We start from the raw sequence: 172,336 nt of genomic DNA, 5'->3' as shown, positions 1-172,336 counted from the left end.
CCCCTGAAGCGAGCTGCGCTCGCCCAGGGGCGCGGGGAACTGCGCGAGAAGCCACGACGAGAACCGCACCCGACGACGAAAGCAGACTCAGTCCTCCCGATGCCGCAGCAGCAACATCGCCGCGTCATCGTGCAACGGCCCCGCGGCATGCTCGACGAGATCGGTGCGCAGCCGCTCCAGCGCCGCCTGCGGATCGGTGTCCTTGAGGAAGACCACCCGGTCCTCCAGCGGATAGAACATCCCCGCACCGTCACGCGCCTCGCTCACCCCGTCCGTATAGAGGAGGAGTTGGTCGCCGGGCGCGAAGGGGACCGCGTACGGTACGGGCTCGTCCCCGCCGTGCACCCCGAGGCCGAGCGGCAGAGCGTAGTGCGGCGGTTCGGGGAACTCGGTCGTGCCGTCGGCGCGGGCGAGCAGCGGGGCGGGGTGTCCGAAGTTGAGGAACGTGGCCTCGCGCTCGCCCGCGGCCACCTCGACGAGCAGGGCGCTGACGAACCGCTCGCCGAGCAGCTCGCGCTCCAGTGCGCGCTCCAGTCTCTTGCCGAGGCCGGCCAGTTCGGCCTCGTCGTGCGCGGCCTCGCGGAACGCGCCGAGCACCAGCGCCGCGGTCTCCACGGCCTCCAGCCCCTTGCCCTGCACGTCGCCGATGATGACGCGGGTGCCGCCGGGGACGACCACGACCTCGTACAGGTCGCCGCCGATCCGCGCCTGGGCGACGGCCGAGGTGTAGGAGACGGCGACGCGCAGGGCGCCGGCGACGCGCGGGACGGGCCGCAGCAGGACGCGCTGTGCGACCTCGGCGATGGAGCGGACGCTGGCGAGTTCGGCGTCGCGGCGCTCGCGCATCACGACGGCGCCGAGGGCGGCCGCGGTGACTCCGGCGACGCTGATGGAGGCGATGTAGACGCGCCGCTTGCCGAGCGTCCCGTCGGACGCGGCGAGCACCACGCACAGCAGGACGGCGACCGCGCCGATCCGCGCGGTGCGCCGCTTGCCGCCGCTGAGTCCCGCGAAGGCGGGGCCGAGCGCCATCAGGGACAGCAGCCCGAACCCGGTGGGCGTCACCAGCTCGGTGATCACCACCACGCCCATCACCGCGTACGGCAGGGCGGCGAGGGCCCGGCCGGCCGGGAACTTCGCCTTCGTCATCGCACTCCCCCGTCAGGACGGCCCGTCGGCGTTCGGACATGTCGCGCCTTGAGCGTATGCGGGGTTTCTTGGCAACGGATGAGATCGACGTAAATCCGTGACCTGAGGTGACGTTGTGTCAGCGCGCGGCCACACCGGCCGTGTCGTGCTGAGCGGCGAGCCGCACCGGGGCGTTCTGGGCGCCGTACCCGCGGTAGCCGCCGTCGCGCTGGACGAGTTCGAAGAAGACCCGGCCGACGGTGCGCGTGTAGCAGTGCCGGAAGGTGCCGTGCTCGTCCTCGTCGTAGAGGATGCCGAGTTCCCGGTAGGTCTCCAGCTCGCCGGGGGCGAACGCGTGGCGGGCCGCGAGGTCGTCGTAGTAGTTGCCGGGCAGGGCGAGGAGCCGCCCGCCGGCCGCGCGGAAGCGGCGGGCCGCGGTGACCACGTCGTCGGTGGCGAGGGCGATGTGCTGGGCCCGGTCGTGGTCGTCGGCGGGGCCGGGTCCGACGCCGAGGGCGAACCGGACGGCGCCGTCGGCGGTGGAGAAGGCGCGGCTGCGCAGCAGTCCGTACGGGTCGGCGACGTCGACGCTGCCCTGTGCGTCGAGGCCGAGGACTCCGCGGTGGAAGAGCGTGGCCTCGTCGAACTGGTGCCAGGGCTGGGTGAGCGCGAGGTGGTCGACGCGCCGGACGGCGCCGGCCGCGGGCGCCTCTCCGGTGGGCTCGAAGTCCCTTTTCCAGTTGGGGAGTCCGGGCCGGTCGGTGGCGCAGAAGAAGAGTTCGGTGCCGTCGGGCGCGGCGACGGCGTCGAGGAGGACGTCGCCGGTGGCGCGGCGGCGCGGCAGGACCGGGGCGAGCAGCGCCTCGGCGCGCCGGGCGGCACCGGCCGGGTCGGGGCTCTCCAGACCGACGGCGGCGACGACGGTGCCGTCGCGGCGGGCGGCGGGCCCGGTGTTGAGCAGGATGCGGGCCTCGCCCTGCTCCCACAGGTCGACCGGCTTGCCGCGGTGGCGGCCGGTGCGGGTGAAGCCGAGCGCGGTGAGCAGCTCCGTGGCGGGGACGATGTCGGGGGTGACGAGTTCGGCGAAGGCGACGCCGGTGGGGACGACGGGCGCGGGCAGGTCACCCCCGCCCACGGCCTCCCCCACGGGTTCTCCCACGGCTTCCCCCAGGGCGAGCAGCGACCGCAGGGCGTCGACGGCGGCGGGCCCGGCCTCGGCCTGCCGGAACACGTCGTTGAAGACCTCCAGGGACAGCGGCCCGCGATACCCCGCGCGCAGCACGTGCCGCAGCAGTCCGGCGACGTCCAGGTCGCCCTGTCCGGGGAAGCAGCGGTAATGGCGGCTCCACTGGAGGACGTCCATGGCGAGCCGCGGCGCGTCGGCCAGTTGCAGGAAGAAGATCTTGTCGCCGGGGATGTCCTCGATCCCCTGGATGTCCTTGGGGTCCGCGCCGCGGGCGAGGATGTGGAAGCTGTCGAGGCAGGTGCCGAGCGCGGGGTGGCCGGCGGCCTCGACGATGCGCCAGGCGTGGTCGTACGTGTTCACGTGGCGGCCCCAGGCGAGCGCCTCGTAGGCGACGCGGATCCCGGACTCGGCCGCCCGCTCGGCGAGGCGCCCGAGTTGCTCCGCGGCGAGCGCGTCGTCGTCCCGGGCGAGCGGGGAGACGCTGGAGCAGACGAGGAGGGTGTCGGCGCCGAGCCGCCGCATGACGCGGAACTTGTGCTCGGCGCGGCGCAGATTGCGCGCGAACACGTCGGCCGGCACGGCCTCGATGTCGCGCATCGGCTGGTACAGGTCGATGCACAGGCCGAGGTCGGCGCAGAGGGCGCGGATGTCCTCGGGGGACAGCGGGCTGGCGAGCAGGTCGTTCTCGAAGATCTCGACACCGTCGAAACCGGCACGGGCCGCGGCGGTGAGCTTCTCGGTGAGCGAGCCGCTGAGCGAGACGGTGGCGATGCAGGTGCGCACGGCGGACTCCCGGATAATGTACGAACTGGTTCGTTACTCATATCAAGCCGGATGCCTCCTGGGAAGGGACGCGGCACCGTCCCGTCCGGAACGCGGCTTCTACAATCACCCCCAGCACAGGCCACCGCACGTCCGCCCGCCGCTCGAAGGATCGATCCTGATGACCACCACGGAAGAACCGGCGCGGCGCGAGGGCCGCATCCGCGACGCGGCCCGCACCAGGGCCGAGATCCTCGCGGTGGCCACCGAGGAGTTCGCCCGCGCCGGGTACACGGGCGCCCGGGTCGACGAGATCGCGGCCCGCACCCGCACGACGAAGCGGATGATCTACTACTACTTCGGCGGCAAGGAGCAGTTGTTCACCGCGGTCCTGGAGCGCAGCTACACGGTGATCCGCGAGGCCGAGCAGGACGTGGACGTCGAGCACCTCGACCCGGTCGCCGCGATCCGCCGGCTGGCCGAGCTGACCTTCGACCACCACGAGGCGCACCCGGACTTCATCCGGCTGGTGAGCATCGAGAACATCCACGACGCCGAGCACATCGCCGCGTCCCAGACGCTGAGTTCGCTCAACTCCCCCGCGATCGACGTGATCCGCCGGATTCTGGAGGCGGGCCGGGCCGAGGGCGTGTTCACGGCGGACGTGGACGCGGTGGACCTGCACGCGATGATCAGCTCGTTCTGCTTCTTCCGGGTCTCCAACCGGCATACGTTCGGCGCCCTGTTCGGCCGCGACCTGACGGCCGCCGACCGCCGCGAGCACTACCGCACCATGCTCGGCGACATGGTCATCGCCTACCTCACCGCGCGTTAACCGCCTGGCCGGCAGTCGGCCGACGACCGGCCACGACACAGCTCTTGACAGGCCGTTGACACCGGCGCAACATCTCAGGCCATCCACTACTAACTATCCAGTGGGTTAATTAACCGGATGCCGAGCCGAGTGCTTCCCGTCCCCCGAAGGAGCCCGTGTGTCCGTCCCCGCGCCCCCTTTGCCGCAGAGCCAGCCACGCAAGGCGGCACTCGCCGCCTGGATCGGCAGCGCCCTGGAGTACTACGACTTCTTCATCTACGGCAGCGCCGCCGCGCTGGTCTTCCCGAAGGTCTTCTTCGACGAGTCCGATCCGGCGAACGCGGCGCTGCTCTCGCTGGCCACGTTCGGTGTCGCCTACGCCGCCCGCCCCGTCGGCGCGTTCTTCCTCGGGCACGTCGGCGACCGGCTGGGCCGCCGCAGGATCATGGTGTTCACGCTGATCCTGATGGGCCTGTCGACGTTCCTCATCGGCTGTCTGCCGACCCGCGACCAGGTCGGCGGGCTCGCACCCGTCCTGCTGGTCCTGTGCCGGGTGCTGCAGGGCATATCCGCGGCCGGCGAGCAGGCCAGCGCGGGATCGATGTCCCTGGAGCACGCGCCCGAGCACCGCCGCGCGTACTTCACGAGTTTCACGCTCAGCGGCACCCAGGCCGGACAGCTCCTGGCCACGCTGGTGTTCCTGCCGGTCGCGGCGCTCCCGGAGGACCAACTCCTGTCGTGGGGCTGGCGGATCCCGTTCTGGCTGAGCGTGGCCGTCGCCGTCGTCGGCTACGTCATCCGGCGCACCCTGGAGGAGCCGCCGGAGTTCTCCCGGCAGGCGGCGGGGACCGGCAAGGCCGCGCCGCTGCCGCTCGTCGTGCTGCTCACCGAGCACTGGGCGAGTCTGCTCCGGGTGATCGCGGGCGCGCTGGTCGCCTCGGTGAGCACGGTCTTCACGGTGTGGGCCCTGTCGTACGCGACCAGCGACGCGGTCGGCATGGACCGTTCGGCCATGCTGTGGGTGGGCGCCCTGGCGAACGTGGTGGCGCTGGGCACGATCCCGCTGTGGGCCCGGCTCGCCGACCGGGTCGGGCGGCGCCCGGTGTATCTCGTGGGCGCCGTCGGCAGCGCGCCGGCGATGTTCGGCTATCTGTGGGCGATCTCCACGGGCAGTTACGCCCTCACCTTCGTCCTCGGGATCCTCGCCTTCGGTGTCGTCTACAGCGCGGCCAACGCGGTGTGGCCGGCCTTCTACGGCGAGATGTTCCCGACCCGGGTCCGGCTCTCCGGGATGGCGATCGGCACCCAGATCGGCTTCGCGGTCGCCGGGTTCGCGGTGACGTTCGCGGCGCGGATAGCGGGCCCGGACGGCGACGACTGGTCCGCGGTGGCGCTGTTCACGGCGGCGCTGTGCGTACCGCCGGTGATCGCGGCGCTGACGGCACGCGAGACGCACCGGGTGCCGACTCCGCACCTCGGCGAGCGTTCCGTGCCGGCCGCGCCGGTGGACGAGGCACGCCGGGCGACGATCTGACGGAGCGTCGGGCGCGGCCGGGGGCACGGCACAAGCACGTACCCCTCGGCCGCGCCGCCGGTCACGGCGCGGGCTCGCCCGGCTTGGGCGCGACCCGCTTCGGTGCGACCGCCGGCCGACTGTCCTCGCGATCGGCACGGTCCAGGCCCGCGCGTCGTGCCGCGGAGTGGAGGGCCTTGAGGGCGACCAGCAGGACCCCGATGTCGTCCAGGTAGATGGGGTCGGGCAGCAGGTCGACCGGTGAGATCGTGTAGATCACCGCGCCCCAGAACAGGGCCTTGTTGCGCAGCGGGATGCCCGCCTCGACGAGCAGCTTCCGGGCCTTGAACACCCGTACGAGCAGCACCGCGGCGTACGCCAGCATGACCAGGGCGGCGAGTGCCGCCAGTACGAGCCAGGTCTGTCCGTCCATACCTCTCCTCCGTGCCCCGCCCACGGCCGGGGTGCGCCGCGCCGTCCGTCACGCGATCATGGAGCCCGGATCCCGGCCCGCACAAGGAGGACGGTTCGTGCTCATCTACGTGGCGATGATCCTGGGGGCGGTCAGCGTGGTCTGCATAGGTGTCACGGCGCGCCAGCTCGCGGCGGACCGTGTCGCGCTCACGCCGCCGGCCACCGCGCTGTGCACCGCTGTGCTGTCGGTGGCGCTGATGCTGGCGGCGGCCTGCACCGGCCAGTGATCAGTCGGCCGTCCCCTCGTCCTCCTCCACCAGGTGCATGGCGGCCTCCTCCGCCGACGCGGCACCGCCGCCGAAGCCGACATCCATGGCGACCATGTCCTTCTCGGCGTCCTCGTGGGCGCCTTCGTCGGGCGCGACGAGCCGTCCCGCGCGCAGCGCCCCCACCTCGGCGTCGACGGGCTCGCCCGCGCCGCCGGCCAGGTCACCGATGCCGTCGCCCGCGCCGTCGCCCGACTCCAGCGCCTCGTACTCCTCGACCACGGGGTCCGGACGCTCCTCGGCCAGCCGCTCGTCGAGACTCTCGCCGCGCAGCCGCTCGGCCGCCGTGGTCCCGCTGTGCTCGACACCCAGCGGCCGCTCCGGCGGCGACCACCCCTCGTCGTAGGGGTCGACCCCTCGGTCGTAGAGGGTGTCCTCCACCTCGAGGATGCCCTCGTCCTCCCGGGCGTCGGGATCACCCGGCTGGTACACCTCGTCGCCCATGGCCGTGACGTCGCTCTGCTCGGTCATCCGGTGTCTCCTCCTTCCGGGTCCCCGTTGCTTGTCGTCCCTGTCGCTTATCCAGTCTGCGCCCGATCACGCCCGTCGGCCGTGCGGACGGGGCGCTAACCGACCGTGTGAAAATTCTTGACAGGACCCCGACAGGCCGGGAAATTGGCTGAGCCACTCGACCAATGGAGTCGCCCGTGTCCCCGGAACTTCTGTCCGTCCTCGTCCTCGCGGTGATCTTCGTGATCGCCACCACGCGCTCCGTCAACATGGGCGCCCTGGCGTTCGCCGCCGCCTTCGCCGTCGGCGGGCTCGCCGCCGATCTCGACGCCGACGCCGTGTTCGCGGGCTTCCCCGGCGATCTGTTCGTGGTCCTCGCCGGCGTCACCTATCTGTTCGCCATCGCCCGCGCCAACGGTACGACCGACTGGCTGGTGCATGCCGCGGTGCGCCTGGTGGGCGGGCGGGTCGCGCTGATCCCGTGGGTGATGTTCGCCGTCACGGCGGCGCTCACCGCGATCGGCGCGGTCAGCCCGGGAGCGGTCGCCATCGTGGCGCCCCTGGCCCTCGGCTTCGCCGCCCAGTACGGGATCAGCCCGCTGCTGATGGGGATCATGGTGGTCCACGGCGCACAGGCGGGCGGTTTCTCGCCGACGAGCGTGTACGGCTCCACGGTGAACAGCATCGTCGACCGCGAGCACCTGCCGGGCAACGAGGGTGCGCTGTTCCTGGCCAGCCTCGTCGTGAACACGGTCATCGCGGGCATCGTCTACGTGACTCTGCGGCGCCGCGGCGGCGTTCCGTCCCGGCCGCCCCACGAGCGGGTCGCGGTGGGCACCGCCGGTAGCGGCGGAGGCGGCGGTGGCGGTCCGGTGCAGGATCCGCCGGAGACCACCGGGACGAGTTCCTCCGGCACCAGCACCACTGATACGGCCACAGCGGCGGGCACGGCGGTGCCGACCGCTCCGCGGCTGGACGCGCCGATCGCCGTCACGCTCACCGGCCTGGTGGCCCTCGTCGTCTGCGCGCTCGCCTTCGACCTCGACGTGGGCCTGACGGCGATCACGATCGCCGTGCTGCTGAGCGTCGTGTGGCCCGCGACCAGCAGGACGGCGGTCGCCGAGATCTCCTGGTCCACGGTCTTCCTCATCTGCGGGGTGCTCACCTACGTCGGTGTCCTGGACGAGATGGGCACGATCACGTGGGCGGGCGACGCCGTCAGCGGTATCGGCGCCCCCCTGCTCGCGGCCCTGCTGCTCTGCTACATCGGCGCGATCGTGTCGGCGTTCGCCTCCTCGGTCGGGATCATGGGAGCGCTGATCCCGCTGGCCGTGCCGTTCCTCGCGGCGGGCGAGGTGGGGGCGGTGGGCATGGTGGCGGCTCTCGCCGTCTCGGCGACGGTGGTCGACGTCAGCCCGTTCTCGACCAATGGCGCGCTGGTTCTCGCCAATGCCGAGGAGGTGGACCGGGAGCGGTTCTTCCGGCAGCTGATGGTCTACGGGGCGGTGGTCGTGGTCGTCGCGCCGGTCGTGGTGTGGCTGGCGCTGGTGGTGCCGGGCGGCATCTGACGGGCCCGGGGGCTCCTCGGGCGCGCGGGCGCGAGGATGCGCGCGTCCGGCGGAGCTGTCCTGCCGAGCCCGCCGGTTCGGGGACAGGGACGTACCCCATGGGGTGGGCCTGCCCGGCGATCCCTTACATGATCTTGCCGGGGTGGAACATCTGTCGGTGTCCGCCTCCCGTGCCGCACGGCGCGGGAGATCCGTCAGTCTTCTTCAGCGGAACGAGGTCGTCGCATGCGCCGCACCGGATTCCTTACCCTGTCCCTCTCTCTGGCCGCGCTCCCCGCCCTGGTCGTCGCCCCCGCGGGCCCGGCCGCGGCGGACGACGCGCTCACCGTGACCGCCCCGGCCACGGGCTCCGTGCACCGCGCGGGCGGCAGCGTCTTCGTGACCTGGCGCAACACCACCGGGCACGAGCTGGACATGTGGCTCGTGCACGGGGGCGACGGCCGCGTGATACGGCTCGCGGCCAAGCTGAGCGGCGCCTCTCAGGGCGAGACCGCCACGGTGCTGCCGACCGTCGTGAACGGCGAGGGGTACACGATCGAGCTGGCCGCCCGTGCGGGCGGTGCCCGCGCCTACAGCGGGTCGTTCGCCGTGGCCCCGCAGGTGCGCGCCGCGCGCTGACCGCCCGCCCCGCGCACCGCCCGCACGGGCAGGGCGCCGACGACGAGCCCGGCCGTGGCCGCCAGCGCTCCGACGGCCACGACGGCGGTCCAGCCGCCGCTCCACGCTGCCGTGCCGCACAGCGATCCGACGGCGATGCCGAGGAAGCGCAGCGTGAAGTAGAGGGTGTTCAGTCGGCTGTGCAGAGCCGGGTCGAGCGTGAACAGGACGGTCTGGCAGACCACTTGGCCGCCCCACACGCCGACGTCGAGCACAATGACGCCGAGCACGATCGCGGTGAGCGAGCCGCCGGGCAGCGTCACCAGCCAGCCGACGACGACCAGGGTGGTGAGCAGGGACGTCGCGCGGCGCCGGCCGAGGCGCTCCGCGAGCCGTCCGGCGTACGGCGAGGCGAGCGCGCTCACCGCCGCCACCAGGCCGAACAGTCCGACGGCGGCCGGACCCAGGTGGTGGCGTCCGGTCAGCAGGAACGCCAGCGCCGTCCAGAACGCGCCGAACGCGATCCCGACCAGCGCCCCGGACGTCACGACCCGCGCGACGAGCGGCTGCCGGACGAGCCCCGGCAGCGAGGCGAGGACCGCCCCGTACGACGAGGGGGCGGTGGCCGGGACCGCGGGGAGCGTACGGGCGAGTACGCCGACCAGGGCGAGGGTGAGCAGACACGAGACGCCGTACACGGCACGCCATCCGACGAGGTCGGCGAGGGCTCCGGCGTAGGCGCGCGAGGCGAGCACCCCGACGAGCAGTCCGCCCTGCACGGCGCCGACGGCCCTGCCCCGTCCGCTGCCCCGCCTCTCCGCGGCTGTCGCCACGGCGAGCGGGGTGACGAGCTGGGGCACCGGTGAGCACACGCCGACGGCGAAGCCCGCCACGGTCAGCAGCGTGACCGACGGGGCGAGCGCGCACGCGGCGAGGGCCGCCGCGCCGGACACGCCCAGGGTGAGGACGATCCGTCGCCGGTCGTGGCTGTCGCCCGCGGGCACGATCAGCAGGATGCCCGCCGCGTAGCCGAGCTGGGTGGCGGTGGCGACGGCGCCGACGGCGTCCGGGCGCACGCCGAACGAGGCGGCGACGGCGGCGGGGAGGGGCTGGCAGAGATAGACGTTGGCGGCGGTCACCGCGCAGGTGACGGCGAGCAGGAGGGTCAGGCTTCGGGGGCGCGGCCGGTCGGCGGTCGCGCGGATCGAGGGGGTCACATGGGTCGACGGTAGGCGCGGCCCGGATGGCATACTTTCGAGGTTCAGCCACCATCTGTCGAGAGTGCGCCATGTACGGCAAGAGCGAGGACCGCGACGACTACCAGGACGTGCCGAGGCCGCTCGCGGCGATGGCCCGGGACCTGGCCGACGGCCACCACATCCCGCCGCACCACCACCGGCGCGCGCAGCTCATCTACGGCACGACGGGCGCCATCACCGTCACCACGGGGCAGGGTTCCTGGGTGGTGCCCGCCACCCGTGGGGCCTGGATCCCGGGCGGTCTTGAGCATGCGATGACGTGCGCGGGGGCGGTCGCCATGCGCACGCTCTATGTCGCCCCGGGCGCGGCGCACCGGATGCCTGCCGTACCCACCGTCGTCTCCGTGTCGCCACTGCTGCGCGAACTGATCGACGAGGCGACCCGGCTGCCCGTCCACTACGACGTGCGCGGCCGTGACGGCGTCCTCATGAGGTTGCTGCTGCACGAGCTGGCGCCGCATCCGGTGACCGCCCTGCACCTGCCCGCCCCCTCGGACCCGGCGCTGGCGGAGCTGTGCGCGGCCGTCCGGCGGCGGCCCGGTGAGCGCTGGACGACCGGGGCGGCCGCGGCGCACGCCCATCTCAGTACGCGCAGTCTGCAACGCCGGTTCACGGCCGCGACCGGGATGAGCCTGGCCCGCTGGGTGCAGCAGGCCAGGCTCGTGCACGCGGTGACGCTGCTCGCGCGCGGTACCCCCGTCACGGCGGTGGCCGGTTCGGTCGGCTATGCGACGCCGAGCGCGTTCACGGCGATGTTCCACCGCGCGCTCGGGGCGTCGCCGACCGGGTACTTCAGGGGATCCGTGTGATGTCGTGCCGCACCGATTCGGCGCCGGGATCCACCGTGACCAGTTCGGCGCGGGGTGCGTGCCGCGCGCCGGAGACGACCAGGGTGTGGGTGCCGGGCGGGACCGTCTCCACCGTGTAACCGCCGTGGTGCACCTGTGCCTTGGCGAGGCGTTTGCCGTGGGCGCTGATCACGGTGATCCAGGAGGGGCAACCCTCGGGGTGGGTGTCGCAGCGCACGGTGCCGGTCAGCCGGGCGGTGCCGGTGGCGCGGGTCCGTGCCTGCGGTTCGCCCCAGGCCGCCATCAGCGCGCGGGTGGTGCGCTGCATCGGTGTGGTGGCGGCGGGTGCCGCGCGTCCCGGCGCGGCCACCGGGAGACCGACCTGCTCGGCGTAGGCGGCGAGCGCCTCGTCCAGCGCGGCGAGCTCCCGCAGTGCCGTACGCAGCCGGCCGGCGCGCGGGCCGGGCGCGGCGGGGGCGAGTTCGGTCTCCAGTTCGCGCACGAGCGGGCCGACGCGTCGCCAGGCGCCTTCCGGTTCGCCGGTCGCGTAGAACCGGTCGAGTTCCTTCAGGGACGCGGTGAGCGTCTGCGTCACGAGACGGGCCCGCTCGGCCAGACGCGGGGGCAGGTCGACGTCGATGTCGGCGGCCGCGGCGAGGGAGCGGGCGTGCCCGGTCGCCGTGGCGAGCAGGGCCACCCGGTGGTCGGCGGACGGGCCGCGCACGCCGAGCGGCATCCGCACCAGGGGCTGGACGATGCCCTGCACCTGGAGCAGTGCGGCGTCCACGGTGCGGGCGGCGCCGCGCAGCCGTACCGGGGCCTCGGGCCCGTCCCAGCGCTGCTCGACCTGCTGGATCACCTGGGCGAGCGCGTCGACCCAGCCGCGTTCGGCCTCCTTGACGACGGTGCGGCGGGAGAGCGGGAAGATCAGTGCGGCGCAGGCGGTGGCGACGAGGACGCCGATGCCGTTGTCCAGGATCCGCTCCCCCATCAGGTGTTCCATGCCGCTGTCGGGGGTGGTCAGGGCGTAGAGCTGGGTGAGGGCGACGACGAGGCCGACGACCCAGAAGGCGTACGCGCGCTGGATGCCCCAGGCGCCGAGCGAGAGTCCGGCGACGATGACGGCGAGCGTGGCGTAGACGTGGTCGCGGCCGATGAGGTGGAGCAGGACGATGCCGAGGACGGCGCCGACGGCGGTGCCGACCATGCGGTGGGCGAACTTGCGCAGCCGTTCGTGGGTGGTGTTGGTGCCGAAAAGCGTGATCATCACGCCGACCAGGCCCCAGTAGAAGCGGCGCGGGTCGATGGCGTCGGCGATGGGGCAGACGATGGCGGCGGCGATCGCGGCGTGCACGGGGACGCGGATGTACGGCACCGCGCGCCGCCAGCCGGTTTCGGCGCCCGCGGCGAGGACGCGGCGGGCCGGTCCCGCGGAGCCGGGGAGCCGGTTGTTCTCCAGGGCGACGGTCGGCTGGAACGGGACGTCGGCCGGGTTCGCGCAGGTGCGCTGTCCGAGGGCGAGCCAGTTGCCGAGGGCGTCCGCGAGGATGTTCAGGAGGTCGCCGGTGCGGCGGGCGAGGACGGCGGCCTCGACGGCGTCGGCGGGCGCGCCGGCGTCGCGCAGGATCGCCTCGGCCCGTTCCTGGATGTGGGCGGCGGCCGGGCGCAGGCCCTCGGCGCGGCCGAGCGGGGTGTCGCGGGCCAGGACCAGGCCGACGGCGAGGGCTTTGCGCAGCGGCCCGGGCACGGGCAGCCGGGTCAGGTCGGCGGCGGCCTGGCCGATGCCGCGCAGGGCGAGTTCGGCGTCGAAGAGGTGGCGGTGCAGGAGTTCGGCGGCGGCCGGGTCGGCGGCGACCTCGGGCTGGGCGAGCCGGCCGTCGATGGTGACGGTGGTGATGTTGAGGCGGCGCAGGGCGCGGGTCATCCGGCGTACGGCCCGCTGCTGATCGGCGTCGGGATCGAGCGCGTCGACGGCGGCGTCGGCGACCCGGCGGGCCTCGACGACGAAGGCGCGCTGGGTGCGCAGCAGGTCCTCGCGGGGCATCGGGAAGCAGAGCAGCAGCCGGGTCGCGAGGACGGCGGCCGCGGCCACCAGGGCCACGGCGAAGGCCTTGCCGACGAGGTCGGCGGGGATCCCGGCGAGCATGCCGACCATCAGGCCGTTGAACAGCATCATGCCGGTGATCAGCGCGAACGGCCCGAACCTGGCGAGGAAGAAGGTCAGCGCGAGCGCGGCGACCATCAGGGTCATCTGCGCGAGGCGCTGCCCGTCCAGGGTCGCGCACACCCAGAGCACCGCGCTGTAGGGGAACGGCATCCACAGGATCGCGCGGGCGAGCCGGTCCCAGGTGTTCTCGGCGACCGCGAAGGCGCTCATCAGGCCCATCATCCCGGCGACCATCATGCCGATCATGACGGGGATGTTCAGCGCCTGGGCCGTCCAGTAGCCGACGGCCAGCGAGGTGACCATGGCGACCAACGACCGCCAGCCCGACTGCAGTTGGCCGAGGCCGGGGTCGGCGGCGAGCACCCAGTCCCACCATCTGCGGGGTCCGGCGACCCGGTGCGGGGCGAGGCCCGCCGCGGCGCTGCTCTCGGCGGTGACGGACAGGTCAGGCAGGGTGCCCGGGGTGGTCAACTGGCCTCCGATTCGACGGTGTTCACGGGTGCGTTCTGGGCGGTCAGGGCATCCACCAGAGGGATGATCGCGGCCCGGGCGGCGGCGACCGCGCGCTCCGATTCCACGACTCTCTCGGCGCTGTCGGCGTCCTCGGCCTTCTCGGTGCCGCCGTCGAGGGCGGCGAGCAGGGCGGCGGCCATCCGCTGCCGGCCCCGCTCCAGCAGGCCGCGCCCGGCGTCGCTGAGCGAGGTCTCCACGGCCCGCCGGTCGTCCTCGCAGCGGCGCCGCTCGACGAGACCGGCCTCCTGGAGCTGCTGCAGGATGACGGTGACCCGGGGCTGGGCCATGCCGGTGCGCGCGGCGAGCGCGGTCACCCGGCTCGGCCCCTCCTCCAGCGCGTCGAGCACGGCGACCTGGCTGCGGGTGAGTCCGAACTCACCTGCCTTGAAGAGGATTTGGGACAGTTGCGCGATCCCGCGCAGCAGCCCCCGGGCGGCACCTTCGATGCGCCGCGCCCCGACGACGTCGACCGCACTGCGGGCCGACTCCTCAGATAGATGCATATAGAAAGAATATACATGCCGCTTACACTCTTTCGGTCGCGGGGTGCCTCCCGATGTCGCGCCACGCCGGGGCGACGTAGCGTGACGTTCATGTGCTGGAGTGCGACGGCGGATCTGGTGGCGGGCGGCGCGATCACCGCGGTGGGGATCGCCTGCGTGGCCCGCGCAGCCCGCACCCGGCGCCGCGCCCTGCCGCTCGCGGCCCTCCCGCTGCTGCTCGGGGCGCACCAGATCATCGAGGCGCTGATCTGGAACGACGGCGGCGGCAGCGGGCCCGCCACGATCGCGTGGGCGGTGATCGCACTGCCACTGCTCCCCCTGTGGGTGCCGGTGGGAGTGCTGTGCGCCGCCCCGCGCCACGCGCGGCGCAGGCTGGCGCTGCCGCTCGCGTCCGGCGTCGCCACGTCGGCGGTGCTCGCGTACGTACTGGCGACGAGCACGGTCACGGCCGAGGTGCGCGGGCACACGATGGGCTACGCGATCGGGCTGCCGCACGCCCCGTGGCTGCTCGCCGGATATCTGCTCGCGACGATCGGCTCGCTGCTGCTGTCGGGCGAGGCGGGTCTCGTACTGCTCGGGGTGCTGGCCGGGGTGGGCGCGGCCGTGTGTGCGGCGCTGTGGCGCTGGGAGTTCATCTCGACGTGGTGCGCCCTCGCCGCCGTCTGCTCGGTGGTCCTGTACGGGTGGTCGGGCGGCGCTCCCCGTACGCGACGGCCCGCCGTCAGCTGAAGCTGCGCCGGTACGCCTGCGGGCTGACGCCGGTCGTGCGCTTGAAGCGGTCGCGGAAGGCCGTCGGGGAACCGAATCCGACCTGTGCGGCGATCCGCTCCACCGGGTGCCCGGTGGTCTCCAGGAGGTGCTGGGCGCGGCGGATGCGCGCGAGGTGCAGCCATTGCAGCGGTGTGGTGCCGGTCTGTTCGCGGAACCGGCGCATCAGCGTGCGGGTGCTGATCCCGGCGTGCGCCGCGATGTCGGCCAGGGCGAGATCGCGGCTCAGGTTGTCCTGGAGCCAGTCGAGCAGCGGCTCGAACGACGAGCCCTGCGGGGCGGGCGGCCGGGCGTGGACGATGAACTGGGCCTGACCGCCCTCGCGCTCCAGCGGCATGACCGACAGGCGGGCGGCGTCGGCCGCGACCGCCGAGCCGTAGTCGCGCCGGATCATGTGCAGGCACAGGTCGAGTCCGGCGGCGGCGCCCGCCGAGGTGAGGATCTGGCCGTTGTCGACGTAGAGGACGTCCGCGTCGACCTCGATCCGCGGGTACGCGGCGGCCAGCGCGTCGGCGGCGATCCAGTGGGTGGTGGCGCGCAACCCGTCGAGGAGTCCGGTCGCCGCGAGGGGGAACGTGCCCGCGCAGATGGAGGCGATCCGCGTGCCGTCGGCCGCTGCCGCCCGCAGCGCGTCGCGCACGGCGGGCGCGAGCGGTGCCAGGGGTGCGGCCGTCCCGGGCACGATGATCGTGTCCGCGCCGCGCAGCCCGTCGAGCCCCCACGGCGCACGGATCCGGAAGGCGCCGGCGTCGACCTCGGGCTCCTCGGCGCAGACGCGTACCTGGTAGCCGGAACGGCCGTCGGGCAGCCGGGTGCGTGCGAACACCTCGATGGGGGTGGACAGGTCGAAGGGAATCACCTGGTTCAGGGCGAGCAGCGCGACGGTGTGCATGGCGTGAACTTATCTCGCTGCACAAAAAGCGCCATCCTCACCCATCTCTGAGAATGCACTGGCACCCGCTAGTGCAGGACTGTCGCTATCCCGTTGGAAGGTGTCATTAATGCCACTGGGCCGGTGATCATCCGCTGTCTAGCGTCGGGGACGGCCCCGGCGCGGACCCGGGCCGTCTCCGACGAAGGATCACGAAGGACTCGCCCCATGCACGTACAGATCGTCCTGTTCGACGGCTTCGACCCGCTCGACGTCATCGGCCCCTATGAGGTGCTGCACGCCGGGGGCGCCGCCTCGGACGGCGCGGTGAGCGTCGAGCTGGTCTCGGCGGAGGGCCCCCGGGAGGTGGTCGGCGGGACCGGCGGGCTCGCGCTGCGGGCCACCGCCGCCCTCGATCCCGCGCGACCCGGTGTCGTCCTGGTGCCCGGCGCCGCGGGCCGCGTCGGCGACCCGGACGGTGAACCCGACCCGGACGCGGCCGAGCCGTCGATCCCGGTGCTCCTCGGCCGCACGCTCACCACCGGGCTGCCCGCGCTGCTGAAGGCCGCGCTCGACAATCCGGCCACGATCCTCGCGACGGTGTGCGGCGGCGCGCTCGTCCCGGCCATGGCGGGCCTCCTCGAAGGGCGGTACGTCACCACGCATCACCTGGGCCTCGACCTCCTGGACGCCACCGGGGCGCACGCGGTGCGGGCCCGGGTCGTCGACGACGGGGACCTCGTCTCCGCCGGCGCCGTCACGTCGGGGCTCGACCTCGGCCTGTATCTGCTGGAGCGCGAGGTGGGGCCGCGGATCGCCCACGCGGTCGAGGACCTGTTCGCGTACGAGCGGCGCGGCACGGTGTGGCACCCGCGCGGACCGCTGCCCGCCGCCTTCTGACGACCCGGCCCTGCCCCCTCCCCCGCAGTGCGAGGAACCATCACGTGAGGAACGACCGCATGAACCGTACATCCGTTGCGGGCACCTGGGACCTGACCGTCTCCACCCCGATCGGCACCCTCAAGGCCGTCGTCGAACTCCGCTCATCAGGAGGTGAGTTGACGGGTGTGGCGCACGGAACGGGAGAGGAGGTTCCGCTCACCGACGTCGAGCTGGACGGCGACCGGCTCACCTGGCGGCAGGCCGTCACCAAGCCGCTGCGACTGAACCTCGCGTTCGCCGTGACCGTCGACGGCGACACGCTCGCCGGGACGTCCAGGGCCGGCCGCCTTCCCGCCTCGAAGGTCACCGGCAGCCGCCGGACCGCGACCTCGGCGGACGGGTCCTGACCATGACGAAAGTACTGCTCATCCTGCATGTGCTGGCCGCAGTCCTGGCAGTCGGACCGGTCGCCGTGGCCGCCAGTATGTTCCCCGCGTCGCTGCGGGTGGCGCCCGGTTCGCCGGGCGGCGCCGATGCCGCCGCGACCCTGCGGATCCTGCACCGCATCTGCCGGGTGTACGCGGGTGTCGGTCTCGCCGTGCCGCTGCTCGGGTTCGCCACGGCGAGCAGTCTCGGGGTCCTCGGAAGTCCGTGGCTGATCGTCTCGATCGTGCTGACGGCCGCTGCCGCCGTGGTGCTCATCGTGTGGATCCTGCCCGGCCAGGAGACGGCCCTCGCCGCCGTCGAGGAGCCGGGGGCAGGACCGCCGCGGCTGACCGCCGGGCGGCTCGCCATGGTCACCGGGGTGTTCAACCTGCTGTGGGCCACGGTCACGGTCCTGATGATCGTCCGGCCCGGATCCACCACCGGAGCGTGACCCAACCAGCCTTCTCGGCACCATAGTTGAACGGCCGTCGAACACTGGGCGAAGGGCGGCGCCGGACTCTCCTGGGCCGCCGGGAGAGTCCGTACCGTCGTCGCATGGGACGGCTCGACATCACCTTCACGATCGCGGGCCTGGTGCTCGGCGTCTCCTCCATGGCCATACCGTTCATCGCGGATCTGCGCGCGCGGCGCAGCAGACGCATCGGCTTCCGCAAGCAGATGGACATCGCCATAGGGCACAACGGCCCGCCGCACGCGTCGGATCCACGTCTCGGGCTCTTCAACGACCTGCCCGCGATGCGCGACGCGACGCTCGTACTGCTGCGCATCGAGAACGACGGCACCCGGCACATCGAGGAGACCGACTACATCCACTCCCCGCGGGAGTACGGGCTGACCGCCGAGTTCACCGGGCGGCGCATCGAGGCGCAGGACGTGACGCTGCCGCCGGAACACACCAACCTGATGGGCTACTTCGAGGACGAGCCGGGCCTGCGCGTGGTGGGGTCCAGCACGCTGCTGATCCCCCGGGTGCCGCTGCGGCCCGGCGCGTTCTACAAGATCCTCGTGCTGCTCACGGGCGGCGAGGAGGGCGGCCGGGTCACGGTGACCGGCGATGTGCGCGACGGCAGCCTGCACGAGAACCACAGCCTCACCCCGGACGAGAAGCCGCCGGTGTTCAGCAAGCGGGCCCGCTGGACCACCGTCGTGCTCGGCCTCTGCCTGATCGCCGCGGTCACCTTCCCGCTGCTGCTGCCGCCCGCGCTGCCCGGCGACTGCGAGACCGGCACGCTCCGGCTGACCGGCTCCACCGCGTTCGAGCCGGTCCTGACCGAACTCGCGCGGAAGTACCGCGACCACTGCCAGGACAAGCCGAACATCACGGTCGCCGCGTACGGCAGCCGCACCGGGGTGCGCGAACTCGCCCTGTCCGGCGGCAAGCCGCAGCAGGGGGCGAGTGTCGTGGCGTTCTCGGACGGGCCTCGCCCGGCGAGCTACACCGGGCTCAGCGAGAGCCGGATCGCGGTGTCGCTGTTCACGCTCGTCGTGCACGACGACGTCCGCCTGAAGAACCTCTCCGTCGCCGACGTCCGCCGCCTGTACCGCGGCGAGATCCGCGACTGGTCGCAGCTCGGCGGTCCCCGGCTGCCGGTCGTCCTCGTCAGCCGCGGCTCGGGCTCCGGCACCCGCTCCGCGCTCATCAGCCGGGTCCTCGGCGGTGCGGACGAGCCGCCGGACACGTCGGACGACTGCGTCAACCGCACCGTGCGCGCCTCGTCGTCGATCCTGCGCTGCGAACTCGACTCCACCGAGCAGGTCCTCCAGGCCGTCGCGCGCACACCCGGCGCCCTCGGCTACAGCGAACTGCGCGCCGCGTCGCCACCGGACGCGCCGCGCGGACTGCACACGGTGACGCTGGACGGCCGGACCCCCGACCCGGACCGGCTCGACAAGGCTGGCTATCCGTACCGCGAGATCGAGTACGCCTACACGTACGGCCGCCCGCCCGCCGATTCGCTGGCCTCCAGCTTCCTGTCGTACGCGGTCGACAACGGCACCGGCAAGGGCGTCGTCGCCGCCCACGGACATCTGCCGTGCGGGACCCCGGTGGGGCTGCGGGTGTGCGGCAAGGGCGACTGACGGCGCCTGTCCCGGTACAGCTCCTCCCACCAGGACACCGCCCGCGGAACGAACGTACAATTTACGGGTATTTCGGGCTCCCTGAAACACACGTCCCGAAGCGGGTGTCCTGAACGGCGAGGTGACGTCATGACCCGAACGACAGTGGCCGCCGTGTGCGTGTGCGCGAGCGTGTTCGCCGCGGCTCCGGCGTTCGCCGACGGCGGCGGAGCCTCGGACCTCTCCGCGCGGCAACTGGCCGACGAGGCGAAGCAGGAACTCCTCGACGCCACGTCCCTGCACATCACGGTGGCGAACCGCTCGGACACCGGGCGGGACGTCCGCACCCCGGCCACCTTCGATCTGCGGCTGGACACGGACGGGAACTGCGCCGGTTCGCTGCGGATGGGCGTCGGCGGCGCGAACGGCGGCTCGGTCGACCTCGTCAAACGCGGCGACGAGGTGTGGATGAAACCGGACACCACCTTCTGGAAGACCCAGGTCGGCGGCGGATCGGGCGACCTGGCGGCGCAGCTCTTCGACGGCAAGTACGTGCACGGCACCACCGACGACGAGATGCTCAAGGGCTTCGCCGACACGTGTGACCTCGACGCGTTCCGTGCGCAGTTGGACGACGGCTCGGCGCACGCCGCGCAGCAGAACCTGTCGAAGGGCGACGCGACGAAGGTCGACGGCACCGCCGTCGTCCCGCTGACCGGCAGCGACAAGGGCAGCACGATCACGATGTACGTCACCACGGACGCGCCGCACCGCCTGGTGAGGGCGACAGAGAAGGGCGCCGACGAGAACCTCACCATGACCCTGACCGACTACGACAAGCCGGTCCCGTCGGCGACCCCCTCCGCGAGCGAGTCCGTCGACATCTCGAAGCTCAACGCCGTGAACCCGAACGAGACGCCGCCGCAGGCCTAAGAAGGCGATGGCCCCTTCGGATACCGGACGAAGAGGATGCCGTGCACCTCTCCGTGGGGTGCGCTGTAGAGGTGGGGCTCGTCGGCGGGCCAGTGGGCGTGGGCGCCCGGGCCCGCCGTCTGCGGGGCGTGCGGCAGACCGACGACCGCGGTGCCGGAGAGCACCATCAGGCTCTCGGTGGTGCGCGGGACGTGCGCCGTCGACTCCTGGGTGGCGCCGTCGGCGATGGTGACGCGGAAGACGTCGGTGGCGGCCGCCGCGTCCTCGTAGCGCTCGACGAGAACCGCAGTGACGGCACTGCCCGAAACACCCCTGGGGCTCTCGCGCACACCGGACTGCGGGTCGTCCAGGACGGCGCTGAGCGGGCGGCCGAGCACGGTGGTCAGCGCGTACAGGGTCTCCAGGGTGGGGTTGCGGCGGCCGCTCTCCAGCTCCGAGAGGGTGCCCTTGCCGACGCCCGAGCGCCTGGCGAGCTCGGACAGGGACAGGCCGGCGTCCTGGCGCAACTCCTTCAGCCTGCGCCCCACTTCGTCGTTCAGGCCCAACGCCCCGGCTCCCGTCCGTAGCTGACCGCGTGCTCGATCCGTTCCTGGTTGACGGGCCGTCGCCCGCTTCCTTAGTGTTCCATAAACGGAACGTTCTGTTTATGGAACGCCCTTCGGAACACCTGCCTGCCGTACGTACCCGGAAGTGATGCCCCCATGGCCCCGCCACCGTCGCCCTCCCCCACGCCGTTCGCCCGCATACGCGCGGCCGCTCCGCCCTCGGCCGTGGCCGCGGGTCTCATCGCCGTGCTGGTCGGCGTGACGAGTTCGGCGGCGCTCGTGTTCACCGCGGCGCGGGCCGCCGGGGCGGACGCGCGGGAGACCTCGTCGTGGATGCTCGCCATCGGCGTCGGGGTGGCCGTGTCGTCCATCGGGCTCTCGCTGCGGTTCCGGGCGCCTGTGGTCACCGCCTGGTCGACACCGGGCGCGGCGCTCCTCGCGACCAGCCTGGCCGGGGTGTCCATGGCGCAGGCCGTGGGGGCGTTCGTCTTCAGCGCCGTCCTGATGGTCGTGAGCGGGGTGACCGGGTGGTTCGCCAAGGCCATGGACCGCATTCCGGTGCCGCTGGCGTCGGCACTGCTCGCCGGGGTGCTGCTGCACTTCGGCACCGGGCTCTTCGCCTCGATGGACGGCAGCTTCGCGATCGCGTTCCCCGTGTTCGTGCTGTACCTGCTGGCCCGCAGGCTGCTGCCCCGGTACGCGGTGCTCGTCGCGCTCGGCGGCGGGGTCGTGGCCTCGGTCCTGGCCGGCGGCTGGCACCTGGAGAAGATCCGGCTCTCCCTGGCACAGCCGGTGTTCACCGCGCCGTCCTTCGACTGGAAGGTCCTGATCAGTGTCGGCGTCCCCCTGTTCGTCGTCACGATGGCCTCGCAGAACCTGCCGGGTGTCGCGGTGCTGCGCGGTTCCGGCTACCAGGTGCCCGTGTCGCCGCTGATGACGTGGATCGGCGCCGTCACGGCCGTGCTCGCGCCGTTCGGCGCCTTCGGGCTGAACCTGGCGGCCATCACCGCCGCGATCTGCACCGGCGAGGAGGCACACCCCGATCGGGAACGGCGCTATCTCGCGGCCGTGTGGTCGGGCGTCTTTTATCTGTGCGTGGGGCTGCTCGGCGCGACCGTGGTCTCTCTGCTGGCGGCGATGCCGCACGCGCTGGTCATGGCGGTCGCGGGTGTCGGTCTGCTGGCCACGATCGAGTCCGCGCTGGCCGCCGCGCTCTCCGATCCCTCGGCGCGGGAGGCTGCGGCGGTGACGTTTCTCGCGACCGCGTCCGGGGTCACGCTCCTCGGGATCGGGTCGACGTTCTGGGGGCTGCTCGCCGGGGCACTGACGAGTCTGGTCCTCTCGGCCCGGCGCGGCGGGACTCCGTCCGTGGCGGGTCCTCGCGCTGCGGCTGCCGGCCGTCGTGGCTTCTCGCGCAGTTCCCCGCGCCCCTGAAGCGAGCTCCGCTCGCCCTTGTCGCCGGGTGCGGGTCGCGTCGTGGTTGCTCGCGCAGTTCCCCGCGCCCCCGAAGCATGCGCTGCGCGCAGCTTCCCCTGATGAGATGCCGCACGAAGTGCGCAACTCAGGGGCGCGGGGAACTGCGCGACCAGCCACGACGCGACCCGCACCCGAGACACGACCGGCGCCCGATGTGCTGCCCCACGGCAAGGGCACCCCTCTACGCTGCCCCCATGCCCGCCACCCCCTCCGCCGCCGCGGCACGCTTCACCGGCTCCCCCGCCGCAGGCGAGCACCATCTCTCCCGCCACCTCACGGAAGTGACCCTCGCCGACGGTCGGGTCGTCATGGTGAAGCACGCAGATGATCCGGGGGCCGCCCGGGCGGAAGTGACCGGGCTCAAGTGGCTGGCCGCCGCGGACGCGACAAGGGTGCCCACGGTGCACGGCCACGACGACACCTGGCTGGTGACCGACCGCGTAACCACCGGACGGGCCACCCCCGAGGGCGCCGAACGGTTCGGCCGGGAACTGGCCGCCCTGCACGCCGCCGGCGCCCCGGCCTTCGGCGCCCCGCCGCCGGACGGACCGGCCGAGGCCTACATCGGGCTCGCACCGATGCGGAACGTACCGGGCGACGACTGGCCCAGCTGGTTCGCCGAGCAGCGCGTGCTTCCCTACGTGCGCCGGGCCGTGGACGACGGAACGCTCCGCCCCGACGAGGCCCGGACCATCGAGCGGGTCTGCGCGCTGCTGCCCGACCTCGCGGGCCCCGCCGAACCGCCCGCCCGACTGCACGGCGACCTGTGGAACGGCAACGTGCTGTGGGACACCGACGGCGCCGCCTGGCTGATCGACCCGGCCGCGCACGGCGGGCACCGCGAGAGCGACCTCGCGATGCTGGACCTGTTCGGCGCGCCGCACCTCGACCGGATCCTGGCCGGCTACCAGGAGGTGGCGCCGCTCGCCGACGGCCGGCGCGAGCGCGTCCCGCTGCACCAGCTCTTCCCGCTCCTGGTGCACACGGTGCTCTTCGGCCGCGGCTACGCCGAGCAGGCCGTGGCCGCCGCCCGGACCCAACTCACGTAGCGACTCTATGAACTGACACTCCATCAGGTTACGCTCCGGCGCATGACATCCACGGTGGTCTGGGGCACCGGCAACGTGGGCCGCGCGGCGATCAGGGCCGTCTCCGCTCACCCCGCGCTCGCCCTGTCAGGTGTACTCGTGCACGATCCCGCGAAGGCCGGCCGCGACGCGGGCGACCTCGCCGGACTCGACCGCGCCCTCGGGGTGGCGGCCACGACCGACGTCGAGGCGGCGCTCGCGGCCCGCCCCGACGCCGTCGTCTACGCGGCCTCCGGCGACCTGCGTCCCGACGAGGCGCTGGACGACATCTGCCGGGCGATCCGCGCCGGCGCCGTCGTCGTGACGCCCGCCCTCTATCCGCTCTACGACCCGGCGAGCGCACCGCCCGACTTCACGGACCCGGTGCGCGCGGCGATCGCCGAGGGCGGCGGTTCCCTGTTCGTGTCGGGCGTCGATCCGGGCTGGGCCAACGACGTGCTGCCGCTCCTGGTCAGCGGCCTCGGTACGCACATCGAGACCGTCCGCTGCCAGGAGATCTTCGACTACTCGACGTACGACCAGGAGGACTCGGTCCGCAATCTGGTCGGCATGGGGCACCCCATGGAGTACGAGCCGCTGATGCTCGCCGAGTCGGTGCCGACGATGGTGTGGGGCGGCCAGATCCGGCTGCTCGCCCGCGCGCTCGGTGTCCAACTCGACGAGATACGCGAGTCGTTGGAGCGCCGCGCGCTGGAGAACGACGTCACGACGGCCACGATGGGCGACTTCGCGGCGGGCACCCAGGGCGCGGTCCGCTTCGAGGTGCAAGGTGTCGTGGACGGCGAGATACGTCTCGTCGTCGAGCACATCACCCGGATCCATCCGTCCTGCGCCCCCGACTGGCCCTCGCCGCCCGGCGGCGGGGCGGGCGCGCACCGGGTCGTCATCGAGGGCCGCCCGCACATCGAGGTCACCGTGCAGGCGACCGACGAGGGCGGCAACCACTCGGCCGGCGGCAACGCGACCGCCGTGGGCCGCCTCGTCGGCGCCGTCGAGTGGCTGATGGCCGCGCCGCCCGGACTCTACGACGCGCTCGACGTTCCCCTGCTCCCCGCCACCGGCCGTCTCGGAAGGAAGCCGCAGTCATGATGATCGACGTACCCGACGACAAGGACCCGATCGCGTACGTGTGGGGCGAGATGGTGCCCGGCATCGGTGTGGCGGCGGCGCAGTTCTCGATGTCCGTCTACGACCGTTCGACGCTGGGGCTGCGGGAGTTCGAGGCGGCGCGGCTGCGGATCGCGCAGATCAACGGGTGCCTGTTCTGCCTGGACTGGCGCACCGAGCGCGACGGCGAGGAGAAGGTCGAGGAGTCCTTCATCGACGCGGTCGCCGAGTGGCGCACCACGGACGCGTTCGACGAGCGGACCCGGCTCGCCGCCGAGTACGCGGAGCGGTACGCGCTCGACCACCACGGTCTGGACGAGGAGTTCTGGCAGCGGATGACCGCGCACTACGACCAGACGCAGATCGTGGAGCTGAGCATGGCCATCGGCTCGTGGCTGGCGTTCGGCCGGCTCAACCACGTCCTCGGGCTCGACGCGGTGTGCGTCCTGCCCAAGCCCTGAACCACCGCACGGCTCAGGGCCGGGACAGGACGCGTCCCGTCACAGATCAGTGGCGACGATCTGTGCGATGTTGCGCTCGGCCAGAGCCGTGATGGTCACGAACGGGTTCACGCTGGTGTTGCCGGGGATCAGCGCGCCGTCGATCACGTAGAGACCCGAATAGCCGTGCAGGCGGCCGTAGTTGTCGGTCGCCTTGTTGAGCACGGCGCCGCCCAGCGGGTGATACGTCAGATGGTCGCCCCAGATCTTGTACGTGCCGAAGAGATCGGTGCGGTAGATCGTCCCCTCCTTGGAGTTGATCTTGTCGAAGATGGTCTTCGCCATGTCGATCGACGTCTGCTTCCACGCCCTCTGCCAGCTCAGGTCGACCCCGCCGGTCGTCGGGTTGTACGTGAACTCGGCGCGCTGCGGGGTCTTCGTGATGGACAGGTAGAACGAGGCGAACGTCTCGATGCCGGTCGGCAGCGGGGCGACCTCGGCGAAGGCGCCGCCCGCCGCCCAGTTGTCGATGCCGCCGGTGGGGATCGACGCCTGGAGCGCGCCGGTGGGGTCCCACAGGTGATTGGCCCGGCCGCACATGACGTTGCCGTTGTCGCCCCAGCCCTTGCCGATCTCGCCGTTGAGCGCGGGCAGGGCGCCGGTGGCCTTGAGGCGGGTGAGGAGTTTGCTGGTGCCGACGCTGCCCGCGGCGAAGAAGACACGGTCCGCGGTGATCTCCTTGGTGGCGGTGGTGGCGCCGCCGGTGTCGAGCTGGTCGATGCGGACCGTGTAGCCGCCGCCGGCGGCCGGGAGCACCGATGTCACCTTGTGCAGCGCGGAGATGGTGACCCGGCCGGTCGCCTTCACGCGGGCGAGGTAGGTCTTCTGCAGCGACTTCTTGCCGTAGTTGTTGCCGTACAGGATCTCGCCCGCGAGCGCCGACTTGGGGACGGTGCCGGCCGCCTCCTGCTTCATGTAGTCCCAGTCGTACACGTCGGGCACGAACACGAACGGGAACCCGGAGCGCTGGGCGTGCTTGCGGCCGACGCGCGCGTACTGGTAACACTCGGCGGTCTCGAACCAGTTGGGGTCGATGGTGGCGGTGCCGAGCCCGGCGTTGGCGCGCGGGTAGTAGGTGCCGTACATCTCGCCGGGGTCGACGGACGGCAGGATCGCCGCGAAGTTCTCCCGCTTCGGCGTGACGGCCATACCACCATTGACCAGCGAGCCGCCGCCGACGCCGCGGCCCTGGTAGACGGTGATCCCGGCGAACTCCTCGGCGTCGAGGATGCCGGTGTAGCGCGGGATGTCCTTGTCGATGGGGAAGCCGAGGAAGTTGCTCAGTGGTTGCTTCGTTCTGGTTCTGAGCCAGAAGGATCTGTTGTCGGGGCTGGTCGTGTTGGCGAAGATCTTGCCGTCGGAGCCGGGGGTGTCCCAGGCCATGCCCATCTCGACCATCTGCACGTCGACACCGGCCTCGGCGAGCCGCAGCGCGGCCACCGCGCCGCCGTAGCCGGTGCCGATGACGAGCGCGGGGACGTGCGCGCCGTCGGCCACGGCGGCGGTGGCGGAGCGGGGCTGTGCCGCGGCGGCGTGACCGGTCAGGGTCACGGCACCAAGAAGAGAACTTGTTCCTACGAGGAAGCCACGGCGGCTCAGTCCGTTGCGTACGACTTCAGGGCGGGTTTCTTCGGTCACGTCCGTTCCTCACTCTCGATGGAATGGGAACGAGTTCTACTGCTGATCGCGTGACAAGTGAATGCAAACCACCCGGTAATCAGCGACAGCGGACGACTCGATCAGCGAATCCGCGCCACCGCCCCGTAGATACCGCTTTCCTCGGGCGTGGGCGGGTCGCCGCGGTACCACTCGGTGACGGCGGTCAGGCCCGGCTCGACGAGTTCGAGGCCGTCGAAGAAGCGGGCCACTTCGGCGCGGGTGCGGAAGGCGAGCCGGATGCCCGCGCGCTCGTACTGGTCGACGACCTGCGCGGCCAGGTCGGGCCGCCAGTCCGAGGAGGCGTTGGTGAGGGTGAGGTAGCTGCCCGACGGGAGCGCGGAGACCAGCCGGGTGACGATGCCGTACGGGTCCTGGTCCTCGGTGATGAAGTGGAGCAGCGCGATCAGCGAGAGCGCGATGGGCCGCTCGAAGTCGAGCACGGTGCGGGCGTGTTCGAGGATGGCGTCCGGCTCGCGCACATCGCCCATGATGTAGTCGGTGGCGCCCTCGGGGCTGCTCACCAGGAGTGCCTGGGCGTGCCGCAGCACGATGGGGTCGTTGTCGGTGTAGACGACCCGCGCGGACGGTACGGCGCGCTGGACGATCTGGTGCAGGTTCGGCGCGGTGGGTATGCCGGTGCCGATGTCGAGGAACTGGTCGACGCCCTGTGCGGCGAGATGGGCCACCGCCCGCTGCATGAACTCGCGGTTCTGCCGGGCGGCGTCGCGGGCCTGGGCGGGCAGTTTGCTTCCGACGGCTTCGTCGACGGGGTAGTTGTCCTTGCCGCCGAGCAGCCAGTCGTAGACCCGGGCGGGGTGGGCCCGGGTGGTGTCGATCGGGGGTACGGATGCGGTCATGGGCGGGCTCCGTCGTCGCGAGAGGTGGTCCTGTCGGGATGATCAGTCCGCAGTGTGCCACGTCAACTACCTGACATGATCCGCTCGTTGGGGATTCTCCGCGGGCCCGCCGTGCGTGCGGAGGATCAGCCGGTGCCGGGAGCCGCCGTGCTGGCGCGGACCACGAGGCGGGTGGCGAGTTCGACCCGGGGCAGGTCGACCTCCTCGCCGTCGATGACCCGCAGCAGCGTGCGGGCCGCCATCGCGGCCATGTCCTGGAGCGGCTGGCGGACCGTGGTCAGGGTGGGGTCGCTCCACCGGGTGACCGGCAGATCGTCGAAGCCGACCACGCTGATGTCCTGCGGAACGCGCAGCCCGCGCTCACGCAGCGCCGTGTACGCGCCGAACGCCTGGAGGTCGCTGGCGGCGAACAGGGCGGTGGGGCGCGGCAGTCGGCGTTCGTCGACCTCGTCGAGGAGGGCGATCGTCTCGGCACGCCCGGAGGGGTCGGTGAACGCGCCGTGGCGCACCGACCCTTCCGGGATGTCGAGGCCCGCGGCCTCCATGGCCGCCCGGAACCCGTCGGCGCGGGCCCGGCTGCACAACAGCTGGCGCGGTCCGGCGAGATGGGCGATGTGCCGGTGCCCGAGGCCGATCAGGTGCTCGGTGGCGGCGACCGCGCCCGCCCAGTTGGTGGCGCCGATGGTCGGCACACCGGCCTCGACGTTGCCCACGGGGTCGACGAGGACGAACGGGACGCCGAGCGAGGCGAGCCGGTTGCGCTGGCCCAGCGTCAGGTCGGAGACGACCAGGATCGCGCCGTCGGAGCGGCGGGCCGCCAGTTGGTCGAGCCAGGCGCTGGTCTGGGAGCTGCTGCCGTGCGCCGCCGACAGGACCATGCTCACGCCCGCCTCGCGCAGCGTCTCCTCGGCGCCGCGGATGATCTCGACGGACCACAGGCTGTCGAGCTCATTGAGGACCAGGTCGACGATGCCGCCGCGGCGCCGGGGGCGGCGCGGGTGGTAGTGCAGGCGCGCCATGATCTCCTGCACCCGTTCCCGGGTCGCAGCGGAGACGTCGCTGCGGCCGTTGAGGACCTTGGACACGGTGGCCGTCGACACCCCGGCCTCGGCCGCGATCGTGCCGATGGTGGCGCGAGGACGGGACTGTGCGGTCATGCGGCGTAGGACTCCCGTGAGAGGGCGGCGTGCGGGGCGCGGCGGGGGCAGGGCCTTGTGGGGTGAAGCCAAGCCTAAAGGCCGTCATCGGCTCTCCGGGCTCCGGTAGCCGAGCGCCGTGAAGTCGGCGGGGTGTCCGGCGCCGGTGAGGTCCTGCGCGCACACGCCGATGAAGGCCCCGGTGAATCCCCAGGAGCTGAAGTGTCCGCCGGCGCCTACGGTCGCGTACTCGTCGGAGAGGCGGGTCACGTCGAGGGGCGGACCGAGGGGGCTTTCGGCGCGCGGGCCGTCGTCGGCGCCGGCCGACCATGTGAAGCGGGCCTCGGCGCCCTGTGCGGTCAGCCGCAGTCGGACGGGTCCGCTCGGCGGCAGGGGCACAGGTGGGGTGGGTTCGGAGTACTGACCGCGATCGCAGACGGCGAGGCGCAGTACTCGGCCCTGCTCCTCGTCCCAGGTGACATGGGCGTAGTGCCAGAGCCGGGTGTTGTAGAAGTGGACCAGGCCCGCCATGTGCTGGGGCGAGGAGGGGTCGAAGGAGACCGTCGCCTCGGCCGTGCAGCGCAGGTGCTGCTGGCGGCGGGCCACGAGGCTCTGCGCGTGGCGCGAGGAGAGCGACTCGCCGCCGCGCAGCCGCAGGGTGTCGTCGTGCGGGCCGGTCCGGGTGAGCCAGGACGGGTCGGGGTGGCGGCGCAGGGTCATCCACTCGGGGCCGAGGACACCGGCGGACGGCGCGACGGGGGGCCGCGTCCCGTGCGGGGAGCCGGTGGGGGCGGGGACGCGCACGGCGGGGCGTCCGGGGCCCGCGTCGCCGTCGATGCGCGGCCAGCCGTCCGGTGTCCAGTGCACGCGTTGCAGTGCGCTCTCGCGGCCGAGCACGCAGGCGCCGCGCGCGGTCAGCGGGCGGGCCGTGAGATGGGCCAGGTACCAGGCGCCGTCCGGGGTGTCGACGAGGCTGCCGTGTCCGGCTTTCTGGAGTTCCAGGGCGTCGTCGCCGTACGCGGTGAGCAGCGGTCCGGCAGGGTCGGGTGTGTAGGGGCCGGTGATGTCGCGTGAGCGCGCGACGGTCACCGCGTGCTCCCACGAGGTGCCGCCCTCCGCGGTGAACAGGTAGTACCAGCCGTCTTTGCGGTACAGGTGCGGTCCTTCGGTGCGGCCGAGCCGGGTGCCGGAGAAGATGCGCCGCACCGCTCCGACGGGTCGGCGCGCGGAGCGGTCCCACTCCTGCATCAGGATGCCGCCGAACGGATCGCGGCCCGGCCGGTGGTCCCAGGTCAGCCACAGCAGCCAACTGCGGCCGCTGCCACCGGGTCCGGTGTCGTGGAACAGGGACGGGTCGAATCCTCCGCCGGGCGCGGGAGCGGGCTCGGACCACGGGCCGGTGGGGGTGGGCGAGGTGGTGACCCAGTTGTGTACGTCCTTGTAGGCGCCGGCCAGGCTTCTGACGTTGGAGTAGACGAGGTGGAAGAGCCCGTCGGCGTAGGACAGGCAGGGCGCCCAGACCCCGCCGGAGTCCGGGACGCCGGTGAGGTCGATGAGCCGTTCCTCGGTCAGCGCGCCGCCCAGGGGGCGCCAGTTCACCAGGTCGCGGGAGTGGTGCAGGGTCACGCCCGGCAGCCACTCGAAGGTGGACGTGGCGAGGTAGTAGTCCTGGCCGACCCGGAGCAGGGAGGGGTCGGGGTGGAATCCGGTGAGCACGGGGTTGTGGATCGTCGTGGGCCGCCCGGTGGCGGAGTGCGGGGCGGCGGAGGTCGGCCCGGTCGCGGGCGCGGCGGCAGTCATACGGTTCCTCGGGGATCGATGAGGTCGGGGAGGCGTGGCGGGGCGGCGCGGCTCACCCCTTCACGGCGCCGGCCATCACTCCGGAGACGATGCGCCGGGCCAGTACGGCGAAGAGCGCGAGCACGGGCACGACGGAGACCACGACGCCGGCGAGCATCAGGGTGTAGTCGGTGTAGTAGCCGGCGGCGAGCTGGTTCAGGGCGATCTGCACGGTGCCGTTCTCGGGCGGCAGGGCGATCAGCGGCCAGAAGTAGTCGTTCCAGGCGAACATGAAGGTGAACATGCCGAGCACCGCCGCGACCGAGCGCACGCCGGGCCAGGCGACGTACCAGAAGGTCCGCAGCTGTCCGGCGCCGTCCATCCGGGCCGCCTCGATGAGTTCGTCGGGGATGTTCTCCTCCATGGCCTGCCGCATCCAGAACACGCCGATCGCGGAGACGAGCGCGGGCACGATGAGCGAGCTGAGCTTTCCGTACAGGCCCATGTCGGTGACGAGGAGGTACAGCGGGATGATGCCGAGCTGGGTCGGCACCATCACCGTGGCGATCACCACGACGAGGAGGGCGTTGCGGCCGGGGAAGCGGAGTTTGGCGAAGGCGTATCCGGCGAGCGAGGAGAGCAGGACGTTGCTGACGGCGGTGGTGCCCGCCACGGTGAAGGAGTTGCCGAGGGCCTTCCAGAAGTCGACGGTGTCGAAGACGCGCCGGATGTTGTCCACCAGGTGGCCGCCGGGCACGAGGGACGGAGTGGAGCCGCCGAGGACGGAGTTGTCGCTGTGCGAGGCGACGACGAACGTCCAGTACAGGGGGAAGATCGAGGCGAGGACCACGGCGGCGAGCAGGGCGTAGGCCAGCGGGCCCGCGCTGTCGTGGCGCCGGGGTCCGGCGGCGCGGGTGCGGGTTCGGGTTCTGGTACGGCCGACGGCCGGGGGTGTTGCCATGCGGGAGGTTCCTTCGGGGGCCGGGAGCGTGGTCATCGGTCGGAACCGCCCAGGCGTCGGGTCAGGAAGAAGTTGAGCGCGGCGACGGCGGCGATGACGAGGAACAGCACCCAGGAGATCGCGGACGCGTACCCGGCGTCGTTGTTGATGAAGCCGTACTTGTAGAGCATCAGCGTCAGTGTCTGGAACTGGTGCTCGGTGCCGCCCTCGGCGTTGGCCTGGGAGTCGAACAGCAGCGGCTCCGCGAAGAGTTGCAGCCCGCCGATGGTGGAGATGACGACCGTGAACAGCAGGGTCGGCCGGATCGCGGGCAGGGTGATGCGACGGAAGGTGAGCAGGCGTCCGGCGCCGTCGACCATCGCGGACTCGTACAGGTCGCGCGGGACCGCCTGCATCGCGGCCAGGTAGATCAGGGCGTTGTAGCCGGTCCAGCGCCACATCACCATGAAGCTGATGGCGAGGTGCGAACTCCAGGTGTCCGCCGTCCAGTCGACCGGAGCGCTGATCAGTCCGGCTTGTTCCAGGACCCAGTTGACGACGCCGAAGTCTCGGCCGAACAGCTGGGAGAAGACGAGGGCGACGGCGACCACGGACACGTACTGCGGCACCAGGACCAGTGCGCGCCAGGTCGTCCTGGCGCGCAGCCGGCGGTCGAGCAGCCAGGCGACGCCCAGGGCGAGCAGCAGTTGGGGGACGGTGGAGAGCAGGTAGATGCTGAAGGTGTTGTAGGTGGCGTTGTAGAAGTCGGGGTCGGTGAACAGGTCGCGGAAGTTGGCCAGGCCCGTGTAGCCGCCGTCGCCGGTGAGCCGGTCCCAGCGGTGCAGGGAGACCCAGAACGTGTAGAGCAGGGGGTAGAGCCCGAAGATCCCGAAGACGAGGAAGAACGGTGCGATGAAGGTGTACGGCGTGATCCGGCTCTGCCGGGTCGGGCGCCTTCGGGCACGGCGGCCCGGTGGTGCGTCGGTGCCGAGGGTGCGCTCGGCACCGGCGGTGTGGACCGCCATGGAGGCCTCCTTACGGTCTCGGGTGTCGGGTGTCGGGTGTCGGGTGTCGGGCGGTCAGTGCTTGAGGTTCTTCGCCGCGTCGGTCAGGGCCTTCTGCCAGGCGTCGGCGGGCGACGACTTGCGCTGCTCGACGAGTTGGAGGGCGTTGGCGAACGGGATGCGGACCTGCTGGTCCCTGGTGCCGCGGTAGCTGGGCTTCAGGCCCTGTGCGGAGGCGGCGAAGATCTTGCCGGTCGGGGCGTCGCCGAAGTACTTCTGCCGGGTGTCCTGCACGGCCGGGTCGGACAGGGCGCCGGTCAGCGACGGGAGCGAGCCGGTCGGGCCCTGGAAGATCTTCTTCTCGGAGGACTCGGAGGTCAGGAACGCGGCGAGGTCGGCGGCCTCCTTGGTGTGCTTGCCCTGCTTGGGCACGGTGAGGAAGGAGCCGCCCCAGTTGCCGCCGCCCCCGGGCACGGCGGCGATGTCCCACTTGCCCTCGCCCTCCTTGCCGGCGGCGGTCTGGATGAGGCCGGTCATCCAGGCGGGGCAGGTGATGGTCGCCATCCGGCCCTGCTTGATGCCGGCGTTCCACTGCTGGCTGAACGGGACGAGGTTGGCGGACATGCCGTCGGCCGCGGCGTCGGCGGCGGCGGTGAAGGACCGCTTCACGTCCGGGTTCTTGTCGGCTATGTAGGAGTCGCGCGCGTCGAAGAACCCGTACTCGGTCTGGTTCATCATCGCGCTGAACACGTTGCCCGCCGAGTCGAACCAGGTGTGGTCCTTCACCTTGCCGCGGAAGGTGTCACCGGTCGTGAAGTACGCGTCCCAGGTGGGCCACAGCTTGCCCACCGCCTCCCGGTCCGTGGGCAGCCCCGCCTGCTTGAACAGATCCTTGCGGTAGCAGATGGCGAGACCGCCGACGTCCGTGCCGTACCCCATGACGAACTTGCCGCCGTCGGCGGTGCCCTGCGCCCACTTGTACGGCAGGTACTCGTCCTTGCGCTTCAGTGCGCCGAAGTCGGCGAGGTTCACGAACTTGTCCTGCACCGTACGGAACTTGGGCAGATAGCCCTCCTCGATGGCGACGACGTCGGCGGCGCCGCTGCCCGAGGACAGCTGGGTGGAGAGGCTGTTGTGGTGCTGGTCGAGCTGGGAGATCCGCTCCTTCACCACGACGTCCGGGTGCGCCTTCTCGTACTCCTTGATCAGCGGCTTGTACCCGAAGTCGCTGAACGTGGCGACGGTCAGCGTGATCTTGCCGTCGGACTCCGCCGAGCCGGACGAACAGCCGGACAGGACGAGCAGGGTGGCGAGTCCGGCTGCCGCGGCGACGGATCTGCGGGCATGCGAGGAGCCCATGGGGGACCTCCGGGGATCGTGAGTGAGTGGGAGACCGAAGGACGCGAAGGCGTTTCGATGCGCACAACCTGACGGCTGACGAAACTTAATGTCAAGAGTTTCGGAGAACATTCGACGGCGGCGCGGGCGCTACGAAGGTCAGAACTTCGCCTGATGGCAGGGCTTTTGAGAGCTGAATCCCCCTGCGCAGCCAACGGGCTCGTTTCGAAGCCGAGGCCGTAACCAGCACACTTCTACGAAACTTACGTGATTCATTGACGTAACCCGGAGCTGTCTTCACGATGCGGTGCGGAACTCACCCCCCCCACTACGAGGAGTCGACCCGTGAATCCCCTCAGAAGACTGAGACTGGCCGGGCTGGCGGCGGTGGCCGTGCTCGGCCTGCTCGCCACCGTGCCCGCGGCGGCGGACTCCGCCGCGACCGCCCGCAACCTCCCACCGGACGGCACGACGCTGTCCCTCATGGGCCAGGACAGCGACACGCTCGCCGACTACAAACGCGACGTGCTCGACCAGCCGGCCCTCGGCGCCCCCGCACCCGGCGGCGTCACGCTGTACACCAACCTGGTGCTCGGCGGGAACCCGGAGCCGCTCGCCGGGATGACCGGCCCGGCCAACTGGGGTGCCGGAACCGTCGACTTCGACAGCACCCTCGCCCAGTACCCGGGCGCGGCCGTCGCCGTCGGCCTCTACCTCTCGGACGCGACCAGCGGCTGCAACAACCAGCCGCTGCGCGCCATCATCGGCACCAACGACAGCGACGTGACCTCGGGCAGCCCGAACCTCATCACGCGCTACCGCGACAAGGTCGACGAGATGGTGACCCGGCTCAAGGGTTACGACCGTCAGGTGTTCCTGCGCATCGGCTACGAGTTCGACGGCCCCTGGAACTGCTACAACGCCGACTTCTACAAGCAGACGTTCGCCTACATCAAGGGCCGCATCGACGCCCTCGGCGCCACGAAGGTCGCGACGGTCTGGCAGACCGCGGCCTGGCCGCTCAACACCAGTACCGACCACCCCGAGTGGAACTACGTCGTCACCGATCCGCACCACTTCGACGCCTGGTACCCCGGTGACCAATACGTCGACTGGGTGGGCCTGTCCTCGTTCTACTCCGGCGGATCCGTCGCCACGCAGTGGGGATGCAGCGCGACCGACACCGCGCCGGGCGCCCTCCAGGACCGCGTGCTGGACTTCGCCCGCGGGCACGGCAAGCCGGTGATGGTCGCCGAGTCCGCGCCGCAGGGCTACGACAACGGCGCGGGCACCAAGAGCTGCATCATGCGCAAGAGCCCGGCCGCCACCGACGCGGACACCATCTGGAACGAGTGGTACCAGCCGTACTTCGACTGGATCGCCGAGAACCGGGACGTGGTGCGGGCCGCCGCCTACATCAACACCGACTGGGACAGCCAGACCCAGTGGAGTTGCGCCGACGGCGCCCAGGCCGGCGGCCCCGGCTGCGCCAACGGCTACTGGGGCGACTCCCGCATCCAGGCGAATCCCACGATCCGCGACCGCTTCCTCGCCGAACTGCGCGGCCCGGGCTGGACGAACGGCTGACCCCGACCCCTCTCCCCCGGCGGCGGGACGGCCGCTCCCCCTGCCGTCCCGCCGCCCCTTCCCCCGCCGGGCCGACCCCACATCAGCGGCCCGGCAGTCAGGAACGCCCCATGCGCACCTCACTCACAGGCCGCGGGCCCCGCCCGCACCTCCTGTTCCTCACCGTGCTCCTCGCCTTCGCGTGGCTGCTCCCCTGGAGCACCGGCGCCGCCGCGGCGCCGTCCGCCCCGCGCTCCCTGCTCATCGGCCAGTCCACCCGGGCGGCCTGGGACGACTACACGTCCTTCGGGCAGGCACCGGACGGCGGCTCCGTCTACTACGAACTCGCCTCCGGGACCTGGGTCGGCGCGGGCCACGCCGACTACGCGTCCTTCCTCGCCGAGCAGGGAAAGACGGTGCAGGTCGGCATCAGCTGGAAGGACAACCCGCCCGGCTTCGAAGGCGGCGACGAGAACGCCAAGGCGGCCCGCTCGCGCGCCGTCACCCAGGAACTCGCCGACGGCCGCTACGCCGACCGGTTCGACACGCTCGTCGCCTTCATCGACGCCCACCCGTCCGCCACCTTCCTGCTCCGCCTCGACTACGAAGTGAGCTCCTTCTACCACTGCACCGACGACACCTGCTCCTCGTACAAGAACGCCTTCGCGCGGATCCGTTCGCTGATCGAGGGGCGCGTCCACCAGAACAACGTCCGGTTCGTGTTCCACCCCGTACGCGGCGAGTTCGAGAAGCTCTACCCCGGGGACGCGGCGGTGGACGAGATCGGCGCGTCGATCTTCGCCCACGAACTGTGCATGCCCATCCACGACCTGGGCGGCTACCTCTACAACGGCACCCCGCCGGACAACTACGACACCTCCGCGCTGCAGTGCCGCAACGCCTACCTGGACACCGACTCCTCGGGCAATCCGAGTGCCGTCTGGAAGAACTGGGACTACGACGCGAACATCCTGAAGATGATGAAGTTCGCCCAGGACCACGGGAAGAAGATGATCGTCTCCGAGTCCGGGATGATGAACTTCACCGCGGACGACGGTGACACCAGCGGCGCCGAACCGGTCCGCGGCGCGATGTGGACCGAACGGCTCTTCGGCCTCCTCGACTACCGGGGCCCCATCCCGAACATGGCGGGCACCTACGACCTGTCGGACGTCATCGGCACGGTCACGTACATCAACCTCGACTTCCGCTACGGGTGGGACGGCAAGGACGACGGCTCGTTCGACTTCCCGCCCGACTCGACCTGGTTCGCGGACGGTCGCCTGTCGCGGAACACGGACGCGCGGGCGGCGTTCTGCGCGGGTCTCGCCGCCACCGGTTTCCGTACCGGATGCGCCTGAGCGACACCTCCGGCGCGGGTGACGGGTTTCGACGGCGCGGTGCCGACCTGCGCCGTCGACCGAAACTCGCGCGATTGGTTGACGCGAGGCCCGGAGTTCCCCACGATTCCGGTCGGACCTCCCCCCACATCGATGGGAGCGCTCCCATGATCGCGAACCGACGAAAGGAAAGAGACGTGAAGCGTCCCCCCACCGCCGCCCGTCGAGCCAGGACGGCGGCAGCCGTGCTCGCCGCGGCAGGCTTCCTGCTCGCCTCCGCCGCCGCCTCCCCCGCCACCGCTTCGGCCCGCGCCACCGAACTCTGCGGCGCCTTCGACACGCTGAGCGTGGAAGGCGGCAAGTACACCGTCCAGAACAACGTCTGGGGCGCGTCGACGGCCCAGTGCCTCTCGGTCGACGGCACCTCGTTCGAGGTCACCCGGGCCGACCACGCCAACCCGACGAACGGCGCCCCCGCCTCGTACCCCTCCATCTACGCGGGCTGCCACTACGGCGCCTGCACCACCGGCAGCGGTCTGCCGCTGCGCGTCGACGCGATGAACCGGGTGACCAGCAGCTGGTCCACGCACTCCCCCGCGAACGGCGTGTACGACGTCGCGTACGACCTGTGGTTCGACCCCGACCCCCAGGCCTCCGGCCAGAACGCCGGCGAGCTGATGATCTGGAACAAGTACCAGGGGCCGGTCCAGCCCGTCGGCCAGAAGACCGGAAACGTCACCGTCGGCGGTGCCAACTACGACGTGTGGACGGGCAACATCGGCTGGAACGTCATCAGTTACGTCCGCACCAGCCCCACGGACTCGGTCACCGACCTGGACCTGAAGGCGTTCGCCGACGATGCCACCGCGCGCGGCAGCGTGCACGCCGACTGGTATCTCACCAGCGTCCAGGCCGGGTTCGAGCCGTGGCAGGGCGGAGCGGGACTGCGCACCGACGCCTTCTCACTCAGCGTCTCCTGACCGCGCGCCCCACCCCATGTGTGCCCCGACCCATGTGTGCCCCACCCCTGTGTCCACCCCACGAAGGGACAGAAGAGTGCACCGGCATCAACCCCACGGTCATCACCCGCACCGCAGACGCCTGACACGGCTGCCCGGCGCGGCCGTTCTCACGGCCACGGCGCTCGCCGCGGCCCTGCTCACCCCCTGGTCGGCGACGGCGGGCACCGCCCGCGCCGCCGCCGAGCACGTCGACAACCCGTTCCAGGGCGCCGACGCCTACGTCAACCCGGACTACACGTCCCGCGTCGAGCAGTCCGCCGCCAAGGAGGACGACGCGGACCTGGCGGCCCGGATGCGCAGCGTCGGCGGACAGCCCACCGCCGTCTGGCTGGACCGGATCGCCGCCATCGAGGGCGGCGCCGCCAACGACGGCCGGCTCGGACTGACCGGCCACCTCGACAAGGCCCTCGCCCAGGCGCGGCCCGGCACCCCGATGACCGCGACGTTCGTCGTCTACGACCTCCCCGGACGCGACTGCGCCGCCCTCGCCTCCAACGGCGAACTACCGCTCACCGAAGCCGGGTTGGACCGCTACGAGAAGGAGTACATCGACCCGATCGCCGACGCGCTCGCCGACCCGAAGTACGCCGATCTGCGCATCACCACCGTCATCGAGCCGGACGGCCTGCCCAACCTGGTCACGAACCTCTCCGACCCCGAGTGCGCCCAGGCGCAGTCCAGCGGCCTCCAGGTCAAGGCGGTCCAGTACGCCCTCGACAAACTGCACGCCCTGCCGAACGTCTACACCTACCTGGACGCCGCGCACTCCGGCTGGCTGGGCTGGGACGACAACCTCAAGGGCGTCGTCGACCTGTACACCCGGACGGCGCGCGGCACGAAGGCCGGGCTCGACAGCGTCGACGGAGTCGTCACCGACGTCTCCAACTACACCCCCACCACCGAGCCCTATCTCGACGATCCCGATCTGACGGTCGGCGGCCAGCCCCTCAAGTCGTCCACGTTCTACGAGTGGAACCCGAACTTCGACGAGGCGGACTACGAGAAGGCGCTGCGCACCTCGTTCGCGGCGGCGGGCTGGTCCGACGGGCTCGGTGTCCTCGTCGACACCTCGCGCAACGGCTGGGGCGGCGCCGACCGGCCCGGCGGAGCGAGCGGCGACACGACCGACGCCTACGTCACCTCCGGGCGCGTGGACCGCCGTACCGACCGCGGCAACTGGTGCAACCAGCAGGGCGCGGGCCTCGGCGCCCGGCCCCAGGGAGCACCGGCCGACGAGCCCGGCATCGACGCCTACCTATGGGTGAAGCCGCCCGGCGAGTCCGACGGCTCCGGCGAGGACATCGACAACGGCGAGGGCAAGCGCCCCGACCCCAACTGCGACCCCGACTTCACCACGCCGAAGGGCGTCAAGACGGGCGCGCTGCCCGACGCGCCGCTCGCGGGGCACTGGTTCGACGCCCAGTTCGCGATGCTGGTGAAGAACGCCCTCCCGGCGGTCAGCGCGGCTCCGACGAACAAGACGGCGAGCCAGGCCTCGTTCTCCACCAAGGGCGCGGCGGCGGACGGCGACGACTGGCTGCACACCGACGGGGCGCAGGTCGTCGACGAGCAGGGCGATCCGGTGTGGATGACCGGCACGAACTGGTTCGGGTTCAACACCACCGAGCGCGTCTTCCACGGACTGTGGTCGGCGAACCTGGAGACCATCACCCGGCAGATGGCCGAGCGCGGCCTCAACACCATCCGCGTCCCCATCAGCACCCAGCTCGTCCTGGAGTGGCAGACGGGCAGGGCCGCGGTGTCCAGCGCGGTCAACACCTACGAGAACCCGGACCTGAAGGACAAGACCACCCTTGAGGTGTTCGACCGCTTCCTCGCGCTGTGCAAGACGTACGGGATCAAGGTGATGCTCGACGTGCACAGCGCGGAGGCCGACAACTCCGGCCACATGTACCCGGTGTGGTGGAAGGGCGCGATCACCAGTGAGGACTTCTACCAGGCCTGGGAGTGGCTCGCCGATCGCTACAAGAACGACGACACGGTGATCGCGGCCGACGTGAAGAACGAGCCGCACGGGAAGCAGACCGAGAGCCCGCGCGCCAAATGGGACGGCTCCACCGACGAGGACAACTGGAAGAACGCCTGCCAGACGGCCGGCCGCCGCATCCTCGCCATCAACCCTCACCTGCTTGTGATGTGCGAAGGCATCGAGATCTACCCGCGCGACGGCAAGAACTGGCAGTCGACGAACGAGGCGGACTACCACTTCAACTGGTGGGGCGGAAACCTGCGCGGCGCCGCCGAACACCCCGTCGACCTGGGCAAGGACCAGGATCAGCTCGTCTACTCCCCGCACGACTACGGACCGGCCGTCTTCCGGCAGCCCTGGTTCGAGGGCGACTGGAACAAGGAGACCCTGACCAAGGACGTGTGGCAGCCCAACTGGTTCTACCTCCAGGACCAGGGCACCGCGCCGCTGCTCATCGGCGAATGGGGCGGCCGCCTCGACGGCGCCGACAATCAGAAGTGGATGACCGCGCTCAGGGACTTCATCACCGAGCACCGCATCAACCAGACGTTCTGGTGCCTCAACCCCAACTCCGGTGACACCGGAGGGCTGTTGAAGGACGACTGGAAAACGTGGGACGAGGAGAAGTACGCCTTCCTCGAGCCCGCTCTCTGGCAGAGTGACGGCCGCTTCGTGGGGCTCGACCACGAGGTGCCCATCGGCGGGACCGGCAGCGACGGGCTGACGCCGCGGCAGGCCTCCGTCCAGAGCGACTGACCATGGGCGCCGGACCGTCGCGGGAGGCGGCCCGGCGCCCCTTCCACCGATGAGCGCGAAGGCCGGAGGGCTCAGTCCAGCGTGCGGACGGGGGCGCCGGACAGGTACGCCTCGATGTCCTCGACGGCGCCCCGGAAGTAGCCCTCGTAGTTGCGCCGGGTCACGTAGCCGAGGTGCGGCAGGCCGAGGAAGTTCGGCGCGGTGCGCAGCGGGTGGTCGAGCGGGAGCGGTTCGGTCTCGAAGACGTCGCTGCCCGCGCCGGCGATCCAGCCCTCGCGCAGCGCCCGGACGAGGGCGTCCTGGTCGACGATCGCGGCCCGTGAGGTGTTGACGAGGTAGGCGGTGCTCCGCATCCGCCGCAGTTCGTCGGCGCCGATCAGTCCGCGGGTGCGGTCGCTGAGGACGAGGTGCACGGAGACGAAGTCGCTGGTCTCCAGGAGTTCTTCCCTGGACGCGGCGAGGGTGGCGCCGGCCGCGGTGGCGCGTTCCTCCGTCAGGTTCCGGCTCCAGGCGGTGACGTCCATGCCGAAGGCGGCGCCGACCCGGGCGACACGGGTGCCGATCTTGCCGAGGCCCAGCAGTCCGAGACGGCTGCCGTGCAGGTCGGCGCCGAGGGTGGACTGCCAGGGACCGCCCTCGCGCAGGCTGTCGTTCTCCGTCACGACACCGCGGGCGAGGCCGAGCAGCAGCGCCCAGGTCAGCTCGGCCGGGGGCTCGGAGCTGCTGGGGGTGCCGCACACGGTGACACCGTGCGCGGCCGCGGCGGCGAGGTCGATGGAGGCGTTGCGCAGCCCCGAGGTGATCAGCAGCCGCAGCCGGGGCAGCCGGTCGAGGAGTCCGGCCGGGAAGGGGGTGCGTTCGCGCATCACGACGACGATCTCGCAGTCGGCGAGTTCGGCGGCGAGCGCGTCCTGGTCGTCGAGGTGCCGGCCGAGGAAGCGCACGTCGACGCGGCCCGCGAGACGGTCCCAGTCGGCCAGCCCACGGGCGACGCCCTGGTAGTCGTCGAGTACGGCGCAACGCAGCGTGGTCACCCGGGTTCCCCTGTCCGATCGGCTTACGTGATCACGAAGCACCTTAGTACGGGCGCGGGGGCGGCCCGCGGCCTGCGCTGCGGGCACAACCGATCACTCCGGCGCGGAAGTTGGTACGGACGAATCCCTTGACGTCCCTTCCGGGCGCCCCTTAAATCAACCCTTGAACTCATCACACCACGCGCAACTCCCTTGTCTTCACTTTCTGGCGTGTCAGAGACAGACACGATCCCCCTACCCGAAGTGACGTGATGCTCCATGCGCAGTTCACACCGCTCACGCAGTTTCCTGCGGCGCCGGCTCCCGCTGGGCGCGGCCGCACTCCTGTGCCTCGGCGCGGGACTCGTACCCGTCGCCAACGCCGCGGGCACCGACGACGCGCGGGCCGCCGCGGTCACCTTCTCCGACGACTTCGACGGGCCCGCGGGCTCGGCCGTCGACGGTTCGAAGTGGCAGACCGAGACGGGCGACAACGTCGACAACCACGAACGGCAGTACTACACGGCGGGCAACAGCAACGCCGCGCTCGACGGCCAGGGCCATCTGGTCATCACGGCCCGCAAGGAGAACCCGTCCAACTACCAGTGCTGGTACGGCTCGTGCGAGTACACCTCGGCACGGCTGAACACGTCGGGGAAGTTCTCGACGACGCACGGGCACGTCGAGGCGCGGATGAAGATACCGCGCGGGCAGGGCATATGGCCGGCGTTCTGGATGCTCGGCGACGACATCGGCTCGGTCGGCTGGCCGAACTCCGGTGAGATCGACATCATGGAGAACGTCGGCTTCGAGCCGTCCACGGTGCACGGCACGATCCACGGTCCCGGCTACTCGGGTTCGGCGGGGATCGGTGCGCCGTACTCGCTGCCGAACGGCCAGGCGTTCGCGGACGACTTCCACACCTTCGCGGTGGACTGGTCGCCGAACGAGATCAAGTGGTCGGTGGACGGCACCGTCTACCAGACCCGGACGCCCGCCGACGTGGGCGGCAACCAGTGGGTCTTCGAGAAGCCGTTCTTCGTCATCCTGAACCTGGCGGTGGGCGGCTACTGGCCGGGGGACCCGGACGGCAGCACGCAGTTCCCGCAGCAGCTCGTCGTCGACTACGTCCACGTGTCGAACTGAGCGAAGCGAGCGGTACGGGCGGGGGGCCGGCGCCCCTCGCCCGTCCTGTCGGGCCTCAGGCCGTCTCGCGGCAGTCCGGGTGTCCCCAGCCGTCGGGATTCTTGGCGATGTCCTCACCGGCGGCGTAGCTGCGGCCGCAGCGGCAGCGGCCCGGGAACTTCGCCTTGAGGGTCCGCGAGGAGGACCCGCTCCCGCCGGCGGCGCTCTTGCGGCGCGGCGTCTTCGCACGGGCCGAGGCGGCCGACGAAGGCGTCGAGGGCGGCGGCTCCGGGGACCCGAGCGCGCTGCCCGCGTCCTGTTGCGCGACGGCGGCCTGGCTGGCGGCGCGGTCCGCGTAGTCGTTGAGCGGGTCGCCGTCGACCTGGTGCGCGGGTACGTACTTGAACTCGACCGAGCGGCCCTCCAGCAGGGCGTCGATGCGGGCGACGAGCTCCTGGTTGGCGACCGGCTTGCCGGACGCGGTCTTCCAGCCCTTGCGCTTCCAGCCGGGCAGCCAGGTCGTGACGGCCTTCATCGCGTACTGGGAGTCCATCCGGACCTCCAGCGCGACATCGGCCGGGACCGTGCTCAGCAGCCGCTCCAGGGCCGTGAGTTCCGCGACGTTGTTCGTCGCGGTGCCCAGTGCACCGGCCTCCCACTGGACGACCTTCTCGTCACCGTCGGCGACGACCCAGGCCCAGGCGGCCGGTCCGGGGTTTCCTTTGGACGCGCCGTCACACGCGGCGATCACACGTTCTGCCATGCCCCGATCATGCCAGGGTCGGACCCCGTCCGAAGAACGCTGACGTGTCCACGCCCGGCCGGGGCAGCCCGATGTCAGGCCAAGTCGACCCGGATCGTGAGGAGTTCGTCGCCCAGAGCGCGCACCGCGGCGCTGTTGAGGAGCGGCAGTGATTTCAGGCGGGCCCGGGCGTCGTCCTGGGGCACGAGGTGGGCCACCCCGTGGTACCAGCGGCCGCGGATCCTGACCCGGACGTCGGGGCTGGCCGCGATGTTCCGCACGTACTGCGATTTGTGCCCGAACTCGGAGACCAGCCAGAAGGTGTCCCCGATCCGCCGCCCGCCGACGGGTGTGCGGCGGGGCTGTCCCGAGACACGGCCGGTCGTCTCGATGAGCATCTGTCCCGGCAGCCGTCTGGTCAGCGGATTGGCGATCCTGCGCTGGAACGTGGTGACGAGCCGGTGCCGAGTGTCCTGATCACGCGCCATGCCCCCGCACTGTAGTCGCAGACGCCCGGATGGGACATGGATCGATCAAGAAACGGGGGTCCCGGCGGAGATCGTCCCCGGACAGGAGGAAGCCCCGACCGCGACGGGGGATCACGGCCGGGGCGGCTCTGGGTGGGCACGGATGGCGGTCGCCTCTCGGCGGGGGGCTCCGCAGGGCTTCAGCCGAACGATCTTCCCTGCGGGCTATCGGTAGGGCCCGGGGACACTGTTCCATCCGCGTCCACGGTGGGTTCAACGGGCAGGCGGACCCTGTTGTTCCCGGGCGTCCCGGAGGGTGGCGTGAGGTGAGTCACGGCGGCCTGGCGTTCGAGAATCTGTCCGGCCTTTAAGGTTCTGTGGTGATCTTCGTCCCGCCCTCGCGTCGTTCCGCCCGCCCGTCGGCCGTCGGCCTCGCCCTGGCCGCCGTACTGCTGCTGGCCTCCTGCTCGTCGACGTCCTCGTCGTCCGGTTCCGCCACGCATGCACCGGAGGTGGTCCGGCCGACGCCCCACGTCGGTTTCGACTACCAGATCGGCGGGCCGTACAAGCCGCCGTCCGGGGTGGGGGCCGTCTCGCGCGACCGCGGCGCCAAGCCCGCGAAGGGGCTGTACAACGTCTGTTACGTCAATGCGTTCCAGGCCCAGCCGGACGCGCTGCGCCGGTGGGAGCGCGACGATCCCGATCTGCTGCTGCGGGACGACGATGACGACGTGGTCATCGACAAGGACTGGGACGAGGCCCTGTTCGACATCTCGACGGCCGCCAAGCGGACGCGCCTGGCGAAGATCGTCGGCAACTGGGTCGAGGGCTGTGGCGACGACGGCTTCCAGGCCGTCGAGCTGGACAACCTCGACTCCTACTCGCGCTCGGACGGTCTGCTCGACGCCGCGGACGCGGTCGCCTTCGCGCGGCTCCTGGCCGACCGCGCACACGCCGCGGGCCTGGCCGTCGGCCAGAAGAACACCGCCGAACTCCTGCCCAAGCGGACCGCCGTCGGCTTCGACTTCGCCGTCTCCGAGGAATGCGGGAGCTACGACGAGTGCGGTGCGTACGCGAAGGCGTACGACGACCGGGTCTTCGCCGTCGAGTACCGCGCCGCCGACTTCGACCGGGCCTGCCGCACCTACGGCAAGCGGCTGTCGCTCGTGCTGCGGGACGTGGACGTGCGGCCCGCGGGCACGAAGGGATACGTGCGGCGCACCTGCTGACGGCGCTTACGGAGGCCTGTCGGCACCTGCCTCAGCCCAGCGGGGACGGTGTGCCCAGTGCGTCCAGGCGCCGCTGAATCGCTTTCAAGGCGCCCGGGCGACGGCCCGGCACCTGTCCGCGCAGCTCGGTGAGGGCGACGGCGAGGGCGCGGGCCCTGCCCGGATCGCCGAGTTGCTCCCACTGGTGGTGGGCGCGGTCGACGGCCGCTTCCACGTCGTCGTCGGAGGCCGCTTCCCCGCGGGCAAGGCGGGCCCGGGCGACCTCGGCCCACAGCGCGCAGCTGCGGCCGGGATCATGCGCCAGGCGCGCGAGATCCGCCCGCACCTCGAGCCAGTGCACGGCCTGCGCGGACCCGGCCCCGTGGATGCGCAGCGCCTCGCTCTCCCAGCGCGCCGCGATGGCGGCGGCCTCCGCGTGCCGGCCTGCCTGCGCGGCGGCGAGCATCGCCGGATGCGGGTCTTCGGGCTCCGCCTGGGGGCGGGCCGGTGCAGGGATCCGGTGCCCCGGAGCCGGTGCCGAGCTCGGCTCGGCGGTCGGAAGCGGGGGCGGGGACGGCGCCGTCGTGGGTTGGTGCATCACAGGCACCGCACCCGTCGCCATCCCGTGGCTCACCGGAACGGTGGCCGTGCCTGCCGGCGCTCCCTGCGGCAGCGGAACGGCAGTCGTCCCTGCCGGTGCACTCTGCGGCGGCGGAACCACGGCCACACCCGCCGGCGCACCCTGCGGCGGCAGAACAGCGGTCGTACCCGCCCGCGCCGGTTGAGCCACGGGGACCCCGGCCGCGGCCGCCACCGCGCCGTGCACCGGGGCGGCGGCCCCGCCCGGGGCGAAGGCCCCCACCGGCGTGTCCATCGCCACGAACAGCGCCTCTGCCGGGCCCGAGCGGCCGGCCGCCGTCTCGTGCAGGTGGGCGAGGTGCGGGCGGGCCCCGGTGCGCCAGATGTCGGCGTACGTCCTGAGGTAGTCCGGGGTCAGGAGCGTACGGCGGGGCGGGGGCGGAGTGACGCGGCCGAACACGCGAATGCCGTGGCCGAGACCGACGCCGCCCCCGCGCACGTGCGGCCAGGCGTCGGCGTCGGCGACCAGGTCGAGGACGACGGTGGTGGTGTGCGGGCGGCGCAGCGCGAGTTCGCCGGTCAGCCAGTGCCAGGGCAGGGCCGTGTATCGCAGCGTCGACGGGGTGGTGCGGGCCAGAGCCAGGTGGAGGAGGTGCTGGCGGTGGTCGAGGTGGAGCTGGCCGGTGACGTACACGTGCAACTGTCCGGGCAGGGCGGCGGCGGTGCGTATCCGGGTGAGGACGGCCTGCGGGTCGAGCGGGTCGGCGAGTTCGACGACGGTGGCCGCGGGGGTGCCGGTGAGCGCGCTCGGCGGGACCGCGGCGAGCGCGGGCAGCACGGCCGCCGCGTCGATGAGGCATCCCTTGCCGACGGGGGCCGCCGCGAGCAGCAGCGCCGTCCCCTGGTCCGCGGGTTGTGCCTGGTTGTTGCCTTGCGCGTTGATCACCACCAGAGCACCGTAACCGGAATCGCGATGCTCGGCGGACCGCTCACGCAAACCCAACTGGTCCGGCTACGGGTGGCTTTCAGCCCGTTTCGGCTGCCGGGTGCGGCCACGGGGTGCAGGCGGGCACCGGGCGCCCAGGGGCGCGGCGGCGCCGCGAGGTGCGGACGGGCGCCGGCGCGACGAAGCTGGGCTCATGATCGAAGACGCGGGACGTGACGGATACCCCTCGGTCGTGGTGCACGCGGCCCAGCCCGGCGGACGCCGGGTCCACATCAGCGGCGAGGACGCGGGCCTCGCCAGGTCACTGGCGGACGTGGTGGCGTTCCTGCGCCGGGCAGGCCTTGAGGACACGCCGCTCGACGACCCGGACGTCGTGGAGTGGCGCGGCGGCGGCAGCGGGATCTGGCCCGCGCACATCGACGACCCCGATGAGGTCTGAGACGTTCAGCGGTATCCGGTGACGTCGGCCGGTTTGCCCGTGTCCTGCACCTCCACCAGGTAGCGCCAGGCGTCCGGCCGGCTGCCGTCGAGGTCGGTGAAGCCGTAGGTCGCGGCGAGGCCGCCGCTGGACTGGGAAGTGCCGTTGAACCGGGCGACGTCCGGGTCGGCGGCGAGCGCGGCGACGGCGCGCCCGGTGTAGCGCGGGGTCTCCGAGATCGCGAAGTGCGGTTCGGCGGTGAGCGCGTCGCGCCACGTCTCCTCGGTGACCCCGAACGCGTCGAGCATGATCTCCGAGCGCATCCAGCCGGGCGTGAGGGCCACGGCGGTCGCGCCGCGCGGGCCCAGTTCGTGGCCGAGGGAGAACGCCATGCGCAGCACGGCGCTCTTGGCGAGGTCGTAGAAGAAGGAGTTGCGGTAGTTCGCCGCGTTGTAGTCGGCGGTGCCGTCGGTCATCTCGACGACCAGGCCGCCGGGCGAGCGCAGCAGCAGCGGCAGCGCGAAGTGGCTGGTGATGGCGTGCGTCTCGACGGCGAGGCGGTGCAGCCGCAGCCCCTTGTCGAGGTCGTGCTCCCACACGGGCGCGTTCCAGGCGAAGAGGTGCTCGCCGCCCCAGATGTCGTTGACGAGGACGTCGAGGCGCCCTTGTTCGGCGTCGACGCGCTCGACGAGGGCGCGCACCTGATCCGGTTCCAGATGGTCGGTGGGGACGGCGATGCCGTGGCCGCCCGCCGCGCTCACCAGGTCGGCGGTGTCCTCGATCGTCTCGGGCCGGTCGTACTCGGAGCGCCGCTCGCGGGTGGTGCGCCCGGTGACGTAGACGGTGGCGCCCGCCGCGCCCAGTTCCACGGCGATGCCGCGTCCCGCGCCGCGGGTCGCGCCCGCGACGAGGGCCACCCTGCCGTGCAACGGCCGGTCGCCCGAGGTGCTGCCGGGCTCTGCTGTGTCCGTCATGACCTGCTCTTTCGTGTCGGCCCGCCCGGCCGCGCCGACCGGACACACCGAGCATCCCCGCGAATCCCGACACCTTCTGTCCGACTTTCCGGCCGTCGTCGCGTGATCACCCTCACCCCGACCGCCCCGATACCCCCCTAGGTATAGCTGATACCCTCGGGGGTATAGAGTCGTACGTGACATCGGAGGTTGTTGTGAAGGTCGTGATCGTCGGGGGCGTGGCGGGCGGCATGTCCGCGGCGACGCGTCTGCGCCGCCTCGACGAGCAGGCGGAGATCGTCGTGCTGGAGCGCGGCGCCCATGTCAGCTATGCGAACTGCGGGCTGCCGTACTTCCTGGGCGGCGTCATCGAGGAGCGCGACGCTCTGCTCGTGCAGACCCCCGAGGCGCTGCGCGCCCGGTTCCGGATCGATGTGCGGGTGCGCAGCGAGGCCGTCGCCGTGGACGCGACCGCCCGGACCGTGACGGTGCGCGATCTCGCGAGCGGCTCCGAGTACACGGAGTCGTACGACCGGCTGGTGCTCAGCCCGGGCGCCCGGCCCTTCGTGCCGGACCTGCCGGGTGCGGAGCGGGCGTTCACTCTGCGGGACGTCTCGGACACCGACCGGATCGCGGGCGAGCTGGCGGCGGGCGCACGCTCGGCCGTGGTCGTCGGCGCCGGGTTCATCGGCGTGGAGGCCGCGGAGAATCTGCGCCGGCGCGGTCTCGACGTGACGCTCGTGGAGCTGGCCGGGCAGGTGCTGCCGCCGCTGGACGCGGAGATGGCCGCGCCGCTCGCCGCCGAGCTGCGGGCCGGCGGTGTCGACCTGGCCCTCGGTACGCAGCTGAAGGAGATCCGGGACCACGACGTCGTCCTGGACGACGGCCGGACCGTCCCCGCCGACCTCGTCCTCATGGCGATCGGGGTCCGCCCCGACGTCGCGCTGGCCCGCGCGGCCGGCATCGCGATCGGCCCGCGCGGCGGCATCGCCGTCGACGAGCGCGGCCGCACCAGCGACGAGGCCGTGTACGCGGTGGGCGACGCGGCGGAGAAGCGCGACGCGCTGAGCGGCGAGAGCACCCTCGTGCCGCTGGCGAACCTGGCCAACCGGCACGGCAGGCTCGTCGCCGACGCGATCGCCGGACGCCCGGTGTCGGCCCGCCCCGCCACCGGCACCGCCGTCGTCCAGGTCTTCGGCCTGACCGCGGCGGCCACCGGCTGGAACGAGAAGCGGCTGCGCGCGGCGGGCCGCCGCTACCAGGCGCTGCACCTCCACCCCGGCTCGCACGCGGGCTACTACCCCGGCGCCTCCCCCATCGCGCTGAAGGTCCTGTTCGACCCCGACGACCTGAGCATCCTCGGCGCGCAGGCGGTCGGCGCCGACGGGGTCGACAAGCGGGTCGACGTGCTCGCCACCGCCATCGCGGGCGGGCTGACCGCGCCCGAACTGGCCGATCTGGAGCTGGCGTACGCCCCGCCGTACGGCTCGGCGAAGGACCCGGTCAACATGGCGGGGATGATCGCCGAGAACCTGGTGACCCGTACCGACCGCACCGTCCAATGGCACGAACTGGACGCGGCGCGGGCCGCGGGCGCCTCGCTCGTCGACGTCCGGACGGCGGCCGAGCACGCCCGGGGCGCCATCCCCGGCGCCGTGAACATTCCGCTCGACGAGCTGCGCGAGCGGTCCGCCGAGCTGCCCGACGGCGATCTCCTCGTGCACTGTCAGGTCGGCCTGCGCGGCCACACCGCGCTGCGCCTGCTCGCCGGACTCGGCCGCGACGCCGCCAACCTCGACGGCGGATACGCCACCTGGTCCGCGGGGCAGGCCGCCTGACCCACGCCCGTACCCACCGACCCGCAACAGTCCCCCCACACACCAGGGAGAACCATGAGCACCACTCTCGCTCCGGCGGAGCTGCGCGCCCGCCCCGCCGACGGCACCCTCGTCATCGACGTGCGGGCGCCCGGCGAGTTCGCGTCCGGCCACGTGCCCGGCGCGGTGAACGTACCGGCCGACCACCTCGACACGCTCCTGCCCGACCTGCGCAGTGCCGCCGAGCGGCGTCGCATCGTCGTGGTCTGCGCCGCCGGTCAGCGCTCCGCCGCCGCCTGCGCCAAGCTCGCCGACGCGGGCGTGGACGCGGTCGGTCTCGACGGCGGCACGCAGGCCTGGACCGCCGAGGGACTGCCCGTCGACACGGCGGCCCACGAGGGCCGCGCGGTGTGGGCGATGGACCGTCAGGTCCGGTTCACCGCCGGGTCCCTGGTCCTGGCCGGGATCGCGCTCGGCCGCCGCGCGCCGAAGGGCCGGCTGCTGGCCGCCGGTGTCGCGGCCGGCCTCGTCTACTCGGCCGTGACCAACTCCTGCGCCATGGCGGCCATGCTCGGCAAGCTGCCCTTCAACCGCCCGGCGCCCGGCGCCCTCGACGCGGCCCGCGCCGCGCTGCGCGCATGAGCGTGACCCCGGCGGCCACGGACGCCGTCCTCAAGCGACTGCGCCGCGCCCAGGGCCAGCTCGCCGGTGTGATCGCGATGATCGAGGCGGGCCGCGACTGCAAGGACGTCGTGACCCAGCTGGCCGCCGTGTCCCGGGCCCTCGACCGGGCCGGCTTCAAGATCATCGCGTCGGGCATGCGGGACTGCATGAACGCGGCGGAGGGCGAACAGCCCCCGCTGACCGAGGAAGAGCTGGAGAAACTGTTCCTCTCCCTGGCCTGACCTCTGGGTCTCTCGCCTGACCGCCGTGTCTCTCGCCTGCCCCCCGTACAGGCGAGACCGTCTCGGTGGGGCCGCTTCCGGTCGGCCCCACCGAGACGGCGTACTAGGCGGCGCGCCGCACGCGCGACCCGTGCCTGCGCACGATGTCCGCGTAGCGGTGGCCGCTGCCCTTGATGGTGCGCACCTGTGTCTGATAGTCGACGTGCACGAGGCCGAACCGCTTGTCGTAGCCGTAGGCCCACTCGAAGTTGTCGAGGAGCGACCAGGCGAAGTAACCGGCGAGCGGTGCGCCCTTGCGCACGGCGCGGGCGCAGGCCGCGAGGTGGTCGACGAGGTACTGCTCGCGCTCGGGGTCGTCGACCGTCCCGTCGGGGCGGACCACGTCCGGGTACGCGGAGCCGTTCTCGGTGATGTACAGCTTGCGTGCGCCGTACTCGCTGGTCAGTCGGAGCAGCAGGGTCTCGATGCCGTTCGCGTCGACCTCCCAGTCCATGCCGGTGCGCGGCACGCCGAGGCGGCGCACGGAGTCGGCGTACGGCGCCGGGCCCGCCGGGTGGTCGGCGATCGCGGACGGGAAGTAGTAGTTGAGGCCCAGCCAGTCCAGCGGCGCGGCGATCGTCTCCAGGTCGCCGGGCCGCTCCGGGAGTTCGACCCCGTAGACCTCCTTCATGTCCTCGGGGAAGCCGCGGCCGTGCACCGGGTCGAGCCACCAGCGGTTGGAGTGGCCGTCCATGCGGCGGGCCGCGGCGATGTCCTCGGGCCGGTCGGTGGCGGGCTCCACCTGGGCGAGGTTGAGGACGATGCCCACCTCGGCGTCGGGGACGGCCGCGCGGATCGCCTGCGTGGCCAGGCCGTGGCCGAGCAGCAGGTGGTAGGAGGCGGGGACGGCGGCGCTCAGGTCGGCGATGCCGGGCGCCATCTTGCCCTCCAGGTGGCCGATCCACGCCGAGCACAGCGGCTCGTTGAGCGGCGTCCAGTGCTTCACGCGGTCACCGAGCCGCTCCGCGACCACGGACGCGTACTCACCGAACGCGAGGGCGGTCTCCCGGGCCGGCCAGCCGCCGCGGTCCTGCAGCGCCTGGGGCAGGTCCCAGTGGTAGAGGGTGACCATCGGCGTGATGCCGTCCGCGAGCAGCGCGTCGGTCAGCCGGTCGTAGAAGTCGAGGCCCTTGGCGTTCACCGGGCCGTCGCCGCCGGGGACGATGCGCGGCCAGGCGACGGAGAACCGGTACGCGTTGGCGCCCAGGCGCTTGAGCAGGTCGAAGTCCTCGCGCCACCGGTGGTAGTGGTCGCAGGCCACGTCACCGGTGTCGCCGCCTGCGACCTTGCCGGGCGTGTGCGAGAACGTGTCCCAGATCGAGGGCGCGCGGCCGTCCTCCGCGACCGCCCCTTCGATCTGGTACGCGGCGGTGGCCGTGCCCCACAGGAAGTCGTTCGGGAAGGCGGCGAGGTCTAGGGGCTCGGACACAAGGTTCCTTTCACAAATACGTTCTGCAGTAAGAGGGGGTGCGTCGGCAGTGGGTCGTCACTTGACCGCACCGGCGGTGAGGCCGGTGACGAGGTAGCGCTGCAGCAGCAGGAAGCCGGCGACGACGGGCACGCTGACGACGAGCGACGCGGCCATGATCTGGTTCCAGTACACGTCGTTGAGGTTGGCGTAGGCGCCGAGCCCCACCGACAGGGTGCGGGTGTCCTCGTTGGTCATCACCGAGGCGAACAGCACTTCGCCCCACGCGGTCATGAACGCGTAGACGGCGACCGCGACGATGCCGGGGATCGCGGCCGGCACGATGATCCGGAACAGCGCGCCGATCGGTCCGCAGCCGTCGACGAGAGCGGCCTCGTCCAGGTCGCGCGGCACCGACTCGAAGTACCCGATGAGCATCCAGATCGCGAACGGCAGCGTGAACGTCATGTACGTGAGGATCAGTCCGCCGCGCGAGCCGAACAGGGCGATCCCGGTGGTGTTGCCGATGTTGACGTAGATGAGGAACAGCGGCAGCAGGAAGAGGATGCCGGGGAACATCTGCGTCGACAGGACGGTGACCGTGAAGACGCGCTTGCCCTTGAAGCGGTAGCGGCTGACCGCGTACGCGGCGAACACCGCGACGATCACCGAGCAGACCGTCGCCGCGCCCGCCACGATCAGCGAGTTCACGAAGTACTTGGCGAGCGGGACCGTCGACCAGATGTCGATGTAGGGGCGGATCGTGAGCCCGCTGGGGATCCAGCGGAACTCGCCCTGCACGTCCTGGAGCGGCTTGAGCGAGCTGGAGACCATGACGAACACGGGCAGCAGCACGAAGCCGGCGAGCAGCGTCAGAAAGATCCGGCGGGACCACAGGAAGGACTGCGGCGACGCCATCGGCGAGCGGTGACGCACCGTTGTGTCCACGGTCTTGGCCACGGAGGTGTCAGACATCGGAAGTCTTCCTTCCGCGCGAGGTGAGGGCCAGGTAGATGCCCGTCACGACGAGCAGGAACAGCAGGAGCAGGACGGACATGGCGGATCCGGTACCGAAGTTCCAGGTGACGAACGAGGACTGGTAGATGTGCACCGAGATGATGTCCGCCGCCTCGGGCGCCGCCTTGCCGAACATCACGTAGGGCGTGTTGAAGTCGTTGAACGTCCACAGGAACAGCACGAGTACGAGCACCTGGTTGACCGGGCGCAGCGAGGGCAGCGTGATGCGGCGCAGTTGCTGCCACAGTCCGGCGCCGTCGAGCGAGGCCGCCTCGTACATCTCCTTGGGGATGTTCTGCAGGCCGGCCATCACGATGAGGAAGGCGAACGGCCAGCCCTTCCACACCGACACGGTGAGCAGGGCGTAGAAGCTGTTGTCGCCGATCAGCCAGAAGGACGGCTTGTCGGTGACGCCGAGCTGGTCGTGCAGGACGTGGTTGATCAGGCCGTTGTCGTGCTGGAACATGAAGACCCAGGTGATCACGGCGGCGTAGACGGGCAGCGCGTACGGGATCAGGAACAGGGCGCGCAGGATGCCGCGGCCCTTGAACGTCTCCTGCATGAAGACCGCCGCGGCCGTGCCGATGGCCCAGCACAGGCCGACCGACAGGACGGTGAACAGGCAGGTGACGAAGAACGAGTGGAGCAGCGCCTGGCCGACCGGGGCGTCGAAGTCGACGGCGACCTTGAAGTTGTCGAAGCCGGTCCAGGGAGCCGAGTTCCAGTCGCGTATGTAGAACTGGGTGAGCTCCTTGAAGCTCATCACGACGCCCATGACCATGGGGATCAGGTGCACGAGGAGTTCGAGCACGAGGGCGGGCAGGAGGAGCAGGTAGGGCAGGCCGATCCGGCGGATCCGCCCGGGGCGGCGGTTCTTGCCGCGCGCCGCCCCGGGGGAGTTCTTGCCGACGGCCCGCCCCTCCCCCGCCGGTGCGGGGGAAGGGGCGGTCGTGGACACAGTCATCGGGCTCTCCGTGCTCACTTGTTCGGCATCGACTGCTGCGCCTTGGTCAGCGCCGCCTTCACGGACTCCGTGGTGACCGCCTTGCCGTTGGCGGCGTCGGCGAACAGCTCCTTGACGGCCGTACCGACCGCCGTCTCGAACTGGGACTCCTCGGCGACCTGCGGCAGCGGCGCCGCGCTCTTGGCCAGGGTGTCCTTGAGCACGCCGGTGGTGGAGGTCTCGAACGCCGGGTCCTCCTGCGCGGCCTTGACCGGCGGGATGGAGCCGTAGGTCTTGTTGAGGAGCTTCGACTCCGCGTCGCTGGTCATGAACTTCACGAACTTCGAGGCGCCTTCGACGTTCTTGGTGTTCTTGAAGACGGCGATGTTGATGCCGGCGACCATCGAGTTGACCTGGTTGCCGGTGCCGGGGGTGCCGGACGGGACGGGCGCGGGGACCACGCCGTAGTCGTCCTCGGACATGCCCTGCGACTTGAAGGTGGACGCGGCGGCCTGCCACAGGACCATGGCCGTCTTGCCCTTGGAGAAGTCGCTCAGGGACTGGTTCTGCGCGTACTCGGCGTTGCCGGGCGCGATGATCTTGTCCTTGGCCATCAGGTCGACGTACTGCTTCACGGCCGCGACGGCGCCGTCGGAGGTGAAGTCCGGCTTGCCGTCGGCGGTGAACCAGTCGGTGCCGCGCTGCTTCGCCATCACGAAGATCTGGTGGATGTTGTTGGACAGGTTCGAGCCCTCGGCGCCCAGACCCCACTTGCCGTTCTTGGAGATCTTCTTGCCGTCGGCGACGACCTCGTCCCAGGTCGTCGGGGGCTTCGATATCCCGGCGTCCTTGAACATCTTCTTGTTGTAGTAGAGCGCGTACGACATCGAGTACAGCGGCACCGCCGCCGGGTCCTTGCCCTCGGGGCCGGCCGAGCCGAGCGCGGACGCGACGAACCGGTCCTTGCCGCCGATCTTGTCGAACTGCTTGGCGTCCCAGGGCAGCAGGGCGCCGGTCGCCTGCAGCGAGGCGCTCCAGGTGTTGCCGATGTTCAGCACGTCCGGGCCCTGGCCCGACGTGGTCGCGGCCATGATCCGGTTGAGCAGGTCCGACCACGGCACGACTTCGAGCTTGACCTTGATCCCGGTCTGCTTCTCGAACTTGTCGAGCTCCGGCTGGAGCACCTTCTTGTCGACCTGGATGCTCGCACCCTGGTTCGACGCCCAGTACGTGAGGGTCTTCGGGGAGTCGTTCGACCCGCCCCCCGTGGAAGAGCCGCCGCCACAGGCGGTCGCGGCGAGGGCGAGCGACGCGGTGACGGCACCGACGGCGGTGGCTCGGATTCTGCTCATGCTCCAGGTGTCCCTTTCCGGAGGAAGTCGACGAGGGATGGCTCAAGAGGTCTCACCACGGGGTGAAAAGGGGCACGGCCAACATCGGCGAACCGATCGCCCACTTCAACTCTTGAAGACCCTCACGACTTAATTTAGGACGTGAGTTAAACCGCACGAGAAGGTACCGTCAAGGGGGTCGGAGCTAACAACTTCGAGTCAGACACAGCCTGAAGGAGACCCATGGCCGGGCGGCGCGGTGGACGGACAGTGCACGACCTGCGAAGGGAGAACCGGACCGCCCTATTGCAACAGTTGTATTTCGACGGCCCGATGAGCCGGAACGAGCTGGGCCCCGCGATCGGCCTGAGTTCAGGTTCCATCAGCAACGTGGTAGCCGAACTCGCCGCGGACGGCCTGGTCGAGGAGGCCGGCAGCGTCGAGTCCGAGGGCGGCAGGCCCCGCACCCTGCTGCGCATCGTGCCCGGCTGCGGACGGCTGATCGGCGTGGACGTGGGCGAGACCCGGATCAGAGTGGAGCTGCTCGACCTGTCGCTCACCGAACTGGCCCGCACGGAGCGCCCGCTGGACCTGAAGGGGCATCCCGTCGAGGGGGTCGCCGAGCTGATCGCGTCGGGGATCCACGAGGTGCTCGACGCCGGCCGCGCCCACCCCGGCCCGCTCCTGGGCGTCGGCATCGGCGTGCCCGGCATCGTCGCGCACACCCCCGAGGGCGCGGTCGTGCACGGCCAGACCGTCGGCTGGAGCGCCGTCCCGCTGGAGTCGATCCTGCGCCGGGCCTGCCAACTCGATCCCACGGTGGGCTACTTCATCGACAACGGCGCCAGGACGCTCGGCCAGGCGGAGATGTGGTTCGGCGCGGGCCGTGGCACGCAGAACGCGGTCGTGGTGCTCTTCGGATCCGGCGTCGGCGCCTGCGTGGTGACGGGCGACGCGGCGCAGGCGCGGGCCGTCGAGTGGGGCCATCTGACGGTACGGGTACGGGGGCGCCGCTGCCGGTGCGGCGCCCTGGGCTGCCTGGAGGCGTACGCGGGCGCCGAGGCGCTGCTCGACCGGTGGCGGGAGGCGGGCGGGCGGCCGCCGCTCGGCGCGGACGAGGAGACGGCGCTGGCCGCGATGATGGACGCCGCGCACCCGCGCGAACCGGGCCGGGAGCCGGAGCCGACGGCCCTGGCCATCATCGAGGAGACGGCCGAGTACCTCGGCGCGGGCCTGTCCGACCTGGTCAACCTCTTCCAGCCGGACCGCATCCTGGTCGGCGGCTGGGCCGGACTCCAGCTGGGCGAGCGGTTCCTGACCTCAGTGCGCCGCCACCTGCCGACGTACGCGCTCTCCTATCCCGCCTCCCGGGTCGGCGTGGAGCTCGGGCGGCTCGGCCCGGACGCGGTGACCGTGGGCGCGGCGACGCTCCCGCTCGCGGCGTTCTTCGCACGCGGCGGCCGCCCGCCCGAGGCACCGCGGGAGGCCGAACCACCGGCCTGGCACGGGGCGTTGCAGGGGCGCGCGCTGAACTGACCGCACACCGGCCGCACCGCCGCACGCCCGCACGGCGTCATGCCGACTCGCGCACCACCAACTCGGGGTCGAAGATCCGCGACGTGGGCTCCGCACGCTCCCCGAGGACGAACTCGTGGAGGAGTTCGGCCATGGCCGCGGCCATGGCCTCCACCGGCTGTCTGACCGTCGTCAGGGGCGGCCGGCAGGCGAGCGCCGCGCTGGAGTCGTCGAACCCGACGACGGCCACGTCGTCCGGCACCCGTCTGCCCCGGTCGCGCAGCACCCGGCAGACGCCCTGCGCCATCAGGTCGTTGGCCGCGAACACGGCGTCGATGTCGGGGTGTTCGGCGAGCAGCCGCTCCATCGCCGCGACCCCGCTGTCCAGGGTGAAACCGCCCTCGGCGATGGGCACGTACGGCACGCCGCCGCGCTCCATGCCGTCCCGGAAGCCCGCGAGCCGTTCCTGCCCCGCGGGGAGGTCGAGCGGCCCGGAGACCGTGGCGGGCCGACGGCAGCCGCGCGCGAGCAGGTGCCGCGCGGCCAGCAGACCGCCGTCGCGGTGGGCGAGGTCGACATAGCTGATCGGCGCGGGCACCGCGGGCCGCGCGAAGCACACCGCGGGCAGCCGCTCGGCGGCGAGCTGCGCCGGGAGGGTGTCCTCGGCGTGCGTGGAGACCACCAGCGCACCGTCGGCGCTGCCCTGCCGCAGATAGTCGACGACCTGGCGGCGCGCGTCGTCGGAGTCGGCGAACATGAGCACCGGGTGCATGGAGCGCGGCCGCAGGAAGCCGACGACACCGGTGACCACCCGCCCGAAGAACGGGTCGGCGAACACCCGCGAGGTGAAGTCGCCCTGCTCGCCGCCGCCTTCGTCACCGGCGCCGGACACCACGAGCGCGATGGTCTGCGCCCGTCGGGTGACCAGCGAGCGCGCGGCCTGGTTGGGGGTGTATCCCGTCCGCTCGACGGCTTGGCGGACCACGTCCTGGATGCCCGGATCCACGTTCCGTACGCCGTTGATGACCCGGGAGACCGTGGCCCGGGAGACGCCGGCCTCCCGCGCCACGTCCTCCAAGGTCGGCACGCTTCTGCTCATGGCCACACCTTATCCACCGGCCACGCGCCTCGGGGAGCGCTCTCCCGGAGTCGGTGACCAGGTGGCGGGGGTGCGCAGGGGCCGGCAGCGGCCTATTCACCGGCTTCCTGGCAGAGCATCACCTCGATCTCGGTCGTCAGTGTCAGGTCGCCCGCCGAGCGGCCCGCGTGGACGCGGTAGGTGCCCGGCTCGGTGCGCCAGTCGTGGGCGTCGGGCGACCAGTGCCGCAGCGCCCGCGCGGGCACGTGCACGCGGACATCGGTGCTGGTCCCCGGGTGAGCCGTCACGGCGGCGTACCCGGCGAGCCATCGCACCGGCCGCTCGAACGCCGAGTCCGGCCGGGAGAGATAGACCTGGACCACCTCCCTGCCCGTCCGGGCGCCGGTGTTGCGCACGGTGACGCGGACCGTGAAGCCGTCGGGGCCCGCCTGCGGGGGCGCCTCGATCTCGTCGTGGCTCCAGGTGGTGTAGCCGAGTCCGTGGCCGAACCAGTAGGCGGGCTCCCGGCCCGCGCGCAGCCATGCCCGGTGGCCGATGTGCGGGCCCTCGCCGTACGCGAGGACGCCGTCCTCGGGGCGGGTCCGGGTGACGGGGGCGTCGGCGAGGCGGTCGGCCCAGGTGGTGGGGAGCCGTCCGCCCGGCTCGGCCCGCCCGAACAGGACGTCCGCGAGTCCGGCGCCCGCCTCCTGTCCGGGGAACCAGGTGAGCAGCAGCGCCCCGACCTCGTCCCGCCAGGGCAGTTCGACCGGTCCGCCGGAGTTGACGACGGCCACGGTGCGGGGCTGGGTTGCGGCGACGGCTGCCACGAGGGCGTCCTGGTCGCCGGGCAGGGCGAGCGTGAGGCGGTCGTGGCCCTCGGACTCGCTGCCCTCGGTGGTGCCGACCACGACGACGGCGACGTCCGCGGCGCGGGCCACGTCGACGGCGCGAGCCAGCGCCGCCGCGGGGTCCGGGGGCGGCGGTGCGGCGGTCAGCAGGGTGGCGCGGCCGGTATCGGGCTCCAGCGTGCGCCGGGCCACCACTTCGACCGGGCGGCCCGCACGGAGGACGATCCGCCCGTGCCGGCAGGGCGGCCCGACGTGCACGACGGCCGGGTCGTCGGTGGTCCTCGGGTACTCCCCCGCCACCAACTGCCGACCGTCGACGACGAGTTCGAGGTGGCCGAAGCCGCCGACGCCGAAGGTCCACTCACCGCCGACGGCCGGCCTCAGGACCGCGCTCAGCTCCACCGTGTGCGCGCCGGGCACCAGCGCGGGCTCCAACAGACGCCCGGAGAGCCGGTGTTCGGCGTACAGCTCGTGTCCCGCACGGTCGAGGACGCGCAGGCGCAGGCCGGGCTCGCCGGTGCGCGGATCGTCGCACCGGTCGGCGTCGAGCGGCCAGGGCTGCTCGACGAGGCCGGGGCCAGGGGTGTGGATGACCTCGGCGGTGCCGCGCAGCGCGGCGCGGATGCCGTCCAGCGGGGTGACCGTGTGCCGGGGGAAGACCCCCGCGCTGCCGCCGCCCTGGAGGCGGGGCCGCGCCGCGTGGGCGCCGATCACGGCGACGGTCTGCACCGCGCCGACGGTCCAGGGCAGGACGTCGTGGTTGGTGAGCAGCACGGCGCTCGCGGCGACGGCCCGGCGCAGCAGCGCGCGGGTCTGCCGCGGCCGGTGGCGCGCGGGGCGTGCCGGTTCCGGGTCGCCGAGGGCTCCGACGCGTGCGGCGAGCCGGAGCAGGCGGCGGACCTTGTCGTCGATCACCGGCTCGGGCACCTCCCCGGCCCTCACGGCGCGCAGAAGTGCCTCGCCCCACGCGCTCTCCGGGCCGGGCATGGCGAGGTCCTGGGCGGCGAGCGCCGACGGGACGGTGGAGCGGACCGCCGCCCAGTCGGACACCACGGCGCCGTCGAACCCCCAGCGTTCCTTCAGCGGGTCGGCGAGGAGCGGACTCTCCGTCATCGTCGCGCCGCCGACGGCGTTGTAGCCGGACATGACGGCCCAGACGCCGGCCTCGACAGCCGCTTCGAAGGGGGCCAGGTAGACCTCGTGCAGGGCTCGTTCCGGGACGCGGACGTCGACGGTCAGCCGGTCGGTCTCCGAGTCGTTGGCGACGTAGTGCTTGGCGGTCGCGGCGACGCCGCCGGACTGGATGCCGCGGATCAGGGCGGCTCCGGTGCGGCCGGTGAGCTCCGGGTCCTCGGAGAAGCACTCGAAGTGCCGGCCGCCGAGGGGTGAGCGGTGCAGGTTGAGGGTCGGGCCGAGGACAACGTGCACGCCCTTGCTCCGGGCCTCCTGCGCGAGGAGCGCGCCGAGCCGCTGGGCGAGGTCCTCGTCCCACATCGCGGCGAGGGCGGTCGCCGCGGGCAGCAGCGCGGAGGTCCGGCGTTCGTCCCAGGCCTCGCCCCGCACCCCCGCGGGCCCGTCCGACATCACCATCTCGCGCAGTCCGGCCGCGGGTTGCGCGGCGGTGCGCCAAGTGGTGGCGCCGGTCAGCAGTTCCACCTTCTGCGCGAGGTTCAACTTGTCGACGAGACGATTGAGTTCGTCGTCCTCCATACGGGCCCCTCCCCGAAAAACGTGCCGGGCCCCCGCCGCTCCGTACGGTCGGCGGGGGCCCGGTGGATCAGTTGTAGACGCCGAACTCGTAGAGCGAGTAGCCGTATCCGGTGCCGCGCGCGGTGCCGTTGACGCGGACGTAGCGGCCGGTTCCGGAGGCGTCGAAGTCGTCGATGCCGCCGTTGCCGTCGGTCACCTCGTGGACGGTCCGCCAGTTCTGGCCGTCGTCGGAGGTCTGGATCGTGTAGGCCTTCGCGTACGAGGTCTCCCAGTTGAGCTGGACGTGCTTGAAGGACTGGCTGGAGCCGAGGTCGACCTGGAGCCACTGGGGGTCGCTCCAGTCGCTCGCCCAGCGGGTGTCGTTCTTGCCGTCGACGGCGGCGGACGCCAGGCACGGGCAGTCGCCGTAGTCGGTGGTCTGCTGCGAGGAGGCGGTCGCCGTCCTGCCCTGCGCGATGTTCGTGCCGCTCACGGGCGGCGGCACGACGCGCACGGAGCGGGTCTCGACGCCGACGTTGCCCTTGCCGTCGGTGGCCTTGACGTAGATCTTCCACACGCCCGGCTTGTCGGGCGCGGTCACCTTGAGGCGGCCGGAGCCCAGATCGGTGGCCTTGAGCGGTGTCAGGTCCTTGCCCTGGTCGATGTACATGCTGTTGGCGAGGACCTCGTACGAGATCTGGTCGCCGTCGGGGTCGGTGGCCCGCGTGGCGAGGGTGAGGTCGCCGCCCGCCGGCACCTTGGACGCGTCCCCCTCGACGGTCATCGAGGAGAAGACGGGCGGGGTGTTGTCGCCGGACGTGCTCGCCCCGTACGCCTTCTTCACCGCGTAGTAGGAGAGGCGCTTCTGTCCGGCGGGCAGCAGGTTGAACCAGATGCCGCCGAAGTCGTACTCGGTGCCGTAGTGGAACATCGTGGCGCCCAGGGCGACGCCCTCGTGTCCGGTGATGCACTGCCAGGCCTTGCTGTAGCCGTCGGCCTTGGCCTGGTCGGTGGGCTCCTCGGGCACGCCGTTGGCGTCGTCGGGCACCTCCCACTCCCCTGCCGGACCCGTCTCGGTGACGATGTACGGCTTGGTGTAACCGCCCTGCTCCCAGGCGGACTTGATGTCGCAGACCGCGTTGTAGGAGTTGACGGCGTACAGGTCGAGGTCGGGCGCGTTCTTCTTGTAGTAGGGCCAGGCGCCGACCCAGGCGTCGGTGGAGGTGACGGGGTGGTTCGGGTCGACGGCGTGGATCTTCTTCGCGACGTCGTTGACGAACGTCGTGTACGCGTCGCGCTGCTTCTCCAGCTCGTCACCGCTGTAGCAGTTCTGGAGGCCGAGGACCGACTCGTTGCCGACGTTCCACATGAGGACGCCGGGGTTGTCCTTGTAGGTCTCGACCCACTTGGGGAACTCGGCGAGCATGTCGTTCTTGTACGTGGTGTCGGTCAGGTAGTTCACACAGCCGCCACTGCCCGGTCCGCCGCCGGGCTGCAGCCAGAACCCGGCGATCACCTTGATGCCGTTGGCGGCCGCGGAGTCGAACAGCGGCTTGCTGGAGGCGTCGGTGCCCCAGGTGCGGATCGTGTTGACGCCCATGGACCTCACGTCGGGCATGTACTTGTCGGCGTCCGCGACGGCCGGGCCCCAGGTGAGGCCCTTCACCTGGTACGGGGATCCGTCGACGGTCAGCTGCCAGTGGCCCTGCGAGCCGGTCACCTTGACGACGCTGCCCGCGGCGTTGGCATGCTGGGCGGGCAGCACCAGGGCACAGGCCGCGAGGACGCCGGCGGTGACGGGGGCGGCGAGCCGCCGTCCGGTGGAAGGGGGTCTGCGCATGTCGATTCTCCGTGGGGGGGGTGAGGGGTGGGAGTGGTGGGCGGGAGGGGCAGAGGTGGCCGGCTCCGGAAGTCGCCAACCACCCCTCGCATCACGGAAGTTCGTAGTTCGCGTCGAGCACGGCGCCCTTCTCCGGCTGGTTCTGGTCGTAGCCGCGCGGGTCGCACTGCAGACCACCGACGACGCAGTGGTCGACCATCGCCTTCAGCGTCCGGTCGTCCCAGGCGTTGAAGAAGTCGTAGTGGAAGGAGTAGCTGGGCCCGCTGGCCAGCCTGAGCTGCGACAGGTCCCCGTTGACCGGGAAGGCCATCTTGAACTCGATCATGGGCAGCGCGACCGGGTGGTCACTCGGGCAGACGTTGTCGTTCGTGCCGGGCTTCACCACCGGGTAGGCCATGTGGCTCTTGTGGTCCGGCGTGTCCAGATACTTTCCGTCCCAGCAACTCGGCGCCTGGAAGCGGATGTTGACCTGGGTGTCCTGGGTGGTGGGGCAGTCCTTGGGGAAGTCCACGTTGAAGTAGCTCGTCCCGCACTCCCAGCCCTCCACGAACCCGGGGTGGTCGCGGAACTCCTGCGCCGTCTGCATCGGGCTGCCGACCACGAACCGCAGCCCCTTGGGGAAGGGCCGCACGCTGGTGTAGTCGGTGACCCCGGCCTTGTAGTAGATCGTCTGCTCGCCGACGGGGCGCACTTCCTTGTCCCCGTTGTACATGGTGGGCATCCAGTAGCCGGACTTGTCGCCGGGGGCGAGGCACGTGGTGGAGCCACTGTCGAGCGAGGCGGTGGTGCTGTTCGCGTCGGTCGTCGTGTTGCCCATGAAGGTGTGGTCGTGGGACTTGCCCGGCTGGCCGGGGTAGACGATCGGGTCGTCGGGCCTGGTGTGGGTGACCGTGCAGTGGGCCTGGAACTCGTGGAAGTAGGCGTGCGGCGGTTGCTTGTCGGACGGCTCGACACCGGTGACCGGCGGGTTCGCCGGGATGTAGCCGTCGCCGTCCGCGTCGTCGCCGGACGCCTTGGTCGAGGCCGCCATCACGTGGCCGGTGTGCGCGGCGGGGGCGGTGGCCGCGACGGCGTCCGCGTCCGCGCTGACGGCGACGGCGCCCACCCCGAGGGAGGTGAGGAGCAGCGCGCCGGATATCAGGGCCACCGAGAGGGGTCGTGCTCTTCGGGCCATGGATGCCTCCTGCGATGCAGGGTCGTTGGGGGGATGAGGGACTCACCCTCATGAGGTCGGAGAAGCGTTGGAGAGCGCTCTCCCACGTCCCGCAGTGTTCCGGCCATGACGCGAGCCCGTCAAGACTCGGTGAACATCTCGTTAAACGGTGAGTCAAGACAGCACCACAGCAACGGAGTTCGCTTCCCAGGTCAGGGGTGTCGCACCCTCGGTGAATCACCGCGAAGACTTTTTGCAGCGCCGGACGCCGCATCGGGAGAGCGCTCTCCGGCCACTCGGGGTGAACGGGCGAGATCAGTGGATCACTGCCGTCGGGCGTGATCTGATGACACGGTGGACAACGAAGGCGCGAAGGACACACCGCGGGTGAGGGCGCGTGACGAGAGCGATCTCGCCGCCTGTGTCGCCGTGCTGCGTGCCGTGCATCTCGCGGACGGCTATCCCGTCGACTGGCCGGCCGACCCCGCGGACTGGCTCCGCCCGGACGGCGACGGCCGGGCCTGGGTCGCCGAACGGGCCGGGCGGATCGTCGGGCATGTCTCGCTGGTCCGGCCCGCCCCGGACGATGTCGCGCCCGGCCTGCTCCGGCGTCGGGGTCCGGCTCCGGCGGAACGTGCCGTGTCCGTCGTCAGCCGGCTCTTCGTCGACCCCGCCGCCCGCGGCCTGCGCGTCGGCGCCCTCCTGCTGGCGCGGGCCGCCCGCACGGCGCACGCCGACGGCGCCCGCGCCGTGCTCGACGTCGTCACCACCGACACGGCCGCGATCGCCCTGTACGAGCGGCTCGGCTGGGAGTTCCTCGGCACGGGACAACAGCGCTGGGGGCCCGACCTGTTGGTCACCGTACGCTGCTACGCGGCGCCCGCCGCGAGCCGATCGTCCCTGAGGGAGACTCCATGACCGAGGCCGCGCCCGCCCGTTCGGCGAAGCAGCGCAGACAGGACACCCTGGCCCGCCTGGAGCGGGACGTCGACGTCTGGGTGGCCACGGCCGATCCGGCGAGCGGAACCCCGTACATGATGCCCTTGTCGTTCCTCTGGCACGACGGCGCGCTGATCGTCTCGACCCGGGCGTCGAACCCGGTGGCCCGCAATCTCGTCGCGACCGGGAGGGTACATCTCGGGCTCGGGCCGACGCGGGACGTCGTGCACATCGAGGGCAAGGCGGAGGTGCTCGGTGACGACGAGCTGACGCCCGCGCTCGGCGACGCGTTCGCCGCGAAGACGGGCTTCGATCCGCGCGAACTGTCGGCGCCGTACGTGTACTTCCGGATCCGCCCCTCGCGCGTGCAGGCGTGGCGCGAGGTGAACGAGCTCGCCGGGCGGGACCTGATGCGCGACGGGACCTGGCTGATCGCGGACTGACGCACGTGTGCCCCTCACCGCGGGGGCGGTGAGGGGCACATCGGGCCGGGGCGTGTCAGCCGACGGGCTGCGGCTCCTTGTCGGCCGGGGCCTCGGGACCGGCGTTCTGCGCGTGCCAGTCCGCGTTGTCGGCCAGCGGCTTCTCCTTCAGGACGAAGGCGAGCACCAGACCGACCGCGAAGACGGGCACCAGGTACAGGAAGATCGGGACGAGCGATTCCTGGTAGGCGTTGACGACGGTGTCGCGCAGCTCGGTCGGGAGCGACCTGACCAGGGCCGGCGTCAGCGAGTCGCTGTCGCCGATCTTGGCCGCGGCCTCGGGCGGAATGCTCGCGGAGAGCTTGTCGGTGAGGCGGCTGGCGAACACGGCGCCGACGACAGCGACGCCGAGGGTCGCGCCGATCTCCCGGAAGAAGTTGTTCGCGGAGGTGGCGGTGCCGACCTCCGAGCCCGGGAAGGCGTTCTGCACGGCGAGGACCAGCGTTTGCATCATCAGACCGACACCGGCACCCGCGAGACCGACGTAGACGCAGACGACCCAGACCGGGTCGGAGACGTCCAGCGTCGACATCAGGTACGCGACGACCATGATGATGACCGTGCCGGCGATCGGATAGATCTTGTAGCGGCCGGTCTTGGACATGATGGCGCCGGACGGCAGGGCGGTGGCCATGATGCCGACGACCATCGGGATCAGCAGCAGACCGGACTCGGTCGCCGACTTGCCGTAGACCATCTGCAGATACGTGGGCATGTAGCCGACGATCGCGAACATGCCGAGGCCGATCACGATCATGCCGAGCAGGGTGGCGACGTTGAAGATCGGCGAGCGGAACAGGTGCAGCGGGATGACCGGTTCCTGCGCGCGCCGCTCGGCGACGAAGAACAGCACCCAGGCGACGACCGCGCCGATGCCGAGCCCGATGACCAGCGGGTCGCTCCACTCGTACTGCGTGCCGCCCCAGCTCGCGAACAGGACGGTGCAGGTGACGGCCGCGGCCATCAGGGCGGTGCCGAGATAGTCGAGCGTGACGTCGACCGCCTTGCGCGGCAGCTTGATCGCGACAGCGGCGACGAAGAGGGCGAGCACGCCGAGCGGCAGGTTGACCCAGAACGCCCAGCGCCAGGAGTGCGCGTCGGTGAACCAGCCGCCGAGCAGCGGTCCGACGACGGACGACAGGCCGAAGACGGCGCCCATGGGCGCCATGTACTTGGCGCGCTCACGCGGCGGCACCAGGTCGGCGATGATCGCCTGCGAGGTGATCATGAGACCGCCGCCGCCGAGGCCCTGGAGGGCGCGGCCGGCGATCAGCGTGCCCATGTTCTGGGCGAGTCCGCAGACCACCGAGCCGACCAGGAACAGGGCTATGCCCGCGAGGAAGATGTTCTTGCGGCCCATGAGGTCGCCGAGCTTGCCGTAGACCGGCATGCCGATGGTGGCGGCGAGGATGTAGGCGGTGGTGATCCACGCCATGTGCTCGATGCCGTTGAGTTCGCCGACGATGGTCGGCAGCGCCGTCGAGACGATGGTCTGGTCGAGCGCGCCGAGCAGCATGGTCAGCATCAGCGCGGCGAAGATCAGCCCGAAGTTGGCGGGCTTCACCGTGTTCTCGGCCGCCGGTTCGGGGCCGGTGTCCATGCCCTCGGATGCGGGGGCGTGCGTCATTGCGTGCTTCTCCGATGAGGTGGGTGCGAGTGGTTCAGGTCTGTCGGAGCGCGCGGCATCGGGGAGAGCGGTTGCCGCGTGCGGGTCCCGCGTCGCCGCGGGTTTCGGGGAGAGGTGCGTGGGTGACCGCGACGGGGGAGGTCGGTCACACGGAGGGGCGGCTACTTCACCGCGTCCGGTCCTGGCCGCACGGTGCCTGCCGCGAGCAGGGCCCGCAGGGTGGCGAAGGAGCCGCGGATCGAGGCGGCGGGGCCGTCGGCCCCGTGGGCGTGGGCGCTCTCCTGCGACCACCGCTTGAGTCCGCTGCGCATGGTCGCCATGGCGATCCCGGCGAGCAGTTCGGCGTCCTCGCCGTCGGCCGGGGTGCCGGTGCGGCGTGCGACGGTGCCGGCGAGGTCCCGCTCCACGGCCTCGCACTGGGCGAGGAACGTGGCCAGGACCGAGGGCACGCCCTCGGCGATGCGGAGGGTGTCCTCCAGCTCCCGGGGGCTCGGGGCGGCCTCCTGGAGATGGTCGGCGAGGACGTCCCCGAGGTCGCGCAGCACGGCGTCGGTGTCCTGCCCGTCCCCCTCGGCGAAGCGGTCGGCGAGGGCGGGCGGGAGGGCGCCGGGGAGTGCGAAGAGCGCGGCTTCCTTGCTCGGGAAGTAGTTGAAGAAGGTACGGGGCGAGACCCCCGCCTCCTTGCTGATCATCTCCACGGTGACGCGCGCGAAGCCGTGTTCGCGGGCGAGACGCAGCGTGGTCGCGTGCAGCTCGGCGCGCGTCTCGCGCCGCCTGCGCGCGCGGAGGCCCTCGGCGGGAGCGCCCTGCTGCTGGTGGGAGATGGTCACGACCGGGATTCTTGCACACCGTGCAAACTTGCGGTCACTGCACCCCCGCGCCTCTCATGGTGTCCCAGGTCACCCATTCGGTATAACGTGCAATGTACCCATTTCGGCTAATGAACCAGTTTGCGGGGAACCACGATGCGCGCTCGCCACATCGCAGCAGCCGCCGCGGCGGCCCTCACCCTTGCCGCCCTCACCGCGCCGGCGGCCGTGTCCGCCTCCGCGCCCGCCGCGTGCTCCGAGAACGATCTGACCCTGCGCGCCGAGCCGTCGGACACCAGTGACGGCGTCATCAAGGTCAGCGTGCGCAACGACTCGGGCCGGGCCTGCACCGTCGACGTCGCGCCGACGGTGACGTACGGCGATCTGGACGGCGCGGCCCAGCCGCGGCCGGCGACCGAGGCGGGCTCCTACGAGCTGGCCGCGCACGCCTCCGCGCACGCGGCCGTCCGTTCGCTCGCCGCATCCTCGGACTCGGCCGACCGGCCCGAGCAGCCGCCGACCGTGCCGTCCCTGCGGGTGGCCGCGTCGCCGGAGCAGAGCGGCCGGGGCTTCCAGGCGATGACGCTCGGCGCCCCCACCGGGCTCCCCGTCTGGGAGCCGGTGACGACGCCGTGGGAGGCCTCGGCGGCCCGGGCCGAGCAGGTCGTCCAGGACCAGACGTCGGGCTGGTTCCAGGCCTGAATCAGCCCGGAACACGCCTCACCCCTTCCGTTCGACCCGCACCCAGTCGACCTGCGCCTGGACCCCGCCGCGCGCGATCGCGTCGACGCTCGACTGCGGCAGGCCCCAGTACGGCTGGGTGACCTTGTTCCAGCCGGCCGGGTAGGCCCCGCCGAGGGCGAGGTTGAGGATCAGGTACTGGTTCCGGTCGAAGACCCACTGCCCGCGCGTGGATTCCAGCTTGTTCCGGGTCGTGCGCTGGACCACCTGGTCGTCGACGGTGAAGCGCATCTCGGTCGGCGTCCACTCGACCGCGTACGTGTGCCACTGGTCGGCGGTGGAGCCGCCCGGGTAGTGCGCTTGCGCGCCGATGTTGCCGTCGGCGGAGTAGCCGGGGCCGTGCAGCGCCGAGCTGGTCCAGTCTCCGTAGCCGATGTTCTCCATGATGTCGGTCTCGCCGGACGCGGGCCAGGACACCGACGGGTCGTCGACATTGCTGCCCAGCAGCCAGAACGCGGGCCAGAACCCGTCCCCCACCGGCAGCTTCATCCGGGCGCTCACCTTGCCGTAGGTGAAGTCGAGCTTGGTGTGGGTGTCGATCCGGCCCGAGGTGAAGTCGTAGGTTCCGCCGCCCGCCTGCGTGCAGCCCTTGCAGTACTTGGCGGCGAGGACCAGATTCCCGTTCTCCGTGCGGATGTTGTCCGTGGAGTCGACGTAGGCCTGCGACTCGCCGTTGACCGGGCCCATCTCCGTACCGGTTCTGACCACACGCCACTTGGAGCGGTCGAGGGCGGCCCCGGTGAAGTCGTCGAAGAACGTCGTGCGGTACGTGCCCGACTGCTCGCCGGGCAGGGCCGGGTAAGCGGCGTCGGCGCTGCCGCCGGTGCCCCAGACCTGGAACTCGTAGAGCGAGTAGCCGAACTGGGCGGTGGCGGGCGCCGGATTGTAGAACGACCGGCGTTCCTTGCCGAGCATGCGGACGTAGCGGCCGGTGGCCGGCGAGGGCAGTTGCACGGTGTCGTGCCGGCCCGTCGCGTCGCCCGGTGACTTGATGTCGGCGCGGCGGGCGGCGACGTCGGCGGCGCTCGGGCGGTACACGGTGCGCCAGGTCCTGTTGTCGTCGGAGACCTGGAGTTCGTAGTCGACGGCGTACGCGGCCTCCCAGTAGAGGTCGACGCTGTTGATGGTGGAGGTCGCGCCCAGGTCGACGGAGACCCAGCGGTCCGCGTTCCAGTCGCTCGACCAGCGAGTCTGATCGGCCTTGAGGTCGGCGGGCCAGCCGCCGTCGGTGACGAACGCCGGTGAGTTCCCGGCGTGTTGGTAGTAGTTGCTGTAGGCGGGGTGGTTCAGGGCGAGGTTGGTGCGGGTGGTGGAGGCGGGGGCCGGGGCGCCGCCGTAGACCTTGAACGAGTACAGGGAGTAGCCGTAGGGGGTGGCGCGTTCGATGCCGCGCAGGCGGACGTAGCGGCCCCGTACCTCCTGCGGATAGGTGTGGGCGGTGACGCTGCCGCCGGTGCCGGCGTCCTCGGTGTAGAAGGGCTGCCAGTCGGTGCCGTTCTTCGACACCTCGAGGACGTAGCGCTTGCCGAAGGCGGCCTCCCAGTCGAGCGTCACGCGGTCGATCCGTAAGGTCGAACCGAGGTCGACGCGCAGCCACGCGGTGTCCGAGAAGTCGCTCGACCAGCGGGAATTGGCATCGGCGTCGACCGCCTTGCCGGGGGCGGTACCGGCGTTCTCGCTGCCGGACGCGGTGACGGACGCGGGGTTCACCGCGTACGCGGCGGCCGCCAGATCGGTGGTCCAGTCGGCGGCCGCCGCGGCGGCCGTGGGGGGTGCGGCGAGCGCTTGCGGTGCGAGGACCAGGGCGGCGAGTGCCGCGCCGGAGCAGGCGAGCAGAAGGGGGCGGCGCATGTCTCTCCTTCACGGGTACACGGGTGTGAGGTGTCACGGAGCGTGCACAGAGCCGGAAGGAGAGCGCTCCGGGGCGGAACGTATGGGGGTGTCACCCCGTGTGTCAACGGGGCTGCGGGGATCAGTGGGAGGTAACCCCTTCCTGACACTTCCTGAAGTCACCGGCAGACCAACTGCCCCTTGTGCGGCCTTTGTTGAGAGTGCGCCTCGGGATTCACGTCAAGTTCGGTCGCAACTCTTGACGTCGACTTCACACACCTGAAGCATGCGTCGCCAGGAGAGCGCTCCCACACCCCCACTCGTTCACTTCATGAACCAGGAGAGCCGCTGTGCCCCACCTCCCCACACCCATGTCCCGCCGTACGATCCTCGGCGCGGTCGCGGCGACCGCGGCACTGCCCGCGATCGGCACGGTCACGGCGTCCGCCGCCGAGGACCGCACGGCCGCGACGGCGACGAAGCTCCAGGCCGGCGGCGACCTCGGCCCCAATGTCATCGTGTTCGACCCGGCCGCCGCCGGCATCCAGGCCAAGCTGGACGAGATCTTCAAGCAGCAGGAGTCGGCCCAGTTCGGCACGGGCCGCTACGCGCTGCTGTTCAAGCCGGGCACGTACAGCGGGCTCAACGCGCAGCTCGGCTTCTACACCTCGATCTCCGGCCTCGGCCTCTCCCCCGACGACACCACCATCAACGGCGATGTGACGGTCGACGCCGGCTGGTTCGACGGCAACGCCACGCAAAACTTCTGGCGCAGCGCCGAGAACCTCGCCCTCGTCCCGGTCAGCGGGACGAACCGGTGGGCGGTGGCGCAGGCGGCCCCGTTCCGCCGGATGCATGTGCGCGGCGACCTGAACCTGTCGCCCGACGGCTACGGCTGGGCGAGCGGCGGCTACATCGCGGACAGCCGTGTCGACGGCTCCGTCGGCCCGTACTCGCAGCAGCAGTGGTACACCCGTGACTCGTCGGTGGGCGGCTGGCTCAACGCCGTCTGGAACATGGTCTTCTCGGGCGTCGAGGGCGCACCCGCGCAGAGCTTCCCCGACGCTCCGTACACGACGCTCGACACGACACCTGTCTCCCGCGAGAAGCCGTTCCTTTACCTGGACGGCGACGACTACAAGGTGTTCCTGCCCGAGAAGCGGACCAACGCGCGGGGCACCACCTGGGGCAACGGGACACCGCGCGGTACGTCGGTGGCACTGACCGAGTTCTACGTGGCTCAGCCCGGCGACAGTGCGGCGACCCTGAACGCCGCGCTCGACCAGGGCCTCCACCTCCTGCTCACACCCGGCGTCTACCACCTCGACGCGCCGATCCAGGTGAAGCGGGCCGGCACCGTCGTGCTCGGCCTCGGCTACGCGACGCTCATCCCGGACGGCGGCGCCACGGCCGTGCAGGTGGCCGACGTCGACGGGGTCCGGCTCGCCGGGTTCCTGGTGGACGCCGGGACGGTCAACTCCGACACCCTGCTGGAGATCGGGCCGTCGGGCGCGTCCGCCGACCACTCCGCCGACCCGATCACCGTGCAGGACGTGTTCGTGCGGATCGGCGGCGCGGGCGCGGGGAAGGCGACCACCAGCCTGGTGGTCAACGCGCGGAACACCATCGTCGACCACACCTGGGTGTGGCGCGCCGACCACGGCGACGGCGTCGGCTGGGACACCAACCGGGCCGACTACGGCGTCGTGGTCAACGGCGACGACGTGCTGATGACCGGCCTGTTCGTGGAGCACTTCAACAAGTACGACGTGCAGTGGTCCGGCGAACGCGGCCGCACGATCTTCTTCCAGAACGAGAAGGCGTACGACGCCCCGAACCAGGCGGCGGTCCAGGACGGTTCGGTCAAGGGGTTCGCCGCCTACAAGGTCGCCGACTCGGTGACGGACCACGAGGGCTGGGGGCTGGGTTCGTACTGCTTCTTCAACACGGACCCGACCATCCGGCAGGACCACGGGTTCGCCGCGCCGAACAAGCCGGGGGTGAAGTTCCACGACCTGCTCGTCGTGTCCCTCGGCGGCAAGGGCCAGTTCGAGCACGTCATCAATGACACCGGAGCGGCCACGTCGGGCACCGACACGGTGCCCTCCACGGTCGTGTCATACCCCTGATGTACGCGGCCGGGGCGCCCCGATGAGCGAGTCGTCGTGGACCCGGGCACCGGGCAGCCGGTACCGGGCCGCGACGAGCGCGGCGTCGATGTCGCAGGTCCCGGTGGCGACGCACAGGCTGTAGGAGACGTCGGCCAGGCGGCGGCGCGCCTCGGGGCCGCCGCCCTTGGCGTCCAGGGCGTTCAGCGAGTCGTACTCGCGGACGAGATCGGCCAGCAGAGCGGGGTGGGCCAGCAGCATCGGCACGGGCTCCTCGGTTCGGGGTGAGCCGGACAGTTCCGCGATTGCCCACGCCGCCGCCTCCCAAACAGGCGGCGGCGCCGGGGCGCGATCACGCCCTCAGCAGAGCGGGCGCCGCCTCGACGGCGAGCAGCGAGGCGTCGTCCTGGAGGCTGCCCCGCGCGTGGTGCAGCAGATCGGCGGCGAGCGCCGCGGTGAACAACGCGAGGGGCCGGTTCGCCAGTTCGGCGGCGCGCTCGGCGAGCGGATAGAAGACGCCGTCGCCGTCCCGCGCCTCGGTGACCCCGTCCGTGTGCAGCAGCATCCGCTCCCAGGCGCGCGCGGGCACCGGCTGGGCGGCGCACCAGCCGTGGGCGAGGTCGAGCAGGCCGAGCGGGGGCGCCGGTGCGGGCACCGCGGCGGGCACGGCGCCGCCGTCGCGGATCAGCAGGGGCGGCGGGTGTCCGCAGCAGACGAGGTCGGCCGCGCCGTCCGGGGCGATGGTGAGCAGGGCGGCGGTGACGAAGCGGTCGGGTTCGGCGGAGTGGGTGACCACGGAGTGCAGTCGCACGGCGAGCACCTCCAACGAGGCTTCCCGCGGTGCCAGTTGCTTCCACATCTCCAGGACCGCGGCGGCGGTGCGGGCCCCCTCGCGCCCCTTTCCCATCACATCGCCGATGAGCAGCCGGGTGCCGAACTCCGTGTCGAGGACACCGTGCAGGTCCCCGGCCGCCCCACCGTGCCCGGAGCCCGCGGTCAGCCGCCGGGCACTGACGCTCAGGGAGCCGACCGTGTCCGGGGTGGTGGTGCGCGACGGCGGGCGGACGGTCAATGGGGGGCCTTCCGAAAGTGCGGCCGGATGCCAGGTGGGGAGGCGGACGGCGGGTGCGACCCACGGAAGTGTAGTCATCCCGAAGCTCTCTGTGACGTTTTCCGCCAAGTACCGGCGCGGGAGGGAAACCGGGCGCCCGTGCCGGGCGCCGCGCTCCCCCGGCGGAGCCGTCACCACCGGGCCCGGCCGGCCCTCCTTCACCAGGGGCGTCCCCCGGACGCACGACCTGCGACAGGCAGCGGCGTTTTGCCTACCGAGGTGTGACGAAGCAGGTCGTCGGGGCGCGCCCAGCCGCTACCGTGAGAGTCGCAACGCGGCGTCTACGTCTGGCGGAGGCGGAATGGGCCTAGAGGAGGCACGGGGGCCCGGACCACTGCCCCGTCTGCGTCTCGATGAACTCCTTGAGGAACTTCAGGTCAGGATCGATGCCGTCCGCGGCACCAGAAATCGCCTGCAAGGCCTGCTCGAGGCCGTTCTGTCGGTGGGCCAGGAGCTGAATCTCTCCCAGGTGCTGCGACGCATCGTGGAAGCGGCGATCGTGCTGGTCGACGCCGAGTACGGCGCGGTCGGGGTGATCGGTGAGGACCGGCGCAAGCTGTCGCAGTTCCTGCCGGTCGGCATCAGTGACGAACTGCGCGCGCGGATCGGCGAGCTGCCCTCCGGGCACGGACTGCTCGGCGAGCTGATCCGGCACCCGGAGCCGCTGCGGCTGCACGAACTGGCCGACCATCCCGCGTCGTCGGGATTCCCGCCGCACCATCCCCCGATGCACACGTTCGTGGGGGTCCCGATCCGGGTGCGGGAGGCGGTGTTCGGCAATCTGTATCTGACCCAGAAGCGCGGGGGCGGCGACTTCGACGACGAGGACGTGGCCGTGCTCCAGACCTTGGCCGCGGCCGCGGGTGTGGCCATCGAGAACGCCCGCCTCTACGAGGAGGTCCGGCTGCGCGAGCGCTGGCTGCAGCTGAGCGCCGAGTTCTCCGGCAGTCTGCTGTCCGGTGCCGGAGAGACCCAGGTGCTGCGGCTCATGGTGGAGCGGGCCCGGGAGATCACCGGCGCCGACCTCGGTGTGATCGCGCTGGTCGTGCCCGGCCACGAGGAGCTGCACGAGGTGCTCGCCCTGGGCCGGCAGGCCGGGGCGCACCACGACATCGTCCTGCCGCGCAAGGGGACGTTCGCCGGGACCGCGCTCGCCGCGGGCGAGCTGGTCACGTCCGACGACATCCGCAAGGACCCCAGGATCACCTATCAGCCCGCGCGCTGGGACGGACTCGGGCCGGCAGTGGCGATGCCACTGGGCACGCCCGACCGGGAACGCGGGGTGCTGATGCTGGCACGCCACGCGGAGGAACAGCCTTTCTCCGCAGCCGAGTTGACACCACTGGTGGGCTTCGCCGGGCAGGCGACGCTCGCCCTCGAACTGTCCGACCGGCGGCGCGACGCGGAACAGATGAGCCTGCTGGAGGATCGCGACCGGATCGCCCGTGATCTGCACGACCTGGCGATCCAGAGGCTGTTCGCGACCGGTATGACGCTGCAGAGCGCCCAGCGGTTCGTCCAGCATCCGGAGGCCGCGGAGCGTCTGATGCGGGCCGTGGACGATCTCGACACCACCATCAAGATCATCCGGTCGACCATCTTCGGTCTGCGCGAGCGCGACGCCCCGCCGACGGACGCGGGGCTGCGGATCCGGGTGGTGCGGGCCGTGGAGGAGGCGGCCCGGGTGCTCGGCTTCACCCCTGCCCTGCGCATGGAGGGCCTGGTCGACGTGGACGTGCCGGGGCCGGTCGCGGACGATGTGCTGGCCGTGCTCGGCGAGGCGCTCACGAATGTGGCGCGCCATGCCCGGGCGTCGTCCGCCGAGGTCGTCCTGGCCGTCCGGGGCGGCGCCGTCAGCCTGAGCGTTCTCGACGACGGCATCGGCATCACCACCGAGCCGGACGCCCATCGCAGCGGGCTCGCCAATCTGGCGGCACGCGCCGCTCAGCGCGACGGAGCGCTGACGGCCACGCCGCGCGAGGACGGCGGCACCCGGCTGGTGTGGAGCGTTCCGCTCGGCAAACAGGACTGACGCGCTGAAGGAACGTCAGGAGCCCTTGGGCGGGAGCCGGGTGGCGAGCACGGCCGCCTGGATGCGCCGCTCCACGCCCAGTTTGGCCAGCAGCCGCGAGATGTTGTTCTTCACCGTCTTCTCGGACAGGAAGAGGCGCTGCCCGATCTGCCGGTTGGTCAGGCCCTCGCCGACCAGTTCGAGGATGTCCCGTTCCCGCTCGGTGAGTTCGGCGAGCTGCGCGGCGGGCGGCCCGCCGCCCGCCGACGGCTGCTGCTCGGGTCCGCGCAGACTGCGCATCAGCCGGGCCGTCGTCGCCGGGTCCAGCATCGACGCGCCGGAGGCGACGGTGCGCACGGCGGAGATCAGGTCGGAGCCCTTGATCTGCTTCAGTACGTAGCCGGACGCCCCCGCCATGATGGCGTCCAGGAGCGCGTCGTCGTCGTCGAACGAGGTGAGCATCAGACAGCTCACCTCCGGCAGCAGACCGCGCAGTTCGCGACAGACGGTGATGCCGTCGCCGTCCGGGAGCCGGACGTCGAGCACGGCCACATCGGGCCGCAGCGCAGGCCCCCTGGCGAGGGCCTGCGCCGCGGTGGCCGCTTCCCCCACGACCTCCAGGTCGGGCTCGGCCCCGAGGAGGTCGCGCAGCCCCCGGCGGACCACTTCATGGTCGTCGAGGAGCAGAATGCGGACGGGGTCATCGGCGCTGAAGGTGCGCGACGGCTGCATGGCGGCCCCCCTCGGACGGTCGTTCCCTAGATCCTGGGACCATCAGGGGTGATCCGCCAGGGCCGAACGGTCCCGATCTCCTGCCCTACGGGACCGTCATCCGGGCAGTGTCGCACCGAACGCGCGCATCAGGCGGACCGTGACGGCGCCGAACTCGTCGGCGATCACCTCGAAGGGGTGTGACGCGGGGCGGGGCCGGGCGATCGGCGGCGTCCGGCCACGCCGTCGGCTCTCATCCGTTGCGGACTGCCGTCGTGCGACAGGTACATCCTGCGGGGCCGTCTCCCCCGCGGCCAAGAGCCGAACGGCTCCGGCCCGGGGGCCTGTCGGTTCCGCGTGCCCGGGGACGCCCCGGCACCGGGGCGCCCGGTGCTCCTTTCCGTGGGACCGAACGTCCCTCGCGTCAGGGCCGGTTCACCTCTCCCCGTGGGAGCGGTTCCGGTGGGAGGTTCCTCGCACCGTGCGCCGTCGCGAGCCGGTCCGAAGACGTGCGCCGCCCGCGCCGTGCCCACGACTGACCCGGCCCTCGCGTGGAACCCGCACCGCAGGACACCGTCCGCGTCACCTCCATGGAGGTTTCCGTCATGACCAGCATTCGCGTCCTGAGCGTCGGGACCGACGGCTCGCGCGAGAGCATGGACGCCGCCGACTGGGCGGCCCGCGAGGCGCTGCGCCACGGTCTGCCGCTGCGCCTGGTGCACGCCGGCAGCAGCGGCCACCGGACCGCGCCCCCGCCCCTGGACGTCGACCTGCCGAGGCGCGCCGTCCTCGACCGGACCGCACTCCAACTGTCGTACGTCCACCCGGCCCTGCCCATCCTGGCCCGCCGCAGGCCGCAGCCTCCGGTGAGCGCGCTGCTGGACGCGGCCACGGACTCTGAGGCGCTGGTGCTCGGTTCACGGGGCTTCACCGGGTACGCCGGGTTCCTCGTCGGCCCGGTCGCCCTCGCCGTGACGGCCAGGGCGCCGCGCCCCGTCGTGCTGGTCCGGGCGGGCGCGCTCCCCCAGGACGAGCGGACGGCCGAGGGGCGTTTCCGGCCGGTGGTCGTCGGCATCGACGTCGCTTCCCCGGCCGACGACATCCTCGGCTACGCGTTCGAGACCGCCGCCCTGCGCGAGGCGCCGCTGCACGCGCTGCACACCTGGGTGCTGCCGCCGCTGGACAGCGGTGTGCCCGGGGGCGCGCCGTCGGGTGACGCGGCCCGCCGCGAGTCGCTGGGCCGCCGTGCGTTGTCGGATGCGCTGCGGGCGTGGCGGGCGAAGTACCCGGAGGTGGAGGTGTCGGAGCGGCTGCTGTACGGCACGCCCGGCCACCATCTGCTGAAGGCGTCGACGGGGGCGAGCCTGACGGTGATCGGCCGGCGTGCCGACGCGCTCCGGCTGGGCGGCACCGCCCATTCCGTGGTGCACCACGCGACGAGTCCCGTGGCGGTCGTGCCGCACAGCTGATCGCGGGCCGGCCGCCGGGCCCTCTACCCGGCACGGCCACGCCCCTCGTACGCTCGGCTTCCGCACACCGCGAGGGAGTTGGCGATTCCATGCCCGACGCAGCGCCGTTCCGTCCCGCCCCGGCCTGGCTCTCCGAGGCCGTCTTCTACCAGATCTACCCGCAGTCGTTCGCCGACTCGGACGGGGACGGGATCGGTGATCTCGGCGGGATCGCCGAACGGCTGGACCATCTGGCGTGGCTGGGTGTGAACACCGTGTGGATCAATCCGTGCTTCGCCTCGCCGTTCAGGGACGCGGGCTACGACGTGTCCGACTACCTCCGCATCGCGCCGCGCTACGGCACCGCCGACGATCTGGCCAAGCTGGTGGATCTCGCGGGCCGGCGCGGGATCCGGATCCTGCTCGACCTGGTCGCGGGACACACCTCGGACGAGCATCCGTGGTTCCGCGCCGCTGTCGACGACCCCGGGGACCACCGCTACATCTGGAACCCCGAGGACGTCCCCGAGGGTTTCGTCGCCTCCCCCGGCAGCCGTCCCGGCGGCTATCTGCCGAACTTCTTCGACTCGCAGCCCGCGCTCAACTTCGGCTACGCGCACACGAGTCCGGCCGAGCCGTGGCGGCAGCCGGTGGACGCGGAGGGACCGCGCGCCAACCGGGCGGCGCTGCGCGAGATCATGGACCACTGGCTGCGGCTCGGCGTGTCCGGGTTCCGCGTCGACATGGCGGCGTCGCTGGTGAAGGACGATCCGGGCAAGCGGGCGACCGCGGCGATCTGGACGGAGCTGCGGCACTGGCTCGACCGCGCCCATCCGCAGGCGGTCCTGCTCTCGGAGTGGGGCGACCCGGAGATCTCGGTGCCCGCGGGTTTCCACACCGACTTCTTCCTGCAGTTCGGCGGCCCGGCGAACGGTCTGGCGATGCGCTCCCTGTGGAGCAACGGCACGGGGACCACGGACGGGGCCTGGGACCCGCTGGACTGCTTCTTCGACGCCTCCGGGCAGGGCTCGCCGCGCCCGTTCGTCCAGGCCTGGCGGCAGGCGGCGGGCGCGCTCGGCGACACCGGATTCATCGCGTTGCCCACCGCCAACCACGACTTCTCGCGTCTGAACTGCGGCCCGCGCACGGCCGAACAGCTCCCGGCCGCGTTCGCCTTCCAGCTCACCTGGCCGACGCTGCCGGCGATCTACTACGGCGACGAGATCGGGATGCGGTACGTGCCCGGTCTCCCGGAGAAGGAGGGCAGCGTCCTCGGCCCACGCTACAACCGGGCCGGTTCCCGCACCCCGATGCAGTGGGACGACGGGCCCGGCGCCGGTTTCTCCACCGCCGCCGAGGACCGCTTCTACCTGCCCCTCGACCCGGCTCCCGACCGCCCGTCGGTGGCGGCGCAGCGCGCGGACGAGACCTCGCTGCTGCATCTCGTACGCCGCCTCGTCGCCCTGCGCCGCAACAGTCCGGCGCTCGGGTACGGGTCGCCGGTGGAGGTCCTGCACGAGGGCCATCCGTTCGTGTACGTGCGTGGGGAGCGGTTTCTCGTCATCGTCAACCCGGGCCGTGCCACGGCCGGTTGGGCGACCGGTGCGAGCGCGGACCGGTTCGCCGGGACCCGGCCCGTCGAGGTGCACGGGGCGCGGATCGCGGCGGACGGCACGGCGGTCGAGGCGGACGGATTCGGTTACGGGGTCTTCGAGCTGACGGGGCGCTGAGCGGCACGCACGCTCGCGGCCCCCGGCCCCCGGGCTCCGGGCTCCGGGTCACCAGCTGACGGGCAGCGCCTTCGGTCCCCTGATGAACCCCTTGCTCTGCCACTCCACCTCGGCCGGGTCGACCGCGAGGCGCAGTCGGGGGAAGCGGGTCAGCAGGGCGCCGAGCATCACCTCGGACTCCATGCGGGCCAGCATCGCGCCGATGCAGTGGTGCGGCCCGTGCCCGAAGGACAGGTGTGCCGTGCCGGTGCGGTCGAGGTCGAGCACGTCGGGATCGGCGAAGACGTCGGGGTCGCGGTTGGCCGCGAGGTAGGAGGCGTAGACGGCCTCGCCCGCGCGGATCAGGACACCGCCGACCTCCACGTCCTCGGTGGCGATGCGGGGCAGCCCGACGCCGTTGCGGTGCGGGATGTGACGCAGGAGTTCGTCGACGGCCCGCGGCAGCGATTCGGGCTCCGCGCGCAGCCGGTCGGCCAGTTCCGGCCGCGTCAGCAGCGTGTAGACCATGTTGGCGCTGTTGTTGCGGACGGCGTGGGCACCGCTGACCAGGACGGCCGTCGCGAGGGAGACGGCTTCCGCCTCGGTGATCTCGCCGTCGGCGCAGGCCCGCCCGAGCACGGAGGCCAGATCGTCGGCGGGGCTCTCGCGGCGCGCGGTGAGCAGGTCCACGATGTACTGCCGCATCCGTTCCTTCGCGGCCTCGCTGGACTTCGGTCCCGGGCCCGCCGAGAGGATCACGTCCGGCCAGTCGGCGAGTCGGTCCCGGTCCTCGGCCGGCACGCCCAGCAGGTCGCTGACGACGGTCAGCGGGAACGGGCCGTGCAGATGGGCCACGAGGTCGGCGGGCGGGCCCGTCTCCTCCATCGTGTCGAGGAGCGCGGCGGCGGTGATCTCGGCCCGCGGGCGCAGGCCCTTCATGGTGCGGCCGGTGAACGCCTTGATCATCACCTTGCGCAGCCGCGAGTGGTCGGGCGGATCCGCGTAGTTGAGGCCGACGGTGGCGGCGACGCGGTGCGCCATCATGCCGTTCACCTCCCGGTCGATGAGGGCGGAGCGGCTGAAGCGCGGATCGGAGGTCACCAGGCGCACGTCCGGGTAGCGCGTGACGAGCCACGCCTCGCGCTCCTGTCCGAAGGGCATCCGCACCCGGGCCACCGGCTCCTCGTGGAGCAGCTCGGCGAGGAGCGGGTCGAAGGTGAGCGCGGGCAGATCCGCCAGGGCCCATTCGCGGGCCGGCGAGGTGGTGCCCATCGGTTCCGGAGCAGGCGGGTCATCGCGTACGGTCGTCTCGTTCACGCGGGCATGTGTTCCCCGGGCCGGGGCCGTGGCACGCCACAGCCGCCGCTGCGCCGCCTGATCGGCGCAGGCGTGCCCCGAGGGTGCGCCGCCGGGAGGATGCCAGGATCACGCAAACGGACCGCAAGCGTTGCGCTAATCTTGCGTTCCATGACGCGCAGACTTGCTCAGGTGGCGAAAAAGGTCGGGGTCAGCGAGGCCACGGTCAGCCGGGTGCTCAACAACAAGCCCGGTGTGTCGGAGACGACGCGGCAGTCGGTGCTCACCGCTCTCGACGTGCTCGGCTACGAACGCCCGACCCAACTGCGTGGTGAGCGGGCCCGTCTGGTGGGTCTGGTCCTGCCGGAGTTGCAGAACCCGATCTTCCCCGCGTTCGCGGAGGTGATCGGGGGTGCGCTCGCCCAGCAGGGTCTTACCCCCGTCCTGTGCACCCAGACGAAGGGCGGGGTGTCCGAGGCGGACTATGTGGAGCTGCTGCTCCAGCAGCAGGTGTCCGGAGTGGTGTTCGCGGGCGGTCTGTTCGCGCAGGCCGACGCGGAGCACGGGCACTATCAGCGGCTGGCCGAGCGCAATGTGCCGGTGGTGCTGGTGAACGCCTCCATAGAGCGTCTGGGTTTCCCGTGTGTGGCCTGTGACGACGCGGTCGCGGTCGAGCAGGCGTGGCGCCACCTCGCCTCGCTGGGCCACGAGCGCATCGGCCTGGTGCTGGGGCCCGACGACCACATGCCGTCCCAGCGCAAGCTCGCGGCGGCGCGCGCCGCCGCGCAGGCGGCGGGCGGCCGGCTGGCCGAGGACGCCGTGGAGCGGGCGATGTTCTCGCTGGAGGGCGGGCACGCCGCGGCGGCCCGGCTGATCGCGCGCGGCATCACCGGCATCATCTGCGCCAGCGATCCGCTCGCCCTCGGAGCGGTGCGTGCCGCACGCCGGGCCGGGCGCTCGGTGCCCCGCGACATCTCGGTGGTCGGCTACGACGACTCGGCGTTCATGAACTGCACCGAGCCACCGCTGACGACCGTACGGCAGCCGATCGAAGCGATGGGCCGGGCCGCCGTCGAGCTGCTCGTCGCGCAGATTCAGGGCGGCGCGGTGCCGCCCGGTGAGCTGCTCTTCGAGCCCGAGCTGGTGGTGCGCGGCTCGACAGCTCCGCCGCGGGCCGCCGACTGACCGGCGGGTGTCCTGCGAAGGACGCGCACCCTACGAAGAAGCGGTGAGCTGGCCGGTCGAGCCGCGCACGACGAGTTCCGGTTCGAAGAGCAGCTCGCCGAGATGGGTGCGCGAGCCCTGGAGCTGTGCCATGAGCAGTTCGACCGCCGCGCGCCCCATCGCCTCGATGGGCTGACGCACCGTCGACAGAGGCGGCTCGGTGCAGGTCATGAACGCCGAGTCGTCGTAGCCGACGACCGACAGGTCCTCCGGCACGGACAGCCCGCGCCGGCGGGCGGCCCTGATGGCGCCGAGCGCCAGGGGGTCGCTCGCGCAGATGATGCCGGTGACGCCCCGGTCGAGGAGGCGTGACGCGGCGGCCTGTCCTCCTTCGAGCGAGAACAGGGACCGCTCCACCAGCGCGTCGTCCAGGGTCATGCCCATCGCCCGGGCGACACCGCGCGCGGCCCGCAGTTTCCGGCGGGACGGCATGTGGTCCAGGGGTCCGAGCAGCAGGCCGATGCGCTCGTGGCCCAGCGAGGCGAGGTGGCGCCACGCCTGCTCGACCGCGACCGCGTCGTCACAGGACACACAGGGGAAGTCGAGTCCTGTGATCGACGCGTTGATGAAGACGACCGGTATCTTGCGCTCGGCCAGCCGCCGGTAGTGCCCGTGGTCCGCGTCGGCCTGCGCGAAGTGCCCGCCCGCGAACACCACCCCCGAGACCTGCTGCTGGAGCAGCAGCTCCATGTAGTCGGCCTCGGAGACGCCGTTCTTGGTCTGGGTGCACAGGACGGGGGTCAGGCCCTGCTGGGCGAGCGCGCCCCCGATCACCTCCGCGAACGCGGGGAAGATCGGGTTCTGCAGCTCCGGCAGGACCAGACCCACCAGACGGGCCCGCTCACCACGCAGTTGGGTCGGGCGTTCGTAGCCGAGCACGTCGAGAGCGGTGAGCACCGACTGCCGCGTCGCCTGCGAGACGCCCGGCCTCTCATTGAGGACACGGCTGACCGTTGCCTCGCTGACTCCCGCTTTCCTGGCAACTTGAGCAAGTCGTCGTGTCATATCCGCAAGATTAGCTCACTTGACTGCAAAGAACTTACACTCCTTGGCAGTTGATTTGCCGTGCATGCCGGGCGGTGTCATGTCCGCAGCCACGCGGCGGTGTCGCTCGGCAGGCGTCCCTGGCCGTCCAGGGGCCCGCTGCTCAGGATCAGCCGGTCGTACGAAGGCAGTTCGGCGGGCCGGTCACGCAGATTGACCACGCAGACCAGGCCGCCCGGCCGGGAGAAGGCGAGCACGCCGTCCTCCTCGGGCAGCCAGCTCATCGGCCCGTCACCGAACCCGGGGCCTCCACGCCGGACCGCCAGTGCGGTGCGGTACAGCGTCAGCATCGACTCCGGGGCACCGGTCTGCCGGTCGACCGCGTACCGCGCCCAGTCGGCGGGCTGCGGCAGCCAGGGCTCCGCCCCGGAACCGAAACCGCAGTGCGGGGCGTCGGCCACCCAGGGCAGCGGCACCCGGCAGCCGTCCCGGCCGGGATCGGTGCCGCCGGAGCGGAAGTGCATGGGGTCCTCGATGCGGTCCAGCGGGATGTCCGCCTCGGGCAGGCCGAGTTCCTCACCCTGGTAGAGGTAGACCGAGCCGGGCAGCGCCAGCGTGAGCAGTGCCGCGGCGCGGGCGCGCCGGGTCCCGAGGGCGAGGTCGACGGGGGTGCCGAAGGCCTTGGTCGCGAAGTCGAAGCCGGTGTCCTCGCGCCCGTAGCGGGTCACGGTACGGGTGACGTCGTGGTTGCACAGCACCCAGGTGGCCGGCGCGTGGACGGGGGCGTGCTCGGCGAGGGTGTCGTCGATGGTGCTGCGCAGCCGGTCCGCGTCCCACGGGCAGCTGAGGAAGTTGAAGTTGAAGGCGGTGTGCAGCTCGTCGGGGCGCAGATAGCGGGCGAAGCGCTCGGCGTCGGGCAGCCAGACCTCACCGACGAACACGCCGCCGTACTCGTCGGCGATCGCGCGCCAGGACCGGTAGATGTCGTGCAGTTCGTCCTGGTCGATGTACGGGTGCGGGCCCACGCCCGCTTCGTAGTCGGGCAGGTCGGGGTGTTTGGCGAGGAGGGCGGCCGAGTCGATGCGGACCCCGGCGACACCGCGCTCGAACCAGAAGCGCAGCACGTCCTCGTGCTCCCGGCGCACGTCCGGGTGGGCCCAGTTGAGGTCGGGCTGCTCGGGGGTGAACAGGTGGAGGTACCACTCGCCGTCGGGCACCCGGGTCCAGGTGCCGCCCGCGAACTCCGACGGCCAGTTGTTCGGCGGGAGTTCGCCCTGCTCACCGCGGCCGGGCCGGAAGTGGAAGCGCTCCCGCTCCGGGCTGCCGGGACCCGCCGCCAGCGCCGCCCGGAACCAGGCGTGCTGGTCGGAGACATGGTTCGGGACGATGTCGACGATGACCCGGATCCCCAGGTCGGCGGCCTCCGAGATCAGCTTCTCCGCCTCTTCGAGGGTGCCGAAGGCGGGGTCGATGGTGCGGTAGTCGGCCACGTCGTAGCCACCGTCGACCAGCGGGGACTGGTACCAGGGCGTGAACCAGACCGCGTCCACGCCGAGTTCGGCGAGATACGAGAGATGGGCGCGGACGCCCGCCAGGTCCCCGGCTCCGTCGCCGTCTCCGTCCGCGAAGCTCCGGGGGTACACCTGGTAGATGACGGCGTCGCGCCACCAGTCGTCGGTGCGGGACGAGGGAACAGCTGCCACGGGAGGTCCTTTCGGGCAGGTGGGACTCCGCCGCCGGCCGGTGCGGGGGCATGGATGGTTGAGGCCGGCGGCGGAGTGCTGAGGGGTGGTACCGGCTGCGGGCCCGGCGCGGTGCCGCGCGGTCAGCCCTTGAGGCTTCCGGCGGTCAGGCCCGCCATGATGCTGCGCTGGAAGAAGAAGAACACGATGATCATCGGGATGCTGGCGATGACGAGACCGGCCATGATCTGGTTCTGCGTCACGGCTCCCGCGGTCTGCGACAGGCCCACGCTGATGGTCATCTTCTCGCTGTCGGGCAGCACGAGGAGCGGCCAGACGAAGTCCTTGAAGACCGCGACGACGGTGAAGATGGAGACCACGCCGAGGATGGGCCGGGAGATCGGCAGGATGATCGAGACCAGGGTCCGCCACGGGGGCACGCCGTCGATCTCGGCCGCCTCCAGGAGCTCGTTCGGGATCGAGTCGAAGAAACGCTTCAGCAGGAAGATGTTGAAACCGTTGGCGGCCACCGGGAACCAGATCGCCCAGGGCGAGTTGAGCAGATGCCAGCCGAAGATCGGCACATCGGTCACCGTGATGTACGCCGGGATCATCACGACGATCGGCGGGATCATCAGGGTGGCGAACATGCCGGCCAGGATCACGTTCCCGAACATCGGCCGGAGCTTGGAGAGGGCATAGGCGGCACACACGTCCACCGCCAGCGCGAACAGCCAGGCGCCGACGGCGTAGAGCAGGGTGTTCTTCAGCAGGGTCCCGATGTCGAACAGTTCCCAGGCATCGGCGAAGACGCCGAAGTCGGGATGCTTGGGGAAGAGGGTGGGAGGCATCTGGGCGATCTCCTCGCCCGACTTCATCGCCCCCGTCACCATCCAGTACAGGGGAAAGACGAACACCAGGGTGAACCCGACCAGGACGAACACGAGGAGCGTCCAGTAGATCTTGCGGCCCCAGCGGGACTTCAGCTCCAGCGGCGAGACGATGGTCCTGGTGTGACCCTCGGCCCAGGCGCCCCGGCGCTTGTTCCGGGTCCGTCCGGTACGCCGGACGGCGGTCTTCTCGCCCCGGGTCTGCTCCGCCGCGTCCGGGCGGGCGGTGGTGTTGACCATGGACCTACTTCTCCTCTCGGGTCAGCCGGAGCTGAAGCGCGGCGACCGCGAGCAGCACGATCATGAGCATCAGGCCGAGCGCGCTGCCCGCCCCGTAGTTGCCGCCGTAGACGAACGCGTACTGGTACATGAGGTAGGCGACGGTGACCGTCGCGTTCTCCGGGCCGCCGCCCGTGAGCATGTACGGCTCGATGAACACCTGCATCGTGGCGACGATCTGCAGCATCAACATCAGCAGCAGGATCAGCCGGGTCTGCGGGATGGTGACGTGCCAGATGCGCTTGAAGATGCCGGCACCGTCGAGCTCGGCCGCCTCGTAGAGGTCACCGGGGATGTTCTGCAGGGCCGCCAGATAGATCAGCACTCCGGAGCCAAGGTTCATCCAGGTGGAGACGATCACCAGGGAGATCAGCGCCGTGCTGGTGGAGTCCAGCCAGGACAGGGTCGGCAGGTGGACGAAGTCGAGGATCTGGTTGAACAGACCGGGTCCGGGATCGTAGAACCAGCGGAACAGCAGCACCGCGACGATCGGCGGCAGCATCACCGGGAGATAGACGACGAACCGCAAATACGCGCGGGCGTGCCGCAGTTCGTTCAGCACGATGGCGACGGCGAACGGGATGACGTAGCCGCACACGAGGGCCAGCAGGGTGAAGACCAGGGTGTTCCGCCAGGCCTGGCCGAACGCGGGATCGTCCACCACCGTACGGAAGTTGTCCAGGCCCACCCACGTGGGCGGGTCGACCAGGTTGGTCGACTGGAAGCTGAGCAGGACCTCCTTGACGATCGGCCACCACGCGAACATGGCGAAACAGAAGAGCGCTGCGCACAGAAATCCGTAGGCGCTCAGGTTTCTGCGCGCGGCCCGGCCGCGCTTGGAGGGTGGCCGGCGCCGTGGCGCGGTCTGCCGCTCGGGCTCCACCGTGAGTGTTTCCATCATGATCTCCCGTTCCCGGCTCCGACCGCGGTGCGTAGCCGACTCGGGGTGCCGCCACGGTGGGCGGCACCCCGGAACCTTGTGCCGTCAGCTCTTGGCGAGGATCGAGTTCGCCTTGGACTCGGCGTCCTTGAGCAGCTGGTCGATGTCGGCGTTCTCCCGTGTGAGGACCGCCGACATGGCGACGTCGAGGACGGCGTACAGCTCCTGCGCCTTCTCCGGCTCCAGCTTCGGCTCGACCGACGTCGAGTTCGCGACGTAGGGCTCGTAGTACTCGACCGGCAGGCTGGCGTTCGCCTTGCGCTCCTCGGCGAGCTTCTTGCCGGTGGGCGAGTCACCCATGTAGTCGTTGTTCGGCACACCCACGGCCTCGCCGTTGGCCTTGCCGCGGGCGAAGTCGAAGCGGCCCTTGCCGGGCGTGTTGAACTGGAAGTCGATCCACTCCAGGCCGGCCTTGGTCTGCGCGGCGCTCGCCTTGGGGTTGATCATGTACGCCTCGCCGCCGGTGAGCGACGCCTTGCCGTCCGGTATCCCGGTGATGCCGTAGTCGTCGACCTTGCCCTGGAACTTCTGGACGACGTCGGTGACGACGTCCGGGGCGCCGAGCATCATGCCCGTCTTGCCGGCCGCCATCAGCTGCATCAGCGACTCCCAGCCGATGTTGACCTTGCTGCCGGTGCTCTTGTCCTCCCAGCGCATGTCGTGCAGCGTCTGCAGGACGGCCTTGCCCTCGGGGCTGTTGAAGGCCGCCTTGTGGTCGGTGACCATCTCGCCGCCGCGGCTGTAGATGGCCTGGGCGAAGTGCCAGCCGCCGGTGTTGCCGCCGCCGTACTCGCCGTATCCGACGTAGTCCTTGCCGAGCCCGGCGATCTTCTTCGCGGCCGTGCGGACCTCGTCCCACGTCTTCGGCGGGGTGTCCGGGTCCAGGCCCGCCTTCTTGAACACGGCCCGGTTGTAGACGAGTCCGACGCTGTAGCTGACGTTCGGGACGCCGTAGACCTTGCCGTCCTTGGTGACCATGTCGCGCACGTTCTGCTTGATGTCACCGAAGTTCTTCACGTACTTGGTGTCGCTCGTGATGTCCTTCGCCTGCCGCTTGGAGATCACGTCCGCGTAGTTGGTGACGGGGACCATGAACACGGTCTCCATCTGCCCGCCGGCCAGCTTCGCCGCGAACGTCTTCGGGTCGAAGCACGGCTGCTGATCGGTGCTCTTCACCTTGACGTCCGGGTGCGCCTTCTCGAACGCGGCGACGTCGTCGTTCCACGCCTTGCGCTGCTTCGGCGCGGTCTTCGCCGGCTGACAGGCCACGGTGATGCTGGTCTTTCCTCCGGCGCCGTCGTCCGACGAGTCACCGCCGCAGGCTGTGGCAGTGAGTGCCAGACCTGTCGTCAGAAGGATCGCGAGGTTACGGGGCTTCATTACGGCTCCTCCAGGGGTCAAGCCCAAGCACTGCCCTTGATTCGAGACGTGACGATAGGACGGCGCACAGATGACCGCAAGATTCGGATCCAAAATTGCAAGATTACGACTGCATCACGACGGCTCATCGTGGATGTGTCGTCAGCGCCGGACCACTCCAGGCCCGGAGCGCATGCGGCACACCTGCCATGAGCGGAGCCCGATCCTCCGCCGGGCAACGGTCGCGGAGGCTCACTCCACAAGAGCCCTCAAGGACGCCAACCCCCTTGCCTGGTCAGCGATTGCGCAAGGCTGTCAATTATTTGCAGTCTCTGCGCGACATCTTGTGTTCACACAGTCGCGATGCTTGAGTGAGCGCTGCCTGCGGCCGGGACGCCGATCGGCCCCCGGAAGGCACCTCTCCGCCATCGGCCCCACCCTCACCCCCACCTCCCCACCCCCACCAGGAAGGCCCCACCGCAGATGAACCCGCATGTCATGCACGCGCCATCACGCTCCGCGCGCCGCCTCCCCGTCCTCGCCCTCGCGGTCGCTCTCGTGAGCGCCGTGGTCGGTGCCGGAGGCACCGCGGCTCATGCGGCCCCGCAGCGGGCCGCCGCCGCGAGCGCCGCGGGCGCCACCCTCCCCTTCACCTCCTACGAGGCGGAGTCCGCCGCCACCGGCGGCCAGAAGATCGGGCCCGACTACACCCAGGGCACCGTCGCCTCCGAGGCCTCCGGCCGGCAGGCCGTCCGGCTGAACGCGGGGCAGAGCGTCCAGTTCACCCTGACCGGCGCGGCCAACGCCGTGAACGTTGCCTACAACGTGCCCGACGGGCAGTCCGGCTCGCTCGCCGTGTACGTGAACGGCACCAAGCTCGACCGGTCGCTGGCCGTCACCTCCAAGTACAGCTATGTCGACACGTCCTGGATCGCCGGAGCCAAGACGCACCACTTCTTCGACAACGCGCGCCTGCTGCTCGGCCGGGACCTCAAGGCCGGCGACACGGTGAAGCTGGAGGCCGCCTCGACCCAGGTCACCGTGGACGTCGCCGACTTCGAGCAGGTCGCGGCCGCCGCGGCCAAGCCCTCCGGGGCGATCTCCGTGGTCGACAAGGGCGCCGACCCGACCGGTCAGCAGGACTCCACGCAGGCGTTCCGCGACGCGATCAGCGCGGCCAAGGGCAGCGGCGGCACGGTGTGGATACCGGCCGGTGACTTCAAGGTCGGTTCCGCGCTCAGCGGTGTGGAGAACGTGACGCTCCTGGGCGCGGGCAGCTGGTACTCGGTCGTGCGCTCCTCGCACTTCATCGACCAGACGAGCTCCGCGGGCAAGGTCAACCTCAAGAACTTCGCGGTGATCGGTGAGGTCACCGAGCGCGTCGACAACAACCCGGACAACTTCGTCAACGGCTCACTGGGCCCGAACTCCACCGTCTCCGGCATGTGGATCCAGCACCTGAAGTGCGGCTTCTGGCTGACCGGGAACAACGACAACCTGATCGTCGAGAACAGCCGCATCCTCGACACCACGGCCGACGGCCTCAACCTGAATGGCAATGCGCACGGCGTCCAGGTCCGCGGCAACTTCCTGCGCAACCAGGGCGACGACTCGCTCGCCATGTGGTCGCTGAACGGCGCCGACACCGGCTCCACGTTCGCCGGCAACACCATCTCGCAGCCCAACCTGGCCAACGGCATCGCGATCTACGGCGGCACCGACATCACCGTCAAGGACAACCTTGTCCAGGACACCAACGCGCTGGGCAGCGGCATCGCGATCTCCAACCAGAAGTTCCTCGACCCGTTCTCCCCGCTCGCGGGCACCATCACGGTCTCCGGGAACACCCTCGTGCGCACCGGCGCGATCAACCCCAACTGGGGTCACCCGATGGGCGCGCTGCGCGTCGACGCGTACGACAGCGCCATCGAGGCGACCGTGAACATCACGAACACCACGATCAACGACAGCCCCTACAGCGCCTACGAGTTCGTCTCGGGCAGCGGCACCGGCAAGGCCGTCAAGAACGTGACCGTCGACGGGTCGACCGTGGCCAAGGTCGGCACGGTCGTGGTGCAGGCCGAGACCCCGGGCGCGGTGAAGATCAGCAACCTGAAGGCCACCGGGGTCGGCTCGGCCGGCGTCTACAACTGCCCCTACCCGTCGGGCGCGGGCACCTTCGCGCTCACCGACGGCGGCGGCAACTCCGGCTGGTCGAGCACCTGGAACGACTGCTCGGCCTGGCCCCAGCCCGGCTCCGGCACCACCGACCCCGACCCGGACGTCAATCTCGCCCGGGGCCGCTCGGCGACCGCGACCGGCTCGGCGGACGTGTACACGCCCGGCAAGGCGGTCGACGGCGACGCGAACTCGTACTGGGAGTCGAGCAACAACGCCTTCCCGCAGGCGCTCACCGTCGACCTCGGCTCGGCCCAGGCCGTGCGGCGGGTCGTGCTCAAGCTGCCGCCGGCGACTGCGTGGGGCGCCCGCACCCAGACCCTCTCGGTGCTGGGCAGCACCGACGGATCGTCCTTCGCCACGCGGGCCGCGTCGAAGGACTACCGCTTCGATCCGGCCACCGGCAACACCGTGACCGTCTCCCTGCCCGACACGTCGCCCGCCACCCGCTATCTGCGCGTGCAGGTGACCGCCAACACGGGCTGGCCCGCCGCGCAGCTCAGCGAGGTCGAGGCGTACCTGAAGTGATCCGCCCCCGCATCCCCCACCCCGAGAGGACCACGTCGTGAGACACAGACAGAGAACCCGGCGGCTGACCGCCGTCCTGCTCGGCGCCGCGCTGAGCACGCTCGGGCTGCTGCCCGTCGCCGCCCAGGCGGCGCCGGCGGCGGCCGGCGCGAACCTGGCCCTGAACAAGCCGGTCGAGGCGTCGTCGACCATCCAGAACTACGTCGCGAAGAACGCCGTCGACGGCAGCGCCTCCACCTACTGGGAGGCGAGCGGCAGCCCGTCGACGCTCACGGTGAAGCTCGGCGCCGACGCCGACCTCGACTCGCTCGTGCTGAAGCTGAACCCGGACCCGGCCTGGGCCACCCGCACGCAGAGCATCGAGGTGCTCGGGCGGGCGGCCTCGGCGAGCGCGTTCAGCTCGGTCAAGGCCAAGGCCGACTACACGTTCAACCCGTCGGGCAACCAGAACACCGTGACGATCCCGGTGTCCGGGCGCTACGCCGACGTGCAGGTGAAGATCTCGTCCAACACCGCGGGCTACGGCGGTCAGCTGGCCGAACTGGAGGTGCACGGCACCCCGGCGCCGAACCCCGATCTGACCGTGTCGGGCCTGTCCTGGGATCCCGCGCAGCCCAGCGAGGCCGACACGATCAAGGTGAACACCACGGTGCGCAACACCGGTACGGCGGCCGCCGCGGCGACCACGGTGGACGTGAGCGTCGGCGGGACGGTCGCGGGCAGCGTGGCGGTGCCCGCGCTCGCCGCCGGAGCCTCGGCCACGGTCCCGGTGACCATCGGCAAGCGCGCCGAGGGCAGCTACACGGTGTCGGCGCTCGTAGACCCGACCAACGCGATCAGCGAGCAGGACGAGACCAACAACAGCCGTACCGCGGACAACAAGTTGACGGTCGGTCAGTCTCCGGGCCCTGATCTGGAGGTCACGGGCATCACGTCGAATCCGGCCAGTCCGGCGGTCGGCGCGAGCGTCTCGTTCTCGGTGAAGGTGCACAACCGCGGCACCAGCGCGGTGCCGGCCGGTTCCGTGACCCGCCTGACGGTGGGCACCAGCACGCTCAACGGCACGACGCCCGCCCTCGCCGCGGGCGCGAGCGCCGATGTCGCCCTGACCGGCACCTGGACCGCGGTCAGCGGCGGCGCCACCCTCACCGCGACCGCCGACGCCACCGACACGGTCGCCGAGACGAACGAGAACAACAACGTCCTCGCGCGCTCGATCGTCGTCGGGCGGGGCGCTGCGGTGCCCTACACCGAGTACGAGGCCGAGGACGGCACGTACACGGGCACGCTCCTGACGGCGGACGCCGAGCGCACCTTCGGCCACACGAACTACGCGTCCGAGTCCTCGGGCCGCCAGTCGGTGCGGCTCAACTCGACCGGCCAGTATGTGCAGTTCACCTCCAAGAACTCGACGAACTCCATCGTCGTGCGCAACTCCATCCCGGACGCGGCGGGCGGCGGCGGCCAGGAGAAGACGCTCAGCCTGTACGCGAACGGCACGTTCGTGCAGAAGCTGAACCTGTCCTCCAAGCACAGCTGGCTCTACGGGCACACGGACGACCCCGAGGGCCTGACCAACACCCCCGGCGGTGACGCCCGGCGCCTCTTCGACGAGACGCACGCCCTGCTGTCCCAGACCTATCCGCAGGGCACGACGTTCCGGCTCCAGCGCGACTCCGGTGACGACGCCGCGTACTACATCGTCGACCTGGTCGATCTGGAGCAGGTGGCGCCGCCGACGAGCAAGCCCGCCGAGTGCACCTCGATCACCGCGTACGGCGCGGTGCCGAACGACGGCAACGACGACACGACGGCCATCCAGAAGGCGGTGACCGCGAACCAGAACGGCGACATCGACTGCGTGTGGATCCCGGCGGGACAGTGGCGCCAGGAGCAGAAGATCCTCACCGACGACCCGCTGAACCGCGGCCAGTACAACCAGGTCGGGATCCGTGACGTCACCATCAAGGGCGCCGGCATGTGGCACTCGCAGCTCTACACGCTGACCGCGCCGCAGAACGCGGGCGGCATCAACCATCCGCACGAGGGCAACTTCGGCTTCGACATCGACGACAACACCAAGATCTCCGACATCGCCATCTTCGGCTCGGGCACCATCCGCGGCGGCGACGGCAACGCGGAGGGCGGCGTCGGCCTCAACGGCCGCTTCGGCAAGAACACCAAGATCTCCAACGTCTGGATCGAGCACGCCAACGTCGGCGTCTGGGTGGGCCGCGACTACAGCAACATCCCGGAGCTGTGGGGTCCGGCCGACGGCCTGGAGTTCAGCGGGATGCGCATCCGCGACACGTACGCGGACGGCATCAACTTCTCCAACGGCACCCGCAATTCGAGCGTCTACAACTCGTCGTTCCGCACCACGGGTGACGACGCGCTCGCCGTGTGGGCCAACAAGTACGTGAAGGACACCTCGGTCGACATCGGCCACGACAACGTCTTCCGCAACAACACGGTGCAGCTGCCGTGGCGGGCCAACGGCATCGCGGTGTACGGCGGTTACGGCAACAAGATCGAGAACAACCTCGTGTACGACACCGCGAACTACCCCGGCATCATGCTCGCGACCGACCACGACCCGCTGCCCTTCTCCGGGCAGACGCTGATCGCGAACAACGGCCTGTACCGCACGGGCGGGGCGTTCTGGAACGAGGACCAGGAGTTCGGCGCGATCACCCTGTTCGCGCAGGGGCAGAACATCCCGGGCGTCACCATCCGGGACACCGACATCCAGGACTCTACGTACGACGGCATCCAGTTCAAGACGGGTGGCGGCGCCATGCCGGACGTGAAGATCAGCAATGTGTCGATCTCGAAGTCCGTCAACGGCTCCGGCATCCTCGCCATGAGCGGGGCGCGGGGCAGCGCCACGCTCTCCGGGGTGACGATCAAGGATTCGCGCGACGGTGACGTGCTCGTCGAGCCGGGTTCACAGTTCGTGATCAACGGGAGTGCCACGGCGGCGTCCTCCGTGCCGGGCACCAGACTGGGGAGGTAAGGGGCCCCGGCCCCCGAGCATCGCGTGCGGCCCGGACCCCGCTCCCACGGGGTCCGGGCCGCACGTCGTCCGGCGTAGGACGACTACGCGTTTCCGCTCCCCCGCCGCACCGCGCGGACCAGCCGGTACTACGCCATAACCGGTCATCCGTTCGACAAAGACACCCGGGAGGACGATTCGAGAGGACTGGGGCATATGCCAGAAGCACCACCGCATCGTGTATGGCCAAATGCCTTACGAGGCCAGGCGGCCTGTGCCAGAGTCGTTGGCGGTCCTTCCGTCCGCCTCGGCCGTTCCCGCGCCTGCATCGGAGTTCGTCATGCCGTCCCATGTCTTCGCGGACCGCCCCGCCGGCCAGCCGCCGGAGCGTGGCACCGTCGACGCACTGATCGACCAGACGCGCAGGCTGCTCGACGACGTCGACGCGGTGCGCCGCGACTCCGTCGACGCGGTACCCGACGAGACCGCACCCGAGGCCCGCTGGCAGCGCGCCCTGTACGAGCTGGCGGTCCATCAACTCAGCGACCTGGACAGCCACTTGGCGCAGCTGCGGGACGGCCACCCGGTCCGCGGCGGGGTACCGGCCCCGCGTCCGGCCGCCGACCCGAACCCGGGCCCGCTGCTCACCCCGGTCGGCAGCGCGGACTGGAACCTGCTGACGGACGACGCCGTCTGGTCCGAGGAGCTGTACCGGATCCTCGGCCGCGATCCCGGCTCCCCCGCCCTGACCCTCGACGAACTGTCCGCCGTGGTGCACCCCGACGACCAGCCCAAGCTGACCGCGATGGTCACGGACTGCCTGATCGACGGCAAACCCATAGACGGCGAGTTCCGCGTCGTGCGCCCGGACGACACCGTGCGCACGGTGCACATGATGGGCGAGCCCGTGCTCGACGCGGACGGCTCGACCGCCTCCATGTGGGCGGTCGTGCGTGACGTCAGCGAACTGCGCCGCAGCCAGCGTGCGGTGAGCGAGACCCGTGACTCACTCCAGCGCCAGCGGCACATCGCGCAGACCGAGCACCGGCTCGCGGTCGAGCTGCAGGAAGCCGTGCTACCGCCGTGGCGTGGCTCCCTGCGGCTCCCGCACGGCGGCCCCGGCGGTCTCCACGTGGCGGCCCGCTACCTCCCCTCCGCCGCCGGCACCCCGACCGGCGGCAACTGGTACGACGCACTGGAACTGCCCGACGGCAAGACCCTGCTGACCGTCGGCGACCTCACCGGACAGGGCGTGGCCGTCACCTCCGGCATGGCGATGCTGCTCGGCGCCGTCCGCGGCATGGCCGTGTGCGACACCCCGCCGGCCGACCTCCTCGGCCGCCTCGGTCACCTCCTCGACAACGCCGTACGGCCCTCACTCGGCAGTGCCCTGTGCTGCCGGTACGACCCGGTGAGCCGCACGCTGGCGTGGGCGCAGGCGGGACACCCCGCCCCGCTGCTCTTCCGCGACGGGACGGGACGTGCGCTCACGCCTCCTCGGGGCGTGCTGCTCGGCGCCACCTCCGGCGCGCGGTACGAGCAGGCCGAGGAACAGCTGCGCAGCGGCGATGTACTGCTGCTGCACACCGACGCACTGGTGCCACGACGCGGCGAGAAGGCGGCGGCAGGCCGACTGCTCGCACTGGCACCACGCCTGTCCCGGGCCCGCGACGCACAGGAATGCGTGCGCGTGGTGACCGACGCGTTCGGCTCGGGTGAGCGCGAGGACGACGCCTGTGTGCTCGTCGCCAGGATCGACTCCTGACGCCGTACCGGACGACGCCGTACGAGATTCAGGCCCGCATCCTCTTTCCCGGGCGGCTCGGCAGCGCCAGCTTGATCTCCTGACGCAGGTCCTCGATCTTCGGATAGCCGGCGTACTGGCCGGTGAGCCGGTACATCTCGCGCAGCCGGTCCCAGGTGCGGTGCGAGGAGTTCGCCCCCATCGAGGAGAGCGCGAGCCGCGCGTACCGGTCCGCCTGCTCCGGGTCGTCGGCGATGAAGCACGCCGACGCCATCGACAGATGGTCGAAGATCTTCGACCGGTCCCGGCCGCCCGCCCGCAGCGCGAGCGCTTCCTTGGCATGGTGCTGGGCGATGACGGCGGCGCCCGGCTCGTGCTCGGCGAGGGTGCGATAGGCGAGGGCCTGCATACCGTGCAGGTCCGCCTCGTCGAACATCTGCATCCAGGTCGGCGGCGCCACGTCACCCTTGTCGGAGACGAAGAGGTCCTCCGCCTGCCCGAGGGTGCGCCGCATCGCCTGCCCCTTGCCCAGGGAGGCCTGGGCCCAGGCCTCGATGGTGTAGAGCATCGCCTTGGTGCGGGGCAGCACCTGGTCGCCCGAGCCGGACTTGGCGAGCTTCATCAGGTCGAGCGCCTCGTCGGGCGCGCCGAGATGGATCTTCTGGCGGGCGGCCCTGGACAGGGCCTCGCCGGCGCGTGGCCGGTCGCCGCCCTCGCGCGCGGCGTGCGCGGCGATGACGAAGTACTTCTGGGCCGTGGGTTCCAGGCCGACGTCGTGGGACATCCAGCCCGCGAGGACGGCGAGATTGGCGGCGACGCCCCACAGGCGCCGCTGGAGATGGTCGGGATGGCGGTACGAGAGCATTCCGCCGACTTCGTTGAGCTGGCCCACGACTGCCTTGCGCTGCAACCCGCCGCCGCGGGAGGCGTCCCAGGCCCGGAACACCTCGACCGAGCGCTCCAGTTCCTCGATCTCCTGCGACCCGATGGGGGCGGCCTCGTAGCGGTCGAACCCGGCGGAGTCGGCTGTGCCTGTGGCGGAGAGGGGATCGGAGGTCCGGGGAGCGTCGGCCGCGAGGGCCGGGTCGGTGTGCAGCCAGTCGTGCATGGCGCTGCTGAGTGCGGATCCTGCGGCGAGCGCGGCACCCGCGCCCACCAAGCCGCGTCGGTTGAGCATGAGGTCCATTCCCGTGAATTCGGTGAGGACCGCAGCAGTCCGCTCGGGCGCCCACGGCACTCCGTCGGGGCCCTGTTGTTCCAGGCCTCCGGCGCCCTGCCGTTTCCCCGTGCGCCCGTGTCGGACAAGACCGAGATCCTCGATGGTCACGACACGGCCGAGTCGCTCGGTGAACAGCGCCGCCAGCACCCGCGGTACCGGATCGCGCGGGATCTCTCCCATGTCGATCCAACGCCGCACCCGCGAGGTGTCCGTCGCCAGCTGGGGGTGGCCCATGGCCGCCGCCTGCCGGTTGACGAGTCGCGCGAGCTCGCCCTTGGACCAGCCGGCCAGGCCGAACAGGTCGTTCAGACGGGTGTTGGGTTGTCCGCTCACTTCAAGCCCCCAGGTTCTCGGCTGAAGTTGACAGTAGCCCTCTGTCAGTTGCTGAGCGACTATTCGCCACGGTTCGCCAGGGTGCGCCAGCTGTTGTGCTCCTGTGCCCCGGGTGTCAGGTAGGAATGCGCCACCCCGACCCGGTCGTCGCAGGGCATTCCCCAGGGTGTTACCGAACTCGACCGGGCCGGGAGGCGCAGCAACTGATCGGCACACGAAGGGATCTGTATCTCCTATGTACGCAGCATCGTCCTCCGTGTCCGCCCCGCCCCGGCCGCTGCGCTCCGCCCGCCCGGTGACCGGCGGCGGCCCGTACCTCGACCCCGCGCGACCGGGGTCCACGGCGCTCGGTGGCGTCGGCCGGACCCGGCGTGTCCCGGGGCTCGGCACGCAACCGCTCAGCGGGAGACTCGACTTGTCCGGCCCTCAGGGCGCCCAGCTGCGCACGGCCATCGCCGCGGTGCACCGGATCTGCCCGGAGTTCCATCCGGTGCAGGTGCTGCGCCGCAGCCCGCGGTCCGTGCTCCTCGTCGGTACGACTGGGCGCAGCACCGCCGTCGCGAAATGTTTACTGGACCACTCCCCCGTGTGGGCGGAGCGGGTCCGGCACGAGATAGCCGCCTACCGCTCGTTCGTCCGGCACCGGCCACCCGTGCGGGTGCCGCGCCTGATCGCGGCGGACCCGGACAACGGGACGCTGGTGATCGAGCGGATGCCCGGCCGGGTGGCGGCCCTCCAGCGTCACCCCGCCGAGGCCCCGCCCCGGGCGGACATCAGGGCGGCGCTCGGCGCCGTCTGCCGGCTCAACCAGTGGCGGCCCCCAGCGGGCACCTTCGACGCGCCGCTGGACTACGCGGAGCGGATCAACCGGTTCCACGATCTGGGTCTGCTGACCGACCGTGACATGGGTGATCTGCAGAAGCTGCTGCACGGCATCGCGCACACCTCGGGCCGCGGTTCGATGGGCCAGTTCTGTCACGGCGACGCCCTGCTGTCGAACATCCTGCTCTCCCCCGCGGGCCCGGTGCTCGTGGACTGGGAGCACGCGGGCTGGTACCTGCCGGGGTACGACCTGGCGACGCTGTGGGCGGTGCTCGGCGACGCGCCGGTGGCCCGCCGTCAGATCAGTCAGCTCGCGCAGTCCGGCGGCCCGGCCTCCCGCGACGCGTTCCTGGTCAACTTGATGCTCGTCCTGACCCGCGAGATCCGTACCTACGAGACGGTCGTGCAGCGTTCCATGCACGACCAGGCCCCGGCGGCACCGGTACAGCCCGGTCAGTCCACCCCGGGTGCCGTACCGACCGGCGAGGAGCAGCGGCTGTTGCTGCGCCGTCTGCACGACGACTGCAACATGGCCCGCAAGGCGGTGCGGGCGGCCGTCGGCACTCGCTGACCGAGACGAAGATCCGTGGTACGCCGGGGTGGAGGATGGCGTACCGCGGATCTTCCCGTTGTCCGCGGAGACGGCCCGCTTCCAACTCCTCCGCTCCCGGCTTCCGTTGGCGCACATTGGTCCACACCACTGACGCGCCGCAGGCGGCCGCACCACCGCGCCGGAAACCCCCGCACACGCGTGCTGACATGGGAAATCCCGCGAATCTCCGTTGCCGGTCCGATCATTGACGGATCGTCGGTGAGCCGATACCACTGACGTCGATCGGCCCGCACGCACGCGCACCGTCCCGAGATTCGTCGGTCCCTGGAGGCTCCGTTGCAACGAACCCCGCGTACCCCCACTGGCAGAGGTCCCGGCAGCACGCGCGCCCGGGCCGTGGGCACCCTCGCGACCGGGGCCCTGCTGCTCCCCCTGCTCGGCGCGGCCCCTCCCCAGGCGACGGCGGCCGCCCCGTCGGCCCTGCTGCAGCACGCCTTCGCGTCGGCGTCGTCCGAGTACAAGGTGCCGCAGAGCGTGCTCCTCGGTGTCTCCTACCTGCAGTCGCGGTGGGACGCGCACAGTGGCGCGCCCAGCGTCAGCGGCGGCTACGGTCCGATGCACCTGACGGACGCGCGCACCGCCATCGCGAACACGGTGGCGTACGACCACGCGGAGGGCGACGCGCGCGGCGACGACTCACGTAACGCGCTGAAGGCCGGCCCGGCGTCCCGGTCGGTCCCCACCGAGGCGCAGCTCCCGGCCCGGCTCAAGACGCTGGTGCGCGCCGCCGACCTGACCGGTATCCCGGCGGGCGACCTGCGCTCCGACCCGGCGGCGAACGTGCGCGGTGGCGCGGCCCTGCTCGCCGCCGCCCAGAGGCAGCTCGGCAAGCCGCTCAGCGCCGACCCCGCCGACTGGTACGGCGCGATCGCGACGTTCGCCGGCTCCGACGACACGGCGACCGCGGCCACGTACGCCAATGACGTCTTCGCGGTGATCCACGACGGTGAGCAGCGCACCACGGACGGGGGCCAGCAGGTGACCCTGGCGGCCGACCGGTCCGCGCGGCCGCAGGCGGCGCAGCTCAGGTCGATGGGCCTGAAGAAGACGGACACCTCCGGCACCGAGTGCCCGAAGACGGTGTCGTGCGAGTGGATCCCGGCGCCGTACGAGGAGTTCGGCGACGGCGACTACGGCAACCACGACCTGGCGGACCGGCCGAACGACCAGAGCATCGACTACATCGTCATCCACGACACGGAGGCGACGTGGGAGGAGACGCTCAAGCTGGTCCAGGACCCGACCTATCTGGCCTGGCACTACTCGCTGCGCTCCACGGACGGCCACATCGTGCAGTCCATCAAGGCGAAGGACGTCGGCTGGCACGCGGGCAACTGGTACGTGAACGCGAAGTCGATCGGCCTGGAGCACGAGGGTTTCCTCGCGCAGCCCGACTCCTGGTACACGGAGGAGATGTACCGCTCGTCGGCGCGTCTGGTGTCGTACCTGTCGAAGAAGTACGACATCCCGCTGGACCGGCAGCACATCCTCGGCCATGACACGGTGCCGGGTCCGACGACCTCCACCATCCCGTCGATGCACACGGACCCGGGTCCGTACTGGGACTGGGCGCACTACTTCCAGCTGATGGGCAAGCCGTTCCACCCGACGGCAGGGGAGCGCGGCGGTGTGGTCACCATCGACCCGCAGTTCGCGACGAACAAGCCGGAGTTCACGGGCTGCGAGAAGGCGGGCGAGGCGTGCGCCGCGCACGGTTCGAGCGCGGTGCGGCTGTACACGGCGCCGAGTGAGGACGCCCCGCTGGTCAAGGACATCGGGCTGCGGCCGGGCGGCCAGGACTCCACGATCGACGTGAACGACATGGCGTCGCGGGTCTCGACGGGCCAGCAGTACGCGGTCGCGGAGCGCAAGGGCGACTGGACGGCGATCTGGTACCTGGGCCAGAAGGCCTGGTTCAAGAACGCGAAGAAGCAGCCGACTGCCGTGAACGCCAAGGGACTTGTCGTCGAGCCGAAGTCCGGCGCGGCGTCGGTCCCGGTGTACGGGCGGGCCTACCCGGAGAAGGAGGCCTATCCGGCGGGGATGACTCCGCAGGCGGTCTCTCCTCTGTCGTACACGCTTCTCGCGGGCCAGCGTTATGTGATCGGCGGGAAGACGACGGGCGAGTACTTCTACTCCCCCACCTTCGACACGTCGACGCACCAGGTGGTCAAGGGCAAGGACGTGTACTACGAGATCCAGTTCGGGCACCGCGTCGCGTATGTGCGGGCGGCGGATGTGCGGGTGGTGCCGTCCACGGTGAAGTGACGGCCGTGTGCGGGTGACAAGTGGGGCCCGGGTCCGCGTGTGCGGTCCCGGGCCCTTGTCGTTCGCGGGCGCTCAGCCCTGCTGGAACAGCTCCGCGGGCAGCGGCTTGAGCAGCGCGTACAGGTCGTCGGTGATCGGGCGGTCCCAGGACGCGATGGTCACCAGGACACCGTCGCTGCGGTCGAACTGGACGCAGGAGATCCGCGTCTCGGAGAGCTTGAGGCGGCGCACGATGAGGAGGTTGTCGCCCTGCATCACCGGGACGTCCTCGACGCCGGTGACGGTGACCTCCTCGTCGTTCTCCAGCGCGATGAGCAGCTGGGCGACCTCGAAGGGGATCTCGCCCTCGGCGACCTCGCGGGCCGGGGAGCCCTCCGGCAGGTTGCCGATCACCATCGCGGGGCCGCGGCCGCCGAACAGGTCGTAGCGCAGGAACACGCCCTGGCAGGTTCCGTCGGGCGCGGGCAGCAGGCCCGCGCCGAGGTTGCCCGGCCAGTCGCCCGGGTCCATGGCCAGGACATCGAAGTCGGGGCCCGCGGGGGTCGCTGCTCGGCGGCGGAGGAAGGACATGCGGCCCATGGTACGTCGCCCCGGCGCCTTCTCCCGCTTCGGGGCTCTCCCACTGTGGGCCGACGCGGGGCTATGTGCCGAGCGCCGCGGCGAGCCCCGCCTGATCCGTTCCTACTTTCCGGTACACGGCGGACAGCAGCCGCACCACGTCCGTCTCCGCCAGGTGCAGCTCGGCGGCGGTCTGGGCCGGGTACAGGCCGCGCACCGCGCAGGCAGCGGCGGCCCGCTCGCGCGTGGTGAGGGCGTCGGTGGCGGCGCCGCGCAGCGGCCGGGGCCGCAGCCCGGCGGCGGCGAGCTCGTCCCTGGCGCGCTCCACGAGGCCGTCGGCGCCGCAGCCGGCCGCGGTCTCCAGGCCCCGGTACAGATGGTCCGCGGCGTCCTTGGCATGTCCGCTGCGGCGAGCCTCGGCGCCGAGGTCGACGAGCGAACAGGCCAGTTCGTAGCCGGCCGGTGAGCGTTCCAGATGGGCGACGGACTCCTCCAGGAGTTTGCCGCGGGCCGCGCGCGGCGAGACGGCGGCGGCGGTCCGCAGGGCCTGTCCGATCGCGGAGGGGGCGCCGAAGTGCCGGGCCCGGTCGACGGCGTCGTGGGCGAGGGCGAGCGCCCGCTCGGGGGCCTCGTGCGCCTCGGCGCGGGCGAGGTGGAGCTGCCAGGGGCACCAGCCCGGGTTGCGCATGCCGCGCGGGTCCAGGCGGCGCCCGGCCGCGCCCAGCTCCGCCGCGGCTTCCTTGGTGCGGCCGAGCGCGAGCAGCAGTTCGCCGTAGACGGTCTGCGCGTCGGGGAAGACGACGGCGGCGGGGAACGGCGGTCCGAAGCCGTGGGTGTGCGCGGCCTCCTCGGCCTCCGCGATGCGGCCGCGGGCGAGCAGGACCTCGACGAGGGTGCCGCTGGCGTACCAGTGGGCGGGGGTGCCGGGTCCGACGCGCCGGGCCAGTCGCAGGCCGGCGCGGACGAAGTCCTCGGCCTCGGCGAGCCGGCCGCGGCGGTGGCGTACGTACGCGAGCAGGGTGTACGCGAAGGAGAGGTGGGCGCCGTGCCAGCCCGCCCGTTCGAAGTCGGCGATGCCGTCGACGAAGAGTTCCTCGGTGCGGCCGGGCCGGTCGGCGTACATGAACGCCATGGCCACCAGGACGGGCACCTCGAAGCCGCGGTCGTCGTCGGCGGCCCAGCACAGGCCGCCCTCCAGGGCGCGCTCGGCGTGCCGCAGGACGACGTCGACGGGTTCGCCGCGCAGGGTGGCGTCCCAGGTGCGCAGCCCAATGATGTAGCGCTCGGTGAGATCGCGGCCGGTGAGCCGGTCGGCGAGTCGGGCCAGGCGCCGGGAGCGGGCCGGTGAGTCGGGTTCGTCGGCGCGGAAGGCGTCCCACATGAACTGTTCGGCCTGCATGCGCAGGCGGACGCGGGCGTCGCCGGTGGTGCGGATCTCGCGGGCGAGGATCTCCGACGCCTCGGCGAGCCGGTCGCTGTGGGCGAGGACCTGGGAGAGGCGGTAGACGATGCCGTGGCGCAGGGCCGGGTCGGTGACCGTCTCCTCCAGGGCGGCGCGCAGGTGGTTGACGGTGGTGGCGGGCTCGGTGAGCAGGGAGGCGCTGCCGAGTTCGTAGAGGACGGCGGCGCGGTCCTCGAAGGGCGGGGGTTCGCGCAGGGCGCGGGCGAGATAGCGGCGGGCGGCGTCGGGGGCTCCGGCGCGGACGGTCTCGCGGGCGGCGGCGCGCAGCTGCCGCACCACCCAGCCGTCGCCGTCGGGGTGGGTCTCCAGCAGGTGGCGGGCGGCGGCGGACGGGCCGAGCCCGGCGTTGAGGACGGTCCAGGCGGCCTGGCCGTGCAGGGCGACGCGGACGCCGCCGGGGATGGCGCGGTAGACGGCGGTGGCGATGAGCGGGTGGACGAATTCGAGGGTGCCCTCCGCGGTGACCTCGCCGGTGAGGATGCGGGCGGCGCGCAGCCGGTCGGCGGCGTCGGCGGCCTCTTCGGCGCCGAGACCGGCGACGCCCGCGGCCAGCTCGGGGGATGTCTCGGTGCCGAGGACCGCGCAGGCCCAGGCGAAGCGGACGGTGGAGGCGCCGAGGCGTTCGAGGCGGGCGACGAGGCCGCTGCCCTTGACGGCGGCGGCGAGGTCGCGCAGCAGGTGGGCGCCGCTCTCGGTCGGCGCGAGGCCGCGGTCGTGCACCTTGGCGGTCAGCTCGACGGCCTCGAAGGGGTTGCCTGCCGTGACGGCCCAGCACTCGCGGCAGAACACGTCGTCGGCGTGGGCGCCGAGGGATTCGCGCACCAGGCGGGCGATGGCGGGCGCGCTGAGCGGTTCGAGGCCGAGCGGGCGCTGTCCGCTGCGGCCCGGGAGGCCGCGCAGTGCCTCGCCGTGCCCCGGCAGTTCCTCGGGCCGGTAGGCGACGACCATCAGCAGCGGCAGTTCCTCGGCGCGCGGTGCGAAGGCGGCGAGCCAGCTGAGGGACTCCGGGTCGGCCCAGTGGGCGTCGTCCAGGACGAGGACCATGGGCGCGCGCTGCACGGCGAGGTGGGTGAGGACCCAGTCGAGGCCGTCGCGCAGGCCCTGCGGGTCGGGCGGGGCACCGTCGGAGTCGGCGCACAGGCCGAGCGCGGGGCCCACGATGGCGTACCAGCTGCCCAGCCTGGCGCGTAGCTCCGACTCGGGCAGCGCGGCGAGCTGCGGCTGGATCAGCTGGCGTGCGACGTGGAAGGCGACGCGCTGTTCCTGGTCTCCGCCGCGGGCGTACAGGACGGTGCAGCCCCGGCCGGCGGCGCGCCTGCGCACCTCGGCGAGCAGGGTCGTCTTGCCGAGTCCGGCCGGCGCGGCGACGGCGAGCAGCGCGCCGTGCGGCCGCTCGGGCGGATCGCCGCCGTCCGGTGTCCCGGTCAGCTCGCCGAGCGCCTCGTCGACAGCGGCGAGTTCGCTCTCACGCTCGAACAACGTCCCTCGTCCTGTACCGCCCCGGCCAGCACGCAGCGCCATGACGCACCCCCTCCCGCGGTGGTGCTCCGGCGCGGGGAGCCGGTACGCGCCGCGGGTTCCAGGCACCTCAGCGTACGCCGACGCGGTCCGGCGGGGGCCGTTCTCGTGGGACCCGCCGGGCAGGCCCAGAAGGTCGCTGTCGGCGGTCGCGCCTAGGATGGTCGATCAGCATCGCGGGAGGGGAGAGCCCATGGACAATCTGCGTCAACTGCTGCGTGGCCTGGAGGTGTTCGCGGGTGAGTTGCCCGTGTTCGATCCGGTCGCGACGCCGGAGACTCCGCACGAGCTGTTCGCCGACTGGCTGCTGGGCGCGGTGGAGGCGGGTGTGCGCGAGCCGCACGCGATGACGCTGTCGACCGCCGGGGAGGACGGGAACCCGCAGGCGCGGGTGCTGATCCTCAAGGCGGTGACGGCCGGGGGCTGGCAGTTCGCGTCGGACGGCGGCAGCGTCAAGGCCCGCGATCTCGCGGAGCGTCCGTACGCGGCGCTCACGTTCTACTGGCCGTCGCTGGCCCGCCAGGTGCGGGTGCGCGGCCCTGTGGTGCGGGAGCCCGCCGACGCGGGGGCCGCCGACTTCCGGGCGCGGTCCGAGGCGGCGCGGGCGGAGGCGCTGCTCGGCCGTCAGTCGCGGCCGCTGGACTCGCTCGGGGAACGGGACGCGGCGGTGCGGGAGTCGCGGGAGCGGCTGGCCCGGGAACCCGGCCTGGTGGCGCCGGGCTGGGCGCTGCACACGGTGTGTCCCGAGACGGTCGAGTTCTGGCAGGGCGACAAGGACCGGCGGCACACCCGGCTCACGTATCTGAGCGCCGGCGGCGACGGCGGCTGGCGCAAGCAGTTGCTGTGGCCGTGACGCGGGACGCCGGCACGCTGAACTATTGGCGTGCGGGGCTGGACGACGTACCCGACGAGGTGTGGTCGCACCCCGGGCCCGAGGTACTGCTGCTGTGCGACAACCGGCTCACGCGGGTCCCGGCCCGGATCGGCGCGCTGACCGCGCTGCACACCCTCGACCTCGGTCACAACCGGCTCGCCTCGGTACCGGCGGAGATCGGCGACCTCACGGGCCTGACCCGGTTTCTGTATCTGCACGACAACCGGCTGACGGCCCTGCCCGACCGTCTCGGTGCGCTGACCCGGCTCGCCTATCTCAACGTCGGTGAGAACCTGCTGACCGCGCTGCCGGAGACGCTCGGCGCGATGACGGGTCTGGTGGAACTGCGGGCGCAGGACAATCGGCTCGGGCGGCTGCCCGACGGGCTCGGCCGGCTCACCGCGCTGCGCGAGCTGTGGCTGCGCGGCAATCGGCTGACGGGCCTGCCCGATTCCGTACGGGACCTGCGCGAGCTGCGGGAGGTGGAGCTGCGGGACAACGCGCTGGAGACGGTCCCCGAGTCGCTGCGCGGGCTGCCCCGGCTGCGCCGTCTGGATCTGCGCGGCAACCGCCTGTCGGAGCTGCCCGGCTGGGTGGCCGAGCTGCCGTCCCTGGAGAAGCTCGACCTCCGGTGGACCGACGTCGGCGTTCCGCCCGGCCTGCTCGACGAGCTGACCGGGCGGGGCTGCGTGACCCTGCGGTAGAGGCTCAGTCCTCAGGCGCGGGCGGGACCACGGCGACCGGGCTCTTCGCGTGCAGCAGCACGGCGTGCGTCACCGAGCCGAGCATCGGCGCGGGACGGGTGAAGCGTCGGCGGTGCCGGCCGACGACGACCAGGGCGGCGTCCTCGGAGTTGTCGACGAGCTGACCCGCGGCGTCCCCCGGAGCGACCTGAATCTCAACCTCGACTTTAGGGTGAGAGTCGAGGAGTGGTGCGACGGCCTGCCGGGCCAGTGCGAGCGTCTCCTTCTCGACGGCTTCCTGCTCCTGACCAGTCAGGGCGAAGTCGCCGTACGCGGTCCAGGCGAGCACCGGCCACGCGTACGCGGCGACGACGCGGACCGGCGCGCCCGTCCGTGCGGCGTGGTCGAGCGCGAAGGCGAGCGTCGTCCCGTCCGGGTCGTCCGGCTGCAGGCCGACGACCACCCGCTGCGCCGTGGCCTCATGGGCGCGCACGACCACCACGGGGCAGGCGGCGTCGCGGGCGACGGCCACCCCGTTCGAACCGAGCAGCAGGCTGGCGAAGCCGCCGCGGCCGCGCGAGCCGAGCACGAGGAGCTGCGCCTCGCCGCCGAGCTCCGGCAGCACCGCCGCGGGTACGCCCTCCAGGCAGACGAACTCCACCGGCGGCAGCCCCGAACGCCCTTCGAGCTGCTTGCGCACCTCGGCGATGACGGCGTCGTCGGCCGGTTCCTCCGGCCCGGCCACGAGGACGGCGGGCTGGAGCAGGGGTGCGTACTGGCGGACGTGCACGACGCGCAGGGTGGCGCCGCGCCGGGTCGTCTCGGCGAGCGCCCACTCCAGGGCCGCGCGACTGTCGTCGGACCCGTCGACCGCGACGACGACGGGAAGGTTCTGCGACTCGGGCGTGCTCATGGATCAATGCCTCCGACACCGGGCACGCTGGCCGTGCCCTCGTTGACCGGCTCTTCCTGTGTTCTTGTGGCCAGGCTCGCGCACACAAGAGCCACAGGACAGGGCCGAAAGTCACGTGTCGGAAGCGGAGCGGGACTTCTCCGCCCGGGGCCTACGTCAGATCGAACTCGCCCTCACGGGCCCCGAGCACGAACGCGCCCCACTCGGCGGGAGTGAAGATCAGCGACGGGCTCTGCGGGCTGCCGCTGTTGCGCATCGCGATGAAGCCCTCGATGAAGGCGATCTGGACATCGCCCCGTCCCCTGCTGCTGGAGCGCCAGTCCGCTTTGCTCAGATCAAGGTTCGGCTTCTCCCATCCCGCGAGCGGGTGCTGGTCGATGGTGCTCTCGGCCACGTCCGTGCTCCTCCCGGTTCGTCGTCCGTGCGTCAGCCTAGCGATCGGCCGGTGCCGCGCACAGGCCACGAAAGGGGCCGAAGGTCAGTGAGTGGGCGGCTCCGCGCCGACCAGCCACATGGAGAAGAACTGCGAGCCGCCGCCGTAGGCGTGGCCGAGCACCTTCCGCGCCCCTTCCACCTGGTGTTCTCCCGCCTGTCCCCGTACCTGGAGAGCGGCTTCGGCGAACCGGATCATTCCGGAGGCGCCGATCGGATTCGTGGAGAGGACTCCGCCCGACATGTTGACGGGGAGGTCCCCGTCGAGTTCCGTGACGCCTGATTCGGTGAGCTTCCAGCCCTCCCCCTCCTCCGCGAATCCCAGGTTCTCCAGCCACATCGGCTCGTACCAGGAGAACGGCACGTACATCTCGACGGCGTCGATCTCCCGGCGCGGGTCGGTGATCCCGGCCTGCCGGTACACGTCGGCTGCGCAGTCCTTTCCGGCCTGCGGCGACACGAAGTCCTTGCCCGCGAAGAGCGTCGGCTCGCTGCGCATCGCCCCGCCGAGCATCCACGCGGGAGGCTTGGGCGAGCGGGCCGCGCCCGCCCGGTCGGTGAGGATCATCGCGCAGGCGCCGTCGGACGACGGGCAGGTCTCGGAGTAGCGGATGGGGTCCCACAGCATGGGTGAGGCCTGGACCTTCTCCAGGGTGATGTCGTGCTCGTGGAGGTGGGCGTACGGGTTCTTCAGGGCGTTGCGGCGGTCCTTGTACGCGACGAGCGAACCGACGCCGTCGGGTGCGCCGGTGCGCCGCATGTAGGCGCGCACGTGCGGGGCGAAGAAGCCGCCGGCTCCGGCGAGCAGCGGCTGCTGGAACGGGACGGGCAGCGAGAGGCCCCACATCGCGTTGGATTCCGACTGCTTTTCGAAGGCGAGGGTGAGGACGGTGCCGTGGACGCGGCCCGCGACGAGGTTGGAGGCGACGAGTGCCGTGGAGCCGCCGACCGAGCCGGCGGTGTGCACGCGCAGCATGGGTTTGCCGACGGCGCCGAGGGCGTCGGCGAGGTAGAGCTCCGGCATCATGACGCCCTCGAAGAAGTCGGGCGCCTTGCCGATGACGACGGCGTCGATGTCGGCCCAGGTCAACTCGGCGTCGGCGAGGGCGGCTCGGGCGGCCTCGCGGACGAGTCCGGCGATGGAGACGTCGCGGCGGGCGGCGACGTGCTTGGTCTGGCCGATGCCGACGACCGCCACCGGTTCCTTGTTGGTCATCGGTTCTCCCCCTCTGACGCTGCTGCAGATCCTTCGGACAATTCTTCGGACGCTTCTTCGGACGCTTCGAGTACGGCGACCAGGTTCTGCTGGAGGCAGGGCCCGGAGGTGGCGTGGCCGAGCGCGCGGCGGGACTCGCCGCGGTGGATGCGGGCGGCGGCCTCGCCGATGCGGATGAGTCCGGCGGCCATCATCGGGTTGGCGGCGAGCGCGCCGCCGGACGGATTGACGCTGACGTCATCACCCAGTCGCAGGGCCTTCCTCAGCACGACCTCCTGGGAGGTGAAGGGGGCGTGCAACTCGGCGGTGTCGATGGGCCGTTCGAAGGCTCCGGCGTGCTCGGCGGCGAGCCGCGCGGAGGGCGAGTCGGTGAGGTCGCGCACGCCGAGGCTGTGTGCCTCGATGCGGTGGTCGATGCCGCGGATCCAGGCGGGCCGCTCGCACAGTTCGCGGGCGCGGTCGCCGGCGGCGAGGATCACGGCGGCGGCGCCGTCGCCGATCGGCGGGCAGTCGCCGGTGCGCAGCGGATTTACGACGTAATCGCCGTGCGGGACGTCGGGGCCGCGCAGCTGGGCGTGCGGGTTGTCCGCGGCGGCCGTGCGGCTGCGGGCGGCGACCCCGGCGAGGGCGCCCTCGTCGGTCTCCCCCGCGTCGATGAGGGACTGGGCCTGGAGTGCGGCGAGCGCGACGGCGTCGGGCCACAGCGGGGCGACGTAGTACGGGTCGAGCTGTCGGGTGAGCACGTCGCGGACGCTGCCGGGGGACGACTTCCCGTACGAGTAGACGAGCGCGGTGTCGGCCTCCCCGGTCAGCAGCTTCGTCCATGCCTCGTACAGCGCCCACGCGCCGTCCATCTCCACGTGCGACTCGGAGATCGGCGGCCAGGCGCCGACCCCGTCGAGGGCCATGGTGAAGGAGAAGGCGCGACCCGCCAGGTAGTCGGAGGAGCCGGAGCAGGTGAAGCCGATGTCGGCGGTCTTCAGGCCGGTCGTGGCGAGCACCTCGTGCAGGACGGGCATCAGCATCTCCACCTCCGACATCTCGTCGGTGGTGCGCAGGTGGTCGCTCTGGGCGAAGGCGACGACGGCGATGTCCCGGATCGGCGGCCGCATCTAGATCAGCTCCTTGTACGTGTCGTAGTCGGCGTCGGGTTCGCCGGTCGGCCGGTAGTGGTCGGGGTAGCGCCCGCCCTCGCTCCAGACGGGTTCGACGCGCAGGCCCATGCGGACCTGGTCGTAGGGGATGCCGGCGATGCGGCCGTGCAGGGCGAGGTCGGCGCCGTCGAGCGCGATGTGCGCGTAGACGTAGGGCAGTTCGATGTCGAGGTTCTTCGCCTTGACGTTGACGATGCAGTACGTGGTGACGGTGCCGGCCGGGCCGACCTCGACCTGGTCGGTGGTGGCGACGCCGCAGGTGGGGCAGGCGCCGCGGGGCGGGACGTACACCTTGTGGCAGGAGGGGCAGCGTTCGCCGACGGTGCGGTTGTCGGCGAGGGCGTTGATGTAGCGGCTCTGGGCGCCGCCCGGGCTGTAGGTGTAGTCGAGACGTGCCTCGGCGACGATGCCGGTGACCGGGGCCTCGTCGAACGTGCCGGTGTGCGGTGCGGGCGGGTTCGGTCCGGGCTGTCCGTCGTACGGTTCGAAGCAGGCGATGTCGGTGATGGCGCCGGTGCGGTCCGCCGCCCAGCGGACGCGGACCCGCATGCCGGTGTGCACGGTGTCCGGGCCGGGGGCGTCGAGGGCGTGGAGGAGTGCGGTGTCGGCGCCGTCGAGTTTCACCAGGATCCAGGCGAACGGGGTGTCGAGCGGCTGGCCGCGGCGGGGTTCGGGGTTCCAGGCCCAGGTGGTGACGGTGCCGGTGTCCGCGACTTCGACCAGGTCGCGGAGTTCGTCGGCGGTGACCGGGTCGTACTCGACGGGCGGGACGAGGGTGCGGCCGTCGGTGGTGCGGACGCCGAGTACCGTGCGGTGGCGCAGGCCGGTGAGGAAGGCGCTCTGGACGGGGCCCAGGGAGCGGGTGAAGGGGAACTCCACGACCAAGGGTGCGCGGAGAACCTCCGGTTGGGGCGCGGTTGTCATCGGGGCTCCTCTTTGGTGCGGGTGTCTTTTTTTGGGGGGGTGCTGCTTCGTCGCCGGGTGCCGGTCGCGTCGTGGCTGAGCGCGCAGTTCCCCGCGCCCCTGAAGCGAGCTGCGCTCGCCCTTGTGGTCGGGTGCGGGTTGCGTCGTGGCTGAGCGCGCAGTTCCCCGCGCCCCTGAGGCGTGCGCTTCGCGCTGCCTCCTCTGATGAGATGGCGCACGCAGTGCGCATCTCAGGGGCGCGGGGAACTGCGCGACCAGCCCCCGCCGGGCCGGCACCCGGCGACGAGGCCTCACTCCCGGCGGAACTGCGGCGAGCGTTTCTCGGCGAACGCCCTCGCGCCCTCCTTGGCGTCGGCGGTGTCGAAGATCGGCCAGCCGCGCTTCAACTCGGCGGCGAGACCGTCGGATTCGGTCATCTCGGCGGTCTCGTACACGGACGCCTTGACGGCCTCCACGGCGAGTGGCCCGCACGCGTTGATCTGCTCGGCGATGCCCAGTGCGACGTCCAGCGCGGTGCCGTCGGGAACGACCCGCCCGACGAGCCCGATCGCGGCGGCCTCGGGCGCCGGATAGGCCCGCCCGGTGAGCAGCATCTCCAGGGCGTGGGTACGGGCCACCTGTCGCGGCAGCCGCACCGTCGACCCCCCGATGGGAAACAGCCCGCGCTTGACCTCGAAGAGCCCGAACGTCGCGGACTCGCCGGCGACTCTGATGTCCGTGCCTTGCAGGATCTCGGTGCCGCCCGCCACGCAGTACCCCTCGACGGCGGCGATCACGGGTTTGCGCGGCCGGTGATGGCGCAGCATCGCCTTCCAGTGCAGGTCGGGGTCGGCCTTGAGCCGGTCGCGGTACTGCTCGCCCTCCATGCCCTTGCCCGCGAGGGCCTTGAGGTCCATACCGGCGCAGAACGAGCCGCCCGCGCCGGTCAGCACGACCGAGCGGACGGTGTCGTCGGCGTCGGCCTCCAGCCAGCCGTCGTAGAGGCCGACGAGCATCGGCAGGGAGAGCGCGTTCTTGGCCTCGGGCCGGTTGAGCGTGAGGACGAGCGTCGCGCCTTCGCGCCGCACGTCGAGATGTTCGGTCCCACCCATGGGTGTCCTCCAGTCGGCCGGAGCTCGGACCTGGAACAGGTTGCAGGAGGGGACCGACCAGTTCAAGAGTTTTCTGACAGTCAGTCAGATTTCTTGTGCGGGGACCCTTCCGCCTTGCATCCCGGTCTGTTCTGATGACGGCCACACGAGATGCGGCCTGGGTCAGGAGGAGCGGTGGAGTACAACCTTGCCGACCTGTTCGAGTCGGTCGTCGACGTGGTCCCGGACCGCGAGGCGCTCGTCTATGTCGACCACCCCGGTACGGGTGCGGAACGCAGGCTGACGTACGCGCAGTTGGACACGGCGGCCAACCGCGTCGCCCACCATCTGATCGACAGCGGCATCCGGCCGGGCGAGCATCTGGGCCTGCACCTCTACAACGGCATCGAGTATCTGCAGACCGTCCTCGGCTGCCTCAAGGCGCGAGTGGTCCCCGTCAACGTGAACTACCGCTACGTGGAGGAGGAGTTGGTCTACCTCTACCGCGACGCGGATCTGGCGGCTCTGGTCTTCGACGCCGAGTTCACCGAGCGGGTGGCGGCCGCGCTGCCCCGCACGGAGAAGCTGCGGCATCTGGTGCGGGTGGGCACTCCGCCGCCGGACGCGCCGCCGCTCAAGGCCGTCGACTTCACGGAGGCGGAGGGCACGGCGTCGCCGGAGCGCGGGTTCGCGGCGCGCTCGGCGGACGACCAGTTCATCATCTACACCGGCGGCACGACCGGTATGCCCAAGGGTGTGATGTGGCGTCAGGAGGACCTGTTCTTCGCGGGGTTGGGCGGCGGTGCGCCGACCGGTGATGCGGTGACACGCCCCGAGGAACTGGCCGAGCGGGTCGCGGCGGGCGGTGACGGCATCACCTTCTTCCCCACTCCCCCGCTGATGCACGGCACCTCCACGCTGACGGCCTTCATCGGCTTCAACTTCGGCCAGCGCATCGTCATCCACCGCAAGTACGTGCCGGAGGAAGTGCTGCGCACGATCGAGAAGGAGAAGGTGACGAGCGTGTCGCTGGTGGGCGACGCGATGCTGCGCCCGCTCATCGACGCGCTGGGCGGCCCGCTCAAGGGCACCGACTGCTCGGCGCTGTTCAGCGTCTCCTCGTCCGGCGCGATCATGTCGGACACGGTGCGCGCCCAGTTCCAGGCGCTGGTGCCGAACGCGATGCTGCTGAACAACTTCGGCTCGTCCGAGTCCGGCTTCAACGGCACGGCGACGGACGGATCCGGCGCGGGGCAGGGGTTCCGGCTACGCGTCAACGCCCGTACGCAGGTGGTGGATCCGGCGACGTACACACCGGTGGCGGTCGGCGAGATCGGCCGGCTCGCCCAGCGCGGGCACGTGCCGCTCGGCTACTACAACGACGCGAAGAAGACGGCCGAGACCTTCTTCCGGACGGGTGACGAGCGGTGGGTGCTGCTCGGCGACATGGCGACGGTCGACGACGAGGGCATCGTGACGGTCCTCGGCCGCGGCTCGCAGTGCATCAACACGGGCGGCGAGAAGGTCTACCCGGAGGAGGTCGAGCAGGCCCTCAAGTCGCACCCGGACATCTACGACGCACTGGTCGCCGGCGTCCCGGACCCGAAGTGGGGCAACCATGTGGCGGCGGTCGTCCAGCTCCGCGACGGCGCGGCGGCACTGGACCTCGACGCGGTCCAGGCGCACTGCCGCACCCATCTCGCCGGGTACAAGATCCCGCGCCAGCTGGTGGTGACGGACAGCATCCAGCGCTCCCCCAGCGGCAAGGCGGACTACCGGTGGGCGCGGAGCGTGGCGGCGGAGTCGGCCGCCGAGGGCGGGCGCTAGCACTCCCCGCCGGAAGAGTCAGCCGACCGGCATACCGAGTTCGGCCCGAACGGGATCGATGACCTGCTCGGCGATCCAGGCCGCGACCCCGGTCGGGTACGGGCGGGGCAGGCCGAGAACGATGTGCGTGATGCCGGCCGCGACGAGTTCCGCCACCACCGCGCGGGTCGCGGCGGGGTCGGCGTAGGAGACGGTCAGCTGCGCGGAGCGGACGATCTCCCGTGGATCCCGGCCGAGTTCGGCGCAGTGGGCGTCGAGGCGGGCGCTGCGTTCGTCGACGTAGGAGACGGGGTTGTGCGGTGGGCCGGGAATGTTCCACACGTCGGCGTGTTCGGCGACGAGGCGCAGGACCCTGTCGCCCCAACCACCGACGAGCAGGGGCGGGCCCGGGCGCTGGACCGGCTTGGGTTCGTTGCGGGTGCCCTTGAGGGTGTAGTGGCGGCCCTCGAAGTCGAAGACGTCCTCGGTCCACATGCGCTGGAGAATGGTGAGTGTCTCGGCGAGCCGCTCGACGCCTTCGCCGGGCGGCACGAGGTCGAGGCCGTAGGCCGCGTACTCCTCGGCGGCCGGGTTGGGCCCGGGGACGCCGCCGGCGCCGGGCCGTTGCAGGGTGCCGCCGACGCCGATGCCCATGACGAGGCGGCCGCCGGAGATCACGTCGACGGTGGTGGCGGTCTTGCCGAGCACGGCGGGGTGGCGGGCCCGGTTCCCGGTGACGAGGATGCCCAGGCGGAGCCGGGTGGTGCGGGCCGCCAAGGCGGCGAGGAGGGTCCAACTCTCGTACGTCGCACCGCCCTTCGGGCCGACGAGCGGCAGGAAGTGATCCCACAACCAGGCGTCGGCGATCTGCGGGACGGCGTCGGCCTCCTGCCAGACCCGGAGGATGTCTGCGTAGGCGACGTGCATGGGCGGGGTTTTGATCCCGAAGGTGACGGGTCCGTGCGGTAAGCCGTGCGCTGCTGCGTGCTGCGTCATCGAGTCCTCCCCTGGGGTGCCGACCGGACGGGTCCGCCGACATTTTCGTTAGCGTAGCTGATTATTTTGTTGACTGACCATCAGCTTTTGCCATCGTCAGCCGGGGATACAGTGGCGGTATGGCCGGACAGCAGCACCCGACGCCCGACGTTCTCTCCGCGCGTCTCGGGTACCTCCTCAAACACGCGCACGCCCGGCTCGCGGGCGATGTGGCCGAGGCGCTGGAGCCGTTCGGCATCGACGGTCACGAGCTGGCGGTGCTCGTCGTCATCGCGGGCGAAGACCCCTTGTCACAGGCTGAGTTGGCGGGGCGGATCGGCGTGGACCGGTCCACAATGGTCACGCTCGTCGACGGACTGGAGGACGTCGGCCTGGTGGAGCGGCGGCGCAGCGCTCAGGACCGGCGCAGGAACGTCATCGTGCCGACCGACGAGGGGCGTGACCGGATGCGGCGGGCAGAAGAGGCCCGCGGACGGGCCGAGCAGGCGTTCCTCACGCCGCTCGGCGCCGGCGAGGCGGCGGTCCTGAGGTCGGCACTGCGCAGGCTCGTCAGCGGCGAGCCGTGAGGATCGGCTGGTAGAAGCCTGTCGCTTCCGGGGTGCGCCAGGTGATGTCCGTGAAGCCCGCCGTCGTCGCGAAGTCGGTCAACCGGTCGGCGGTCAGCGCCCAGTAGGTCGTGGTGCGTTCGCGCACCTGCCAGCCGTCGCTCTCGGCGCCGTCGGGGATCAGCTGGAAGTGGCGCAGGTCGTAGCGTTCGCCGTCGTCGTGCCATTGCCAGAGCTGGAAGGTGATCGTCGTGCCGCCCTCGGGGGTGGTCGACAGCTGGGGCGGGGTCGAGGCGGGGCGGACGCGACGGAGCTCGTCGTAGTCGCGGACCGTGAGGATCAGCAGGCCGCCGTCGCGCAGAACGCGCCGCATCCCGGTGAAGGCCGTGCCGATCTCGGCGGCCGTGAGCAGGTGAGGGAGGGAGTTGTCCGCGCACAGCACCGCGTCGAAGGTCCTCGGTGCGAACGGCAGCCGGCACATGTCGGCGGCCGCCGCGGCCAGCGGCACGCCGCGCGCCGCCGCCTCGGACCGTGCGCGGGCCGCGGCGTGCGGGCTCAGGTCGGTTCCGGTGACGTGATGGCCGCGCCCGGCGAGGCCGATGGCCTGGGTGCCGATGCCGCAGGCGCAGTCGAGGACGCGCCGCGGGCCGGTACCCAGCTCCGCGCCGATGAGGGCGTCGAACGTACCGGCCTGGCGGGCGACGCTCGTGTCCCAGTCCGGGAAAATGCGGTGGTAGTCGGCGGCCAGATCGTCGTAGAAGCGGCGCACGGAAGGCATCGGCATGGGCGCACCGTAATCCGGTTGCCGCCGCATCGCACCGGTGCTGAAGTGACCGGATGGATCGCGAAAAGGTACTGGCCCTGTTCGACCGGCAGATACGGCTCGGGGCGCGGCCCGACGAGCCGGCGGCGCGGGTCGAGCGGGTCGGCGGCGTCGTACGGCACATCAGCCCGCCCGGTGGCTGGCACGGGGTGCTGTGGTCGGACCTCGACGAGGGGACCGCGGACGCGGCCATCGCCGAACAGGTGCGGCTCTTCAGGGAGCTGGGCGGCGAGGCCGAGTGGAAGACGTACTCCCACGACCTGCCGGCCGATCTGCCCGCGCGGCTGGTCGCCGCCGGGTTCGTCGCCGAGGAGCCGGAGACGCTGCTGGTCGCCGAGACGGCCGTGCTGCCGCTGGACAGCGCGCCGCCCGAGGGGATCCGGCTCATGCCGGTCACCGAGGAGGCGCACATCGCGCTCGTCGAGGCGGTGCACGCGCGGGCCTTCGAGAACGAGTCGTCGCACATCGGCCACCAGATCCGCCAACAGCTCGCGAACGATCCGGACACCGTGCCCGCCGTGCTCGCCCTGTACGGCGACGAGCCGGTCAGCGCCGCCCGGCTGGAACTGAACCCGGGCACGGACTTCGCCGGCCTGTGGGGCGGCGGCACGGTGCCGGAGTGGCGCGGGCGCGGGATCTACCGGGCCCTGGTCGCCTACCGGGTACGGATCGCGGCCGAGCGCGGCTACGCGTACATGCAGGTCGACGCGACCGAGTACAGCCGTCCGATCCTGGAGCGCCTGGGGTTCGAGGCGCTGGGGACGACCACTCCGTACGTGCTGCCGGCGGAGGCGGCCGTGTGACGCGTCCGCCGCGCCGCGATCCCGCGTGTCCCATCCCTTGACGTCAGGGCCCCGACCTTGAATTACTGACGACCAACAGGTCAACCGAATGATCGGTCGGGAGTTCGGGAGTGCGGTCGATGGCGACAGAGGCATCCATGACGGACTGGTGGGACGCGGGCGAGCGTCTGGGATCGGCGGAGTTGCGGGCGCTCCAGCTGGAGCGGCTGCGCGCGACGCTGAGCCGGGTGTACGAGCGGGTGCCGTTCTACCGGCAGGCGTTCGACAAGGCGGGAGTGCGCCCCGAGGACTGCGGCTCGCTCGCCGACCTGGCCCGGTTCCCGCTCACGACCAAGGCCGATCTGCGGGACAACTATCCGTTCGGGATGTTCGCCGTCGACCAGGCCGACCTGCGGCGGCTGCACGCGTCGAGCGGGACGACGGGGACACCCACCGTCGTCGGGTACACCGAGGCCGATCTGTCGATGTGGGCGGACATGGTGGCGCGGGCGATCCGCGCGGCGGGCGGCCGGCCGGGCCACAAGGTGCACGTGGCGTACGGATACGGCCTGTTCACCGGCGGGCTCGGCGCGCACTACGGCGCGGAGCGGCTCGGCTGCACCGTGATCCCGGCGTCCGGCGGGATGACCGCGCGCCAGGTGCGGCTGATCCAGGACCTGCGGCCCGAGATCATCATGGTGACGCCCTCGTACATGCTGACGCTGCTCGACGAGTTCGAGCGGCAGGGCGTGGACCCGCGTACGACCTCCCTCAAGGTCGGCGTCTTCGGCGCCGAGCCGTGGACCGAGGAGATGCGCCGGGAGATCGAGGAGCGGTGCGCGATCGACGCGGTCGACATCTACGGCCTGTCGGAGGTCGTCGGGCCCGGGGTCGCGTCGGAGTGCGTGGAGACGAAGGACGGCCTGCACGTCTGGGAGGACCACTTCTATCCCGAGGTCGTCGATCCCCTCACCGGCGAGGTGCTGCCCGACGGTGAACTGGGCGAACTGGTCTTCACCTCGCTCACCAAGGAAGCCATGCCCGTGATCCGCTACCGCACCCGTGACCTGACCCGGCTGCTGCCGGGGACGGCCCGGCCGGGGTTCCGGCGGATGGAGAAGATCACCGGGCGCAGCGACGACATGGTGATCCTGCGCGGGGTGAACCTGTTCCCCACCCAGGTCGAGGAGATCGTGCTGCGCACGCCGGGGGTGGCGCCGCACTTCCAGCTGCGGCTGACCCGGGAGGGCCGGATGGACGCGCTGACGGTACGGGCGGAGGCCCGGCCGGACGCCACGCCGGACGAGCGGGCCGAGGCGGCCCGCTCGATCGTGGCGGGGATGAAGGACGGGGTCGGGGTGACGGTCGGCGTCGAGATCGTCGAGCCCGAGTCCCTGGAGCGGTCGGTGGGGAAGATCAAGCGGATCGTGGATCTGCGGCGCGACGCGTAAGCCCCCGGGGGGCGCGTCAGTTCTTCGGCAGCGGGTGCTCGGTGAAGAACTTCCAGATGAGGGGTGTCGCGTCGATGGTCGTCGGCGTCGCCGAGTCCTCGTTGGGGGTCGTCGAGGGCCAGACGTGGCCGCCGTCCGTGATCCGGTAGTGCTCCAGCGCGGAGGCGTCGTCGCACGAGCGCCAGCGCGGGACCACGACGTTGTCCTTCACCTGCGTCTCGCGAGGACTCGCCGCGCACCCGTCGCGTTCGGCCCAGCCTGCCAGCCAGTCGGGCAGCGCGGGCAGTCCCTTGTCGGGGTTTCCGTCGTAGGGGATGGTGTCGTCGGCCTGCCCGTGGAAGTCGAGGACGGGGACGGGCCGCTGCGGGGCGCAGTCGCCGCTCTGCGGGTAGAAGGCGCCGGAGACGATGGCGGTCGCGGCGATCCGGTCGGCGAGGCGGCAGGCGACGACGGCCGCGAAGCCACCGCCGTTGGACTTGCCGGAGGCGAAGACGCGGCGCGGGTTCACGCACAGGTCGTCCTCGGCTTGGCCGATCAGTGCCTTCGTGAACTTGATGTCGTCGACGCCCGCCGAGTACGGGGCGCCTTCCCAGGCGCTCTTGCCGTCGGTGCCGGTGACGCCCTGCGGGTAGACGACGACGGCGTCGAGCGCGTTCATGCCGGTGAGGCGTTCCTGGTAGTCGGAGGTGCGGCCGTGCCCGTGGAAGGACAGCACGAGCGGGGTCGGCCGGTCCTCGTCGTAGGAGGCGGGCAGGTGCACCAGGTAGTCGCGTCGTACGCCGTCCACGGTGAGCGAGCGGGTGGTGGAGGTGCCCGGCGTGAGATCGGTGGGCGTACCGCAGCCGGCCGATCCGGCGGCCCGGTGCGGCTGGGCCGCGGCCGGTCCCGGTGTCAGGAGCGCGGCGGCGAGCAGGGCCCCGACGACGGAGGCGGCCGGGCGGGCGAGGTGCGAGCGGCTCATGGAGTTCCCTTCGGGCGGCGCGGCAGGCCCCCCGTCACCCTCGTGCGGGTGTGCGGGACCTGCTCACGTACGTGGGCGTGGCCGGCCGGCGCGGCGGCTGCGGGCCGCCTGCGGTCGGGCCGACGGCCGGGACACTAACGCCCGCGCACGGCCCGGCAATACGCCCTGTTCAGGGAACTCAATGAACGTAAAAGCGGGAGGTCTCCCCCAGTGAGCTCCCGGTCAGCCGCCGAAGCGGTCGCGCAGCTCCCGCTTGAGGATCTTGCCGCTCGCGTTGCGCGGCAGTTCGTCGACGAAGACGATCCGCTTGGGCGCCTTGAAGTGGGCGAGCTTCTGACGTGCGTGCTCGACGAGTTCGGCCTCGGTCACCTCCGCCGAGCGGACCACGACGGCGGTCACCGCCTCGATCCAGCGCTCGTCGGGCAGCCCGACGACGGCGGTCTCCGCCACCGCCGGATGGGTGTACAGGGCGTCCTCGACCTGCCGGGACGCGACCAGGACGCCACCGGAGTTGATGACGTCCTTCACCCGGTCGACGACGGTGAAGTAGCCCTCGCCGTCGCGCACGGCCAGGTCGCCCGACCGGAACCAGCCGTCCCGGAAGGCCTCTTCGGTCTCCTGCGGCTTGTCCCAGTAGCCGTCGCACAGCTGCGGTGAGCGGTAGACGACTTCGCCGGGGGTGCCGTCGGGCACGTCCTTGCCGTCGTCGTCGACGACCTTCGCCTCGACGAACAGCACCGGCCGCCCGCAGGAGTCCATCCGGCCCTCGTGCTCGTCGGGGCCGAGGACGCAGGCGAGGGGGCCGATCTCGCTCTGCCCGAAGCAGTTGTAGAAGGCGAGCCCGGGCAGCCGGGCGCGCAGCCGCTCCAGGACCGGCACCGGCATGATCGAGGCGCCGTAGTAGGCCTTGCGCAGGCCGCCCAGCTCGCGGGCGGCGAAGTCCGGGTGCTGGGACAGGCCGATCCACACGGTCGGCGGCGCGAACAGGCTGTCCGCCTCGCCCGCCTCCACCAGGTCGAAGATCCGGTCGGCGGCGGGCGCGTCCAGGACGGTGTTGGTGGCGCCGACCGCGAGGTAGGGCAGCAGGAAGACGTGCATCTGCGCCGAGTGGTAGAGCGGCAGCGAGTGCACCGGGCGGTCCGTCTCCGCCAGGCCCAGGGCGTGGATCGCGCTCACGTACTCGTGGACCAGGGCGCGGTGGGACATCATCGCGCCCTTGGGCAGCGCCGTCGTCCCGGACGTGTAGAGCAGCTGGACCAGGTCGTCGGCGTCCGGCGGGTCGCCGTCGTAGGGGACGGCGGCGGGCAGCCGGCTCAGCAGAGAGTCGTCCGCGTCGCGCAGCAGCAGCGTGCGGACGCCGTCGGGGAGGTGCCCGGCGAGGTCCGGCTCGGTGAGCACCAGCGTGCTTCCCGACTGGCCCACGATGTAGGCGAGGTCGTCGCCGGTGAGGTTCTGATTGACGGGGACGTGCACGAGGCCGGCCCGGGAGCAGGCGAGGAAGCCGATCAGATAGGCGTCGGAGTTGTGTCCGTAGGCGCCGACCCGGTCGCCGGGGGCGATACCGAGGCCGCGCAGGATCCCGGCCGCGCGGGAGACGGCGTCGTCGAGTTCCGCGTACGTCCATGAGCGCGGCCCGTAGCGCAGCGCGACGCGCGCGGGGGTGCGGCGGGCGCTGCGCCGCAGCACTCCGTCGACGGTGCTGACCGCCGCCGCGGCGGCCGGTGCGCTCAAGTCCCTCTGTGCCCTTGGTGGCCTCGTCATGGCGTGATCCTGCGGGGTGACCGACGCCAGGTCAAGACATGTGCCGCCGCGCCTCGGCAGTCGACATACCGGCTGGTACGCTCAACCGCCTTTGCCCTCACGACAGTTGGGAGCACGATGCGTATCCGCCCGAGACAACGGCGCCTCGCGGTAGTCGGCACGGCCCTGTTGACCGTTCTCACGGCGGCGGCCGCGCTGCCGTCGGCGGCGGCCGACCGCCCGGAGCGCCCGCACGGCGGCGGCCTGTCCGCCACCATCCGCTACACCGAGTACGGCATTCCGCACATCGAGGCCAAGGACTACACGAACCTCGGCTTCGGCACCGGCTGGGCGCAGGCCGCCGATCAGGTGTGCACGCTCGCCGACGGGTTCGTGACGCTGCGCGGTGAGCGCTCGCGCTGGTTCGGCGCGGACGCGGCGCCGGACGGCTCGCTCTCCTCGGCGACCGGGAACCTCTCCAGCGACCTGTACTTCAAGGGCGTACGGCAGTCCCGGACGGTGGAGAAGCTGCTCGCCACGCCCGCTCCGGCCGGTCCCAGCAAGGACGTGAAGGACGGGATGCGGGGCTGGGCCGCCGGATACAACGCGTGGCTGAAGCAGAACCGCGTCACCGATCCCGCGTGCAAGGGCGCGGCGTGGGTGAGGCCGGTCACCGAACTCGACGTCGCCGCGCGCGGGTTCGCGATCTCGGTGCTCGGCGGGCAGGGCCGCGGCATCGAGGGGATCACGGCCGCGCGGCCGCCGTCGTCGACCGCGGCGAGCGCCCAGGCGACCACGGACACCAAGCAACTCGCGCGCGCGGCGGCCGACCTGTTCAGCCAGGAAGACTCCGACATGGGGTCGAACGCGGTCGCCTTCAGCGGGGAGACGACGGCGAACGGACGCGGGCTGCTCCTCGGCAATCCGCACTACCCGTGGCAGGGCGGGCGCCGCTTCTGGCAGTCGCAGCAGACGATCCCCGGTGAACTGGACGTCATGGGCGGCTCGTTGCTCGGCACCTCGACGATCTCGATCGGCCACAACGCGAACGTGGCGTGGAGCCACACCGTCGCGACCGGTGTCACGCTCAATCTGCATCAGCTCACCCTCGACGCCTCCGACCCGACCACGTACGTGGTGGACGGCAAGCCGGAGAAGATGACGAAGCGGACCGTGACCGTCTCCGTGAAGGGCGGCGCGGACGTGACGCGGACCCAGTGGTGGACGCGGTACGGACCGATCGTCACCTCGCTCGGCCCGACGCTGCCGCTGCCCTGGACGGCCACGACGGCGTACGCGCTGAACGACCCGAACGCGGTCAATCTGCGGGCCTCCGACACGGCGCTCGGCTTCAGCAGGGCCCGCTCGACGGACGACGTGCTGAAGTCCCTGCGCCGCACGCAGGGACTTCCGTGGGTGAACACGATCGCGGCCGACTCCGCGGGCCACTCGCTCTTCACCCAGTCGCAGGTGCTGCCGCGCATCACGGACGATCTGGCGGCACGCTGCTCGACGGCGCTCGGCAAGGCCACGTACCCGGCGTCGGGCGTCGCGGTCCTGGACGGTTCGCGGAGCGACTGCGCGCTCGGCAGCGACAAGGACGCCGTGCAGCCCGGGGTCTTCGGCCCGTCGAAGATGCCGGTGCTGAAGGACGCCCCGTACGCGGAGAACTCCAACGACAGTGCCTGGCTGGCCAATGCCGACCAGCCGCTCACCGGGTACGAGCGGATCTTCGGAACGGTCGGCACCCCGCGCTCGATGCGCACCCGCGGCGCCGTCGAGGACGTGGCGGCGATGGCCGACAAGGGCGGTCTGACGGTCGCGGACCTGCAGATGAAGCAGTTCGCGGACCGGGTACCGGCCGGGGACCTCGCGGCGGCGGACACCGCCAAGGCGTGTGCGGCGCTGCCCGGCGGCACGGCGGCCGGCAGTGACGGCAAGGCCGTGGACATCTCGGCCGCGTGCGGTGTCCTGAAGAACTGGGACCGCACCATGAACACCGGGAGCCGGGGCGCGCTGCTCTTCGACCGGTTCTGGCGCCGGCTGACGGCGACAGTCCCGGCGGCGCAGCTATGGAAGGTGCCGTTCTCGGCGGCGGACCCGGTGCGCACGCCGAACACCCTCGACACGCAGGCGCCCGCGTTCGCCACGGCGCTCGCCGAAACAGTCGCCGAACTGTGGTCCGCGGGAATCCCGTTGAACGCGAAGCTGGGCGACCACCAGTCCGTGACGCGTGCCGGGCAGCGCATCCCGGTGCCCGGCGGCACGGAGGGGCTGGGCGTCTGGAACAAGGTCGAGCCGGTCTGGGACGCCGCGAACGGCGGGTACACGGAGGTCGTGACCGGCTCAAGTTACATCCAGGCGGTCGGCTGGGACGGCGGCCGCTGCCCGGTGGCGCGCACCCTGCTCACGTACTCCCAGTCCTCGAACCCGGACTCGGCGCACTTCAGCGACCAGACCCGGCTCTTCTCCCGGGGCAAGTGGGTGACGGAACGCTTCTGCGACAAGGACATCCGGAAGTCGCCCGCGCTGAAGGTGGTGCGGGTGCGCGGCTGACCCCGCGCACCCCTGACGGGAGGGGCGGCCGGGTCACACGATCCTGGTCCGTCCCTCCCAGTACGGGTCGCGCAGCCGCCGCTTGTACAGCTTGCCGTTGGGGTCGCGCGGCATCGTCTCGATGAAGTCGACGCTCTTGGGCCGCTTGTACCCGGCGAGCTGCGTCTCGCAGTGGGCGAGGATCTCGGCGGCGAGCGCGTCCCCCGCGATGCGCCCCTCGGCGACCTCGACGACGGCCTTGACCTCCTCGCCCCAGTCGTCGTGCGGGATCCCGAAGGCGGCCGCGTCGGCGACGGCGGGGTGGGTCAGGAGCGCGGACTCGATCTCGGCGGGGTAGATGTTGACGCCACCCGAGATGATCATGTCGATCTTGCGGTCGCGCAGGAAGAGATAACCGTCCTCGTCGATGACGCCCAGGTCGCCGACGGTGAAGAAGTCGCCGATGCGGTTCTTCTTCGTCTTGTTCTCGTCCTTGTGGTACGAGAATCCGCCGGTGCTCATCTTCAGGTAGACGGTGCCGAGTTCACCGGCCGGGAGCCGGTTGCCGTCGTCGTCGAAGACCGCCAGCTCGCTGATGGGCCAGGCCTTGCCGACCGTGCCCGGCTTCTTCAGCCAGTCCTCGGCGGTCGCGAAGGCGCCGCCGCCCTCACTGGCCGCGTAGTACTCCTCGACGCACGTCCCCCACCAGTCGATCATCGCGCGCTTCACGTGGTCGGGGCAGGGCGCGGCGCCGTGGATCGCGTGCCGCATGCTGCTCACGTCGTAGCGGTCCTTGGTCTCCTGCGGCAGCGCGAGCAGACGGTGGAACTGCGTCGGCACCATGTGCGTGTGCGTGCACCGGTAGGTGTCCATGACGCGGAGCATCTCCTCGGGCGTCCACTTGTCCATCAGGACCAGCCGGTGCCCGATGTGCAGGGCGGCTCCCGCGAACTGGAGGACGGCCGTGTGGTACAGCGGTGAGCAGACCAGGTGGACGTTGTCGTCGAAGGGCTTGATGCCGAAGATGCCGAGGAATCCGCCGAGGTACGTCTCCTCGGGGAGCTTGCCGGGCAGCGGGCGGCGGATGCCGCGCGGGCGGCCCGTCGTGCCGGAGGTGTAGTTCATGACCCAGCCGAGGGTGCGGTCGGCGGGGGGCGTGTCGTCCTGGCCGTCGAGGAGTTCGGCGTACGGGCGGAAGGTGTCGATGTCTCCGACGGCGTAGCGGTGGGTGGCGGGGAGGTCCGCCTCGTCGGCGGCGGCGCGGGCCTGGGCGGCGAAGCGTTCGTGGGCGATCAGGACCTTCGCGCCGGAGTCGGAGACGATCCAGGCGATCTCCGGGCCGACGAGGTGGTGGTTGACCGGGACGAGGTAGAAGCCGGCCTGGGAGGCGGCCAGGTGGGCGGTGAAGAACTCGACGCCGTTGGGGAGGACGACGGCGAAGGCGTCCCCGCGCTTCAGGCCTGCCTCGCGCAGGCCCGCCACCATGTGGTTGGCCGCGGCGTGGAGGCGGCCCGCGGTCCATTGTTCGCCGTCGGGGGCGATCAGCGCGATCCGGTCCGGGTCCGCCGCTGCTTGGGCCCAGAAGCCGTTCGGGGGGGTTTGGTCGGGCATGAGGTGCGTTTCCCTTCTGGGGGTTGGGGGGATCGGTCGCATCTGCCGGGGCCGGATTCGTCGCCGGGTGCGGGCCGGTGGCCGCTTCTCGCGCAGTTCCCCGCGCCCCTGGGAGCGAGCTTCGCTCGCCCAGGGGAGGCGGAGCGAAGCGAGCTTCAGGGGAAGGCGCGCGCAGCGCATGCCTTCAGGGGCGCGGGGAACTGCGCGACCAGCCACGGCGAGAGCGGCACCCGGCGACGGCGGAGCGCTACCGCCCCGCGATCCGGTTGATCCTGTCGATGGCCTTCTCGAAGTCGCGGGTCAGCTCGTCGAAGACCGCCTGAACACTGCGCTCCTCGTTCATCCGGCCCACGATCTGCCCGACGGGCGTACCGAGCAACGGCTCCACCTCGTACTTCTGGATCCGGGACACCGCCTCGGCGACGAGCAGCCCCTGCAACGGCATCGGAAGGGTGCCGGGCCCGGCCGGATCGTCCCAGGCGTCGGTCCACTCGGTCCGCAACTGACGCGCGGGCTTCCCCGTGAGAGCACGCGAGCGCACCGTGTCCCCGGACCCGGCGGCGAGCAGCTTGCGGGTGACGGCCGGGGAGTGCATGTCGGCCTCGGTGGTGGTCAGCCACACCGACCCGAGCCAGACGCCCTGCGCTCCGAGCGCCAGCGCCGCGGCGACCTGCTGCCCGCTGCCGATGCCGCCGGCGGCGAGCACGGGCAGCGGGTCCACGGCCTCGACGGCTTCGGGCGTGAGCACCATGGAGGCGATCTCGCCGGTGTGCCCGCCCGCCTCGTAGCCCTGGGCGACGACGATGTCGATGCCCGCTTCGGCGTGCTTGCGGGCGTGCCGGGCGCTGCCCGCGAGCGCCGCGACGAGGACGTCGTGCTCGTGGGCGCGGGCGATGACATCGGCCGGGGGCGAGCCGAGCGCGTTGGCGAGGAGCTTGATCGGATAGTCGAAGGCGACGTCGAGCTGATTGCGCGCGACCTGTTCCATCCAGCCGGTGATCCGCCAGCCGGAGGCTTCCCCTTCCGCGAGTTCGGGCACGCCGTACTTGGCGAGGGTGTCCTGGACGAACTGCCGGTGGCTCTCCGGGATCATCGCCTCGACGTCGGCCTCCGTCACGCCCTCGACCTTCTTGGCCGGCATGACGACGTCGAGTCCGTAGGGGCGGCCGTCGGCATGCTCGTGCAGCCAGTCGAGGTCGCGTTTGAGTTCGTCGGGGGCGGTGTAGCGGACCGCGCCGAGCACGCCGAGACCTCCGGCCCTGCTGATGGCCGCGGCCACCGCAGGAAAGGGCGTGAAGCCGAAGACGGCGTGCTCGATCCCCAGTTTCTTGCTCAGCTCCGTCTGCATGCGCGCAGGATGCCGCAGCCAACCGGCCGACGGAAGAGCTTTTCTGATGCAGCGTCAGATTCTTTACAGGGTGGGCACCCAGCCCGGGTGGTTGACACGGGGCAGTCCTGACATGAATGTTTCATCCGTCGTGGTGGATCCCGAAAGATACTTTCAGGAGGCTGTTGATGAGCTCAGGGGACCAGGACAGATCACGGGCCGGGCTCACCCGGCGCGGGCTCGGCGCCGCCACCCTCGCGCTGGGCGGCGCGCTCGCCCTCGCCCCGTTCCCCGCCGGCCCCGCCGTGGCCGCGGAGCAGAAGCGGCGCCCGACCCTGCGTCACGGCTCCCCCGAGCGCGCGGGCCTGCTCGCCGGGCATCTGCGGCAACTGGTCGTCGACGCCGAGAAGTTCCTCGGCCCCTCGCCCAAGCATCCCTGGTACGCGGGCGCCGTGCTGCTCGCGGGCCGCGGCGGCACGGTGGCCCTGCACCAGCCGATCGGCAAAGCGGTGCGGTACAAGCACTACGACGACGTGACCGACACCGGCGTCGAGTTCCCGGCGGCCGAGCAGATCGACATGGCCGAGGACACCGTCTTCGACCTGGCGTCGGTCTCCAAGCTCTTCACGTCGATCCTCGCCGTCCAGGAGATCGAGCGCGGCTCGCTGCGCCTGGAGGCGAAGGTCGCCTCGTACCTGCCGGAGTTCGCGGGCGGGGGCAAGCAGGACGTGACGATCCGTCAACTGCTGACGCACACCTCAGGTTTCCGCTCCTGGATCCCGCTGTACAAGGAGCCGACCCGCGAGGGACAGCTCCAACTCATCTGGAACGAGGCGCTGCTCAACCCGCCGGGCACCGTCTATCTCTACTCCGACCTGAACCTGATCTCCCTCCAGCTCGTCCTGGAGAAGCTCACCGGCACGGCGCTCGACGTCCTGCTGCGCGAGCGCGTCACCGGTCCGCTCGGCATGACCCGAACCCGCTACAACCCGCCCGCGGAGTGGAAGCCCAAGGTCGCGGCGACCGAGGACGCCCGCGCACCCTGGTCGGGTCTCGACCGCGGCCTGGTGTGGGGCGAGGTGCACGACGAGAACGCCTACGGATTCGGCGGTGTCGCGGGCCACGCCGGTGTCTTCTCCACCGCCTGGGACCTGGCGGTCCTCGGCCGCACCCTGCTCAACGGCGGCGTGTACGGCAACGCGCGCATCCTCTCCGCCAAGTCCGTGGAGCTGATGTTCACGGACTTCAACCAGGCGTTCCCCGGCGACGAGCACGGTCTCGGCTTCGAGCTCTACCAGCACTGGTACATGGGCGCGATGGCCACGCCCCGCACCGCGGGCCACACCGGTTTCACCGGGACCTCGATCGTCCTCGACCCGACGACCGACTCCTTCCTGATCGTGCTCGGCAACTCCGTGCACCCCGTGCGGAACTGGCGGTCCGGCTCCGCTCCCCGGGTCGCCGCGGGCACCAACATGGCGCGGGCGGTCGCGGTCCGCCCCGCGCACGGCCGCACGGCCTGGTTCGCCGGAACCGCGAGCGCGACGTCGGCGACGCTGACCCTGCCGGACCTGCGCCTGACCACGTCCGGCGCGCGGCTGACCTGCTCCCTGTGGTGGGACACGGAGCCGCACTCCGACTTCCTGTTCCTGGAGGTGTCCACGGACGGCGGTTCGGCCTGGAAGGCCCTCCCGTTCACGACGGACCGCACCGACGCCCACGACTCCGGGTCGGTGGACGGCTTCTCGGGCCGCACCTGGCACCGCCTGGAAGCCGACCTCGGCGGCTTCGACCCCGCGTCGGTGCGCGTGCGCTGGCGGTACACGACGGATCAGCTGTACGTCGGCCGCGGGGTCTACGTGGACGGCATCCGGGTCACCGACGGCCGCCGCGTCGCCTTCGACGAGGCCCGCGCGGCGGACGCGTCCCGCATCGAGGCGGTGGGCTGGGCCGCGTCCCGGGACTGATCGGGGCGCCTCTGCGTCAAGTCACCGGGCGGCCGGCGCCGGGGCGGTCGACTCGCGGACGACCAGGCGGGGGCGGATGAGCAGCGAGCGGCCCGCGCCGGAGGTCGTCTCGATGCGGGAGCGCAACTGCTGGAAGGTCTCGGCGGCCATCTCCGAGAGCGGCTGACGGACCGTGGTGAGCGGCGGCTCGAACAGCTCGGCGAGCAGGATGTCGTCGAAGCCGACCACGGAGACCTCGCGGCCCGCGCTGACCCCGGCGTCCCGGGCGCCCCGGCAGATCCCGATCGCGCACATGTCGTTGATGGCGACGAACCCGGTCGGGGGTTCGGGCGCGGCGAGCAGTTCACGGGCCGCTGCCCTGCCGAGTTCCGCGGACTCCTTGTCGCCGAACTCGCTGGTGGCGGCGCCGGGCCAGACCACCGCCGAGGCCGGGTCGACCCCGGCCTCCTCCAGCGCGGCGCGAAAGCCGCGCAGCCGCTCGCGCCGGTTGACACTGCTGACCGAGCCGGAGACGAACGCCAGTCTTCGGTGGCCGAGTTCGAGCAGATGACGGGTGGCGAGTTCGGCGCCCATCGCGTTGTCGACGCTGATGCTCGCGAGGGAAGAGGGGTCGCCCGACTGGGCGGCGCGGTCGAACGCGACCATCTTCAGGCCCCGCTTGAGCAGCGGGGCCACATGGTCGAGCGTGGGCAGCGAGGAACACAGGACGACACCGCTGACCCCGTCGGCGAGCAGCTCCTCGCTGTACTTCAGCTCCCGCGCCGGATCGCGCTCACTGTTGCAGAGCAGTACGTGGTAGCCCTCGGCGAGGGCGACCGCCTCCAGCTCCCTGGCGAGTGAACCCCAGAAGGGGTTGGCGACGGACGGGACGATCAGGCCGATGACCCGGATCCGGCCCGTGCGCAGCATGCGGGCCGCACGGTTGGGCCGGTAGCCCAGTGTCTCGATGACCTGTTCCACGCGGGCGAGCGTCGTGGGCTGCATGCGGTCCGTCCGTCCGTTGAGGACGTTCGACACCGTGCTCGCCGACACTCCTGCCGCCTGCGCGACTTGATGGATCGTTATCCCGGTCAACGCCGTGCCACCTCCGGCTCGTCACGTCACTGTACGCAGCAGTGTACCGATTTACTAGACGATCCACATCGCCCTCATCTCGCCAACTGGCTGTAACAGCCCGGAAAGATTCTTGTGCGCGGGCGGTTGACGGTTCACGAAAGCCGTTCCTAGCATCAGTGCATCGATTTACCGAGGGCCTCGCCCCCAGATCGGGCCATAACTCGCTCTCCAAGGGCTCTACTTCATCGCATGTCGTCGCATCGTTCACTGCATCGGTGCACCAATCGACTCTCGACCATCTTGCTTCCTCGCCTCTTAAGGGGTGTCCCATGGAACTCACGAGACGATCGCTGCTGGCCGCGCTCGGCGCGGGCACGGCAGCGGCGCTCACCGGCTGCGCCGCAGGAACGGACGCGGGCGGCTCGGCCGACGGCCCGGCCCAGGGGGAGATATCCCTGCTCACCCCCATCTACGAGGGGGCGGACGGCAAGCAGCTCCTGGAGGGGAAGATCCTTCCGGCGTTCCGCAAGAAGTACCCGGACGTCACCGTCAAGGTCGACTACACGACGTACACCCAGCTCAACGAGAAGATCACCACCGCGCTCGCGGGCGGTCTGCTCCCCGACGTGCTGATGATGGGCGTGGGCTGGATCCCGCCGTTCGCCGCGAAGAAGGTGCTCGCCGAGCTGCCCGAGTCGCTCGCGGCCGGGCACGGCTACGAGGACCGGGTCCTCGAACCCTCGCGCTACGACGGCAAGCTGTACGCCCTTCCCACCGTGATGGCGACCCGTCTGGTCGCCTACCGCAAGGACCACTTCGCCGCCGCCGGCATCAAGAAGCCCCCGGAGACCTTCGCCGAGCTGCGCGCCATGGCGAAGGAGCTGACCAAGGGCGACCGGAAGGGCCTCGACCCGTTCTCCATCGACCTGCGCCAGTGCTGGGAGACGTTCCTCTACGCGGCCGGCGGGTCGCTGTTCAGCGCCGACGGGAAGAAGCCGACGTTCACCGGCCCGCGCGGCGTGGAGGCGCTCCAGTTCTTCAAGGACCTCCAGAAGGACGGCTCGGCCGACTACACCCAGAAGACCGAGGGGGACGCGGGCGCCACGACGAACCTGCAGCTCGGCAAGGCGTCGATGATGGTGACCGGCAGCGGGCTGTGGAAGCAGCTCCAGGAGCAGAGTCCCGACCTCATCGAGAAGGACCTGATCGGCGCGTTCGTGCTGCGCGGACGCAAGGCGGCGATGCTGACCGGCGGCACGCTGGTGTGCCAGTCGGCGCGCAGCACGCACGCCTCCGCGGCGCGGGCGCTGGTCGCCCACCTCGCCGCGTCCGACAACGTGCTGGCAGCCGCGAAGCAGCGGGCGACGGTGCCCGGCGTCACGTCGCTGCGCTCGTCCTCGTACGTGAAGGGCAACAAGCTGGTCGACTTCTCGGTGCGCAATCTCGACAAGGCCTGCGCCGAGGGCGGGACGCCCGCGTGGATGGAGATCCGCGAGAAGATCAAGCCGACGCTCGAACCGGCCGTCGTGGGCGGCAGGTCGGCGGCGGCCGCGATCGCCGAACTCGGTGAGCTGGCCCAGTCGGCCATCTCCCGGATCTGAGGGCGGCCGTCATGGGAGCCGTCTCCGTCCTGAAGCCGCGGCCGCCCGCCGCGCCCGCCGGCCCACCGCCGCCCGCGCCTCCCGCACGCCGCGGGGGACCCGGTGCCCGGCGGCGCCGCGCGGGACTGCTCATGGTGACGCCCGCGCTGCTGCACGCGGCGCTGTGGATCGGGCTGCCGGTGCTCGCCGCCGTGTACCTGGCGTTCACCTCGTACGACGTCCTGTCCTCGCCCCGCTTCGTGGGCCTCGCCAACTTCCGGGACATGCTCGGCGACGAGATGTTCCGCAAGTCGATCGTCAACACGGTCATCTATACGTTCTTCACCGTGCCGTTCGGCATGGCGCTCGGGCTGCTGCTGGCGCTGGCGCTGCACACCGGGCTGCGGGCCCGCGGTCTGTTCCGTACCGCGATCTTCCTGCCGCAGGTGACCGCGACGGTGGCGATCGCCCTGGTCTGGCTGTGGATCTACAACCCGCGCAACGGCCTGTTCAACACGCTGCTCGGTCTCGTCGGCATCGAGGGTCCCGCCTGGCTGGCGTCCACGTCGTGGGCCATGCCGTCGGTGATCCTCGTCGGGGTCTGGCAGGGCATCGGCATGAAGATGCTGATCTATCTGGCCGCGCTGCAGAACCTGCCCAAGGACCTCTACGAAGCGGCCTCGGTCGACGGTGCCTCGCGCGTGCGGCAGTTCTTCTCGATCACGCTGCCGCTGCTCAAACCCGCCACGTTCTTCGTCCTCATCACCTCGATGATCAGCGCGTTCCAGTCCTTCGACCAGATCTACATCCTCACCGACGGCGGCCCGGCGGGCTCCACGACGATGATGACGTACGAGATCTACAAGTCGGCGTTCCGCGAGTTCCGCGTGGGCTACGCCTGTGCCCAGTCGCTGGTGCTGTTCGTGCTCCTCATGGGGTTCACCCTGGTCAACCGGCGCATCATGGGAGGCACCCGTGGCCACGACTGACATCCGGCGGCCGCAGGCCCCCGGCCGGATCGCCCTCTACGTGACGCTGTCCGTGGTGGCGCTGCTGATGGTGCTGCCGTTCCTGTGGATGGTCATCACCTCGCTCAAGACACCGCAGGAGATCGCCTCCGAGCACACCGGACTGCTGCCCGCGCACTGGGACTTCGGCAACTACGTCGACGCGTTCCGGGCCGCGCCGTTCGCCACGTACGCCCGCAACAGCTTCGTCATCGCCCTCAGCCACACCGTGCTCAACGTGGTGTTCGCGTCGATGGCCGGGTACGCGCTGGCCCGCATCAAGTTCCGCGGCTCCGAGCTGCTGTTCTACGGTTTCGTCGCCGCGCTGATGATCCCGACGTACACCAAGGTCCTGCCGGAGTTCCTGATCGTGCGGTTCATGCCGCTCGCGGGCGGCAACGACCTGTTCGGGCAGGGCGGCAGCGGCTGGCTCGACACCTGGTGGGCGCTGATCGTGCCGGGCGCGATCACCCCGTTCGCGGTGTTCCTGTTCCGCCAGTTCTATCTGGACCTGCCGGTGGAACTGGAAGAGGCGGCGCGCCTGGACGGGCTCGGCGAGTTCCGTATCTACGCCCGCATCATGACGCCGCAGGTCAAGCCGGCCCTGACCACGGTCGCCCTGCTGACCTTCGAGGCGTCGTGGAACAACTTCCTGTGGCCGCTGCTGGTGACCCGCACCGACAGCCTGCGCGTCATCCAGGTCGGTCTCTCGGTCTTCAAGACCGAGAACGGCACGCAGTGGCACTTCCTGATGGCGGGCACGACGCTCGCGACGCTGCCGATGGTGGCGCTGTTCCTCGTCGGCCAGCGGTACTTCGTCCAGGGGTTCGCCCACACCGGCCTCAAGTGACGGGCCGCGTCCCCCTCATCTGCACCTCGCTCACCTGCATCTCCCTCATCTGAACGCTTCCGAAGGGTTCCGCATGTCCAGTGATCTTCAGGGTTCCCGTGCGCTCGTGACCGGCGCGGGCCACGGCATCGGCCGGGCCATCGCCGTCGGGCTCGCCGCGGCGGGCTGCGACGTCGCCGTGCACTACCGCAGCTCCCCCGACGCCGCCGAGGAGACGGTCGCCGCGATCGAGGCCCTCGGCCGTCGCGCCAAGGCCTTCCACGCCGATGTCACGGTGACCGCCGACGTCGACCGGCTCGTGGCGGAGGCGACCGGGTTCCTCGGCGGACTCGACGTGCTCGTGTGCAACGCCGGACATCTGATCGGCCGGGCCACCGTCGCCGAGATGAGCGACGAGCACTTCGACCGGGTGCTCGACGCGAATCTGACCTCCACGTTCCGTACGTGCCGGGCGGCGCTGCCGCACCTCGCCGCGTCGTCCGCCGGGCGCATCGTCACCATGTCCTCCCTCGCCGCGCACAACGGCGGCGGACCCGGTTCCGTCGCCTACGCCGCCGCGAAGGCCGGCATCCGCGGCTTCACCAAGGCCCTCGCCAAGGAGGTCGCGGCGTCGGGTGTCACGGTGAATGCGGTCGCGCCGGGCTTCATCAAGGGCACGGCGTTCCACGACACGTTCACGGCGCCCGAGGCGCAGGAGGCGATGGCGGCGGGCATCCCGGTCGGGCGGCCGGGCACGCCGGAGGACGTGGCGGCCTCGGTCGTGCATCTCGCCTCCCCGGCCGCCGGTTTCCTCACCGGTACGACGCTGGACATCGACGGTGGCGTGTGGCCCCGGTGAGGCGGATCCCGCGTGAGCGCGGCGGCTGGTGGCACGCCTATGTCTGCCCGGCGCACGGCGGGGAGCTCGATCACGGCGACCCGCTGTCGGGGCTCTTCCCGGAGGGTGGCGCCCTGTGCGCCCGCGGCTGCCGGGTCGACTCCCCCGCGGTGCGCGGCGCGTGGACGGTCCTCGCGCACCAGGCGTGGGCGCGCCGCATCCGGGTCCTGGCCGAGGCGGGCGACGACGCCGAGGCGGTCCGGCTGCTTTCCGAGTACGCCGCCCTCTATCGGGAGCTGGCGGCCGACGGGCACGACGGCGCGCAGCCGTGGATGCTGCGCGGCCGGCTCTTCCACCAGGCGCTGACCGACGCGATCTGGGCGGTGAACATCGGGCACGCGGTGTGGACCCTCGCGGCGCGCGGCGCGTCCGGCACCGACGCGCTGCTGCCGCTCCTCGACGAGGTGGAGCGGGCCGCGCTCGACGCCCGGCACGTCCTGGTCGACCGCGGCGATCTCGCCTCCAACTACACGACGTGGCTGACGGCGGCCGGGGTCGCGGCGGGCCGGGCCGCGGCGCTGGTGCGCGGGACGCCCTGGGACGGCGCCAAGCAGTGGCTGGACGGGCCGCACGGTCTGTACGCGCATCTGCGGGCGTGCGTGGCCGACGACGGCTGGGAGTGGGAGGGCAGCACGTACTACCACGGCTTCGTGCTGCGGGCGGCGCTGCTGGCGCTGCGCGGCACGGATCCGGCGGCCCTGCCCGCCGACGTCGCCGGACGGCTGACCGGCATGGTCGACGTCCTCGCGGTCCTGGCCACGGACGGCGGGGTGCTGCCCGCGTTGAACGACGGCCCCTACCGGCGCGTCCCCCTCGCCCTGGAGTGGCTCGAACTGTGCGCGCTGGCGCAGCAGTTCGCTCCCGCGCTCGCACTGGCGGCGATCGCCGCGCAGGCCCGCGCCGAGGCGGGAGCGGCGGACGACGGCCTCGACACGACGGCGGCGGGCTGGTTCACCGGGCGGCCCCTTCCGGAGCGGGCGGCGCCCATGCCGGTCACGGTCTTCGAGGACGCCGGGTACGCGGTCCTGCGGGCGGCCGGTGTGCACGCCGTGCTGGCCTTCGGACCGCACGGCGGCTCGCACGGCCACCGCGACAAGCTCGCCCTGTTCCTGTACGGGCGTACCGCGCCCTGGCAGCCGGACCCCGGCCAAGTGCCTTATGCGCACGACGTGTTCCGCGACCACTACGCCGGCACGGCCGCACATCCGGCGTTCCGGGTGGACGGCGCCGAGCAGGCCGAGTGCGCGGGCCGGCTCCTCGCGCGGGACGCCTCCTCGGTCACGGCCGAGGTGACGGACGCGTACGACGGAGTGCGTGCGGTGCGCCGGATCGCGACGGGCGCCGGCCATCTGGTCGACGTGCTGACCCTGACCGTCGGGGACGGCGGGGACGGCGCGGAGCGGACGCTGACCGGCCAGTTGCGGCCGGGTGTCGGCCTCGACGTCCAGGTGCAGCCGGCCGGTGCCGTGCGCACGACCTGGTACGGCGAGGACGAGGTACTGCACGGCTGGCACACGGCTTCGGTACCGCTGCGGCCCGTGACCCGGCCCGGTCCTGGACCTGCCGACGACCCTCAACTGGCGCGTTCCTGGGTCGACTTCACGGCACGCGGCGCGCGTCTGGTCCTCGCCTCGGTGTACCAGGCGGCGTCGCACGGCCCCGCGGTGACGGGCGTCCGGCTCACCGGGGACGGCGTGGAGGTGCGCCTCGCCGACGGTTCGTCGGCCGTGCACGGGACGGGGGCCTGAGATGCTGCTGTCGGCGACACCGCCCCCGGGACCGCGCCCGCGCCAGGAGCGCCGGCTGCTCGACGAGGCCGTACGGCACCGGGACCTCGTCCCGCCGTCCCGGCATCCGATGGCGAGCATCACCTGGCTGGGCCCGGCCGCCGCCAACCCGGCGCTCGCCTACCGCGTGAGCGGCGACCGTGCCCACCTGGCGGAGGCCGAGCGGTGGATCGGGGCCGCGGTCCGGCTGCCGCACTGGGGCCGCGCCCACATGCCCGATCACGACCTGGACGCGGGCTGGCTGCTGCACGGCCTGTCCCTCGCCCACCACTGGCTCGGCGACGACCTCTCCCCCGACCTCGCGGACCTGCTGCGCTACAAACTCCTCGTCCAGGGACGCCGCATGTACGAGTTCGCGGTGGCCACGGAGGGCCGCTGGTGGTCGTCGTCGTACTGGCAGAACCACAACTGGATCTGTTACGCGGGCCTGGCCACCGCCGGTTACGTCCTGGGCCGCGAGGAGTGGACGGAGCGCGCCAAGGACAACCTGGGCCGGGTGCTCGACCTGCTGCCCGCGGACGGCTCGCACGCCGAGGGCGTCGTGTACTGGCGGTACGGGGTGCCGTGGCTGGCGATCCACCTGGACCTGCTTCAGGAGTGCGAGGGCCTGGACTGGTGGGACCGGGGCGGCTTCATGGCGCACACCTTCGACTTCCGGCTGCACCAGTCGGCTCCGGGCTTCGCCGAGCAGACCGGGCACGGCGACTGCCACGACCGGCGCAGCGGCCACAGCACGGCGCTGTACCGGCGGCTCGCCGCGCGGTTCGGCATCGGGGAGGCGCAGTGGCTCGCCGATCTCGTGGACCGTGAACTCTTCGACGGGGAAGCGGAGTTCAGCGGCGTACGGCCGGGGATCCGGGCGGAGGCCTATCTGGACCATCTGTGGCACGACCCGTCGGTCGTGCCCGTCGCGCCGACGCGCACGCACGCGCACTTCCCGGATCTGGGGCTGCTGACGGCCCGCACCGGCTGGGACGCGGCGGCGACGTTCGTGTCGTTCAAGGCCGCGCCGGGCGGCGGTCACCAGGCGTGGGAGAGGTCGGCCAAGCACCGGGCGGAGCTCGGCTGGGAGACGCTCAACCAGGGCCATCACCATCCCGACGCCGGATCGTTCGTCCTCACGTCCCAGGGCGCCTTCCTCGCCGTCGACGAGGGCTACAGCAACCGCAAGCGGGCGGCGCACCACAACCTTCTCCTGGTCGACGGGCACGGCTTCGCGGGCGAGGACCGTTACCACGTCTACGAGGACATGCCCCTCGAGCACCGGGCGCGGCTGCGGGACGTGCTGGCGGAGGGCGGCTGGGCGCACGGCACCGCCGAGATCGCCGCGATGTACCCGGCCGAACTGGACGTGCGGCGTCTGGACCGCACGCTCGTGTGCACCCCGTCGGGCCGGCTCGTGCTGCTCGACGAGGCGGCGGCCGACACGGCCCGCGCCTGGACGTTCCTGCTCCAGACGGACGCGCCGACCGCCACGCACGACGACGTGCGGGACCGGCTGATCCGGTCCGGGGACGCACGGGCAGTGCTGCGCCGCCACGCCCCCGACGACGCCGAGGTCACCTCGCAGCCGACCGAGGTCGAGGCCAACCCCACGTCCAGCACGCCGGAGTTGAGCATCACCCGCACGCTGCACACCCTGCGGATCACGACGCCCGCCGGGGAGCGGGCCCGTTTCCTGACGACGATCGAGCCGGGCGCCGAGGCCGCGACGGCCCGCGCGGTGCCGTCCGGCATCGTCTTCGAGGCCCCGGACGGCACGACGGAGACCGTGCTCCTCTCCCCCGCCGACCGGCGCATCGACACCCCCGAGGTGTCGGCGGACGCGGCGGCGGTGCTGCTCGCGCCGGACCGCGCCCCGTACGTGGTCGCGGCCACCCGCCTCGCCCTGCCCGGTCACCCCGTCCAGGAGTGGCCGGAGCCCTACACCGGATCGGCGGCCCCGCGATGACCCTGTCCCTCTCCCCCGCCTCCCCCGGATCCTCCGGCACGCGCGGCCGGTTGCTGCGCTCGCTCGACTGGGTGGCCCAACCGGCCGCCGCAGGGGCCGCGTTCACCCTCCTGGCGCTCGGTGTCGTCACCTGGCTGCCCGCGCTCGCCGCTCTCGCGCACGCTCTTCAGCGCTGGCGCTCCGACGGCGACAACCGGTCCTTCACCGGGGTGTTCGCCGCGTTTCCCCGCTACTGGCGCGCACTGTGGCGGCAGAGCGCCCTCGGCGCCGTCGCCGTGTCCGTGCTCGCCGCCAACTGCGTCTTCCTGAGCGGCCGTTCGACGCCGTACGCGTTCGTGCTGCTGGCCGCACAGGCCGGGATTCTCGCGGTGCTGCTCGTCCACTGCACGGCCTTCGCGGCGTACGCGGCCCTCGTCCCCGACGAGGCGCCGGCCCGGTGGCACCGGCGGGCGCTCGCCCTGGCCTTCGCCTCGCCCGCCCGCGGTACCGCTCTGCTCGGCGCGGCCGTCTCCGCCGCGATCCTCACGCTGCCCGTCCCGCTCGGCCCGCTGCTGTTCGGCCCGAGCGTGCCCGTCCTGCTCGCCCTGCACTTCGCCGCACCGCAACCGGAGAGGACCTCCTGATGCACCGACCGATGTCCAGACGCGCCCTGCTCGCCCCGCTCGCCGTGGCTCTCGGCGCCTGCACCGCGCTGGCGCTGCCCGCCGCACCGGCCTCGGCCGCGTCGTCGTACTACGTGAGCCCGAGCGGCAGCGACGGCAACGCCGGTACGTCGTCCGCCGCGCCGTTCGCCACGATCCAGCAGGCGCTGGACGCGGCGCCGGAGGGCTCCGTCGTGCACCTGGCCACGGGCACGTATCTCCAGGACGTGGTGACCCGCCGCGAGAACGTCACGCTCACCGGACCGTCGACCGCCGTCGTCAAGGGCGCGGGCGACAGCCGCATCGTGCAGGTGCGGCACGACGGCACGGTCCTCGACGGGTTCACCGTGGACGGCCTGTTCGGGTCGTCGGGCAGCGTGGACGGCTACCGCTCCAAGCTGGTCTACGTGATGAGCACGACGCCCGGCAACGGGGTCAACGCCCTCACGATCAGGAACATGACGCTCAAGAACGCCGCCGACGAATGCCTGCGGCTGCGCTATCTGGTCACCGGCGCCGACGTGCACGACAACACGATCAGCGACTGCGGTGTCGCCGACTTCCGGTTCGGCGGAGGCGGCAAGAACGGCGAGGGCATCTACCTCGGCACGGCCCCCGAGCAGCAGGGCGCGAACGGCGCGCCCGACGCCGCCGCCGACGTCAGCAAGAACAATCGCATCCACCACAACACGATCGCCACGCGCGGCAACGAGTGCGTCGACGTGAAGGAGAACTCCACGCACAACTACGTGGAGTACAACGACTGTTCGCAGCAGCGGGACCCCAGCTCGGGCGGGCTCGACGCGCGCGGGAACGGCAACATCTTCCGGTACAACACGCTGCACGACAACACGGGCGCGGGCGTCCGGCTCGGCGGCGACACGGCCGGCGACGGCATCGACACCCAGGTCTACGGCAACACGATCACCGGGAACGCGGGCGGCGGCATCAAGGTGATGCGCACCCCGCAGGGCCCGGTGTGCTCCAACACGATGAGCGGCAACACGGGCGGGGACTCGGTGGGCACGTACGGCGCCGACTACGCCCCGACGGCCCTGTGCCCGGCCGGAGCCGCCTCGTGAGCACCACCCGCCGCACCGTCCTCGCGGGCACCGGCGCCTCCCTCGCCGCCCTCGCCCTTCCCACCCCCTTCCTGACGCTCGCGCACGCCGACGACGGCACCGCGCTCCTGCGCGCCCGCTGGCACACCCTGCTGACCGGCGGCGCGGGCCTCGACACCGCCGACCCGCGGATCGCGGCGGCCGTCGCACGCATCGACCGGGCGGCGGTGAGCGCGGCCAAGGGCCTCGACCCGACCCGCACGGACGGCCTGTGGCCGGACCTGACCAGCACCTCCGTCTCGAACCACGTCACCACGTCCTTCAAGCGGCTCTCGACGATCGCCACGGCCTGGGCCGTGCCGGGCACCGCCCAGTACGGCGACGCGGCCCTCGCGGACCTGCTCGGCCGGGGCGTCGACTGGGTGCTGGAACACCGCTACGGGCCCGGCCACGACCGCTTCGACAACGACTGGGACTGGGAGATCGGCTGCGCCCTGGCCCTCAACGACACGGCAGTCCTGCTGTACGACGCCCTCGGCGCCGACCGGCTGACACGGATCACGGACGCCGTGCGCCACTACACGCCCGACCCGAACCTGTGGCGCGTCGACCGGCAGATCGCGACGGGCGCCAACCGCGTGTGGATCTGCACCGTCGTCGCCGTCGGCGCCGTGCTGCGCGGCGACGGCAGCGACCTGGCGCGGGTGCGCGACGCGCTGTCGGACGTGTCGGGCGGCGGTGCGAACAGTGTGCTCGCCTACCAGGACTCCGGATCCGGGACCGGTGAGGGCTTCTACTCCGACGGCTCGTTCCTCCAGCACTACAAGCACCCCTACAACGGGGGCTACGGAAAAGAGCTGTTGGGGAATCTGTCCCGGCTGCTGAACCTTTTCGCGGGAACCGACTGGGACGTCACCGACCCGGACGTGGCGAACGTGCGGCAGTGGGTGACGGACGGTTTCGAGCCGCTCATCGCGCGCGGCGACATGCAGGCGGGCGTGTGCGGCCGGGAGATCGCCCGCTCCAGCAAACAGGGCCATGTCGCCGCGCAGACCGTGATCGAGGCGGTGCTGCGACTGCTGCCCGGGCTGACGGCCGACGACGCCGACCGGTTCGCGGCGATGGTCAAGCAGTGGATCACCGAGGACACGTACCGGGACTTCCTCGACGTCACGGACCTCGCCTCGCTGGTGGCCGCGCAGGAACTGCTCGCGTCGGACACGAAGCCGCGCGGCGATCTGGTCACGCACCGTCAGTTCCCGCGCATGGACAAGGCGATGCACCACCGCCCGTCCTTCACCCTGGGCATCAGCGCCTACTCCAGCCGTGTCTACAACTACGAGTCGATCCAGAACGAAAACCTGCACGGCTGGCACCTGTCCGACGGCATGGTCCTCCTCTACGACGACGACCTCGGCCACTACAGCGAGGACTACTGGCCGACCGTGGACCCGCTGCGGCTCGCCGGGACCACGGTCGTCGCCGAGCGTCCCGCCGACGCGGCGGGCCAGCGCACCACGAGCACCGCGGACTGGGCCGGCGGCGCGGCGCTGCCCGGGACGACGCTCGGCGCGTACGGCATGGAGCTGCGCGCGTTCGGGAGTCCGCTGAGTGCGTGGAAGAGCTGGTTCTGCCTCGACGACGTGATCGTGCACGTCGGGTCGGGCATCTCGGCCGATGCGGGACCCGTCGAGACGATCGTCGAGAACCGCAAACTCACCGATGCGGCAGCCGAGTTGACGGTCGACGGGACACGCGCGCCGTCCGACGCGGGCTGGTCGGCCACGTACGAGGGCGTGCGCAGCGTGCATCTCGCGGGGACCGGCGGCTATGTCTTCCCGCGGCCGACCGCCCTGCGGGCCCTGCGGGAGCAGCGCACCGCCACCTGGCGGGACATCAACATCAAGTACGGCACGGACACCCCGGTGACCCGCCCGTATCTCACGCTGTGGCAGGACCACGGCAGCGCGCCGTCGGGGGCGGGTTACTGCTGGCTGCAGCTGCCGGGGGCGTCGGCCGAGCGGACCGCGCGGGCCGTGCTCGCCCCGCCGGTGTCCGTCGTCGCCGCGTCGGCGGCCGTGCACGCGGTGCGGCGCGCGTCCGACGGGCTGCTCGCCGCCAACTTCTGGGCGGCGGGCCGGGCCGGTGAGCTGGGCGCGGACGGGCCCGCCTCCGTGCTCGTCCGCCCGCGCGGGAAGGAGTTCGAGGTGGCGGTGAGTGATCCGACGCAGCTGCGCGGCCAGGTCGTGCTCGACCTCGGTCTGCCCGGATACAGCGTGCGGCGGGCGGACCCCGGAGTCGCCGCCGTCCGGCGCGGCGCCCGCACCCTGATCACCGTCGACACCGCCGGCCTGCACGGCGCGTCGGTCTCCCTGACCCTTTCGCGTACCTCTTCGAGGAGTTGACCTTGCTGTTCGACATGCCGCTCGACCGGCTGCGGGAGTACCGGCCCGCGCCGGAGGAGCCCGCGGATTTCGACGCGTTCTGGCGCAAGACACTCGACGACACCGCCCGGCATCCGCTCGACGCCCGCTTCGTGCCGTACGAGACCGGGCTGACGACGGTCGACGTGTACGACGTGACGTTCCACGGGTGGGGCGGGCAGGCCGTCAAGGCGTGGCTGCTGCTGCCGCGCGGGCGCACCGGTCCCTTGCCGGCCGTGGTGCAGTACATCGGCTACAACGGCGGCCGGGGCATCCCGTACTCCTGGCTGGCCTGGAGCGCGCTCGGCCACGCGCACCTGGTGATGGACAACCGGGGCCAGGGCGGCGGCGGCAAGAACACCGCGGACACCCCGGACCTCGCGCCCGAGGGCCACGGCTCGTCGTCGCCCGGCTTCCTCACCCGGGGTATCGAGGACCCGCACCGGCACTACTACCGGCGGCTGATCACCGACGCGGTGCGGGCCGTCGACGCGGTCCGCGCGCACGAGGCCGTCGATCCGTCGCGGGTCGCGGTGCTGGGCGGCAGTCAGGGCGGGGGGCTCGCCCTGGCCGTGGCGGGGCTGCGCGAGGACGTGGCGGCGACGGTCGCGGACGTGCCGTTCCTGTGCCACTACCGGCGGGCCTCGCAGATCACGGACAACGGCCCGTATGCCGAGATCGCCCGCTTCCTCTCCGGTCACCGGTTCGGCGTCGAGGCGGCGATGGAGACCCTGTCGTACTTCGACGGGGTCAACTTCGCGGCGCGGGCGACGAGTCCGGCCTGGTTCTCGGTCGGCCTGATGGACCGGATCTGCCCGTCGTCCACCGTGTTCGCCGCGTATCACCGCTATGCGGGGCCCGCCGAGATCGAGGTGTTCCCCTACAACGGGCACGAGGGCGGAGCCGAGTACGACCTGCCGCGCAAGATCGCCGCACTGCGGGGCGTGTTCGCGGCCTGATCCGGCGACGGGGTCAGTGGCCTCAGCGGCCGAGCACCGCCATCGCCGCGTTGTGCCCGGGGATGCCGCTGACCCCGCCGCCGCGGACCGCGCCCGCGCCGCACAGCAGGACGTTGGCGTGCGCGGTCTCGACGCCCCAACGGCCCGTGCCCTGCTGGGCGTAGGGGAAGGACAGCTCCCGGTGGAAGATGTTGCCGCCGGGCAGCCGGAGGTCCCGCTCCAGGTCGAGCGGGGTCTTGGCCTCGATGCAGGGGCGGCCGTCGGCGTCCTCGGCGAGACAGTCCTCCAGCGGTTCGTCGAGGTGGGCGTCGAGCTGGGCGAGGGTGGCCTTGAGCAGGGCGGTGCGGGCCGTGTCGTTGTCCGCGGCGAACAGCCGGGCCGGGGTGTGCAGTCCGAAGAGGGTGAGGGTCTGGTAGCCGCGCGCGGCCAGGTCAGGCCCGAGGATGCTGGTGTCGGTGAGGCTGTGGCAGTAGATCTCCGAGGGCGGCGCGCTCGGCAGTGACCCGGCCGCGGCCTCGGCGTGGGCCGTCGCCAACTGGCCGTATCCTTCGGCGACATGGAAGGTTCCGGCGAACGCCTCGCGCGGATCGACGGAGGTGTCCTTGAGCCGGGGCAGCCGCTTCAGCAGCATGTTGACCTTGAGCTGGGCGCCCTCGGCCGGGGGCGGCGGGGTGTCGCCGAGGAGCCGGGCGAGGTGCTCCGGGGACGCGTTCACGAGGACGTGGCGGGCGGCGATCGTGCCTTCGGTGTCGCCGGTGCGGTAGGTGACCTCGGCGTGCTGTCCGTCGGTCTCGATCCGGGTGACCTCGTGACCGGTGAGCAGTTCGGCACCGGCCGTGCGGGCCGCGGCGGCGAGGGCGTCGGTGAGGGCTCCCATGCCGCCGACCGGGACGTCCCAGTCGCCCGTGCCGTTGCCGATGACGTGGTAGAGGAAGCAGCGGTTCTGGGCGAGCGAGGGATCGTGGGCGTCGGCGAACGTGCCGATGAGCGCGTCGGTGAGGACGACACCGCGTACGAGGTCGTCGCTGAAGTGTTCCTCGATGCCGACGCCGATGGGCTCTTCGAAGAGCAGCCGCCAGGCGTCGTCGTCCGCGAGGCGGGTCCGCAGCTCCTCGCGGGTGGGGAGGGGCTCGGTGAGGGTGGGGAAGATCCGCTCGGCGGCGTGCCGGGTCGTCTCGTAGAAGCGGTTCCATGCCGCGTACGCGTCCTCGCCGCCGGTGAGACGGGCGAACGAGTCGCGCGTGCGGTCGGCTCCGCCGCCGACCAGGAGACCGGTGGCGCGGCCGTCGCGGACGGTGGGGGTGTACGAGGACACGGTGCGGGCGCGGACGGTGAAGTCGAGGCCCAGATCGCGCACGATCTTCCTGGGCAGCAGGCTGACCAGGTAGGAGTAGCGGGACAGGCGGGCGTCCACACCGGCGAAGGGGCGCGTGGAGACGGCGGCGCCGCCGGTGGCGCCGAGCCGTTCGAGAACGGTGACGGTGCGGCCTGCGCGGGCGAGGTAGGCGGCAGCGACCAGGGCGTTGTGGCCGCCACCGACGATGACGACGTCGGTCCGGGTGAGCATGGCTCTTGGTAGCACGGGGGCGTCCGGGACGGCCAGGGTGCGGGCTCCGGCGCGGACGGACTCGCGGGCGGCGCCGCGCGGGGCTACCCGCGCCGGCGCAGGTCGGCCACCCTTCGGTACAGCTCCGTCGCCTCCGGGCCGCGGCCCAGTTGTTCCAGGCAGTGGGCCTCGTCGTTGCGGCTGGCCAGGGCGTCGGGGTGGGTCTCGCCGAGGACCCGTTCGCGGGCGTCCGCGACGTCGCGGTACTCGGTGAGCGCGTCCTGCCAGCGGCCGAGCCAGCCCAGGCCGACGGCGACCTCGCGGCGGCTGACGAGGGTGTCGACGTGGTCGGGGCCGAGCACCCGCTCACGGATCGCGCAGACGTCGCGGGCCTCGGCGAGTGCCTCCTCCCAGCGGGCCATTCGGCCGAGGTTGACGCCCAGACCGTGGCGGGCGCGCAGTGTCTCGGGGTCGTTCGGGCCGCTGACGCGGGTGCGGTCGTCGATGAGGTCGCGGTAGAGGGTGAGGGCTTCGGCGCTGCGGCCGAGGCGGCCCAGGCTGATGCCGACCTCGTAGCGGGCGGCGAGCGTGTCGGGGTGGCCGGGCCCGAGGGTCTCCGCACGGGCCATGGCTACCTCGCGATAGGTGTGGAGGGCGTCGCTCCAGCGGCCCAGCCGGCCGAGGGTGTAGCCGACTTCGCAGCGCGTGACGAGGGTGTCGGGATGGTCGGCGCCGAGGACGCGGGCGCGGGCCTGCGCCACCTGGCTCGCCATCCGGTAGGACTCCTCCAGACGGCCCAGGCGGCTGAGGTTGAAGGCGAGGTTGTGGCGGCAGCGCAGGGTGTCGGGGTGGTCGGGGCCCGCCGCGCGCTCGCGGGCCGCGAGGACCTCGACGTAGACCTGGTGCGCCTCGGAGTGCCGGCCGAGCTTGCCGAGGACGTACGCCACTTCCTGCCGGGCGCCCAGTGTGTCGGGGTGCTCGGGGCCGAGGGCGCGCTCGCGGCCCTCCACCACGCGCCGGTACTCGCGCAGTGCGTCGGCGGCGCGGCCGGTGCGGCTGAGGGTGAAGGCGACCTCGTAGCGGCTGGCGAGGGTGTCGGGATGGTCGGGGCCGAGCGCCTGCGCGCGGTCGGCGGCGACGGCCCGGTGCACTTCGCCCGCCTCGGCCCAGCGGCCGAGCCGGCCGAGGCTGAGTCCCGTGTTGTGCCGGGAGACGAGCGTGGCCGGCAACTCGGTTCCGGGAGTAGGGCGTTCGGCCGGGTCCGTTGGGGTCGTGGCGGGCCCGGCGGGGCGCGGGATCCATTCGCCGGTGAGGCCGGCCGCGCTGTCCGGCGGGGTGACGCGCAGGCCGGAGCCGCCGGTGGCCTTGTGGCCGGTGGTCATGCCACGGGTCCAGGACGGCAGGCGGGGTTCGCGCGGGGTCTGCGGTTCGGGGGTGGTCTGCGGCGCGCGGCTGGGCCGTGGTTCGCGCGCCACCCACGTCTCGGTGTGCGGCACGATCTGCGGGGTTCGCACGGTGGGTACGTAGGTCGCGCGCCCGGTGCGCCCCGCCGTGATGCGCCGGCCCACCTCCCGTGCGTCGCGGGGCCGTTCGTCGGGTTCCTTGGCGAGCAGGTCGAGGATGATCCGCTCGACGTACACGGGCAGATCGGGGCGGTGGCTGCGCGGCGGCTCGGGCTGGGTGTCGCGGTGGCCGACGAGCACGGCCCAGGCGTCGTCCAGGTCGAACGGGGGCGCGCCGGTGGCGATCTCGTACAGGACGCAGCCGAGGGAGTACAGGTCGCTGCGCTGGTCGACGTGTGTGCCGCCGATCTGCTCGGGCGACATGTAGTGCGGTGTGCCCATGGCGATGCCGGTGCCGGTGAGCCGGGCGGTGAAGCCAATGTCGTGGCCGAGCCGGGCGATGCCGAAGTCGCAGATCTTGGCCGTGCCGTCGTCGAGCCGGACGATGTTCGCGGGCTTCAGGTCGCGGTGGATGATGTCCTGTTCATGGGTGTAGGCGAGCGCGGAGGCGATCTGCTCGGCGACGTCGACGACCTCGTCCACGGCGAGCGGGTGATGCCGGTTGTCCTCCAGGAGTTGGCTGAGATTCTTGCCCTCCAGCAGTTCCATCACCAGGTAGAGGATTCCCTCGTACTCACCGAAGTCGTGTACGACGGTGATGCCGCGGTGCTGGAGTCCGGCGGCCACTCTGGCCTCTCTGCGGAAGCGCTCCCGAAGGATCCTCGTGAAGGACTGATCCCGCTGTGGTCCGAGCGGCTTGAGGCACTTCACGGCGACGTGGCGGCCCAGTGACTCGTCCCGCGCCCGCCACACCTCGCCCATGCCGCCCCGGCCGATCCGGTCGAGCAGCCGGTACCGCCCGTGGATCAGCCTGACGTCCCGGGTCTCCCCCAACTCCGGCATCTTCCGCCATCGCCCCCGTCGCCTCGCTCCCGCGCCCGCCCCCGGGCAGGGCCTCAGTCCAGTATGGCTACCCATCTGTCGACTTTGTACGGGGCAGGGCGCGCGTCTGGGCCGAGTCTGGCCATGGCCCGCAGGATGTGTTTCGGCGGCAGTTGCCAGCGCGCACGGTCGGGAATCCGGCGCAGGGCGGTGCCGGTGGCGCGCAGGCGACGGGTGACGACGGCCGGTGCGGGGGCGGGTCTGCCGTACAGGGTGTGGGCGTACGGCGGCAGGGAGGCGTAGGCGAGGTTCGCCACGCGCCGCCAGAGCACCTCGCGCGCGGGTTTCAACAGCGGGTGCGTGGGCGGGCGTTGCAGGAAGTCGTCGACGGTGCGGGCCTCGGGGCCCGCGGCCAGCTCGGGAAGCACCTTCGCGAAGTATGCCTTCATCTGCGCCTGGTCGGCGGGGACGTCGTCGGGGTCGAGGCCGACGAGGCGGGCGCTGGTGCGGTGTTCGGCGAGGTAGCGGTCGGCCTGCGCGTCGGTGAGGCGGAAGCCGGAGCGGCGCGCGACGGTCAGATAGGAGTCGATCTCCGCGCAGTGCACCCACAGCAGCAGTCCGGGTTCGTCGACGCCGTACCGCTCCCCCGTGTCGGGGTCGGTGGCCGTCAGCCGGCGGTGGATGCCGCGCACGCGCGCCCCCGCCCGTTCCGCCGCCTCGGTGGTGCCGTACGTCGTGGTGCCGACGAAGCTCGCCGTGCGCATCAGCCGCCCCCAGGCGTCGCGCCGGAAGTCCGAATTCTGCATCACCCCGCGTACGGCACGGGGGTGCAGCGCCTGGAGGTACAGGGCGCGGATGCCGGCGACCCACATCATGGGGTCGGAGTGGACCTGCCAGGTCACCGAGTCGGGTCCGAAGAGTCCCGGGTCCGCGTCGTCGCGCATGCCGCACCTCCTGGTCGCAGGGTACGCGCGGGCCCGCGGTGACGGCCGTTTCAGTGCAGGACCACGAGGACAGCGAGCGCGCCGAGGAGGGAGTCGACGCGGTCGAGGAGGCCGCCGGAGCCGGGGAGCCAGCGGCCCGCGTCCTTCTGGCGTGCGCCGCGCTTGACCATGGACTCGATGAGGTCGCCCGCCGGTCCGCCGACCGCCACGGCCAGCGCCGTCTGCCAACTGGCCGCGCCGAGGACGGCGAGCGCGCCGACGCCTGCCGCGGCCCCTGTGAGGGTGCCGCTCCAGCGTTTGGCCGGGGACAGCGGCGACAGGCGCGGCCCGCCGAGGCGCCGGCCCGCGAAGTAGGCCGCGATGTCGGCGACGGAGACCGCGACGAAGAGGGCGAGCGCGTCGGCGCCGAGCGGCACGAGTGCGGCGAGGAGGCTCAGCCAGGCGAGTCCGAACAGGGCGGCGGATGCCCGGCGCAGCCCGTGGTCGGCGTCGCCGGACAGCAGCGGCACCGCGGTCACGGCGAGGGCTCCGGCCGCGCCCGCCCGCAGGATCTCGCCCGGTGCCAGCCAGGCGGTGACGATCACGGCGGTGACCGCCGCGGCGAGCACCGCCCGGTCGGTAAGGGGCAGGTCCAGGAGTCCGCCGAACTCGCGGACGGCGATCAGCGCGGCCGCCGTGGCGAGGGCCGCGACGCCCGGCGCTCCGAGCCAGAACGCGCCGGTGACCAGCGGAACCCCGACCGCCCACGCGCACCACCGGACCATCAGCTCGCGGCGCCGGGACGCGAGCACGCCCGCGCCGGCCAGGGCCAGCGCACCGCCGAGCCAGGGCGCCAGGGAAGCGACGGTGGTCACCGCGCGGCGCCGGAGACCGGCTCGGCCGGGAGCGGCACCGGCGGGACCAGCACGTCGAGGGCGGCCTGGCAGGCGGCGACGATGCGGGCGTTCTCCGCGGCGTCCTTGACGGCGACCCGTACGGTGCGTCCCTCGTAGAGCGCGGACAGCGGCGACAGGTCGCGCAGATAGACGTCGTGCCGACGGCACTCGTGGACGAACTGTGCGGCGCTCGGCCCGCCGGCGGGCAGGGTCACGTTGACGAAGTTCGCGACGCCTTCCTCGACGAGCACGCCCTCGTCCAACTCGGCCAGTTCCAGCGCCAGTCGGTGGCGCAGGGCCCGGGTCTGAAGTCGGCGTTCCCGGTAGTACTCCGGCTCGCCGAGCGCCGCGACCGCGGCCCGCTGCGCGGGCAGGCTCACGGGCCAGGGCGGTGTCCAGCGTCGCAGGAGCGCCGCGGTGTCCGGGGCGGCCACCAGGTAGGCGGCCCGCAGCCCGGACAGGGCGTACATCTTGGACAGCGAGGTGCAGACGACGACGCGGGGGTCGGTGGCGGCGAGCGGGGCGAGCGAGGCGGCCTCGTCCACGTAGCCGAGGTAGGCCTCGTCGATCCACCAGCGGGTGCGGTCCGGTGCGCTCTCGATCGCGGCGCGCAGTTCGTCGGCGGGTGTGTGGCGGCCGGTGGGGTTGTTCGGGTTGACGACGACCACGAGGTCGTACCGGCCGGTGGCGACCGCCTCGGTGAGCCGGTGCGGGTCGATGCGCCAGTCGTCGGCGCGACGCAGCCGCAGCCGGTCGACGTGGCAGCCGATGACCCGCTCGGTGACATGCGCGTACTCGCCGTAGCCGGGGTCGATGAGGAGCACCCGGCTCTCGGGGGTCAGCAATTGTCCGAACGCCCGGTAGATCAGGTCGGAGGAGCCCGCGCCGACGCAGAGGGTCTCCTCGGGCAGTCCGCGTGTCGCGGCTATCTCCGCGACCAGGCCCTCGGCGCCGGCCGGGGGTGAGGTGCGGGCCAGCCAGGAGGGGTCGTCGGTGAGCGCGGCGCTCACCTCGGGCGCGGGCGGGAACCAGGCGTCCAGCACGTCGGCGGCGACGATCCGGCGGCGCCGGTGCAGGGTGCGGAAGTCGGTGCCGACGGCGGTGAAGGAGGCGCCGCCGTGCTCACAGCCGTCGGGGCCCGGCGCGAACGGGACGTCGAGCCGCCAGTCCACGGTGGACCGCAGCCGCTCCAGGGTGGCGGAGTGCCGGTCCGGCACGCCCCGCGTCAGCACGTCGACGGCGCCGGTGAGCACCTCGAACGTGACCGCTCCGCAGCGCACGGTCCGCCCGACCGGGCGCAGGCCCGCGGCCAGGTACAGGTCGAGCACCTCGGTGCGGCCCATCGCGACGACATGGCGGCCCCCACGCGAGGCGATCCAGCGCAGCGCCGCGTACATCAGCAGCGGCGCCGCCGCGCTCCGCCGTTCCCCCGGCTCGACGGTGAGGATGCGCACCTCGAAGGTGTCGGGCTCGCGCAGCGACGGCAGTTCGTCCCGGTCCAGATATTTGTCGAGGCCGAACCGTCCCGCCCACGGCGGCGTCACGCTGACGAACCCGATCCGCCGGGCGCCGCGCGCCGCGACCAGATAGACGTTGTCCCCGTCGAGCCCGTCACTCAGCCGCCCGGCCGGATCCGGCGCGTGCTGTCCCAACTCCTGCGCGTAGACCCGGTGCCGCAGCTCGTGGATCCAGTCGCGGTCGTCCGGGAGGGCGGTACGCAGGTGCAGCTGACGGCCCATGAGTGTCTCTTTCCGAGCGGGGGCGGGTCCGTCCCATCCTCGGGAGCGGGCCCTCGTCCGGGGAGGGCACTGCGACGCAGGGGGATTGAGTACGCGTACTCAGGCGGGTGGCGCGGAAGGGTGTGCGCCGCCGCTGAACACGGCACGAGCGTCGGCGCGGAGAACGGCCCTGGCCGCGGCAAGGGCCTCGGCGTCCTGGTGGACCTCGGCGCCCGTCAAGACGTGGAGCATCCGGTTGCGCCACACGTCGGGGTCCGTCACGTACTCGTCGAGTACGCGCAGGCCGTAGCCGCCACTCTCGTTCGCACCGTTCGTCTTGGTGAGCCTCTCTCGGATCAACTCCCTCAATGCCACCCAGAGTTCGTGGACCAGGCCGTGCGTGGTGCCGGTGAGTGCGGCCGCCGCTTCGGTGGCCAGTGCGGTGGCTACCAGTTCCGCCCCGGTCACGCGGTGGGGGCCTGGTTGTGCGGGTTGTGCGATGCCATGTCCGCCACTGTCTCGGGGCGTGCTGCAATGCTGATGAAATTCCGATGGTGTACGCGTGCAGCCGCGCGTAGGGGGAGGTCTGGGGTGGAGGAGAGCGCGCTTCAGCAGCTTCGCATCGAGGTGCTCGGCCCCTTGCGGGCCTGGCGGGGCGGGAACGCCCTGGATGTGGGGCCGGTCAAGCGGCAGGCAGTGCTGGCCGCCCTGGTGCTGCGCCAGGGAACCGTGGTGACCCATGATCAGTTGCTCGACGGCGTGTGGGGCGCGGAGCCGCCCGCCTCGGGTCACAAGGTGCTGCCCAGCCATGTCAATCCGCTGCGCAGGGCGCTCGACTCCGAGGGCACCCGGCACACGGAGTCGTTGATCCGCAGCGGCAAGGGCTGGTACCGCTGCCTGGCCGATGGTGCCCGTCTCGATGTGACGGAGCTGGCCGAGCGGAGCGAAGTCGCCCGGCGCGCCAGGGCATCCGGCGATCTCGCCCTGGCCACGGATCGGCTCGCGGACGCGCTCGCCCTGTACCGAGGGGAGCCGCTGGCCAATGTGCCGGGGCCGTTCGCCCAGGCCGAGCGGGAACGGCTCCTGGAACGCCGTCGCGCCCTGCGCCTGGCCCGGCTCGACTGTCTGGTCCTGCTCGGCCGGTTCGGCGAGGCGCTGGACGACCTGGCCGGCCCTGCCGAGTCCGACCGCTACGACGAGTCGCTACTGGCGTTGCGTATGCGCGCCCTATACGGGTGCGAGCGGCAGGTGGAGGCGCTCGGGGCGTTCGAGGACATGCGGGCGCGGCTGCGCGAGGAGCTGGGGGTCGATCCCGGAGAGGAACTCGCCCGGGTACACACGGCACTGCTGCGCCAGGACACCGCGAGCCTCATCGGCCCGGTCGCGCCTCCGCCTGCCGCACGCCCCCGCCCGACGGTCAATCAGCTTCCTGGCGACAGTGGACAACTGATCGGCCGGGAGAGCGAGTTGGCGCTACTGACGGAGCCCACCGCGTCCGATGGCGTCGCGGTGGTCGCGGTGGACGGCCCGGCCGGAGTCGGCAAGACCGCCCTCGTCGTACGTGCGGCCCATCGAGTGCGGAGCCGCTTCCCCGACGGCTGTCTGTTCATGGACCTGCAGGCGCACAGCACCGCCCGACAGCGGCTGGCACCGCAGCGTGTGCTGAGGCGCCTCCTTCGCTCCGTCGGCGCGGACGACAGTGACGTACCGAACGACCTCGATGAACTCGCGGCCATGTGGCGGTCGGTGACCAGTTCGCTGAAGCTGCTCCTCGTGCTCGACGACGCTCTTGGCATCCAGCAGATCGGACCGCTCCTTCCGGCCGGCCCCGGCAGCGCCGTGATCGTGGCGAGCCGACAGCGACTGTCCGCGCTGGACGCCGACCGGCGGGTCACGCTGGAGACGCTGTGCGCCGACGATGCGGCGTCGCTGCTGCGGCACATCGTGGGGGGCCGGCGCGCCGACCAGGAGCCGGGTGCCATACAGGAGTTGGCGCGACTGTGCGCCGGGCTGCCGCTCGCGCTGCGCATCGCCGGTACGCGGCTGCAGACCAGGCCCGCCTGGACACTCGCTTACCTGGTCGAGCGGATGGGCGACGACGAGACGCGGCTCGGCGAGCTGAGCGCCGGGGACCGTAGTGTGGAGGCGGCGTTCCGGCTGTCCTACGACCAGCTCGCCCCGGCACAGCGGCGAGCCTTTCGCGCCGTCGGCCTGGCGCCCACTGTCGAGTTCGACCTGCGCACCCCTGCCGCCATGCTCGGCTGGTCACCACGCAGCGCCGAGCGGGTCATGGAGGAGTTGGTCGACACAAGTCTGGTGCAGCAGCCCCGGCCGGGCCGCTACCGGCTGCACGATCTGGTGCGGGTCCACGCACGGCGGCTGGCCGAGGCCACGCCCGCCGAGGCAGACGCCGGGCGAACAGCCGCGCTCCGCCTCTATCTGGACGCGGCCCGCGTCGCCAGCGTCTGGGGCAGCGGCGGCTTTCCCACCGGTCCGGCCCCCACCGACGCGGCCTTCGACGGCTGGCAGGACGCGACGCGCTGGCTGGACTCGGCGGGCGGCGAGTTGGTGGACGTTGTCGGGCACGCCGTCGCGTTCGGCGAGGCCGACCACGCGTGCTGGATCGCGGAGGCGCTGACCGGACACTTTCTGAGCCGGGGCCGCCACCACGACTGCCACACAGCGCTGGAGACCGCGCTCCCGCACGCCAACCGGGCGACCGACAGACGCATGGCGCCCGCCCTGCGCAATGCTCTGGGCCTGGTGCTCATGCACCGAGCCCGCTTCGCCGAGGCGTTCGCCTGTCTGCGGTCGGCCCTGGACCTCGCACGCGCGTACGCAGACCCGCACGAGGAGGCCAGGACCCTGATCGGGCTCGGCACGATGGTCGGCCTCGGCACGCACGCCCTGGACGGCGACCGGGGCACCTCGCCTACCGCGTGGTTGGCGGAGGGACTGCGCCTGGCGCGCGGGTGCGACGACCCCTGGCTCGTCGCCATGGGTTCCTTCGCCCTCGGTCTCGTCCACCACGATCAGGGGCGCGACGCACTGCTGCCCGACCTCTTCCGCGCCGCGTACGACGACGGCGGCCCCGGCCGCTCCCGTGCGACCGGCCGGGCCCTGACCTCCAATCTCGACCTCTATCTGTATCTGGGCAGGCCGGGCACCGCGGCGCTGCTACGTCGCGTGAGTGAGACGATGCGGCGGACCGAGGACCTACGTCTGCACACGCTCGCCCTGGCCCGTCTCGCCTCGGCGGAGCACGGCACGGGCAATCTGGTCGCCGCGGAGTCCGCCGGCCGGCAGGCCCTCGAGCAGCACGGCACGCTCGACCGGCGGGACGATCCGGACCACGACCGCCGCGAGATGGACCTGCGCTGCCGCCTCGGCCGCATCGTCCGCGCGGCGGGCGACGTCGCTTCGGCACGGGAGCAGTTCAGGGCCGCGCTCGCGGTGCCCTGCGGCGACCGGTATCCGTTGGAGTACACGCAGGCCGTCGAGGGGCTCAGAGCCTGTCGATGAAAGCCGTTGACCGGCTCGTGAGACCGGGACTTCTGGCCGACGGCCAGGGGACCTAGGACAGATGCGCGGCGCGGGCCGCCCGTGCTCTGCTGGTTGAATCGTGAAGTACGTGAGGCAGTTTCTCTCCGCCGCGGTGCCCGGCCCGGACTCGCGGCCCGGCGCCGGGCCGGCGTTCGCGCTCGCCGATCCGGCCGAGGACGACGGCCGCCGCTCCCTGCACCACCGGCACCTGCTGGCGCTGCTCCCGGCCCTGTTCCTGGCGGCCGTCGTGGCGGTCGACCTGAGCACCGGTGAGGACTTCCGGATCATCGTCTGGGTCGTCCTTGTCCCGGGGCTGGCCGCGCTGCTGTGCGGTCTGCGGGCCACCGTCGCGTACGCCGTCCTGACGGTGCTCGTCTATGCGGCCGTCGACGCGCGCTATCCGTGGGCGGGGCCGACCTGGGTGCCCGGCTTCCTCCTGATCCTGGCCAGCGCCCTGGGCGCGGTGCCCGTGTGCGGGGCCCGGCTGCGCGCCGAGCGGCGGTCCGATCACATCCGGGAGATCGCCGAGACGACCCGCCGCACGGTCCTTCGCCCGCTGCCCTCCTTCTGGGCGGGGCTGGAGCAGGCCGCCGCCTACACCACCGCCGACGTCGCCGCCCGGGTCGGCGGCGACTTCTACGACATCCAGCCCTCGCCCCACGGCTCCCGGCTCGTCCTCGGCGACGTACAGGGCAAGGGGCTCGATGCCGTGGCCTGCGCCTCCGCGCTCGTCAGCAGTTTCCGTGAGGCCGCCTTCCACGAGGCCGACCTCTTCGAGGTCGCGGTCCGCATGGACCAGCGGCTGCTGCGTCATCAGGAGCACGCGCGGGCGCTCGGCGGCGACGACAGCGAACGCTTCGCCACCGCGGCGCTGATCAACTTCCCCACGAGCGGCGCGACGGGACGCCGCGACTGTCCCGTCGAACTCGTCAACTGCGGGCACCTCACACCCTTGGCCGTCGGCCCGGACGGTGTCCGGCCCCTGCACGGCGGTGCCTCCCTGCCGCTGGGCCTGCTCGGGCTGACCGGAGAGACGCCTGCGGGCACGGTCGTTCCCGTCCGGCTCGGGGAGACGCTGCTGCTGGTCTCCGACGGCGTGTCCGAGGCCCGTGACCGGGGCGGCGAGTTCTACCCGCTGACGGAGGACCTGGCGACCGCGCTCCGTGCCGACCCGGGACTGTCCGAGCCCCGGCGCCTCGTCCGGTACGTCCGCGCGGCCGCGGCACGGCACGCGGCGCAGGGCCTGACGGACGACACCACCGTCCTGGCGGTCCGGCACCGCCCGCCCGAGTGAGCCCGGGCCCGCCGGAACAGGAAGCCGTCAGCGTCGTACCCGCGGCATCCCGAGACCGATCCACGAGATGATCTCCCGCTGGATCTCGTTGTTGCCGCCGCCGAAGGTGAAGATGACGGCCGAGCGGTAGCCGCGTTCCAGTTCGCCGTGGAGGACGACGCCGGCGCTCCCCTCCTTCAGCGCCCCGGCGGCGCCCACGACCTCCATCAGCCACGCGTAGGCGTCGCGGCGCGCCTCGGAGCCGTAGACCTTCACGGCGGAGGCGTCCTGCGGCATGAGGGTGCCCTGCTGCACGGCGTTCACCATCTGCCAGTTGAGGAGTTTCATCGCGTCGAGCCTGGTGTGGGTCTGCGCGAGGCGCTTCCTGACCCAGCCGAGATCGATGACCCGGCGCCCGTCGGCGAGCTTGGTGTCCATGGCCCAGCGCTGGACGTCGTGGAGGGCGCGGATGGCCATGGTGCCGTGGGCGGCGAGGGTGACACGCTCGTGGTTCAGCTGGTTGGTGATCAGGCGCCAGCCCTTGTTCTCCTCGCCGACCCGGCGCGCGGCGGGGACGCGGACGTCCTCGTAATAGCTCGCCGTGGTGTCGTGCGAGGCGAGGGTGTTGATGACGGTGCAGGAGTAGCCGGGGTCGGACGTCGGGACGAGCAGCATGGTGATGCCCTTGTGGGGCGGGGCATCGGGGTCGGTGCGCACGGCGAGCCAGACCCAGTCGGCCGTGTCGCCGTTGGTCGTCCAGATTTTCTGGCCGTTGACGACATAGTCGTCCCCGTCACGGACCGCTTTCGTCTTCAGGGCCGCGAGGTCGGTGCCCGCGTCCGGCTCGCTGTAGCCGATGGCGAAGTCGATCTCACCGGCGAGGATCTTCGGCAGGAAGAAATCCTTCTGCTCGTCCGTGCCGAACTGCATGATCGTCGGGCCTACGGTGTTGAGCGCCATCAGCGGCAGCGGTACGCCACCCTGTGCGGCCTCGTCGAAGAAGATGAACTGTTCCATCGGGGTCAGGCCGCGCCCGCCGTACTCCTTGGGCCAGCCCACCCCGAGCCAGCCGTCGGAGCCGAGGCGGCGCACCGTCTCCCGGTAGAAGCGTTTCTGGGCGGCCGGGTCCTCGTAGCGGGCATAGGCGTTGTCGGGCACGAGCTCGGCGAAGTAGGCGCGCAGCTCGGTGCGCAACTGCTGCTGCTCAGGCGTGTATTCGAGGTGCACGGCCCCTCCTGGCGGTCAACTGGGCGGCGCCTGACGGTCTTTCAGGCATGATGCGACGGCGCACACAGTAGAACCCGTTCCAGAAATTGTGAATGGCGGGGACGGACCCACCTGAACCCGGGCCTCAGCCCAGGGTCGCCAGGAAGTCGGTGCAGGCCCGCGCGCACGCCCGGCACAGCTCCGCGCAGTCGGCGGCGGCCGGTACCCGGTCGCAGGCGTGCGCGCACTCCAGGGCGACCGCGCGGCACCACTCGACCTGGAGGCGCAGCGCGTACTCGTCGCGGAGCGCCTCCTCCGACAGCAGCCGGCAGGTCGCGTCGCAGACCTCGACGCAGAGCAGCAGGGTGCGCCGCGGTTCCTGGGGCGCCCGCCCGCCCGGGTCGGGGCCGGGGCCGGAGGTCGGCGGGCGGGCCGGGCCCGGTACCGCGGCGGCGCTGCCGAGCCGGTCGGCGGCACTCACCTGCACGGCGCAGGCGCGGGCACATTCGGTACAGGACTGGGCGCAGGCGAAACGGTCTTCGAGGTAGCGCACAAGGACGTCCTTGGGCGGTTCGTCCGTCGCCGTGCGCTCCGTGCTCCCGGCCGCCTCGGCGGAGGGGTTCGCGTGCTTCGCCAGGGGGGTCACGGCCCGGCTCCCTTCCACGGATCGTGCAACTCGGGGAGAGCGGGTAGCCGCATCCGGGACCGCCAAACCTGCCTGGCGGGGGGGCCGACCCTACGACTCCCGTGCACGCTCCCGGGCCGCGGAGGGGCGGTGGCCTACGACTCCCGGGCGCGCTCCTGAGTCAGGAGATGGCGCAGCCACTTCTCCGAGTGGGCGATGTGCGCGGCCGCCGCCGACGCGGCGGCCACCGGGTCGTGCCGTCCGATCGCCCCGACGATCTCCCGGTGACCGGCGTCGCTGACCCGCTTGATGTCCACCCCCTCGGGCAGGGTGAAGATCTGGTGGCGCCGGGAGCGCGTGCGGAACACGGTGAGCAGCGACTCCAGCGCCGGATTGCCCGCGACCCGGGCGATCTCCGAGTGGAACCGGTGGTCGAGGGCGGAGACCTCCGCCGGGTCGTCGATGGCCTCCATGGCGTCGAGCGTGGCGCTCATCCGCTCCAGCGCCTCGGCGTTCACCCGGGCCGCGGCCTGTGACGCGGCGTGCGCCTCCAGCACCCGGCGCAGCTCGAAGACCTCCAGCAGGCCGGAGAGCGGCAGCAGGTCCACGGTGAGCGAGAGGCTGCCGATGATGTCCTCGGGCCGCAGCGCGGAGACATAGGTGCCCGAGCCGTGCCGCGGCTCGACCACGCGCAGCGCGGCCAGCATGCGGACGGCCTCGCGCAAGGGGCCGCGGGAGACGCCCAGTTCGGCACAGAGGTCGGCCTCCGGCGGCATCCGCTCACCGGCTTTCAGCCGGCCCTCGGCGATCATGTGCCTGAGGCCGTGAAAGGCCCGCTCCACTGCGGACATATCCCGCTCCCCCGCTTCCGCCAGCTGCGTGGCGCCCCATGGTCCGACGCCCGAGACTTTAGCAAGTCATCTGATGTCTTGAGGAGGCCCCACACTAGTCATCAAACAACTTCCCAGCAATCTCGGGGAATTTGCTCTTCATTCACGGCGATGCCCATGCCAGGATGACGCATGTCGTCATACGTCTCGGGTTTCCCGTCTGAGGAGTCGCATGAGTACGGGTCTGGCCGTCGCCCCGCCTGAACCGCTGTCCCTGCCGGACGGCGGGCCCGCCGCGGGCGCCTGGTCGCTCGCCACGGACATGCTGCATCTGAACCACGGTTCGTTCGGCGCCGTTCCGGTGGCGGCACAGGTCGAGCAGGACCGGCTGCGGGAGCGGGCCGAGCGGGCGCCGGTCGTGTGGTTCCCGGACCAGCCGCGACGGATCGCCGAGGCCCGCGACGTGATCGCAGCCTTCCTGCGGGTGCCCGTCGGCGATCTCGCACTGGTGCCGAACGCGAGCGCGGGTGTCAGCACCGTGCTGACCTCGCTCACCCTGCGGCCGGGCGCCGAGATCCTGGTCAGCGACCACGGGTACGGCGCCGTCACGATGGCCGCGCAGCGGGTGGCAGCCCGCTGCGGCGGGCGGGTCCGCACCGTGCACGTACCCCTGAGCGCCGACGCGGACGACGCGTTCGCGGCCGTCGCGGAGCAGGTCGGCGCCGCCACCGGGCTGATCCTGCTGGACCAGATCACCTCCTCGACCGGCCGGCTGCTGCCCGTCGGCCGGATCGCGGACCTGGCCCGCGAGCGCGGCATTCCGTTCCTGGTGGACGGGGCCCACGCGCCCGGCATGCTGGCCGCGCCGCTCGACGGTCTCGACTGCGACTTCTGGACCGGCAATCTGCACAAGTTCGGCTGCACACCGCGCGGCACGTCGGCGCTCGTCGTGCGCGGCCCGCTGCGCGAGGCCCTCCACCCGCTGATCGACTCCTGGGGCGCGGAACTGCCGTTCCCCGAGCGCTTCGACCACACCGGCACCCAGGACACCTCGGCCTGGCTCGCGGCTCCGGCCGCGCTGTCGTTCGTCGAGCGGACCTGGGGATGGGACACCGCACGCGGCTATCTGAGCGCGCTCGCCGACTACGGGCAGCACGTCGTCGCGCAGGCGATCACCCGGCACACCGGGCAGGACGCCCTGCCGTCCGTGGGGACGCCCGCGCCCGCACTGCGGCTGGTCCGGCTGCCGGACACCCTCGGCCCCGACCGGTTCGAGGGCAACGCGCTGCGTGACCGGGCCGCGCACGAACTCGGCGCGGAGACCGCGTTCACGGCCTTCGACGGGGTCGGCTATCTGCGGCTGTCCGCGCACGTCTACAACACCCCGGCCGACTACGAGGAGTTCGCCGAAAGGTGCGTCCCCGCGCTGCTGGCCTGGGGCCGCACCGCCTGACCCCGCACTCCACCCGCTCCGGCAGCCCGCACGGCTCACCGCACACGGCCCACGACGAGGAAGGTGACGACCCGTGACCCCAGGGATCGCGACGGATCTCCGCGTACTCCCGCCCGCGTCCGAGGGGGCGGTGCGCTACCGGCTGCTCGGTCAGGTGCGCGCCCAGCGCGGCGCCGAGTTGCTGCCGCCCGGCACCCCGAAGCAACAGGCCCTGCTCGCGGCGCTGTTGCTGCGCGGCGGCGAACAGGTGGAGCGCGCCGATCTGGTGCGGGCCGTCTGGGGCGAGTCGGCGCCGGACAGTGCGGCCGGACTGCTCGCCACGTACATCGCGCGGCTGCGCAAGGCCATCGAGCCGGACCGCGCCCGCCGCGCCGCGCCCCGGCTCCTGATCACCCGGGGCACCACCTACGGACTGCATCTGCGGCGGGACGCGCTGGATCTGTGGCGGTTCGAGGACGCCGTGGCCCAGGCGCGCAGAGAGCGCCGGGCCGGCCGCACGGCGGACGCGCGCTGCGGGTACGAGCAGGCTCTCGTCCAGTGGCGGGGCGAGCAGGCGCTGGGCGGTGTGCCCGGGCGTCATGCGGCCGACGTCCGGCGGCGCCTGTCCGCGCTGCGCCTCGACGCCCTCCTCGAACACGCCGAGGTGCTGCTCGACCTCGGTGAACACGCCGAAGCCGCCGAACTGACCGCGCCGCTGGCCCCGGCCCGGCCGCACGACGAGCGGCTCCAGGGGCTGCTGATGCTGGCGCTGTACCGCAGCGGCCGCACGCCCGAGGCGCTCGCCCTGTTCCGCGGCATCCGGCGTGCCCTGGTGCACGACCTCGGCGTCGAACCGGGGCCGCGACTGACCCGGCTGCACGACCGGATGCTGCGCGCCGACCCGGCGCTCGCCGCACCCCGGCAGCAGCCCCGCCCGGCCGCGCCGCCCGTCGCCACGCCCGTACTGCGGTTGCCCGCACCCGCTCAACTGCCGCGCGACAGCGCCGACTTCACGGGCCGCGAGACGGAGGTCCGGGAGCTGCGCGAACTGCTGCGCAGGCCCGAATCGCCGTCCACGCCCTGCCCCACGGTGGTGGTGTACGGGGCCGCGGGCCTCGGCAAGAGCACGCTCGCCGTGCATGTGGCTCATCAGGTCCGGGACCGGTTCCCGGACGGGCAGCTGTACGCGGTGCTGGGCGGGCGCTCCCCCGCCGAGGTGCTCGGCCGGTTCCTGGAGGATCTCGGGGTGCCGCCGCACGAGGTGCCCGACGGTCTGGAGCGGCGTGCCGTGCGGTTTCGCACCCTGACCGCCGAACGCCGGCTCCTTGTGCTGCTCGACGACGCCCGGGACATCGACCAGCTGCGCGAACTGCTGCCCGCGGCGCCCGGCTGCGCGGTCCTGGTGACCAGCCGTGCCGCGCTGCGCGAGCTGCCCGGCCGGGTCGCCCTGCGGGTCGGCCCGCTGGACACGGCGCAGTCGGTGCGGCTGCTGCGCCGGTTCGCGTCCGGGGTACCGCTTCCGGCGGTCGCCGCGCTGCCGCTGCCGTCCCGTCCGGATCCCGTCTCGGCCCTGGACCGGCTCGCGGACAGCTGTGCGGGCCATCCGCTGGCGCTGCGGCTCGCCGCCGCCCGCGCCGCCGACGAGGCGGCCCGGCTGGGCGAGTCCGCCGCGGTGGCCGCCCCGCATCCGGCCATGGCCGCGCGCCCGGTCGGTTCCGACGGCCGGCGGGCGGCCAGGACCCCGATCGCGTCGGCCGGCTGACAGCGCGTCAGCCGGTGGCCTCGGCGAGCACCGCGTCGGTGAAGTGGCAGGCTCCGGCCCGTCCGTCCCGCAGGGTCAGCGGCGGCTCGCTCGTCCGGCACAGGTCCTCGGCGCGCGGGCAGCGGGTGTGGAAGCGGCACCCGGGCGGCGGCGCGGCGGGCGAGGGCGGGTCACCGGCGAGGACGATGCGGGTGCGGCGCGGGGCGTGCGGGTCGCGGATCCGCTCCAGGGAGGGTTCGGCCGAGAGCAGCGCCTGGGTGTAGGGGTGTCCGGGGCGGGTGTAGAGGGCGTCTGCCGGGGCCTGTTCGGCGACCTTGCCGAGGTACATCACGGTGACGTCGTCGCACACGTGCCGGACCACGCCGAGGTCGTGGGAGACGAAGACGAGCGCGAGCCCCAGTTCGCGGCGGAGCTTGAGCAGCAGATTGACCACCTGCGCCTGGACCGAGAGGTCGAGCGCGGAGACCGGCTCGTCGCACAGCAGGACGTCGGGGCCGAGGGCGAGACCGCGGGCGATGCCGATGCGCTGGCGCTGGCCGCCGGAGAACTGGTGCGGGTAGCGGTCGGCGTGCCGGGCGTCCAGGCCGACGAGTTCGAGGAGTTCGGCGATGCGGGCCCGGCGCCCGGCACGCGGCACGACGTCGGGGTGTACGTCGAAGGCCTCCCCGATGATCTCGCCGACCGTCAGCCGGGGGTTGAGCGAGGCGTAGGGGTCCTGGAAGACGACCTGGACGCGGCGACGCCAGCGCTTGAGGTCGGCGCCGCGCAGCCGTGCGACCTCCTGGCCCTCGAAGAGCAGCCGTCCGGCGGTCGGCCGCTCCAGCGCGCACAGCAGCCGCAGCAGGGTCGACTTGCCGCAGCCGGACTCGCCGACGATGCCGAGCGCCTGGCCGCGCCGCAGTTCCAGATCGACGCCGTCGACGGCGCGCACCACGGCCGCGTCCCGGCGCCAGGGCAGGGTGGGCCCGCCGCCGTAGTGCTTGACCAGGCCCTCGGCCCGGAGGATCACGCCGTCCTTGGGGGTCACGTCGTCGGTCATCGTGCGGCGCCTTCCGTGCTGAACGGCTGGTCGAGGAGGTGGCAGGCGCCGGAGCGGGGCGCGCCGGGGTCCGCCAGCAGCACCGGCCGTTCGGTGACGCACCGGTCGTGGGCGTGCGGGCAGCGCGGCCGGAACGCGCAGCCCGACGGCAGCCGCAGCAGGTCCGGCGGTGTGCCGGGGATCGCGGGCAGGTCCTGACCGCGGGTCTCGGCGGTCGGCACCGATTCCAGCAGGCCCTGCGTGTACGGGTGCCGGGGGTCGCCCAGGACGTCGGCGGTGGGTCCCGACTCCACGACCCGGCCCGCGTACATGACGACCAGGTCGTCGGCGATCTCGGCGGCGACGCCCAGGTCGTGGGTGATGAGCACGACGCCCATGTCGGTGTCGGCCTGGATCTCGCCGAGCAGTTCGAGGATCTGGGCCTGCACGGTGACGTCGAGGGCGGTGGTCGGCTCGTCGGCGATCAGCACCTCGGGTCCGAGGGCGAGCGCCATGGCGATCATCACGCGCTGGCGCATGCCGCCGGAGAACTGGTGCGGGTAGTCGTGGATCCGTGCGCGGGCGCCGGGGATGCCGACCCGGTCGAGCATGTCGGCGGCCTGTCTCATGGCGTCCTTGCGGCTGGTGCCGCGGTGCACCCGGTACAGCTCGGCGATCTGCCGGCCGACCGTGTGCACGGGGTTCAGCGCCGACAGCGCGTCCTGGAAGACCAGCGAGATCCGGCTGCCGATGACGCCGCGGCGCTCACGTTCGGTGAGCTTCAGCAGGTCCATGCCGTCGAACAGGGCCTGTCCGCCGGTGACCCGGCCGGGCGGGCTGTCGAGGATGCCGGTGACGGCCTGGGTGGAGACGCTCTTGCCGGATCCCGACTCACCGAGGATGACGAGGGTGCGTCCGCGGTGCAGGGTCCAGGAGACGGAGTCGACGGCCCGCAGTTGTCCGGCGCGGGTGGTGAACTCGACGCTCAGGTCGCGTACGTCGAGCAGCGGATCGGGGTCGGGGCCGGGGTCAGAACTGAGCTTCACCGCTCACCTCTTCAGTTTCGGGTCGAGGGCGTCGCGGACCGTGTCGCCCATGACCATGAAGGACATGACGGTGATGGTCAGGAGCAGCGCGGGGAAGAGGAAGAGATGCACGTCGTCGCGGTAGGAGGCGGCGATGGCGATCTGCAGTCCCCAGGAGATGGTGGGCGGCTGGAGACCGATCCCGAGGAAGGTGAGCGCGGCCTCGGTGCCGACGGCGGCGCCGACGGTGAGCGTGGTCAGTGACAGCAGCGGGGCCACCGAGTTGGGCAGGATGTGCACCCGCAGGATGTGCGGTGCCCCGGCGCCGAGGGCGCGGGCGGCGAGGACGTACTCGCGGGTGCGCACGCTGAGGACGGTGGACCGCATGAGCCGCATGCCGGCGGGCCAGCCGAGCAGCACGATCACGAAGGCGATGGTCCACACCGAGCGGGACGAGAACGCCTGGAGGATGACGATCATCGCGACCAGGCCGGGCAGGGCGAACAGGACGTCGGCGGTGCGCGAGACGAGGCTGTCGACGAAGCCGGGGAAGTATCCGGCGAGCATGCCGAGCACGCAGGCGACGAGGAAGCCGACGACGCACACGGCAACGCTGACCAGGACCGAGGGCCGGGCCCCGTAGATCACGTTGGCGTAGTAGTCGCAGCCCTGGATGTCGTAACCGAACCAGTGCGCGGCAGACGGCGCCCCCTTGGACAGCTTCAGGTCGCAGACGGTCGGGTCGGCGGCGGTGAACAGCCGGGGGAAGGCGGCCATCAGGGCGATGACCAGGATCGCGACGGCACTGATCACGAAGCGTGGCCTGCGCAGCAGATCGCGCAGGACGGCGGCGCCGCTCGGGGTGTCCGCGGCGACGGGTTCGAGTTCGGCGGCGGTCGCCAGGGCGGTGTCAGACATGGCGCACCCTCGGGTCCAGGAGGCCGTAGAGCAGGTCGACGACCAGATTGACGAGCATGTAGCCGAGCAGCAGCACGGTAGAGAGCGTGACGACCACTCCGCCTTCCTTCATGGCGATGGAGCGGAACATGAACTGCCCGATGCCGTTCAGGTTGTAGATGCCCTCGGTGATGATCGCGCCGCCGAGGATGCCGGCCAGGTCGAGCCCGATGTACGTGATCACGGGCAGCATGGCGTTGCGCAGGACGTGGCCCCACAGGATGCGGTTGGGGGCGAGGCCCTTGGCGCGGGCGGTGCGCACGAAGTCGGCGCTCGCGACCTCGGCGAGGCTGGTGCGGGTGACGCGCGCGAGTCCGGCGAAGCCGAGGACTCCGAGCACGGTGGCGGGCAGCAGATAGCTGCCGGGCCAGCCGTCGGTGGCGCCCGAGACCGGGAACCAGCCGAGTTCGACGGCGAAGAAGGACTGGGCGAAGAACATCGCGACCAGGCCGGGCACGGCGAGCACCCCGAGGGTGGCGGCGAGCAGGGTCCGGTCGACGATGCCGTCCCGCTTCCAGCCCGCGTAGACGCCGCTGACGAGTCCGAGGACGAGCTGGATGGCGAGCGCGGTCAGTCCGAGCTGGAGGGTCACCGGCCAGCGCAGCGAGAGCTGTTCGCCGATGTCCTGGCCGTCGAAGGTCTGCCCGAGGTCGCCCTTGAGCAGGTTGCCCATGAAGTGCAGGTACTGGGCGACCAGCGGATCGTCCAGGTGGTAGTAGGCGCGTTTGGCCGCGATGACGGATTCGGCCAGGGGTTTCTGTCCTGACAGGGCCCGGATCGGGTCGCCGGGAAGGGCGAAGACCATCGCGTAGACGAGGAACGTCACGACGACCGCGATCGGGATCATGATCAGGAGGCGGCGGAGCGCGAAACGCAACACCGGTCTCTCCTTAGGGAGTTGCGGGAGGGGCGAGGGGACGGGGTCAGTCGCCGAAGGTGGAGCGGATCGGATCCACGTTCATGTAGCGGGAGTTGAGGGGCTCGATGCCGTCGCTGTGCAGGTACACGTCCCGCTGGTGGGACAGCGGCACCACCGGCATCTGCCCGGCGACGCGGTCCTCCACGGCCTGGTACTCCTCGGTCGCCTTCGTCTGGTCGACCTCCGCGTTGGCGTCGGCGAGCATCGAGTCGACCTTGGCGTCGTCATAGCGGCCGGTGTTCACGTCGCCGTAGGAGGCGAACAGCGGGGTGAGGTAGTCCTCCAGGGACGGGTAGTCGTGCCCCCAGGCCATGATGCGGATGCCGTCGAGCTTGCCCGCGTTGGCGAGCGGGCCGATCTCGGCGCCGGGCTTGCCGACATACTGGATCTTCAGTCCGAGGTTCTGCCGCCACATGTTGCCGAGCGCCTCGGCGTAGACCTGCTCGCCGGGGTTGTCACTGGCGTAGAACAGCCGCAGTTTGCCGGCGGAGAAGCCGCCGGCCTCCTTCAGCAGCTTCTTCGCCTCGGCCACGTCCTGGCCGCAGGCGGTGCAGGTGTTCTCGCGGTGCCCGGCGATGCTGGGCGCGGTGAACGAGGTCGCCGGCGCGTTGCCGGGCTTGAGCTTGGCGAGGGACGCGCGGTCCAGGGCGAGCGAGAGCGCCCGGCGGACCCGGGTGTCGCCGTAACCCTTCAGCGTCACCGGCAGGTTGAGGTACGAGATGTTCCCGGCGGCCTTGGCCTGGCTCCACTTGCCGGGCGCGTCCGTCTTGTACGAGTCGATCTTCGAGGAGGGCACGAGGGTGTAGTCGACGTTGCCGGCCAGGAACTCGTTGTACGCGGTCTCCGGGTTGGAAAAGAAGCGGAACGTGAGGTGGTCGGCCTGCGGGGCGTCCTTGCCCTGGTAGTCCTTGTTCCGGGTCAGCTTCACCGGCTGTCCGGCCTTCCACTCCCCGTCGATCTTGTAGGCGCCGTAGCCGATCGGGTCGTGCTTGTACTTGTCCGGGTCCTTCAGCGTCTCGGCGGACAGGGCCGTGACGCCGAGGTAGCTGAGCGTCGTCGGGTACGGCGAGAAGGCGGCCTTGAGCGTGACGGTGAAGGTCAGGTCGTCGACCACCTTCAGACCGGACAGCGTCGTCGCCTTCGCCTTCCCCTTCGCGGGGTTCAGGTCCTCGTAGCCCTCGACCCGCTGGAAGGCGCCGTTGTTCGCGAACCCGTGCTCTCCCAGGGCCGTGTAGTTCCAGGTGTCCACGAACGACTTCGCGGTGAGCTTCTCGCCGTTGGTGAACGTCCAGCCCGGCTTGATCTTGATGGTCCAGGTCTTGGCGTCCTTGGAGGTGACCGAGTCGGCGACGACGTTGACCAGCTTGCCGGTCTTGTCGTCCACCCGGGTCAGCGGCGCCCAGAGGGCGGACTCGATCTGGATGCCCGTCGAGCCGTTGTCGTTCGACGGGTTGAGCAGGGGCACCTCGGCCGCGGTGGCGATCGTCAGGGAGTGATCGCCGCTCTTCCCCTTGCTGTCCCCGCCTCCGCCGCCGCAGCCGGCGAGGACGACCGCCAGCGCGGTGCCGGTCGCCGCGGTGGCGGCGATTCTTCTTGTCCGGGCCATGAGTTCTCCCGCTCTCCAGGCCGGACCGGTCCCCGGCGAACACCGGCGTGACCAGCCCGGACGCGCCGGTCGGTTGGGGCGCGACAGTAGGAACGGGCCGGATGGACGTCAAGAGAGCGCCCGGTCGGCGTCCATCCGGCGTCCATTCCCGCTCCCGTGAGCGCCCCGGATGACCGCCGGATGGACGTCCGTCGCACGGAACTTGCCGGTCGGACGGCCCTGTTCCTAGCGTCGCGGCCCGACAGTCAGACACGCCGGGGTGCAGTGATTCCGGCCGGAAGCACGGGAGTTCCCATGGCCCGGACACGCAGAGCCGCAGCGGTGGCGGCCGTCGCCGCACTCACGATGGCGGCCGCCGGATGCGGCGGCGGCTCGGACGACACGGCGGACGGCGCGTCCGGCCGGACGCTGACGGTGGCCACCGGTGCGGAGATCGCGGCCATCAACCCGGAGAAGGACAACGGCTCCTCCAACATCCAGCTGGCCTTCGCCATGTGGGCGCCGCTGACCCGGGTGGACCCGAAGACCGGCAAGCTGGTGAACGTCGTCGCCGACTCGGTCACCTCCAAGGACGCCAAGACCTGGACCATCAAGATCAAGCCGGGCTGGACGTTCACCAACGGCGAGAAGCTCACCGCGAAGTCGTTCGTGGACACGTGGAACTACACGGCGTACGGGCCGCACGGCTACCTCAACAACGGCTTCTTCCAGCGGGTCGAGGGCTACGACGACCTCAACCCGGCGAAGGGCAAGCCGAAAGCGACGACGCTGTCCGGTCTGAAGGTGGTCGACGACCTGACCTTCACCGTCACGCTCAAGGAAGCCTTCTCGCCGTACCCGACGACACTGAACTACTACGGCCTCGCGGCCCTGTCCGCCGAGACGCTGAAGGACCCGGACGCGTACAGCCACAAGCCGATCGGCTACGGCCCGTACAAGCTCGACGGGGAGTGGAAAGCGGGCCAGCCCGTCCGCATGGTCCGCAACAAGGACTACGCGGGCGACGACGCGCCCGACGCCGACCGGCTCGTCTACCGCTTCTTCTCCAACCCGGAGACCGCGTACAACGAGTTCCTGGCCGGCAACGTCGACTACGCCACCGTGCCCTCCTCCAAGATCGACTCGTACAGGACGGACGCGCCCGGCAAGTGGAGCCAGGGCAAGAGCGCCCCGAACCTCAGCTATCTCGAACTCCCCGTCAAGGAGCCGGAGTTCAAGGATCCGAAGGTGCGGCGGGCGCTCTCCCTCGCGCTGGACCGCACATCCCTGGTCAAGCTGAAGCCGGGCGCGGTCCCCGCCACGTCCTTCACCGCGCCGACCCTGGACGGCCACCGAGAGAACACCTGCACCGCCTGCAAGCAGGACGTGGCGCAGGCGAAGAAGCTGCTGAAGGAGGCGGGCGGCTTCAACGGCAAGCTCAAGATCTACTACGCCAGCGACAACCCGGGCGACCAGGTGTTCGCCGAAGCGCTCGGCAACATGTGGCGGCAGAACCTCGGGCTGAAGATCGCTTACGTCGGCAAGCCCGGCAGCGACATCAGCGCGCTCCAGGCCAAGCACCAGCTCGACGGTGTGCGCTCCTCCGGCTGGGGGCACGACTACCCGTCCCTGGAGGACTACCTCACCCCCGTCTTCGCCTCCTACGGCGACTTCAACTCCACCGGCTACGACAACCCCGCGGTGGACAGCGGCCTGGGGAAGGCCAACGCGATCACCGATCCGGCGAAGGCCACCCGCGCCTACCAGGACATCGAGGACCTGGTCGCCGAGGACATGCCGACCGTGCCGCTGTTCCACACGCGCACGATCTATCTGCACGCCACCGGCGTCCATCCGCTCGACTCCCCGTACGCGGACATCAACCCGGTGCGCTCGACGATCGACCGCTGAACACCCTCCCGGCCCTCGCGCGTACCGCTCACCACATCTCATCCCAGGAGACTCACCGCCCATGCATGACGACCGTTCGCTCGTCGAGGACCGACTCCGGCGTGTGCTCGAAGAGCGCGTCAGGCCCGCCGTGTATCCGCAGTCCGTACCGCTGGAGGTGCGGGTGTGGCACGCGCCGGGCGAGCCGGTACCGGTCGCCGAGGGCCTCGCCGCGCCCACCCTGCCCATCGAGACGGGCACCCGGTGGGGGCGACCCTGGGGCACCAGCTGGTTCACCGTGACCGGCACGGTTCCCGAGGAGTGGGCGGGGCGGACCGTGGAGGCGCTGATCGACCTCGGGTTCGACGGGCAGGGCGGTCCCGGGTTCCAGTGCGAGGGGCTCGTCCACGAGCCGGACGGGACGCCGGTCAAGGGGCTGCACCCGCGCAACCACTGGGTGCGCGTCGGCGCCCCGGTGACCGGCGGGGAAGCGGTGGAGCTGCGCGTGGAGGCGGCGTCGAACCCGGGGTTCTTCAACTCCCGCGCGTTCCGGCCGACCCCGCTCGGCGACCTGGACACCGCGGGCGACGACCCGATCTACACCCTGGGCCGGGTCGAGCTGGCCGTCTTCGACGAGACGGTGTGGGAGCTGGTGCACGACCTGGAGGTGCTGGGCCAGCTGATGGCCGAGCTGCCGCTGGACCGGGCCCGCCGCTGGGAGATCCTGCACGCCGTGGAGGCCGCCCTCGACGTGGTGGACCTCGGGGACGTGAACGGCACCGCGCAGGCCGCGCGGGACACGCTCGCGCCGGCGCTGGCCGTGCCCGCCGGTCCGTCCGCGCACCGGATCAGCGCGGTCGGACACGCGCACATCGACTCGGCGTGGCTGTGGCCGCTGCGGGAGACGGTGCGCAAGGTCGCCCGCACCGCGTCGAACATGACGCATCTCATCGACTCCGCGCCGGAGTTCGTCTTCACCATGTCGCAGGCGCAGCAGCTGGCCTGGATCAAGGAGCACCGGCCCGAGGTCTACGCGAAGGTCAAGAAGGCCGTCGCGGAGGGGCGGTTCGTGCCGACGGGCGGCATGTGGGTGGAGTCGGACACGAACATGCCGGGCTCGGAGGCGATGGCCCGTCAGTTCGTGCACGGCAAGCGGTTCTTCCTGGAGGAGTTCGGGGTCGAGAACGAGGAGGTGTGGCTGCCGGACACCTTCGGCTTCGCGGCCGGCCTTCCGCAGATCATTCGCGAGGCCGGGTCCAAGTGGCTGCTCACCCAGAAGATCTCCTGGTCGCAGACGAACTCCTTCCCGCACCACACGTTCCGCTGGGAGGGCATCGACGGCACCCGGATCCTCACCCACTTCCCGCCGGTCGACACATACAACTGCGCATTGGAGGGACGCGAACTCGCGCACGCGGAGCGGAACTTCAAGGACAAGGGCCGCGCCTCCCGCTCGCTGGCGCCGACCGGTTTCGGTGACGGCGGAGGCGGCACGACGCGGGAGATGGTGGCGCGGGCGAGGCGGCTGCGCTCGCTGGACGGTTCGCCCACGGTCGAGTGGGAGGCCCCGGCGGAGTTCTTCGCGCGGGCCGAGGCCGAGTACGCCGAGCCCCCGGTGTGGGTCGGCGAGCTGTATCTGGAGCTGCACCGGGCCACCCTGACGAGCCAGGCGCAGACCAAGCAGGGCAACCGGCGCTGCGAGGCGCTGCTCCAGGAGGCCGAGCTGTGGGCGTCGACGGCCGCGGTGCGCGCCGGATTCGCCTATCCGTACGCGGAGTTGGACCGGCTGTGGAAGACGGTGCTGCTGCACCAGTTCCACGACATCCTGCCGGGCTCCTCGATCGCCTGGGTGCACCGGGAGGCGCGCGCCACGTACGCAAGGGTTACGGCGGAGCTTGAGGGGATCATCGAGGCGGCGCAGCGCGCGCTGGCCGGCCGGGGCGAGGGTGAGCTGCGCTTCAACTCGGCTCCGCACGGCCGTGGTTCCGTACCCGCGCTCGGCGCGACGACTTCCGCCGGAGACTCCGAACCGGCCACGAGGGTCGGTGAGCGTGACGGCGGCGGCTTCGTCCTCGACAACGGGACGCTGCGGGCCGAGATCGACGGCCGTGGCCTGATCGTGTCGCTGGTGCAGCTGGCGAGCGGCCGCGAGACCCTCGCCCCGGACCGTCCGGCGGGGCTGCTCCAGCTCCACCCGGATCTGCCCAACAAGTGGGACGCGTGGGACGTCGACAAGTTCTACCGCAACACCGCCACCGACCTCACCGGCGTCGACTCACTCACCGCGACCGCCGACGGGGTGCGGGTGGCCCGCTCCTTCGGTGACTCGACGGCCGTCCAGACGTTCCGTCTCTCCCCCGGTTCCGGGCGTCTCGACGTCGACACCGAGGTGGAGTGGCACGAGACGGAGAAGTTCCTGAAGCTGGCGTTCCCGCTCGACGTGCACGCCGAGCGGTACGCGTCGGAGACCCAGTTCGGGCACGTCCACCGGCCCACCCACACCAACACGAGCTGGGAGGCGGCCCGCTTCGAGGCCTGCAACCACCGCTTCGTGCACCTGGCCGAGCCCGGCTGGGGCGTCGCCCTGGTGACCGCGTCCACATACGGCCACGACGTGACGCGCACCGTCCGCGAGGCCCCCGGGGACAGAGGGACGACGACGACCGTCCGCGCGTCGCTGCTGCGCGCCCCGCGCTTCCCCGATCCCGAGACGGACCAGGGCACCCACCGCTTCCGGCACGCCCTGGTGCCCGGCGCGGGCGTCGGGGACGCGGTCCGCGAGGGCGCGGCGCTGTCCCTGCCGGAGCGGGTGGTGGAGGGCGCGTCCGGCATCGAGGTCGCGCCGCTGGTGAGCGTCGACCAGGAGGCGGTCGTGCTCAGCGCGGTCAAGCTCGCCGACGACGGCTCGGGCGATGTCGTGGTCCGCTTCTACGAGGCCGAGGGCGGCCGGACCACCGTCCGCCTGCGCCCCGGTTTCGCGGCGTCGGCAGCGGTGCGCTGCGACCTGCTGGAGCGTCCGGTCGCCGAGCCCGAACCGGATGGGGCGGACCTGTCGTTCGCGCTGCGCCCCTTCCAGCTGGTCACGGTGCGGCTGACGCGTGGCGCGATCGGTTGACTCACGTCCACCGGGGTACCCGCAAGACTCTCGTTGGCGCTTCAGGAGCGTCTACCGAGATGTCTAGAAAACAATTCGACTGAATTTGACTGTTAAAGATCGAGAAGAGGAGCGATCGTGACCGTCACCGTACGACAGCCGCACCCCGCCGAGACCAAACGCAAGGTCAAGGGCAGGATCCGCACCTGCCGCCCCGCCCGACGGGTCACCGGGGAGCCGGCCGGGCCCGATCACGAGCCGGATTACGAGTGGAATCTGGTGCGCGGAGAGGACTGACGGCCCCTTCCCTCCCGCGTGTTCCGGCATATGCTGTCGGTGCCGGCGAGGGGAGGCTTCTGGCGATGCCCACCGTTGCACAGCCCAAGATCCTCGTCGTCGACGACCGCGACGACACACTCTTCGCGATGGAGAGCGCGCTCGCTCCGCTCGGCTACCCGATGGACCGTGCGAACTCCGGGGACGACGCCCTCAAGGCGGTCCTGCGCGGCGGTGTCGCCGTGGTCCTGCTCGATGTACTGATGCCCGACTTGAGCGGCTTCGAGGTGGCTCAGTACATGACGCGCCTGGAACAGACCCAGGACATACCGATCATGCTGATCACGGGTGCGGGCCAGGACCCCACCCTGGCCGCGAAGGCCTTCGAGCTGGGCGTCGCCGACTACGTCGTCAAGCCGGTCGACCCGTGGGTGATACGGACGAAGGTCCGCTACCTGTACGAGACCGGCCGCCGGCTGCACGCCCTGCGCGCACGCCTCCAGGCGTACGAGCGGCGGAGCGAGGAATTCCGCGACCGGCCGGACGTCGACCTGGAGGACAGCCCGCTGCCGCGGCCCGCCTGATCCCGCACCCCCGGCCCCCTCCACTCCCCCGCCCACCTCGCGTGGGCATGCTCACAGCCGCCCTGGCCCGCCCGACCCCGAAACCGGTTGTACAGTACAACTGAAGTAAAAGTTGTATAAGCCAACTCATGGAGGTCCCGCTCATGCCCGCGCGCAATCCCGCGCTGCGTCACGTGCTGACGCATCTGCTCACCCCGCTCCTGATGTGCGTGGGCATGGGCCTGGCGTATCTGGGCGCGTTCGCCCACCCCGAGCCGCACCATCTGCCCGTCGCCGTCGTCGGCTCGGGTGCCGAGGCTAAGGTCTTCGCGCAGACCGTCAAGGACAAGGCGGGCGACGCGCTCGACGTCCGTACGCTCGACGACCGGGCCGGCGCCGTCGATCTGCTCAAGACGCGCGACATCGACGGGGCCTATGTCCTGGGAGGCAAGGACGCCGGGGCGCCCGAGCTGATCGTGGCCTCGGCGGGCTCCGACACCACGGTCTCCGTCGTCGAGAAGATCTTCACGCCGGTCGCGGCGGAGCAGGGCGAGCCGCTGAAGGTCACGGACGTGGTGCCGACGGTGGACGACGACCCGACGGGCCAGGGCCTGTTCTTCCTGCTCGTCGCGCTCAGCATCGGCTCGTACGCGTCGGTGGCGGTGCTCGGCGGCGCCGGTGCCGCCCTGCGGATGCGGGCCAGGGCGCTGCTCGTGGTCGGGGTCTCCGGCGTGGTCAGCCTGATCGGCGCGGCGTTCGCGGGACCGCTCTTCCACCTCGCCCACACGAACCTGTGGGGCCTGTGGGGCATGGCCTGGCTGTACTCGGCGGGCATCCTGTTCGTCGGCGTCGGCCTGCACACGTTCCTGAAGCGGTGGACGACGCTCGGCGTGATGGTGCTGTTCGTGATGCTCAACTTCACCAGCTCCGGCGGGATCTTCCGGCCCGAGCTGCAGAACGGCTTCTTCGGCAGCCTGCACGCGTTCTGGAACGGCGCGGGCTTCGTCGAGGGAGCGCGCAGCCTGATCTACTTCGGCCACCACGACCTGGCGCGGAACCTGTGGACGCTGGTGGCGTGGCTGGCCGTCGGCCTCGTCGTCATGGGGGTCGCGGCGCTCGCCGAGCACCGGCGGGAGCGCTCGGCGCCGGCCCGGCACGCCGCTCCCGCTCCGATTCCCGCGCCCGCTCCGGCCGAGGACGTCGTCGAGGAGGAGGAAGAGGAGACCGTCGGCGTGTGACGGCGCGCTCACTCTCCCTCCACCCCGGTGGTGGCAACGCCCCCCCCCCCCCCGCACCCCCCCCCCCCCCCCCCCCCCCCCCCCCCCTCCCCCCCCCCCCCCCCCCCCCCCCCCCCCCCCCCCCCCCCT

General features: G+C 71.8%; 138 protein-coding genes. 67 read left to right on the top strand and 71 right to left on the bottom strand.

What is annotated here, in order from left to right; translation table 11 throughout:
• Positions 1 to 87: 87 nt before the first annotated feature.
• Both ACFVDP_RS30520 and ACFVDP_RS30515 read right to left on the bottom strand, forming a co-directional pair.
• Positions 88 to 1,149: a PP2C family protein-serine/threonine phosphatase gene (locus ACFVDP_RS30520; protein ID WP_383496657.1), complete on the bottom strand. Its 1,062-nt coding sequence runs from the start codon at positions 1,147 to 1,149 to the stop codon at positions 88 to 90.
• A gap of 118 nt (positions 1,150 to 1,267) precedes the next feature.
• Positions 1,268 to 3,097: a bifunctional sugar phosphate isomerase/epimerase/4-hydroxyphenylpyruvate dioxygenase family protein gene (locus tag ACFVDP_RS30515; RefSeq protein ID WP_383496654.1), complete on the bottom strand. Its 1,830-nt coding sequence runs from the start codon at positions 3,095 to 3,097 to the stop codon at positions 1,268 to 1,270.
• A 160-nt stretch (positions 3,098 to 3,257) separates the two neighbouring features.
• Between ACFVDP_RS30515 and ACFVDP_RS30510 the strand changes: the two genes are divergently transcribed.
• Together ACFVDP_RS30510 and ACFVDP_RS30505 are read left to right on the top strand one after the other, a co-directional pair.
• Positions 3,258 to 3,911 (top strand): TetR/AcrR family transcriptional regulator, encoded by a 654-nt coding sequence (locus ACFVDP_RS30510; protein WP_383496651.1) that lies wholly within the window; start codon positions 3,258 to 3,260, stop codon positions 3,909 to 3,911.
• A 157-nt stretch (positions 3,912 to 4,068) separates the two neighbouring features.
• Positions 4,069 to 5,424: an MFS transporter gene (locus tag ACFVDP_RS30505; protein ID WP_383496648.1), complete on the top strand. Its 1,356-nt coding sequence runs from the start codon at positions 4,069 to 4,071 to the stop codon at positions 5,422 to 5,424.
• A 61-nt stretch (positions 5,425 to 5,485) separates the two neighbouring features.
• Here the strand turns inward: ACFVDP_RS30505 and ACFVDP_RS30500 are convergent, their stop codons facing one another.
• Positions 5,486 to 5,836, bottom strand: a complete 351-nt coding sequence (locus ACFVDP_RS30500; RefSeq protein ID WP_383496645.1) for a YkvA family protein — start codon at positions 5,834 to 5,836, stop codon at positions 5,486 to 5,488.
• A 97-nt stretch (positions 5,837 to 5,933) separates the two neighbouring features.
• Between ACFVDP_RS30500 and ACFVDP_RS30495 the strand changes: the two genes are divergently transcribed.
• Positions 5,934 to 6,104 carry a hypothetical protein gene (locus tag ACFVDP_RS30495; RefSeq protein ID WP_383496642.1) on the top strand — a complete coding sequence of 57 codons (171 nt, stop codon included), beginning with the start codon at positions 5,934 to 5,936 and terminating at the stop codon, positions 6,102 to 6,104.
• Here ACFVDP_RS30495 and ACFVDP_RS30490 read toward each other — a convergent pair whose 3' ends face one another.
• Positions 6,105 to 6,614: a DUF5709 domain-containing protein gene (locus ACFVDP_RS30490; protein WP_383496639.1), complete on the bottom strand. Its 510-nt coding sequence runs from the start codon at positions 6,612 to 6,614 to the stop codon at positions 6,105 to 6,107.
• 176 nt (positions 6,615 to 6,790) lie between these two features.
• Here ACFVDP_RS30490 and ACFVDP_RS30485 point away from each other — a divergent pair, with 176 nt between their 5' ends.
• Both ACFVDP_RS30485 and ACFVDP_RS30480 read left to right on the top strand, forming a co-directional pair.
• Positions 6,791 to 8,161 carry an SLC13 family permease gene (locus tag ACFVDP_RS30485; RefSeq protein WP_383496636.1) on the top strand — a complete coding sequence of 457 codons (1,371 nt, stop codon included), beginning with the start codon at positions 6,791 to 6,793 and terminating at the stop codon, positions 8,159 to 8,161.
• Between the two features lie 225 nt (positions 8,162 to 8,386).
• A complete protein-coding gene (locus ACFVDP_RS30480; protein WP_383496633.1) occupies positions 8,387 to 8,779 on the top strand; it encodes a Ser-Thr-rich GPI-anchored membrane family protein in 393 nt (130 codons plus the stop codon).
• Here the strand turns inward: ACFVDP_RS30480 and ACFVDP_RS30475 are convergent.
• A complete protein-coding gene (locus ACFVDP_RS30475) occupies positions 8,731 to 9,975 on the bottom strand; it encodes an MFS transporter (RefSeq protein ID WP_383496630.1) in 1,245 nt (414 codons plus the stop codon). The two genes, ACFVDP_RS30480 and ACFVDP_RS30475, sit on opposite strands and share 49 nt — an antisense overlap.
• 71 nt (positions 9,976 to 10,046) lie before the next feature.
• Here ACFVDP_RS30475 and ACFVDP_RS30470 point away from each other — a divergent pair, with 71 nt between their 5' ends.
• Entirely contained in the window at positions 10,047 to 10,826 is a 780-nt protein-coding gene (locus ACFVDP_RS30470) for a helix-turn-helix domain-containing protein (protein WP_383496627.1), read from the top strand.
• On the opposite strand, the gene ACFVDP_RS30465 is transcribed toward ACFVDP_RS30470, so the two are convergent.
• Both ACFVDP_RS30465 and ACFVDP_RS30460 read right to left on the bottom strand, forming a co-directional pair.
• Positions 10,810 to 13,443, bottom strand: a complete 2,634-nt coding sequence (locus ACFVDP_RS30465; RefSeq protein WP_383496624.1) for an FUSC family protein — start codon at positions 13,441 to 13,443, stop codon at positions 10,810 to 10,812. The genes ACFVDP_RS30470 and ACFVDP_RS30465 overlap by 17 nt on opposite strands.
• Positions 13,440 to 13,988, bottom strand: coding sequence for a MarR family winged helix-turn-helix transcriptional regulator (locus ACFVDP_RS30460; protein ID WP_383496621.1), 549 nt, complete (start codon positions 13,986 to 13,988; stop codon positions 13,440 to 13,442). Before ACFVDP_RS30460 ends, ACFVDP_RS30465 begins: the two co-directional genes overlap by 4 nt.
• A 90-nt stretch (positions 13,989 to 14,078) precedes the next feature.
• Here ACFVDP_RS30460 and ACFVDP_RS30455 point away from each other — a divergent pair, with 90 nt between their 5' ends.
• On the top strand, positions 14,079 to 14,717 hold the full coding sequence (locus tag ACFVDP_RS30455) for a DUF6629 family protein (protein ID WP_383496618.1): 639 nt from the start codon (positions 14,079 to 14,081) through the stop codon (positions 14,715 to 14,717).
• Here ACFVDP_RS30455 and ACFVDP_RS30450 read toward each other — a convergent pair.
• Positions 14,710 to 15,648: a GlxA family transcriptional regulator gene (locus ACFVDP_RS30450; RefSeq protein ID WP_383496615.1), complete on the bottom strand. Its 939-nt coding sequence runs from the start codon at positions 15,646 to 15,648 to the stop codon at positions 14,710 to 14,712. The genes ACFVDP_RS30455 and ACFVDP_RS30450 overlap by 8 nt on opposite strands.
• Before the next feature lie 207 nt (positions 15,649 to 15,855).
• On the opposite strand from ACFVDP_RS30450, the gene ACFVDP_RS30445 reads away from it, so the two are divergent.
• From ACFVDP_RS30445 to ACFVDP_RS30425, 5 genes are all read left to right on the top strand, one after another.
• Complete coding sequence (locus ACFVDP_RS30445; protein ID WP_383496612.1) at positions 15,856 to 16,527, top strand: DJ-1/PfpI family protein; 672 nt, start codon at positions 15,856 to 15,858, stop codon at positions 16,525 to 16,527.
• Positions 16,528 to 16,586: 59 nt separating this feature from the next.
• Positions 16,587 to 16,916, top strand: a complete 330-nt coding sequence (locus ACFVDP_RS30440) for a hypothetical protein (RefSeq protein WP_383496609.1) — start codon at positions 16,587 to 16,589, stop codon at positions 16,914 to 16,916.
• 2 nt (positions 16,917 to 16,918) lie between these two features.
• Positions 16,919 to 17,386 carry a DUF2269 family protein gene (locus tag ACFVDP_RS30435; protein ID WP_383496606.1) on the top strand — a complete coding sequence of 156 codons (468 nt, stop codon included), beginning with the start codon at positions 16,919 to 16,921 and terminating at the stop codon, positions 17,384 to 17,386.
• 104 nt (positions 17,387 to 17,490) lie between these two features.
• Positions 17,491 to 19,035, top strand: coding sequence for a substrate-binding domain-containing protein (locus ACFVDP_RS30430; protein ID WP_383496603.1), 1,545 nt, complete (start codon positions 17,491 to 17,493; stop codon positions 19,033 to 19,035).
• Positions 19,036 to 19,164: 129 nt separating this feature from the next.
• Positions 19,165 to 19,947 (top strand): hypothetical protein, encoded by a 783-nt coding sequence (locus ACFVDP_RS30425; RefSeq protein ID WP_383496600.1) that lies wholly within the window; start codon positions 19,165 to 19,167, stop codon positions 19,945 to 19,947.
• On the opposite strand, the gene ACFVDP_RS30420 is transcribed toward ACFVDP_RS30425, so the two are convergent.
• Positions 19,944 to 20,492 (bottom strand): helix-turn-helix domain-containing protein, encoded by a 549-nt coding sequence (locus ACFVDP_RS30420; protein ID WP_383496597.1) that lies wholly within the window; start codon positions 20,490 to 20,492, stop codon positions 19,944 to 19,946. The genes ACFVDP_RS30425 and ACFVDP_RS30420 overlap by 4 nt on opposite strands.
• A 156-nt stretch (positions 20,493 to 20,648) precedes the next feature.
• On the opposite strand from ACFVDP_RS30420, the gene ACFVDP_RS30415 reads away from it, so the two are divergent.
• The 4 genes from ACFVDP_RS30415 to ACFVDP_RS30400 all read left to right on the top strand — a co-directional run bounded on the left by ACFVDP_RS30415 (position 20,649) and on the right by ACFVDP_RS30400 (position 24,624).
• A complete protein-coding gene (locus tag ACFVDP_RS30415) occupies positions 20,649 to 21,926 on the top strand; it encodes a benzoate/H(+) symporter BenE family transporter (protein ID WP_383496594.1) in 1,278 nt (425 codons plus the stop codon).
• A 236-nt stretch (positions 21,927 to 22,162) separates the two neighbouring features.
• Positions 22,163 to 23,017, top strand: coding sequence for a fructosamine kinase family protein (locus tag ACFVDP_RS30410; RefSeq protein ID WP_383496591.1), 855 nt, complete (start codon positions 22,163 to 22,165; stop codon positions 23,015 to 23,017).
• Between the two features lie 42 nt (positions 23,018 to 23,059).
• Positions 23,060 to 24,145 (top strand): dihydrodipicolinate reductase, encoded by a 1,086-nt coding sequence (locus ACFVDP_RS30405; RefSeq protein WP_383496588.1) that lies wholly within the window; start codon positions 23,060 to 23,062, stop codon positions 24,143 to 24,145.
• Positions 24,142 to 24,624, top strand: coding sequence for a carboxymuconolactone decarboxylase family protein (locus tag ACFVDP_RS30400; RefSeq protein WP_383496585.1), 483 nt, complete (start codon positions 24,142 to 24,144; stop codon positions 24,622 to 24,624). Before ACFVDP_RS30405 ends, ACFVDP_RS30400 begins: the two co-directional genes overlap by 4 nt.
• A 39-nt stretch (positions 24,625 to 24,663) precedes the next feature.
• Here ACFVDP_RS30400 and ACFVDP_RS30395 read toward each other — a convergent pair whose 3' ends face one another.
• The 7 genes from ACFVDP_RS30395 to ACFVDP_RS30365 all read right to left on the bottom strand — a co-directional run bounded on the left by ACFVDP_RS30395 (position 24,664) and on the right by ACFVDP_RS30365 (position 33,397).
• Positions 24,664 to 26,301 (bottom strand): GMC oxidoreductase, encoded by a 1,638-nt coding sequence (locus ACFVDP_RS30395; RefSeq protein WP_383496582.1) that lies wholly within the window; start codon positions 26,299 to 26,301, stop codon positions 24,664 to 24,666.
• Between the two features lie 101 nt (positions 26,302 to 26,402).
• Positions 26,403 to 27,179 (bottom strand): SAM-dependent methyltransferase, encoded by a 777-nt coding sequence (locus ACFVDP_RS30390; RefSeq protein ID WP_383496579.1) that lies wholly within the window; start codon positions 27,177 to 27,179, stop codon positions 26,403 to 26,405.
• A gap of 125 nt (positions 27,180 to 27,304) precedes the next feature.
• Entirely contained in the window at positions 27,305 to 28,336 is a 1,032-nt protein-coding gene (locus ACFVDP_RS30385) for a LacI family DNA-binding transcriptional regulator (protein WP_383496576.1), read from the bottom strand.
• Positions 28,337 to 28,420: 84 nt separating this feature from the next.
• Positions 28,421 to 30,115 carry a glycoside hydrolase family 43 protein gene (locus tag ACFVDP_RS30380; RefSeq protein ID WP_383496573.1) on the bottom strand — a complete coding sequence of 565 codons (1,695 nt, stop codon included), beginning with the start codon at positions 30,113 to 30,115 and terminating at the stop codon, positions 28,421 to 28,423.
• A 52-nt stretch (positions 30,116 to 30,167) separates the two neighbouring features.
• Positions 30,168 to 31,091, bottom strand: coding sequence for a carbohydrate ABC transporter permease (locus tag ACFVDP_RS30375; RefSeq protein WP_383496570.1), 924 nt, complete (start codon positions 31,089 to 31,091; stop codon positions 30,168 to 30,170).
• Positions 31,088 to 32,059, bottom strand: a complete 972-nt coding sequence (locus ACFVDP_RS30370; RefSeq protein WP_383496567.1) for a carbohydrate ABC transporter permease — start codon at positions 32,057 to 32,059, stop codon at positions 31,088 to 31,090. Before ACFVDP_RS30370 ends, ACFVDP_RS30375 begins: the two co-directional genes overlap by 4 nt.
• A gap of 54 nt (positions 32,060 to 32,113) precedes the next feature.
• Complete coding sequence (locus ACFVDP_RS30365) at positions 32,114 to 33,397, bottom strand: extracellular solute-binding protein (RefSeq protein WP_383496564.1); 1,284 nt, start codon at positions 33,395 to 33,397, stop codon at positions 32,114 to 32,116.
• A 324-nt stretch (positions 33,398 to 33,721) separates the two neighbouring features.
• On the opposite strand from ACFVDP_RS30365, the gene ACFVDP_RS30360 reads away from it, so the two are divergent.
• From ACFVDP_RS30360 to ACFVDP_RS30345, 4 genes are all read left to right on the top strand, one after another.
• The gene (locus ACFVDP_RS30360; protein ID WP_383496561.1) at positions 33,722 to 34,963 is read left to right on the top strand and encodes an endo-1,3-beta-xylanase; all 1,242 of its coding nucleotides are present in this window, start codon (positions 33,722 to 33,724) and stop codon (positions 34,961 to 34,963) included.
• A gap of 110 nt (positions 34,964 to 35,073) precedes the next feature.
• Positions 35,074 to 36,303, top strand: coding sequence for a hypothetical protein (locus ACFVDP_RS30355; RefSeq protein ID WP_383496558.1), 1,230 nt, complete (start codon positions 35,074 to 35,076; stop codon positions 36,301 to 36,303).
• Positions 36,304 to 36,479: 176 nt separating this feature from the next.
• Complete coding sequence (locus ACFVDP_RS30350) at positions 36,480 to 37,262, top strand: glycoside hydrolase (RefSeq protein WP_383496555.1); 783 nt, start codon at positions 36,480 to 36,482, stop codon at positions 37,260 to 37,262.
• 76 nt (positions 37,263 to 37,338) lie between these two features.
• The gene (locus ACFVDP_RS30345) at positions 37,339 to 40,050 is read left to right on the top strand and encodes a glycoside hydrolase family 6 protein (protein ID WP_383496553.1); all 2,712 of its coding nucleotides are present in this window, start codon (positions 37,339 to 37,341) and stop codon (positions 40,048 to 40,050) included.
• Positions 40,051 to 40,121: 71 nt separating this feature from the next.
• Here ACFVDP_RS30345 and ACFVDP_RS30340 read toward each other — a convergent pair whose 3' ends face one another.
• Complete coding sequence (locus tag ACFVDP_RS30340) at positions 40,122 to 41,084, bottom strand: D-2-hydroxyacid dehydrogenase family protein (protein WP_383496550.1); 963 nt, start codon at positions 41,082 to 41,084, stop codon at positions 40,122 to 40,124.
• Between the two features lie 258 nt (positions 41,085 to 41,342).
• Here ACFVDP_RS30340 and ACFVDP_RS30335 point away from each other — a divergent pair, with 258 nt between their 5' ends.
• Positions 41,343 to 42,209 (top strand): family 16 glycosylhydrolase, encoded by an 867-nt coding sequence (locus ACFVDP_RS30335; RefSeq protein ID WP_383496547.1) that lies wholly within the window; start codon positions 41,343 to 41,345, stop codon positions 42,207 to 42,209.
• A 55-nt stretch (positions 42,210 to 42,264) separates the two neighbouring features.
• Here the strand turns inward: ACFVDP_RS30335 and ACFVDP_RS30330 are convergent, their stop codons facing one another.
• Positions 42,265 to 42,951, bottom strand: a complete 687-nt coding sequence (locus ACFVDP_RS30330; protein ID WP_383496543.1) for a ribonuclease H — start codon at positions 42,949 to 42,951, stop codon at positions 42,265 to 42,267.
• A gap of 74 nt (positions 42,952 to 43,025) precedes the next feature.
• Positions 43,026 to 43,418: a nitroreductase/quinone reductase family protein gene (locus ACFVDP_RS30325; RefSeq protein ID WP_383496540.1), complete on the bottom strand. Its 393-nt coding sequence runs from the start codon at positions 43,416 to 43,418 to the stop codon at positions 43,026 to 43,028.
• A gap of 359 nt (positions 43,419 to 43,777) precedes the next feature.
• Between ACFVDP_RS30325 and ACFVDP_RS30320 the strand changes: the two genes are divergently transcribed.
• Positions 43,778 to 44,626 carry an endo alpha-1,4 polygalactosaminidase gene (locus ACFVDP_RS30320; protein WP_383496537.1) on the top strand — a complete coding sequence of 283 codons (849 nt, stop codon included), beginning with the start codon at positions 43,778 to 43,780 and terminating at the stop codon, positions 44,624 to 44,626.
• A gap of 31 nt (positions 44,627 to 44,657) precedes the next feature.
• Here ACFVDP_RS30320 and ACFVDP_RS30315 read toward each other — a convergent pair whose 3' ends face one another.
• Entirely contained in the window at positions 44,658 to 46,133 is a 1,476-nt protein-coding gene (locus tag ACFVDP_RS30315) for a hypothetical protein (protein ID WP_383496534.1), read from the bottom strand.
• Between the two features lie 190 nt (positions 46,134 to 46,323).
• Here ACFVDP_RS30315 and ACFVDP_RS30310 point away from each other — a divergent pair, with 190 nt between their 5' ends.
• Positions 46,324 to 46,569, top strand: a complete 246-nt coding sequence (locus ACFVDP_RS30310) for a hypothetical protein (protein ID WP_383496532.1) — start codon at positions 46,324 to 46,326, stop codon at positions 46,567 to 46,569.
• A gap of 5 nt (positions 46,570 to 46,574) precedes the next feature.
• Here ACFVDP_RS30310 and ACFVDP_RS30305 read toward each other — a convergent pair whose 3' ends face one another.
• Positions 46,575 to 47,522, bottom strand: a complete 948-nt coding sequence (locus tag ACFVDP_RS30305; protein ID WP_383496529.1) for an SDR family oxidoreductase — start codon at positions 47,520 to 47,522, stop codon at positions 46,575 to 46,577.
• 176 nt (positions 47,523 to 47,698) lie between these two features.
• Here ACFVDP_RS30305 and ACFVDP_RS30300 point away from each other — a divergent pair, with 176 nt between their 5' ends.
• The 3 genes from ACFVDP_RS30300 to ACFVDP_RS30290 are packed head-to-tail and all read left to right on the top strand — an operon-like array spanning position 47,699 to position 50,223.
• Positions 47,699 to 49,339: an FAD-dependent oxidoreductase gene (locus ACFVDP_RS30300; RefSeq protein WP_383496526.1), complete on the top strand. Its 1,641-nt coding sequence runs from the start codon at positions 47,699 to 47,701 to the stop codon at positions 49,337 to 49,339.
• Positions 49,340 to 49,393: 54 nt separating this feature from the next.
• On the top strand, positions 49,394 to 49,960 hold the full coding sequence (locus tag ACFVDP_RS30295) for a rhodanese-like domain-containing protein (RefSeq protein ID WP_383496523.1): 567 nt from the start codon (positions 49,394 to 49,396) through the stop codon (positions 49,958 to 49,960).
• The gene (locus ACFVDP_RS30290) at positions 49,957 to 50,223 is read left to right on the top strand and encodes a metal-sensitive transcriptional regulator (protein ID WP_111664969.1); all 267 of its coding nucleotides are present in this window, start codon (positions 49,957 to 49,959) and stop codon (positions 50,221 to 50,223) included. The genes ACFVDP_RS30295 and ACFVDP_RS30290 overlap by 4 nt, the downstream gene beginning before the upstream one ends.
• Positions 50,224 to 50,326: 103 nt before the next feature.
• Here ACFVDP_RS30290 and ACFVDP_RS30285 read toward each other — a convergent pair whose 3' ends face one another.
• The 4 genes from ACFVDP_RS30285 to ACFVDP_RS30270 are packed head-to-tail and all read right to left on the bottom strand — an operon-like array spanning position 50,327 to position 54,982.
• Complete coding sequence (locus ACFVDP_RS30285; RefSeq protein WP_383496520.1) at positions 50,327 to 51,691, bottom strand: GH1 family beta-glucosidase; 1,365 nt, start codon at positions 51,689 to 51,691, stop codon at positions 50,327 to 50,329.
• A 57-nt stretch (positions 51,692 to 51,748) separates the two neighbouring features.
• On the bottom strand, positions 51,749 to 52,645 hold the full coding sequence (locus ACFVDP_RS30280) for a carbohydrate ABC transporter permease (RefSeq protein WP_383496517.1): 897 nt from the start codon (positions 52,643 to 52,645) through the stop codon (positions 51,749 to 51,751).
• Complete coding sequence (locus tag ACFVDP_RS30275; protein WP_383496514.1) at positions 52,638 to 53,651, bottom strand: carbohydrate ABC transporter permease; 1,014 nt, start codon at positions 53,649 to 53,651, stop codon at positions 52,638 to 52,640. The genes ACFVDP_RS30280 and ACFVDP_RS30275 overlap by 8 nt, the downstream gene beginning before the upstream one ends.
• 14 nt (positions 53,652 to 53,665) lie before the next feature.
• Positions 53,666 to 54,982: an ABC transporter substrate-binding protein gene (locus ACFVDP_RS30270; RefSeq protein ID WP_383496511.1), complete on the bottom strand. Its 1,317-nt coding sequence runs from the start codon at positions 54,980 to 54,982 to the stop codon at positions 53,666 to 53,668.
• A 222-nt stretch (positions 54,983 to 55,204) separates the two neighbouring features.
• Here ACFVDP_RS30270 and ACFVDP_RS30265 point away from each other — a divergent pair, with 222 nt between their 5' ends.
• Positions 55,205 to 56,497 carry an ROK family protein gene (locus tag ACFVDP_RS30265; RefSeq protein ID WP_383496508.1) on the top strand — a complete coding sequence of 431 codons (1,293 nt, stop codon included), beginning with the start codon at positions 55,205 to 55,207 and terminating at the stop codon, positions 56,495 to 56,497.
• Positions 56,498 to 56,534: 37 nt separating this feature from the next.
• Here ACFVDP_RS30265 and ACFVDP_RS30260 read toward each other — a convergent pair whose 3' ends face one another.
• The 4 genes from ACFVDP_RS30260 to ACFVDP_RS30245 form a co-directional block, all read right to left on the bottom strand.
• Positions 56,535 to 57,575 (bottom strand): LacI family DNA-binding transcriptional regulator, encoded by a 1,041-nt coding sequence (locus ACFVDP_RS30260; RefSeq protein ID WP_383496505.1) that lies wholly within the window; start codon positions 57,573 to 57,575, stop codon positions 56,535 to 56,537.
• Positions 57,576 to 57,667: 92 nt separating this feature from the next.
• The gene (locus ACFVDP_RS30255) at positions 57,668 to 60,112 is read right to left on the bottom strand and encodes a beta-glucosidase (RefSeq protein WP_383496502.1); all 2,445 of its coding nucleotides are present in this window, start codon (positions 60,110 to 60,112) and stop codon (positions 57,668 to 57,670) included.
• Between the two features lie 67 nt (positions 60,113 to 60,179).
• Positions 60,180 to 61,931 carry a discoidin domain-containing protein gene (locus ACFVDP_RS30250; RefSeq protein WP_383496499.1) on the bottom strand — a complete coding sequence of 584 codons (1,752 nt, stop codon included), beginning with the start codon at positions 61,929 to 61,931 and terminating at the stop codon, positions 60,180 to 60,182.
• Between the two features lie 91 nt (positions 61,932 to 62,022).
• The gene (locus tag ACFVDP_RS30245) at positions 62,023 to 63,105 is read right to left on the bottom strand and encodes a DUF1996 domain-containing protein (RefSeq protein WP_383496496.1); all 1,083 of its coding nucleotides are present in this window, start codon (positions 63,103 to 63,105) and stop codon (positions 62,023 to 62,025) included.
• A gap of 366 nt (positions 63,106 to 63,471) precedes the next feature.
• Here ACFVDP_RS30245 and ACFVDP_RS30240 point away from each other — a divergent pair, with 366 nt between their 5' ends.
• Positions 63,472 to 64,002, top strand: coding sequence for a GNAT family N-acetyltransferase (locus ACFVDP_RS30240; protein ID WP_383496493.1), 531 nt, complete (start codon positions 63,472 to 63,474; stop codon positions 64,000 to 64,002).
• Positions 63,999 to 64,466 (top strand): pyridoxamine 5'-phosphate oxidase family protein, encoded by a 468-nt coding sequence (locus ACFVDP_RS30235; protein WP_383496490.1) that lies wholly within the window; start codon positions 63,999 to 64,001, stop codon positions 64,464 to 64,466. Before ACFVDP_RS30240 ends, ACFVDP_RS30235 begins: the two co-directional genes overlap by 4 nt.
• A 55-nt stretch (positions 64,467 to 64,521) precedes the next feature.
• Here the strand turns inward: ACFVDP_RS30235 and ACFVDP_RS30230 are convergent, their stop codons facing one another.
• Entirely contained in the window at positions 64,522 to 66,132 is a 1,611-nt protein-coding gene (locus tag ACFVDP_RS30230; protein WP_383496487.1) for an MDR family MFS transporter, read from the bottom strand.
• A 161-nt stretch (positions 66,133 to 66,293) separates the two neighbouring features.
• Positions 66,294 to 66,962, bottom strand: coding sequence for a TetR/AcrR family transcriptional regulator (locus ACFVDP_RS30225; protein WP_383496484.1), 669 nt, complete (start codon positions 66,960 to 66,962; stop codon positions 66,294 to 66,296).
• A 135-nt stretch (positions 66,963 to 67,097) separates the two neighbouring features.
• On the opposite strand from ACFVDP_RS30225, the gene ACFVDP_RS30220 reads away from it, so the two are divergent.
• Positions 67,098 to 67,643 carry a DUF4232 domain-containing protein gene (locus tag ACFVDP_RS30220; RefSeq protein WP_383496480.1) on the top strand — a complete coding sequence of 182 codons (546 nt, stop codon included), beginning with the start codon at positions 67,098 to 67,100 and terminating at the stop codon, positions 67,641 to 67,643.
• Positions 67,644 to 67,661: 18 nt separating this feature from the next.
• On the opposite strand, the gene ACFVDP_RS30215 is transcribed toward ACFVDP_RS30220, so the two are convergent.
• On the bottom strand, positions 67,662 to 69,533 hold the full coding sequence (locus ACFVDP_RS30215) for a discoidin domain-containing protein (protein ID WP_383496477.1): 1,872 nt from the start codon (positions 69,531 to 69,533) through the stop codon (positions 67,662 to 67,664).
• Between the two features lie 350 nt (positions 69,534 to 69,883).
• Here ACFVDP_RS30215 and ACFVDP_RS30210 point away from each other — a divergent pair, with 350 nt between their 5' ends.
• Positions 69,884 to 71,641: a coagulation factor 5/8 type domain-containing protein gene (locus ACFVDP_RS30210; protein ID WP_383496474.1), complete on the top strand. Its 1,758-nt coding sequence runs from the start codon at positions 69,884 to 69,886 to the stop codon at positions 71,639 to 71,641.
• Here ACFVDP_RS30210 and ACFVDP_RS30205 read toward each other — a convergent pair.
• Positions 71,630 to 71,881: a DUF5133 domain-containing protein gene (locus tag ACFVDP_RS30205; protein WP_383496471.1), complete on the bottom strand. Its 252-nt coding sequence runs from the start codon at positions 71,879 to 71,881 to the stop codon at positions 71,630 to 71,632. The genes ACFVDP_RS30210 and ACFVDP_RS30205 overlap by 12 nt on opposite strands.
• Before the next feature lie 91 nt (positions 71,882 to 71,972).
• Positions 71,973 to 72,692, bottom strand: coding sequence for a PP2C family protein-serine/threonine phosphatase (locus tag ACFVDP_RS30200; RefSeq protein ID WP_383496468.1), 720 nt, complete (start codon positions 72,690 to 72,692; stop codon positions 71,973 to 71,975).
• 340 nt (positions 72,693 to 73,032) lie between these two features.
• On the opposite strand from ACFVDP_RS30200, the gene ACFVDP_RS30195 reads away from it, so the two are divergent.
• Positions 73,033 to 74,763 carry a GAF domain-containing protein gene (locus ACFVDP_RS30195; RefSeq protein WP_383496465.1) on the top strand — a complete coding sequence of 577 codons (1,731 nt, stop codon included), beginning with the start codon at positions 73,033 to 73,035 and terminating at the stop codon, positions 74,761 to 74,763.
• Between the two features lie 15 nt (positions 74,764 to 74,778).
• Here the strand turns inward: ACFVDP_RS30195 and ACFVDP_RS30190 are convergent, their stop codons facing one another.
• Positions 74,779 to 75,474: a response regulator gene (locus tag ACFVDP_RS30190; protein WP_383496462.1), complete on the bottom strand. Its 696-nt coding sequence runs from the start codon at positions 75,472 to 75,474 to the stop codon at positions 74,779 to 74,781.
• A 584-nt stretch (positions 75,475 to 76,058) separates the two neighbouring features.
• On the opposite strand from ACFVDP_RS30190, the gene ACFVDP_RS30185 reads away from it, so the two are divergent.
• The gene (locus ACFVDP_RS30185; RefSeq protein WP_383496459.1) at positions 76,059 to 76,922 is read left to right on the top strand and encodes a universal stress protein; all 864 of its coding nucleotides are present in this window, start codon (positions 76,059 to 76,061) and stop codon (positions 76,920 to 76,922) included.
• Between the two features lie 89 nt (positions 76,923 to 77,011).
• Positions 77,012 to 78,631, top strand: coding sequence for an alpha-amylase family glycosyl hydrolase (locus tag ACFVDP_RS30180; RefSeq protein WP_383496456.1), 1,620 nt, complete (start codon positions 77,012 to 77,014; stop codon positions 78,629 to 78,631).
• 48 nt (positions 78,632 to 78,679) lie between these two features.
• On the opposite strand, the gene ACFVDP_RS30175 is transcribed toward ACFVDP_RS30180, so the two are convergent.
• Positions 78,680 to 79,927 carry a cytochrome P450 gene (locus ACFVDP_RS30175; RefSeq protein ID WP_383496453.1) on the bottom strand — a complete coding sequence of 416 codons (1,248 nt, stop codon included), beginning with the start codon at positions 79,925 to 79,927 and terminating at the stop codon, positions 78,680 to 78,682.
• 150 nt (positions 79,928 to 80,077) lie between these two features.
• On the opposite strand from ACFVDP_RS30175, the gene ACFVDP_RS30170 reads away from it, so the two are divergent.
• Positions 80,078 to 81,091: a LacI family DNA-binding transcriptional regulator gene (locus ACFVDP_RS30170; RefSeq protein WP_383496450.1), complete on the top strand. Its 1,014-nt coding sequence runs from the start codon at positions 80,078 to 80,080 to the stop codon at positions 81,089 to 81,091.
• A 30-nt stretch (positions 81,092 to 81,121) separates the two neighbouring features.
• Here ACFVDP_RS30170 and ACFVDP_RS30165 read toward each other — a convergent pair whose 3' ends face one another.
• From ACFVDP_RS30165 to ACFVDP_RS30145, 5 genes are all read right to left on the bottom strand, one after another.
• The gene (locus tag ACFVDP_RS30165) at positions 81,122 to 82,135 is read right to left on the bottom strand and encodes a LacI family DNA-binding transcriptional regulator (protein ID WP_383496447.1); all 1,014 of its coding nucleotides are present in this window, start codon (positions 82,133 to 82,135) and stop codon (positions 81,122 to 81,124) included.
• 77 nt (positions 82,136 to 82,212) lie between these two features.
• Complete coding sequence (locus ACFVDP_RS30160; RefSeq protein WP_383496444.1) at positions 82,213 to 83,817, bottom strand: glycoside hydrolase family 13 protein; 1,605 nt, start codon at positions 83,815 to 83,817, stop codon at positions 82,213 to 82,215.
• Positions 83,818 to 83,939: 122 nt separating this feature from the next.
• Positions 83,940 to 84,926 (bottom strand): carbohydrate ABC transporter permease, encoded by a 987-nt coding sequence (locus ACFVDP_RS30155; protein ID WP_383496441.1) that lies wholly within the window; start codon positions 84,924 to 84,926, stop codon positions 83,940 to 83,942.
• A 4-nt stretch (positions 84,927 to 84,930) separates the two neighbouring features.
• Positions 84,931 to 85,863: a carbohydrate ABC transporter permease gene (locus ACFVDP_RS30150; RefSeq protein ID WP_383496669.1), complete on the bottom strand. Its 933-nt coding sequence runs from the start codon at positions 85,861 to 85,863 to the stop codon at positions 84,931 to 84,933.
• Between the two features lie 87 nt (positions 85,864 to 85,950).
• Complete coding sequence (locus tag ACFVDP_RS30145) at positions 85,951 to 87,285, bottom strand: ABC transporter substrate-binding protein (protein WP_383496438.1); 1,335 nt, start codon at positions 87,283 to 87,285, stop codon at positions 85,951 to 85,953.
• A 477-nt stretch (positions 87,286 to 87,762) separates the two neighbouring features.
• On the opposite strand from ACFVDP_RS30145, the gene ACFVDP_RS30140 reads away from it, so the two are divergent.
• From ACFVDP_RS30140 to ACFVDP_RS30130, 3 genes are all read left to right on the top strand, one after another.
• Complete coding sequence (locus ACFVDP_RS30140) at positions 87,763 to 89,970, top strand: discoidin domain-containing protein (protein ID WP_383496435.1); 2,208 nt, start codon at positions 87,763 to 87,765, stop codon at positions 89,968 to 89,970.
• A 37-nt stretch (positions 89,971 to 90,007) separates the two neighbouring features.
• Complete coding sequence (locus tag ACFVDP_RS30135) at positions 90,008 to 92,986, top strand: CARDB domain-containing protein (protein WP_383496432.1); 2,979 nt, start codon at positions 90,008 to 90,010, stop codon at positions 92,984 to 92,986.
• A 319-nt stretch (positions 92,987 to 93,305) separates the two neighbouring features.
• Positions 93,306 to 94,730 carry a PP2C family protein-serine/threonine phosphatase gene (locus ACFVDP_RS30130; RefSeq protein WP_383496428.1) on the top strand — a complete coding sequence of 475 codons (1,425 nt, stop codon included), beginning with the start codon at positions 93,306 to 93,308 and terminating at the stop codon, positions 94,728 to 94,730.
• A 28-nt stretch (positions 94,731 to 94,758) separates the two neighbouring features.
• Here ACFVDP_RS30130 and ACFVDP_RS30125 read toward each other — a convergent pair whose 3' ends face one another.
• Entirely contained in the window at positions 94,759 to 96,261 is a 1,503-nt protein-coding gene (locus ACFVDP_RS30125; RefSeq protein ID WP_383496425.1) for a hypothetical protein, read from the bottom strand.
• 235 nt (positions 96,262 to 96,496) lie between these two features.
• Between ACFVDP_RS30125 and ACFVDP_RS30120 the strand changes: the two genes are divergently transcribed.
• On the top strand, positions 96,497 to 97,654 hold the full coding sequence (locus ACFVDP_RS30120; RefSeq protein WP_383496422.1) for an aminoglycoside phosphotransferase family protein: 1,158 nt from the start codon (positions 96,497 to 96,499) through the stop codon (positions 97,652 to 97,654).
• Positions 97,655 to 98,032: 378 nt separating this feature from the next.
• On the top strand, positions 98,033 to 99,964 hold the full coding sequence (locus tag ACFVDP_RS30115) for an N-acetylmuramoyl-L-alanine amidase (protein ID WP_383496419.1): 1,932 nt from the start codon (positions 98,033 to 98,035) through the stop codon (positions 99,962 to 99,964).
• A gap of 72 nt (positions 99,965 to 100,036) precedes the next feature.
• Here the strand turns inward: ACFVDP_RS30115 and ACFVDP_RS30110 are convergent, their stop codons facing one another.
• Positions 100,037 to 100,534, bottom strand: coding sequence for a hypothetical protein (locus ACFVDP_RS30110; RefSeq protein ID WP_383496416.1), 498 nt, complete (start codon positions 100,532 to 100,534; stop codon positions 100,037 to 100,039).
• A gap of 70 nt (positions 100,535 to 100,604) precedes the next feature.
• The gene (locus ACFVDP_RS30105) at positions 100,605 to 103,505 is read right to left on the bottom strand and encodes an ATP-binding protein (protein WP_383496413.1); all 2,901 of its coding nucleotides are present in this window, start codon (positions 103,503 to 103,505) and stop codon (positions 100,605 to 100,607) included.
• 190 nt (positions 103,506 to 103,695) lie between these two features.
• Here ACFVDP_RS30105 and ACFVDP_RS30100 point away from each other — a divergent pair, with 190 nt between their 5' ends.
• Positions 103,696 to 104,355, top strand: coding sequence for a pyridoxal 5'-phosphate synthase (locus ACFVDP_RS30100; protein ID WP_383496410.1), 660 nt, complete (start codon positions 103,696 to 103,698; stop codon positions 104,353 to 104,355).
• Positions 104,346 to 105,080 carry a leucine-rich repeat domain-containing protein gene (locus tag ACFVDP_RS30095; RefSeq protein ID WP_383496407.1) on the top strand — a complete coding sequence of 245 codons (735 nt, stop codon included), beginning with the start codon at positions 104,346 to 104,348 and terminating at the stop codon, positions 105,078 to 105,080. The genes ACFVDP_RS30100 and ACFVDP_RS30095 overlap by 10 nt, the downstream gene beginning before the upstream one ends.
• A 4-nt stretch (positions 105,081 to 105,084) precedes the next feature.
• Here ACFVDP_RS30095 and ACFVDP_RS30090 read toward each other — a convergent pair whose 3' ends face one another.
• The 6 genes from ACFVDP_RS30090 to ACFVDP_RS30065 form a co-directional block, all read right to left on the bottom strand.
• On the bottom strand, positions 105,085 to 105,972 hold the full coding sequence (locus tag ACFVDP_RS30090) for a universal stress protein (protein WP_383496404.1): 888 nt from the start codon (positions 105,970 to 105,972) through the stop codon (positions 105,085 to 105,087).
• Positions 105,973 to 106,123: 151 nt separating this feature from the next.
• Positions 106,124 to 106,366 carry a DUF397 domain-containing protein gene (locus tag ACFVDP_RS30085; RefSeq protein WP_383496401.1) on the bottom strand — a complete coding sequence of 81 codons (243 nt, stop codon included), beginning with the start codon at positions 106,364 to 106,366 and terminating at the stop codon, positions 106,124 to 106,126.
• Between the two features lie 84 nt (positions 106,367 to 106,450).
• Positions 106,451 to 107,620, bottom strand: a complete 1,170-nt coding sequence (locus tag ACFVDP_RS30080) for a thiolase domain-containing protein (protein WP_383496398.1) — start codon at positions 107,618 to 107,620, stop codon at positions 106,451 to 106,453.
• A complete protein-coding gene (locus tag ACFVDP_RS30075; RefSeq protein ID WP_383496395.1) occupies positions 107,617 to 108,732 on the bottom strand; it encodes a thiolase domain-containing protein in 1,116 nt (371 codons plus the stop codon). The genes ACFVDP_RS30080 and ACFVDP_RS30075 overlap by 4 nt, the downstream gene beginning before the upstream one ends.
• A complete protein-coding gene (locus ACFVDP_RS30070; RefSeq protein WP_383496392.1) occupies positions 108,733 to 109,698 on the bottom strand; it encodes a Zn-ribbon domain-containing OB-fold protein in 966 nt (321 codons plus the stop codon).
• Positions 109,699 to 109,988: 290 nt separating this feature from the next.
• Positions 109,989 to 110,789, bottom strand: a complete 801-nt coding sequence (locus ACFVDP_RS30065; protein ID WP_383496389.1) for a crotonase/enoyl-CoA hydratase family protein — start codon at positions 110,787 to 110,789, stop codon at positions 109,989 to 109,991.
• Between the two features lie 174 nt (positions 110,790 to 110,963).
• Here ACFVDP_RS30065 and ACFVDP_RS30060 point away from each other — a divergent pair, with 174 nt between their 5' ends.
• Entirely contained in the window at positions 110,964 to 112,595 is a 1,632-nt protein-coding gene (locus ACFVDP_RS30060) for an acyl-CoA synthetase (RefSeq protein WP_383496386.1), read from the top strand.
• 18 nt (positions 112,596 to 112,613) lie between these two features.
• Here the strand turns inward: ACFVDP_RS30060 and ACFVDP_RS30055 are convergent, their stop codons facing one another.
• Entirely contained in the window at positions 112,614 to 113,570 is a 957-nt protein-coding gene (locus tag ACFVDP_RS30055) for an LLM class flavin-dependent oxidoreductase (RefSeq protein WP_383496382.1), read from the bottom strand.
• Positions 113,571 to 113,689: 119 nt separating this feature from the next.
• Here ACFVDP_RS30055 and ACFVDP_RS30050 point away from each other — a divergent pair, with 119 nt between their 5' ends.
• Positions 113,690 to 114,136 (top strand): MarR family winged helix-turn-helix transcriptional regulator, encoded by a 447-nt coding sequence (locus ACFVDP_RS30050; RefSeq protein ID WP_383496379.1) that lies wholly within the window; start codon positions 113,690 to 113,692, stop codon positions 114,134 to 114,136.
• Here the strand turns inward: ACFVDP_RS30050 and ACFVDP_RS30045 are convergent.
• Positions 114,120 to 114,899 carry a class I SAM-dependent methyltransferase gene (locus tag ACFVDP_RS30045; RefSeq protein WP_383496376.1) on the bottom strand — a complete coding sequence of 260 codons (780 nt, stop codon included), beginning with the start codon at positions 114,897 to 114,899 and terminating at the stop codon, positions 114,120 to 114,122. The genes ACFVDP_RS30050 and ACFVDP_RS30045 overlap by 17 nt on opposite strands.
• 53 nt (positions 114,900 to 114,952) lie before the next feature.
• Between ACFVDP_RS30045 and ACFVDP_RS30040 the strand changes: the two genes are divergently transcribed.
• Both ACFVDP_RS30040 and paaK read left to right on the top strand, forming a co-directional pair.
• Complete coding sequence (locus tag ACFVDP_RS30040; RefSeq protein ID WP_383496374.1) at positions 114,953 to 115,741, top strand: GNAT family N-acetyltransferase; 789 nt, start codon at positions 114,953 to 114,955, stop codon at positions 115,739 to 115,741.
• Positions 115,742 to 115,878: 137 nt separating this feature from the next.
• A complete protein-coding gene (gene paaK / locus ACFVDP_RS30035; protein WP_383496666.1) occupies positions 115,879 to 117,171 on the top strand; it encodes a phenylacetate--CoA ligase PaaK in 1,293 nt (430 codons plus the stop codon).
• A 16-nt stretch (positions 117,172 to 117,187) separates the two neighbouring features.
• Here paaK and ACFVDP_RS30030 read toward each other — a convergent pair whose 3' ends face one another.
• Together ACFVDP_RS30030 and ACFVDP_RS30025 are read right to left on the bottom strand one after the other, a co-directional pair.
• Entirely contained in the window at positions 117,188 to 118,132 is a 945-nt protein-coding gene (locus ACFVDP_RS30030) for an alpha/beta hydrolase family esterase (RefSeq protein ID WP_383496371.1), read from the bottom strand.
• A 222-nt stretch (positions 118,133 to 118,354) separates the two neighbouring features.
• Positions 118,355 to 119,863 (bottom strand): acyl-CoA synthetase, encoded by a 1,509-nt coding sequence (locus ACFVDP_RS30025; protein ID WP_383496368.1) that lies wholly within the window; start codon positions 119,861 to 119,863, stop codon positions 118,355 to 118,357.
• A 147-nt stretch (positions 119,864 to 120,010) separates the two neighbouring features.
• On the opposite strand from ACFVDP_RS30025, the gene ACFVDP_RS30020 reads away from it, so the two are divergent.
• A complete protein-coding gene (locus tag ACFVDP_RS30020) occupies positions 120,011 to 122,428 on the top strand; it encodes a penicillin acylase family protein (protein ID WP_383496366.1) in 2,418 nt (805 codons plus the stop codon).
• Between the two features lie 33 nt (positions 122,429 to 122,461).
• Here ACFVDP_RS30020 and ACFVDP_RS30015 read toward each other — a convergent pair whose 3' ends face one another.
• Together ACFVDP_RS30015 and ACFVDP_RS30010 are read right to left on the bottom strand one after the other, a co-directional pair.
• Positions 122,462 to 124,018 carry an acyl-CoA synthetase gene (locus ACFVDP_RS30015; RefSeq protein WP_383496363.1) on the bottom strand — a complete coding sequence of 519 codons (1,557 nt, stop codon included), beginning with the start codon at positions 124,016 to 124,018 and terminating at the stop codon, positions 122,462 to 122,464.
• A gap of 247 nt (positions 124,019 to 124,265) precedes the next feature.
• Entirely contained in the window at positions 124,266 to 125,366 is a 1,101-nt protein-coding gene (locus tag ACFVDP_RS30010; RefSeq protein WP_383496360.1) for an NAD(P)H-dependent flavin oxidoreductase, read from the bottom strand.
• 167 nt (positions 125,367 to 125,533) lie between these two features.
• Between ACFVDP_RS30010 and ACFVDP_RS30005 the strand changes: the two genes are divergently transcribed.
• A complete protein-coding gene (locus tag ACFVDP_RS30005) occupies positions 125,534 to 127,312 on the top strand; it encodes a serine hydrolase (RefSeq protein ID WP_383496357.1) in 1,779 nt (592 codons plus the stop codon).
• A gap of 21 nt (positions 127,313 to 127,333) precedes the next feature.
• Here ACFVDP_RS30005 and ACFVDP_RS30000 read toward each other — a convergent pair whose 3' ends face one another.
• A complete protein-coding gene (locus ACFVDP_RS30000; protein ID WP_383496354.1) occupies positions 127,334 to 128,386 on the bottom strand; it encodes a LacI family DNA-binding transcriptional regulator in 1,053 nt (350 codons plus the stop codon).
• Between the two features lie 311 nt (positions 128,387 to 128,697).
• Here ACFVDP_RS30000 and ACFVDP_RS29995 point away from each other — a divergent pair, with 311 nt between their 5' ends.
• From ACFVDP_RS29995 to ACFVDP_RS29950, 10 genes are all read left to right on the top strand, one after another.
• On the top strand, positions 128,698 to 129,969 hold the full coding sequence (locus ACFVDP_RS29995) for an extracellular solute-binding protein (protein WP_383496351.1): 1,272 nt from the start codon (positions 128,698 to 128,700) through the stop codon (positions 129,967 to 129,969).
• Positions 129,970 to 129,980: 11 nt separating this feature from the next.
• On the top strand, positions 129,981 to 130,937 hold the full coding sequence (locus ACFVDP_RS29990; RefSeq protein ID WP_383496348.1) for a carbohydrate ABC transporter permease: 957 nt from the start codon (positions 129,981 to 129,983) through the stop codon (positions 130,935 to 130,937).
• Positions 130,924 to 131,805, top strand: coding sequence for a carbohydrate ABC transporter permease (locus ACFVDP_RS29985; RefSeq protein ID WP_383496345.1), 882 nt, complete (start codon positions 130,924 to 130,926; stop codon positions 131,803 to 131,805). Before ACFVDP_RS29990 ends, ACFVDP_RS29985 begins: the two co-directional genes overlap by 14 nt.
• Positions 131,806 to 131,878: 73 nt before the next feature.
• Positions 131,879 to 132,643: an SDR family NAD(P)-dependent oxidoreductase gene (locus tag ACFVDP_RS29980; protein ID WP_383496342.1), complete on the top strand. Its 765-nt coding sequence runs from the start codon at positions 131,879 to 131,881 to the stop codon at positions 132,641 to 132,643.
• The gene (locus ACFVDP_RS29975) at positions 132,631 to 134,430 is read left to right on the top strand and encodes a heparinase II/III family protein (protein ID WP_383496339.1); all 1,800 of its coding nucleotides are present in this window, start codon (positions 132,631 to 132,633) and stop codon (positions 134,428 to 134,430) included. The genes ACFVDP_RS29980 and ACFVDP_RS29975 overlap by 13 nt, the downstream gene beginning before the upstream one ends.
• 1 nt (position 134,431) lies before the next feature.
• Positions 134,432 to 136,420: a hypothetical protein gene (locus ACFVDP_RS29970; RefSeq protein ID WP_383496336.1), complete on the top strand. Its 1,989-nt coding sequence runs from the start codon at positions 134,432 to 134,434 to the stop codon at positions 136,418 to 136,420.
• A complete protein-coding gene (locus ACFVDP_RS29965; RefSeq protein ID WP_383496333.1) occupies positions 136,417 to 137,043 on the top strand; it encodes a hypothetical protein in 627 nt (208 codons plus the stop codon). The genes ACFVDP_RS29970 and ACFVDP_RS29965 overlap by 4 nt, the downstream gene beginning before the upstream one ends.
• Before the next feature lie 11 nt (positions 137,044 to 137,054).
• Positions 137,055 to 138,143 (top strand): DUF1565 domain-containing protein, encoded by a 1,089-nt coding sequence (locus ACFVDP_RS29960; protein ID WP_383496330.1) that lies wholly within the window; start codon positions 137,055 to 137,057, stop codon positions 138,141 to 138,143.
• On the top strand, positions 138,140 to 140,527 hold the full coding sequence (locus tag ACFVDP_RS29955) for a polysaccharide lyase 8 family protein (protein ID WP_383496326.1): 2,388 nt from the start codon (positions 138,140 to 138,142) through the stop codon (positions 140,525 to 140,527). The genes ACFVDP_RS29960 and ACFVDP_RS29955 overlap by 4 nt, the downstream gene beginning before the upstream one ends.
• 2 nt (positions 140,528 to 140,529) lie before the next feature.
• Positions 140,530 to 141,504 (top strand): acetylxylan esterase, encoded by a 975-nt coding sequence (locus tag ACFVDP_RS29950; protein ID WP_383496323.1) that lies wholly within the window; start codon positions 140,530 to 140,532, stop codon positions 141,502 to 141,504.
• A 22-nt stretch (positions 141,505 to 141,526) separates the two neighbouring features.
• Here the strand turns inward: ACFVDP_RS29950 and ACFVDP_RS29945 are convergent, their stop codons facing one another.
• From ACFVDP_RS29945 to ACFVDP_RS29920, 6 genes are all read right to left on the bottom strand, one after another.
• Positions 141,527 to 143,071 carry a phytoene desaturase family protein gene (locus ACFVDP_RS29945; protein WP_383496320.1) on the bottom strand — a complete coding sequence of 515 codons (1,545 nt, stop codon included), beginning with the start codon at positions 143,069 to 143,071 and terminating at the stop codon, positions 141,527 to 141,529.
• A gap of 83 nt (positions 143,072 to 143,154) precedes the next feature.
• The gene (locus ACFVDP_RS29940; RefSeq protein ID WP_383496317.1) at positions 143,155 to 145,455 is read right to left on the bottom strand and encodes a tetratricopeptide repeat protein; all 2,301 of its coding nucleotides are present in this window, start codon (positions 145,453 to 145,455) and stop codon (positions 143,155 to 143,157) included.
• A 53-nt stretch (positions 145,456 to 145,508) separates the two neighbouring features.
• Positions 145,509 to 146,378 (bottom strand): oxygenase MpaB family protein, encoded by an 870-nt coding sequence (locus ACFVDP_RS29935; RefSeq protein WP_383496314.1) that lies wholly within the window; start codon positions 146,376 to 146,378, stop codon positions 145,509 to 145,511.
• Positions 146,379 to 146,428: 50 nt separating this feature from the next.
• Positions 146,429 to 147,232 carry a phosphatidate cytidylyltransferase gene (locus ACFVDP_RS29930; protein ID WP_383496311.1) on the bottom strand — a complete coding sequence of 268 codons (804 nt, stop codon included), beginning with the start codon at positions 147,230 to 147,232 and terminating at the stop codon, positions 146,429 to 146,431.
• Positions 147,229 to 148,992, bottom strand: a complete 1,764-nt coding sequence (locus ACFVDP_RS29925; protein WP_383496308.1) for an aminotransferase class I/II-fold pyridoxal phosphate-dependent enzyme — start codon at positions 148,990 to 148,992, stop codon at positions 147,229 to 147,231. Before ACFVDP_RS29925 ends, ACFVDP_RS29930 begins: the two co-directional genes overlap by 4 nt.
• A 99-nt stretch (positions 148,993 to 149,091) precedes the next feature.
• Positions 149,092 to 149,439, bottom strand: a complete 348-nt coding sequence (locus ACFVDP_RS29920) for a hypothetical protein (protein WP_383496305.1) — start codon at positions 149,437 to 149,439, stop codon at positions 149,092 to 149,094.
• A gap of 123 nt (positions 149,440 to 149,562) precedes the next feature.
• Between ACFVDP_RS29920 and ACFVDP_RS29915 the strand changes: the two genes are divergently transcribed.
• Both ACFVDP_RS29915 and ACFVDP_RS29910 read left to right on the top strand, forming a co-directional pair.
• The gene (locus ACFVDP_RS29915; RefSeq protein WP_383496302.1) at positions 149,563 to 152,493 is read left to right on the top strand and encodes a BTAD domain-containing putative transcriptional regulator; all 2,931 of its coding nucleotides are present in this window, start codon (positions 149,563 to 149,565) and stop codon (positions 152,491 to 152,493) included.
• Positions 152,494 to 152,602: 109 nt separating this feature from the next.
• Positions 152,603 to 153,808, top strand: a complete 1,206-nt coding sequence (locus ACFVDP_RS29910) for a PP2C family protein-serine/threonine phosphatase (protein ID WP_383496299.1) — start codon at positions 152,603 to 152,605, stop codon at positions 153,806 to 153,808.
• A gap of 27 nt (positions 153,809 to 153,835) precedes the next feature.
• Here the strand turns inward: ACFVDP_RS29910 and ACFVDP_RS29905 are convergent, their stop codons facing one another.
• From ACFVDP_RS29905 to ACFVDP_RS29895, 3 genes are all read right to left on the bottom strand, one after another.
• Entirely contained in the window at positions 153,836 to 155,014 is a 1,179-nt protein-coding gene (locus tag ACFVDP_RS29905; RefSeq protein WP_383496296.1) for an acyl-CoA dehydrogenase family protein, read from the bottom strand.
• A gap of 124 nt (positions 155,015 to 155,138) precedes the next feature.
• Positions 155,139 to 155,546, bottom strand: a complete 408-nt coding sequence (locus ACFVDP_RS29900; RefSeq protein ID WP_383496663.1) for a ferredoxin — start codon at positions 155,544 to 155,546, stop codon at positions 155,139 to 155,141.
• Positions 155,547 to 155,773: 227 nt separating this feature from the next.
• The gene (locus ACFVDP_RS29895; RefSeq protein WP_383496293.1) at positions 155,774 to 156,469 is read right to left on the bottom strand and encodes a FadR/GntR family transcriptional regulator; all 696 of its coding nucleotides are present in this window, start codon (positions 156,467 to 156,469) and stop codon (positions 155,774 to 155,776) included.
• Positions 156,470 to 156,680: 211 nt separating this feature from the next.
• Here ACFVDP_RS29895 and ACFVDP_RS29890 point away from each other — a divergent pair, with 211 nt between their 5' ends.
• Both ACFVDP_RS29890 and ACFVDP_RS29885 read left to right on the top strand, forming a co-directional pair.
• On the top strand, positions 156,681 to 157,901 hold the full coding sequence (locus tag ACFVDP_RS29890; protein ID WP_383496290.1) for an aminotransferase class V-fold PLP-dependent enzyme: 1,221 nt from the start codon (positions 156,681 to 156,683) through the stop codon (positions 157,899 to 157,901).
• A gap of 73 nt (positions 157,902 to 157,974) precedes the next feature.
• Positions 157,975 to 159,642, top strand: a complete 1,668-nt coding sequence (locus tag ACFVDP_RS29885) for a BTAD domain-containing putative transcriptional regulator (protein WP_383496287.1) — start codon at positions 157,975 to 157,977, stop codon at positions 159,640 to 159,642.
• A 7-nt stretch (positions 159,643 to 159,649) separates the two neighbouring features.
• Here the strand turns inward: ACFVDP_RS29885 and ACFVDP_RS29880 are convergent, their stop codons facing one another.
• The 5 genes from ACFVDP_RS29880 to ACFVDP_RS29860 are packed head-to-tail and all read right to left on the bottom strand — an operon-like array spanning position 159,650 to position 165,167.
• Positions 159,650 to 160,681 (bottom strand): ABC transporter ATP-binding protein, encoded by a 1,032-nt coding sequence (locus tag ACFVDP_RS29880; RefSeq protein ID WP_383496284.1) that lies wholly within the window; start codon positions 160,679 to 160,681, stop codon positions 159,650 to 159,652.
• Positions 160,678 to 161,706, bottom strand: coding sequence for an ABC transporter ATP-binding protein (locus tag ACFVDP_RS29875; protein ID WP_383496281.1), 1,029 nt, complete (start codon positions 161,704 to 161,706; stop codon positions 160,678 to 160,680). The genes ACFVDP_RS29880 and ACFVDP_RS29875 overlap by 4 nt, the downstream gene beginning before the upstream one ends.
• Before the next feature lie 3 nt (positions 161,707 to 161,709).
• On the bottom strand, positions 161,710 to 162,603 hold the full coding sequence (locus tag ACFVDP_RS29870; RefSeq protein WP_383496279.1) for an ABC transporter permease: 894 nt from the start codon (positions 162,601 to 162,603) through the stop codon (positions 161,710 to 161,712).
• A complete protein-coding gene (locus ACFVDP_RS29865) occupies positions 162,596 to 163,522 on the bottom strand; it encodes an ABC transporter permease (RefSeq protein WP_383496276.1) in 927 nt (308 codons plus the stop codon). Before ACFVDP_RS29865 ends, ACFVDP_RS29870 begins: the two co-directional genes overlap by 8 nt.
• A 43-nt stretch (positions 163,523 to 163,565) precedes the next feature.
• Positions 163,566 to 165,167 (bottom strand): ABC transporter substrate-binding protein, encoded by a 1,602-nt coding sequence (locus ACFVDP_RS29860; RefSeq protein ID WP_383496273.1) that lies wholly within the window; start codon positions 165,165 to 165,167, stop codon positions 163,566 to 163,568.
• 294 nt (positions 165,168 to 165,461) lie between these two features.
• Between ACFVDP_RS29860 and ACFVDP_RS29855 the strand changes: the two genes are divergently transcribed.
• The 5 genes from ACFVDP_RS29855 to ACFVDP_RS29835 all read left to right on the top strand — a co-directional run bounded on the left by ACFVDP_RS29855 (position 165,462) and on the right by ACFVDP_RS29835 (position 172,207).
• Entirely contained in the window at positions 165,462 to 167,057 is a 1,596-nt protein-coding gene (locus ACFVDP_RS29855; RefSeq protein WP_383496270.1) for an ABC transporter substrate-binding protein, read from the top strand.
• Positions 167,058 to 167,118: 61 nt separating this feature from the next.
• Positions 167,119 to 170,151: an alpha-mannosidase gene (locus ACFVDP_RS29850; RefSeq protein ID WP_383496267.1), complete on the top strand. Its 3,033-nt coding sequence runs from the start codon at positions 167,119 to 167,121 to the stop codon at positions 170,149 to 170,151.
• 117 nt (positions 170,152 to 170,268) lie between these two features.
• A complete protein-coding gene (locus ACFVDP_RS29845) occupies positions 170,269 to 170,427 on the top strand; it encodes a hypothetical protein (protein WP_383496264.1) in 159 nt (52 codons plus the stop codon).
• 65 nt (positions 170,428 to 170,492) lie between these two features.
• Entirely contained in the window at positions 170,493 to 170,990 is a 498-nt protein-coding gene (locus tag ACFVDP_RS29840) for a two-component system response regulator (RefSeq protein ID WP_383496262.1), read from the top strand.
• Positions 170,991 to 171,133: 143 nt separating this feature from the next.
• Entirely contained in the window at positions 171,134 to 172,207 is a 1,074-nt protein-coding gene (locus ACFVDP_RS29835) for a hypothetical protein (protein WP_383496259.1), read from the top strand.
• Positions 172,208 to 172,336: the final 129 nt, after the last annotated feature.

Origin of the sequence: Streptomyces sp. NPDC057694, assembly GCF_042799415.1 — a bacterium.
Classification (GTDB): Bacteria; Actinomycetota; Actinomycetes; order Streptomycetales; family Streptomycetaceae; genus Streptomyces.
The sequence above is the reverse complement of the archived record's forward strand: the minus strand, read 5'-3'. Positions and strand labels throughout refer to the sequence as shown.

Coding starts and splice junctions, on each gene's coding strand:
- ACFVDP_RS30520 (WP_383496657.1), bottom strand. CDS start 1,149: ATGACGAAGGCGAAGTTCCCGGCCGGCCGGGCCCTCGCCGCCCTGCCG.
- ACFVDP_RS30510 (WP_383496651.1), top strand. CDS start 3,258: ATGACCACCACGGAAGAACCGGCGCGGCGCGAGGGCCGCATCCGCGAC.
- ACFVDP_RS30500 (WP_383496645.1), bottom strand. CDS start 5,836: ATGGACGGACAGACCTGGCTCGTACTGGCGGCACTCGCCGCCCTGGTC.
- ACFVDP_RS30490 (WP_383496639.1), bottom strand. CDS start 6,614: ATGACCGAGCAGAGCGACGTCACGGCCATGGGCGACGAGGTGTACCAG.
- ACFVDP_RS30480 (WP_383496633.1), top strand. CDS start 8,387: ATGCGCCGCACCGGATTCCTTACCCTGTCCCTCTCTCTGGCCGCGCTC.
- ACFVDP_RS30470 (WP_383496627.1), top strand. CDS start 10,047: ATGTACGGCAAGAGCGAGGACCGCGACGACTACCAGGACGTGCCGAGG.
- ACFVDP_RS30460 (WP_383496621.1), bottom strand. CDS start 13,988: ATGCATCTATCTGAGGAGTCGGCCCGCAGTGCGGTCGACGTCGTCGGG.
- ACFVDP_RS30455 (WP_383496618.1), top strand. CDS start 14,079: ATGTGCTGGAGTGCGACGGCGGATCTGGTGGCGGGCGGCGCGATCACC.
- ACFVDP_RS30450 (WP_383496615.1), bottom strand. CDS start 15,648: ATGCACACCGTCGCGCTGCTCGCCCTGAACCAGGTGATTCCCTTCGAC.
- ACFVDP_RS30445 (WP_383496612.1), top strand. CDS start 15,856: ATGCACGTACAGATCGTCCTGTTCGACGGCTTCGACCCGCTCGACGTC.
- ACFVDP_RS30440 (WP_383496609.1), top strand. CDS start 16,587: ATGAACCGTACATCCGTTGCGGGCACCTGGGACCTGACCGTCTCCACC.
- ACFVDP_RS30435 (WP_383496606.1), top strand. CDS start 16,919: ATGACGAAAGTACTGCTCATCCTGCATGTGCTGGCCGCAGTCCTGGCA.
- ACFVDP_RS30430 (WP_383496603.1), top strand. CDS start 17,491: ATGGGACGGCTCGACATCACCTTCACGATCGCGGGCCTGGTGCTCGGC.
- ACFVDP_RS30425 (WP_383496600.1), top strand. CDS start 19,165: ATGACCCGAACGACAGTGGCCGCCGTGTGCGTGTGCGCGAGCGTGTTC.
- ACFVDP_RS30415 (WP_383496594.1), top strand. CDS start 20,649: ATGGCCCCGCCACCGTCGCCCTCCCCCACGCCGTTCGCCCGCATACGC.
- ACFVDP_RS30410 (WP_383496591.1), top strand. CDS start 22,163: ATGCCCGCCACCCCCTCCGCCGCCGCGGCACGCTTCACCGGCTCCCCC.
- ACFVDP_RS30405 (WP_383496588.1), top strand. CDS start 23,060: ATGACATCCACGGTGGTCTGGGGCACCGGCAACGTGGGCCGCGCGGCG.
- ACFVDP_RS30400 (WP_383496585.1), top strand. CDS start 24,142: ATGATGATCGACGTACCCGACGACAAGGACCCGATCGCGTACGTGTGG.
- ACFVDP_RS30390 (WP_383496579.1), bottom strand. CDS start 27,179: ATGACCGCATCCGTACCCCCGATCGACACCACCCGGGCCCACCCCGCC.
- ACFVDP_RS30385 (WP_383496576.1), bottom strand. CDS start 28,336: ATGACCGCACAGTCCCGTCCTCGCGCCACCATCGGCACGATCGCGGCC.
- ACFVDP_RS30380 (WP_383496573.1), bottom strand. CDS start 30,115: ATGACTGCCGCCGCGCCCGCGACCGGGCCGACCTCCGCCGCCCCGCAC.
- ACFVDP_RS30375 (WP_383496570.1), bottom strand. CDS start 31,091: ATGACCACGCTCCCGGCCCCCGAAGGAACCTCCCGCATGGCAACACCC.
- ACFVDP_RS30370 (WP_383496567.1), bottom strand. CDS start 32,059: ATGGCGGTCCACACCGCCGGTGCCGAGCGCACCCTCGGCACCGACGCA.
- ACFVDP_RS30365 (WP_383496564.1), bottom strand. CDS start 33,397: ATGGGCTCCTCGCATGCCCGCAGATCCGTCGCCGCGGCAGCCGGACTC.
- ACFVDP_RS30355 (WP_383496558.1), top strand. CDS start 35,074: ATGCGCACCTCACTCACAGGCCGCGGGCCCCGCCCGCACCTCCTGTTC.
- ACFVDP_RS30335 (WP_383496547.1), top strand. CDS start 41,343: ATGCGCAGTTCACACCGCTCACGCAGTTTCCTGCGGCGCCGGCTCCCG.
- ACFVDP_RS30330 (WP_383496543.1), bottom strand. CDS start 42,951: ATGGCAGAACGTGTGATCGCCGCGTGTGACGGCGCGTCCAAAGGAAAC.
- ACFVDP_RS30325 (WP_383496540.1), bottom strand. CDS start 43,418: ATGGCGCGTGATCAGGACACTCGGCACCGGCTCGTCACCACGTTCCAG.
- ACFVDP_RS30310 (WP_383496532.1), top strand. CDS start 46,324: ATGATCGAAGACGCGGGACGTGACGGATACCCCTCGGTCGTGGTGCAC.
- ACFVDP_RS30305 (WP_383496529.1), bottom strand. CDS start 47,522: ATGACGGACACAGCAGAGCCCGGCAGCACCTCGGGCGACCGGCCGTTG.
- ACFVDP_RS30295 (WP_383496523.1), top strand. CDS start 49,394: ATGAGCACCACTCTCGCTCCGGCGGAGCTGCGCGCCCGCCCCGCCGAC.
- ACFVDP_RS30290 (WP_111664969.1), top strand. CDS start 49,957: ATGAGCGTGACCCCGGCGGCCACGGACGCCGTCCTCAAGCGACTGCGC.
- ACFVDP_RS30280 (WP_383496517.1), bottom strand. CDS start 52,645: ATGTCTGACACCTCCGTGGCCAAGACCGTGGACACAACGGTGCGTCAC.
- ACFVDP_RS30275 (WP_383496514.1), bottom strand. CDS start 53,651: ATGACTGTGTCCACGACCGCCCCTTCCCCCGCACCGGCGGGGGAGGGG.
- ACFVDP_RS30270 (WP_383496511.1), bottom strand. CDS start 54,982: ATGAGCAGAATCCGAGCCACCGCCGTCGGTGCCGTCACCGCGTCGCTC.
- ACFVDP_RS30265 (WP_383496508.1), top strand. CDS start 55,205: ATGGCCGGGCGGCGCGGTGGACGGACAGTGCACGACCTGCGAAGGGAG.
- ACFVDP_RS30260 (WP_383496505.1), bottom strand. CDS start 57,575: ATGAGCAGAAGCGTGCCGACCTTGGAGGACGTGGCGCGGGAGGCCGGC.
- ACFVDP_RS30255 (WP_383496502.1), bottom strand. CDS start 60,112: ATGGAGGACGACGAACTCAATCGTCTCGTCGACAAGTTGAACCTCGCG.
- ACFVDP_RS30250 (WP_383496499.1), bottom strand. CDS start 61,931: ATGCGCAGACCCCCTTCCACCGGACGGCGGCTCGCCGCCCCCGTCACC.
- ACFVDP_RS30245 (WP_383496496.1), bottom strand. CDS start 63,105: ATGGCCCGAAGAGCACGACCCCTCTCGGTGGCCCTGATATCCGGCGCG.
- ACFVDP_RS30235 (WP_383496490.1), top strand. CDS start 63,999: ATGACCGAGGCCGCGCCCGCCCGTTCGGCGAAGCAGCGCAGACAGGAC.
- ACFVDP_RS30230 (WP_383496487.1), bottom strand. CDS start 66,132: ATGACGCACGCCCCCGCATCCGAGGGCATGGACACCGGCCCCGAACCG.
- ACFVDP_RS30220 (WP_383496480.1), top strand. CDS start 67,098: ATGCGCGCTCGCCACATCGCAGCAGCCGCCGCGGCGGCCCTCACCCTT.
- ACFVDP_RS30215 (WP_383496477.1), bottom strand. CDS start 69,533: ATGCGCCGCCCCCTTCTGCTCGCCTGCTCCGGCGCGGCACTCGCCGCC.
- ACFVDP_RS30210 (WP_383496474.1), top strand. CDS start 69,884: ATGTCCCGCCGTACGATCCTCGGCGCGGTCGCGGCGACCGCGGCACTG.
- ACFVDP_RS30205 (WP_383496471.1), bottom strand. CDS start 71,881: ATGCTGCTGGCCCACCCCGCTCTGCTGGCCGATCTCGTCCGCGAGTAC.
- ACFVDP_RS30195 (WP_383496465.1), top strand. CDS start 73,033: ATGGGCCTAGAGGAGGCACGGGGGCCCGGACCACTGCCCCGTCTGCGT.
- ACFVDP_RS30190 (WP_383496462.1), bottom strand. CDS start 75,474: ATGCAGCCGTCGCGCACCTTCAGCGCCGATGACCCCGTCCGCATTCTG.
- ACFVDP_RS30185 (WP_383496459.1), top strand. CDS start 76,059: ATGACCAGCATTCGCGTCCTGAGCGTCGGGACCGACGGCTCGCGCGAG.
- ACFVDP_RS30180 (WP_383496456.1), top strand. CDS start 77,012: ATGCCCGACGCAGCGCCGTTCCGTCCCGCCCCGGCCTGGCTCTCCGAG.
- ACFVDP_RS30170 (WP_383496450.1), top strand. CDS start 80,078: ATGACGCGCAGACTTGCTCAGGTGGCGAAAAAGGTCGGGGTCAGCGAG.
- ACFVDP_RS30165 (WP_383496447.1), bottom strand. CDS start 82,135: ATGACACGACGACTTGCTCAAGTTGCCAGGAAAGCGGGAGTCAGCGAG.
- ACFVDP_RS30155 (WP_383496441.1), bottom strand. CDS start 84,926: ATGGTCAACACCACCGCCCGCCCGGACGCGGCGGAGCAGACCCGGGGC.
- ACFVDP_RS30150 (WP_383496669.1), bottom strand. CDS start 85,863: ATGGAAACACTCACGGTGGAGCCCGAGCGGCAGACCGCGCCACGGCGC.
- ACFVDP_RS30145 (WP_383496438.1), bottom strand. CDS start 87,285: ATGAAGCCCCGTAACCTCGCGATCCTTCTGACGACAGGTCTGGCACTC.
- ACFVDP_RS30140 (WP_383496435.1), top strand. CDS start 87,763: ATGCACGCGCCATCACGCTCCGCGCGCCGCCTCCCCGTCCTCGCCCTC.
- ACFVDP_RS30130 (WP_383496428.1), top strand. CDS start 93,306: ATGCCGTCCCATGTCTTCGCGGACCGCCCCGCCGGCCAGCCGCCGGAG.
- ACFVDP_RS30120 (WP_383496422.1), top strand. CDS start 96,497: ATGTACGCAGCATCGTCCTCCGTGTCCGCCCCGCCCCGGCCGCTGCGC.
- ACFVDP_RS30110 (WP_383496416.1), bottom strand. CDS start 100,534: ATGTCCTTCCTCCGCCGCCGAGCAGCGACCCCCGCGGGCCCCGACTTC.
- ACFVDP_RS30105 (WP_383496413.1), bottom strand. CDS start 103,505: ATGGCGCTGCGTGCTGGCCGGGGCGGTACAGGACGAGGGACGTTGTTC.
- ACFVDP_RS30100 (WP_383496410.1), top strand. CDS start 103,696: ATGGACAATCTGCGTCAACTGCTGCGTGGCCTGGAGGTGTTCGCGGGT.
- ACFVDP_RS30090 (WP_383496404.1), bottom strand. CDS start 105,972: ATGAGCACGCCCGAGTCGCAGAACCTTCCCGTCGTCGTCGCGGTCGAC.
- ACFVDP_RS30080 (WP_383496398.1), bottom strand. CDS start 107,620: ATGACCAACAAGGAACCGGTGGCGGTCGTCGGCATCGGCCAGACCAAG.
- ACFVDP_RS30075 (WP_383496395.1), bottom strand. CDS start 108,732: ATGCGGCCGCCGATCCGGGACATCGCCGTCGTCGCCTTCGCCCAGAGC.
- ACFVDP_RS30070 (WP_383496392.1), bottom strand. CDS start 109,698: ATGACAACCGCGCCCCAACCGGAGGTTCTCCGCGCACCCTTGGTCGTG.
- ACFVDP_RS30065 (WP_383496389.1), bottom strand. CDS start 110,789: ATGGGTGGGACCGAACATCTCGACGTGCGGCGCGAAGGCGCGACGCTC.
- ACFVDP_RS30055 (WP_383496382.1), bottom strand. CDS start 113,570: ATGACGCAGCACGCAGCAGCGCACGGCTTACCGCACGGACCCGTCACC.
- ACFVDP_RS30050 (WP_383496379.1), top strand. CDS start 113,690: ATGGCCGGACAGCAGCACCCGACGCCCGACGTTCTCTCCGCGCGTCTC.
- ACFVDP_RS30045 (WP_383496376.1), bottom strand. CDS start 114,899: ATGCCGATGCCTTCCGTGCGCCGCTTCTACGACGATCTGGCCGCCGAC.
- ACFVDP_RS30040 (WP_383496374.1), top strand. CDS start 114,953: ATGGATCGCGAAAAGGTACTGGCCCTGTTCGACCGGCAGATACGGCTC.
- paaK (WP_383496666.1), top strand. CDS start 115,879: ATGACGGACTGGTGGGACGCGGGCGAGCGTCTGGGATCGGCGGAGTTG.
- ACFVDP_RS30030 (WP_383496371.1), bottom strand. CDS start 118,132: ATGAGCCGCTCGCACCTCGCCCGCCCGGCCGCCTCCGTCGTCGGGGCC.
- ACFVDP_RS30020 (WP_383496366.1), top strand. CDS start 120,011: ATGCGTATCCGCCCGAGACAACGGCGCCTCGCGGTAGTCGGCACGGCC.
- ACFVDP_RS30015 (WP_383496363.1), bottom strand. CDS start 124,018: ATGCCCGACCAAACCCCCCCGAACGGCTTCTGGGCCCAAGCAGCGGCG.
- ACFVDP_RS30010 (WP_383496360.1), bottom strand. CDS start 125,366: ATGCAGACGGAGCTGAGCAAGAAACTGGGGATCGAGCACGCCGTCTTC.
- ACFVDP_RS30005 (WP_383496357.1), top strand. CDS start 125,534: ATGAGCTCAGGGGACCAGGACAGATCACGGGCCGGGCTCACCCGGCGC.
- ACFVDP_RS29995 (WP_383496351.1), top strand. CDS start 128,698: ATGGAACTCACGAGACGATCGCTGCTGGCCGCGCTCGGCGCGGGCACG.
- ACFVDP_RS29990 (WP_383496348.1), top strand. CDS start 129,981: ATGGGAGCCGTCTCCGTCCTGAAGCCGCGGCCGCCCGCCGCGCCCGCC.
- ACFVDP_RS29980 (WP_383496342.1), top strand. CDS start 131,879: ATGTCCAGTGATCTTCAGGGTTCCCGTGCGCTCGTGACCGGCGCGGGC.
- ACFVDP_RS29970 (WP_383496336.1), top strand. CDS start 134,432: ATGCTGCTGTCGGCGACACCGCCCCCGGGACCGCGCCCGCGCCAGGAG.
- ACFVDP_RS29965 (WP_383496333.1), top strand. CDS start 136,417: ATGACCCTGTCCCTCTCCCCCGCCTCCCCCGGATCCTCCGGCACGCGC.
- ACFVDP_RS29960 (WP_383496330.1), top strand. CDS start 137,055: ATGTCCAGACGCGCCCTGCTCGCCCCGCTCGCCGTGGCTCTCGGCGCC.
- ACFVDP_RS29945 (WP_383496320.1), bottom strand. CDS start 143,071: ATGCTCACCCGGACCGACGTCGTCATCGTCGGTGGCGGCCACAACGCC.
- ACFVDP_RS29940 (WP_383496317.1), bottom strand. CDS start 145,455: ATGCCGGAGTTGGGGGAGACCCGGGACGTCAGGCTGATCCACGGGCGG.
- ACFVDP_RS29935 (WP_383496314.1), bottom strand. CDS start 146,378: ATGCGCGACGACGCGGACCCGGGACTCTTCGGACCCGACTCGGTGACC.
- ACFVDP_RS29925 (WP_383496308.1), bottom strand. CDS start 148,992: ATGGGCCGTCAGCTGCACCTGCGTACCGCCCTCCCGGACGACCGCGAC.
- ACFVDP_RS29895 (WP_383496293.1), bottom strand. CDS start 156,469: ATGTCCGCAGTGGAGCGGGCCTTTCACGGCCTCAGGCACATGATCGCC.
- ACFVDP_RS29890 (WP_383496290.1), top strand. CDS start 156,681: ATGAGTACGGGTCTGGCCGTCGCCCCGCCTGAACCGCTGTCCCTGCCG.
- ACFVDP_RS29880 (WP_383496284.1), bottom strand. CDS start 160,681: ATGACCGACGACGTGACCCCCAAGGACGGCGTGATCCTCCGGGCCGAG.
- ACFVDP_RS29870 (WP_383496279.1), bottom strand. CDS start 162,603: ATGTCTGACACCGCCCTGGCGACCGCCGCCGAACTCGAACCCGTCGCC.
- ACFVDP_RS29860 (WP_383496273.1), bottom strand. CDS start 165,167: ATGGCCCGGACAAGAAGAATCGCCGCCACCGCGGCGACCGGCACCGCG.
- ACFVDP_RS29855 (WP_383496270.1), top strand. CDS start 165,462: ATGGCCCGGACACGCAGAGCCGCAGCGGTGGCGGCCGTCGCCGCACTC.
- ACFVDP_RS29850 (WP_383496267.1), top strand. CDS start 167,119: ATGCATGACGACCGTTCGCTCGTCGAGGACCGACTCCGGCGTGTGCTC.
- ACFVDP_RS29840 (WP_383496262.1), top strand. CDS start 170,493: ATGCCCACCGTTGCACAGCCCAAGATCCTCGTCGTCGACGACCGCGAC.
- ACFVDP_RS29835 (WP_383496259.1), top strand. CDS start 171,134: ATGCCCGCGCGCAATCCCGCGCTGCGTCACGTGCTGACGCATCTGCTC.